Source organism: Bacillus sp. P14.5 (assembly GCF_003316765.1).
Classification (GTDB): Bacteria; Bacillota; Bacilli; order Bacillales; family Bacillaceae_B; genus Rossellomorea.
Map to the genome: position 1 here is coordinate 171196 of NZ_NIJF01000060.1, position 197077 is coordinate 368272.

Below are 197077 nucleotides of genomic sequence, written 5' to 3' on the forward strand. Positions count from 1 at the left end.
AGGATTATTGTCTTTGTTCATAGTTTAGTAACCAATAATTGTCTAATTTGTTAAATTGCTGCTTTTCTATTGACAATGAGAATATTGGTAACAGTGGCTTTTACTATAAAAATAAGGCTCTATTGCATAGTACTGTTGTTTTTAAAGAGTATGTGGACTTCCGTTCCAGTCGTTCGACTCCGCGGGGCGGGCGGTGAGCCTCCTCAGCTTCGCCTCCGGGGTCTCACCTGTCCCGCTGCTCCCGCAGGAGGTCGCACGCCTTCCACTGCAGTCAACATTTGCTTTGGAACTGAAAATCCTTTATAAACTTGACGTATCAACTATTCTAATCAATGTGATTATAGAATCCCTTTAAAATATAGGAGCAACAAGTTTGATTAACCAGCATTTTTAAGCTGGCACTTGAGTCCAATAAATCTTATATAAGCAAAATTAACTAACAGAGTACTAAAAAAAAATACAAAAAAAACCAGAAATCGACTTTAGCTCGTCAATCTTTGGTTAATTAATGTATTTTCATGAAAGAACCATTAATTTTTTAAAATCGAAGTAATTCTCTTTTGATAATTACTTTCTTATATTTTTTTTATATACAGTTGGTCGCTGCCGTCCGAACTAATTGTAATGGATCAAAACTAAGAATCTCTTATTAACAAGTATCAACTACCTATCCTTCCACTTTATTTCCTTGGCAGCTTTTGCCGTAAGAGTGAAATTTAGCCAGTCTTCTCTTACTGTCTCGTATTCTTCCACTATTATTTCAATAATTTCATTTTCCTTCAGTCTTGTATGAAGAGGCTTCTTTACTCCGTTAATAAATACACTCGACATTCTTGCAGCCAAAACAGGGTCTTGATAAAAAGCGAAATCAAAGACCGTGGAACCATCTGGTAAAGACACACTATCCATTTTAGGAGTGTGGACGGTTATATCTTTTTGCAATAATTCTGTGGCAATCAAGTCATAGAATTGTATTGGATTCGTTGATATTGTTTTAATTGTGCCGATGGAGTTCCTAAGAATTTCTGAACTGAATGCTTCAAGTTGAACAGGAGACAAACTTTGTATGGATTTTACTATATTTTGGTCTCTTGTTCCCTTACTATAAATTTTAAAAGTAACCTCATGGCCATTCACCAGGACAGTGGTTTGAAGATGTTTATTAAATTTATTTTTAGAAACGGCGATTTCATCACTGAACCTGTCTGTTGAAGGCTTAAATATAGTATGAATTACGCCTAATAACATATAACAATTTGGCGTTGTATCCGTAATGACGTTAATGCTGAAAATGTCCGAGAGAGGGCTTCCTTCTTGAAGCATAGAATAAGAAGAATAAATCGGTACGGTGTTCATGAATATCTCCATTTGAAACCATTCGGAGCAGTTATCATTAATTTCACGGGAGCAATGACCGTAAACGCGGGCAAACATGATTTCGTATTCTGCTTTTAATTCTTTTACGCGGTTGTACCTCTGAGGGTTAAGGTAATGGAATGCCAGGTCCTCCAGTTCAGCCTGGATTTTGTATAGTCCCAGCCTTGCAGCCAGCCTAGAGTAAAAAAGCAAGGTCTCATTGGCATAAGGCACCCTCTTTTCAACCTTTTTGACTCCAATTATTCCAAAAATTCCAAGTTACCGCAATGAGATTTCGAATAAAACCTAAAAAACACAACCCGAAAAGGATTGTGTTTTTATGATATTTTTTATTTGGCAGCCCGGACACCTTCCCCAATGACCTTTCCCAGTTTCCAATTCCGTGCAAACAGCCCTGTGTAAATTAAAACTATCCCAAACATGATGATGACACCAATATACACAGACATCATCGTCGGCATCAGGAACGCCCCGATGATAATCGTGGACCTGGCAATCAGATCAGCACCGCTAAAAGATAAATTTGAAAACGCAGAGTAGGAACCCCTCTTATCGTCCGGAATCATATTGGCCTGCTCGGCATTGCGGATCGGGGAGTAAATCAATTCACCCAGGGTCGCAATGAGATTGAAGGCGATAAGCATGTACCAGGTGTTTGCTGATGTAACGGTCACATATCCGATTCCATATAGAATAAGTCCTATAAGCAAGGCATTTTTCTTATTAAACTTGTCAGTGAAGCGGTTCACGATGAACGTAAAGCATACGACCAGTAGCATGTTCTCGATATTCAAGATGCTCAGCATTCTGACACCGGCTATCTCAAAGCTGCCAATATTCACAGCATTAAACGTCTCGGCAAGCCGGATGCCGATATAGCTGTTCAAGGAAAACTCCGCTGCAAAAATGAATGTGGATCCGGCGACCACTTTTACAAAGGCAGAATCCTTAAAGGCTATTCGGTAATTGTTTATCAGATCGATGAACACATTCTGATGCTGCTTTTTCAGCTGATCCACAAATTGATCCTGCAGCCATATACCGTAAGCAATAGGGATGGTGGTTGACGTGAATGTCAGCATCATAAAGAGTTCTATCTGGTGATTCAAATATAGAAGTCCGCCAAGCGCAGCGCCGATTGCCATGGAAAGGTTAATCAGCCAGTAGTCCAAAGCATAGACCGCTTTCCTGTTTTCAGGAGTGGTCGAATCTATTATAATGGCATGCATCGCCGGACGCCCGAGGCTGCTTGTAATGATAAAACCTATGTACGCTATGGCAAACAGTACGATGAATTTATCATCCGGAAACAAACTGATTGTCATGACGAGGAAAAATAGCGCATTCAGCCATGAAGTGGCAAGCAGGACTCTCTTTCTCGGAAACCGGTCAGAGATATATCCTCCCACCAAGTTTATGAGAAACCCGACCACTACCGTAATGATCAAGAATGCGCCTGCCCATACCTTTCCTAATTCCCCAGCAAAAAATAGTGCCATGAACGGCATGACCGCTGAGGAAACAGCTCTGTTGAAAAATGATGTAATCATCCGCACTTTAATATTTCTAGGTAGTTCCTTCCATTTCATGTTGTTCCCCTCCCCTTGTATACTGTATATTAAACTAGACTACTAGTTTTAAAAATAGACAGTTTAATAAACGATGTCCCCTTTTAGGAGGAAGAAAAAATGGATGATAAATTACTCACTCTCTGGAGACATTTTCCGAGTGGAGATATCAAGACCGATGAAATCTCTGAAACCCTTCAACTCAGCGCAAAACAGTCAGCCCGTTATCTGAAAAGGTGGACTGAAGAAGGCTGGCTCGCTTTTACACCTGGCCGAGGCAGGGGAAAAGTCTCTAATCTTCAATGGATAAAAAATGTAGAAGAAATTTATGAAGCTAAAGCGCTGAAACGAATTGAGCAGGATCCAGTTGAACGGAGCAGCCGGTACTTGATGTATGACTGGTCGACCGACAGTAAAATGCGTCTGATGAATAAATTCCAGACAAAGCTGGGATTCGTGCAAGAATCTCAGGACAAATTAATTGTCCCCAAACGATATCCCTTCTTCTCGTCTCATCCTCTTGAAGCAGCGGACGTAATGAGCGCCCATTTAGTAGCGAGCGTCTTTAATAGACTGGTCTCGTTAACAGAAGATGGCGAAGTACTCCCGGAGCTTGCTCATAGCTGGGATGCTTCACCTTCCATGCTGCGGCTCTATTTGAAAAAGGATATTAAATTTCATGACGGTTCCATTTTTACAGCGAAGGACGCAGCGGAATGTCTTGATAAGCTCCGTCATCACCATCGATACAAGGAAATTTGGGAGCCTGTAGAAAGAATCGATGTAAAAACTCCGCTTATTCTGGATATTCATCATCCGGGCGGCTTCAGCTATATCCTTCCCCTTCTTAGCATGATGTGTGCCAGCGTATATAGAGAAACACGAGAAGGAATCTTGGGAACAGGCTGCTTTAAATTAGAAGAAAATAGACCCGAAAAGACTACTCTTGCGGCATTTAAAGAGTACTTTCAAGAAAGGCCGCTTCTTGATAAGGTAGAGTTCATTCAAGTTCCGCACGAATTCCGGGGAATCTATCACTCACCTGTGGAGCACCAGCAATCTGCTTCCTTTGAAGTGGAAAGCGATTCAGGATTCGGTATTGTAGTGATGAACACCTGCCGCCAAAGCGATATTAGAAAGATGGAAGTTCGTCAATACCTGCATTGGATCATCTATAAAAACATAGACACCATTGTGGAATGCAGTCCAAGGCTCTCCCCGAACAACAAAAGTGTGATGGCTGGGAAAAATCATAAAATTACTCCTAGGGAGGTCGAGCGTCCTGATTTTACTGAACCGATTGTCATCCGGGGAGTCAATTACACGGCTGAAACAACTCGGTGGCTTGCCGATATTTTTCAAAAAGAAAATATTCCTGTTGAAGTTCAGTGGCACTCTTTCGCCGATACATTAAACAGAGAGCAAACCACCTTGGATGTAGACCTTTTCATCCATGGAGAGATCTTTGAATCGAACCAGGATTTCTCTTTCTATTACTTTATGAAAAATGGTTACTCGCCTCTTCACCAGATTGTCAGGGAAAATCAGGAGTTAAATCCCTTGTTGAAGAAGTACCCTCATACTCCTTTTGAAGCATGGGATACCCTTAATAGGGAGCTGGAAAAGAAGCTGATTGAACAATCCATCATGATACCCCTCTACTATGAAAAGAGGTTCATTCCCTTTTCATCGGATATCATGAATATCAAAATCAAGCACTTTGGGTATGTAGACTTTTCTAAGTTGTGGGTTCGGCCGAGGGTTTGATGGAGTGGACTTTTTGAATGGCATGATGAATTGCCGGGGCAATTTTTTTTGATATTTATTTTAGATGTCCCTCGCTTTGGCAGCGTGGGATATTATTTTGCTTTTTTCTTTTCTATTTTCCCACGCTCGGGTACACGGGGCATCATCTTGCTTAACTCTCTTTTTGATGTCCCTCGCTCGGACTGCGCGGTACATCATCTTGCCTGTTTCTCTTTTTAATGTCCCGCTCTTCGACTACGCGTTCCCTCTTTTTGAAGATTCTTTTTGATTGTTATCATCTATAAAGATAGTTAGGACAATTAACAAGATACCTAAAACTCCACCGGAGAATTCTGCTATGAAAAAGTCACCATCCCTAAGCAAGCGGATGAGAAAGCCTCCTCCAAAAATGATACTCAAAGCTGTTCCTGCCGAAAGCAATGCATATTTCATTTCGCCCCCACCTCCTTAACTCAATTATTGTTTACTCTCTATATGTGGATATTTATTATAGAAATACATCCTGCTTCAATCCTTACTGCTCTCCAACTCTTCGAATACCCCCTTGAACTCGCTGCCAAGAATAATCTCTTTAGGAACTATCCCTGTCCACTCCTCAACGGAAACTTCCGGATTGTTCTGAAGATAGCTTTGAGTGATCTGATACCCTAATCTATAATTTGTCCAATGGGTGATCCCGCTGCTTGAATTCCCGCTTAGAAATTCCATGTAGAGTTTATAGTCAAAGTCATTTCCTTCTTTCCTCAGTTTGTCAAATACCTTTTCACTGGCCTTTTCACTCAGCGGCTCAGTCCATGGCGCTGAATAATCAGGATACACAACACTTGCAAAAGCATCAGCTTTCCCTTCCATCACGAATGCCTCCATGAGAGTAGAAGCTGCCTCGGCTCTTTTTTCAGTCTGCAATGTATGGTGATACTCATGAGCAATCAAGTGTTTCAATCCTTCATCGGTAAAAGAAGGGTCGATTCTGGCCACGAAGGTATCCTGACTCAAAGCAACTCCGGCAACACCGCCCATTTTGTCGATGATAAAATATTCATCAGGGTTTACCGGAAGAATTATGATGGTTTTGTCTATACCTGGCATTTGCTCTGCTGAATCAATTACTGCTTCCTCGACCAATCGAAGAATACGGTCTTCATCATCTGCTAATTTCTGTGCATTATCCTTTAGCTTTGTGATATTCGTATTTGGAGAAAGAAAAGAATAGTAGTTATCGTAGATGTGAGCATCCGTCTCTGCTACCTGCTTCCTAAGCGGCCGGACAACCTTCTCTCTATAAACCTCCTTTTTGTCAACGGAGGCATTTTTTTCTACGGCAGCGGCATATTCCATGATATCCTCATGTAAAGAAATAACATGAAAGGTTTGGTCCCCTACAGTAATATCCGCACTTGTCCCTGATGATGATAAATTCGTGGTTGAGCTTTGTACCGATGGCTCACTTTTTTCAGTTTGAACATTCTCTTCAGTTTGTCCTTCACTATGGGAGCAGCTGGCAAGCAGCATACAAATCGCATTCGTAATAATGATCGTCCAAAATTTTTTCATCGTTTTCTCCCTTCAACTAAACTATGTAATAAATATTATTACGGTTGAATTCCCAGAAAGTTTCAAAAAAAGACATAAGTGGAAGGTTAGATGTTATATAGATGGATTGCGGCTGATTGGTATTAACTGTATGAGGAAAAGAACGGGGGTACCTGCACGTAAATTGAGCTTGCAGGCCAGTGAGATGAAGAAAACCTCTCGATATTGGCCCGTTAATCAATCTTGCAGGCCAGTGAGATGAGGAAACCCCCTCGATGTTGGCCCGTAAATTCATCTTGCGGGCCAATGAGAAGAGGAAAGCCCTCGGATGTTGGCCCGTAAATCCATCTTGCGGGCCAATGAGAAGAGGAAAGCCCTCGGATGTTGGCCCGTAAATCCATCTTGCGGAGTCAATGAGATGAAAAATTCGCTGGATGTTGGCCCATAAAGCAGTCTTGCGGGCCAATGAGATGAAGAAAACCGCTGGATGTTAGCCCGTAAATCCATCTTGCGGGCCAATGAAAAGAGGAAATCCCTTGGATGTTGGCCCGTAAATCAGTCTTGCGGGCCAATGAGATGAAGAAAATCGCTGGATGTTGGTCCTTAAATCCATCTTGCGGGCCAATGAGATGAGAAATTTTTAGGATGGCGGTCCGCACTTTAATTTTACGGGACTTTAAGATTATCCTTTACAGTGTAAGCACCAACCTAAACAATAAATTTCCGGCATCTTATTTAATCTTCCTCTGTTGAATCAAGCCAGCAACAATTGGGTAAATAGCACTCAATAGGGTCAATGGCAAAAACCATACACCCAGTCCCTCACCCCATCCTAAAGAAATAGAAACAGATTCATATAGAATTACAGCAAAAATGATCAAAGAGATATTTTTTAATCTATTCATCATTTTCCTGCTGAGCAAATAAAATTGTTTCGCATTATGCTCATTGAATCGCTGGGGATAGTTGTGAGACTCAGGGAATTTTTCAAATAACTGCATGAATATAATGAGGAACACACCCACAACCGGCAAAATGAATAGTTCCGTTTTGGATCCCCATCGGTCAATTTCCCCCAATGCATTATAATGAGCGGGTACTTTATCAGGGATGCTGCTCCAATTAAAGAGCAAAAAGATGATTGAACCTATATATATGGAATAACCCGCGATATCCCAAATCCACTCGCTTTTGGTTTTCGGAATTTTAATTTTTGGCCTCTTCGATGAAGTTAACACCAGATTTTCTCTCCTTTCTTTAACCTGTTGCCTTCCCCTCCTCACTTGGATTTACATAAGTAGTTTAAAAAGAGCTCTTTTTATAGTCTACGGATGAAATAGCGGGAGGTTTCATTATTTTCAGACAAAAAGAAGCGACCTGTATGAAATTACAGGACGCTTATCCAATCTCAATTAAAGTAAGTTCATGCTCTTCAGCATTTTTTCAAATGAAAGCACCACAAATGATTTATCCTCTAACTCCCAGTATGAACCTCCCCAACATATTCAGACTGCGGACGGAAGATGACATTATTTTCAGCCTGCTCCAAGACATGTGCTGTCCAGCCGACAATCCGGCTCGCCGTGAAGGTTGGAGTGAAAAGTTCTGCTTCCAGGTTGATGGATTTCATGATGGCCGCTGCGTAAAATTCTACGTTCGTGTAGAGAGCACGGCCCGGTTTTACTTCTTGCAGCACTTCTATGGCTGTTTCTTCAACATGCAGAGCCAGGTCGAGTGAGTTGTCAGCACCGCATGACTCCAGAAGTTTATTCCTTAGGGCGATGGCTCTGGGATCATGTGTCTTGTACACTCTGTGTCCAAACCCCATCAGCTTTTCTCCTTTTTCCAGTTTTTCTCTAATAACCATTTCGGCTCGTTCAGGTGTTCCTATCTCTTCCAACAAGTCAATGACTCCAGACGGTGCACCACCGTGAAGCGGTCCCTTCATTGTCCCAATAGCTGAAGTGATGGCAGATACCATATCAGATTCAGTGGAAGCAGTTACTCTCGCAGAAAAAGCAGAGGCGTTCATTCCATGTTCCATTGTTAGAATCATGTAAGTTTCCAGTGCAGTAACCACTGCGTTGGAAGGGGTGTCACCTGTAAGCATATATAAATAATTTGCAACATGGCCCAACTCTTTGTTCGGTTCTTTAAATGGTGTCTTGGCAATCAGGCAGTTTCTATAGGCTATGATGGTTGGGATGACAGCTGTCAGCCTGATTGCCTGGTCGGTTGATGGTTTCCAGGAGTATTGTAAAGAACCTTCAGCTGAAACAGCGGTCCTCAGAACACTCATCATATCCATGTCATGCGGAAGGCTGCTGATAACGTCCTTCATAGCAGGTGATAAATTTCTATTTTGCTTAAGCTGCCTATCCATATCTCGCAACTCATCCTTTGAAGGAAGATATCCCTTCCACAGCAGGAAAGCTCCTTCTTCAAATGAAAGTTTCTCTGCTATTTCGCGAATCTCCCTGCCGCGGTAAATCAGAATCCCTTTTTCGCCGTCTATATGGCTGATCTTCGTCTGCGCTGCGATAATTCCTTTTAATCCTTGTTGAAACATGAATACTCATCCCCTTTTTCAATGAATTACCTTTATTGTATAATGGCTGTATAATTAAGAAAATTAAATATATTTAAAGGTAATGGTTAAAAATATTAATAAGGAGGATTTCATGGAACTCAGCTGGTTAAGAACATTTATTACGGCCGCTCAATTTAATAATTTCCGGAAAGCTTCAGAACAGCTTTTTATCTCCCAGCCCTCGGTAACCGTACATATTAAGCAGTTGGAAAGAGAGCTTGGAGTATCTCTTTTCGATCGAAAAGGGAAAAGCTTAAAACTTACGGAAGCCGGAAGGTTATATTTAAACCATGCAAAGGAATTAATCAGAATTTACGAAGAAGGAATTACAGACCTGCAATCTTACAGCCAGGGGTATACCGCTAAATTGACAATTGCAATTTCTCCATTAATTGCTGATAATGTTCTGCCCTATGTTCTTAAGCAGTATCTTAAAAGACATCCAGAGGTCGAGATATCAGTCAAAATCATTGAATCACAGGAGATTGAGAAAGCTGTGCTGGAGGAAAAAGTTGATATAGGCTTATCGTGTTTGCACAGCTACCACCCGCAAATTGAAAGCACGAAGCTGTATTCAGACAAGGTCATCCTGGTGGCTCCCCATGACGGCAGGGATTTTGAATCCGCCTATCCCCTGGAGGAAGAAGAACTCCTGGAATCCAATTATTTACTCACCCATAATCATCCGGACTACTGGGACGATCTATGCACCACGGTGAAGAGGTTTTATCCTGCTGCGCGAATGATGGAAGTTTCCCAGATTCATATAACCAAACGGTTTATCGTCGAAGGACTTGGGGTTTCCTACCTCCCTTCATCTACGGTCAGAAGGGAATTGCTAGAAGGACGAATGCTGGAAATAAGGACGGATACTTTCGATTTGCCAGAGGCAAACATATACTCGATCCTCAAGTATCGTCATAAAGAACAGAAGGAGTTTCTTGAGTTTCTGTCGGGGTTCAGGTTATGAGGAAAATCTTTTAAAATATGTAAGAATAACAGAAATCTTTTCTTAGTCCATCCACTTACAGAAGAAAGATAAATGATGAAACAAGAAGGATGAGAAGGGAACCCCCGAAAACAAAAATAGCACTTCTCTTTCTTCCTCTTTGAAGTTCTTCAACACTGATGACAACAAAGAACAATCCGGATGCCATGCTGCTGTATCCAAGCAATCCAATATTTTAGGTGATTAATAAGGTCACTGACAGAATGAGGGTCAGAAGAAGAAAGAAAATTTTAAAAGAAATAATGACTAAACTGCTGCGATTTTCAGCTGAAACTTTCATAATGGTATCTCCTTTCATTCCGAAATTTTTTCTAAAAAATTTTCACAGTATATTAAAATCTACCGGTTCCTTCTCTTCGAGGGGATAGCATTTCTTTAGTTAACACTTTCCATCCATTGTTTTTCAGTTTTTCTATGTATGCTGTGCATGTTATTTCCTCCTTTTCAATGGCAAGAGGCGACAAAGAAACCCAGCACTCATCCGCATGATAATCTATCGTTACTTTCGCCACTTCATATCCATTATGAAAATCAGCATCAAACCCTGGATCGGCAATAATATCTTCTTTGCATGGTCTGATATTCGACTCGAAAGTTTTCATAAGTGTTGCCATCGGGCTTTTCTCCTTCACAGAAGAAACAAATAGTATCAGATTAATCTTCAATGACATGCTCCTCCTTCAGAGATATTTTTCTATATTTTATCATCGAACGATAAGTAATAACACCTTTCAAATAATGTAGTCTTTAGACGTCTCAATTGTTCAATCTGTGTGAATACCCTGGATAATGAAAATGAGGAACCCCCTATCACAGGAGGTTCCTTCTTTAATGGAAAGTCTATTCTATAGCTCATATCAATAAACACTGTCACACGTCCCGCCTTCTGGTTCATAATAACAATGATTTTTAAATTGACCGGCAAAAGGCTGGCCGTACCAGGTTGGCGGACAGGGTGCATAGGGATTGAAATACCATAAAGCGTATTTTGCAGGGTGCTGGCGCCAGTAATCTAAATTCTGTTTGGCCAGCCTTTTTTCTACAGACCTGGCTCTGTTATAAAAAAGATTTCCTTTTTGGACAGCCTCGAAGGAGTAATTCCCTCCCTGTACTTGGTATATTACATCATTAATGGTTCTCACATCTTTAAAGTCTAAACAATCCGCTACAGCTCGGTTAACTATGACATTTCCGACATACAGCATGCCCTGCTTTCCTTCACCTTCAGCTTCAGCCCGCATCATCCTAGCCATTAAGGCAATGTCAGAATCTCTATACTTCACTCTTGGCATATTTTTCACCTCAGAAATAGTGTATTGAAAACAGCCTGTCCTCATGTCAGAAATAACAAAATTAAGCTGGTCCTTATTGAAGAATAGAGCTTAATATAGTTACGCAGGGATCTTCTTGAGATTATTCTTCAAGAATTTGTGATCTATGTAACCTGAATATCCGTGCAGGACACAAGGGGTGTTGTATTATTCAAGACTAACTTCGTAAACTTTTTTGCTTTTGAATATGTTAATATTTTGAATAACAGGAACGTTTGTTCTATAATGAAGGTAATATGGAGGTGTGGGTTTATAATGAGACCAAATTTAACGAACTTCCGAAAGAAGTCTCCCTCTTCAAGCGTGTGAAGGGCGTAGTCCAACGGTAAGGGGGAGATGAATTTCGGTTGGGCGGTAGCCCAAAAGTTTCTGTCTTTTATCTCAATGTGGTATAATCAGTCTTATTACGTATAAGGGCTGATATAACAATGAATTTAGATAGTAATAATCATTCAGTGTTCTTGATGTATTACCATTTGGTTTTGGTTGTGAAATATAGAAGGAAAGTCATTGATGACAACATTTCAGATTATTCGAAAGAAAAGTTTGTATCCTTGGGTGAGAAATACAACATCACATTGGTCGAATGGAACCACGATATTGACCACGTTCATATTCTGTTCAAAGCCCATCCTAATACCGAACTTTCAAAGTTCATCAACGCATACAAAAGTGCCAGTTCAAGACTTATCAAAAAAGATTTTCCTTTTGTGCGAAAGAAACTATGGAAAGAAATGTTTTGGTCAAGAAGTTTTTGTTTGTTGACCACTGGTGGTTCGCCTATTGAGGTGGTTAAAAAATACATCGAAAATCAAGGGATAAAGTGAGGTGATTTGATATGGCTAAACAGAATAAAGCATACAAATTCAGAATATATCCAACAGATGAACAGTCTTTGATTATCCGTAAAACCTTTGGTTGTGTTCGCTTTGTCTACAACAAAATGTTAGCTGAACGAAAAGAAACCTATGAAAACCTAAAAGATGATAAAGAAGCATTGAAATCAACAAAACACCCCACCCCTGCCAAGTACAAAAAAGAGTATGAATGGCTAAAGGAAGTAGACTCACTAGCGTTGGCGAACGCACAATTAAATTTAGAGAAGGCATATAAAGCCTTCTTCAAAGGGAATGCCAAGTTTCCGAAATTTAAAAGCAAGCGACAGAAACAAAGCTACACAACAAATGTCGTAAACGGTAATATTAAGTTATTGGATGGTCATATCAAGTTACCTAAACTAAAAAAGGTCAAAATCAAACAACATCGTGAAATACCTTTATTTCACAAAATCAAATCTTCCACCCTTTCTATGACTGCATCAGGTAAATACTATATTTCTATTCTGACAGAGTATGAGAAGGAAATAGAAACCAAAAAAATCAAAGAAGTAGTTGGATTAGACTTTGCAATGGATGGGTTGTTTGTTGATAGTGAGGGTGAGAAAGCCAATTACCCTAAATTTTATCGACAAGTGCTTGATAAATTAGCAAAAGAACAACGAAAACTTTCTCGAAAAAAGAAAGGCTCTTCGAATTGGAACAAGCAACGCATAAGAGTTGCCAAAATCCAAGAGAAAGTCGCCAATCAACGCAAAAACTTTCTTCACCATAAATCCAATGTAATAGTGACTAATTTTGACGCTGTTGTGATTGAAGATTTGGATATGAAAGCTATGTCGCAAGCATTAAAATTCGGAAAAAGTGTTGCTGATAATGGTTGGGGAATGTTCACCTCTTTCTTACAATACAAACTAAAGGAACAAGGGAAACAACTTATCAAAATAGATAAATGGTTCCCATCCACAAAAACTTGCTCGAAATGTGGTTCGGTAAGAGAAATCAAACTATCAGAGCGTACTTTTCAATGCACTTGTGGTCTAAATCTCGATAGAGATTACAATTCAGCACTCAATATCAAAAAAGAAGGCATTCGCTTAATAGCAAGCGCCTAATAAAAAATAAACTTTTGGAACAAGAGGGTTAGCTTGGTCAATTTCGTTAGCTAATAAAAGTGGCGATTACCCAAGAAGCCCCCACTTCAAGCGACCCGTAAGGGTGGTAATTGGTGGGAGTAGTTCACGACAGTTGTCCCGAAATTTCATTTCTCCACCTACATTCAAAACTATTTTAAGAGCAATGTTGGAAAACCATATCGTGATGTTGTAAATGCTTGGGTTCAGGAAGAGAAACGAAAGAAAGATCCCTCGTACCAGAAAAACATTGCACCCCAATTTGAATACAATCAATTCATTCGTGACTTTTTCGCTGACCCGAAAAACCAAGGCAGAAGCCGTGATGAAGCGATTGCAGCGTGGAATGTAATTAAAAAACTTCCCGGGAACAACATCTATGTATCTAATAATTAGTTACTAACTTTGCAGCATCTCTATTTGCTCTGTTTTAGTTCTTCTTATATAATCCTTCTACATACTTGAACGCCTTTGAAATCTACTAGAGATTTTTTTTTTATTACCTGATACTTCTCACCCTATATCTCTTTTTCATTCACTGTTCTTACCCTTCTCAGACAAGCATGCAGCTTTTCTTTGAAACTTTCAGTAACTGAACTCGTACTTGTAAGAGGAGAATTATTAAAAAGCCTTTTGGTGCGAATGAGCTGTTTAGGTCTCTATTCAGAAAAAAGTTAGTTAGGCAGGAGGTCATAAAGCATGAATCGTAAAAAAGAAAACCCCTATGTTTATAAATGCATCGCCATTTTGACGATTGCATTAATTCCGGTTTCTGCCGGCCTAGCCCTCATTTTAGAATTGAACAGAGATGCCTTTCAATTTCTCTTAATGTTTATTGGGATGAGTGCAGTAAGCTGGAGCAGTTGGAATAAATATAAACATATTTTAAGACAGAGATAGGTTGACGCGGAAAACACGGGTAAAAGCAATATCCATAGCACAATTGTAAGATTGTACATGCACATTATAAGATAAACAAACACACACAGACATCTGTGCGTGTTTATTCAGCAACATTTCTTCATTGGTATAGTAAGTTTCTCTATTACTATTTTAAATCCTGAAGTTCATTCACTGTGACGAACTCATAGCCTTCTTCTGCCAATAGCTTAATTATTCTTTCGAGCAACTTGAGCTGTTCCCCGGATTGATCATACATAGGGTGGAGAAGAATAATCGACCCATTCTCTAGGTTTCGCTTCACATAATCTACTTTATCATCAGCAGTATCAGGTTCAATATTCCAAGTAATAGTTTCTTTTTGTTTTTATCTAAATAATAAGGTAAAGCTGCTAACTTTTTGCCATTAGGTGGGCGGAAGTCTATTTCTCCTTCGTAACCAATACTTTTGATTATATCGTCTGTTTTTTCTATTTCCTCTTTAATAAAAGAAGGCGATTTAAAAACCATTCGTTGGTGGGAATAAGTGTGATTACCAACCTGGTGACCTGCTTCTACAATCTTTATTGCTTCTTCTTGGTTCTTTTCAATTTCATTACCAATCAGGAAAAATGTTGCTTTTACATCGTACTTGTTTAACATGGCGAGAATAGAATCAACTTTTTTAGTTGGACCATCATCAAAGGTCAAGGCAACCACTTTCTGATTGGTTTCTACCATATTTGTTAGACCTCCGAATAATTGAAATGTTCTTGAATTCATCAATTTATAAGTGCCAAATAAAAAGAAAACTAACAAAATAGCTATACTGATGAATAGCATCCTCTTTTTCATACCCTTTTCATTTCCCCCTCAAGTTGCTCATAGACTGTATTCTTTTATAGTAATTTATCAGAATCCATTTGGAAACGTTTTTGTTAAGTGTTGTTATTCATTTGAGTGCTATAATTTGTGTTGAATTCATTATTAAGAGGATAAAACCAACAAGAAGGGAACAACGATTCATTGTGAATTGTGTGTTCCCGATTATTTTCATAATTTATATTTTCCCCTCCATCAACTGAACCTCTTTGTATTAGGAAGGGTTTTTCTATTCCTTGTCACTCCTTTAAACTCGGAGACATTGGCTGAAAACTTTTTACTTGCCTAAAAGTCTATCTCAAGATGGTGCTTGATTTCATCAAAAATTTCCTTTTCTGCCTTAACAGAAATTAAAGGTTTCTCTCTTAACGAATCTACTCCGTCATATGTAAACAGAATTGTACCGTCTTCTAATATGTAAAAGGAGTAGGGGATTTCCCCCGAAGTAAAGTATTCTGTTTCAAAAAAAGAGAACATATAACTATTTTGCGATTTCAACTCTGTGAAAAACTCATTGGTGCTGAGCTCTTTAATCGTTAATCCGCTGACCAGTTCTAAGGTCTCCTCTATCTTAGATTGATCAGTAATACTTTTGGTTAATGTTTCATCGGTTAGATCATTCTCCACCTTTTGTACGAAGAGCATTTCAGCAAAACTTTTATCTTCAATATCCACAACTTCTTCACCCGCAGAACAAGCCCCCATACAAAATGCAGTAAGAAGAAGAATTATTATGGAGAGAAAATTGTAGGTCTTTTTCATTTTATCCTCCCTGTTACCATCCTGTTTTTCCACAAATATTCCCTTTCTAATGAGCTGAAAAATGCCCTGACTCCAAAAAAATCTGTCCTAATAGTGAAATATTAAACTCCCATACAAATTGATTCACTGCTTTTCTTAAAAAGCGATCATTATTTACACGGTGACTGTTTTTTTATAAGTGCTTGACTCAAGTGCTGGATGGTAATTATTCTCTTGATTGAGAGCATATTTAACTGAGATTAAAAATTCTTTTTTAGAAAAGAATTTGATATACTAAACCCATACATAATTTCGAAATGAGTGATATAGAATGATAACTTCTTACGAAAAGATTAATATTTCCGGAAATAAGACAGCTGAAGTCTACCTTCACCTGACGCCTGATAAACGATTCATTGTATCCATTCCCGCAATCCATTGGTCTGCAGAATTCAATAAACATGATGATCTGAATTTTCAAGATGACCAGTTGAAAGCATCTTTAAATTTCCACTTGTTCGAAGGAAATACTGATGAATTAGTCGTGGCCATTAAAGAACTAGCTCAAAAGCATGTTTAGGATTATAAATTTTAACTGCCTGTCAGCTGCTCTCTGGAGTATGAAACGGGCATTTTTTTTTGTGAAATAGGCTTCTCCAGATTTTAAATCTGTATAAATTGATAATTTTCTTCCCTATTGTCAAACTCTTACCTGATCTCTTAAAAAACATCGTCAAAATAATCGCAGCAGCGAAGTGAGGTGCCCCCGCCAACGCAAAAGCACTCATCAACCTGGTTCTCTTCTTCCTCTCCTCTTTCGTTTCGGTGGAAGTATTCGCCCTGAATTGACTACCGCTGATGAAGGCTCCGGAAAATAGTCCTGAAATGAAAAGAGCTGCGAAACCAACACCCCCACAAATGAATGTAAGTACTTCTTCCCCAGTTAACCAACCTGCCAAGAAGAACAGGAAGGCGGATAAGAAACCTGCAAAAAAGATCCTTTTCATGTTTTTTTCTCTCCTTCAACTAAATACATACGTATCAATACTGAATAAGGATTCATAATTTTCCGCACCTTTTTGGTTCTGCAAAATATTCTTCTACTGTTTAAAGGAATCTTCAATAATTTCTAAGTTTCCGGAGAAAATAATGGGAGAGGTGATGATATGGACAAACAGGATTTAAGGCTAACTTCAGCGGAAATAGGGACCTTATGGGGAGAGTATATCAACGGAACAGCTGTAGATATTGTAAATAAGTATATGTTATCTATAATTGAAGATGACAGAATAAAATCCTTATTTGAAGAGGCTCTGCAATTGTTCAATAATCAAAAAAAGCAGATTAAATTTTTTTTGAAAAAGACGGTTTTCCTATCCCTATTGGTTTTTCTGAGTCAGATTTAAATCAGGGATCAAAACGATTATTCTCGGACATATTCTGTCTGCACTACCTGCATATTATGACGCTTCATGGGTTGATGGGACATACAACGGCTCTGAGTTCAGCTGTGCGCAGGGATTTACGTCTATTTTATGATCAATGCAATAATGATGCTAAAAAAATGTATCATCAAACAACGGAATTATTGCTCGAGTTGGGCCACTTTCAAAGGGATCCTTATTTTTACCCGGAAGACAGACCAACGTTTGTTACCGGAACAGATTTCCTTGATGGCTTCGGCGATAAACGCCCCCTGGCAGCTACAGAAATCATTGCTATATCTCTAAATCTTAAAAAGAAAATTCTAGGAAAAGCTATTTCCATTGGATTCAGCCAAGTGACTCAGTCTGCAGAGGTCAGGAATTTTATGAAATCATCACAAAAAACGTCTGATGACCAAATACAATCTCTGGGCCAAATACTACATCAAGATAATTTGCCTATTCCTATGTCATGGGAATCAGAGATCACTGAGTCTCAAGAATCTCCATTCTCAGATAAATTAATGCTTTATCACATTGGTTTCCTATTGCAAACTGCACAAGCTTATCACGGAACGGGACTTGCCTCCGCTATGAGAACAGATCTTGTCATGACCTATGAGAAAATAATCCTGAAAAATCTAACTGTAACTAAAAAATGGTTCAATTTGATGACCAAGAATAAATGGCTGGAGCAGCCACCACTTGCCCCTGATCGTAATGAGATCGCGAGGGATTAATCAGAATACTCATTGGATGATCATTAATGGTAAACGCATACTACAATAATAATATACATTGGAATTAGCTATTGAATTGTCCTTTTAAATCTAAGAATCGCTTAATCACGTAGGTTCCGCTTTTAGTAAGCCGATCATGATCACTTACATGCTTGGCGGCTAACCTGCTCCGTTACCAACTGAGAAAATAAATCGGCAGGCCCTTTGATAAAAGCGTGGAATTAACCTGGTAGGTTCGTTAATTTGGCGACTTGCACCGGATAACAGGCTGTATTCAATTTTCGGGCCGTTGAAAAGAGATCTACACAAGATAATGGTCCGTATTTTGACTTTGCGGGCCGTTGAAAAAGAGGTCTACACGAGATAATGGTCCGTATCTTGACTTTGCGGGCCGTTGAAAAAGAGATCTACACAAGATATTGGCCCGTATCTTCACTTTGCGGGCCATCGAAAAAGCAATTTGCCCGAGATAATGGCCTGCAGCTGTACTTTACAGGCCGGTGAAAAAGCAATTTGCCTTGGATAACGGCCCGTATTCACATTTTGCAGGCCGGTGTGATCACCATTCTCCTAGATAACGACAGTTGAGTCAGAATCACACAGCTCATCCCTTAGGCAGAATCTCTTTCACCCACATATCAATATCTTCTTTGGTCATTTCTCCTTGATAGATTCTTTTCACTTTTCCTTCAGGCGTAACAAAAAAAGAAGCGGGAAGATTTTTGGTGCCGTAAGCATCATATACCTCTCCTTCCTTGCCCATTACAACCGGAAGGGAAAGATGGTTGCTCTCCAAGAATTTATTTACAACATATTCCGACTCTCGAATATGATTGGTAACGAACTCAAAACCTTGATCCTTATATTGAGTAAATGCCTCCTGGATTGCAGGCATTTCCTTTTTGCAGGGGCTGCACCAGCTTCCCCAGAAGTTTATAAGCAGAGCCTTTCCTTCACTAGGAAGGTGAAATCAGGAACTTGGTCATCAACCTGAACTTTTCGGAATTCTTCTTTGTTGTATAGATTCACATACAAAGTGTAAGGTACAGCACTTAATAAAACCGAGAGTATAATAGTTCTCATCAGCATCCGCAAATTACTTTCCGGGCAGAACGCCGTTGGTTATCTTTTTCAGGGCCCTATTTAAAATAGAGATACATACAAACATCGTTGTTATGATAACAGCGAAGAAAATGATGAATCTTATAAAGCTATTTTGAACAAAACTGGCAATCCAATTACCGAAAAAATAGATACAGACAAAGGCTGCTATGGTTGCTGCTATATAAGATACAGCTACACAGAATATCTGAGTCTTAGTAAACGTCTTTAGGAGATCTCTATTTTTATTTATTTTATATATAATGGCAACAGCAAAAGCAGCTGCAACAATCCAATCAATCATGGTGAACCAACCTCCCTCGCTTTACTTTAGCATAATTTACCTTTTTTACTGTAAAAAATTAGTGTCATGGAATAATACTTACCTTACCCGTTTCTTAATAAAAAGAAGGACTCAGCCTCCAATTGGCGAATTTATTCTACTATAATACTAAAAAGGGTGATTGCATGAACATACTATGGGACTTCGATGGAACATTATTTGATACCTACCCTGCTTATACAAAAGTGCTTCATACAGTACTTGGGGATGAATATGATAAGAATGAAATTTATAAAAAGCTGAAGGTTTCCTATTCGCATGCTATGGAACACTATCAGGTATCTAATGAAAAACAGGATGAAATGACAGCATTAAGGATAGACCTCCATCCAAGCGAAATGAAGCCCTTTGATCATGTGGAGGAAATACTAAAATATGCTGACAAAAACGTCATCATGACTCACAAAGACAGAGCTGGTGTTTCAGCTATCTTGAAGCATTATGGCTGGGAGAACTATTTCGAGGATATTGTAACAATTGATGATGGATTTGCCCGAAACCGCATCCTGAATCCTATATTTACTTGCATGAGAAGCATAGAATCGACTTGGCCATTGGAGACCGCGAATTAGATTTACTGCCGGCGAAGGAACTGGGAATCCCGACCTGCCTTTTCCAAGCACACAGCGATATAGCAGACTTTCATCTAGAGGATTATTCGGAGTTTTTTACCTTGGATTTAGACTCTGTTAAAAGAATGAACCAGAAGGATTGAAGATAAGCCCATTAGAGTGCTTAATTACTTTAAGCACTCTTCCTTCTGTGCAAAATCTAAATGTATTACCGCCTTGCTTTTCTATCAGTGACCATTTCAAAGCCCCTGAACAAAAATAGCAGCACACCAAGAATCATGAAAATTAATGAAGAAAAAAATTCTGAATCAATAAATAAGTGATAAAGGGCCGCACCAAGAAACAGCAGTCCAACCAAATCCATTATCAGCCGCAGGATTTTCATCCGCTTCCCCTCCTTGTATTTAACTCTAACAGAAACGAGCTGCTATTCTATTGCGATATGTACATTAAAAATGAATTTTATCAATACTTCTATTCATTAACCTATATAGCTTTTTAGTGATTAAGCATTAAGCATTAACCATTCACTCCCATTTTCTCATAACAATATTATTTATACAGGAGGAAGAACATGACTTCAATGAACCTGGGTCCCCCAATAGCCAAGGGAAACACTGCAGATATATACCTTCACGAGAATAAGATAATTAAAATCTTTAAAGATCATCTTCCAGATACAGAATCGGCAAAGGAGGCCAGTAAGCAGAGTTTGGCCCATGCGGCTTGTCTTCCTGTCCCTGCAGTGCTTGAAGTTACTTCGGTGAACAACAAACAAGCAATCATCATGGAATTCGTTAAAGGAAGAACATTAGGCGATTTATTCTTTGAAGATAAAAGCCTGGCTGAAAAGTATCTCAGGATGTCGATTGATATCCAGCAGCAGATACATAGCATCATACCGAAATCTCTTGAATCCATGAATGATAAATTGCGCAGGCAAATAGAGTCTGCTTCTCAATTGGATGGAAGACAGAAGTCCGGTTTACTGCAAAAGTTAGAATCCATTAATTATGTAAGCAGGCTCTGCCACGGGGACTTTCACTTATTTAACTTGATTAAATCAGATGAAAAAATCCATATTATTGACTGGGTCGATTCAAGTGCCGGCGATATCCGCGCAGATGTATGCAGAACTTATCTGCTATACTCTCAATTTTACCCGGATTTGGCAGAACAGTATGTAGACCTTTACTGTCAGAAGAGTGGTTTACTAAGGTCTGAGATCTTTGAGTGGCTGCCTATTATTGCTGCTGCGAGGTTAGCTGAGAGAGTTGAAACCGAGAATCAGGAAAGGCTTTTGAAGATTGTTCTTGCGCAATAATAAAACAGAGGGGTCAACCTCTGTTTTATACTGAAATAATTTTTATTTTTACCTGGAATTGCACAGCCTTCAGGACCGCAGATCAATTCACCCTTTAATTGGGCTTCTTCAGCTTTTTCTATTTCTAATTGTTTCTTCTGCCAATCCAAATCGATAATTGGGTTGAACTTTTCGGGATGTCTTAAATACCACCGCTGCTTACGAATCAAGTAGTTGTCCTTATCAAGTGCTAAAGCGCTATCCAATTCTGTTAGCGCCTCTTCTTTCTTTCCATTGCGAGAGTATTCCATAGCAAGCTTGAACTTGGTTTGAGAAAGTTCCTTTTCAAGTTGAGTGGGACCTTCTGAAGGATTGAAATACTGGTCATCAAGCTCAACCTTCTCCACTTCTTCAAAGATCAGCTTCCTTATTCCCTCTGTATGTTCTTCATTGGACACCTGAAATCCTTGTTTGATCAAGCGGATTGTCCCTTCTTTATCTATAAAGATTCCATTGGGAACAATTTTAAATCCAAATTGGTTGGAGAAGCTATTATCCTCATCAACAACGGTCGTGAATGGCATTTCATCTGCAAATGGTCTAACTACTTCAGCACCTTTAATATCGACAGACACAGATAAAATATCAAAGCCAGCATATTTATATTTATGATAAAATTTCTGCCATCCAGGCAGTTGCTCCCTGCAGCGTCACCAGGAAGCCCACATGAAAATGAGTGTATTTTTTCCGTGGTAGTCCTTTAACGAGACCATGTTCCCATCAAGTCCGCGAAGTTGGATGTCTTTTATTTTTTGCAATAGCAATGCAAATCCTCCTTTTAAGCAAACTGTTAGTTTAAATCCATTCTTCTTCTATATTAACAAGTAGAATCCTATAATGAAATTTTTTAAATCATTAGGCTTCTCTTCATACTATTTTTCGTTTAATTTCAAAGGTAGATTTGATGAAAAGATTTCTCTTCCCGTCTTGATAATCAGGCTGTAAATCAGCTGCTTCTCAAACATAATAGTCAACTATTACAAGAGATATATACTGTAATAAGAGTTACAGTATATATCTTCTCATTACCTGTATAATATCCCTATAAGATACGGAAGGAGATACAATATGCACAAAGTAATTTTAGTTGGAGGGGGACATGCTCATCTCCATTGCTTAAAGCAAATCAGAAAAGAACCTCTCTCAAATACCCGGTTTATACTAGTATCTCCAAGTAAATATCAATACTACTCAGGGATGTTTTCTGGTTTTGCCGAAGGGATTTATCCTGAATCTGAAATTCGGGTTAATCTGGAAGAACTATGCAGGAAATCAGGAGTTGAATTCATCCAGGACTCAGCAGAGAAAATCTTAATATCCGAAAAGAAATTGATACTCGGAAACGGCTGCTCCTTGTCCTTCTCTCATGCCTCCTTTGATATCGGTTCAAGTACAAAGGTCAACCAGGTAAGTGGAGTAAATATTAATACAGTCAAGCCCAATTATCGCGTCCCCTCTATTATTAAGGAATTACAAAACGCTTCGTCTCCAATAATAGTAGGCGGAGGAGCTGCGGGTGTTGAACTTTGTCTTGCCTTATTACAAAGAAAGAAAAAGCTGAAAATGGATGGAACGGTAACTCTAATCAGCTCAAACCGACTGATTTCTAATGAATCTGCCAGCGCATCTAAGAGGCTTGAAAAGGAATGCAGAAAAAAAGGTGCACGATTATTTACTGGTGAACACGTAGAAGAAGTTTCCATAAAAGTCCTTAAAACCAATAAACAAACTCTTTCGCATTCAGGAGTTTTATTTGTTACTGGACCATCTTCTTTTCCAATTTTTAAAGAAAGCGGCATTACGGCAACGAAGGAAGGATATATGACAGTATCGGATACTCTCCAGAGTACTAGCCACCCGTTTATTTTGGGTGCAGGTGATTGTGTAACATTGCTATCTCATCCACGCTTGGCTAAAAATGGTGTTTATGCTGTCCGGCAAGGTCCTGTTTTATGGGAGAATATTAAGCGGATATTATCGAATAGGCCGCGAATTGAATTTTCTCCTCAGAAGAGATACTTGTCTATTTTATCAACAGGGGGAAAGCAAGCCATGCTATTATACGGTGATTTTTATTGGCATGGCCGGCTGCCTTGGAAAATAAAAAGCCTAATTGATAAAAAGTTTTTAAAGCAATATTTATAGAAGGGTTAAGACTTGATTGCTTCTCCAGGAAAATTCCTAGAGCCGGATTTTTCCTGGAAACGAGATTTTTCTTTTTAAACAGAGAGAGAGCTGCTCTTTTCTTTCTTGCTTACGAGGGTATCTCTTGCGAACTATGACGTGCCTTAGTGCCTTTTTTCCTATAACTTGTTTGAAAGAATGAGCTTATTATGGGTTTTCTGTATATATAGCTTATCAACCTCTTATTGATAAACTTTGTCTTCTATTAAATTTTTATATAAATATAAAATGTTACTAAACCCTTATAAACCAAGCAACCTGAAGTCATATGATAATTGCGTGCGAAATAGGATAGGTCAGCGTCACATGATCTCCTTCCTGAACATGCCATTCATACATAAGTTGAATTTTCGCTTGAATTTCCATGGTGCCTTCATCTAGTTTTAAGTGGTGAATTCCTTGGTAAAATGATGATTTGGTAACGACTCCTGATACACGAATAACTCCTTCCCCATCGATTGCTTGATGAGCTTGACCTTCCCTGTCATCCGGATAAAAGAGTTCTGGACGCAATATGAGATGACAGTGACCGTCGTTTTCACAGTTTTTAGTTGTTGTTTGAAAGGAGATCGTGCTGCTTACAGACGTAAATGCCCCATCTTTCTTGAAACCTTTCAGTATATTTTTAGCTCCTAAGAATGCAGCTGATTCAATTGTACTTGGTGCGGTATACAACTGATGAGGTGTTCCTACTTGTACCACCCGTCCGTTCACTATTATTGCGATGCGGTCTGATAATTGAAACGCCTCCTCACGATCGTGAGTGACAAAAATGAGTGTTGTATTGCTATCTTCTGCAATGGTTTTAACCAGGTCTCTCATCTCTTCCCTTAATTCGAAATCCAGTGCACTGAAAGGTTCATCCATTAACAATACATGAGGATCCATAACAAGTGCTCTCGCTAAAGAAACCCTTTGCTGCTGCCCTCCGCTCAACTCTGCAGGATTCTTGTTCTCGTATCCATTTAATCCTACTTTCTCTAATATCCTCTTCACTCGCATCATTCGTTCCTTCTTATTGATTCTTTTTATTTTCAACCCAAAAGCGACATTTTCAGCGACGTTCATATGTGGAAACAACAGTGCTTCTTGAAACACCATGCTGAAATTTCTTGTTTCTGCCTGGTTTCCTGTGACATCAACTCCATTGACGAAAAGGTTTCCTTCACTTGGTTCGATCAACCCGGCGACCAACCTGAGAAGGGTTGACTTTCCGCTTCCAGATGGACCAATAATAGTAAAAAACTCGCCATTTTCAATGAACAGGTTTACAGGACCAATTGAAAATGGAGCGCGGTCACTTTGTCCGTTTTTCACTTCAAAACTTTTCTTAATGTTATCTAGGTGAATTTCTGACATTTTCTATCTCCTTTTCAGAATCTTATAGCCTGCCTTTTATACCCATTGTTTTGTTTGTATGTTTGAAATAGGTTCTTAGCAAGAAATCCATCAATAACAGGGTCCCTATAGCGGCTAGAGTAAATACCACCGTATAAGCGGAGGCAATTGAAGGGTCTCCTCCCGTAATAAAGGGAAACATGATAATCGGTAGAGTGATCACCTGTCCGCTGCCGATCAGAAATGTAATCAAATACTGGCTTAAAGAGATAAGTATGCTTAAGCTCGCTCCTGCGATGATTCCCGGAATCAACCGCGGAAGTACGACGAACCAAAACCGCTGGAAGCGCCCAGCTCCAAGCATTCTTGCTAGTTCTTCCCACTGATGCCCGATCGTTTGATAGCTGATAGTCATGGCTCTCAACATATAAGGCAGAGTTGGTGGAATATGGGCAAGAACCACTCCTGTCATCGTGCCTGTAAGTCCCACACGAAGAAGAATAGAATGAATTCCCATCACTGCAACAAAGGAAGGGATAACAATAGGGGCATACATAACAGCCTCTATGAACCACTTTCCTCTTGTATTCATCCTGCCAAGGGCATCTCCTGCTGGAATGGCCAGCAGAAGATTGATGAAAGTGACGATAAGCGCAATAATTATACTTGTCCATAAAGCGTCAAACGTTCCCGAATGCTCCGAAAATAAATACAGCCAAGCCCTTCCTTGTATTACTTCAGGGACTATTTGCGGCCATCTCCACTGACTTGACATACTTGTTAGCACCAAGGGGATAAAGGGTATTAAAATGATGATAATCATCATAATTATTATAAAAATATGCAGAGAATGAACTATTTTTTTCATCAATTCCAACCACTTTCCTTCTTACTCCATTTTCGACTCAGCCGATAAGATATAAGTCCAAGCAAGGCAGTAATAAAGGCAAGGATAAGGTTTATTGCCATTGCTTCCGGCCGATTTTCCAACCCTCCGTTAGAAAAATGTTCATAAGAGAGTACTGATAGCATTTTAGGATAAGTTACGCCAAGTAAAAATGGAACCTCAAAAGCCGAAAAAGTAAAGGCGAAAACTATAAATGCAGCTGAAATCCATGCAGGCAGAACAAGCGGTAACATGATGTACCGAAAAGACTGGAACGGATTAGCTCCATAAACAGAAGCAACTTCTTTCCATGATTCATTAATTCGCTTCAGGACCGGGTAGACCATCAAGGAAATAAAAGGAGCTTCTTTCCACACATAAGCCAAAATCATTCCCCAACCGAATGGTTCGTTCACAAGGATGGGGAATTGAGATGGATCATCAATGAAGTCTGCCTTGTAAAGTATTCCTGAAAGCCATCCGCTCTGCATAAACAAAAGAACCATTAAATACGCTCCAACCAGGTGTGGAATTGTTAATGGAAGCTGAAAAAAACGATTCAACAGCTGTGTATTGATAGTTCCTGAAAGCCAGACCAGACAAATGGCCGCCATCATCCCAAGGACTGCTGAAAACATTGAAGATAATAATGCAACACGTAAACTCAGCGTTAGTGATTTCCAGAACTCCTCAGAAGACAGCAAAGCTTTATACGCTTGTAAAGACCACTCGTACTGCCCTGCAGCAGGGTTATATCCTGCACTTTGCAGAATTCCATTAAAAATTCCCCCATAGAATAAGATTACCATTGTTACAGTCGCTGGCAGGATAAAGTGCAGAAATTTATTCTTTCGCCACATGTTCCATCCAGCCCTTCTCTACAGCTTCAACATACTGTGCTGACAGCTCTGGAAGGCGGTTGCCGGCTAGAGTTTCTACTGGCAGAATCGAGTCGCCATCAAAAAGGCTGTTCACTGATTCCCTTTGTTTGTCTGACAGCTTTTCAGGGTGCAGTGCCATGATATCTCCCCAGTAATCAGGGTCTTGCTTCGTTATTTGAGCTTCAGGAGAGAGAAGGAAGTTAATCACTCTCATTGCTCCTGCTTTATTGGGAGCATTATATGGAATAGATAAGTAGTGAGTATTGGACAATGTCCCGCCGGTGAAAAGGGATGTTTTTGTGGTTTCTGGAAATGTTCCCTTCTGGATTTCTGTAGCTGCCTTGGCAGGATCGTATCCCATTGTCATCCAAATCTCTCCGTTAGAGTAGAGCTGGTCGGCTTTCGCCAGGCTTTCTGGATACGTTTGCCCTTTTCTCCATAAATAGGGTTCTATATCATTCAAGTACTCCCAGACAGAGGCAGAGGATTTTATGAACTGGTTTTCATCCTCCAAAGGCTGGCTGTACTGATCGTAGCCGCCGGTTAACTCGTAAAGAGCCATTCTTGTAAAGGCGCTTCCTGTAAAATCAGGAGGTGCGGGATAGGTAAATTTACCAGGATTCTCTTTTACCCATGTTTTTAGTTCTGACATGGATTGAGGTGGCTTTTTTACCTTATCTGAATCATAAACGAAAACAAATTGGGAAATTCCCCAAGGGGCTTCCAATCCATTCACTCTCTCACCAAAGTCAGTATTTATCTCTGGCGATTGATAGTTTACATATTTTTCAACATTTGGAAGCTTCTCAGCAAATGCACCGAGAAGCAGCTCGTTCTCTTTTGATAGCTTGAAGTTTTCACCATTCAGCCAAATGACATCCATACTTCCAATTTTTTTATTTACTTGTTTTTCATTAAGAAGCTGATTGATAATGTCTTTAGTATCATTCATAGGAATCCGATTCAAAGTAATATCAGCCTCTTCTTTCAAGCGAGGAGCAGCCCATTCATCTAAATACCTGTTGATCGCACTGCTGCCTCCCCACATATAGAGATTGACGGTTTGTCCTTCAGCTTCATTTTCAATTTCCTCCCATTCAGAAATTAATACATCAAGTTGGTCTTCCGTACTGTTTTCAGCAGGAGAACAGGCAGTCACTACCAATGCGAATAAAAGTAATATGAACAAGATCTTTTTCATTCAATGACACCTCTTCCTTTAATAGGTCTGCTTGTTTTTTACCGGAACCACTGAATGTATTTTTCAGCAAATTTAGGGACGATTCCCGAAAACAATTTTTCTCTCCAATATTGGTCGGCTGCTTGTGAAACTATGCTCCCATGTGTTGGGTATGGATGAATGACATTGGATATATCACCGATTTTATGCTTATTTGTTTTGGCAAAAACAATCTCCTGCATCCAGTCTCCTGCATTTTTTCCCACTGCATGTGCTCCTAGAATATAACCTTTTTTATCTGTGATGATTTTGATAAATCCTGTAGAATCACGTTCGGTTACAAATCGATCTACGTCCTCTGATAACACAGTGTACACTTTCACTTTTGAATGTGCTTCTCTTGCTTCGGTTTCTGTTAATCCTAAATGAAACACTTCTGGTTCCGTAAACGTTACCCACGGTACATGATCATAGTTAACTTTTTCTTTTACACCGAAAACCGCATTTCTGACTACTAGTTTTCCCTCAAGACCTGCTTTATGGGTAAATGGAAAGTGCCCATTGGTATCTCCAATAGCATAAATGTGAGGAACTGTTGTTTGTAAGTACTCATTAACCTGTATATTTCCTCTATTAGATTTGACACTAATCTTATCGAGGTTCAACAGATCTGTATTAGGCTTTCTTCCAGCTGAAAGAAGAATTTCATCTGCTTCTAACTCGATATTTTTTCCTTTTGTTTCAACTGTAACCACCTTTTTGCCGGCTGCAACTGCTACATGAATTACCTTGCTGTTAAATAAGAAAGATAGTTCACTTTTCAGTTCTTCATAAATCCTCTTTTGAATATCATGATCTTCCCTGCCGAAGACTTTGTCATTCGCTTCAATAACCGTTACTTCAGATCCGAATCTGGCAAAGGATTGAGCCATCTCAAGCCCAATTGGTCCTCCGCCGATTACCACTAGGCGTTTAGGGACTTCTTTCACATTGAAAATCGTTTCATTAGTAAGAAATCCACTTTCCTTCAGCCCTTCTGTTGGGGGGATATTCGGTCTGGAGCCTGTAGCAATGACAATCCGTTTCCCGTAGATCTTTTCTCCTTCGTCTATTTGAATAACATGAGAGTCAACAAAGCTTCCTTTTCCTGAATAAATCTTGACTCCGAGCTTTGTGAAACGATCTTTACTGTCATGATGTTGAATATCAGAAATTGATTCTCTGACACGATTCATTGCTTGTACAATAGAGGGACTGCCTTCAAATGTTAGTCCAAACTCTCTAGCTGCCTTCTGTGCCTGATGAACTTCCTTTGCAGCAGTAATTAGAGCCTTTGAAGGCACACAGCCATAATGAAGACAGTCGCCTCCTAATTCTGAGTTCTTTTCTATTAATGCAACAGAGGCTCCAAGGCTGGCTGCCCCCGCAGCTACAGTTAAACCTCCTGCACCTGCACCAATGACAATTAGATCATATTTATTCATGAATAATCCCTCTTTCATCTTGATATTGGATTTTATAAAATGTAAAGTGTAAAATTCAACTGATTGATTACATGAAAGTAGTATAAGTTACTTTTTACGCTATTTCAGTAAGACACCTTACACGCAAGCAGAGTCTCCAATAAATAATATTTATAGGAGTAATCGATGTTACATCCATTACTATACTTTTGACCTATAATAATCCAAAAAGTAAAGAAAAAAGCAGGTGAATGCAATTGCTTGATACTCATGCTCGTAAATATGTACAGCCTTTTATCGGAAAAACAGCAGATGTTCTCTTAACATGGGGATTAAATGCAAACCAAGTAACAACCATTTCTTTTATGATCGGAGTCACTTCAGGTTTCTTTATTTACTTTGATTTCGCAGTCGTCGCGATAATTGTTCTTTGGTTCTCAGGCTTTCTGGATGCAGTTGATGGATCGATGGCCAGAAAAACTAAGAGCTCTGCATGGGGAACTCTCCTTGATGTAAGTTTTGACAGGCTCGTTGAAATCAGTGTAATTCTGGGTCTGGCGTTCCGATATCCAGATTCGATGTGGGCTCTTCTGCTTCTAAGTGTATCTATTATATATGCAATGACTATTTTCCTTACAGTAGGAGCTCTCTCTGAGAAAAAAGGAATTAAATCGTTTTACTATCAGGCTGGATTGGCTGAACGGACTGAAGGCTTCATTTTATTCTCACTAATGATTCTGCTTGCAGACTATTTAACTTTATTCACCCTGTTATTTCTGTTTGTTGAAGTATTCACTACCTTACAGCGGCTTGCAGAGGCTCGAAGAATTATGAGGGATATTTAACAAATTGGAACATTTTACATAAGCAAGCTGAACTAAACTACGCTTTGCGCGTTGTTATTCATTGGTTCAAGTGAGCTTAAGAAAAGTAAATTTGGCCCATCATTTCTGCTGAAAATCAATTTAAAGACGAGTAAGCTTAAAGCTTACTCGTCTTTATAATTGCTTATGCTTTTTTCCAGCTAGCGATCATTTCTACGTTTGCAGCAACAAGAGTTGTATAAATTGGACAACGAGTATCCACAATGCGTTGAAGTTCTTGCACTCGTTCTTCTGACTCGCTTGTCTGAACCTTAGCGTTTACTGTAATTTTTTCAAAATATGGACGAACCCCTTCTTCTCCCATCATTCCTCGGGGGTCTATCTCCCCAGTAACTTCGAATTCAATGCCTTGAAGATCAAAATTTATTTCTTTGGCAACAAAATTTGCAATTGCATTTTCACAACCGCTTAATGATATTAGAAGAGTTGCTAAAGGATTGGCACCCTTGTCTGTCCCTCCCATTTTATGCGGTTCATCAATCACAACTGTATGTTGGTGTGAAGAACCTCTAGTATTCATACCCTTTGAAGAAGCGGTAATTTTCTCGATCATTTTAGACATTTCATCTATCTCCTTTTCCTACTATTTTTAGTAATACCCAAGAAAATTCAACCAAATAAATCTCTTGGTGCTTGATATTCTTTTAAATAGCAAAACAAACTAAAGGTCAACAGCTAAATATTTGATGTTGCAACATTTATGCATTTTGTCTTAATATTTCACTGGATGACCCACAGCGAGGAATAGTCTTTTTTAAAATTGAGCCTGCTGCAGGTGAATAATACTTATAGCAAACTAGGTTTTCTGGAATCTCTTAATACCTATTATCAATGGAAAATATTAATGCCAACCGGTTGGTACAATCAAACATTAACATGGATTTAAAAGTTCTTACAATCTATTACGGTTCCTCTGTAACGCAGCTTACATTTTCAAGTGGAATTCGCTATATACCCTAAATGTTGATTATTATATTCATCTTCATTCTTGAAAAAATGAAGCCATGCAAACTCTGTTCAAGGATTTAAGAATTTCCTTTTTAATGATTCTCTAAGTATCTTTTGATTTTATTCTTAAATAAAACCGGTACAATAGTTAAGATTATAAAAAACGCAATGGCTGCTATAATAATCATATTGTTCTGCGATGCAGCACTGGAACCCAGGAAGTTATAAGCGAAGGTTCCAGGAATGATCCCTGCTACTGTTCCCGAAAAAAAATGTGAGAAGCGTACTTTAGAAGCACCAGCTGCATATGAGATTAAGTCAAAATTAAAAAGCGGAATTAAACGAAGCAAGAGCACTACAGTAAAACCATTTCCCTCTACTTTCTTTTGAATAAATGCAGTTTTACCTCCATTCTTCCACTGCCACTTTCCCTTCCCGATTTTTCGGGCAACAAAAAATGCCAAAGCTGCCCCTAAAGATGCCCCTGTAACAGTTAAAGCGGTTCCTAAAGCCGGACCAAAAGCCAGCCCGCCTGCAAGCGATAGAACGGAGGCAGGAAATAATATTAAAGGTCTGAATGTATATACAATTACAAACAAAACAGGAGCCCAGATTCCTATAGAAAGGATCTGCGCCTTTATTGCTTCTGGTGATAGATCAAGCACAGTCCTGTTGATTATAATAAGTACAATAATCAATAGACTGACCAACCCTATCTGAACCCATCTTTTTTTCATAAGCATCACCTTTTTTATGAATTTAACTCACTTATATCTTACAGTGCTGCCAGCATTCAGTTTTGTATGAAGGCTTACAGTGATTGTAATAATTGCTTAGGCGGTATATCTATCAATTGAAAAAAGAAAGAAGGATACAAAAGTATCGTCTTTTTGATTCTTCAAAAAGGTTAGTATTACTCTGACTTCTGAATCAAGTTTCGGTGATAGATCATCCCCCTTGTTTCATAGGATCACATGAACATTCCCGACAATCGATCTTGGCCAGGCATCATGCAGTTACACTTTTAGATAGGTATTACCGCATCTTAGTCATGCGGAATGTAAGAAAGGTTACTGTATTTTTGTATTTCCAAAGCTAAAATAACAGTACTTTGCTTTACGAAAGAAGGGCTATGCTCTAACATCCATCAACATATAAGTGGAGCTCATGTACATTCTCATCTTTTAGAATCTTGTTTAATTGGCAGCCAGTAAATATTTTGTTGTCCGCTCGTAATGCTGGAATGACAACTTCGCCGTTAATGGCTTGCAGCTCTGCCGCAAGCGATTTATGCTTTAAGATATTGCGTTCAATAAAAGGCAGTGAAAGGGAATTTAGCCGGCCTCTTACTTTATGACATTGTGAACAACCTTCTATCGTGTACAATAAAAGCATTGATCCTCCCTCCTTCCTAATTAGTTTACGATGACGTACTAATATGTGCAGTAAGGGAGATTACATTCAGAATGGAAGGAATAGAAAAATGGACAAATTAACTTTATTATCACACATAAGCTTATTCGATGAACTGCCTATGGAAGAATTGAAAGTCATTGATAAAATGAGTGAGATGCGTCCCGTAAAAAAAGGGACTATTATTACCTCACCCGACCAGCCGATACCAGCTCTTTTCCTCTTGAAGGAAGGACAAGTGCGACTATACAGGATGAATCATCAAGGAAAACAGTTCACTGTTGATATTCTTACTAGTGGAAATATTTTTGGTGAGACGTCTACTTTATCTTTAACAGACGATGATATATTTACTGAAGCAATGACCGATACTTATCTTTGTGTTATTGGAATTGTCGAATTCGAAAACTTTATCGAAAACAATCCTAAAATTGCTTTGAAGTTAATCAACATTCTGTCTCATCGATTAAAAGAAGTTTACACACTCAGTGAAAAAATTGCCTTGAATGATGTAAAATACCGCATATTGTTTCTCTTTTTGAAACTCAGTGAAAAAACAGGTAAACGGAAAAATGAATGGCAAACCATTAATATGAAATTGACTCATGCAGACATTGCCGGAATGGTTGGATCCACCCGGGAAACCACCAGTGCCATGATATCCACTTTAAAAAAGGAGGGATATATCAAAAAGGGATTGAAATGGTCTGTAAATGCGGATAAGGTGCAAGAAGTGCTTAAATTAGGTTAGCTGCCACATTGGTACTTAAAGGCATTTTTATCTATGCTTTCTACCAGTTGATAAATACTTTTAACTTCACCCCTATTTCATTTCTTAAATGTTTTAATAATAGGAAAGAAGGTTATCAAATGTTCTTAGAACTTTTGAAACCAATAAAGCGGAAGGGAAGGATGACTCTTGAAGCCTGAGATTAAGGCATTTATATTCGATGTATACGGAACACTTTTCGATGTTCATTCTGTTAAAGAAAAATGCGATGACATTTTTCCTGGTAAAGGATTGAGTATCAGTCAATCCTGGAGAAATAAGCAGCTGAATTACTTTTTTTAAGACAGTTAATGGGGAGGTACGAAAACTTCGAAGTGGTTACGAGAGAAGCACTAAGGTATGCTATTGCCCAAAATCATGAAGATTGGACTGCAGAAATCGAGGATAAACTAATTACTGCCTATTCAGAGCTGGCTCTGTATCAGGAAGTTAAAAAGGTATTAGCTGAACTAAAAATAAAAAAGCTATAATATTATCAAACGGTACAAACCACATGCTTCAGTCAGTGGTCAAAAATGCAGGCATAAATCATTTTTTTCATTCGATTTTGAGTATTGATGATGTAAAGCAGTATAAACCAACTGCAGCAGCCTATAATTACGCATTGATTCAATTAGGATTTCAGAGAGAGGAAGTTCTTTTCATGTCCTCTAATGGGTGGGACATTTCGGGTGCGAAGAATTTTGGATTTCATACCGCTTGGATAAATAGAAGCAATGCTCCTTCAGAAAAGCTGGGGTTAGCGCCAGATTCTATTTATGAAGATATAACAGGCATTCTTGAATGGAAAAGTCAAGAATAATGATGTTTACTATAGATAAATGAGCAGTAAAACACTGTCGCTTCTCTTCAGAGGACGATTCATAGATTGAGGACAATAAACTAAAGCTTGCTCTTTTCTTGGCTTTTAAATTTAAAAGTCAGCTGACCTATGTCAAATGAAAGACTCTATTAGTCTGTTTTAATAGATTTGCCTGAAATTTCGATGAGGCTTAATATATGGATCACTATTTTATTCTTACACTCCAACAAGTCGAGATTAGCCATCAGCAGCAGATTACTTTTTCCGCTGAACGGATCACTGTGACTAAGCACAGTGATCTCCCTTCGGCTGTTATACACCTTCCCGTTACACCTCTAGTTTCCTCGATAAGTGAATAAACCTTTCCTAACATGTAGAAATTTCCAGTTGGATTTTTCTCCCTTTCTTCATTCGACAATTTCTGACTATTCACCTTTGCCCCTACAGAAAAATTAATTCTAATAGTGTATATAACCAATTATCAGAGCTTAAGTATTTCTCCATCAGGTATTCCTGCCATTCGATCAACCCCTACCAGCCGCTCCCCATCAAACTCCATCCGGTAAACATCCGGTTTGGTTGTGCTTTTCAAGAATTCCAAACTATAGAATTTTTGATTGAAATAACCCATCATCAATGTCATGACTGCTCCATGAGTACCAACGACAATTCTTTGTCCGGCATATGTTACCAATATCCCCCTTAACTGCTTCACTGCCCTTCGTTGACAGTCAGCGTTGGATTCTCCCCCATCCAATGCATAGTCAGGTTCTGAAAATGATTGTTCTAAGAGTGGTAGTAACTCCTTGTCCGCCAACCTTTTGTCATCGGCGGTAAAAACCCTTTCTTTAAGATCCTCAAATTCTACCACTTCTTTTTCTATTAATTTTCCAATTGGCTCAACAGTTAAAACGGAGCGTTTATAAGGACTGGAAACAACTGTTTGTATGCCTTCTCCTTTTAATACTTCCGTTATTTTATGGACATCTTCTTCCCCTTTTCCAGTCAATCCTCTTAACCTTTCATGACCCTCCTTTGGTGAATCTCCATGCCTGACCATATAGATAAAGGTCCTCATTTCCTCTCCTCCATTTATGTTAATTAATTTATAAATATAAAATAACATACCATTCTTATGGAATTTCATAGTAACATTAACACAGGAAAAAAGTTTTTTGAATTTTTTGAACCAATTAACCATTTTTTCTATCTAATGATAAACGACCAAGAAATTGCCGGAAGGTGTTTTTTTCTAGAAAAAAACTGATAAAGAAAGCGAAAAAAGGACATCATCCCATCCTTTATTCTATTAATGAAAGAGAATGAATCGACTGCAACAGAATTAATGATTGCAGATGAAGCACACGGTATTATGAAAAAGGAATTTATCGAACGTGCTGTAACACTGGGAGCTCCTCCTTTCCGTATATTCAAAAAACACCTGCTTCCTCACCTGCTGCCCAGGCTGTTCGTCATCGCACACTTGGGAATTTTTCAAATCTATTTTGGAGGAACTTCCGTCTGCTATGATATCTACTGCGACCCTCCTATGCCGATTGCCAATGAATGGTCCGGCCTGCTGGGAATGTATATCAAACAGATCAATTACCAATGGTGGCTGGCAGCAGGACCTCTAGCCTGCTTTACGATAACCATTCTGGCCATAAACAGCATGGCAGCCGGAATTGATAAGGGTTTGACACCGCCTAAACCATACAAAAAAAGGTTCTGGAGCAGAAGAAAAATAGAGTCCAATCAAGTGACTTCCCTATCTGTAGATGAGGGTTTATACGGACGGAGGCCATTGTCCAGAGAAGAGGTTAATAAAGGCAAAAGGACAGTGGAATCTTTCCTCTTGTTGATATTTAACGAGTGTTATCAAGTCTTCATAGCTTTCATAATGAGGAAATTGGGTCTTTTCATAAGCTTTTCATAGCTTTCAGGTGCTTGAATTTTAAAATTGTTCGTCGGCCTGGGTTCAATCATTTCTTTAAGTATAAAAAAAGAGGCTGTTTTCGTCACAATCTCTTGAAGCGGTCTACGGTAAAATGCGACTTCGAAATCTTTCCCCTCTTTATTCCAGATATCTATAATCAATTGTGTTGAAAAGTATTCTGTGTTCTCAAGAATGGTGCTGTCCATCATAGGGTGGTGAATGGAGAACAAGAAACCCCCCTTTGTTTTAAGTAATCTTTGTACCTCACCGAAGATATGATCCCAGTCTTTAAGATAGTGAAGAGTTAAAGAACTAATTATGTAATCAAAGGATTCATCTGGGAAGGGCAATGGCTTTTCCAAATCCAAGCACAGTACCTCGGCTTTTTCTCCCACTCTCCTTTTAGCAGAAGCCGCCATTTCAGGACTTAAGTCAACAGCAACCACATCTGCTCCGCGGTTCACCAACTGCTGGGTATACCAGCCGGCAGCACACCCCGCATCCAGCACCCTTCTATTTCTAAGATCGACTGGAATTTGCGCCAACATTGAAGGTCTCTCATATTCACTGTTGTAAATACTCTGGGTATCTATTGAATTTTCATATACGCTTGCAAGCTCATTAAAAGACTTCTTTACTTTCTCTTTCAAATTCACACCTCTTTCTCTATCTTACAATCTACATTAATAAGTTTACTCTTACTGCAGCAGAAAGGAATAAACAATTGTAAGTAGAAATTCCTCAGATTCCTCTTAACTTCCTTGCTAAAAGTGAATTCACTTATAATAATGCCGTGAATTTCGAAATTCATATTAAATAGCAACAAAGTTTAGTAATAGATCCAAGATTTAAGACATAGACTTAGCTCCTTCTTTTTTTCCTATCCCGTACCCTATCGAGATTCCCAGTACAAGTATAAAAACCATGACAGGATCAAAATCACCTGTAAACAAACCCCAAACAATCCATCCTGTTATAACTCCAAGAACAACCAAAAATATTGCCTTCAATTTAATTACCTCCTCTTTAAGCAGGCATTTTATTGTATCACCCTGCTCTTTTTTCAAGACAGCTTACGTTCTTAGACTCATATAATATAATTAATTATGGTATGATTATCCAAAAGTGATAAGGAGATGTATTGATTTGATGCTATTTGGAGATTTTATTTTTTCAGGTTTCATTCTATTATTATTAATTCTCGGAGCTGTCTCATTCTTCCTTTTTGTTCGGAGATTGCTTGTGAACAGCAGCATGAATAATAACTATAATGAAGATATAAATAACAAATTAGATAGAGTCATTGAGCTGCTTGAAAAACAATCAAAGTAAGTGCAGCAATGGGTACATTAGCGGGACAGCACTTTTATTTCTCCCCGCTTTTTAAAGCGTCAATATACTGTTTCGCTTCTACTAATGAAAGACCCAGGGTTTCTCTGACTTTTTTTACGGCTTGCACATCCTGGCCTTCGCTGATCAACTCTCTCAATTCCTTATTGATTGGTTTGTCAGGAACCCCTGTCTTATCTGCAAGCTGGTATATCACATATTTCATCCCTCTAACTCGGCCATCAAGCCTTATGACTGTGACAAGCAAATAGATTAGAATTGATACTATCAGAAAATCCATAAAATTGTACTCCACTTGAAACGACTCCTTTCATTCAATTCCAAATTATAGGATCCTTGTCTTTTTTCCGTCGCTGATTTTAAAGTGAACGTCCATCGAAGAACCTCCACCTACACGGTTCTCAATATGAGACACATCAAGCAATTCTTCCAATTGGATTATCTCTTTACTATTGGGTTGCAGCGTAATACTATATGGCCCATTTACATTCATCAAGGATACCAACCGGATATCCTTTTTCATGTAAAAGGAATCTAAGAATTCTATTTCAAAGGTCACTGGTCTGCCGCTGCGATTATGTAAGTTGAGCTTACATTCACCGTTCATTGTCTCCTCACTCTCTGATTCAAAATCACAGGTGCCATTTCCGTAGTATGAGATGGCATCAATCCCCCTTGCGAACGTTTCCTGGTAAACAATAACAAGAAGCAGCGGCATCACTGTATAAACAAATGCGGTAATTACTACTGCTCGAAAACGAAATTTTTCCAGCCCCTTTACTAGTAAAACCATAGCAACGATGAATAAAACAGATCCAACTATGGCGAGGGGATTATACCCATCTGCCTCTGTGATCGGGAAGGACATAAAAGTGGTGCGTGCCTCGAGCATTTGGTTATTAGGAAAGGGGAAAAATAAGAACATACAAAAACAAAAAATGACCGCCGAGCTTATGAGTGCCAGCTTATTTTTTACCACGATGTCCGCCTCCCTTTAAATAATTCTTTCAGTCTTATCCCAAAGCAGTATAAAATCCTTGAATGGATACATAACCAGTAAACAAAAATACCGCAGCAAAAAGGAAACTTTTAGATCTCTTTTATATTCCTCTATTCCTAATGTTATCATTAATAGACTTACGAACAGTATCCTTATAGAGTTATAGGTGTAATCTCCAGTAAAGGAGTCCGTATGCTGCAAATATCAGCACTATACTACGTATAGTTTAACGCAGTACCGTCAACAAATTTCACTCCTTTTCTGACCCCGATCAGTTCTGCCGCATTTGCATCCGGTATACAAAGTATCCAGCGAGATTTAACACAATGGTTACTAGGAGCAGCACAACTGAAATACTTACCAATGAACCGCTGGTATCCATTATGGCAGACCAATCCTGAATTTTTACGAGGTGATTTTGGTACATGATCTGGAAACACAGCGACATTGCACAGGCACTGATACTCACAACAGCATTTGTTCCCCATTTTTTAAAATCATCACTTTTATAACCCATTAAATAGACTATAGGAAGAATCCATGCTAGGCATCCGAGGATGAGGCTTCCCGCATTTAGCAGACTGATCATGTTATAAGCCCCCATTATCATTTTTTAAATTAAAAATTTCCTATTTTAATTACCGAGACCCAATCTAAGGAGCACCTCTGGTGAATTCGTCCATGAAGTCCATCACCAAAGCATAGACAACAAGACTGACTGGTAAAAGGTTGCCTGCCAGCGCAACCAGCCTCTTAATCATTTTTTCCCTGCTGAACAAGGAAAGGATGCTGAGTGGAATACCAAACATGGTCAGATAAAGCACGATGACAAATAATTTAAGCGGTGTTATTATGGAAAGCATAAATACGGCAATTGAAACCAGGGCTATACAAAATGATATGTCTGTAATTATTTTCAAGTTTTTCCTTTTCAGGTCTATCACCCTTTTCTGTTGTAAATTGACGATGTATAAATGGTAACTTCCATAAATTCAATTAAAGATCCGATTCTTTTTCCTCAACTTTAATTTTAAGCAAGAGGACGGTTTCTCCTTTTTTGATGATGCTGTTAACTGACACCTCATCTTGATAATCAATGGATCTCATTGAGTGCCCTGAAGACTCTCGATAGGCAGCCAGAACCTTTGTCTCTCCCAACTGCAACTTTACTTCCTCTTCACCAATCGCATAGTCCCAGGATGACATCATACCTTGATTAAAATCTCTATCTACTTTTTCCGGAGCTGACTTTACACCTGGACCATAAAGAAATACCATTGCATTTTCCCCATCCGGATTGATCATCCCAAACCCCAGATTCCCTTTTTCTACTTCTACAGGGCTGTTTCCGTATGATAATTGAGTTAATGGCTCAGGATTCTTCTCTCCATTACTATAGCTTTCCACCCAAAGTGTCACCCACCTTTGATCTGCTTCTGGTAAGTGAAACTCAAAATCAAATACAAATCCTATTGCCAGTTCATCAAAAGTTTTTTCGTAATCAGAATCTGTATGTTTGGAGATTGTAGGAGAATCGAGATTGGCAGAACACCCCGCACATATAAGGACTGCCAGGAAGACGTTAAATAAATGACCCTTTTTCAAAACAAACTCCCCTCTCTATATTCCCTTTTTCTGACGGGATTTCTGCACTCTGGTAAGGCATTTGGAAAGTTCCCTTAATCCGATAAGCGCCCCTTCTCTTATCGATATTAATAAAGTTTATCCGTTAGTAACCCCATTATCAGTATGTAAAGGGCGTGCAGAAAGTAAATGAACGTGTATGATACCCCGATAAATCGTGTTGCAATTCCATGCTCATCAAATGGACTTATTGAAATGGCAGTTAACAAGAGACATACTGGTGAGGTTATAAGTAAGATTACCCTGGCGATAATTCTTTTTTCTTATTTCTTTGAGTAGGCTAAAAAAACAGGACTGATATCACAAAAGTTGTTTATATAAAGTTTGACACTGGTATAAAAGAATGGATTTCCGCTCCAGGTGCACGACTCCGCGGAGCGGGAGTTGAGCCTCCTCAGCTGCGCTTCCGGGGTCTCATCTGTCCCGCTAGTCCCGCAGGAGATCCCACACCTTCCGCTCCAATCCTCTAATGAAAAGGCGTGTATCGTTCAACATAAGTTCATAGAATTTTAAGCTCCATAAAGAAAAAAGTTAAATAGAAGCAAGCAACATGCACCTGTTGTTCCCTACTCTTTCTTATTAGGATATTTTAATACTTTTTTGACACCAAACAGGTTCTTTGAAATCACTTGATTGTTCTTATTTCTTTTTTAATGAAACAGACATGAACAGTCTTTATGGTGTTTTCTATACCCTTCCCATCTATTAATTGACGAATAATCACACCAAAAAGTTTCATTTATCTGACAAAAGACTCCCTATCCGAAATAACCGAGTTAAAATCCCCTTCCCCTAAAGAAAGAATAATGTAGCTCTAAAGTATTTTTTGTAAAATAAACCAGACAATATGACAAGTTGACTTTACAAAATGACAAGCAGACTGTACAATGACACTGAAGAGATGGGAGTGATGATATTGCTGGTTAATCGTGTGAAAGAATTCAGAGCCCGGTTTGATCTTACTCAGGGTCAGCTTGCCGAAAAAGTTGGCGTGACGAGACAAACCATCGTGTCATTGGAGAAAGGGAGTTACATACCTTCTTTGCTTCTTGCCATGAATATTGCGGAGGTCTTCAATGAACCAATAGAAGTGATTTTTTCGAAAAGGGAGGAAGAAAATTGAAATTATATCTAATTGTTTTACTGAGGTCTTTGCTTTTCGTGTCATTAGCCGTAATGGTGTACGATGTGGTATGGGTCGAACAGCAATTTGAGCTGTTGGGAAGAGGTTATATCGACGGTTTTTCAACGAACGTTAATAATCTGATGGGACAAATCTTTATGATTCTAACGGCCATTTTGGTTATCTTAAATGCAATACAAATGTTCTCCATGAAGAAAAAGAAACAAGCCAAGGTCGAGGATTATATACTGCCGGAATATGATGCTTCTGATGAAAGAACTGTTGAAATCACCGGGAGAGCCGTACGGTTTGCTTTCGGATTTGTGTTACTATTTTCGTTTTTGATCCTGGGCTCCTACATGTTCATCCCGACTTACTTTCTTGATTTTGCCTGGTATCCCATGTTTACAACCGCATCTATCCCAATTGCAGGGCTGATTGTCTATCTGATTTCATTTAAAGTGCTTTATTCCCGCTAAAATGGAGACCTGGATGACAGAACCTGATAAAGGGCCACTCACCCTGCCCCCTGCATCAGGTTCTGTCATTTTCAAAGGCTCTTTTCGTAAACTTTGAAGCTTTTTGATAAAAATTCCTTAGGGTGAGGCCATTATTTGCCGGCAGCATCCCATTAAGCAAGGAAGAAAAGAGCTACTCCCTCTGTTGAAAGAGAGAAAATTTAGTATCCTGGGAAAAATCCGGCTCTTGGGATTTTTCCGAAAGCAACAAAATATGCGAAAACAGCTTTTCAAAACACTTACAAGCGTTTAGTGATGAACGCCCCCACACCAATCACTATATAGACGCCCATTAAACAAACAATCAACATGCCCGTTTCAATCATTTGAACGCCCATCGAATAGAGTAATATAAGCACTGCACCGCTTCCGATAAGGAGAGCATAAAGTACAACCATTAAGTACCGCTGCATCAGAATTAAACTTCTTTCATCAAAACTAGGAACGTTTCGTCTGTGCTTTTTCATTAACTTGGTATATAGCAAAAAGATTAGAAAGCCGCCCGCTGTTCCTCCAACGACTGAATAAGCCAGAGAGTAATCATACTCTCCTGTTTGTTTACCAATTATAAATATCCCTAAAAAGCCGCCAGCCATAATACACATCATTATAAAAATCCAGGCCAGTATTAATGCCTTTTTATTTTTCATCCTTCTTCCCCCTTGTTTCCTCAAGATAAAACATTTCCTCAATGGGTACATTAAAGTACTGTATTAATTTCAGCGCCAATTCCAGACTTGGATTATATTTATTCTTTTCAATCGCATTTACCGTTTGCCGGGTGATTTGTAAATCCTCGGCCATTTTAACCTGCGTTACCCCCTTCTTCAACCGAATTTCTTTTATATGGTTGATCACTTTCATGCTTAGCCCTCCAATAGGAAGTAAAGATATCTTTACATATAGTATAAAAGAAATAAGCAGGTGTGTAAAGATATCTTTACATACCTGCTTACTAAAATTTTTATTTTCCTAACATAGGATTGTTTGTTTCATCGGCCGGAAGTACTCAAGCATCTTATTTTACCAGAGTATTGAATTCCGTCTTTTCCCTATCCCTCCCGGCTGCTGAACATATATTCTTTCGTTTTTGCTGAAATATTATTCACCAGGCTGAGGGCGAGCAAGGTTCCGAGAACGGAGCTTCCCCCATAGCTGAGCAGTGGCAGAGGTATTCCCGTAATTGGCACCAGCCCAATGACCATTCCAACATTCTCAAAGATATGGAAGGTCAGCATGGCAACCACTCCGGAAACAATCAGGCTTTCGAACTCTCCTTTATTCCTCAGAGCTACCGAGACAATCTTAAAGATGAGCAGGAAATACAGGCTCAGAACGACGGATCCCCCAATGAATCCAAATTCTTCTCCAATTACGGTGAAGATGAAGTCAGAGTGGGCTTCCGGTACAATGACCTGCCCTTCATTAAACCCTTTTCCAAAGAAGGTGCCCGACCCTGTTGCAAGGATTGATTGTTTCAGCTGATAGCCAATTCCATGCCCGAACCCAAATGGGTCCAGCCAGGAATGGATTCTATTCATCTGATAGTCATCGAGGACCTGTAATAAGAAATCTGAATTATAGATGTAGATATAAACCAATCCGGAAAGCATCAGAACAGTGACCGCAATCAGCAGGGTAACCAGCTTCCAGTCTATCCCCGAAAGGAACAGCATCCCAGCTGCAATACACATGACGACCATGCCTGTTCCGGCATCCGGCTGTATCAGGATTAAGGCCAGCGGGACCAGTGTGATGCCAAACGTCTTTAGAATCAGGAGAAAATCCGATTTTAACGTTCTCATGTCTCGATTTTCATTATGCCTGCTGATGACGGAGGCTAGAAATAAGATCAGGAACACTTTCATAAACTCGGACGGCTGAAGTGAAAATCCGGGAATGGAGAACCAGGCTTTAGTCCCTTTGATTTCAGGAGCAATGGTTTCCGGCGAAATCATGAGGACAAACAAGGAAAGAACTCCTAAAAAGTACAAGTATGGAGAAAGCTTCCGAAGCTGTTCAAAATCAAACAGGTAGACTATGGAGGTAACTATTAGTCCAGCAAAAAACCAGATTGCTTGTTTGATTGCAAAATTGTCTCCGTAGGGAAGATATTTTTGCGAACTGTATATAGACGCACAACTGATAATCATAAAAAGCATGATTAAAAACAGCAAATCCAAATCAATATTCTTATAATTGCGGTTTTCCATGATAGCATTAATCTCCTTAATAGATGAACACTTAGAAGTCATTTATTTACTTCTACTTTATTAGACGAAGAAGAACAGCAAGAAGTTTCGACGAATTTCACAATTGTAACAGAAAGGACAGAACGTCAAATTCAAGTGAAACCCCAAAAAACCGGAACACTTCCTCTTTCCCGGTTTTCGCTTGTTTCTAATTTTTTTTCTCTCTGTTATAAATACTCTTCATTCAAATAATTAGCAGTTTAATACCCCGCAACCCACAGCATAAGAAAAATCAACATTATGGAAGACCAAACAAGAATTGAAAACTTCGACTTGCTTCGGTCATTCTTAATGAACCTGATCCCAGTTATTTCAACGATTGCACCTGCAACTAACAAGGTTATAAAGATATACCATGCTGTCATTTACTCCACTCTCCTTATGTTCATTATTGTTCTGGTGCAGCGGCATTATGAGCACACATCTTCATAAAATCAGCCTATTCTTTAGCCTTCTTCCAAACAAATCTTCTTCCCACTAAGCGAAAACCGGCGGATTCGTACAGTCTATTGGGAGCAGGGTGATTTTCCGCCATGGCTGTGTAAACAGTTGCTTTATTAGCTCCTAAATCTTTTGCCGCCTTTAAGAAAGAAACTAATAGCGCTTTACTGATGCCTTTTTTCCTGAACTCATGAAAACAGGAGACGGCCTCTATGGTAGCTAATTTGTTTTTCTCATCGTACCGTCCGCTGCAGAGAGCTGCTACTTTTTCACGGGGCCCAATGACAACTAAATCCAGCTGGGGCGATATGTGGATGTTTCATACATTCTATTAAATATCTCCTCATTGAACTCTAAGCCATAGCAAAGTTTATAAGCTTTATAGACCTGTATAGGATTGTTCAACTCCGGAACAGATCTGATAAAAAAATCCGAAGGCAGAGGAATCTCCGGAGTAACTGTACCAGAAAATTCAAAATCTCTTCTTATCCAGTACTCCTCCGATTTCACATACTCCATGTTCACTAGAAATTCCTCAAAATCACTATCATTCTCATACACTTCCCATACTCTATAACCGCAGCCATCGATAGATTGCTGTTCCCCTGCTACAACCATATCTTTAAAAATATACCTGTACCCAGGCGCAAGACAAAAGGCATCTTCCTCGAGCAAGCCTACTAACTGTTCCCCATTAAACCACAGCAGAACATCCTTCAATGCTTCGTCTATACTTTTCACCGGTTCTGCCAAGCCCCTTGAAAGGGCAGTTTGAAATTCAAATAAGGTTATATTATTATCAAATCTTGTTCCATAAGTTTCATAAGTCCCCTCCAAAAAAGTTAAGATTCTTTGAAAGTCATTGATATCTTGGTATTTTCTATATGTAATTGACATGGTCAGCCCTCTACTTTCATTTATCGCGTTCTTACTACCAATTATTCAAAAAGGGTACTATGAGCAATGGCTTACTCAATACCGCAGTTTACAATCAAAATCACCCACTGGTGGTTGACTTGCTGCTCGAAACCTCTCTTACCGGCCTCGGTATAAAAGGCTCACTGATTGATTTCATCAGCAATTAATCCACTTTGAAAAATTTCAAGAAATCAGCGGAGAAATTCCGCTGATTTTAGATTATTCATGTCCTTCAAAGGTAAAACGCCTACTTAAAACAATGGTGATCAGTCCCGCAATGTTAAGTAAAAACATCGATAAATAATAAATCGAACTGCTTCCACCTAACAGATATGAAGAGTATCTAGCCGCATTGAATAATAAAATGATGATGACTACTGAAAAAGTGGTTCTATTCATTAGCAAAAACTCCTTAATACTGTGAATTTTTCTATCCTTTCTCAGTAATGCTTCTCAAAGTATGAAACACTATACTTAGCATTAAGGTGCACTCTTATCCTATACCAGTTTTACGGATAGTTCTTTAAAAGGTTTCATTTCTCCTGAAAAATAATACATGTCCCAGTAAGCCAAAAGGCTGCTCCCTCATTCGCGGAACAGCCACTTCCTTATTTCACAATCAATACCGGACATTCTGCTCGTTTGGCAACCTTATGGCTGACACTTCCCAATACAAATTCCTGCAGTCCGTTCAACCCGCGGCTCCCAATAATCGCAATGTCAATTCCATTATTATTGATATAATCCACAATTTCCGGACCAGGTTCTCCGTGCAGGATGGTCAGTGTATAGGAGACTCCCTTCTCTTTCGCAAGCTTTTCCACATCCCTCATGCGTTCAATCCGGGTATCACCAATATTGCTTGTATTCCAATTAGAAAGAACATCTGACTTTGCCCGGTCGTGGTCCACGACATATACCACTTCTACCGTTGACCCCTCACTGCATTTGGCAATGTGTACGGCGTTTTCCGCAGCGCGTTTTGAATGCTCTGAGCCATCCGATGCGAGTAAGATTTTTTTGTACACTCTTATTCCCCCTCAATGTGATCCAAGTTTGTTCGCCAGGTTCTTAACTAATTCTGTACTTTTTTCATTAATCCTTTTACATTCACAGGAATACCTATGAATAACCTCAAAAAATCCGCATAAACAGGCTATTCTATAATTCAGATCAGCACTGCCCGGCTCTGCTGATCTATTGAATTGCTTCATAGAATTTTTCATGGAAACAATTTCACAAAACATAAAAGGTTTACCCTAGTTAAAGAGTAAACCTCATAGCAAGCATTCATATGTAGAGTAGTTCGCAAATACTCAATTAAATTTTATTAAAAACCTCCACCATGACCTTTCATCCCTCTATCCGTCTCAAACCCTAAATAACGGGTGCCTTGAAAGGTCAGCTTCCCATAATCTTCTTCAGACAGCTGGCCGTATTCTTTTCCCGATACGTTGAACTCGCTCCGGTCACCGCTTTCAAACTCAAAAGTTACAAAATATTTAGTATGAGAACTGGAGGAATGATGGTGATGAACATCCTGGTTAGAATGAACACTGGATCTTCTGGTAACATCGGTACGTTTCGATTTCACAACAGCCTGCACGTTTAGTCTGGGTGACTGTTCATTTTTATTCCACTGACCAATTCCTTTGATAGCCGTAAATAAGATACCGCCAATAGTTACAACAAAAATGATCCCAATAAATACAGGGACAATTTGGAACATGATGTCTCCCCCAGCAACTGGATCAGACATGATAACACTCCTTTCTATACCTATAATTTCTTTCTACGAGTGAAAGTTAAAATTGGTTTCAATTTAGGGCTTTTTTCTTTAGCTTAGTTGGATTCACCATGCCATAGATAAATAAAAATCTACTCGTTGCTTTCATAGGAATCGTCACTTTCCTGATCAAAACCGTTTTCCTTCTTTTCAAGAGCATCAACCCATGCTGGCTGCTGATCGTCCTGATTTTCATTGTAGATTTCCCTGGCATTCTTCTCTTTCATGTACGATTTTAAATCATGGATATCATTGTTGTTTCCGATGATATTCCCAAGGCCCTGGTTGTGTTTTTTATTGCTTCTGAAATTAGTGGGGAAATTGTAGCCGAAATTGACAGCAGAGGCATCTTCAATTGTGCCGATGTGAATGTCTCTAAAAGTAAAATCTGTTGGCGGAGGAACAGTGTTTGTTGATGGTTCTATGGATTTTTCTCCTTCAAGAAAATACGGGATCTCTTTGCCATTGATTTTGATGAGGATGTCCTCTTTTGGATGGACGCTGGCTGTATCCTTGGGGGATTTGATGCGGTTCGTCCCTATAGGTTCAGGTTTCTGTTCAAACGTATTACCAATATTTAATGATCCGCTCAACTCTTTGATATCGATTGTATCCAGCTGGTAGATCATTTTTTCCAAGTTCAGTGTTTCAATTCTTTCAATCTCCAAATGGACCGTTTTTTTATTACTCTCAATGGCTTTTTCTAAACGATCCAGCCTCTTGTGAAGGTCCTGCAATGATGATAAAATTGCATCCTCTTTAGAAGTCATACGTTTCATCCTTTATATGAATTTGCACTCGCCACCCCCTCCTGCATACTATAAGGGGAATTCACTTTATTGTTTAAGGAGGCAGATATGAACGTATTTTCAAACAGTCCAGCCATTCACTTTGACTCCCTCGATGTTCGTACGATTGAGAATAACTCAGGAATCTTCATCGGAAGAAACCGGCATCTGAATTGGCGTTCAGTTGAAATAAGCCGTTCCGGTTTTGGCGGCATTTATGGTAGAAAGAATGATCATTCTTCGAGTGCATACCTTGTCCTAAAAGAAGATGGAAATAATAAAGTAAATCTTAAGTAGAGTGGCCGGTTTGATTTTCTTCCTTGAATACGAGTGAGCTATTACTGGACAATGTGTTGCCGTTTCCCTTAACATTCCCTAACCCTTCCGCTTTCCCTGAGCTTTTAATCCATTTGTATTGAAGGTTTTCTCCATAAAAAACGCCCGATCCATTGATGACTCTGTCAATCTTCAGCCTCTCAAAACGGATTTTAGCCATTTTGCATCCCCCTCGATACTTCTGTCCTTTATGTTATAGATATTTCATTTTTAAAGAAGTATGCCCTTTCCACTCAAAGAGAAAGGAAATCTGGAAATAAAATAATCCTACTCCAAAAAAACTGGAGCAGGACAGCTGTGGTTGTCTTTGGAAAGCTTGCCTGTCGGGGCTGACCAAAGCGCTTCCGCTTTTGTTTCGTCCAGCTGCAGCGCCTAGCCCCTCGGGGTCAAATAACCCAAAGAGAATAAAAGGAAAGACCGCCTTTTTTCTCTTTGTAACATTTGCCTGTCGGGGTTGACCAAGGCGCTTCCGCTTTTGTTCTTAACTTTGACTGACGGGTTGGTTCGCAGCTTCCTGGTACTGTGTAAAATCAGAATCAATAAGATCATTATCGTTTATGACGGTGACAATATTGGAGGAAGTATTTTGATATCCGGCGATTTTGCCGAATCCAAAATTATTTTTCCTGTTCACCTGCCAATTGGTCTGAGTATTTTCACCGGTAAAAATACCGGAATTAGAAGAAACAGAAGAGATTGTAATATTACTGAATTGTATATTGATGGCTTTCATGTGGTTACACTTCTTTTCTTATATTTGAGAGGTCGGCTGCAGGTTTATTCCTTCAGGCTGAGCAATAGGTGTATCCACAAAATCTGGATCATTAATCACACTGGAACAGCCGAAGACAACTGAATTCACATAATTTCCGATCCCGGCATTCATTTTTCCTTGCGAGTTCCAATCTGGCTGGCTGTTCTGTCCTGAAGCCACGATGGAATTTGAGGACATGCTCAGCACATTAATCTGATTAAACACGACACAAACAGGCATGATTTTCTCCCCCAATCCTTGGATGGTTACTGTATGTATATGTTTGTTTCAATGTAATGTGACAGGAATGGCTGGTGACCGGACAAGTTGAACTAACCTCCCTTAATGGATGGCTAATTTCGCATACATTGTTGCATTCGGAAAAATCCCAAAAGCCGGATTTTTCCCTGGATACTAGGCCTTTTCGCTCTAAACGAAGAGAGAAGCTCTTTTCTCTCTTATTTAAAAGGATTTTCCGGGTTAATTACGGTTCTATCTTTCGCAATTAATATCAAATAGCCACAAAGTTTACGAAAAGAGCCTAATGGATAAACCGAACGCCGCCGGACATATTAAGTATATTCCTTCTGTAAGGGTGAGACTTATGAAAGTACAACGTGATCATCTGTTGGATGTCAGGCTGATTGAAGACCATTTATTTGCCTTGGATGCTAAGGGCTGGTTCCGCTATGAATTTTTAACACCCGAATGGTTCCTGCTGCTGGGTTTTTTTACAGTACCCTGGATTATCTGGTTTTTCTTGAAGAAAAGAAGACTTTTGGTGGAATCTATCCTGTTTGGGGTTATTGTGATGCTGATTACCCTTCTATTGGATACTGTGGGTTTGCAATTCAGGCTCTGGGAATACCCAATTGAATTTGTACCAGTGATTCCAAGAGCCTTCCCATTTGATATATCCATGGTACCCGTCCCTTATATGCTTATGTGTCAATATTTTAAAACGGGGAAATCGTTCGGCGCAGCACTTGTTATTATGGCGGCTTCCTACGCGTTTATTGGCGAGCCATTTTGTGAGTGGCTATCCCTCGTTCATTATGTGAATTGGCACTACTTCTATTCTTTCGTTTATTACATTCTTCTCGGAACAGGAATTCGATTTCTAATTATCAAAATTACGAAGTATGAGGCTAGGGCTCAAGGATGACAAAATTCTTGCCCTTTTTTATTTCAACAGGCTGCTGCCCTGCCTATGGAAGTTTTTTAAAATAGTTCCACAACTTTTTAATCTAATTGACAATGATTATCATTATTAGTATATTATAAAGGATGATCGTTGGTGATAATGATTATCAATATTATTTAGAAAAGAGGAATTATAAGTTGAAGAAAATAGTCATCTCAATCATTCTGCTGTCGGTGTTCTTCTTGAATGCCTGCGGAAATGCCGAAACATCCAGTGTCAATAATTCAGCAGCATCGGAAAACGAATCAGCTGTTGAGGAAGATACAGCAGAAACAATTACATATGAATCTGAAACAGGACCTGTTGAAGTTCCGGCAAATCCTAAACGGATCATTGCCCTCTCAAGCGCTCCAAATGTGCTGGCACTTGATGGCCAAATTGTCGGTGTTGACGAATGGACAAATACCAACCCGCTGTTTCAAGAGAAATTGGATGGAATTGAAGTAGTTTCAGATGAGAGTATTGAAAAAATTGTGGAACTCGAGCCTGACCTTATCATTGTTGGTTCTCATTCGAAAAACATAGATAAGATGAGCGAAATTGCCCCTACTGTTGCCTTCACATGGGGGAAACTGGATTACTTAACGCAGCAAGTCGAAATTGGCAAGCTCCTAAATAAGGAGCAGGAAGCAAAAGACTGGGTGGAAGATTTCACAGCCCGTGCTGAGGAAACCGGCACAGCTATCAAAAATAAAATCGGTGAAAATGCAACAGTTTCTGTCTTTGAATATGATGCAAAGTCAGCTTACGTATTTGGAGATAACTGGGCAAGAGGAACTGAATTATTATACCAAACGATGAAACTGGAAATGCCGGAAAAGGTTAAAGAAAATGCACTGGGGCCGGGATATTACACATTAAGCGCAGAACTTCTTCCCGAGTTTGCAGGAGATTACATCGTCCTCAGCAAAAATCAGGATGGTGACGGATCATTCCTGGAAACTCAAACATGGAAAAACATCCCCGCCGTTAAAAATAATAGAATCATAGAACTGGATACAAAAGCCATAACATATAGTGACCCCATCACTCTTGAATATCTGTTGGATATTTTCAAAACAGAATTTCTAGAAAACATGAATTGATGCTGATTTATATGAGTCAAAAAGACACTGGATTCTTGTAATCTCAGTGTCTTTTTTTCGATAAGAGGTAATAGGCTCACCGGACGAAGATTCAACTGCCTGGTATGGGATCATCCCCCTCCCCAGAAAGGATTTACAGAAGCTCCAGCCTGCATTGCGATGCAGCATTTTATCTCTTCAGTATCCACATTCACCACTAAATGCAAAAACCCTCAAACTGCCTGACACTTTGTCATCTCTATCACTATCAAGAAAGCCTATTTAATTCAGAAGCAGAGAAACACATAGTTTTCTGAGAACAAAACACTAGTATTCTGAATAAACTGTAGGAGGAAAGGAGTTGACTGCTTTGCCCATCATAAAAATCGAGAATAGGAAAGATTTGCAGCCTGAAGTAATGAAACATATAAAGCAAACGGATTATGTGATAGACATCGGCTGCGGCATCAGACCTCAACAACTCATTAAACCTAAGGTACAAGTTTGCATTGAGCCTTATGCTGAATATATCAAACATCTTGAAAATATTTTGAAGAACCCCGACCGGACATACGTCATGATTAACTCTACATGGGACATATTGAATCAGCTGCCATCCAATTCAGCAGACACAATACTATTCACAGATGTTATTGAGCACTTAGAAAAAAAGAGGGAAAAAGATTGATTCAACAGGCTAAAAGAGTCGCCAGAGTACAGGTGATCCTCTTCACGCCACTCGGATTCCTGCCTCAGCAGCATCCTGATGGAAAAGATGCATGGGGATTAAACGGCGGTAAATGGCAGGAGCATAAATCGGGTTGGGAACCGAAGGATTTTGATAGTAATTGGGACATTTTCCTTTGTGAAAAATTTCATACTGTGGGAAATAGCGCAGAGTTATTTGATGAGCCCTACGGTGCTTTCTGGGCGATATTAAATATTGCCCCTCATCCCGAAAACAACCAAGCCTTTACTATTCTATCTCCAGGTAATTAATCACTGGCATTTGTTGATTTGGACGAACCCTGAATTTTCAATCAGGTTAGGGTTATTTTTCGTAATAATACTGTAACGGGTTGGCTAAGAGGTAAGGACCGTGATTTAGCAAGATGCCCAATTCTTAACGGATAAAACCACCCAGTTCATTCATAAATAAGGGAACCTTTTTCCGTTAATTTGGAAATTACACTGTATTCTGTACAAATAACGGAAATAGGTTCCCTTATGTAAAGAAAAGTGAACTATTATATCTTTTTTAAACTAAATAACAAAACCTTTTTCCTCTATTTTAGCTGATTTCATTATTATCTCTAAAATAATTAAAAACTAGCAGGTTGCATTCAATATTTAATTAATAAATACCCTCCGGGAGTCCAGAGGGTATTTTAAGTGTGATGCTATACCTGATGATTCTTTTCACTGTAGCACCCTTATAACAACTATTTATAATACCTTCCCTGCTGGTGAGCCAGCGAAGTTCACCAGCTTCTACAATTGAATGAAATTGCTAAACTGCTAATCTGATAAACACAGAAGGTAAAAGCGAATAGAGTCTATTATTCAAAGTAATTCTTTTCTTCATATCCTACTAAATCAATTCCGAAATGAACTAAAGTTGCGAATGTCAGACTCCACAGCACTATACTGCCAATCATCCAATAGGCCGTGTTCTTTTTGGATCCGCCAAAAGTTAAGCACATTATAGCTGTCAGATGACTTCCAACCAGCAGCGGACCAATGATGGCCAGACCAGGCAGGCCATATTTTTTCCAGAGCTTTTGGGCACGCAGTCCCCGTTTACTCTCTGCCTTTTCTTTCCCTTCCTTCTTCTTCTGTCTCCACTCTTTAATTTTATTTATGAAGACAATCACCAATAAGACCGTTGCGATATTTCCTGTAAGTCCTAAAATGATTACAGGCAGCGGTGATAGACCGGCAATCATTGCTAAAGGAATCACACCATACGCTTCAAAAAATGGCGCTGCTGCTAACAAAAATACCAGGATATATCCCCAAACTAAATCCATAACTATTTCCCCTTGCTGTTAAATTTTCACTTCTACTTGTAGTATAATGTATTTTTTGTTTTTTTGTGTAAGGATGTTTTCGCATATATGTTTACTTTCAGAAAAATCCCAAGATCCGGATTTTTCCCCGGATACTAAGAGTCTCATCTCCTATCGGGGGAGAGTAGCTCTTTTCTTTTCGGTTTCTCCATATTTTACCTTCATAATAGGGTTACTTATTCGGAATAAGTATCAAATAGCAACAAAGTTTACGAAAAGAGCCTTGTGTAAAAAGTCCTTCATCAAAACGCTTTCCGCTGATAAATGACGTGGCTGAATCCCCAAGAACCAGCATAGACAGCTATTACACCAATGGCGGCTCCTGTATATAAAACCGGCTGCGCCAAGCTGGCGATCATATCTGTGACAGCTGTCAGGTACTGAGCCAGATACATAACGACGGATGGCCCGATACCTGCTAATGCTAAAAAGCTTATTAAAATGACTGGAAAAATATATCCTGATTTAAAAATATAAAACATTGGAAAAGTGAACGATGCAAACAATAGGAACAAACTGCTGCTGACCGCAATATCTCTGATGGAAAATGGTTTATTCAGCAGTATGAAAGCCAGACTGGTGATCCCTGCTGAAATAAGCATATACATGATCGCACCAAGATACCGGGAGGCGATGATTTCTGTCCTTGTATATGGCAGAGAATTCAGCAGGATATTCGTTTCGGCTTTTTCATCGTAAGCATAGGCGTTCAAAGGAATGAAAAGACTTGCTACCAGAAAAGTCACGACTGGATGAGAGTCCATAATGATGAAGAATAGAATGATAGGGATAAAGAATAGGAGCCCCCATTTTTGCAGGATGACATCTCTTCTGATCAGATTAATCATGCTGTCTCTCCCCTTTCATATAGTACATGATGTCTTCCAAAGAGGCGGGTTCAATGATAACTGATTCTCCAAAGGTTTTTTCGGCGCCAGCAATATCATCGGTCAGTGCCTCAAATCCCGTTGCAGCTCGATTTATTTGAAGCAGTGCCTTTTCTGTATCCCGGTCCAGGAGATCAAGTCCTCCTTTTACAAGGGCGTAATTGTCACCCACCTCGTGAATGGATTGATGAAAAACCAATTCACCATCCTTTATTAGAGCTATGTAATCAGCGATTCGATCTAAATCAGTGGTAATATGTGTCGAAAAGAATATGGTACGGCTTCCATCCACCATCAATTCCTGTAATAGATCCAGGAGCTCACGCCTGAAAATCGGATCCAGCCCAGCAGTCGGCTCATCCATAATAATCAATTCTGCATGATGTGACAGGGCGATTGCCAGTGACGCCTTCATCTGCATCCCCTTGGAAAAGGTCTTGATCGCCTTATTAAGAGGAAGTCCGAATTGCTCTGCGTATTGGTAAAATAAAGTATCATCCCACTTCTTGTATGAGGAGCCTACTATTCTCTTAATATCTTTTAAATTCAATCCTTCAAAAAAGACATTAGCATCATACACAAATCCGATGCGCTCCTTGATTTCCTTTTCATGTGTTCTATAATCCAACCCGAAGACCTTCACTTCACCCCTATCTGGTTTAAGAAGATTCATCATCAGTTTGATTGTCGTCGACTTACCGGCTCCATTTCCCCCAATGAACCCTGTTACAAAGCCCTGCTTCACTTGCAAATCAATATTTTTCACGGAAAACTCTTTGAATTCCTTGGTGACATTTTTAAATTCAACCACATTTTCCAATTCGCTCACTCCTCATATAAGATTTTCATCAATTCCTGAAGATCGTCCAGAGACAAGCCAATTTCTCTGCTGTTGGCGATAACGGCACTTAATTGTTCCTCGATGACCTTCTGTTTCTTCTCTTTTATCATTTCTAAATTTTGTTCAGCGACAAACGAGCCTTTTCCGACAATGGAATAAATAAAACCCTCTTTTTCCAGCTCTTCAAAAGCCCGTTTCGTTGTAATCACACTGATTTTTAAATCCTTGGCTAGTTTCCGCATAGAAGGAATCGGCGCTCCCTCCTCCAGCTCACCTGCTAATATGGACGATTTTATTTGGCTGGTGATTTGTTCATAAATCGGCTCCTTTGAACTATTGGCTATGATAATTTTCATGGAAACCCCTTTTCTATCATTTTATGGGTACTTGCTGCAGTATTAATTGCTGGCAGAACTGATTTAGGGATAGAGCGCTTTGACGTCTATTTTTAGCCTGAATGGCCCCTGAGAACTCTGAAGAAAAATCGTTCAGTGCGGCGTACTCTTTTGTATTTCGCATAGTGTATATATACGATATACACATTATATACACAGACTTTCTATTAACACAACCTTTTTGAGCAGGATGTTGAAAAATATTTCAAGGGTATGTTTTCCCGAAAAGACTTGTGACTATAAGAAATCCAAATTGTTTCCGAAATTTATTTACTAGTTTCTTAATCAATCCTTAATAAACCCTCACCATAATTGAACTGAAAAGGAGTGAGTTATAATGAATGAAATTGGTATTTTATTTGCTTTGGCAGGGGGACTTCTGTCATTTTTTTCACCTTGCGTGTTCCCTCTTCTGCCTGCATACGTTACTCATTTAACAAGCGGAAAAATTGAAGGGAGTCAGCTGCAGGTAAGCCGCAGGAAACTATATAGCAGGTCAATTGGCTTTATTTTCGGGTTTAGTGTAGTTTTTATAGCATTAGGAGCATCTGCAAGTTATATTGGCCAGGTGCTTATGAATTACAGGCTGTTGATCATGCAGATAGCAGGGATTCTCATCATTATTTTCGGCCTGCAGATGGCCGGGTTGATAAACTTTAAATTTCTGATGAAAGAAAAACGATTTCATAAAGAAGAAAAGACCAAGAACATGGGAGGGTCCATCTTGCTGGGAATGGCCTTTGCCACTGGCTGGTCTCCGTGTGTCGGACTTGCTCTTTCCTCAATATTATTGCTTGCAAGTTCTTCTGATACACTTATGCAGGGAGTTTTTCTTCTCGGAGCTTATTCATTGGGTATGGCGATTCCCTTCTTCATTATCTCGGTCATCATTTCGTATTCTTTAAACACGATGAGAAAAATAAATAGATATCTATCAAAGCTGGCATTTATTAACGGAGTGGTCATGATCCTGCTTGGGTTCCTAGTTCTGAGCGGACAAATGCAAAAAATAAGCGCTTGGTTATCAGCCTACAGTTTATTTTAATTTTAGAAAAAAGGTGATAAATTTGGTAAATCCTGCACTAATCGGAAAATCGGTTATGGTCGTGGAAGACGATGAAAAAATTCGGCAGTTAGTGAAAATCTACTTAACCAAAGAAGGATATGAAGTTCTTGAGGCAAGTGATGGATGCGAGGCTAAACAAAAGATTGAAACCTATGATCCCTGCATTGTCATTCTGGATTTAATGCTTCCGGGAACGAGCGGCGAGGAAGTCTGCCGCTGGATCAGAGAGGATTTAAAAAGCTTGATGCCCATTATCATGCTGACAGCTAAAGTCGATGAAAAAAGCCGCATCCAGGGCTTCAAACTTGGAGCGGATGACTATGTAGTAAAGCCGTTCAGTCCTGCCGAATTAATGGTAAGGATTGAGGCGGTTCTTAGGCGTACAGCCAGCAGATGCGGCAAATTGAGCTTTACCGGCTTCACAATCAAACCTGCTAAAGGAGAAGCATGGATTCATGGAGATCAGCTGGAGCTTACTCATTTTGAATTTAAACTCCTGCATATGTTCATGAGCCATCCTGATCAGGTTTTAACCAGAGAACAGATCCTCAATTCCATTTATGAGAAAAACGAGAAGGCTGTTTCCGATAGAACCATCGATGTTCATATCAAGCATCTGCGTGAAAAGATCAAAGAACGGACACCTAAGGATTACATCCAGACAGTCAGAGGAATGGGGTATAAGTTTGTTGCGCAATAAGTTCAAAACAAACCTTCTAACCAGGCTGGTAGCGCTGAACAGCCTGGTCATCCTCCTGGTGATCTTGCTGGCTGGCCTGACCTTAAAGGACTACACCTGTTACATCGTCAATACAGAAAACGTGACAGGCTCCTCCCTTGTTGAAACACTAAACTGGTTTCTTCTCAAGGTCAGTATTCTTGCGTTCGTCATTGTGGGAATCGTTCATTACATAACTGCAAAAAAATGATTGGCCCTTTGAAAGAATTGTCTGATGCAGCACGGGAAATTCAGCGGGGTAAGTCACCTGAGAAACTGAAGATATCGACTTCTGGTGAATTGAAGGAACTGGTTGAAAGCTTCAATTCAATGTCAGAGTCCCTTCGGATATCAGCAATGAAAAGGGATGAAATGATGAAGGACATTGCCCATGAACTGCGCACGCCTCTAACCAATATGAATGGTTACCTGGAAGGTTTAAAGAATGAAGTCATAGATGGAAGCCCCGCCCTCTTTGGATCTCTTCATGAAGAATCAAGCAGAATCACCAGGATTGTTGAGCATATCACAGATCTCAATAACTGGAATGAGATCGAACAGTTTCACCAGGATCGTTTTCAAGCGATATCTATCAAAAAATTATTGGACGAAATTATTACCGCCTTCGACCTTAAGCTCACAAAACAGTTTACCAATATATCTATTGAGCTTGAGGAAGCAGAAATTTCCGGTGATAAAGATGGCCTAAAGCAAGTATTCACCAATATCCTCCAAAACATCTCTGACTACAATACTGGTGACTCTCTATCTGTATCGGCTGAGAAAGGTACTGAGCTAGTGATCATAGGCTTCACTCATAAAGGAAAGTTTATAGATCCTATAAAAAAAGATATGATTTTCGAACGCTTCTACAGAGTGGATGAATCGAGGACGACTAAATCGGACGGAGCAGGGCTTGGATTAGCAATAGCCTCCAGCATCATCTCTGCCCATCAAGGGAGCCTAGACATAATTACAGACGGAACCACACATTCTTTTTTGATAAAAATCCCACTTATCCGGGATTAATCCTTCTTTCTTAACCTGTTCTTAACAATAAGAACTGATAATGAGAATGAAAGGAGAGAAATCATGAAATTTATTGTTGAAGAGAACAGGATTACAAGCACTTTTCATTATGGAGAGCTCAGTATTTCTCCTGATGATTCCCAGGGTTACCGCCCATTCGAATTGTTCGTTTCATCTTTAGCAGGATGCAGCGGAATGTTACTCAGATCAATTTTAGTTAATAAAAGGCTTCCCTTCGAAAAGATAGAAACGGTTATTTCGGCTGAGAGGAATCCGTCACTTGCTAATAAAATTGAGCAGCTTAGCATTACCGCACATGTAATGACAGCAGCTCCGTATTCGACAAATGAAGAAGAAAAGATTGCACAGCTGGTGATAAAAAACTGCGGCATGATTCAGTCGGTGATACATAGCATCGATCTAACCTTCAAGGTGATTTCTTCTAAATAAGGAGTGCTGATCAGATGGCCTATTTTCATATTGGCAGCCTGACCATCCCTTCCACTTGGCTTGCTGCTATACTTGCGCTTATCGCAGCAGCCTTGTTATACCGGCTGAAAAACGGGATGAAAACGGGAGATTGGTACTGGAACAGTTTTTTCCTGTACGTTGTAGCCTGGAAGCTGAGCTATATTTTTCTCCACCCTGCTCTCTTTCTCGACATGCCCTTGTCCGTCCTTTACTTCAATGGCGGAAAAGCAGGGCATATTGCAGGATTGGCTGCCATATCCGTTTTTCTGTTCATGAAACGAAGGGTAGTTCAGGGTGGACCCGGCTTGCTTCTCCCCCTCTTCTTCCTTAGTTATGAGGTCATAGTGAATGGGTTGGAGAGGAACTATATTGAACTTATATTTCACTTCTTCCTGCTAGCTCTGTTTCTTTCTCTCTTTAGAAAAATAGGCGGGCAGCCGGGAGGAATGTCTATTCGAATTATATTATTCCTTGTGCTTTGCGAATTGCTGATTTTAAGTGTGTTTAAAACTCTGCTCACATTAGAAACGCTTACGTTGATCTGGTTGGCACTTCTCGCTCTAGTAGATTTAATAAAGAGTAAGGATTCTCAGTATGATATTCGATAGTAATTGCGTTGTGAATTCTTCAGTCCGGCACTAAAATTAAAGGAGGCCATACCCATTGATACAAAAGACCATTTCCTTTGGAATTATAATCGTGGCGGCAGCTATTGTAATTGTAAACGTATGGAATACTTATTTTGACAAACCAGTAAGTGAATCACCCGAAACTGTTACGACTGCAGAGAAGCTTGAAGAAGATAAAAGCATACCCGGTGCGGACCTCTCGGAAGTAAAGGAAGGAGAATTGGCCCCCGATTTTACTCTCGCAACAATTGATGGCAAATCGGTTTCGTTGTCTGACTACAAAGGCCAAAAAGTCATTTTGAACTTCTGGGCTACCTGGTGTCCCCCCTGCAAAGCTGAAATGCCACATATGCAGAAATTTTATGAAGAAAATAAGGATAACGGAATTGAAATTGTAGCTGTCAATTTAACGAATATGGATGAAGGAAAACCCGCTATTGAAGAGTTCGTGCAAGATTACGAGCTTACCTTCCCCGTCCCACTTGATGAAGAAGGTGACATCGGTATGCAGTATCAAGCTTTCACCATCCCGACAAGCTATGTCATCGATACCGAAGGCAAGATCGCTAAGAAAATTATAGGACCTATGGATGAAAATATGATGAAGAGTTTGATTGACGCAGTAAATTAGAGATCATCAGGGAAGCAGCTTGTTCTATTTGATGGAGAGGCATGAAGGAAATAATCTTTTTTTTAAGAGACACTTCGGCTGGATATTTGAGCTGAAGTGTTCTTTAGAAGCTTTCTATGCGACACTTCGGCCGATTTTACATGTTGAAGTGTTCTTTAGAAGCTTCTCTATTTGACACTTCGACCGATTTTACATGTTGAAGTGTTCTTTAGAAGCTTTCTATGCGACACTTCGGCCGATTTTTCATGTTGAAGTGTTCTTTAGAAGCTTTCTATGCGACACTTCGGCCGATTTTTCATGTTGAAGTGTTCTTTAGAAGCTTTCTATTTGACACTTCGGCCGATTTTACATGTTGAAGTGTTCTTTAGAAGCTCTCTATTTGACACTTCGACCGATTTTTCATGTTGAAGTGTTCTTTAGAAGCTCTCTATTTGACACTTCGGCCGATTTTTCATGTTGAAGTGTTCTTTAAAAGCTCTCTATTTGGACACTTCGACCGATTTTACATGTTGAAGTGTTCTTTACAGGAGCTCAAAGCGACTTGGACATCATTTTTCACCAGATGTATCCCTTAAATCCCCCTCCCTCATCCTCTATTAGATATTTATTGATTATTCTGTTACCACCTGCTAAAGTAAAGATATAATTAAATACTCCAAAGGGGAGTAGCTTTTACATTTAGGTCGTCATTACGGGAGTGCATCCTCGGCCTGATTGGCAGCATCTGCTGTTAGCGAGACCTTTGCCATGATTGGTAAAGCCCCTTTTCACACAAACACTTTACCATTTTTCGGCAGAGTGTTTTTTATATAAAAAATTGTTTGAAATGGGGAATTTACGTGTTAAAGAAATTATTAAAAAGTCTTCTCAACAGTAAGTCTCACCGCAGATACTCAAGCAGCAGCCGTTATTCAAGAAAAAGATATTCCGGACACCATCCTTCAAAATACGGCCATTCGCATTACAAGCGCAAACATAAATCCAGCGGCTTTTTCAAATCCTACAGCAGCAGCTGATAACAAATGATTCTTTCTCTCAAAAACCTTTTGTCTCTTCCTTATAAGGAAGGGACAATCCTCAATGAAAAATACAAGGTGCTGCGCTTCATCGGGCAAGGAAGTTACGGACAGGTCTATTTGGCCTTGGATCAAAACAGGAGCCGGCTTGTGGTGATCAAGCGGAATAGAAAGCGTAAAGGAAAGGACTGCGAAGGCATGCTGCGTGTAGAAGCGGAGACTCTCTCCATGCTCGACCACCCCTCAATTCCGAAAAAATCGATTTGTTTCAGGAAGGAAAATCATTGTGCCTTGTGATGGAACATATTGAGGGGCAAAATTTTGAGGATCTTATTTTAAATGACGGTCTCATTTATTCTGAAAAAGAAAGCCTGTTTATTTTGCAGGAAGTCCTCTCGACCGTTGCATATTTGCATGAACACGAGTGTATACACCGTGACCTTCGCCTTCCGAATATTATTAAGAATGAACAAGGCATACATGTAATTGACTTTGGACTTGCCGTTTTTGGGGAAATGGAATCCCATTCTTTATCGCATGGTGATACATCAGAGAAGTCTTTATTCAGGGAACACTCTTTTAAAAGCGATTATTATGCACTTGGCCACTTTCTTCTCTTCTTACTCTATTCCAGCTTCCAGCCTGACTCCAAGCAAGAACGGACCTGGGAAGAGGAATTGAACATCACGGAAGCTACAAGGAAACTGATCAGAAGAATGCTTCGAACTGAAAAGGCTTATGATCATATCAGTGAAATTACCAATGATGTGGCAGCCATCCTCAAACACCTGCAACTAAAAGAACAAGCGTGAGGAGATTGTCCTCGCGCTTGTTCTTTTTTAGATTAGGATACTGGGAAATACACTTGTCACCGCTTATTATTAATCGCTTCTATGATCGAAAGAATACTATGCACCCTGCCGGAAAAAAGAAACAAATCATCATAATTGTTATGGATAAACTCATCCAGTACGATTACCTTTTCATGGACTTTCTCAATGTTCATCAAAGTTTGCTTTTCTTCCTCGTCATACTTCGTCAGTCGAAAAAGCTCATCGGTTAAAGCCTGCAGCCTGTATTCCTCCACTAGCAGCTTCAGTCGGTAAAGAATTTCCTGATCCAATACTATAAATGAATGCTGTTGATACGTTCGATTAACCAAATCTAATAATCCCTGCAAGTTCAAGGCCAGCAATTTCGCAGAAGACATATTGAAGTTCACATTATCCTCACCTCTTATATTTCTTATACTCTATATATAAGAAATAAACGGTGATATCATTCCGATTCTTCTATCCAAAAATGATGACCAAGCAATTCCCTTTAGTACGTTAAAAGCACGAAGAGGGAATGTCCCTTTTCGTGCTTTAAAGGGTTAATTACCTCAGCCATCTATGAAGGTGTCTATGATCTTGTCACAGATATCATGGTGAAGGGTTCCGTCAAAGTTGAGTAAGACAACTACTCCGAGGTCTAGTTCAGGAACCATGCTTATTAAGGATCTTACTGCCATTTGACCCCCGCCATGTTCAACTACCCTGAAACCTTTATAAATATCAGTGAACCATGCAAGTCCATAGCTTCTGGCTTCGCTTCCGAATCTCCACTCTTCACTAACGAGGCTGACTGGTTCTTGCATTTCTTTGATTAAATCAGAATCCAGAATTGTTGATTCACCATTTAGATGGAAGAGTAAGTATCGTGCCAAATCGTTGGCACTGGAATATAAGTAACCAATAGGAGCAGAAAGTGGATGCTTCGGAAATGGAGTTTCTACTTTTTCCTTGCCTAAGTAATATCTAGCGCTGTTTTCATCATTTTCGACCATATCGGGTTCCCATGTGGTTCTCTCCATCTTTAAAGGCAAAAGAACATTATCCCTCAGATGTGTCTCCCATTTCCCACCGGTTACTTTTTCAAATAAGTCAGCGAGAATCACATAGGCATCTGTGCAATAGTTCCAGCCCTTCCCCACCTCATACTCTAATTCCACTTTTTCAAACCATCTTGTGACATCTTCCCGGTTGTTAATGCTGTTCAGTTCTTCTTCTGAAAGGTTGTAATGGTCCAATGCTTCGTGGAATTCCGTCGGAGTGTCAGAAAAGATTTCTCTTACATTGGGAGCTGTCATATTGGCAATGCCTAAATCTGCGGGAAGACCAGCTGTATGTGATAAGATTTGTCGAATCGTGATCGTATCACTTTGCTGCTTATCTTTCGTTCTGAAATAAGGCAGGTAATGGACAACAGGATGATCCAAGGAAACCTTATTGTCTTCAACGAGCTGCATAATGGAAAGTGCCATGAAATTCTTTGAAACACTTTGAATACTCATCAAGGTCTCTTCATTAAGGAATTTATTTACCGGTTGTCCCTGAGAGTGGCCGAAGCCATTAGAATAAATGATGTCTGAACCTTGTACTATAGAAACAGCCACACCAACCCCCTGCTGCTCATTTAAGGTTTCATTTATATACCTACTTATCTGATCGAGTTTTTCATTTAGTGTTGTCATACGTCCTCCAATGTTGGTTTTTTACTATATGAAAAGTTTTCCAGATTGAGTGTATCATAGATATCAGCATTCATTTGATGCTTCAAAGTTCTTTTAGTAATTCAGAGTGAAATTTTTTAAAAAAGAAAACCCAAACAAGAAAAAAATGGTAAAATAACAGGAAAGGAGTGTATTGAATGAAACAGTTTGCACTTTACCTGGTGCCAGGCAAAGACAAGAGTCCGAATATTAGTGTTTTGGTGAAGAAAATAGAAGATGGGTATATTGCTGAATATCGAGAGGTACTGGTTCTGGGTAAAGATCCAATCGAAGCTGCAGAGGTATGTTATAAATTGTTATATGAGGATTACCTCGATCGAAAAAAGAAACGCGGCAGGTCTGAGTAGTTATTTCTCTTTCTGACTGCTCAGAATGTGGGAACATATCGTGCCTTTTCCCTAAAAAAGCTTCTGAAAGGAAATAATCTTTATGAATTTGTCTTTACTCAAAAAAACGGCCCTGCTCATCAGCCTGACTGCAATAGCTTTTCTTTTAGAGGTTATTAATTTTCAGTAATTATAATTCTCTTACAATATATGTTCGATGAAATCACTCAGTTCATGTAAATCTTTCCTATTCTATTCTTCATCCAGTATAGGGGTTTTTTATTAAGAGGACTCCTCGGTATAACACATAAAAAATGCTGAGCTCTCCTTTCGAAAAGTCAGCTTAAATTTCTTTTTTAGGTTCTTCTTCCTTTTACCGATTATTTTGAAAGGACAGGTTTCAGGTGGTTTGGTTCAAGGTGTCTCAGTTCTCGAAGAATAATATTTTAGGATTTGTCTTATATTATTTATCAGATGAAAAACAACCGTTTAGCTGCCCTTTCCTCTCGAAATTCACTTTAAGTTCTCTATTACTAGTTATCCTTAATACATGAGACAGTTCAATTGTCCATTCCATTTGACAATTAGTCAGACTGCTTCACACTAAGCAAAGTAATTGTAGCCAGGATGATTACCATCCCCAAAAACTGAATCATGTTCAAGTGATCTCCCAGAATCAAAAGTCCAAATAATGAAGCAGTCACAGGCTCTACCATAGCAACCATCGATGCTGTTGTCGGAGCTGTCTTTTGAATACCAAAGTCATACAATATGAAGGAGATTCCTGCACCGAGAATTCCCAGCAGAAGAAACCAGCCTATATCACTTGAAGACAGCACACTGGCGGCTTCACCCTTGTTTGAAAACAGAAAAAGGATAAGACAAAAGGTAAAAAAGGCGGTAGTAAGCGTCGTCTGCGGCTTCCCAATCTCTGACGCATTCTTAAACCCGAATATAAACAGAACATAGGAGAGACCAGCTGCCAAACCAGCCGCAATCCCTAGAAAACTTATTGAAATGGTTTCGAGATTGTACGCGCCTGTAAGGAGGATGATTCCGGCAAGAACCCCTGCAATGCATCCCCACTTAAACCAGGTTGAACGTTCTTTACCTAATAAAAACGAGATTAATAGAACAAAGACAGGCGCCGTATACATTAAAGTAGAAGCAATAGGAATGCTCGCTGCTTCAATGCTCAAGAAATAAAAAGTGAAATTTCCTGCTACACCAACTCCAGCCAAAACTGACCATAAAAAGAATTTCCTCGAGGAAATCAAATTCTGCTTAAAGCGAAAGAGAAACCATACGAAAAAACAAATAAATCCAACAGCACCACGGTAAAAGGAAATCACAATAGGGTCCCAGCCTTTCCCCATTAAAATACTGGCAATGCCCCCACTAATTCCCCAGCAAATAGCTGCTAATATCACTAAGCCTGCACCTGCAAATTTCATTGTCTTCCTCCTAAATATAAAATGGCTCGCACCTTTTATTTCATGTATTGAAACCTTTAGTAACTTTCACCAGGTATTATCTAGTATTTTAAGAAAAGGTATTAACGGTATTTCCCTTGAATTCTTCCCTAAAACCTATTCAAATGGTATTAATAGTAAAAGGACAGATGAAAATATCATCTGTCCTGGATTTCATTTATTAATTTTTCATTTTGGAAAACTTGCTTGACTATCTTTTTAAAGGAAAATAGTTTACATAATAATATTATAGACATCCTGCACTTTTTCCTTCCACTCTTCCAAATTGGCAAGAGAAACACGGATCGACCAATCCAGAGCGAGTTCATTAAAGCAATGCAAGACGCAAATAAGGGAACTTTCTTCCCTTAAATGCAATTTCAATCTAGATTCTTAATAAATAAGGGAATATTTTTCCCTTAACCCAATAAAAATCATCTTATTTACCGTTTTTTAAGTGAATAGGGGAAAAAAGTTCCCTTATTTCAGCTGTTTTTCATAATTTTGACGAAATAAGGGAACTTTCTTCCCTTATTTTCAAACTTTCTTATTTCGCAGCTCTTCTTAATTCTTCCAGGAACATAACAATGTTTGGGCTGAGAGAGGCACTTTTCAATCCCCAAAAAAAGACTTAGAGATTCTTGCCTCCCTAAACCTTTTTGAGTGTGATTGCTCCCCTGCTATACCCAGCTCCCCTTAAAATCTTCTATATACTGAGCGATATGTCGAGGCTTCTTGCCTGTAACTTTTTCAAAATCATGCTTGATTCCTTTTGCGAGTCCCAGCTTGGTTGGAAAGTGGACACCAACGACAACATTGGTCATGCTTTCATCTTCCCCTGACTTTTTCATGAACTCCTTAAATTCCTTAACAGATGGGTTTGTGTATTCTATCTTCACACCGAGTCCTTCTGTCATAATATCAGCTACTTCATAGAAATCCAATGATTGGTCACCTGTAATAACATACTTCTTGTTCTGATGCTCTGCCGGATTCGTCAGTGATAACGCTGCGACTTCCGCAATATCCCTTGTATCGACAAAGCTGGTCTTTCCTTTTCCGGCAGGTACAAAGATCCGCTTTCTCTCCCTAATTTCCTTACAGAGAAAGTCATTCAGGTTCTGCATGAAATAACCTGCGCGGATAAAGGTATAAGAGATTTCGCTCTTCTTGATCAGTTTTTCCATTCTATAATGGTGAATGAAGGGCATGAACTGAACGTCCTTAACAGACAGGTAAACAATATGCTTTACACCTGCTGCTTTTGCCTGAGAAATAAATTCCTCAAACTGCAGATTCTCTCCAGGCGGGTACATGAGGAAGATGCGGTCGATATTGTTTAAGGATTCAGGAAATGTCTCGGGGCTGCCAAAATCCAGCGTAACAAATTCATAGGTGTTCCCATTCCTTTCCTTCACTCTCTCAACATTTCTAACACCACAAATGAAATCGGGTTCACTATCTTTCAATGCCTGTGCTACTTGAAAACCGACCTTTCCTGTAAAACCTGTCACAAGTATACTCATTTGGCATCCTCCTTTAAAATAAGGGACGGGAAAACCCACCCCTTACATTAATGATTTAGCTAATTGTTGTTGATTTTCCTCTGTTGCTTCTTTATTGGAAGTCCACAGTGCAATTTCTTTTAGGATGTCCCTGCACAACGTGATATTCGTTCATCTATTAACAATCTGGCTTTTCCTTGGAATAGTGAAATCTTTTAGGCTAGACAAAAAAACTATTCTGCCTGCTTGTTGAATGACTTAAACTATTTAATCGTTTCTTGAACTCTAGAATATAATTCCCACTCCATCATCGTCTTGTTCAGGAGTTCTTTAATATCACTTAGACGAACCTCTCCACAAACACCTTTATTTTCCAGATCTAATAATGCTATGGTGTCTAATAATTTGGCTTTTTGCAGCCATTTTTGGGGTAAGACTCCTCCATTATTATGATAGCTTATTATGAAGGGTTTTATAAACGAAGATTCTTGTAAATTTTCATACCGAAGCATATTTCCTATATCAATCAACGGCGAATTACTGAACGAAAACTCCCAGTCCAGAATCCCGGTTATATTCACGCTGTTTCCTTCTGTTAGAATAAGTATATTCAGAGGATTAAAATCGCTATGTACCAAAGAAGATTGATTTCCTATATCATCCAATAGATGAGCTTTGTCGGTGGTAAACTTCAATATGTTACGAGTTAACTCTGGCCCTAAATTATCTGTCACCGGCCCTCCGTTGATCATTTCATCGATAAGATCCTTGAACGCCTCGGAGCCAGATAACTCAAACTTTTGGATGTTGAGCTGCTTATCGAAGAAACCTGGTGAGCTGAATTGGATGGAATGCATCCTGGCTAAATATTTACCTGCTTCATGTCCGGCATTTGATAGTGCTGCCTCCTCTCCAGTTAAAAACAATTGTGATAGCTGAAAACCCTCCACCCAACTCAATAGTAAAAATGGATAGTCGATATGAGAAAGCGAAAAATCATGGTAAAGGACTTGGGGTACTGGCAAAATGTTTTCAACTAGTTCCAATACCTTCATTTCAATTTGCGCTTTTGATCCGGGATCATTGTATATACGCAGAACAACCGTCACTTTATTTTCGAGGATGATCTTTAAATTAGAATTACTGAGCCCGCCGCTAAGTATCTCTATCTTTTCGATTTTTCTACCATTTAGAAAATCCTGCAGCATACTAGTTATTGTTTGATCTTCCGGAATAATTAGCGGTTTGCTTCTCTCCCAGCCTGTCTTCAATAGGATCACTCCCTACTCAATAGTTATATCATATTCATGGCCTTTATAGCTTTAAAGCTTCAACAATGGAAGCGATCAACAGTAGTGGCATTTCTCCCTCGCTGCCGTCAATCAGAGAACCGCGCTTTCAAATCCACCTTGCCGCTGCCCCGCCTATAACTGACAACGGCAAAAATAAGGACGACAATCAGAACCCCTATCAGGAACCAGCCTGATATATATTCCCTCCGTATACCGCTTCATCACCTCAACATCTTCGCTCCTATGAGAGAGTTTCATCCGAATACGATTTCATAAATAAGATAAAACCGGTACATTGCGCCCGCAAACATAAGGGTTAGCACCGTAATGAATATGTATCTGAATTTGTAGACCCAGTAGTACTTATACTCCTCTGGATTACCCCACTTCTTCATATCACTTCTCAAGTGATAGAACAGAATGAATAATGCCGGAGAAACTACAAAGATAATGATGAACAGAAATAGGGTTTGATTAAAATAATTCATCTCCTCGCTCGAAAGAATCGACCTTAATACCTCTCCTATTGATACCAGAAACAACACGAACAACATGATATTGGAAGTGAATATATCCGCCAGTTTCTTCCCGCTTTTCATATCTCTCAGGATAAAAAAAGGAATAAGAATTAATAAGAGAAATGCACCTAAAAGAAAATAAATCGTATCACCTGTCATGAAACTCCCCCCTTTCCTTTCATACGAAAACAAATACTAAAGGTTTCAGTTTCATTTCTGTACAAATCAGACTGAAGGTAAATCCATCATCAAAATCCCTTAGCAACGACAGGCTTTCGATCGGTTTGAAAAAGACAATTTATCACGCTGCTATAACGTTCATCGGAGATTTCCATCAGTCCCCATCTTAAAAAGAAATGTGCATTTTTCACTCCCATAACCCATGAAGAGAACTCGGCAATGTCCATTTTAATTTCAACTTCATATGATCCTTTTTCTTCTATCTTTACAATTTTTCCATTTTCAAAAGCTACTATAAATGGCAAGGAATTCGATGGATAGAAACTATCAAAAATGGAAAATTTAACTGCTAGTGTAACGCCGGGATTGAACTGATGACTCTTCTCTTGAAGGTCTTTAAAGAAGTTAATACAATTGACAATTCTGTACATGACCCCGATTCCTGCATTTGCAGTGTGTTTGTTGTCAGTAGCGGAAGGGAAATCCACCATGGTCGTTTGCCCGCTTTCAGGAGAGTTAACAAAATGCAAAAGTTCATCCGAATTAGAGTTCATTACCACACGATTGATTTGGTCAGATTGTCTGTGCAGAAACGTTGAAATTTCCCTTAGCACCTGTGGCGACTCAAAGAAAAGTTCGTGAATATACAAATCTTTTTCTTCTATGCTGTACACAAAATACCCTTTCACTTCTCCTTCGTCGACAAAACCGATTACCTTCCCAAACGAAAATGGCCGATTCAATTCCCTTTCAAAAGGAAACCTTTTCGTCATTCCGTGAGTTCTCGAATAGACCCTGTTGTAACATTCAAGAACCCCTTCTCTATCTTTAAGACCCAACTCTGCCAAGTGCCCCTTTTCATTATAATCAGGAAATTCTCTTGTGCTTATGTAAAATTGATAATTCTTAGTGCCGATCCCGAAACCCATTTTTTTATAAAAACTCACTTTAAAAGGATGCAACATGACAACATTGGAATTTGCCTCTTCATTCAACTGAAGGAAGTACTGAAGCAGTTGATAGGCATTTCTTTCTCTTTTATGCATCATATCAACAGCCACCATTCCTACTCCCCCAGCTTTGATCGGAGTAGAAGAATAGTTCACTTCAAAATCAAGCGTCCTCATTCCTGCAACTAATTCATCACCTTTGAACACACCATATAAATGTTCTTTGCTTGTTTCTTCAATATGGTTCATCAGCCATTTATCAGCGTTCAATCCTTGAAATGCTGAATTGGCCAATTTACAAAACTTCTCATAATCGATCCCGGATATCTTCCTGATTTGTCTTTCCATCATATCCTCCTAACAAACTGCTTCTAAGAATCTACTTTTCAATCAAAAAATCAATATCTTCATCTAACCACATTACCATATCTTTTTGAAGATTTCTTAACAATCCAAAATAGAAGAACCAGTGTCTCTCTTTCCCACAAAAAAGCGTCCCCAAAAAGGAGCCGCTCATAGTTTATTGAATTCACCTTTTAACCGTATTATTCATCTCACTCGCAAGCTTTTTAAAATATGAATAAAAAGCAAACCAGAAAATCAAATAGACAACGATAAACCCGGCTACACCCAATACAATTGGAATGAAGTTAAACGGAAGCCAGCCAATATATAAGGCGAGCGGGAACCACAAGAAAATAGATAGGAGAAAGTGAATCGACGTTTGCTTCAACGGACTCCACTGATCCACTTCAAACAGTTTTGAGGATGCGCCGAAGTAAATCCCCATCACCATGCTCCCCAGCATACTGAGCCAGATATCTGACACGGCGGCGTCCACATTCATCAGTTTTAGAATAGTGAGGGCTGTGAAGGTGAATATCGCGGTAAAGCCTAATCCAATCAAGCTTCTTCTCAAGAGATCAATCATCTTGTATCAACTCCCAGTATTAATTTTTGTTTTATTTCTTGAACATATTTCCGTGAAACGTATTCTTTACTGCCCGAGTAAAAATGGACGCAGAGACTGCCATTAAACGCTAACTCGAACCGCTTGATTCTATTTAGGTTGCCAATCGCCGATTTTGATAAGCGGCTGAAACCGCAGCTCTCCAGGAGTTCTTCTGCTTCGTATAGTTTCATATTGAGTTCAACGGATTGTTTGTGAATGGAAGCATATACTTTACGGTTTACAGCGAAGACATAATCGATTTCATCTGGTGAAAGCAGGATGGATTGTTCTCCTTCCGATCCCACAATTCGATTGGGTGTTTTTGTTTCTAACTTTTTCACAAGCTCTTCCAGTTCTTTTGACCACTCCTTCGCATGAATCGTTATGAGGGTTTCGTCGTACTTATCATGGATTTCAATATTGACCTTCATTCCTTACCTCCTCTCCTTATCCTTACTATAGCAACAATCTTCAATTCAATTGGTTATTTCTGCATAACCTGCCTTTATTTATGTATGACCTGCATGATTCTTTGCGTAAGTTGAGCAGCTCTTATCTTTCCTGTATACCTGGAAATGTTGTTGTTTTCCTATCTCAATATTTAATAGTCGCAAGTTTATGAAAAGAGCCCCGAATAATAATCCGAAGAAAAAAGTCCAGAGATTGATCTCCTCTGGACGAATAATCGTTTATCAGCGTTGTGCCGGCCAAGACCCCTGCAATTTTCTCAGTTGAATGATCTGTCCTGTGTGATAAGCATCATGCATCATGATGTCCAACAATTTCTCTTCAAAAGCATCTTGATCAGGGTCGGAATCGGAAACTGACGAAAGTGCTCTTCGAAGGTTAAGATGGGCACTTTCAGCACGCTCCACTACTTCCACCCACTCACTGGTGTTGGAATCGGTAAGTGAAAAAGTCTCATCGCCGTCCAGGTTATTTGTCCACTCACGACCTTCCACTTCAGCAGTCAGCCTCTCTTTGTAATAAATAAGATGATTGACGTTTTCCCAGATGGTTTTGGTCGCCTCGCCAACAGGCTGCCATTCTGCCTGTTCCGCAGTCAGCCCTTCTATTGCAAACTTAAAAGGAGCATACCAGTTTTCTTTATCATAAGTTGTGTCAAGCAAGTGTAAAAGGGTATCTCTTCGCATCATCTTGATCTCCTCCTGAATGATTAAATTCAAACAACTCTATCAATAACTAGATTCTCTATTTTGGCGAAACTTCCTGCGCCAATCTTAAAAATCAACCACAAGTGAGAACTGGTGATTTTCTTTGCGGCTTAAAGCCTCTCTTAGCGGCCACTGCCTAAAAGTCCCACTGATTAATCTCATCAGCCAATTGCCCTCTATGATAAATATTTTAGAAATAGGAGAAGATATTCCGCTTATTACCAAAAAAGCACCAGAAGCAGCCCAAATAAGCGGAGAAATTCCGCTTATTTGCTAAAAAGATGTGAAAAGAAAATAGTTCATTTATCTCTGCTTAAGCGGAAAATTTCCGCTTATATACCCAATATCGAAGGCAATCTCGCAGCATAGCCGGAAAAATTCCGCTTATTTTAAATTTCTCCTGTCCTTCACAGGTTAACATCCTGCTCGAATGGTAAGAAGAGTAAGGTAACCTGCTAATCCCCTCATCAATAGAGATTTTATATACCTCGCTATAAGCTTGCTGGACCTCCCTGCAATGCCAGGGGTAAGAACACAAAGTGTTCCGATTACAAAGGTATACCTCGCTGCTGCTATTCTCAAAACAATAAGGATGCCTTCTCAAAAAAACAAAGAGTCACCTCATTGATTAAACGGCAAAGAAAAATAAGATTAGCAGTGCCTCACTCTCTTATTTTGGCAATTTTAAAAAATGTATTAACATATTCAGTAATTCTAAGACCTATTACTAGTGAAAGAATCGTTACTATTATACCATTGACTTGTAAGTAGTTTATTACCCTGAAGGAGGAGTTCTTTTTGTCTAAGTTAGATAACAAAGTGGCGATTATTACTGGCGGCTCAGGCGGCATTGGGAAAGTAACAGCCAAAAAGTTTCTAAAAGAAGGTGCGAAGGTTGTTCTGGTTGACTTGTTCGAAGAATCTTTGATTGAAGCCAAAGAAGAACTAAAAGACTTAGGAGAAGTTGTAACCATCCAAGGTGATGTAACGAAAGAAGAAGAAGTTAAGAATTACGTCAAAGAGACGGTAGATAAGTTCGGTAGAATTGATATTTTCTTCAACAATGCCGGTATTGAAGGGAAAGTCGCACCCATAACAGAACAGGAAGTTGATGACCTGGATAAAGTTCTCTCTGTAAATGTTCGCGGGGTATTCTTAGGTTTAAAACATGTGTTGAGGGTCATGCAGGAACAAGGCTATGGAAGTGTCATTAATACTTCATCAGTGGCCGGTCTTAGCGGAAGCCCCGGTGTCACACCTTATATTGCATCAAAACACGCTGTCGTGGGGTTAACAAAAGCAACTGCATTAGAATCAGCAGGCTTTAATGTCCGGGTGAACTCGGTCCATCCGTCTCCGGTCAACACCAGAATGATGCGATCACTGGAAGCTGGCATGGGAGTGGATGAAGCAACACTAGCGAAATCCATTCCTTTAGCGCGTTACGGGGAGTCTGAAGATATTGCCAATCTTGTTTTATTCCTGGCTTCTGACGACAGTGCCTTCATCACAGGCAGCCAGTACCGGGTAGATGGCGGTATGGGTGCTTTATAGAAAAAGTAGAGTTAGAGGGAGATCAGTTGATGATCTCCCTCCTTTTAAGTGGTATTCCCTAGTAAATTGGACTAAAAAAACCTAATCCTCCTGTTTATCTGGAGAATTAAGTTCTTAACAGTGTTCGGGCTATGAGCCTAATACTGACTTCCTGCTTCTATTTTCCTTTAACCTGGACATTCTGGAACTACTTCCATATAGCCATATACTTCTTTTTGTACTTTGGGTCGTCCACCGTATCTATCAAGTCTAACGCTGCTCGTTTAATAGTACCGTCATTATAATGATCATATAAATTCCTCATATTTTGCTGTATATCATTCCGAATTAAGGTGAAATTTTTTTCATCTTTTCCATTTTTAAAACGTTCTGTCATATACTCCATGACCATTTCTTTTTGAGGCGTACCAGCAATTCCAACCTTCCAGATGGACTGGAGGCTGTGTCTGGCTGTTACAAACTTTTCATCATTGGTTACCTCCCACAATCTAGGAAAGTCTTTCATGATTCTCAACTCTGGATCGCTTATAGCCTGATTCGCTAAATATTGGGCCGCCCGTGATCGTTGATGGTTATCTTTATGAGTTAAGTCCTCTAATAATTGATTCCACACTTCATACGCCCAATCAACTTTTTGGTCAGTTATATTTAAGATTTTGTGAAAAGCTTCGTAACGCTCCTCTTTATCGCCTGATTTAGATTTTTCAAATTCTAATTTTATTTCACTATCCACTACTACACCTCCTAGGGACGTCAGGGCCACTCAGCTGCTTCTTTAGCTTTACTGCTGTATTAACTGAATAAGATTTCCGCACGTATCATCGAAGACAGCTATAGTGATTCCGCCCATTTCCGTTGGCTCCATAGTAAACTGGACCCCTTTTTCCACTAATCGCTCATACTCCATTTGGATATCAGCAACCCCAAACATGGTAACAGGTATCCTATCAGCAAATAACTTCTGTTGGTACTCTTTAGCGGCTGGGTGCTCATTCGGTTCCAGCAGAAGCTCGGTTCCATCTTGTTTATCTGGAGAAACAAGCGTTATCCATCGATGTTCCCCTGTAGGAACGTCATGCTTTTTAACAAAACCCAGCGTATCGGAATAAAATTTTAATGCCTTGTCCTGGTCTTCTACAAATATACTAGTAACAATGATATTTAACATTCATTGACCTCCTTGGATAATGGTAATTTTCACTGAAATCCTTAATCTATCCATCCTTTCAGCAGATTTAGAAGCGGCTCCTTGTTAAAATGCAGCACTCGAAATTTTCCTTTTCGTTTTGAATTGACAAGCCCTGCTGCCTCCAGAGCAGAAAGATGTTTCGCTATCGCTTGTCTTGAAATAGCCAGGTTGTGTTTCATAACGAGCTTTGTCGTAAGTTCATACAAAGTCAGCTCGTTTCGTTCAGATAGCTCGTCCAAAATAATCCTACGAGTCGAATCACTAAGTGCTTTGAATATAGCGTCTTTATCCCATTTCATAGGTCGATTATATGCAACTTCCAGGTTGCATTTCAACCATAAGCAACTAGAAGGTTGCATATCAAACAAGCGAGTAATAAATATTTCCATGGACTTTACAAAGAGATATATGCCACGATTCAATTAACCAGAATTTAATGCAATAATGCGAAACAATTTTGTTATAGCTTCGTCTAACTATTGAGTGGTTATCTGAACAGTGCGTTATTAAGAATCAATGAGGTATCTTTTTTTAACAAAGATCATGTGAAGAAATACTTATATCCAGGAGGGAAAAATGAAGAAAGTAATTACACTCTTATTCCTGCTTTTACTATCCATCATTTTGGGCTGCTCCATTTCAAATGAAGAAACAATTAAAGATTTACCAGATGAAGAGCTGCTTGTAAAGCATTGGAATAATTTGAGTGATAAAAGGAAAAGTTCTCTAATTCAAGTTATCCATAGAGAGGAAAGCTTCCATACAAATTATGACGAGTCGATGGATAAATGGATTATGCTTTTCGATGCAGGAATGCGGAATACTTATTATCAGGATAATGATTTAAAAAAAGCCATGCTTGAATTTAACAGGGATAGGGAGATAACAGAAGATAGCAAATAGAGCACGGCATGGCTGCCTCTTTTCAGCGGAATCTGCATAAAAAAGGCACCCAGCGCTCCCCCAGCTGCCCATAGATAAAGGACTCTTCATTACTGGATGTCTTCAAAAGAAACTCTATACCAAAAATAAGTAAATTTTATTCTAAAACCAAGGCTCTCTGCTACAGTAACGGAAGGTGTATTGATCTCCATGCAATCCCAGTACGGAATAATATTATTTTCCAGACAGTCTCTTACAAAGAAATGAGCCGCTTTTTGTGCAAGTTTTTTTCCTTGATAAAATTCAACCGTCTCAATATCTACTCCGTGAATGTTTCCTGCTGCCACGCCTGAAAAACATATGCTCGCTATTTCATTTTTATTAACAACAGCATATCCAATTCCCTCCGTTAAAAATTTCTCATATGTCGTCCAGAATTCCAGGATTTTCGTCTGCAGGAAACCTATATTCTTATATGTAGTATCGTCCCTATTTCCCAAGATATCTTTTGTGATCTTCTTTACTTCATACCCTTGCTCAATGACTGGTTCCTTGTCTTCTATGTAATCATCTTTGTGTAATTCATAAACCCTTTGCTTGTAACCGGTTATATTTTCACCGAATACTTTTTTTATCGTAGTGTCCCAAGCAGCATGGTTTCCTATCGCTTCAAAACCTGTTAATCCAGCCTTATGGGCTTCCGGCTTGATGGCTGAAGTGAAAAAATTCTTTAATTCATTGTTAAATGGCTCATTTTCCGCGTCTCCAATAAAAATAATGCCGTTATTGCTGCCAAGCCAGATGAAACCTGATGCAGGAGAAAGTCGATCGTCAACAAAAATACGATCGGAATGGTTCTCTTCAAATACAGCCTTTACTTCCAAGTGCCCTTCTGGATTTAATAATTTCTTACACCTGTGAAATTCAGACTCCTTCAGTTCTGTGATCATCTCTATCTTCCTTTCTCCAAAACTAGGTCCTTTGTGTTTGTTCTGTTCCAAACAAGCTCTCCTCAAAGCAAAACAGGCAGCAGCCCTGATGAAATCATCAGACCGTGCCTGCACATTCTGAATTACCATTATCGATGCTGATCAATTAAGATCGGGTTTCCATCTGGGTCCTCCAATGTAATAAAGGCTGGCCCTTCTTTTGTATCATCAGCCTCTTTAATGAGATCCACTCCATTTTCCTTTAACTTCTTTTGCAATTCCCGGACGTCTGTAAAGCCGTCAATATTTTCAGCATTGCTATTCCATCCAGGATTAAAGGTCAGCATGTTTTTTTCAAACATTCCTTGAAACAGTCCGATCACAGTTCCTTCATTTTTCATGATCAGCCACTTACTCTCTATGTCCCCTCCTAAGGTTTCAAATCCCAGTTTTTCATAGAATGCTTTTGATAGATGGATGTCTTTTACATTTAAACTGACAGAGAATGCTCCCAACTTCATACTATCTCCTCCTCATAATCTCGTTACACTATATCTTCTATTAATTTTATCAGATACCTGCTGAAGTCCCTTAAAATGACTCAAACCGTTTTCTGGAGATTCTGTTTCATAATTATTGAATAAAAAAGATTATGTAAAAAAGGGACCCAAAGCAGTCCCTTTTATGTGCTAAGAAACCCTTAGATAAATTCACTCAACAATAACCAATAACAAGGATTATTTAACGGTAAATTAGGGTCTACAGGAATAATGGCTGAGTGATAACCGACGATAAAACTCTCCGGCTCTGTTGCAGAAGCCCATCCATCAGTGAAGGATTCATTTACAATTGTATTATCAACATCGAAAATATCTGTGCTGCCCAAGTACGAAGCATCGATACCGGCAAGTCCCTTTCCGGCAGTATTCTGTACGGTATTTCCATAGAAAGCGATGAATTTGAAGATGTTGAGGTTGGCGTTGTTCAATAGGACAGGGACATTTCCTTCAAGAATGGTGGTATTGTCGATAATATATAAACCAAAATTCTCACCAATAAACTCCTCCATGAGTAGAAGATGCCGCAAAGTAAATGGCGAGGTCAACTGAGTATTATTTCTGATGACCAGATCTCCCCTTAGGGTTCTTCCAGGACTAGAAGCTATATTTGTGATAATAATGAAGCTGTTTCTTGTAGGACCTTCATCAGAAACAAAAGTATTAGATTCAATGATACTTTGACCTGAAGTAGAAGCAATACTGATATATCTATACCTGTTGGTATCCAAAACTGGAAGCGCATAGGTAAAGTCGCAGTTTGTGATTTGAAATTCTGTTGCAATCAGAGATATACCGAACTCAGAAACGGAAATCTCACAATTATCGACATATATTCCGGTGGCAAAATTACTTACTCCTATTGCACTAGCAATAGAACTTGCTCCTGGAATTGCTTGAATGATTGACATGTTTTTGATAACCACATTCGAAACAGTCACGTTAAACATTGTCACTGCATCAGGAGTTAAGGTAAATACTGTTGTTACTCCTTTTCCTTGCCCTTCTATCGTAACTGATTTGTTAACATCCAAGTTGGCAGTAATCGTAAAAGTTCCAGGGTCAAGTAATATTCGATCACCGTTTACTGCGGCAGTTAAAGCAGCAGCAATCGTTGTAAATGGTTGAGCTGGTCCGACAAGCAGGGTATTACCTGTTGGAGCAGGTACCGTTCTTGCTGGAGGAGGAACTGGTTGTTGTTCTTTATAAAAAGTATCCCCTGTGGAGATATCTATATAAAGATCTCCTTCCTCACCGATATCACATGTAGGTGATCCCACTCCTGTTAGTACGGGTGTACCCGATGGCCCGGTTGCTCCTTGTGGGCCCGTCGCCCCTTGTAATCCCGTGGCTCCTTGAGGTCCCGTCACTCCTTGAGGTCCCGTCACTCCTTGTGGGCCCGTCGCCCCTTGTAATCCCGTGGCTCCTTGAGGTCCCGTCACTCCTTGAGGTCCCGTCACTCCTTGTGGTCCTGTCACTCCTTGTGGTCCTGTCGCTCCTTGTGGTCCGGTCGCTCCTTGAGGTCCTGTTGCACCTTGAGGTCCGGTGGCTCCTTGTGGCCCCGTCGCCCCTTGAAGACCCGTGGCTCCCTGAGGTCCGGTCGCTCCTTGAGGTCCTGTTGCCCCTTGTGGTCCAGGCGGGCCAACATCTGCACCAAGCAGCTCGTCCGACACCAGACGATGCGCGGCAACTATTTGGCCATTAGCACCTTTGCCCCACACCGAAACTTGTATTTCTTCCTCAGCCTCTCCTTCGATAGTAAAAACGTACTCAAGTCCATCAAAGTTCGCATAATAATTTCTAGTAAATACTGCATTTGGCAAAACACTCAGCGTTTCAAGAACATACAAATTTCTAGAACCATTAAGATAATAGCCTTGTATAAGAACAGTAGCGGAACTGCTGGAACTTTTATTGTCAATCTTCACTGTTACTTGTCGTGTAAGCCTTCCTCCGCTGGCAGGTGTGTTCGCTATAGGTCCTGTTGATAGTATGGACACAGACTTCTTACCTCCCTTTAATATAGAATCCTATTAATATGGAATTTGAAAGTATGAAATGGTTCCTCCATATTAATAGTTGTTAATATACTATTCAAGTCATTTAGATAATGATTGGGTTTAAACAACGACAGAATAGAGATTAATATATATATCATTTGTATTGAAGGGAATATAGGAAAAATCAACAGGTGCCTTCTCCCAGACGAACGTCAGTAAACACTGCTTAAACTCAGAGAATCTATTGCCTGTGAAGAATCATTCAGCGATCTTTTTGGTTTTGATTCGCAGCTATACAAGCGATGATTGCCTTCTAGGTCAATCCTTGCGGAAAGCTAAACACATTGAAAGGATCATATTTTCTGTTCACCTTTACCAACCTATCTGCATTGCCGCCAAAATACTCGCGTTCATAATTCTTCAGCTTGCTGATCGGAAAGTTTACGAACGAACCCTCTGTGATGCTTTTAATGTAGTGGAACCTCTCCCGAACCCACTCACGGTTTTTTTCAGCAAATTCATCTTCAGACCAAACCGACTGAATACCCATGATATATCTGGCATTTCTATAGAAAAAAGCCGTTTCTTTTTTCCCGACTCGGCCAATCTCCCCTCCTAATGCATAAAAGGATACTGCAGCATATTGTGACCCTTCTGGAGGGTTTTGCACAAGCTCCGCGACTTTCTCAAGTTCTTCTGCTGAATAGCTTCGTTGTACAAATCGTCCGGTAGATTTGAATTTTTCAAAAGGAGGATATGTGGCTTCCACTTTTTTCACAGCTTCAAAGAATGATGATTCCTCCAACTCTGCCCGGAACCCCTCTACTTCGGCAAAAGGCTGCAAGATTTCGCGCGCAGCTTCTGGTGAGCCGTAGAAAAATCCAGTCGCGAAGATCCCCAGCCCTTCTCCTTCGGCGTTGTAAAAGCTCGAAACCAGTGTCATCCGCTTATCCAAATCAGGCAGCCATTTTTGCCAAATATCCATCACTTGTGCCTGCTTCGCTTTGGTTGTACCGACATAAAAGAACCTGACAAGCGTAACACAGCTGTTAGTTGGCTTTGGAAGCTGGAAAGTCAAACTGACAACGACACCAAAGTTTCCGCCGCCTGCACCCTGGCAAGCCCAAAAGAGATCAGAGTTTACACTGCGGTTCGCCTTAATGAGCCTGCCCTGAAAGTTTACAAGTTCCACCTCCAGCAAGCTGTCACATCCCAACCCTAGTAGCCTGCTGGAAAAGCCCCAGCCTCCACCGAGTGTAAAGCCTGTTACGCCGACAGTCGGGCAGGTTCCTCCAGGAAAAACATATCCATTTGACCCAATCAAATCATAAACTTCTGTATTTTTAGCGCCTGCTTCCATATGCAGGACATCTCGGTCCTTGTCCAATTTCAAAGTATTCAACCGGCTGATATCTATAACCAGGATGAGGTGCCCGATTGAATATCCTTCATAATGATGGCCACCCGACCTGATCCGAATCCCTACACGACGCTTCCTTGCCCATAGGATGCCATTCACCACATCCTGTTTATTTTCGCAGTACACAATCACCAGCGGAAATTTATCTATCGCTCGATTCCACTCCTGTCGGGCTTCATCATAATCCGGGTCCTTCATAGTCACCACTTCACCGGTAAGCCCTTTTAAAAACAAAGAATCCCATTCCATTTCTATCACCTCAATAAATTCTACTTACTAGTTTCCTATAGACTATGTTTTTTTAAGAAAAAAGTGTGGGTTTGAATCATGTATCCTATGCTGGAATTTTTTTAAGAAACCAGTTTTCGGATTATGAAGATCAGAGGGGCATTACAGTAGAAAATTTAATAGTTTGGTTAGGAAAAACAATCAGTTTAGACTGTTAGTAACTGCTCACCGCAGGTATCCCCCGAACTCTGTGGACTGACGAAAAGTCTCCAGGTAAAGTGCTTGTATTAAGTCCGTTCCATGGAAAGAATGGCATCTTTGCTTTGCCTCTGCCGGAGAAAGAAATTATTTCTAACAACCTAAATTGAAATCCTATTTGCGAAGAAAGCAGAAATTCATTTAAATAAGATGGTTTTCTGCAGAGGCTTTGCGGATTAGTATATTCGTTCATATACGATGAAGAACAGAGAAGCAGTATGATAGGCAAAGTAGTATTGAGGAGTTGCATAGATTGCTAAAGTGTTTAATCTACTATGTATGATGGCAATATCCTAACGGGCTGAGCAGCCTCTGCAAAATGGGTACTGCGGTTTATCATACATGGACATGATTACCTTTTAACAGAAGGCTGTTTACGCATATATTGGTGCTTTCGGAAAAATACCAAGAGCCGGATTTTTCCCCGTATATTGAGGATTTTCTCGAATCGGGGATAGCAGCTCTTTTTTCTTTTCATTATCTATAGATTATTCCGGTGTATAATGGTTTTTTTCGGAATTTATAGCTAATAGCAACAAAATTCACGAAAAGAGCACAACAGAAAAAAACTGGATAAGCGCATATGCCTATCCAGCTCTCTAATCACGATAATTAAATTTAAGTAGACATAAACCCGCCGCCATTTACATGGAGAAACTGCCCGGTCATATAAGCGGATCCCTCAGATGCCAGCAGGATATAAGGTTCCACCAAATCCGCAGGCTGGCCTGGACGGCCAAGAGGTGTAGAAACTCCGAACGATTCCTGCATGTCTTTAGGCATAGTTGCCGGAATCAGCGGTGTCCAGATTGGACCTGGCGCTACGCCATTTACCCGGATCGCTTTAGGGGCCAGCTCCTGTGCGATTGAACGAGTGAACGAGACAATCGCTCCTTTTGTAGAAGTATAGTCAATCAGGGCTTTATTACCGACATAGGCATTGATGGATGCAGAATAGATCAAGCTGTCGCCCTCTGAAAGATGAGGGATCGCGGCTTTCGTCAAGTGCACCATCGAGAAGAAGTTCACATCGAAAGTACGCTTCAACTGTTCTGCGCTGATGTCCAGCACACTTTCTTTAACTTCCTGGCGCGCCGCATTATTGACAAGGATGTTCAGTTTGCTGTGGTGTGAGATGACTTCCTCTACCAACTTAAAGCAAAATTCTTCATCAGCGATATCCCCTGCATGCAGAGTACATTTGACACCTTCCTGCTCGATGCGTTTTTTCGTATTTTCAGCGTCTTCATGTTCATCCAAATAGGCAATGGCAATATCCGCGCCTTCTTTGGCATAACCAATCGCAACAGCTTTTCCGATTCCACTGTCACCACCTGTTATCAACGCCACTTTTCCTTTCAATTTACCGGAACCAACATGGCTCTCTAATTCATATACCGGAACAGGATTCATTTCCGTCTCCACTCCTGGCTGCTTAGCTTGTGTCTGAGGAGTAAGCCCATCTTCCAGCAATGTCTGTTTATCTAATTCACTCACTTATAACCCTCCTGAAAAATTCTTTATTATATTACTATACTTTCCATTCCTTCTTTGTCTATTGGTTAAACCTTTTTTTAGGATTGAATGGCAGCTGAAAGATTTTCGAGGAGGTCTCGGGTGACTTAGAGAACAAAAAAAGTTATTAATTGATGGGAGTGAAAATTTGCTGCTCTCTTCTTAGTACCAAGCTGGGCTAATATTTTGTATTCAGTTTCACCACTCTGTCATCTAATAACTTGCTGAAGTCAGCCAGTTTTCTTTTTATAATCCTGGACCATCTTTCCTACTAGACGCCAGAAGGACCGGTCATAAATGAGAGGGGGCATGTGGCATATTTCTTGAACGGCAGCATAATCGATTACTTCCCGGGGAACCATAGCAAGCTTTCAAGGTTACCTTCCTCTTTGCTTCACAGATTCCTCATGGTTTTACTCTGTCTTTAATACTCTTGGAAAGAGGTTTTGTTTTAAAGGGATGTTGATGTAAGGAAATATCCTTCTCTATACTATTACTGGGAAGAAAAGTACTTCGTTCCAGAACACTCAGGAAATGAAGAGATAAATTAGAGCTTTTGCGACAAGGATTGCTTAACAGCCGTTACCATAAAGGCAATTACCCTTTAAATAGGGCAGAATATTATATCTCTCTTTTAATTAAAAATTTTACGACTCATCTAATTTATGTTTCATAAGTACTATTAGATCTTGAATTTCTTTACAGCTTCTCATTTCCTCTTTACTAATGAGGATGTCGTATCCTTCTGTTCCCTTAAAAAATGCAACAGGGAATTCAGCTTTCGGAAGGTCACTCCATAGCTCATCCATATGGAGAAATGTAATTTTATAAGGAAGAGTCTAAAGAAAGGCTTTCCACTTCCGATTCATGTAAGTCAGCCCATAAGTTAGCTGACACAGCTCACATGAATAGGTTTCTGGTGATGAAACTTTATGCAGGCTATCAAGAAGTCCATTCCAAATGCTGCTTTTGGCGTTATACACAAATATTATCTCTCCTGCCATTTCTACCAGCTTCTTTCCCAGTAAGTTTCTTTATATCTTTATTAAATTTCATTTTTCCACACAATCAACCATATTAGAAGACTCTACTTCACTAAAGGTGCCAATGGCCATAGCCTTTCACTCTTCGGTACATGACTTGTCTTTGCGGATAATCAACGACAAAGTTGAACGATGTTAGAGGCTGTTTTAGTGATAAATTCACTTTCCAATATACCAATAACTACCGAAACTTTAATGTGACAGCCTTTGTCCATTTATTGTCTCAGAAAAAAACTGACTCTCTGAATAAGCAGGGAGTCAGCGAATAAATGTTCTTAAATTCTTCGGATGTGCATTACTCTAAAGCCTCATCATAATCATATTGATTACGATCTACTTCTGTAAAGCCTCTTGGTGTATAGAATCGTAATAAATCGCCATTGACAACTTTATCTGAAAGATGTAACTTTTGTTCCGCTATTTTTTGCATTTCTATGGCTTTTTCTTTTTGGTCACTTGGCAGCAACTCTCCCGTAGAAGTATCGTAGAATTTTCCTTCAGCTGCGGTGATATCTCTACTCACAAAATCACCATTTCTGAATGGGATGATATCATCATGTTCAGCAGAAAAGATGTCAGTTCCAAAGTGCAGATACTCATCAGACTCGATTCCGAGCAAATGGAGGAGAGTGGGCAGCAGATCAATTTGTCCAGCAAATTCGTGATTTACTTCCCCTTCCATGCCAGGGACCCTGATGAAAAGCGGTGTCCGCTGCAGGCCGGCACTTTCATATGGTGTAACTTCTTTTCCGATAACCTCCTTCATTGCAGCATTGTGATTATTAGATATACCGTAATGATCTCCATACATCACGATGATAGATTCATCGTATAAACCCGACTCCTTCAGGTAATGGAAGAATTCCTCCAAAGCTTCATCGGCATATCGGGCAGTCTGAAAATAATTGTCTACCGTCTTATCACCCGTTGTATGCTTCCCGATTGTTGCTTCGTCTTGATCCATAGCGAAAGGAAAATGATGGGTAACACTAATGAAGTTCGCGTAGAACGGTTCAGGAAGCGACTCTAAATAAGGAATAGACTGCTCGAAGAAAGGCTTATCCATTAACCCGTAATCAGCTAGATCCTCCTGTTGGATATCAAAATACTGATCGTCGTAGAAATAATCATAGCCAAAGGATTTATAAACCTCATCCCTGTTCCAGAAGCTCCCAGTATTGCCATGGAATACAGCAGAGGTGTAGTCTTGCTGCTGTTCTAAAATGGCAGGAGCAGAATGGTAGGTGTTCAGCCCTTTTGTTGTAAAAGCTGAACCTTGAGGCAGCCCATACAGCGAGTTGGCTACCATATACTCTGCATCAGCCGTTTTGCCTTGAGCTGTCTGATGAAAGAAATTATCAAAGTAGAAGGTGCTTTCTTCATTAGTCAAAGAATTCAAGAACGGAGTAACTTCTTCACCATGCAGTTCATAGTCAATAAGGAAATTTTGAATAGATTCCATGTGAACATAGATCACATTCATCCCTTCCCCTTTTCCAAAATAGTCTGGATTAGGGTCCGCATGGTTGGACCTTGTATAGTTTAATATTTCAGTCGCATCATCACTGCTTGCAAAGGTCCGCTGCGCACTGGCTTTTGTACTTTGATAAGCGTCATAAATCGTATAATTATATACTCCCAAATACTTAACAATGTAATTCCGGTCAAAGCCTCTTTTCAATAATTGGGGACGGTCTATTTCCGAAATTGCCAGGTTTACCCCAGATATCACTAAAGCGATTACTAACATTCTTTTTACCTTTATACCTGCCACTGTATTGATATCTAATCTATTAAACTTCAATACAAGGTAACCAATAAGAAAAATCATATCAGCAAAAAACAACAGGTCGACAGGCTGCAGAAGACTTCCTGCACTGCTGCTGACATTCCCAAAGTTCTGGGTCTGCATTAAAGTTGGAATCGTTATGAAATCATTGAAAAATCGATAGTACAAGGCATTTGCAAATAATAGTATGGACATTATAAAATAAATCACCATGAGGATGATAAATTTCTTTCTGCCCTTAAAAAACAAGGCCAAACCTAGAAACAATAACGACGAACCTAATGGATTCACCAATAGTAATATGTGTTGGATGAAACTTTCGATTCCTAAATTAAATTGAGTTAATTGGACAATGTAAGTTTTTAACCAGAGTAATACAACTGCTATCATGAAGAAGATTGTAAATTCGTTTGCAAAGATAGTCGAATGCTTGTTATTTATTGGAATTTTCACGACTCCACTCCCTCTCCAATAAATACTTCTCGTAATTGTTTAACAAAATCTTAACATATTACGTCCCAAAAAGGAACCATAATGGTATTATACTTATATGAAAATCAAATAAGGAGTGTTCATAATGCAAATTGGGTATTCAAGACCCTCCACTATCGATCCAAACTGCGAACAGCAGCATACGCTTCTATATAAAATGAACTGCGGCAAAATGATAGAGGAATCTCACTCTTCCTCAAAAAATAGACATGCACTGGAACAACTGCTGAGTGACCTTAAACCAAATGACAAGCTCGTGGTTGCAAATCTTTCGAATTTAGCAGACTCTCTTCCGCATCTCCTTGAACTTTTAAATGTCTTTGAGGAAAAAGGCGCTTTTTTGGTAGCAATACAAGAAGAAATCGATACAGAGAAAGACAACCATTCTTCTTTCAAGAACCATTTAATACACATTCTAAAATTCAATCGTGATACCATCAGCTCAAAAACCAGGGAGGGACTAAAAGAAGCAAAACTAAGAGGAATTTCAGCTGGCAGACCAAAGATACCCGATGAAAATATAAAACTGGCAATAACCATGTATCAGTCAAGAGAGTATACACTGTCTGAAATAAAAAACAAGACAGGAATTAGCAAGTCTACTCTATACCGTTACCTTGAAATTGAAAAAACGAATTCTTTCGGAAGTAAAAATTAACTAAAACAGTAACTCTTTTTCCATCTAAAATGGGCCGGTGATTCCCCATCCCTATATATATTATTTTTAAGTCTTGATTTGTGGTTAGCTCGAATTAACCCACAAAAAAGCGGTCTCCTTCTACCTGGTGCAACAGACCTGCCCCTGTCAATAACCAGGTCGGCACTGTTACTTAAATCAATTTATTACAGCAAAAAGTTCATGCAGAAATATTGAAAATGATGGATGACGACAAATGATATTTGCCTCTTTATTCTGGATACTAGTGAGTAAAGGGAACGTTTAAAGAATACCCGAACAACTGATAAAGAAAACGGTTTGAATAATATCAAAAAAAATCCCCCCTCGAGTTCGAATGATTCCGGGGGATAAATATTACTAATAGGCGGAAGGACAGGTACACAGCCATCGAACCTATAGTAGAACAAATTGATTATGAATTGAAAAAATCAATCGTCGGTTCAAAGATTCGCTCTAGTCTATGAAAGTTAACTCATATCTAATCTCCCATAGCCTCACCATCACAAATTTATACTTATGACCCTATCTCCCTACACTGTCATCTTCCAGCTTGATGCTGCCAGCCAATTTTCTTTCTCTTTATAATCCGGCACAATTTTCCCTACCAGGCGCCAGAAGGATCTGTCATGGTTGAGATGGACCATGTGGCTCATTTCATGGACGACTACATAATCGATCACTTCCCGGGGAGCCATGGCGAGCTTCCAATTGAAGGTCAGCTGCCTTTTAGAATCGCAAGTGCCCCATTTTGTTTTGCTGTCAGTAATACGAATTGAATGCGGTTTTGATTTAAAGTGTTGTTGGTGTAAAGAGATACTCTTTTCTACTAACGTTTTACACTGTCCATAATAAAAACGTTTCAAAGCCTGTTTAATCCGGTCTTCCTCAAGTTGTTTTACATAGATATGCAAAACCTTTTCATCAAACTCTATAAAATCCTTCTCGATAGTTGAATCCAAGTGGACTTCTATGGGATATACTTTTCCTAAATATAGAAATTGTTCACCTTGCACATAGCCTTTTTCCTGCGGCCCATTCAAGCGGTCTTTTCTTTCTTTTGAGTTTTGCAAAATTACATCCCATTTATCCTCAATTAGTTCAATTATAGAGTCATCTGGCGTGCCTTTAGGCGCATGCACCTCAATATTTCCATAACCATCAAGGTAAATGCCGATGGATTTCCGGTTCTTATATTTGATATCAAAATGAATCGTCTCACCTGAGAAAGTATGATTCATGATTTATCCCCTGTATCTGACCGTTAATCCTTTTAAGAAATTCCTGGCATACCGATCACCGCAGATCTGGTAATTCTTGTGGCCTTCTCTCCGTAAAATGGCACTCATTTCACCTTTGGTAACCGTCACTCCTGCATCATCCAATATCTCGATCATGTCTTCACTTGTGAGAGAGAGCGCAATTTTCACTTTCTTGAGCAGAAGGTTATTTACGTGCTCATGAGTTAAGGCCGGTCGTTCAGGCTGACCTGGCTTCGGCTCCTGCTTTCCTCTTTTATATGTAATAAAACCGTTTAAGAAAGACTCGAACATTTCATCATCGCATGCTATATGGTTTTCCGTTACAGCAAGATCGTCATCTGATTTTGTCAGCACCTTCATCACTTCTTCTTTAGTTAAATCTACGCCGCCAAGCTTGAAGATTTCCACCATTTCTGTATTTTTTAAATCCAGTGCATATCGTAAGCGAATTAATATATCGTTATTATCTATATTCATTGTTCGACCTCCTATATTTTTGCATATCCCCTTATTAAGTATCTGGGACTCTGAATTACTAGCTTATCACTTTATTGACGTTGTTACATAGTATGAACTGAATGGAAAACGAAACATACCTTAAGGTTATTTTTCAACCTCCTTAAAACAGAGTTATGTATTTTTAATAGTAATAATAAGAGTTAATAAAAGGAGTTTTATGTTATATTATGGTAAAATCACTACGGAAGAATTCATTCTTCTTTTGGTCCGACATAAACACCGATCGTAGAATGGGCTCCAATTTATACCAGGCAATTAAGCAGCAAACCCAGCGTTGTCAAAGGGTGTTTCTTTTATAATCCTTTGTACTATTAGCAATCACCCTATAATAGAGAGAAGAACATATAAGGAGGTAAAACGACGTTGGATACGTTCGCGATAATTCCATTTCTTTTGTTAGTTTGTGTGTATTTCATCCCAAGTTTTGTTGCTAAACATAGAAACAAGCATAACAAAATCCTCATTTACTTTATTAATATCTTCCTAGGCTGGATTTTGATTGGATGGTTTGCCGCTCTATATTTAGCGCTTAAAAAGGAGGACCGGGATCATCCGTTATCAGGAAAAAGGTTAAAGACTTAGTTCATATTCCAACTCAAGGAAGGGATCAAAACTGACACTATCTTACTAAAAGAAACTCTTTTAAAATGAATGATAAAGTATGTATCCTTCTCTTGATTAACAAGAGGAGGATAATACAACTACAGGTAGATGGTTAAGGAGAGTTGGCATGAAAAATCAAATAAAATCGTTAAGGATTTACGCTAACACCACGTGGAAAATCACCTACAGGAAAGGTAGCAATGACGGCATTTGAATTTCCGCTTATAACGGAAATATTGCCACTGAAATAGTTGGCTATATAAATTCCATTTGTTAAAGCATTCACTCCTACTCCTTCCGGGTTAATACCCGCTGAAACAGTGGCGATGACACTATTAGTAAATCCGTCTATGACGGATACAGTGCCACTGCCAAAGTTTGCTACATAAATGCGGTTCGTGGCAGGATTTACTCCTACTCCAGCAGGGAAAATCCGAACGGGAACAGTTGCGATAACACTATTGGAAAATCCGTCTATGACCGATACATCTCCACTGTTCCGGTTTGTTACATAAATTCGGTTGGTGGCAGGATTCACACCTACTTCTTCAGGGTTATTACCAACTGAAATTTCAGCGATTACACTATTGGAAAAACCGTCTATGACCGAGACAGTGCCACTGTTTACCACATAAGTTCGGTTCATGAGAGGATTTACTGCTACTCCTTGAGGAGTACCACCTACTGGAACGGTAGCGATAACGCTATTGGAAAGTCCGTTTATTACGGATACAGTGTCATCGCCAAGGTTAGTTACATAAATAGAGTTCGTGACAGGATTCACTCCTACTCCATAAGGGTTAATACCTACTGGAATGGTAGTGGCAATACTATTAGAAAATCCGTTTATGACCGATACTGTTCCACTGTCAAAGTTTGCTACATAAATGCTGTTCGTGGGAGGATTCACACCTACTCCAATAGGGGAATCACCCACTGGAACTGTAGTAATGACATTATTAGAAAATCCATCTATAACCGATACAGTATTACTCCCCCCGTTTGCAACATAAATTCGATTAAGGGAAATTGGGATGGATGAACCTGCAGGTCCAGTTGCCCCTTGAGGCCCGGTTGCTCCCCGAGGCCCAGTCGGTCCTTGTGGCCCCGTGGACCCTCGAGGTCCAGTCACCCCCCCTGGTCCTGTGGCTCCTTGAGGTCCCGTAGCACCACGAGCTCCTGCCACTCCTTGCTCACCTTGAGGCCCGGTTGCACCCTGAGGTCCCGCTGGTCCAGTCGGCCCCAAATCAGCACCTAATAACTCAGACGACAAGAGACGATGAGCGGCAACGACTTGGCCAGCCGCATTTTTACCCCATACTGAAATTTGCACATCTTCCTCAGCAGCTCCCTGAATCTCAAACACAAACTCAAATCCATCAAAGTTCGCATAAAAATTTCTGGTGATCACGGCATTGGGCAAAACATTCTGCGTCTCCAAAACATATAATTTACGAGAACCATCAAGATAATAGCCACGAATAAGAACAGTGGCTGAATTACTGGAACTTCGGTTATCTATTTTTACAGTTACCTGTCTGGTATGCCTTTGTCCACTTGATGGGTTGTTCGCTATTGGGCCTGTTGAAAGTATAGCCATACTCTAATTTCCTCCTTATCTAAAAAATTCAATTTATATGGAAGGTATACAATGTAATAATTCAATTAAAAAGATGCTCCCATATTACTAGCTGTATCTATACTATTCGAGTCCCAAAGGAATGCTTGGGTATATGCAACGAAAAGAGGATTTATGGTATTAAGAGAATTACAGATTTAGGATAAATGTACAGATACTCTTATTCAGCTGCCATCTGCTATTTCAGTGTTGAGCATTATTTAAACAGAGTGCAGGCAACAATTGGCCAGCAGTTTGAAAACTTATGGATGTAAAAAAGAAGGCTTTAAATTAATAAACCTTCTATCTTAAATCCGGAACTTCCGAATAAGTAGTAGTCCCGGTTTTTCTTTATTAATTAAGGATTCACTCCTATTGCAACAGGATTATCCCCCACTGGGATGGTAGCAATGACAGTATTTGTGTTACCGCTAATAACGGAAATGGTGTTATTGCCAGAATTGGCTACATAGATTCCGTTTGTTAAAGGATTCACACCTACTCCAATAGGGAAACTACCCACAGGTACCGTAGCGATGACGCTATCGTCAATTCCGTCGATGATGGAAACAGTGTTACTGCCTTGGTTTGCCACATAAATCCTATTCGTGGTAGGGTTTACATCTACCCCATGAGGGTTAGTACCCGCCGCTGGTACCATATCGGAGACGCTATTGGAAAGTCCATCAATAATGGAAACTGTGTTACTAATTAAGTTTGTCGCATAAATTCGGTTTGTTATTGTGTTTATGGCTACTCCCAAAGGTACACCCATTACTGGTACTGTAGCGATAACACTATTGAGAAAGCCTTCAATGACGGATATATAGGTATTGCCAGCGCTTGTCACATAAATTCGGTTTGTTGTAGGATTTACGCCTACTCCTTGAAGGGCATCTCCCTCTGAAACGGTAGCGATGACGCTATTGGTAAAGCCATCGATGACGGATACATCGCTACCCTCGTTTGTAACATAAATAGTGTTCGTTATTGGATTTACGGCTACTGCATTAGGGGCTCTACCGACTGAAACGGTAGCGGTGACACTATTGAAAAAGCCGTCGATAACAGAAACATTGTCACTGTCAAAGTTTGCTACATAAATACGGTTTGTGGTAGGATTTACGGCTACTGCCCCAGGGCGGCTTCCCACTCCAACGGTAGCGGTAACGCTATTAGTAAAGCCGTTGATGACAGAAACATTATTACTATCTGCGTTTGCTACATATATGCGATTAACCGAAATTGGGGTGGGAGGGCCTACTGGTCCAGTCGCTCCTTGAAGCCCTGTGGCTCCTTTAGGCCCGGTCACTCCTTGAATTCCTGTTGCTCCTCTGGGGCCAGTTGCTCCTTGTTCACCTGTCACTCCTTGTGGACCGGTTGCCCCTTGGATCCCAGTCGCTCCTTGTCCACCTTGTGGTCCGGTTGCCCCCTGAGGTCCCGGTAGTCCAGTCGGTCCCAAATCAGCACCTAATAATTCAGAAGACAAGAGACGATGAGCGGCTACAATTTGACCAGTCTCATTTTTTCCCCATACCGAAATCTGCACTTCTTCTTCAGTAGCTCCCTGGATTGTAAATACAAACTCAAATCCATCAAAGTCCGCATAAAAATTCCTGGTGATCACGGCATTAGGCAAAACATTCTGCGTATCCAAAACATACAGGATACGAGAACCATCAAGATAATATCCTCTTATGAGAACAGTGGCGGGATTGCTTGGACTTCGATTATCAATCTTTACAGTTACCTGTCTGGTCAGCCTTTGCCCGTTTGAGGGGTTGTTGGCTATTGGACCTGTTGAAAGTATAGACATATTCTTCAGGCCTCCTTTCTATTTTTTCATATAAATGTAAATAGGGAATAGTTGCACTTACATATACATGGTTGTTTTTATACTATTCATCTCTTGTAAAGGATGCTTGGGTATCTGCAATGAAATGAATATATAGGTTATGTAGAATCACAGATTTAGAACTTCATTGAAGAAAGTATTACACTCATTTAAGTAAAAGACTCATCATTCAAAAAAGGGACAGAACCCTGCCCCTTTCTCCCTCTAGTAACACACAAACGATTCAATCTGCCTCAAAGTGACTCCGTAGAACACCCATCTGCTACCATCCCACCTGTAACCGGCGATGGACCTTTTACCAAGGAATACAGGATAAAACCAGAACTGATGTCCATTTTCAAGCCAGATGTAGGTGTAGCGGAACAGACATGGTTCGATGGCACCGGGATCTATGCCGGCAGGTCCCGCTTCAGGCAGGCACGGTTTTGACGAGAGGTCAACTGGAGTCAGAATCTCATCTGAAGCAATGGTGAACGACTTTAAAGCTTCCAGTTGTTCTCTGGATAAATCTCCATCTGCCAACAGTATTTCTTCAGCAGCAGAATCCTCTTTATTAATGGTCAACTTCACTCTCCCCTTTCTACTATTTCCTACTAGAGTATTCCTGCTAGATAAGAATGCGTGGATTTCGGGGCTTATCGGTCTCTATCATTCATTTTTCAATCTAGCATTTCGTCCACACGTTGTTCAGTTGCCGGCATAGTATATGGTACAACTCTCAAAATAGTAGAGTTGTCTCTTCTTCATGCCTTTAGGCTGCAGCAGAGGGAAATTCACTCACAGAAACAACAAAGGACTCTGCCCGCCAAGTTGGCAGGAAAACAAATTCATATTTTAAAAAAGTAAGGATGTGATTCTAGTTGATAAAAAGAGAAAACGTAACCATTCAAGAGAATTATAATGTGACCTGTTCTGATCCGTTCACAAGATCAACAGCTCCTAATATCAATCAACCATGTGATGGGATTTCCCGAATTTACTATGAAGATTTTTCAGAACCTGGGTTCTACAGCGTTCTCGTAACAAATGGAAACATCGCATGTCCGTTGATTGTCACGATTGAAACAGCGAACGGGACTACGATTGAGCGGACTGTTCCATTCAGGTGGGCCTTCTATATAGATGATTTGGAAAAGATTTCTGTACGCTGTGCAGAGAATCCAGAAAGCACTTGTACAGGGATTCTCAACATCAATAAAACGTTCAGATTCTGCAACGGTCCAATCTTGGACAAAGAACAAAATTATGCCAAATCAAGAAAGGATTGATGAAATGACAAGGAAGCACGTAAGAGAATTCAATCAAAACTATAACTTCAACTATAACTGCAGCGGCCCTCTTAGCCGCACGGTCACGATCCCTATTTCACAGCCTTGTAATAATGTCGCACAAGTCTATTTCGATGATTACACCTCAGCCCCTGGGTCTTTCCAAATAGCCATTTCGAACACTTCCGTTTCGTGCAACATGACACTAATAGTGGAAGCTTTTAACGGCAATACCGTAGAACGCGTTCTCCTTCCAAATACAAACATTGCTTTTCTGGAAGATGACGTTCAAAGGGTATCAATAAGATGTCAGGGAGATCCCGGAGCAACATGTACCGGTAACATGAATGTTAATAAAATCTTTCGGTTTTGCGAGTTAGGTGAGGATCCAGATGATCAGGATGACAGCTGTCATGACCATCAGTCCCCCGCTGACCATTGGTGGGAACTAGGGAATGAAGAGAATTTAGGTACCCTGCTGAAATCTTTGGAGTACCTTAAGAAACGTAAATAGGGATTACAAAGATAAATAAATCAACTTCCTTCAGTTTATTAAAAGAAAAATTATGAACAGCTCAATTTCCCTTCAAAAGGATTGAGCTGTTTTTATTTGGCTCTTTTCGAAAACTTTGTGGCTAATTAATCTTAATTCCCGAAAATACAACCTTAATTCTCCGGAATAACCTAGTTAACAAGAAAAGAAAAGAGCTGCAATCCCCGATCAGAATGAATACCCTTAGTATCCTGGGAAAAATCCGGCTCTTGGGATTTTTTCGAAAGCAACAATGTATGCGAAAACAGCCTTTTATTTTGATAGCTGGAATCAACAACGTTATAGTGCTCCCCAAAATATTAAAATGGGTAGCACCTATTACCTCTGTTTAAGATCAACAGGTTTTCTCCTTATAGCTGGTGAATGGGTATCAAAAAAATTGGTCACTTCATAAGTAACTTACCTTTGCCCCAACTCCCTGAAGCATAATAGAAACTTTCAGCATTTATAGGTACCTTTCCTGACAATGAAAATAAAAGAAATGAAAGGAAACAACTGAGCAAAATAGTAATTCACAAATCCATTACATGAGTACAAGCCTTCCTCACCTGAACGGCATAGGATATACAACAACCACTGTGTTTCAATGACCCTTTTTTACAAGGCTCTTTTCGAAAACTTTGTTGCTATTTAATATGAATCTCGAATAACAATACCAGAATTCATCTTTAATAACCTGGTAAGCAAGACAGAAAAGAGCTGCTCGCCCCGTTAAGAGAGAAAAACATTAGTATTCAGGGGGAAAATCCGGCACTTGGGGTTTTCCGAAAGCAACAATCTATACGAAAACAGTCTTTTACAAGAGGCATAAAAAAATAGAAAGAGTGATATTAATGGAAGAATTAATGGTAAACTCAGTGGGAATAATTCTGCTGAACAAAACACGGCCGATTCCCCGCTGACGGAATTATACAGGATTTATCAAAAGGGAGATTACACAGCCGCCGGGGTTAGTCTTAGAGAGGAAAACACTGGCAGCATTAATATTTCCCTTCCCCCCTCTTCTACTATAACCAATGCTTATCTTTACTGGATGGTACAGGAGAATGAAGAAACCTTTAGCGATACTGGATTCCTGAATGGTTCTCCGGTTGAAGGCGCTTTAATTGCCACTTCAAGAGATCTTTGCTGGAACCGTGAAGTCACCCATTATTTCAGGGCAGATGTTACAAACTATGATTTGAGAAGAAGCAATACAGTGCAAGTCGAGCCAGGAGGTGATGAGACGCTTCTTGAAGGAGCTTCATTAGTGATCGTTTATTCCAACCCATTCCTTCCTTTTAAAACAATTATCATCAACGATGGAGGAGTCGCCTTACCCTTTGATTGGATGGGGACAGGTCCCTGGTCCCACCAATTTTTAACAATTTTACCCCTCTTTAAGGGATAGGTCCATAACACTTATTTTTGCTAGAGATCATTTAGATGCAGTACCGGATACCCTTTTCATAAGTAAATGAGGTTAATGCCTAATGTCTCCTTCAGGATGAGAAATTCTCAACTAGTTGTAAAAATGAGGACATGTATGCAACTTAAATAATTTAGAGTGAAAAAGGCTTTGGACTACACCTGAAAATAGAGGGAAAAACTCCCCTTATTAGCTAAATAACATTGAAAATAACAAAATTAGCGGAAGAAACTCCCCTTATTTGTCTGTAAAACCTCTAAAATAGATGCTTCTGCTCTAAATAAGGGGAAAATCTACCCTTATTCACCCACAAAACAAGCACTTATCTTCATTTAACGGGAATTTCTCCCCTTATTTTTTACCGCTGGATACTCTATTCAGCAAATGACTCTTTCATTCTTTTAATTCGGGGATTTTTAGTATGAGGAAATATCACCACAAACGACCTGCCTGCTGCAGAATAACAGGAATACCTAGACCCACCCGCATGCAGTAATGGTTTATTCAAACAAGCATCAGGGTAGTGTAGTTAAAGTTCTTCATTTCAATTTATTAAGCATTAATAGATTGATATTCTGTAAGTGGCGATAGCCGCTTTCAACTCAGATGTTTTTACATATATCAAAGAAACAGGTGGGATAACGTGAAAAAGATATTTACAACGGGGGCTTGCTTTGCAGCCCTCCCGACTTTACTATTAGCAGGATGTTCGGAAAGCGTAACCTTAACAAACGAAGAATCCATGCTTCATCAAAAATCACAACTGACTCTTAGTGAGCAGCATTATGCTTTGGCGAAGGCCGCAAACTCTCCAAGATTCACAAATGGCTTGCCCTATCAAGCAATCGAGCCTTCGGAAAGTGCTCAACCGCTGAAAACCAACTACACAGATCAACAACTGGCGGAAATGCCTCGAACTCAGGCTCATGGAGGCGACACAACAAGAAGTGTTCCATTAGGTCAGACCTTGACAAAAGGAGCAGAAGATCTATCAGACGGCCCGCTTAAGGATCATAGAATCGTTTCCTATTATGGGCACCCAAGTTCGGTTAACATGGGGATACTGGGAGAGCACAGCCCTGAAGTTTTCATGGATAAATTAGTGGAGCAAACTAAGGCTTACTCTGAGCTGGACCCTGAAAGGCCGGCCATCCCTGCGATTGAACTGATCTCAACTGTCGCCCAGCGGAGTCCCGGCGAAGATGGTGACTATATCGTTCCGACATCAGATGATCAGATTGAAGAATATGCCCAATTGGCTAAAGAACATAATGCCCTATTGATCCTGGATGTGCAGCTGGCACGTGATACCGTCATGAATCAGGTTAAATCGCTGGAAAAATATTTAAAAATGCCTCACGTCCATTTAGCCATTGATACGGAATTTCAAGTCAAAGAAGGACAAGTTCCCGGAATCGACTTAGGCACGGTCGATGGAGAAGAAATTCAAGAAGCGATTGATTATGTTTCCAATTTGGCGGAAGATAATGGTCTTCCTGACAAGGTTGTCATTGTCCACCAATTTGCAGAAAAAGTTCTTATCAACAAGGACGCCATCCAACCTACAGAAAACGTGGAAGTCGTCCTGAATTTTGACGGCCATGGAATCGCTGGTATAAAAAGAGCCGGGTATAATGAACATGTGCAGAAGCAGCCTATTCAATACGGAGGATTCAAAGTGTTTTACAAAAAAGATGAACCATTAATGACACCTAAGGATGTTTTGGAATTAGACCCTGCACCTGCTTTTGTTAATTATCAATAGAATTTATTCAGTACAGAAGGATGGATCTCTCGTTATGCAACGAAAGATCCATCCTTCTATTTTTTTGTGAAAATTGTCTTTTCAAATCAGGACCTGGACAGTAAATCCTTCCCTTTGTCCAATTAAAACAAAAAACTGGCTACCCTTTACGGATAACCAGTTTTCCTACTATTCTACTTCTTATTCAACATTTCAAATACCTGCTCAACATCCTTGTCACCTCTGCCAGAAAGGTTAACTATGATGATATCTTCTTTTGATAAGGTTTTGGCAAGCTTTACAGCATGCGCGACTGCATGGGAACTTTCCAATGCAGGAATGATTCCTTCAATCTTCGATAACTCCTGGAAGGATTCTAGTGCTTCCTGTCCGGTTACAGTGACATACTCTGCCCTGCCAATCGTTTTCAGATGGCTGTGTTCCGGTCCGACACCAGGATAATCCAGTCCGGCCGCAATGGAATAAGTCGGCTGCGGATTTCCTTCTTCATCTAACAGGGTTAAACACTTAAATCCGTGTAACACCGCGGGAACACCTTTTGTGAGTGTAGGTGCTTCAGCTGGTTCGACTCCCACCAACCGAACCTCTTCCTCCTCTATATAGTGAGCAAATGCTCCGATGGCATTACTGCCGCCGCCTGCACAAGCAACCACTGCTGTTGGGAGTTTTCCTTCTTTTTCAAGAATCTGTCTCTTGGATTCTTCACTTATGACAGATTGAAAATGCTTGACCATCGTCGGGAATGGATGCGGCCCTACTGCCGAGCCCAACAGGTAAAAGGTATTCTCATAATTTTCAACAAGATCATTCAAGGCTTCATCTACTGCATCCTTTAACCTGCCCTGCCCTTTATCTACCGGAATAACCTTTGCTCCTAAAAGCTCCATTCGAAATACATTCAGAGATTGACGGACAGTATCCAGTTTCCCCATGTAGATAATGCATTCCATCCCAAACATGGCACAAGCGGTAGCGGTTGCTACACCGTGCTGGCCGGCACCCGTTTCAGCTATAATTCGTGTGGCACCCATACGTTTAGCCAGCAATATTTGACCGATCACATTATTAATTTTGTGAGCACCTGTATGATTGAGGTCCTCGCGTTTCAAATAAATCTTTGCTCCACCTGTCTTTTCAGTAAGGTTTTTCGCAAAGGTCAATGGGTTTTCCCGGCCTACAAACTCTTTCAGATAGAATTTGAACTCTTCATTGAATTCATCATCATCCTTATACTTATAAAATTGTTCTGCAAGGTTCGATAATACCTCTTGTAAGTCTGGCGGAAGATAGCTGCCTCCAAACTCACCAAATAACCCATTCTCAACTAAACTGTTTTTACTCATCTCTAAACTCAGCTCCTCTAAATAACTTGAATATTCACTCTTGAATATTCATAATCTATTTTTTCATCATTTAATTAGGAAATCAACAATTATGTTCCTTTTTTCCATTTTAAATTATACAACTTTAGGGGAGAGAGAGCCCGCTCCATGGCCACATCCCTTTTCTAATTGACTCGTTCCTGACCGAAAAGCCAACCTCTTCATACATATCTCCCACCAAATTGGCTTGCTCCTGACCGAAGTACAGCCTACTTCGTACACATCTCTTACTAAATCAACTCACTCCCGACCGAAGTGCGCCTCGGTTTATACAAATCTTCCACCAATTTACCTTGCTCCTGACCGACAATTACTTGATATTAAATCAATGGTCAGGTTACTCATGTGGAAAGGTCGCAGGTGAAATTCCCTTAAGTTACGTTATATGTTACTACATAAATAAGAACAGATGATGATCTCATCTGCCCTGCTTCCTCATTAATGACTTAGTACTTAGATTACACCACAATTTTATGTTGTAAAAATATGGAGGGACAATGCACCTGTCCCTCTGTCCTTGCCTCTGTCCACCGCTATAATGAACTAAATGGGTAAAACAAGCGCATGAATAGAGCGATGATTTGCCTTCAAGTATGACGTTCCAGCTGCTCCAATATCATATACATAAATTCGAATGGTATACGTATAAGTCCCAGTTGGCGGTGTATCCACTATACTGATGCTGACAGGTTTATGGAGTGTTATAGAGGCGGAGGGATTTATATCCCTCACCCAATCTTCGTTACTATAGGTATTATATATTGGGGTTGAATTTCGGAAGATCTGTATTTCCCATCCAATTAGGTAAGAAAATGGTCCTGTTCCCCCAACTTCAACTTCATATGTGAAATGATAATCACCTATTAGTAAAACTCGGGAAGGAGACGTAATAGTTACGGATGAGGACGTAAGCGGAAAGTAAGCTCTTTCTTCAGGTGATATAGCCTCGAAGAGCACGGTAGCGTCTTGAGCTGTACCTAATCCTGTAATGCCTGGGAAACCCCTTTCTCCTCGCTCCCCTTTTGGTCCAGTCGCCCCTTGAAGTCCAGTTGCACCTCGAGGGCCAACCGATCCTTGAACACCTGTTGCCCCTTGTAGCCCGGTCTCCCCTTGGAGTCCCGTGGCTCCTCGAGGCCCCCTGGCTCCTTGAATACCTGTTGCTCCTTGAGGCCCGGTCTCCCCTTGAGGTCCCGCAGCTCCTTGTAGGCCTGTGGCACCTCGAGTTCCCGTCATTCCTTGAAGTCCTGTTGCCCCTTGTGTTCCTGTCGCCCCTTTCGCTCCTTGAGGTCCGGTCGCCCCCTGAGGTCCCTGTGGTCCAGTTGCTCCTTTGTCAGTTCCCAATAATTCATCAGATACCAGACGATGTGCAGCCACTATTTGATCACTGGCACCTTTTCCCCATATCGAAATTTGCACTTCTTCCTCAGAGGCTCCCTGGATTGTAAATACATACTCAAATCCATCAAAGTCTGCATAAAAATTCCTGGTAATTACTGCGTTTGGCAAAAGATTATGCGTTTCCGAAACATACAATTTGCGAGAGCCATGAAGATAATAGCCTTGAATGAGAATGGTGGCAGGAATGCTGGAACTCCGGTTGTCAATCTTTACAGTTACCTTTTTGGTGAGCCGTTCCCCATTCGATGGTGTGTTCAGTATAGGACCTGTTGAAAGTATGGCCATGAAATTCTTTCCTCCTTACAATAGAAGTCCTTCCATTGTTTTCATTGCTTCTATCGTATTCATGCCTTTCTTATTATGATTGGGTATTGTCCAATTTTTTTTACTTATCCTTCAGTTACTTTAAAACGAACAATGAAAGTGATGATTCTTCTCTAAGTGAAACGAAAAGACAATTACCGCGTTTCCCAAAGTCTAAATAAAAAAGGATAATAAGATTAACTCCCACTATCCCCAGGTATTTATTGAATCTAATACAAATACTTATTTTTCATACCTTCGTAAAGAATACTAACCTATTAATAGATCATCTTCTCATGATCCACCTTTTACAGCCCAAGCAACCCTGGCAGCAGGAGACTGATTTGTGGAATATAGGTCACGGCCAGCAACACGACAAAAATCGCTGCATAAAACGGCAATAGTGGTTTTGTGACCTGTTCTATCTTGACTCCTCCGACACTTGCACCGACAAACAGTGCGCTCCCGACAGGAGGGGTTATGCTTCCAATACACAAGTTGAGGCACATTATGATTCCGAAATGGACCGGGTCCATCCCAAACTCAGCAGTGATCGGCAGGAAGATCGGAGTGAAGATCAGAACCGCAGGAGTTATATCCATGAAGGTTCCTATTATTAATAGAATGATATTCATCAATAAAAGAATGATGATCGGGTTATCTGACAGTGAAAGCATTCCATTACTGATCGCATCAGGAATCCCTGTGAAAGACATAACTAATGACAGAATTGAAGACGTTGCAATCAGCAGCATGATGATCGCAGTCATCTCGACGGTTTCCAGCAGCATTTTCGGTAAGTCTTTCATTTTAAAACTACGGTAGACAATCGAAAGAATGACAGAATATGCAACGGCAATTGCAGCCCCCTCTGTTGCAGTAAAGATTCCCGCAACGATTCCACCTATTACAATAACGATCAACATCAAACTTGGCAGGCTTTCCAGAAATACCTTAAATCCCTGCTTCAAAGTAATCTTCGGTGAAACCGGATAATTCTTTTTCTTGGCAATAACGTAAGCAACTACTATCGCGGCGAGGCCCCAAAGGATTCCCGGGATGTATCCGGCGATAAAGAGGGCTGCCACTGAAGTCCCTCCGCTGACTAAGGAGTAGATGATCAGCAGTCCGCTCGGCGGGATAAGTAAGCCGGCTGGGGCAGATGCTATATTAACTGCCGTAGAATAGGTTTTTTCATATCCCTCTTTTTCCTGCAAGGGTGACATAACTCCGCCGATGGCCGCCGCAGCTGCAACAGACGAACCGGAAATGGAGCCGAATAACATATTTCCAACAACATTAGTGTGAGCCAGTGATCCCGGCATCCTGCCTGACAGTACCTTTGCCAAGTTAATCAAGCGGATGGCAATGCCGCCCCGATTCATAATGACTCCGGACAGAATAAAAAAGGAATTGCCAGGAGTGAAAAACTGTCCAATCCCGTTACCAATTTTTGTGCTGATGTGAAGACTGCGATATCAAACGGAAACAAAATTAGCATGGTGGTGATGGAAGCCCCTGCAATACTGACCGCTATCGGCACTCCCAGGAACAGGAGAAAGAAGAAGGCAAAAAACAAAATCAGGCCTGCAGTTATGGTCATTACAAGTTCCTCCCTTCTGCATCCAAAGGAGTGGCAGGCAATTCTGTTTCCATATCTTCTGAATAGAAATCCGCCCTCCTCTTTACTGCTGACTCATAAATAGAAATCAATGAATAACAAATGATCAATATTCCGGAAACAGGCAGAGATAAGTAAATGGCAGCCATCGGAATGCCCAATGCCGGCGAAGACTGTCCTGTCGAAATGCCGATCGTTTGCAAACCGCCGACGATCATGACAAGGCTGGCAAACAATAAAATAATTATTTCTATTAGAATACTTACCTTTAGGGCGTTGTTCTTAGATACTTTATGAATGAACAGTTCAATAGCTAAGTGTTTCTTATTTCCGAAAGCGTAAGCAGCTCCCAGCATCGAAACCCATATGAGTGCAAAACGGAGAAATTCCTCCGATATGGTACTCGGCGCATTTAAAACATATCTTGAAAAAACCTGCCAGATTGCCATCAGAACCATAATGGCAAGCACCGTGCAGGTTATAACGGCGATTCCTTGATCCATCCACTTTTTAATCTTCTCCATCTTTACTCCCCCTCTTTATTCCCATCGACTGACAATTCTCGGATTTCCTTATAATAGTCTGTGGTAGATTCTTTAGTGGCAAACTCTTCATGAAGAGGCTGGACTGCCTGGATAAATGGCTCCAAATCAACCTCATGGAAGGTGACTCCATTTTCCTTGCTTTTTTCGATGGCTGATTCAACCGCTTCTTTCCATACCTCTTTATGAAAAACAGTAGATTCATCTGCTGCTTCCTGAATCAATTCTCTCTGCTCTTCTGTCAGCTGATTCCATTTCTTTTCATTAATAATGAGGATATCAGGCACTATGGCATGCCCGCTAAAGCTGTATTCCTTCGCAACCTCTCCGTGATTGGCATCCGTTAACGCCGTTTCATTATTTTCAGTCCCATCGATGACTCCCTGCTGAAGTGATGTATAAACCTCCCCGAAAGGCATCGGAGTCGGGGCACCGCCCATCAGTTCGATCATCTCGATCGTAGTCGGAGTGGGCTGCACTCTTACTTTCATACCTTGCAAATCATCGGGGTGCAAGATAGGTGTATCTTTCGTATAAAAATTTCGTGTGCCTGAGTCGTAAAATGTCAGGCCTTTAAACCCGATATCCCTTGTAGCATCATATAGTTCCTCAGCAATGCCGCTGTTCATCACCTTATAAAAATGGTCCTTATCATCAAATAGATAAGGCAGACTCAAAACGGAATATTCTTCAGAGAAATTTTCCAACGTACTCGCACTAACCTTTGCAAAATCAATAGCACCGGTCTGCGTTAACTCTATCGCTTCCCGTTCTGAACCAAGCTGGCCGCCCGGATACAACTTCATATCAATACTTCCTTCTGTCTTTTCCTCTACCAATCGTGCAAACTCAGACAATGACGTATGTATTGGATGATTCTCCCCTTGATTATGAGCAAGCCGCATAATGACGGGGCCATCCCCTTGTCCCCCTTCAACAGCCCTTGCAGAGCATCCCCACAGTGAAGTAATCACCAAAAGAAGCACTATTCTTATTCCATAATAATTTTTCATGGCTTCCTCCCCATACATAAGAATTTCATTTAGACATAAGGGCCTAAGACCTTCAAAGCATTAAAGAATTTCATAAGCCCTGATTTCTAAAATAAATTCTTTTGAAGTTTTTGGAATATAGTTCCCTTTTTTGAAAATTTCGAAACTATTCTCATATATATATTTTTGGGCAGAGGTCTTTTATTTTACTCCTGACCGAAGTACCCCCAACTTCGTAAATAGCTCTCACTAATTCAACTCACTTCCGACCGAAGTATGCATCGCTTTATACATATCTTCCACCAATTTAGCATGCTCCCGACCGAAACCCACTTTATGAGAAATCCCTATGTTCAGAAGTCTGTAACTACAAAAATGGACAGATGATGATCTCATCTGCCCTGCTTTAATTTATTCAATTGTTCTTTCATTTTGTTATTTAAAATTAGTAATTGATTGCCTTTAAGGCTGCGTTTAGGTACTGCTCCTGAAGGGTTGTCCAAAACAAACGGGTTCTTTCTTTGTTTTTCTTTCAACATGTTATCCCCCATTCAACTATGGATTAGTGCTTGACTTCAAAGGGATCTGTACCACTCTTCTTAACGTCTTTTTGATTATAGAAAAAATCAGCTTCTTTGCCCTACAGAATATTTGCAATTTAAATTGTTCTTTTTGACGATTTTAGGTGTTAAAAATCCCTAAGTGTATTCAAGCAGGAAAAAATCTAAATTCCAAAAAAAGAAACAGAAATGGTGAAAAGCAATAGAAGATTATATACTGAAGTATCAATTTACGATGATGATAACAGAAGGAAGTGTTTAATGACCATATATTAATTAGAACATCAGACTGTAATCTGTGTCATGATAAGGATTTTTGATGAGGGTGACGAATTAAATATATCTCTATTTGATTTGTAGTGATTCTATAAAAAACCTTGTAGGGATCTGATTTACCAATAGAAATCAATACTATTCGCAGGTCTACGGGTAAACGGTTAAATGGCGGCTTTTAAGTACGGTGCAATTCCGGGCTAATTCAATATTGTCTCTTCAATCATCTAATTCTAACAATGAAAGGATCGCTGATTTTCTCCATGCAATTTTCATTCTTCAGCTTTTTAAAATCCTTTTGATTTCCTTATCTGAAAGCACAGGGTTGTCTTCACTATTCAAAGCAGCGCTTAATCGCTTTTGTTCTTCAGGATCTGTCACTTCATAGCAATCTCCATTGTCTACATTTTCTACTTCCATAAGTAAAAATTTTCGTTTCCCTACTTGAATGTATGAGTGACCTGACTGAATCGCTTTTTTTATGTCATCTTGCTCAATTCTGATTGGTTCCATTAACATCACCTACTTTAATTTATTTAGCCCTATTATACACCAGCTACTGAATGTAATAAATATAAAGGGACGTTAATCTCGTGCCACTATAGAAACAAACTGTTAAAAAAATATTAAGTGCTTATCCATATCAATTCTATTATTCGAACTACGGCTTTTTTTGTGCTTTCCAAGATAAAGTGCAGGAGTGAGGATGGAGAGGAGCAATCATGCCTGCTAATGGGAGATATTATCCCTCCACTACACCCCCCTCTGTCCCCTTGTCACATAAACCCCTCCCTACCCTTAAGGAAGCAAAACAACCTTCCCTAATTTCCCGGCTTTTTTAAAATACTCTTGAGCTTCCCGTGCCTGCTGCAATGGAAAGGTACGATCGATCACTGGTTTGATTTTCCCATCAGAAATAGCCCCCAGCATCCGTTGAAACTCTTCTCTTGTCCCTAACACTGAGCCATAAAGAGTAATATGCTTTAAGTATAGAGTTCGGAAATCAAGCTCAGTCTTCTGACCGCCGGCAGACCCGGAAGTACAGAATTTCCCGCCTTTTTTCAAAACCTCCAGGGAAGTGGAGAACAAAGCATCGCCCACAACATCTACTACCGAATCAATGGGACCGCCATTCACCTCCAGGATTTCTTGGGCAAGGTCTGCTGACTTATAGGACACAACATGAGACGCTCCAAGGTCTTTCATCTTTTCCGCCAGCGCTAAATCTCCCACAATCGCAATGACCTTTGCACCAAAGACCTTCGAAGCGATTTGAACATTCAATGAGCCGACACCGCCATTTGCCCCAGTAACCATGACAGTCTCCCCAGGCCGTACGTTCACTTGTTCTACCATATGCCAAGCGGTTAAACCACTGACTGAAAAGACTGCACTTTCAATAAAATCTGAGAGAGGCATGTCAAAACAAAGCTTAGCAGGCCACACAACATATTCTGCATATCCGCCATCATATTCCGACCCTATGAAAGACATATCTTCTGAAATATGTTCAGTCCCAGGGTCTCCGCTTGAGGTGAACGGGAAAAGAACCACGTCTTTTCCTATCATCCCTTCAGCTACATCTTTCCCTGTCCCTATGATCGTTCCGGTAATATCAGAGCCGGGAGTACGTGGAAATTGAACTCCTTCAGGCCGCCAGCCAGACTTGGAACCCTTTCCGTAAGCACCTTCCCTCATCCAGATTTCAGTGTTATTTATCGCACATGCTTTTACTTTAATCAGCACTTCATTTTCTTTAGGCTGTGGTATAGGTACATTAACAATTTCTAACTTATCAAGACCGCCATATCCAGTAACTTGCACAGCTAACATCAGTTGTCCTCCAACCTTCTTTGTAGTTATCAATGTCCACTTTCTATTATTTTTTGCTGAGATGATTTTTATGCATGAAGCGCAGCAAACAAGCTCAGGGGATATGGATGAGTTCACCTGCATCTTTCTATAAGACAACAAGAATGAAATATTTTTTTTCAACATAACCTGTTTCACATTAAAAAGATTTAAATATGCCCCTTATCCAGCTGAATAGAGGGTTTTTCTTTAATCTTAAGGAAATAATGGGGTCAGACCCCTTTGTCCCTCAAATCAACTTGACTCCTGCAAAACTAGTACGCATGTTGGGAAATATTACTCCTGGAACGGTACTGAGCGCAATAATATCTACTTCGTCCCCTTCCTCCAAGGAGACAATTTCACAAAGGTCGGTAATACCCGCAATTCTTGCATTGGCTCCAGTAAAATCCACTTCAAAATCCACTGCGACTCCGTTCACTCTTAATTGCATGACAAATTCATATTCACTCTCAGATTCATCAGGTAAAAAGAGAAGAGTTGAAGTAAATAAATACACACCTTTCTTCTTTGCCACGAAGGTGGATGCAGCCTCATCATATTCGTTGTTTAAATCAAACAGTTTATCATTAAAGGAAACTTCGTAATTCATAAGACTGTTCGGTATGAGGGTTTCTGTATTTTTGAGAGCTCTAAAAGCGGACTTATTGTCCTGGTTTCTATCATGAGATCCATTTATATTAATATTAATCACAGGATTTCCAATGACAGTCAGATACTCGATATCGTTGAAAGTTGGAGAATTCTGATGTTCTTGTTTTTGTATCGATTGATTTTTATTTTCGAGCAATCCATTTAATATTGAATTGATTTTTTTATCCTTCATTCGTCTCACTCCTTAAGGGATTGTATTCAAATGGAATGAAAATACCAACTAGTAATCTTCTCTTTTATTTTATTCATAGAATAGTAAAAGCGTTTGTACGCTTACCTTTTATAGTAAGTGTTCCTAGCTCAACCCCTGGAAGGTAAACACATGAAAAGGATCATATTTCCTGATCACCAATTGTGCCTGGTCATACTTCCCTTTTAAGTAATTAACCGATTGGGTATAAATTTTGAAAATTGGTGGGACGTTGAACCTTTGTCCCCCTTTTTCAAGTGTGATATTTATCACATCTTTTTACTTCATATTCTTTTAATATAGGGGTGGGGGTATTGCAAAAACTTAAAAGGAGCGGATAATATGAATAAAAAAATCGTTATTATTGGCGGAGTTGCCGGCGGAGCTTCAGCGGCTGCCCGTTTACGCAGATTAGATGAAACATCCACTATCGTTATGTTTGAAAGAGGAGAACACATTTCCTTTGCTAATTGCGGATTGCCATATTATATCGGAGAAACTATTCTAGAACGTGAAAAGCTGCTTGTCCAAACGGTTGAGGGCATGAGCAAGAAGTTCAACCTGGACATTCGTAACTTAAGCGAAGTGACCAGCATCAACCGGAATGAAAAAAAAGTAACCGTAAAAGATTTAAAAACAAACAATGTCTATAAGGAAGATTATGATGTGCTTGTGCTTTCACCGGGTGCTAAACCAATCATCCCCCCAATTCCCGGCCTGAAAGAAGCGGATAATATTTTTACACTTAGAAACATTCCGGATACCGACAGAATCAAAAGCTATGTAGATGACCAGAACCCAGACAAAGCAGTAGTAGTTGGCGGCGGTTTTATCGGACTTGAAATGGCGGAAAATCTTGCTCATCGTGGAGTAAATGTGACGCTTGTTGAAATGGCCAATCAGGTCATGGCCCCTGCTGATTATGAGATGGCAGCTATTGTCCACAAGCATCTTCGCGATAAAGGTGTTACTTTGATCCTTGAAGATGGAGTGAATTCTTTTGAAAACAATGGTAAGAAGGTCATTTTGAACAGCGGAAAAGACATCTCAACAGACATGGTCATACTTTCTATTGGTGTGAAACCGGAAAGCAGTCTTGCTGTAAATGCTGGTCTTTCAGTCGGTGAGCGCGGAGGAATTCTTGTTAATGAATATATGCAAACGAATGATGAAAGTATCTTCGCACTTGGAGATGCTGTTGAGGTAAAAGATTATATTAGCGGCAGTGCTGCAATGATTCCTCTTGCAGGGCCGGCCAACCGCCAAGGACGAATAGTCGCAAATAATATTTATGGCAAAAAAGAACCTTATAAAGGAACATTAGGAACAGGAATTGCGAAGGTATTTGATTTAACTGTTGCCACAACAGGAAACAATGAAAAAACATTGAAACGGTTAGGGAAAGAATATAAAGCAGTTCATATCCATCCTGCTTCCCATGCTGGGTATTACCCAGGGTCACATCCCATAGCACTAAAGGTGCTCTTTGATCCTGAAAACGGAACAATCCTTGGAGCACAGGCAATTGGGGAAGATGGAGTCGACAAGCGAATTGATGTTATTGCTACGGCAATCAAAGGTAACTTGACGATTTATGATCTCACTGAAATCGAACTGGCTTATGCCCCTCCTTTCTCATCTGCTAAGGATCCTGTTAATATGGCGGGATATGTGGCTGCTAATATGTTGGATGAAGGTATTCAGACAATTCAATGGCACGAAATTAATTCAATAGTAGAAGCGGGCGGTCTCTTGATTGATGTTCGGGAACCAAATGAAAGAAAAAATGGCTTCATATCTGGATCCATTAACATCCCCCTTAGTGAGCTTCGCGACCGTCTTACAGAGTTTCCGAAAGATAAGCCGGTGTATGTATCCTGCCAGGTTGGATTGCGCGGATATCTTGCAACCCGGATTCTTGCAGGTAATGATTTTGATGTTTTTAACCTTGATGGAGGCTGGAAAACGTATTCAGCTGTATATGGTGGAGAATAATATGGCAGGCCTTCTTTTAAGGAGGGCCTGCCATATGTATGTTTTTTTACAAAACACCAGCTTAGGCAATCACTACATAATTACTATAACAGGAGACCGATGAAGAGATAAATGAAAGCTCTAACGCCAAATAATCCCCCCCTAAATTGATGTAACCTTGTGTGAAATGTTTAAAAAACGTATTGTTAAGAAAAATAATTGAACACTAATAGTTTATTGAAGCAGGAATTAGGATGAAGAACACAAGAAACTACCAGCTATAACTCTTGCGTCAGGTTTTATGTCAGGCTCAACTAGAACAGCCAGTGAGGAGTAAATTGTGATTAAAGAGGGAGACACCCTTTGGGGCATTGCCCACGATGATGCCCAAGATGCTGCTTCAAATGAAAATAATGAGGAAGACAACAATGCCGCTAATAATACAGAAATCAATGATACAGAATCGAATAATGAGCAGAACAATTCATCACTAACACAAGTTGATGAAGAAGAAAGAGAAAATGACGGTGAAATGATGAATGACTATCAAGGTAAGTAAGATCGATATTCTGTTTCCACTACAATAATTATGATTGGTACAATTCACCGAGCATTTTACATTACAAATATAAAAAGAACAGGAGTGATTTCACTGCTGTTCTTTTTAATGCACAGGTCATAGAGTTCCGGGAAGGATAGGTCTTTTCCCAACGGATCATTCCCCTAAATGAAATAAACCTTCTACTCTAATCTCCTGCACCGTCATCTTCCAACTTGAAGCTGCCAGTCATTTTTCTTGCTCTTTATAGTCCGGCACAATTTTTCCGAGAAGACGCCAGAAGGACCGGTCATAATTAAGGTGAAACATGTGGCACATTTCATGAACGACTACCTAATCGAGCACTTCCTGGGGAGCCATGTCAAGCTTCCAATTGAATGTCTTTATTGGGCATAATTCTAAATTAAAATTGTAAAAATTTGGTGGGACAATGAACCTGTCCCTGTGTCCCTATATAGCCGTTTAAATCTGAAAAATAATAAAATAGCGGAAAGGCTTTCCGGGACAAACTTCGTTTGGATTTCATAAAATATAGAAGCGTTCGAAAGGAGGTTTTTTAAATGAAGAACTATAATCAAGGTTTTTATTGTGAACTGGAACTGCCACCGGAAAGTTGTACCGGCGTTTACCCCCCTCCAACTCCAACTCCGCCCCCGGCCACTATGGTCTCTGATGAAATTTGCGGAAATATCAATCAACTTTGCGATGGTGTACCTGTTGAGTACTGGAAAGCCATGTTAGTGGACGAAATGGTCTCAGGTTCGATCAGTGTTTTTAATAGAAGTGGATGCATCATTACTGTCAGGGCCCGAACAGGAGGAGGGAATTTAACGACCCTTTTTACTATTGAACGGAGCGGACAAACGAAGTCGGCCAGCCTTGGTGCATTTTCTTCTTTAGAGATAAGCTGCAGCGGTGGAGAGTCACAGATATGCACTGGAAGTTACTGTATTAACGTTCACTATCCCAAAGGTTGTTGAAGTAATAAGAGAACAAGGCAGAACTGGTCCTGCCTTGTTCTCTTCTATGAAAAATTCTTTATCTCAGAAACCTTACATAAGGAGAGTGCTATAAAACGATTATTATCTCTAACTTTGATAATTCCTTCTCCTGTCTCCAAAATAATCGTATTTTGCAAATTATTAAAGGCCGGTCCCAAAACATCAACATCCGCTTCCGTAATCTCGTCAAAAAACTCCCGGACCGGCCTTTCGCAGCAGTCACATTCTCCTCCGCGTCCACCGACCGGAGCTGGCATCAAAGTTGCAGTTTGCACTTCAGGTGCTTGTACACCAACGACGAGACAGATAGGAAGCGCAATTACAGCGCTTCCTTGTCTGAACGTAACAATGAAATCATTTACACTATTAATGACAGCATTATTGTATTGTCCGTTAGTATTATCGATTGTACCTATACTGACTGTTCTTCCCACCAGCTGCCGCAGCACATTTTCCATGGGGCCAACACAGCAGTCACAGATATACGCTTTACGATCCTGATCTGGACAACAGCACCCTGTATTAGAATGCTCCATTACATGACCTCCTTATTAAATAAAGAAGAGGCGGGTATATCAAATCAACCGAAGTCTTGAGGTTCAAGAACATCATAATGAAGATCGATACAATATTTACCACGGCATACATTTTGAACTCCACCATCGGCTCTACATTGAATCGTAACATCAACAGGATTAAGAACGGTAAGTGAACGAGTATTTGATGGATATACAGTAAAAGACTCCACCGTGTTATTTCTTTTCCTTACATTTATTGTTACTGCTCTATCACAACCTGAATCATAATAAACACTTACTGTGGCAGCCGTTTGAGCTCCAGCATCGAAAAACCCATCCCCTAATCTCCAAAGAGTATTAACATCAACATTATCACTATTACACGGAATAGCAAAGTTACCACAAAAACTATCGTTGACTATATCACCAATAACAGTTTGATCAGGACAACAAGCACTGCAATTACCCACAAGTATCACCTCTTAAGAATTTATATTACATTTTCATACTATGTTAAAAAATGGTAGGTGATTGGACAAACTCCTTAATTTAAAAGTTTTTTCAAGGGACAGGTCCCTTTGCAGTCATTTCAGACGAGACCATATTACTACCGGAATCAGTATAAGAGATAAAAGTCCTCCAGCCAAAGACAACATAGAAAAGCTTGAGTTTGCTACTACCATTCCGGACAAAGCACCACCAGAGGCTCCAGCTAAAGCAATAAATACATCTATTGTTCCTTGAGTTTTCGCCCTGGTTGATGGATCTGTTGAATCAACAATTTTAGCTGTACCGCTAATCAATCCAAAGTTCCAGCCAATCCCTAATAAAGACAAAGCAATAAGCATGAAAACCATTGAATCCCCAGGTGCAACGGCAGCCAGCACACCCGACAATAGAAGGGTTGCACCGGACGCAATTGCCATAGGAGTCCTACCTGCTTTATCAACCAGAATCCCAGTAATGAGTGAAGGAAGATACATGGAACCAATATGAACACCAATGACAAAACCTATTGCACCCAGACCATGGCCATGATGTTCCATATGAACAGGTGTCATCGTCATAATAGCTATCATGACCATTTGTGTAAGAATCATAACAACAGCACCAACGGTAATGCCTCTTTTATTCCGTTTCTCTTCTCGGTGGGTTATTAAAGATTCATCATCAGCTGCCAGATAACTTCTGGCTTCAAGCGGAGTCATTGATTTCAGTAATAAAAAGGGATCGGGACGGAGAAAGATAAATATGACCATACCAGCGATAATGAATGCCGCCGCTGACAAAATAAAAGGTCCAGCCAAGGCGGGAATTCCTAAAGAATCAGCAAAGTCTCCCATTACACCCACTAAATTCGGGCCGGCAAATGCACCGAAAGTCGTTGAAACCATTGCAATACTTACAGCCGTAGCTCGCTGGTTTTTCTTGGCTAAATCTGTTCCTGCATAACGTGTCTGCAAATTTGTTGCTGTTCCTGCTCCATAAATGAGCAAGGATAATAATAAAAGCAACACACTGTTAACTATAGCCGCAATCACTACGCCAATTGCTCCTATGCCCCCTGTAATGAAACCAGTGGTTAAACCGGTGCGCCGGCCATATCGCTGAGAAAGCCTGCCTACGATATATGCTGCAGCAGCTGATCCAAGAGTAAATAGAGCTGCAGGCAATCCTGCATAGGCTTCTGTCCCCAACATTTGCTTTGCAAGAAGTGCTCCGACAGTAATCCCCGCGGCCAGTCCTGCCCCTCCAAATAGTTGAGATATACTTACGATAATTAACGTCCGCTTATATAATCTTCTCTTTGCATCAGGTGATTCAGTATAACTTTTCTTCAACGCTTCATTGGACATGTTATCTCCCCTCCTCTCCACTGCGGTAAGTTAAGTAGATTAGCGTTTTAGTAATAAAAATAAGATATTGTTTAACTCATTGCTTGTGTTCTTTCAGTTAGTGATTCTGATAGTAATAAAGGAAGTACTCGCCTAATTTCATTTTAAAGGGCTTCGATTAATTAGTGAAATGCATTATTATTATATTTATAATGCAGTTAGCGTATTATATAAAAATAAAGCAACAAAAATGTCGGTTGCTTAAAAGCTTTATAACACAGAAGTTTTGGCTATGATACTTACTTCACCTTTTTTCAATGATCTCTGACAGGTCGATCGCCCCTTTTTCAAAAAGTTTTATATTTTCGAAGCACATTATATTATGCAATAAGAAGTTCGCAGGAAGTCATCTAGAAAATCACCTTATACTGTTGAAAGCAAATCATGGACCAGAAAAGAATGAAAAGAGAAAACGTTTGAGGACCTTATAAAGATTACAACAAAAGATTGACTGTAATCTGCTTCAACTTTAATTGATTCTATAATAAAATTTTTTATCACAAGCAACAATTTTATAGAATAGAGTCCCATACAATATAAAATTTAAAAGCCTGATTCCTCAGTGTGAAAATTGAGAAATCAGGCTTTAGTTTTTTCACTGAAAAGCGAACTTGTTTCTAAATGTAATCGAATTATTTCTCTCTACTTACATTCTCTTTCTAAGATATTATGACAATAATTTGATATTTGGTAAAAAAGGAAGGAAGATGCAACTGTCCCTCTACCTCTTAGAAAATATTCAACTAGTACTTCCTTTACATTGTTTAGAAAGTATAGGTAACCTCTCCTGACCCTTCTAAGGGGGGATGTCTGTCCAATCCTCTGTGAAGATCTGCGCATATGATAGGAATATGTAGACATATTACCATACAGTAAAAGGAGGAATCATATCTAAATGGGAAAATTATCAACCGGACCGATTGAAAATCGCCTTTCCAGTGGAGTGAGACCCACCCAACAAGTGACCGCCAAATTCATTAATGAGAATCCAGTAAATTCTTCTACCGTTCTGGTTCAGGGATATTACTTGAATGGCTCGAGGACACAGTATGTGTTAGAGACCATTACTCTCTCTCCTAATCAGGTTTTTACCAAGGATTATTATGCAAACTTCAATGGATATCTGTTTACCTTTACTATAGAAGGTGCAGCAGCAGAAAATACCCGAATTTCTTTTTGGGGAAAGAATGCAGGTGGACAAATCATCGCCTCTTACCGTCTAGTATCAGATGAACTTGAAAGTATCCAAACCAGCATAACGGATGCCCTTGCGTATGGATCCCTATATGGCTCCCCGGAATATTCATTATCTGTCTCAGCAGGAGAAAAGTTGATTTTCAGCAAAATTGGACCATACTCTGGAATGACACCTAATACAATCAATAATGAAATAGAAATCGGCCATTCTGGCGTTTACACAATCGCAGTGAGCTTCGGTGCCAGATCGTTATTTCCAAATCCTGAAGATTCAGTGTTCAGTATCTATATTAATGAAGAGGAAGAAATCAACAGCCGGATGTTCTTCAGAACAGATGAGCCCTTGGAGATTGACAATATTTCAAAAAACATTCAGATATTGCTGAATGAGGGAGACACGGTATCGATCAAAGCTGTTTCAGCTCCCCCTACCGTTCAGTACATCAATCCATCACTTGTGGTCACACGGATTGTTTAGGTAGCTGTTCTAAAAAAAAGAGCCACGTAAGCGGAAAATATCACTGCTTATCTGGCTCTTTTGGGTGAAGGTCTAAAAAAGAAAAGGACTTTTTTCATTCACCTTGAATATTAAAAACTTAAACAAAAAACAAAATAGTCTTCAGTTAAAGAAATAAGTGGCAGCTCTTATCCTTCTGAGATATTCAATTGACATTGCCCGTTTGATAAGCACCAATTTATATCCACTTTATCCATTTATTCGAAGCACAAAATCCCCCTATCCAACAGAATAAGGGGATTCTCCATTCCTTAAGCCTTCACCTCAGCACAATCCTCAAAAACCTCAACCGCTTCCTTCACCGAGTAATTCTCATGCACAATCGAATGAATGGCCTTCATCATGGCTAATGGGTGGTCCGACTGCCAGATATTGCGTCCCATATCAACGCCTGCCGCTCCCTGAGCCATCGCGTTATAGGTAATGTCTAGAGCTTCCTGGATCGTATCGAATTTTGGCCCGCCCGCGATGACGATCGGAACCGGGCACTTGCTTGTCACCTGCTCGAAGTCTTCACAGTAATAAGTTTTTACGATATCCGTTCCCATTTCTGCCAGTACTCTGGATGCAAGCGCTAAGTATCTGGCATCTCTCTTTTCGAGTTCCTTTCCTACAGCCGTAATCCCGAGGACGGGCAGGCCGTAATCATGTGCATCCGTTACGGTCTGCGCTAGATTGTTTACCGTTTTCGTTTCATTTTCCGAACCGATGAATACGGACACCCCGACTCCAATGACATTGTGGCGCAGTGCTTCTTTTACAGAAGTCACAATTGTTTCGTTGGAAAGGTCTTTTAAAACAGTCGGCCCACCTGATACCCGCAGGACCATCGGTGTTTCCGTATCTTCCGGGATACAGGCAGCAAGCGTGCCTCTTGTTAAGTATAGGGAGTCTGTGTATGGAAGCAGGTCCTTGACGGTTTCTCCCGGTTTCTCAAGTCCATGGACAGGTCCAAGGAAATAGCCATGATCGATGGCGAGCATGACAGCCCTTTTGTTCGGTAAAATTTTATTCAAACGGTTTTGAAAACCCCAGCTCATAAGCAAACACTCCTTTAATTGATTGTTGGTTTATCTATGACGATCGAATCGTTCTCCCCGATATGGGGTGACTTGACGAAGACGGCCTTGAAGTTATGATTGGATGTATTGATAAGATAGTGGGAATCATGAGGCCTGCATTGAATCATATCACCGGGCTTTGCCGGGACACGGCTGTTATTTATATAAAAATCGATTTCACCTTCCAGGATGTAAAAGATTTCTTCGCAGGTTGTGTGATAATGATTGGGAAAGTCCTGACCTGGCTTCAGTACAACAACACCGATATCAACATTGGGGCCTTTTGTTAAGTACTTCGGGCCATTGTCTCCGAATCGGTATTCAAAATCTGACTCGTTCACTTTCTTCATCTTTTCACCTCCTTTCAATCTGGTTGAAATCCTGGCGCTTTCCACATGTGAGTGGTCGCCCCTTCATCTGCGAGCCTAAGCTGCCGTTCGTATACAATTCTCCACTTTTCATAGATTTCCAGATAGGTAAAGTGGTTGGATTTCACAGGTTCGTGAATCCGGTCCAATTTCACGACCTTCTCGGCACCTTCTTCAATGGTCGAGTAAATGCCAGCCCCCACCCCTGCATACAGTGCTGTTCCAAGGGCGGCTGATTCTTTGACGACAGGTACTTTCACCCTGACGCCCAGTACATCTGCAAGCGTCTGGCTCCACAGCTTCCCTTTTGAAGCTCCGCCTACGAATATCACCTCTTCTGGATAAAAGTTAGTCACTTCTTCTATCAATTTTAAGTTTCCAAGAGTAATAAGGGCGGCATTTTCCTGCAGCGATCGGAACATTTCCTTCTTCCCTGTCACATTGGGGTCCAGAGTCAAATTAATGAAGGAAGGCGCCGCATGCCTCCAAGAGGAGTAATTCATAGTATCTGAGAAAATCGGGATGATGCCATTCGAACCGACAGGAACATCCTTCGCGGCCTCTTCCAGTAATTCATAAGGATCGCGGCCGCAGATCTTTCCGTTCGCTACCTCTTCCTGACAAAAAGCATCCCGGAACCACCTCATAACGAGACCTGGAAAAAAGGCGATGGTTTCAATCTGCCATAAGTCCTGAACGGCATGGCAGTTCACCCGGATTCTCCCTTCTTTATCAATGAAAGGCCTTTTCGTGTTCACTTCCTGCTGCCAGAAAGAACCTCCTGACACCACCGTTTGACCGTCACCGATGGCTCCTGCCCCGACCGAAGCCATTTGGGCATCTCCGCCGCCGGCCACGACCTTCGTTCCTTGCGCAAGCCCGGTGAGACCGGCAATTTCAGCTCCCACTTCGCCAATCACGGTTCCTGCCTCGTTCACAGGAGTAAAAATCGAATCCTTCAAACCGCATTCCTTTAAATAGCCTGATGCCCAATCTCTTTTATTCAAGTCAAAGATTCCTGTTGTACATCCATTGGAAGGATCGACCTGGAGCGTGCCGGATAATTTATAGAGAATCCAGTCATTCAGCATGGTAATGGCGGATACCCTCTCGTACACCTCAGGAAGGTGATTTTTCAGCCAAAGAATTCTTGGAATGGCACCGAGGGCAAACGTCTGTCCAGATAATTCATACAGCTTTGCTTCCAGCTCCTCATGGTTCTCTTTTAAATAAGAAACTTCTTCTGAAGCCCTGGAATCGACGTTCGCACACGCCCACACTTCCTTGCCATTACTATCATAGAGGACGATTCCCTCTCTCATGCTTGTGGCACTGATCCCTTTAATCCTCTTCGGATCTACGCCAGTCTCCTTCAGCAAGTTCCGGACACAGCCTACAAGTAAGGACCAGTTCGCTTCATAGTCAAATCCCATTGAGCCTGGATATCTTTCATCAGAAAGGTGTATCCACTCCTCCTGCGAGCAGCCAATCTGATTTCCTTCAGAATCGAACAAAACAGCACGAAGACTTCCGGTTCCTGCATCAAATGCGAGAATGTAATCCACTTTTTATCCTAACCTCCATTTCCAATAAAGATCTGGCCGTCTCCTCATCTGTAATCAAGACGTGCACATACTCTCCTTTTAACGCACCGTAAATAGCTTCTACCTTCTTCCGTCCCCCTGCGACAGCAATGACATTTTGCGATTCTTTTAACCTGGATAGAGGAGTTCCGATCAGCCTTTTATGATGAGGCAGATCTAGCACCGCCCCGTTTTTGTCGTAAAATTGTCCCAGGATATCACCGACTGCCTGCTGCTGCTTAATGTAGGTCAGCTCATTCACGGTCATCTTTTCTTCCTGAATGATGGTGGCATCCGGGTAGACGCCGCCGATACCGACTACATTGAATTTTGAGAGATTGGCAAGATCAAGAATGTCTTTAATGGAAGGTTCCAGGAGAAAGCTGTCGGCCATTTCCTCTGATGAAGCCAGGAACGGAGCCGGGATGACATGGATTTCTTGAAAGTTCTCCATCCCTCCATCCTGTGACCGCCGGCTTTGCAAGTAGTAGTTGACTCCTCCTGTCAGGGTCACGACGGAGATATTCCGGCTCGGTTCCATGGAAAGAAAATCAACAGTCTTGCTGATGGCCCTTCCCCATCCCAGGCCGATGATGTCATTTTCCTGCAGCTTGTTCTGTAAATATTGTGATGCCGCCCTCGATAAAGAGCTGCTGATTTCTTTCTCTTTATGGGGAGTGGGAATAATGAAGGCATCCTTTACGGCAAAAACACTCTTGAACTCCTCTTCGATCTCAAGACAATTCCTGTCATGTCCTTTTATATGAAACTGTACGATACCTTCGCCTCTTGCTTTTTCCAGAAGACGGACCACCCTTGCTCTTGATATATCCAATAGATTGGCAATTTCATTCTGCGTCAGGTTGTCTTTGTAGTAATACCAGGCAACCCGGATCATCATATTTTCGGCATACACATCTTCTGTCATTGATCTCTCACCCTCTGTACAAATGTTCGTTCGAAAATTTTTTGTTCAGTCTTACGCAGAGTATATGGAGCCCTTGGAAATTTCAGAACCCCAAAAAGAAAAAGTGTCTTCCTGATGAAAGTACTTGTAATAAATTCGAAACCAACTGTGTAAATAAGTAAAAAGCGCCTAAAAAGGATTGAACATAATTTCAGAACGGTTCTTTTTGTTCAAATGTAAGCGTTTACTATTAACTACAGGTGGTGAGATTACAGTGAAAGAAACGGCCGCTCCTCTTTTCCGTGCCGTCAACATTCATAAATCTTTTTCCGGAAACTCGGTATTAAAGGGAATATCACTGAATTTACATGAGGGAGAAGTTCACGCGCTCGTAGGAGGCAATGGAGCAGGGAAATCCACTTTAATGAAGATCATAACAGGGTTATATAAGCTCGATGAAGGCACACTCGAGGTTTCAGGAAAAGAAGTTTCCTTCTCCTCTCCGGCAGATGCCCATACACACGGAATATATCTTGTCCCGCAAGAACCGCTCATTTTCCCGAACATGACCGTCCAGGAAAACATCCTGATTGGAGTGCCAGGGAAAAAAAAGGCTTTGATAAAAAAATTGAGGAAACCATCAGTCAGCTTCACTGGAGAATCGATCTTCAAAGAAGTGCCGCATCCCTTTCCATTGCGGAGCAGCAGCTTGTTGAAATTCTGCGAGGATTAACACGTGAAGCGAAAATATTGATTCTCGATGAACCCACTTCCACATTGACCTTTGGAGAAATCGATTCTCTATTCAAAGCAATCAAAACACTTACCAGTGAAGGACTTGGCGTTTTCTATATCACCCACCGCTTTCCGGAGATCTTCATGCTTTCCAATACGGTCTCTATCCTGCGTGATGGACTGGTGTCAGTTCAAGGACCGACCGCAGCCTTTACGTACGACTCACTGCTTCAGGGATTGATTCCTGCCAATACGAAAAACCAGAACCTGGAGAATCCAGCGATGGAGTTTTCTGCAGAGAATGTGGACGCCCAAACGGTCCTCTCGGTTGAAAATTTATCCGGCAGCCGATTTCATGATATTTCATTCCAGTTGAAAAAAGGTGAAATACTTGGAATCGCCGGAGTGGTCGGAGCCGGCCGGACCGAATTGGCAGAAGCCATCTTCGGACTCACCAAAGTCACGTCAGGCACCATTTCCTTCTGCAATGAAAATATGAATCCTTTATCGGTGAAGCAGCGAATCCATAAAGGGTTGGTGTATGTTCCCGAAGACCGAAAGCTTCACGGAGTCTTTTCCATTACCTCCATTCAAAGCAATATATCTTCCACACTCCTTCACCGCTGGAAAGGCTTCTTGCTTCCATTCGGCAGGGAAAGGAGCACGGCCCATACTTATTTGAAAAATCTGAGAATTAGAGCCACAAGCGAAAAACAGCTTCTCAGTGATTTATCAGGTGGGAATCAGCAGAAAGTCGTGCTGTCCAAATATCTTGCTGCCGATCCAAAAGTGATGATTCTTGATGAACCGACGAGAGGAATTGATGCGAGTGCCCGCAATGATATCTACAGAATCATCAAAGACCTTAGAGCCACAGGTCTCGCCGTCCTCCTGATATCCTCCGACATGGAAGAAATCGAGAAACTCAGTGACCGGGTTCTGGTCATGCATCAAGGAAGTACGGTGAAGGTCCTGTCCCATGAGGAGATCACCAAAGACGCCATTGCGACCCATGCCTTCGGTGCCAAAAATGAGGTGGTGTGATAAATGATCCGATTCCTTAAAACCCGTGAATTATCCATTGTTCTATTAATGGTTGCGTATATTCTCCTGGTCGGTGCGGTCAATCCGGATTTTCTTGCCGGTGACTCACTTTCCTTGCTCGTCAAAGCCAGTGTCATTCTGATAGTCATGGCCATTGGTCAATCCTTCGTCCTTCTTACTTCCAATATTGATGTTTCAGTGGGATCGATCATGGGGTTTTCCGCTGCCATCTGCGGCACCCTCTTGACTTCCGGTTTATCTCCCTGGCTCATGGTTCCGATCGTCCTCTTCGTTGGTGGAGTTATCGGCTTTCTGAACGGCATCGGGGTCTCCTTTTTCCGCATTCCTTCTATAATAATGACCCTTGGGATGCTCGGTGTTGTAAGAGGAAGCATGCTTCTCTATACAGAAGGAATGTGGATCGAGGACATCCCGAATTATTTTAAAAAGCTGTCCTCTCTCAAAATGGTTGGAATCACGCTCCCTGTATGGATCGCAATCGTTCTTTTGGTGGCAACCCATCTTCTTTTGAAGAAAACGAAGATCGGCCAATACTTCTATGCCGTCGGCGACAATGTCGAAGGAGCCAGGCTGGTTGGGATCCCGGTCAGGAAAATGACCCTTGCTGCCTTTGTCATATCCGGTATGTCCGCGTCCATCGCGGGAATGTTTTTCGTCATGAATATCGGCTTTGTTCCCAATCAGACGGGAAGCGGGATGGAGCTGCAAGTCATCGCAGCCGCCGTACTTGGGGGTGTCAGCCTTTCCGGTGGTTTGGGAAGTGTGTTCGGAGCCGGGATCGGCGCTGTTTTCTTCACCATCATCAACAACTCACTGATCTTCTTAAAAATTCCGTCCTACTATAACTCTGCCATCTCGGGACTGCTCCTACTTCTGATCGTCGTCGGAGATTCGAAGCTTCAAAAATACTTGAAAGAGAAAACGTACAAACAGCGGGAACATCAACTGATGAAGCTTCAGTCCCGCCAAGGAGGTGTTGAAGATGTTACAAAAACTTAAGCTCTTTCTAATCTGGGAGACCTTTCTCACCTTCTTCTTCGTCTTCATCCTGCTCTCCTTTGGACTGATGATTCCCGGATTTCTCGATATGAGCAATCTTCTCTACAGCATCAATGACTTCGCTTATATCGCACTGGCTGCGATTCCGATGACCTTTGTGATCATTACAGGCGGAATTGATGTGTCAGTGGGATCGATCATGGGTCTCTCTTCCATCACACTCGGTGTTCTATGGATGAATGGCATGGATATCTGGCTCGCTTTGATAGTGACCCTGCTTATATCCGCGGCTGCCGGCTTTGTCAATGGCATCATTGTCGCCACGACTGACGTTCAGCCCCTTGTCGTAACCCTTGGCGGAATGTTTTTATTCGCAGGAATCGCCCTTGTCCTTTCCGGCGGCTCAAGCGCTTCCGGCTATGAAGGGATCAGCGGCTTTCCGAACGGTTTCGTGGAATTGGCAAACGGCCAGCTGCTCGGTATCCCGAACTCAATCTGGCTTCTGATTTCGACCATTCTTCTATTCGGTGCCCTTCTCCATCTAACGCGTTACGGACGTAACGTCTACTTAGTTGGAATTAATATAAAGGCGGCAAGATACAGCGGCATATCGACAAAATGGACCCTCATGAGCACCTATATGCTCTCGGGGCTTGGAGGTGGTATCAGCGGCATCATCCTCACATCCTACTTCAGCTCGGCACGGTCAGACCTTGGTGGGGACGCCGTCCTGCCCGTCATCACCGCAGTGGTGCTCGGCGGCACAAGCATCTTCGGAGGAAAAGGCAGCATCTATGGAACGGCTATTGCCAGCTTGATCATCGGCATCATGCAGTACGGCCTTCAAATGGCCAGCATGACCAGCCAGCAAACCAGCGTCGTTATCGGTCTCATGTTGATTTTCTCGGTTTTGTTCCGGAACACAGATTGGCAGAGTGTCAAAAAACTTTTTCACTATGCATCTAATGTGAGTCATAAAAAAGGAGGAATATAAAGTGAAACACATCAAACCGCTTGCTTTACTTCTTAGTATGGTACTGATTATCGGGTCCTTGATGGCATGTGGAAAATCAAATGGTGACAGCGGCAAGAAAGATGCGAAGCTTGCCTTCATCCCCAAACTGACAGGTGTCGGCTTCTTCACATCCGGCGGTGAGGGTGCAAAAGAAATGGCCGATTCACTCGGAGTCGATTTAAAGTACGACGGACCGTCAGAAGCATCTGTATCCGGCCAGGTGAAATACATCAATAACTTTGTCAATCAAGGATATGACGCATTGATGATCTCCTCCGTATCCGTAGACGGGTTGAGTCAATCCTTGCAGCGTGCCAAGGAAAAAGGCGTCAAGATCCTGACTTGGGACTCTGATGTTAAACCTGAAGACCGTTCCTTCTATATCAATCAAGGAACTCCCGATCAATTGGCACAGCTGCTGATCCAGATGACATCAGACCAAATCGGCGATTCCGGAAAAGTAGCCTTCTTCTACTCCAGCCCTACCGTGACAGACCAGAACCAATGGGTTACAAAAGCCAAAGAAATCATCGCCGAAAAATACCCGAACTGGGAAATCGTCACCACCCAATACGGTGAAAATGACGCACAGAAATCCCTTACCGTCGGAGAAAGCATTCTGAAGACATACCCTGATATCGACGCCGTCATCTGCCCGGACGCCACCGCCCTCCCTGCCATGGCTCAGGCAGCAGAAAACTTGGAAAAAGCAGGTGAAGTCGTCGTTACCGGCTTCTCGACACCAAACGTCATGCGCGACTATGTTAAACGCGACACCGTTAAACAATTCGGCCTATGGGATGTTAAGAAACAAGGAGCACTTGCCGCTTATGTAGCGTACCTCATGACTGTTGAAGGAAAAGACCTTAAAGTCGGCGATGAATTTGATGTTCCTGAGGTTGGAAAAGTGAAAATCGAACCGAATAGTATTCAAGGGTATGACTATGAAGCAGAGGACAGTGGGATTATCCTGCTGCCGGAGCGTGTGGTGTTTACGAAGGATAATATTGATGATTATGATTTTTGATGTGGTTGATCATCCAGTAAGAGATGGTCTTTTCTAAAGCTCTATTTGATCGTGGCGGTATAAGAGTAAAGGATTTCCGCTCCAGGCGCACGACTCCGCGGGGCGGGCGTTGAGCCTCCTCGAGAGGAAGGTTCCGTTCCAGTGGGTACGGAACCCGGGTCTCACCTGTCCCGCTATTCCCGCAGGAGGTCGTTCGCCTTCCGCTCCAATCCTCCTTTGCAAAAAAGGTGAAGGTTAAAATACCATTGAAAAATGTTCAGGATTAAAAATACCGTTCAACTTAACAAAGCACATTATCCCATCTAACGAAAAAGGACTTCTGGCCACTAAGGCAGAAGTTCTTTTTCTTTATTCCTCTTTCCTTATCAACTTATCAAGAGCCTTCCCAGCTGTAATCAACCCACGCTAAAAATAAACAACTACAGGATACAGGGGCAGATTTCTGTCAACAGCAAAAATTTATATTTAAATTTTAGTTTTAAGCTTTTTCATCTTAACTAAGTGCTCTATTCTAAACTCCATTATTTAAACAAATCACCAACTTCAAGCCTCCATATCATATGGTGATTCCCTTCTCCCCAATAATCCTGAAAAAAATAATGTGGATCTCCAAACTTCTTTTTCCAAATACTTTGAGAACTAACATAGCCGCTATCTAAACAAAATTCCTCTATACCTTTTAAATGCAGGGTTGAATACATCTTATTTAATAATAAATTTGCTACTCCCTTCCTACGATAGTCAGGATGCACAAAAACTGTACCCACTTCGATAAGATCCTTTAATGACCCATCTGTCAAATTTCTTATTAGTTCGCTTGCTTCACCATATTCAATTGTACCGATGATTCTATCTCCATCTACAGCAATGAGGAAAAATCGCTGTTCACCATTGCTTTCTAAATCACTTTGTAAATAAGCTTTCTTACTTTCAATTTCGTCTTCCATATCCTTAACCTTATCCGCTATACCCTCTTTATTAAATACATCCGTTATGACAGTTTTGAAAAAATGATGCAACTCTTTTATATCCCTGCCACTTGGCCTTCTAATCTCTGAATTAAGCACTCTGAAACCTCCTTTTATGACATATACCTTAATCTTTTCAAAAATATTTCTTTTTGAATTAATACCAAAGATGAAAACAAATAAGTTTCCGCTTCAGGCTTATGTCTCTGTTTCAATTGCATTAATCTTTTATACTTGGACGGTTAAGAGGTCTCATAAAAAATATTCACATGCTATAGGGTCTTCGCAGTTTTATTAACCTGAATGTAAGCTTTTCTTACCTGATTATGAAAACTTGGTGGAAATAGGGTACCCCTCCCTATGTCACATTCATCTATCCTGCTTTTCATGCTTTTTCCACTTCAAGTAGTTATAGAGGAGTTCCACGATTAAGAGAACAAAGAAAAAAACGGATATTAGCAGAGTTTCATTGAAATTAAATTCACCCCAAACTGATATACCAATGAGTAATAAAACCACTATAGGAATATTCCATAAAGCACGAATCATTCTTCTTCTATAACTCAGTCTGTAATAGGCATATACAAATCCTTTATCCTTCTTTTCTTTATTTCTATAAATCAACGCGAAAAGTAGAGAGACAATAAGACTGATGAGTATTATTATAAAGAGTAGTTCAATTGGCATTGTAATTCATCTCCTTCTATTCAGATGCCAAGATAAAATAATCTTGAAGGATAAAGGGAAGGATACTTGTTCCTCCCGTTTATATATTTATTCCTATATATGCAACCAAAACTATAAAAAATGCAATCGTCTCCAAATTAATGAAATAAGGGTTCGCTTTAATCTCAGCGAGGTATGTAATCGGATTGACCATGCTGGTTTTGACAAGCAGCAGTAAATAATAAATTGAAAGTAAACTAAACAGGCTCATCAGACTGGCCATAAGAAATTCACCAGATTGCCAGAATGCTATGGCTAAAAACAGAGCCCAGATGCCCTTTAATACATTCGCAAATACCTCATAAGGACCTCCAAATGCTGCGAACATCCACGTATCCCGCTCTTCCCAGGAGCCTGATTTCCGTCCTTCTTTCACGGAATGGACCAAGTGTCCTGTCTGAATCATCATCGTGATCACCAGCATGGATAAATAAACGATTCCAAAAACCGACCCGATGATCAGTAACTCATTTTCTGTTATTTTATAGATTGCTATTGGAATAGGAAGCCATATGGCATACATCAAAGCCATCAATAGATGGAGAAACCCATACTCCTCGTTTTGGTTAAGCTTTTGGAAAAATACGGCTACTAGTATAAATAGAGTTATCCCTATATAGCCGCATATTAGTGTGGATAAAATCACTTAACTCCCGCCTTAAGTCTTAAGTTTAATACAGCCTTGATTGTAAAAGAAAAGTTTCCCCCTTCACTCAGTAATGATCATTTGTGCTATCTTTATAGTCTGCAGTTCCCTTTGAACAGTGCTAATTGATGAAATGCTGCTCTTAGATCGCGCAGCCAATTCATCAGGTAACTCTTGAATTTTTTTCATAGAAGCAACTAAATCTCTTTCTAAACTTTTGTTTGTATCTGTTTGAATTTCATTTTCTTTCCAAAACTGAATTGCCTCTAGTGTATTTTTCCCCATCTCCTGTATTGAATTAAAAAGTGATCCAGTTTTATCTACTGTAATTAAAACACTTGAAGATAGATCAAAGGCTTTACGAGCTTCTATAGTAGAATTTCTTAATTCATCAATTTGAAAAATTAAGTTAGCGTTAAGATCTTGTTCAATTTGAAGTAACTGATCAATGCTTTTTCTTTTTGATATTTTTCAAATAAAGTATCTAACTTTTTATGAGAGTCACTCATTTCTTTTTTATAACTGTTAGGTTCTCCAAATCAAGTAATATACTATTAATTTCATCAAGTTGAATCTTTGTTAAAGCTAAATTAGTACTTATTTTAGTACTTAAGTTATCACCTATGTTTCCTACAATAGGAATATCAACAATTGTTTTGACTCCTTTAACGAGAGTAAATGCTGATTCGATTTTGCCAATGGAATCCCTTATAAGATCTAAATTATCGTTTAGCCACTCAACATTTTTAACTAATATATTTATATCCTCATTGTATTTTTCTAAGTCACTTATTATTTTTGGCAGTTCTTGATCTATCACTTTTAGCGAATTATTTTTAGCCTCATTGACTTGGTTTTTCAATGCCATATATTCTGTTGTGGTATTAGCCTCTTCATTAGAATAAATTTCTTCTGGGTCACCAGCACTATTGTTACCAACTATTTGACTTGCAGTATATCCGATTAAACCAGATATTAGCATTGATGAAAAAATGGTAATAGGAAACCAAGACTTTTGAAATGCGTTCTTCTGGTTATTTACAGTCCTTTTCTTCTCATCTTCCATTTGCTGCATATACCTCCTAAGTTCCGGACATTCTTCTTTATAAAACCCAACATTCAACATTTGAAAAAACAATAAATGTAAAATTCTCGATTAATAATATTATACTACGTTTTTCTGAAACTTTTCTTAAAGATAAGGGTCAACATTTTACATGCTAATTATATTTTGTTTAGACTTATCAATTAACCTAGCAGTTGCGTAGTATCCGTTTACTCCGTAATACATAAGCAGACTGATATTCTCTGGTACCATTCTTTTTACAAATGGTAAATCTCACGTTAAAGGTGTTACATATTCAGGGGCTGTTATCAAATAATTTTTAATTATTTTGTGTAGGACACATAATCAACCCAAAAACACATTACTATCATTTAATAGGTCAGAACCAATATCACTTAGGAAAGTTGCAGACATGTTATTATAGAAAAAAGCCTATCTGACCCAAAAAAAAATTGAGCTCATCAAAGGCTCAATTTAGTGATTGAAACGGAAAGGATTTATTGCGTATTTCTAATTTTTAATCCTATGATAAGGTTGAAATTGAGGTGATTTAGCTTTGTGGGCTATTCTAATATTAGGAATGTATCTAATTATTGCTATCAGTGTGGTAATTCTCCTGACTGTACCTACTATTTTGGTATATAAGTTAGTATTGAAAAAAATTCATTATTTTTACTCCTTATTACTTTTAGTGTATCCATTTTTAATATTCGTTTTTGGCAATATGCTTGTAAATCGAGGGAAAAAATTAAACCTAGAAGATTTAACCTCTCGAATGGCACAGGGAGAAGATACACATATCTTTTCTATAGACGCAGGTACCTCGTCAATTTTTTTCGGTTATAGTTTTCTAATTGGGGTTGTACCGATTGTATTTGTGGTTTTAGTCATTATAATTTTAAGGTTTATTAAAAAATAGGATTGTCTACATAAACGTATCATCCCCATAATTGCATACGCTTCTTTGCCAAGTAATCGTCTTTTGAATCCACCATTTAAGTTCACACCTGCTTACTGGGATTGAGGCACCGTTATTCAGTTCCTAAGCTATACCTAATCTTTAATTTATTCCCCTTGCCTTTTCAACTGATCCAGCGTATTTCCAGCAACATCTCTCCACTCCGTCCACCCATTTGCTCGTCTTGCCAAAACAGTACCGGCGGCCGCACTTGGTGAACTAAAGATGTGGTCCTCAACAAACTTTAGAACATTCCCCTCTTCGACCAATACGCCGTTTTCCTTTAGCTCTCTTCGCATGTTTTCTATCCAATTACCCGCGGTGGCGGATTCGACCAGATTGCATACCGAGTCTTTTAATACCACAAAACCTTCGTTCGTATATTCACCTTTGGCATGTGCATCTTTTCCTTTACAGTAATAGATCTCCTTCGCTTCATCACTAATCAGCTTTTCAAAGATAGGATACCCTAAAGCAGATAACAAGGTTTTCATAGTTTCAAAGTTATCCATTAAGTCAGCCACCATTGGCTCAGGCAAGGAAGATTGTGTAGGAATATTCCCATTTACTAATTTATACCGACCGATCTTCATGGCTTCTTTATAGAAAAAGGATTCCAGGTATTTAACATGAGACTTTGTAAAACTGCTGGTTTTGGAAACGGCCACGACAGCAACATTCCAAAAGTCTTTATTTACGTCTCTATTGTGCTGCCTTAAGCGATCGAAACAGTTTTCCGCTTCTCCAATATACACACTCGGCTTTCCATCAGTGTCTGACTTTCCAAACAGAAAATAAACCCCTACACTCTTTACTTCCTCTCTAAGGTTCATCTCTGTCAATTTATTACGCGGAATTAATATAAGTTGAACGATACGAGTCGTTACTTCAGCTATTTTAATGCTGGTTGGTGAACCATCAGGCATGTAAATTTGAATGGTTTTTCCCAGGTTCATGTATTAGTACCTCCCTAACTCTCTTTAATAGAAATTCAATCTTTTCTTAGACTAGCATATTTTTGAAGTTCAAAGACATCCTCTCTCTTTTTTCTACTTCAAAAATTTTTTCAGTAGGTATTCCATATATACCCAATTTATTGCCTATAGACAGTTTAACCCTCTTTCATCTCTTTGAATAATAGAGTTAAAAGGATGATAAAGAGATGGACGAAATAGAAAAAGAGTATGTAAAACAGATAGGAAAGCACATACGCGGCCACCGGCAACGGCTGAATATGACTATTGCCCAGTTGTCTGAAGCATCAGGAATAGACCCCACTCACATAGGTAAAATCGAAAGAGGCAAAGCTCACCCCGGAATCGTAACAGTTGCCAAAATTGCGACTGGACTTAACCTGCCAGACCCCCACCTTTTATCGATGGAATCCAAGGAGAAATTTTACCCTCTGCCGATAAAGCCCTTATATTAATCTTACATATCGGAGGAGAAACCCTCCTCCTTAAATTATTTCCCATAAGGAGAGGCTCTATGAAAAAAGAACTTTGGTACATACAGGACAAAAAAGTCTTCATCTATACCTTGATTGGCTTTCAAGAACCGGGTGGATATGGGGAAGTGCATATCAGGAGTAAAACAAAAACGATCCATATATTCAGGGGATACGATAGAAGTATAGTTTTGAAGGAAGCCAGGAGAGAAATGAACACCCTGCTTATGCATCAGACAACGGAAAGAAATTAATTTATACCACTGTGACAGTCCAAGCGTCTGATGGCAATGTAGATTTGAATAGAATCAAAAAAAGGCAGAAAACTTCTGCCTTTTTGTTATGTAGTAACCAGGATGGTTTATTGCTCACTATTCAATAAAATTCACTTCAATAGATGAACGCTCAACCTTGAAGTATAAGTGATAACCCTTTGCATCTTTTGAAAACATCGGTACATGATAATCATAAACATAGTCAAGAAATGCTTTTAAATCAGAATCATACCTTGAAAAAACCCATTCCTCATTGCTGTGTATAAAATCTTCTGCTTCTTCTAGGGTGGAAAAATTGAGATCTGCATCTAATTGCTCACTGGTGTCTACGTTGAAACATTTAACGAAAAACATAATAACACCTCCCCTATTTATCTACTTAATTCGACATATGAGGGGGAATTCCTTTTTAAAATATCTTCATTTAATAATTATTAACTCAACCATGTTGGAAAAGTTCCACTCCTATACCACTCTCTAGTTTATGCATATTTATGGTCATCATCTACTGCCACAAAGTAGCCTCCCCAAATTCTGCTTGAACCAATGACTTCCTCCAGGGTTATGCCAGAGGAGTAAAATCAAAATCCTAGCGATACTATATCTATACCACTAGGATGAAGGACTAAGGATTATAAGCTTTCAATTTTTTTCATATCTTCATCGGATAACACGAAATCGAAAAGATCTAGATTAGCTGCTTGATTTTCACGGTTGTGAGATTTAGGAATAACGACCACACCACGTTGGATTTGGTATTTTAGTAGTACTTGGGCGCCAGACTTTTTGTAGGCTTCACCGATTTCATTCAATACTTCTTTCTGATGTGCCTCGGCTTTCATAGGTCCCCATGCTACAGGTGTTATATCCTCTTCCTTTACTACAGCAAGGAGATCTTTGTTCGGTTCTTTCAGGTTAATTTGTATTTGATTAACGGCTGGCTTCACTTTAGCGAATTCTTTCAATTCTTCCAAATGTTCTTTTCGAAAGTTTGAAACGCCGATTGCTTTCAGTTTGCCCGCTTCGTAATATTCTTCAAAGACTTCCCATGTGTTTTGAAGTTGTCCTTTGTCTTCGATAGGAAAGTGAATAAGAAGCAGATCAAGATAGTCTGTTTGAAAGTTTTTAAGACTGTTATCGATCGCTGCCCGAGTTGCCTCCTTTGAAGCAATATATTCTTCTTCGGCAGGAACTTTTGTCGTAATAAATAACTCTTCACGAGGCACTGTACTTTCTGATAAAACCCTTCCGACAAGTTCTTCGTTTCGATACATGATGGCTGCATCTATTGAACGGTAACCCAGCTCAAGTGCTGATAGAAGTTCAGGAATGTCATTTGTTATCGCCCCATTATAATCCCTATTTTCTTTTCCATACGTATTTGTACCTGTACCAATAATCGGCATTTTCAACCCATTATTAAGTGTTATGTATTCCATATTTTTAAGCACTCCCTCTGTATACTTTTATTTTTCTGCTTACAAATTACATCATATCAAATTAACGAATTTTCAAAAAACAATCCGTACGACCAGTCCTGTTGATTATGAATAGTTGTCTTATTATTGTAGCAGCATATCGACGTGAGGGATATTATCCTCTAAATTGGTTTCAGATATAGGCTGAAAACCAAAAGAACCATAGAATTTTCTCAAATAATCCTGTGCTTGAATTTTTACAGTGGTTTCATTTAACTCTTTCTCGATAAACTCCAGCCCTTTACTTAAAAGTTCATCTGCAAGCCCTTGACCCCTGTATTCTTTCTTAACAAAAACTCTTCCTATAGAAACTTCTTGATAAGAAACACCTGCTGGCAAAATCCTTAAATACGCAATGATTTCTCCATCGTCTTCTTTAAAAAGATGATATGAAGAAGGATCTTTACCATCAACTTCGAGGTAGGGACAATTTTGTTCCACCACAAAAACTATAGTTCTTTCTCTTAAAAGATTATATAATTCAGTATTTGTTAGCTCATCGAATTTTTTTATATTCCAGCTCATTGAATTCCACCTCTATTTCTTTTAAAAAGTACATGATAATGTTTTGAAATCAACCTTTATCATATCAGCAAACTTTTCTAAAATGAACTAACAGGTGTTGCTTTAAGTGAAATTCATCAAATAATTCCCATCATGGTAAACAGTCTGTAATTCTTTGGCTAATCGTTCTTTGACTGACTTCTTTTTAATCATAATAAAGCCTCCTGTTATAATAATGTCATGCTGCTAGCATGCATGGTTATTATACGGGAGGCTTTCCTTTATTCTAATTATAGTGGGCCTGCATTACGCAAAGGGTGGCTCTTTTCTCCGCATTGACTGGTGAATACAGCCAAGAGATCTTACCACCCTTGGCATCTTTTTTTACCACTCAACATATTAACCATTAGAAGTATGCCTGATCTTGCTTTTCCAAATACAAGTGTAAGAATTCCATTAGTCCTGTAATTGAGTACTAACCGGTGGGGCACAGTGACAGAAATTTTACGAAAAGCAGGAAGCTATTTGCTCCCTGCCTTAATTGTATGAGATAGTTTTCTTGGTTTACCGGTTTACCTCATCCTAAATTCGTATGGAATATTGGTCAATTTTTCTTAATGGTTTCCGTAGCCCATTTATGCCATTTTAATAAGGATAGTCCAGTCCGAGTCTTGGAAGCATCTTTCCATTCTTTATTTAGGATTCCAGATACTATTGTACCTACTTCTTTTGCATTTGGGACTATATCATTTTCTTTGATGTACCTTTCGATTAATTGTATTGTTTCAGTCTCAAGAACCTTTCTAGCAACGACTATTTCATAATCATCATAAACGTTTACTAAAGATAAAATGTCAGCATGCTTTATTGCTAATCCCAGAGACTTTAACACTGATATAGCATTCCTTAAGCCTAACTTTTTTAATTCTTTTTCATTATTTACTCCATTTCTAATTTGCTTTATTAATTCTAATACTCTTTCTGCTGGAGCAGCCCCTAAAAATGGATTAATTCTCACATTCGCCGAAATCCTACCATTAGGAATTAAGAGTTGTTTTGGAAGAGGAGATTTTTCCGATAAATAGGTAACTTTCCCATGACTAAATCTAATGATATTTAACCCCATAAACCAATTTATTACCCTATTGATATAAACACCGAATGTTTTTTCTGTAAATTGAGATTCTTTGTATAAAGAAATGAATGTATTTTCGAATTCTTTAAATGTTATTCCAAAGCCTTCTCCATATTGGTCAGATAATGTCTTTAATAAGATATGACTACTGAAAAATGAATGTACTTTATTGATTGCCTCTATTTCTGTCTCCTGTAAGAGGGTTATTTTTTCATCTTGTCTAGTAACATTTCCAAACATAACCATGTCCCGAACAAGATTCTCAGTTGCTTTAATACTAATCTTTAAGTTTCTTGCTATGTCAGATAAAGACATTTCACTTTCATTTAGCAACAGCTGTAAAAGATCATTGAATTTACTTAAATTACCTTGAGGTATATAAGTTATAGTTATATGAGGAACTGAACCTGTTAATACATAATCTTTAAAGATATCCCAGTATAAAATTAACTTATGTGCTTTTCGTATTATCAACCTTCTATTCAATAAGGCATGTACCGTCTCACTACCGAAATCTTGGTCAATTTTAAAGAAATCTGCAGGTGATTCAGTAGCAATTCTCTTCAAACATGCTAACTCTGAAGAAGACAACTCACTTAAGTCTCTTTCAAATAAAGATTCAATATCAAGTCCCTTCCCCATGATTTCATTTTGTTCAATCCCATTTTTAATAAGAGAATGAACATGGATACACAGTTTCTTTAGTAACCATGGATACCCTTGACAATGATCGATAAGGTACTTTTTTAAATTAGGATTTAGAGGCTGTCCCAACTCTTTTGAGAAAATACTTAAAGCCCTATTCATTTCCTTAGGTGTAAAAGTAGAAAGTTGAAATTCTCTTCTCCTATCAGATAAGCTTTGCCACATATAATACGCCGGATGGTCTGTCGGTGTAGTCCCATCTGTTTTCCAGGCAAACCCGAGGACAATATTTTCTTTTGCTGAATCAATTGCTAAAGATAACTTTCTTATGCTTTCAAATAGATCTGCCAATTCATTCTTGGAAAATATTTCTTCAAATTGATCAAAACATAAAACAAGCACCTTATTCTCTTCTCTTAAGGTTTGCAAAAGTTCTACCACACCTTCACTCGACAAAGGATTGGTTACACTATTTATAACTACTTCTTTTAATGGCTTTCTAATAAATCCTTCGTTAATTGCCGAATGAAAGCAAGATAGCAACGACAATTCTCCATATCTTCGTGAAGTTGCAGCGCGAACATCTACAGCATGAACAAAGTATTTAGTTTTATTTCTTCTACTCTTTGACTTTGATACTAGTTTAAGTAATGCAGAACTCTTGCCCCAACCAGAAGGGGCTTTGATAGCTAAAAGTCGAGTACTAGTCTCATTTTCTACAACAGCACTACAAAACTTAAACATATCACGGAGTAGATCTTCTCTTCCTACAAAATCTTTAGGTCTCGATGGTCTATAATCTGCCCATTGATCTCCGCCTGTCACTGTTGCAATATTGCTAAGTTCTTCTGTAATCTCTTCTGTAATTATTTTACTTTCCTCATTTAATTCGCTAGTTATAAATTCCAAATCGCTTAATGAAGAGTGTAACTTTGAAACCGAATTAATAACTTCCTTATCGGTAATCAATTTTGAATTTTCCGCATCATACAATATGACACCAAAAGGTACACCTGCAGAAACATGTAGAACCTTAACCGCCCAGAACCTTCCAAATTCAGTTATTAATAAAGTATTTTCTTCCGCATATGTATTTTTTAAATCTTTAGCCAATCCAAGAGGATTACAAATTTTCCCTGAATCAATTAGCATTTCTACTAATTTATCAGACGTATAAATGTTTAACTTTCTTCTTTCTTCTGGAACTTTATGTGACCATTCTTCTTGAAATCCTTTTGCATCTTTACCTAATGGGCCAGTTGTAAATAACCATCCTGAAGAAACACCTTTAAACAATACGTTCCCTAATAATTTGGTAAACACGTCTGCGGATAAAGTATTTTGATGGGCTTTACATTCTACAAATATTGTTTCACCGTTAACACGATTTTTTGCTAGCAAATCTACTTCCATTGCAGTTATTCTTACTTCATCTACTACTTCATACTGTAGAATGGATAACAGTTCTTTTCCCAATTGCTCTAAAAGTTTACCCTTTTGAGTATTAGTAGCTTTATCCGTTACTACTATTTCAATAAGATTCCCCATCATATTACCACCTTATCATTGACTAATGATTGTTTATACTAAATAGATAAAAATTTTATTATATAAAAATTATACCATTTAAAAAAGACAAATACACTAAGAGGCAAAAGGGAAATGGTGAGACCACTAGATTAGCATTTTATGGAGGAGGGCCAGAATTATAATGTAAAAAATCGCTAAATTTGGTGAAATAAAGAGACGGAGATACAGATTCCTTGTCGCTGCCCGTCCTCTATATAAGTAAGCACCACAGCCTAATTCCATTTAGTCGCATGCTCCCCACACCCAAGAGCAGTAAGACAGAAGGACAGGTTTCTTGTACCAATAAGTCGTTACCTGTCCCTCTCTCCGCATAAAAATAATCTATTAGTAACAGAGGTTTAAAGTGTAACTAAGTTACTCTTTTGATATTCTTTCTGTAACTCCTTAATTTGTTTAAATAATTTTTCAACAGGTCCAATACCAACCCTCTCATATTTGGCTAAAATTAATAGCTCCTGAGGCAATTGACCAACTGTTTTAATTCCATCATGCTGTAATTGTCTTAAGAAGTTTGGAAACCCCTTAAAATATTCTTCACTTAATATTGAACGAGATAAGTCTTCTGTCATAATAACAAACTCTGATCTAAAGAATAAAAATAATTCACCGGGTCTTTCTTGCATAATCTTTATGCGTTTACGTTCTACATCTATAAAAATCTTTAGATCTTTAAAGAGCAGTGCTTCATTCTCTTCCTTATAACGTTTTACTAAAGATGAGATGCCTTCTAAATTTTGCGGCAGTTCACTGATAATTCTTGCCTGTTGTTCTCCTCCAAGAGCAATCATAAATCGTTCTGAGTTTTCAAAACGCTGAGGTAACAAGAATGCGTCGCGTAAGAAATAAGGAATACTGACTCTCTCCCCCTTATATTCTATTATTCTTATCTCTGTATTTCCTGGAGTAATCACCTTTTCTTCCGTAAATTGTTGATCGAGTACTGAAACATTATTATCTAATCGTTCAGCTATTTTGGAAACTTTTTTCAGAACCGATTCTTGCCATTGGCTCAACCTCATGTCTAATTCCTGGACATCATATTTATTAGCATTATCTATAGAAGGCTCTTGATAGGCAGGCATTTCAAATGTAACTTGACCATATACCTCCATATACCACTTCACTAATTCATACAAGCTTTCCCAACTGGAAAGAGCTTCTGAAAAACGAAAGGCTTTTGTATTATGTGCTGCATCATTACCTAATTTTCGTATATTATGCACAGCATCCATTACATCCTTAGTTAATAAACCTTGTGTTTTAAGGAGGTAGATACGTTCATTTAGACCTGAACGTTCCATGTCTGTAATTCCTTCTGTTCTGATTATGCGATTGATGATTTCTTCTACAAATGCTCGAGCGTGAGTCAGCATCATTCGGGGGCTTGTGAAAACGCTATATTCCAAGTCACGAGCAAGTACAGCTAAATCTGTTGAAATCTGTGCAAGAAATTGATAATAATAATCTTGTTTTTTCATAATTAGCACCTTTCCATCTTTATAACCTTTTTCTTTTCTTATACCCCATCTACCTTTACCTTTTCCATCAATAGAAAAAAAGAGATCGGTATCGTCACCATCTTCTCCTTTAAAAATCTCACAATCACTTGAATGAAGGTAAATATTCTTCCTTACTTGTGATTTCAATCTATATAAGAGCTTAAATTAATATCAGTTATTTTAGAGAACTCCTCATAAATACATTCCAGCTCCGCTTCTCCACCTAGATTTTTCATAGCTGGTATAATATCTTTTAACCATTTATTCATCTAGATTATCTCTCCCAATTCTAGTTGTTTAAAGAAAAGAGAAGGTCGCTATGCGATGTCTTCTCTTTTCTAGATTATTTGCAGTTAATCCCTTAAAAACTTCTTAGCAATCCTGCCCCAATCTTTTCGAGCATCCTGAATATCATCCTTACGATCTCCATCTGGGATTTCATCTTCAAACCTAGCCCATGCAGCGAGAAGCAATCTTAATCCTTGAGAAGCTTTGTCAATTCGCTCTTTTAGATTTTTTTCATTATCAGTTTCACCGTCTAATGCCTCAATTAAATTTTCATAAGCGGGATGACTTCTGTTAATGAGGATATTTAATGCACCGCCAGTAGGTTGTACAGTAAAGAATGCATCACTTTCAAACGAAGCTTCAGTAAAAGAATACTTGAGATTATTAGTAACTGTGTATGCTGCTACTTCGTTTGCCTCCTCTATTTCTACTCCTGATGTCACTAGGCCTGTAGTAATTCGTTCTCTTCTTTCTTCAGGAGAAAGAGATTCGTCTTTGTCACTTCCACCAACATATCCTTGTTGCTTTCTTTCTTCAGTGTAAGTAGTTGCCTTCTTCTCTATGTCACTTTCTTGATAACGTTTGGCTTTGCTGCGCATTCCTTTTGTTTGCTCTTTTATTAACTTTCTCATGATTGAGATCTGTTTATAAATATAATCAGCAACGATAATAAGTGGTGCTCTTGGGTCTCCCTCTTCTTCTAGTTCTTCTTGAATAATATCAATATCCTTACCTTTTTTTGTGCTTCAGTAATTTCTTGGATCATGCTTAATATGTCAGAAAAGTTTCTTGCCGTTTGCTTGTTGTTAGTGACACCCATTAACTCGTCTAAGCTAGGTGGAAAGTCAATCTCGATTCCCCACCATCTCTCAGTTGGATCACTAGAAGATACTAAGGTTTGATCAAGTTCAAGTTCCCTACCTGCACGGACGATTGAAATACCTGTATTTTCTTTGGCATGTTTGCCATGAGGTGTACTTCCGGCATTATCACCTGTTCTTGCTTCTATTGAAGCCACAGAACTTCTAACGGTAATTTTGTGCTCTTCCTCTTTGTAATTGACGAAAAATTCCCTTTCATAATTATCACCGCCATGGCGTTCGAACATGGGCTGATTATTAAAAGGCTCAGGACAACTAGTTTTATCCATTAAATATAAAGGATCATTAGGCTTGGCTAATCGATTAATTGAAACATTAAATGGATTATCAATATCAAAGACAGTTTTTTGAATCTTTACTTCTTTGTTGTGAATGTATTTTCTATAGATTCTTCCTATTAATGCTTCTGAGTGTCTTACTAAAGTTTCACCTTTACTCCACATCAATCGATCAAGTTTGGACCAAATAACTAGTGTCCCAGAAGTACCAAATTCTTTTACCACATTAGTGTATCCGTATGGAATTGAGGAATGTATTGGTTCAGGCATTGCACTGCTTTTATCACGCTTTATCGTATCTACATCAAGAGAAACATGGTATGTATTTTCAATGCCATTTTGCCAACTATATACATCGACCCTTTTGCATTGAGATATCGAAGAAGCAGGTAGGCCCATACCAAATCGTCCAATTCCCGTCCTTTGGTCTTTATGCAGTCTCGTTCCATTACCAAATTGTAGTGACATTGCGAGAACTTCAGGCGACATTCCTTGCCCATTATCCAAAACAGCTATTTGGTCTAAACGTGTAGTTCTACGGTTTGTTAAATGCCTTTCTGCCTCTCCACAAAGTAATTGCACATGTGTGGCGTTAGCTTGAATTGAGTTATCGATCAATTCGCAAACAGCATAAGCTGTATTTTTATATCCATTATCTCTCATCGCTTCGATAGCTAAATGAGCGGGTACATATGTATTTTCTACTTTATACATTCCAAACATCCTCCCAATTATAAAATGCATCTGCCACGCTTCTAAAACCAGGTAGTTCAGTGTCAACTACCGTAACGATCTCAGCTGTTAAATTCCCGCCAGCTTTTCTGCCTCTTATCGCCCTTCCAACCATCTGACTGTATAACACCAATGATAAAGTTGGTCGAGCAATCAACGCAGCACTAGTACTAGGGGCATCAAACCCTGTCGTTAAAACCCCATAATTACATATGACCTTAACTTCATTATCATTTTCCCTAAAATCGTTAATTACTTGTTTACGAAATTCTGATTCCGTTCCACTTGTAATGGAGTTAATCTTGAATCCCTCTATTTGAAGAATTCGTGATATTATTTCTGAACTTTCAACTGAGGGAGCAAAAACAAGAATCCTTTTGTGAACCTTACTAAGTCGGGTGATTTCTCTAATGATTTTTAGGTTTCTATTTGAATCCTGTCCTAGTAAAGAAAGGACTTCTTTAGAAAAATCTTTTGTATTTTCCAGACTTTTTTCATTAAAGTACTCAGTTAGATCAGCGCTGTTTTCATATTCAAGATTTCGATATTCTACAGTTGCTATGTATTCATTATCAATGAGATACTCCACAGGGTTTTCATACCCATCAACTTGTAAAGTTACTTTCTGACCATTAAAGTAATCAGCTAATTTTTGGTCTTCATCTACATCGTTCCAAGTTCTTCCTGGGGTTGCACTCAAACCTAGTAATCTAGTTTTTACATTGGAGTTGAAAAGAATTTCAATTACGCTTTGGTACCTTTCTGCTATTGACTGATGTGCTTCATCAACTACAACAAAAGAGACGTTTTTAGCAATATTGGATAACCTTCTGAGCCCTTCAGAAGTATTAAGCAGATAGGTAAGTTTTTGAAAGCCAGCGACTATTAATCCGTCTTTAACTTCATATAGATTCGCAATATTACTATCACCCCAAAGTTTTCCAATACCAATTTCCCGATTACCTAAATTACTCCATGCTTTTTGAAATTCATTGTAAGCTTGTGAACAAAGTTCCTCAGTTGATGCCAGCCATACTATTAAAAAAGGATCATTCTCCCTCAAATAGTCACATATTAGAGACATGGAAGTTCTAGTTTTTCCGGAACCTGTAGGCATATGTAATAAAACGCGGTGTGGGTAACGTGATAATTTTTCTTTTATATCTTCCACAGCTTTTCTTTGGTGTATAAATAACTGATAATTACTGAGAAGAGGTGAAAGTGAAGAATTTAGTACACCTGCTTTCGAATTTTTTTCCATCATAGGGGGGCTAAGATTAAAAAAGTTATAGAATATTAATTCATCGTCTGAATGCCTTTTCATTTTTTTCTTCTTTAAGAACTCATAATGATTAGTGATGTTAGAGTTTAAAAAGCCTAGTGTTTCTGCTATCATCCTCACTTCATCTTCTCTTAATAAATCAATGAGCACACTTCTTAAAGTTTTATCATCTAGGAATTCTCTTTCCTCGATAGTTGTGAAAATCAGCTTTTTCATTTCACTTGTTTTACTAAAATTAGAATCCATCAATTGGGTAATCTTAATCACTTGTGGATCTAAAATTTTTTGGATGGTGAATTCATCTGCTCTGCTAATAATACGCTTTACGTCTAACATTAACATCTCTCCATAGATGGAAAATTATTGCTTACTTACTAATATCCTACTACATTTCTACTAATTTTTGAACTACTTCGACAATAGTCGACATTAGCCAAAAAATAGAAAAAGTCCGACGGTGAATATCCGTCGGACTTAATTAATTTATTATGAGAAAGAACAAACACAAGGTACAGTTTCATCTTTAATATTTACGAAACTGTCTACTCCTTCTCTTTCCATTTGTTCACGATATTCTTTTAGAGTAAATGGACCTCCATTTTTCTTAAGAATGGAAACATTCTTTTCAAAGTGTTTACGGAAATTTTCTTCCATTTCTTCTTGCTCTTTATAGCGGTCTGGCCAACTTTTATATAGTAATGCGTAATGTCCAAAACCACCTCTTACACAACGTCCACCGCAGTTTGCATGAGAAAAGCCCATTTCATACATACGGGGAAGTTTTATGCCCCATTCATTTTGAATAATAGATTTAGCATCTGTATCCTCCCTGAATGTTTCAATCATTGGGAATCTTGTTTCAATAGGTTCTATTGGATTATGCTCATAGAACTCTCTTAAATTATCTGCACGATGAGATTCATGAGGTCCTATTCCAAAATAAAGGATAGGCTCAAGGTTATGGTTATCTCGTAATTCTTCAAGGAAAACAACAGTTTGATATACTTTTAGCTCTTCCGAACATTTTGCCAGTCGCGAGTTACCTAAAAACCGATAATCATAGAAAACTTCCTCAGGTGTTCTACCGTCTATTTTTTCAGTTATCTCTATACCTATATAGTCTGCGACTTCATCCATAAATCTATAGTTATCTTCATCTTCCCATAAGGTATTCGTGAAGAACAAAATGCTATTTTCTTTACCATGTGCTTGTACCATTTTGTAAGCAACGTAGGAGCTTGCTGCACCTCCGCTGAACATAGCTACATGGACTGGTTTTCTTTCCATTCGATCATCCCCTATTCGACAAACTCTTTTACCAAGTGATAGACCATATACTCGATTTCATCTTTAGGAACATTCCTGCCCGCATTTTTTATCATCCGATGAACATTCTTATAGATCGTTTGTGTCTTAGTAGACATCTCTAACTTGGTAATAGATTTTTCTGATCCATTTAAACTTATAGTCAGATATTCTCCTTGTGGTATATCACTTTCAATAGAATTATAGTCCTTTAGAAGTAATTGTTCAAACATATGATCTGTGGTATCCGACCATTCTTCCAGCCTTACCCCTACTATTGTTAAAATAATGGAATCAATCCAATTATCCCTATCAGCGTTTATAATTCCATTTACCAAAGAGTTATTTTTCTTGATTACTGGATTTTTCTTGTTTGCCCACTGGAATAACTCTATAAATTCATTACAACCTATCAAGTTCAAGACCCTGTTTTTCAGAACTTTTTTATAATCAAGCAAATGACTTTCTAGACTCTCCTTATTCCTATTTATTGCTGATAGATTAGAAGCATAATTTAAATAAAATAATTCAATGGTTGAGCGCGGGTCTATTTCACTTCTTTTAATAAGATCCCTGAATTCAACAAGCTCTTTATTCATATTATTTGTCACTTGAGTGAACCTTGGCAGAGATCTTAACCAGTTTAACAATCCGCTGCTGAGGACAATAGGTGTAGCGCTTCTTAATGCTGTCTCTGAAACATACTCACCAAACGTTTCTTTAAGAAAATTGAATAAAGGCTTATATTTTTCATCAAAATTGTAAAAGGCAAATTCATACTCTGTATCCTCTTCTACCATTTGATATAATTTTTCACCTGTTATAGCTGGAACGTACATCTCATTTCTGTAAAACATTAATTGATCCCATTTGTCTCTTAAAAGGCTAATTAAAATGATTGGAATGAGAGGAGCCCTGATCCCGTATGGTTCTAATTTAAGAATTTGAGTTAGATCGCTTAATTTGCCTTGATCTTTTCTAAGTAACTCAGATACCAAATCGTTTCTTAAACTGTTAAACTCAATGGATTCAATTTCATTCAGGTTTGATAAGTCAAGATTATTATTTTTAAATATGGTGGCATAAATAAGGTAGTCAGGGCCGTTACCTTCAATAGCTAACCCACCCTCATTGTAATCCTCAATAATATGATCGACTACTTTAAAACCAGCTTTTCGTTGAACAGAATTAATTTTCCTTCTTACAAAGGAATCATTTCTTACCTCTGGTGTTAAAGGAAATATCTCAAACATGCGATTAGAAAGGATTTTTTCAAATATAATTTCATTTTTGATTTGAAGTTTTTTCCCATTTAAATACCATTGAAGTTCACCAGAAAATTCAGTATAAGTTTTCATAAAATTAGTTAATGTATAGAACACATCTTCTAACTTTATGGTAACCTCATTTAATAGGTCTTTATCATTTTTCATAAAATCGGCATCTTGCTTCAAAGTTGTCAAAATATGATACTGAAATAGTTCTTCTTTGACTTCTTGTATGGACTTAAACGGAATACAAAAATATGAATATTTATCATTTATACTCGCTAACTTTTCTATGACAATTTCGTATTCTTGAGTATCTTCTATAAGAACGTAATTCACTATAGCATCGGAGTTCATTTCAAATCTGATTTTAGAACTGTCAAAATTAGCATCTAATATTTCTGAGCTCAAAATTATATTCACAGATGCAAAACGTGTCATGCTCTTTTGATCATTGTAATCATTTGAAAGGAAATACTTTCTATTTAGTGTTTTCTCAAGTATTCCTTTTTTCTGATTAGAAGTGATGGTAGAGGTTTCTTTTCTTAATAGAATTTCATGATCAAGATCTATTGAACTACCCTCAAAAAGCTCCCAGCTACCTTGAATTCTATTAAATCTTATAACCTTCAACTTGGATAACTGTAAAAGCTGGTTCTCTACCAACTCCTTTTCCAGACTCATAGCAAAACTAATGAAATCAGAAGTCAACTTTTGTTTTGAGGATAAGTTTGTAATTGACCATAAAGAAAGGAATTTAAAGAGATTTTTTAATTCATTTTTATCAATCGGAATCCTCGGTACAAGTTTCTTATAAATTTCTAAGCCTTTGTTTTCAACGTATTCCTCCTGATCAATTTCAGGGAAGAAAAAGTCAAATAATTTATATGTGAGATAATAACCAGTATTATGTTTAATATGGTTTACCAGCCCACCTTTTTCCTTGCTCTGTAAGAATGTAAATAGAGTACGTTCATTTTGGGCAAAGTAACTAGATAAATGAGGAAGCATAAAAATTGCAACAGGATGTATAGGGTATGCTCCCTTAATTACCAGCTTTTCTATTTCTACCTGATTCAAGTGTGAAAAGAGAGGATACTTTCTTAACTCATTTTTAACATCTGTTTCGGTTAAATTAGGAATCTCCCTTTTCTGTTCCATTTTAGAAAGTAATGACTCGGTTATCCTGATAAACGTGGACCTATCACTATCAATATGATATAACTGAAACCTTTTTTCGATTCGTTGAAACTCATTTTGATACTCTTCACTTAATTTTAAGAAATAGTGTCGAAGATTTTTGTGTGTAATGAATAATAGATGTAAATGTTTAGCATGATGATCACTTAGCTCAGCCAAGTCTTGCAAGTCCTGCATCGTTTCATGAATCATATTAGGTTGTAAGCTTTGAAGGAAACGACCAAATTCATCATAGACAATAAATAAACCTAGGTTTTGCTTATCAAGCTGATCAATTACAAACTTAATTTGTTCTGTAAAATCTTCTTTAAAGTCAACAATGAACTCTGCTCCAGAAGATAAAGAAGGAAAAATATTTTTAAACCATGCAATTTCTTCTTTTTCATAGTTAAGTATATTTACTCTCCATACATCAATGCTTCTTTCAGAATCTCTCAATTGTTTTTTGAACTCTTTATATGTTTTTGGGAACTCTTCTTCCCATTTTTCAACTGTCTTTAAAATCTTATTTATGATACCTGGAATAATAATTTCTAGATTGTTCTCTTCTATCGTCTTCATAATCGCAGAGATTATTGATTGTCTGAAGCTGCCCTCATTACCATTAAGGATTACCGGTAAATATTTTTTATCCTTAAGTTGAAATTCACTAAGTTGACCATATATTTCATCGTCTACGTTTGTAAACTTCTTCTTTAGAAATTCAAAGGAAGAATCACTAACTGTTCTTGAAGCCATACCAGCTATAAGAGTACCTAGTAACGACTTCCCCGTACCATAAGGTCCGATAACTATATGAGAGTGTTTACCTTCGGAATCATTAAAACCGGCAATAATCTTTTGTAAAGACTCAGCATGTGATGGGGTCGGTAAGTAGTTTCTAAAAAACTCTTGTTTCCCTAAATCAAATTTTATATTTACACTAGATTTAAATTCTCTTCTTTTAGTTTTCATACTAGTGTCTCAACCTTTCGCTTGTATTCAAACTCCAAATACTTCAATGGAGAAATATCTGGCAGTCTGACTGTATCTAAGTTGTTCGTTCTGGTAAACTTTATTGGATATTTAGGATGAGCAGTTAACAATTCAAGGGCATTAACAATAACAGCCCTATTCATGTTGAAGATATTCCCCCAGAGTCCGTGTCTAGTTACAATTTCATCTACACTGACATTATCAATTCCCTGTTCTTCCGCATACTTAAGTAGAGTAAAGAACAAGGCAGTTAAGCCCACATCGGAAATGGATGGAACCTTTTTAATTATAGTTCCTTTAGATTCTCTTAAAATATTGATTTTATTAATTGGACTCTGTATAACCTCTTCTGGGTCTAAGATACTTTGACCAGCCGTATACAATTTCACCAAACAGTCAATATCTCTTTTAAGAGATCTATGGGAAATCTTTTTATCTTCATGGATTGATACCCAGTCATTAAGAGCTGCGTTAAGATCATCTTTAGCGATAGCTGTTTCACTAAACTCATTAAAGAACCAAAACCAAGTAGTCGCAGGCTCTATGTCTTTTGACAAGTTATAATGTATAATTGCAGCTGTATCTCTAAACTGTATAAACTTATCATATTTATATATCAACTCACCTAGTGGTGTTAAAAGGTGAACTTTCTTTCGATTTTCATTGAACTTTTCTTCCACAACACCTGTAGCGACAACCCAGAACCTTAAGGATTGCACCATGTTTTTTCCTAAACCAATTTTTTCAAACGCCTCTTTATCATAAAAGAATCTGTTATCTTCTTTTAAGTGTTTAATAGCCTTATTTAACCATCGATCTCTTAAATAAAAGCTTTGATGTTGACCATATGCCATAATTATCAGCCTTCCGAATACATATATTTCTTCTGGAGACATTCTTCCAGAAGTCAATTTAAGCGATAATAATGCATCTAGATAAAATATCTAGATGCATTATTTTTATTTACTCTCTGACATAAAATATTTCAGTAATGCTCTCTTCACCTCAGGAGTCAAAAATGGACTCTTTCCTCTTATCACTTTTTGACTAGCTGTTTTAGCTAAAAAGTCTCCTTTTCCCCCTAGGTTCTCTGCCCCGCTTTCACCTAGGATGACAGAGGAAGCTGTAGAATCGGTAGCTCTTAAAGCTAATCTTGCTCCTAAATTATTTCTAATGTTCGTATTAATAATATCAGATTTCGGGTTCTGTGTGCAGATGATTAAATGAATTCCTGCAGCTCTAGCTTTTTGGCCCAATCTTAAAATTGCATTTTCTACCTGGCTTGCGACTTCCTTCTCTTGACTCATGAAATCAGCAAATTCATCGAAAACAATAACTATTCTTGGAAGTACTTCTTGTGACATTTCTGTATATTCATCAAGATTACTAGCGAACTCTTTTTTGAACATACTGTATCTTCTTTCCATTTCTTCAACCATTAGATTAAGCTTATTAACCGCTTCTCCTATTTCAGTCACAACTGACTCTGTATGTGGAAGATCTTCATATATCGAAAATTCCACTTGTTTAGGATCTATGAAAACAAACTGCAACTGTGATGGTTCATAGAAACACATAGTACCTAGGATTATTGAATTTAATGTTACACTTTTACCACTTCCTGTAGTCCCTCCTGTAAGTAGATGAGGAGTGGACGGATCGGAAAGATCAATACTAATAACATCATTTAGAGGGTCAAATCCCATAGGAGCAACTAAATTGGTTTTCTTTATCTTGTTTCCTAGCTGCTGTCTTGCGATCGCCATGAACTCTTCAAAATAAATTGTATCTGGTTCTTCTCTAACAATATCTATATTTAATCCATTCTTGTCTATAAACAGATGTGGTTCCTGGTCAAGACCCAACCAAATCTGTATATCTTTCCTTTTTTTCAATACTTTGTCAATGCCTAGAGAGGAAGGTAATGTTAAGGTCAATCGAATGACACTTGACCCTACTATTACTTCATTTACTTTAACATTAAGCCCATTCCGATTAAAATGAGTCTCTAACGTTGAGACATACTTCCTCTGAAGTTCTGAATGATCTGCAGCTATATCAGCTCGTTTAGTTTCAATATCTTTTAAAGCTTCTACTTCAGGATAGTAGAATTGAGGTGGGTCGATTGCTGGTGGAGTAACTACAATATCATCGTCACCTTTATCATCATCCTTTTTAATTGGGTCTTCCTTGTCATTACCATCGTTGATTGTATCTTCGTTATCTGTGTCATCTGGCTGAACAGGTTCTTCATATTCTTCTTCTAATTCGTCTTTTCTATAAGCAATATCTGAATTGTCTACGTTAGGGTCTTCTTCATCATTATCTAACCCTTTTTTTCTTCTTCCAATACAAGACTTTCCGAGAAAGTCTCTGTAGTATTTTCAAGTTCAGCATACTCTGGCTCATCAATATTTCGAGCTCCCAGTGACTTCAAGATATAAGCACGATTGAAAATATAGTTCTTGAATTCACCTTCGATTATATCTTCATATACATCCTCTTCTATTCGTACAAAGTTATTTTGATATAGATTGGAAGTGTAGCAATAAGCATCAATAGAAGAATGGATATTTACTTGTATTTCGCCAATTTGAGCATGCTGGAGTCTTTTGAGTAGATAAGCCTCTTCAGGTGAGTATGTTCCTTTTTCAATGAAATAATGGACTAACTCATTCCTCCAATATTTAGAGTCTGCGTTATCTTGGGTGAAATCAAATAAGTTTTCGTATAAATTTTGTCCTGACTGAATTTGTTTGATAGCATCATATCTTTCTCTTTCAAAAATAGCATGATTAACAAATTTCAATTCAAGAAGCTCAAAATCTAAAGTGATCTTACCATCACTTTCTTTCACAGTGGTAATGACTAAATCTGGACGCCTATTGTTCTTTCTAAACCAAGGTAACTCATCACAGACTGACCATACCTGTAGATTGTTCTCTAATTTTGAACGGCGTTCCACACTTAGGTATGTGGCTACAAGTTCATGAGAAAACTTCCCTGGTCCAATCGCTTTCAAGACTAGGGCACCAGAAATAGATTTCACTTGATTAACTGCCTTTTTAACACTGTCCCTTTGGATATTATCATTTTTAAGGATAAGAGACAGCTTTTTGGTCAACCGATCATAATATTCATAATCCTGCTTATTTGAATTCAGCTTTTTGATATATTCTGAAGAGGAAACAATCAATTTAAAGTTTTTGTTCGCCCCAGCCTTTGACTTGTATTGAATAATTTGAGCCTTTGATGAGGCCTTCTCCAATAAAGACTTATCAAGGTAACGATCCATAAACATAATCCAGTTAAAATTCTCATGCATATAATCAATTAGAGCATTATCGGAGAAGTTTGACAAAGAAATCTTATTCTTTAGAACATATAACTCGTTCTCCTCAAGCATCTCTTTTTTCTGAAAAATGTATTGTAACTGATAAAAGGATTTAAGTGTATCAGGTAAGTGTTCACTGACATACGATATCCTTTTCAAACTTTCAGTATCTAGCAGAGGCTCTTTGTAAACAAGGTTAAACCAATCATTCGAATGTTTGACTTCTACCTTATCAAATTCATATTTCACTTGATTACTCTGACCAAAGTAATCCGCTAATACAACAAGATCTGCATCAATCATGTGTGCATTAATTTGATTTGATATCTCATTGATAGTGTTCCCGGAAATAACATTGACTTCTACAGTGGGAAACTTGCTATATTTGTCAGGATTAGTATATTCTTCTTTTTGCTTGATCCATTGATTAATCTTCTGATGTATACTAGCAGCTTGTGTAGAGTGAACAGTGATTTTTAATTTATTTAAGGATTTATGCTTATTAAATAGAGCATCAATTGATTTAGTGATAATATCTGCACTTTGACAATACAGGAATAAGATATCCAAACCATCTTTAGCATAAGGATAAACCTCAAAATAACTTTTCACACTTTTTACTAATTCATCTGATAGTTCAGATGAAAGATAATCCATATTTTCTGAACGTCTTGAGTTTAAGATAAATTGGCCTTCCCCTAAAACTTCATTTACTTCTATTAGGAAGGAATCGTCGCCATCACTAGAAAAATATCTAGGAGCTAAATTTAAAGTCTTCTCTGTAACATACTCCAGATAATCCTCAAGATTATTGACCTCTAAGTCATTATTGACGGTTCTATGAATCCACTCTGAGATTTGATCTTCAAGTTTTTGATATCTAGATACATAACTAACCAAACGTATCGGATTAAATATTGTCACAATTCGTTCGTGACAAAAACCAGTCTGACCTAATTTAACATCAAGTGTATCTATAGTCCCGATATAGTTGATAAACTTATAAATGTGACTCGCAATATCGACTGAAGTAGAAACACCAGAGAATAGCTCTTCAAGGTGATTTTTGAATTTGTTAATATTAATACTAAATAAACCAGATTTTAAAACTTCTCTCAAGGTCAGTGAGTATTCTTCTAAGAAACCTGAGAAACGATTAAAATGTTCTTCAAAGCCGGTTTGATTAATTGAAAGATATCCATCAACTCTCTCATATACCATTTCTTTTACATCTAAAAGTTGAACCTCTTCTTCCTGGTAACTCTTAAGATGAGGGACCTTCCCTTCTTCAATAGCATCTTTAAAAGTAAGGAGCTGTAATTGTTCAAAACCTTTAACTTTAAAGGTTTCAGTCCCCAGTACCTCACTATCATTTAATAAATGCAGTTTTAATGTCAACACATCATTGGCACTCTCGTCGATAGTAATCCCATTTAATGGGCCTTGCTTATAGGTAATATGAGGGACAACATTTGAAATGCCTTCTAAATACATCTTCAATATTTCGGAATTTTGTTGAGTGATCTTAGATGCATGTACTGATAATTCAAAGGAGGAGTTTTGAGAGACTTTCTCAGCATTTTCCTCAAGCAATGAAAAGGATTCATATTGAAGTGCATTAATTAAATCGTGATAGTCCTTCGGGTGACGGAGCTTTTCGATTCTTCTAGAGATAACCTTATCCAGCTTATTTGCTTGAGATAACTGTTCCTCGTATTCCTCTAAAAACTCTTGCATTGCATCAGGATTTTGATTTTTTTCAATCTCAGAGATGCCGTCTTCTATTTGTTCAATTTCTTCCTTTGTAGGATTTCCATTGTAAATAAGTGCATCCTTAATCTTATCAGACAAGCCAACTTTGGTTTTGAAGTTTAATACTGTTTCAACAACATTGAACTCATATGAAAGTAAATCCAAGTTCTTTTGATTTAAGAATTCTATAACTTTTTCTTCAAACTCTGAAGGGTTAATACCATTCCAGAGTTCGTCAGAAAAATTATTTTTTCCTCGGATTCAATAAAAGTGTAAAGGTTATTTTGTAACTTTTCAGTATCTAAATCACCATTTGGTTTTTGGAGATTTGCCAACAAAAAGTTAGCTCTCAGCCTTTTTCTTCCTTTAGGACCAATTACCAAGCTTTGGTCCCTGAATAAGTTCAATTCAGGTAAATTGGTCTGAATTTTTTCTACAATAGACGGTGATTCCTGGTTCAAGATTTTCTCGACAAATTTTAGAATAAATCTAAGTTGTGGTTCGGTTAAGCTACTATACATACTAAAGAATTCTTTAATCGTTTCAATTTCTTCAGCTGCGAGTTGAAATTCTTCAGATAATAAAGCAAACAGGTTTTCTAGCCCAAATTCAGAAAGTAAGTAGGCTTCATCGATCGCAAACAAGTTTTCTAAACTTTGAGCTTCTGGAGTCAGTTCGTTAATAATAATGACCAGAGCATTACCTGAGAAAGTATAGTTTCTCAACCACGTACTCGTTTCAATTTCTTTCAACTTATACTGGTCAAATTCATTTACTGATTTAATCGTACGAATCATAGGAGTATAATATTTCTCTAGTTTAGACCCCTTCTCGTCTAATTCATTTAGCAAGGAATGAACATTTTCGTCAGTTAAACCATTCACCTTAATAAATAGCTTATTTGTCCCATCTTGACTGTGTTCCTTAAAGTGCTCCAATAAGATATTAAAAACCCACTTACCTAAAAGATCATTGTACGTAATCATGCTTTCACCTGCCCTGCTTGCTCATAAGGATTTCTAATCATTGCTGTTGCATCTGAAAATTCAATGAGAAGTCCATTGTGTCTCAATTTTTCTCTTAACGCATACTCGTTCCGTTGGAAGTAACTAACATTTAATTTTGATTTTTCATAGATTCCATTTTCTTTAGCTTGCACTTCTCCTATGATAAAGCCGTATTTCCGATAGACTTTCTCTAGGAAACTGTGGAATTCCATTTGTTTCCCTGGTTGAAGGTTTGCATATACTAGAGCCTGAATGAATGTATCAGACATGAAATAGCGATACTTGCTGCCTCTTCTGTAGCCTCCATAACCACCATCTCTAGTAAGGCCACGTACAATATTCAATTGATGTTTCTTCAATTGGTCTGAAACGATTTCCTTAACCACATTGAATAAGTGGTTCATCACTTTGTCATAAGAATCACATTTCTGAATGACTTTATAGACCTTATTTTTTCTTACCTTTGAAAGGCGATTCAGTCCTAGTAATTCAATTAGCATTTCGGGGTCAGCATGCCAGCTTTCTAAGTTTTCCATAACAAAATCTTCTGAAGGTATTTTTTCATTAAAAGTTTGAATAAAGTAATTTTCAAATTTGTTTTTTATAAGCAATTCATTGTCACTGAACGATTTTGCTGACAATTTTTGTACAGGTCCTACTTGTGCATCTAAACAATCAAAGAAGAATGTTACCAGATCTTCATTATTTAATTTAGCTCTTTTTAACATATACCTACCTAATTGGAAGGTAATGAGACTCGTCAATAATTCAAACATCTCATAAATATCAATATTTAAACTGATGAGTCTAAAGAATTCCTGGGCAAACTCTTCAAAAATCGGATCATCCGTGGTAGGTAATGTTGGGTATTCTTTATTGCTATTATCTTGTTTTAAAGGTGCCAGTGATTCATCTTTCTCTAGTTCATTAAGGCACGAAGATATCTTATATACTACGTTTTCTATCGTTTTGTTTTTATTTAAAAGCGTTTTAAGCCTATTTTCAATATTACTTCTTAATTCAAGATTGTTATCAGTACCATAAGAAAGCATCAAAAAATAGAGCTCTCCACCTCGAGCGAAGAAATTTCTTTCATAACTATAAGATTTTGTACCAGCATTTTTATTATGGTGTGTTCTCAGTTCAAAGAATAATAGAGACTCGTGCAAAGGATATAACGTTTTAGCAAACCACGAACGATTTGCAGGCTTTCCTGTACCATCGGTCAAGGGTATTTCTAAATTGCGGAAAAAGTCTCTAATAACATGGATTTCATCTTTATTTTCTACAATTCCGTAGAGAGAATCTTTTTGTTCTGTAGTTAAACTAACGACACCCATTTTAGCTCCCTCTTTATCTCCTTCAAAGATAAATTGTCTAAGTCCTGTAGAACGGACACGGGAGTATGCATTTGCACTAAAGTCATAATTTGTACCCTTTAAAACATTTAAGAATTCAAGTACATATTCCGGACCTTTTTGTCCATCTTTAAAACGATGCCCCCAAATTTGCGCAGATAATTGCGTGGAGAACTCTTCAACACTTTGTTTTTTTGACACCATAAAAAATATCTCCTTTATAACAAACTTATTTCGTCATCTATAAAGAGTCCTGTTTTGTTATCATACCTCAAGATGTTTAATTCATAGTCTTCGGGTTCACTTATTCTAATCAATTCGTTTTTAAATGTATCAATCAGTATTTCTGCTTCTTGCTGTAGAACATTATGAGTGCCACCTCCACTTGCCCTCATCAGATATTCGAATACGGCTAAATTCATATTTAAACAAACTTCATCCCTTACCAATATTTTAAAATTTGATGGAATTCTATCTAAATCCTCTCGTTCCTTTTCTTGTTCAATATCAACATCTTTTGATCTAAATTGCTCATAAATCATTAGATTCTTATTGGTTGCGAATAAATGCTTATTGTTAGTTTCTGTTAACCTTCCGGAAAAGATCCTATTAAGACCATTGATAATTTCTTTCTTTATTAAAGTTTTAGCCTTTGGATTTGCGAATAACTTAATATATTCATCAACATATTCAAAAGGAAGAAGCTGGTTTGAATCACCACTTTCTGATTCATAGAAATACTTCCTTCTCAGTTTAGGTATCCACTCATTTACAATCGAGTGGTCCTTATCTACATCGTAATCACGGTATAGAGTTAATTTCTTTTTAAAATAACCTAACTGAAGATCCAATGAATTACCGATTAACAAACTATGCGCGCTTTCGGATTCTATATCTCCATTTATGTCTCCGTTAATAATAAAGTCATCTATAGAAGAATGGGAATACACACCTGGATCTAAAGCTTTAAATACCTTAAGAGCCTTCATTTCAGAGAAGGCATTTTCATCCAATCCATGTCCATAAATATTCTGATAATAAGGTTTTTTGGTTTGGTTTTCTATCTCTTTATAGTTGGCATTTCTAATGTCATTACAAGTAAATCCGCCAGTAAGCATATAACTTATATGAATTAACATTTCTCTCATTGTTATATGGGTATCTAAATAATCAAGAAGCTTATATTGTTCAACAATCTTATCCTGAATGTGTGATTGAGAAGTTCTCTCATGATTCATATGAATAATGCAACGATTTTTAAAAGGGCAGTCCTGACACTCTTCCCAATTTTCGGGTTTATTCCATTCTGTTAAAACCTTCTCTACATAGACAGATGAAGTAACATCTAACAGGTTAAAGATACTGAAATCATTTGAGTTATTCTTATGTGTTTTAAACCTTGAAGTTACCTCATCCTGTAATTGGTCTAGTTGAGGATGTTGCGAAAGGAATTTAGTCAATTTCCCCTCATTAGCTGCAATGAGGTAATAAACGTTATCTGAATTTCCAGAAGAAACAAGTTGTTGAAGATGTGATAACTCTTTTTCAATAATATCCTCTTTCAGTTCAGATAGGTCTTTAACAATTCTTATTTTTCCCTTACTAAAAGAAAATTCTACAATTCCATCTTCTGGCCAGTTTTCTAAATTATCATCATTAAAGTAATCATAAACTATCCTACATAGTCTCGTTTTCCCATCACCTGCATTACCCGTAAGAATAATACTTTGTGGATCATTTTCAAAAAGATTTACTAGTGTACTTTCAATTTTCGTATCAATTTTAAATGTATAAGAATTTTTAGTATCTGGATCTATTGTATACTCATCGTAAATCTTTGCATGATTAGGCGACAGAACGTTAAATTGGTCTAAATAATAGACAAATGAATTCCCCTTCAAGGTTTACCCTCCTATATGTTTACTACGAAATCTACCATTAATATATTTGTCTCCTTATTGTAATATAGAATTTCCTTTTTTTCACTTATTCTTAGAAATTCATTATGTAAAATGTTTTCCAATTAAATATTGGTTCAATATTATTAATACATTCAGGAGTAATTATTTCTGCCCTATTTATTATTCTTCTACTTCAATTAAGTATATTTTTTCATCAAAAGCCCCGCGTTTTTCCGCTTTTTTATGCCGGATCTCTTCCAATTCTTCAAGGGTAGCACCATGAAACTTGGCAAATGAATGCACGATCTCCATTAAATCTGCCAGCTCTTCCAGTGCATCTTCCCTAGTTGCTGCATCACGATACTCTTCTAATTCTTCAAAGCTCTTATTCTTCAATTCTGTTATGTATTCTTCTTCAGAAAGGATTCTTGTTGAAAATCTCTTTCCATTCGACTCAATGATTTCCGGGATTCTATCACGGACCAGTTTGTTGTATACAGGCATCGGTATTCCTCCAAACGAACTATGAAATGTAAATCTTCTTCCATTTCATCTTACCAAAACATAGAAAAAAGAGCTATCCGTCAGACAGCTCTTCATTTATATCCATCTCATTGTAAATGTGTTCAAGTAGGTGCAGTTCTCTTCGTGTATAACCAGCCCCTGATTAATAAGGTTCGTCTAATTTTTTGTTACTGTGCCAGGAGTTCTAAGTTATCCTTTGTCGTCACTTCTCGCTTACCCCCGCGACACAGCTCCCTTGGCTGAAACAGCCGCAAAGGTAATCGTAATGGAGCAGACGATCACAATCGCGATCACACCCTGCATTAAGTCCCAGAATACCCAGCCATCAATTAATGCAGTCCTCATGCTTTCAAAGATATAGGTGGTTGGATTGATGATTGTTGCGATCTTCAGCCATTGAGCTTCAATCATCTCATAGGGCACGAATGTCGTACTGAGAAAGATCAGCGGAAAGAAGATGAATGTGCCTGCCTGGGCAGCCTGGGCATTTCTAGTCCTGAGTGCAATCCCGACTGAATAGCCGGCAAAGGCAAGTCCCCATCCGACAGCGATCAAGATGACAAACAGAATGCCGCCGATTCCGGTTTTGACATTCAACCCCAGCAAAAATGCCATTCCTATGATAAGGAGTGTCTGTACCAAAAGCTGCAGCATGCCGGCAATAATCGGGCCGAGTACAATGGCAAGCCTGGAGGCAGGAGTCAGCAATAGCCTGGAGAAAAATCCGGTTTCGATATCCTTGACGATGCTTTGTCCAGCTCCTCCCGCACCCCCTATTGCTGCAGAAACAATGGAAACGGGCAGGATGAAGGCAAGGTAATCCGCCCCTTCAAACGTAGGTAATTCGGAAATTCCGCTCAAACCGCCTTCATAAACCAACAGGAAAAATGCCGAAATGATCAGATTGGGTATGAAGGAAAATGGATTTCTTAGTGTGGTCTTGATATTCCTTACTGTCATTAGCCAGGTATCTTTCAGCACATTATTACCCATTGCTCTTCACCCCTTCCTTCGATTCACGCGTCAGCTTCAGGAAGATCTCATCAAGGGTAGGAGACGAAAGCTGGATATCCGAGATGGCGATATCCTCCACATCGAAAAGCCTGACAACCTCCAGCAGCTGTTTTGTTCCTTCACCGACATATATCAAGATCTTCTCTTCTTGACGGATGACATCCACACCTGCCAGCCGATCTTTTGTCAAAGATATCGCTCCATCAATTTGACTGTCATCCTTCAATGTAATGGTGATAAGATCATCGCCGATTTCCGCTTTAAGCTCCTTAGGCGACCCCATCGCTACAATCTCTCCTTTGTTGATGATACCAATCCGGTCCGCCAGGGAATCCGCTTCTTCCAAGTATTGAGTCGTCAGAAATATCGTTGTTCCATTTTCCTTATTCAATCTGCGGAGCTCCTGCCAGATGGCTGCCCTGCTTGAAGGGTCAAGCCCTGTCGTCGGTTCATCCAGGAAGAGAATTTTCGGCTCATTCACGAGGGTCAGCGCGAGATCAAGCCTTCGTCTCATCCCTCCTGAATAACCGCCGATACGCCTTCCAGACGCCTCTGTCAGATCTACAATTTCAAGCAGCTCCTGCGCCCGCTTTTTTCCCTCCTCCTTATTGAATCCGAATATGTATGCCTGCAGTTCCAGCATTTCTCGGCCAGTGAGATCAGAATCAACACCAGTCTCCTGAAGAGCAACGCCAATATGACGGCGGACATGTTCAGGCTGGTCCATCACGTCATACCCGGCAACCTCCACTTTCCCTGCAGAAGCACTGATCAACGTCGTCAAAATCTGTACTGTGGTGGATTTCCCCGCTCCATTCGGTCCTAAGAAGGCGAAGAACTCTCCTTCCTCGACTTGAAAGGATACGCCTTTAACAGCCTCGACATTGCCTTTTTTAAACGTCTTCGTCAACTTCTCAACCACGATTTTTCCATTCACAAGCTTCCCTCCATTCTCTCTTAATACTATTCGTGAGGGAGGTGTTTTTATCCTTCACTTGCATCCTGTGGGTGTGTCCCTGTCTATTTGATTTAAAAAAGCGGATCTACTTTAAGCACTTATAAACAAGTAGTCGGACTGCTCCCTTACACCACAAGCTTATTCAACACCATACTGCCCGTCGTTAAGCAGCTTTTTGACTTTGCACCCTAATCTTATTTTTACAAGCGGAACAATTCATCTCACCCTGTAATTCTTCCACTTAGAATATCAGGATTCTCCCTAATCAAACTGAACCCAAGCCTGCAGCCTAATTGGCGGTCCTCAAACAATAAAACCTGCTGACACAACCAACTGCATCTGCTTCTTTTACAAATGACATTAGCCATTTGGTAAAACCTATCAGTAAGCAAGCTGCCGGGAAAGGGTAATGTCTTAGTGACGCATATCAACCTGTCGCGGTTCTGAGAAAAATGTTCAGGTTTCTGCAGGACGTCGCTAATGCCCGCAGGCTCGGGCTTACCAGCATGTTGCTCCCGAGCCGCCAGTTCAACGAGCCCATACAGGCACAAACGCTGGTTTAATTCGCTTAGATCCATTTGCAATACGGGCCTCCCCCTCTCTTTTCCACCTCTCCAGCTTGGCAAGAAAGTCATTTGATTCTTTTAGAGGGTTGGCAGAAGAGCTAGGGGGCTTAGACGTACTCCTTGATTTCCTGATTTTCCGCATCAAAGCCTTCTCGTAGTAGGCAAACGAATTGATGGTGTGGTCCGCATTCCGCTTTCGATAGGCAGACTGGAGCTCCTCCATCCAGCACAGCAGCGTCTCCTCTTCGATATCACTCTCAGCTATTTTTTCAATAGCACACTTCTCCTTAGGCGAAATACAGAATCCTGAATTCCGCAGCTTCAGGAATTTTTCCGTGACTTTCTCCACTCTCCTCTGCACATCTTGTTTGGAAGGCAGGTCCTCTCTCGCGCGCACGCTCTCTTTTTCTTTCTCTTCTCTACCTTTCTTACATTCTTCTTTTAGTGCAGCCTTTATATTCGCTTTGTCTTGCTGTGCTTCATCATCCGTTCTCCCGTTTTCGAGCGCAGAAAAATCACCGTCACTATCGATTAATGTGAATAAGGTGCCGATTTTCGTTTCCTCCGTAGAGATGAGACCATATTTCCTCAACCGATCCACACTCAATTTGATCGTGTTCTTTGACGGGATTCTTAAATTGCCATTCTCCACATACTGCAGATCCTCAGCTAGGCGAGAATACGACCGTAAATACTGTCCTCTATGTACCTTTACTTCTTCCACATACATGAACTCCTTCTGCAGTGCCCTGCAGCTCAGCAATAATAGAAGCCTCAAAGTAAACGGGCTCCCCCAAATCGGGCTTTCGATCGTGCTTCGGTTGAATTTGATCCATCCTGTCATTATTAGTTCCTCCCTATATATCGTTTTCACCTTTTATATAGAGAATTGTTTGGGAAAGAGACACCGTTTTATCAAACTATTTGTTTACCAGAACAAAGTATATCTAATTCTTACATGGTTCTTATTCCCGTATATTAATATGTTAGTGTACTGGGAATCAGGCCTTGATTCTTGATTTAGCGTGTAGTCCTTTTCGCTGCGGACTTCTTCATAAAAACCTTCCATGCCGTTTTATATTATATTAAATGTTTAAGTTTATTTTATTTGATAGCATGACTTGCTGCTTCATATCTTTTGAAATATTGAATAACAAAGAATCATTTTTTAAATATAAAAACCTTGAAAGGCACTTAGCCAATCAAGGTCTATATTACATATTATTTTCTTTTAGTTCTTCAACCCATCTTTTAAAAATATCGTCTGGTAATAATTCATCATCATTTGAATAAACCAGTTCGTAGTTATAGTTTGCTTTTAGACTGTTTGTCGCAACGTTATAATGTAATTTCATTTCCGTAGGCATTTCTTTATTATATTCTTTACATTTTTCGTGAATTTTTTCTAAATCTTCAAGCCCAATTTCTAATACCGCTTCCTGTCTTTGCTCAGAGGTATCATAAGAAAACGCTCTTTCACCTATTCGATCACTGGCTATTATTGCATCATTTAAATTATGTTTAAAAACAAATTTTCCATTTATTTTGTAAAACACGTCAAAAACATACATGTCTGGTTCATAAGAACAATAGATATAAACATCCTCAGCTCTACTTTCAACATATTCCAGACAAATAGCTACCATATCTGTTTGCAATTCAGAAAAATAATCTTCAAATACTTTAGCCATTAATTAAAAACCCCTCTAATGTTAGCAGCGTATAAAATATATTTATTGTAAAGGGCAAGAATAATTATCTCGAAAAAACATCCTAAAAATCTTCTTCCCATGCTTCTTTTGCATCCAATAACCTTTGTGATAAAAACTCATAAAAATTCTTTGCTGTATTGTAGTCATCAAGTCCCCCTGGATTATTCCACGCGATTACCGGACACTCATTTTTCTCCATTTCACTGATATTAAGACAATAAGCATATTCTCCAAAATCTTCGATAACTACTAAGTCCTTGTCCATTCCTAAATCTCTATGTCTTATTGTAGTAACTACAACTGGAGCTCTATTAGATTTTGCGACGCCTAAGATATCAACTCCAAATAATCCCCCTGAACCATAGGTAGACAAAAACCATTTATAACTTTCTGGTAGATCAACCCGAAGATCATTTTGAATAGATTCAATTTGACTTTCATCTATTCCACCTGTAAAGTCATCTGATTCCTTATGTTCATTAATATAGTTTATTAATTCCTCTTTATCCATTCAAGGTTCCTCCTTTTACTAGTCACTTATATCTATTTGCTTATCTCTCCCTCTCCAATTTTCACTCCTAAAGTTGTCATACTGATTTCTTAAAACATGATCATTTCTAATACTTCCACCATTCTCCACCAATTCCTGCAATATTTTACGATGTTCCACGTCAGGAAGAAAGCGATCTAAGGACTATGATATGTGTTGCTTTCGTACTTACTTATGCATCTTTTACAACGTACTGTAAATTCCTTTCTTAGCTTCGACCGCCCCCCTAACCTATGCAATTATATTTAGTATTGAAGCCAATTAATTGACTTACCTTTTAAGTGATTTTTACAACTTAGTGATCGGATAACCCGCAAGAATAGTATGTTAAAACTATAAATTATCAAACAACAAAGTCATCAAAAAAGCACCTATTGCATAATGCAAAACAGGTGTTTATCAACTACATATCTTCGTATTTTTTCATTCTCTCTATTAAGGCTAAATCAAATTGTTCTTTATTTTGACTAATATATTTATATTCAAAATAATCAATTCTAGCTGCAGGACCAAATTCACTATCATGCCAATTTGTATAATCAAAATGCAAATTAAGTGTTCCTGATTCATTTAGAAGTAATGTTACTAAAAACCAAGGTTCTTGGTCATTGTCAATAAAAACCTGTTGCATTTTAACTGTTAGTTCAAACAATTCATGAAGCTCTTTATCATAAACACTCTCATCTATTGAATAAATATCTGGGAAGTCATGAGAATAAACTAGTTCACTACTATCAATAGGGGTAAAAAAGAAGAACACACCCCCTTCTTTATTCATCACTTCTCCATTGAAATATATGTCGCTCCATTCAACTGGGATCAAATCGTTCACTTGTTGAGCTATCTGTTTATATAATTCATTTAGTTCAATTTCAAAGCTCATATTATCAACCTCCTGATTTTTTATCCATTGTTTATCGCCACGAGAATATCAAACTTGTTAGTTTTGAAAGCCATTCTATACATAGAAACTATCTCTACCTTGTAAAATATCATCTCTCCTAAAAGTGTCTAAACAATACTTCATGATAGTGCACCCTTAATGAGTTATGAATTTCCCTTAAGCATCATCAATGTCATCCATACATAGATTATTATCCAACAACAAAAGCACCTGTTGTCTTTTTTCGACAATCAAGTGCCCTACTCTACACTGTATTAATTTAGTCTATATACTCTGCTGTACCGATAAAATCTATTTTGTATCCATTTTCACTTACTGAAGATACTGGTCTTCCATCTTTATCATAGTTATAATTATAAATTAAAATAATGGTATTATATTTAGCGTTTAACTTAACATTGTTAAACTGCTTTATTAACTGATCATCATAGGAAAAATCCACTAGAAGCTCTTTTATATCATCTTCAGTATCTGATATCCAATCCTTTTCAATTAAGTCCCTGTCATAATAACCTATTTTAAATTCTCTCTCAAATACAGAAGGAATACTATCTCCATCTTCATCATAAATAATTTCAGTGTATTTTTCGACTTCATCAAAATTGCTGAAGTCTCCTAACCACAAAGAAACATCATTTTTCAATGTTTTTACCTCCTTAGACCTTCTGGTAAATCCAGAACTCCATTTTTCATTCTTTTACTAGCTCATTCATTTAGCTCTCTAACAAAACTTTCATAATCAGGAGCAGAATCAATAATTTTCAGAATTTCATTATGTGCTTTAGTAGAGCCACGTCTCCCATGTCGCCCGGGAGGATTTACAAATTCAACATCTTTAGTTAGGGTCCTCATTTCTTTTATATCATCCATGCTTACACCCCACTGCTTAAATTTGGGTGTTCTTGCTACAAGGTGCCATTCATGGTATCCTCCTGGACGTCTTATCCTATCTTCAATCTTACTTCTTAAGTGTGGATCAATCCACATTTCCTCAAATTTATTAACTGATAAATTATCAAACCACTTATTAAATTCTTTATTTCTAACTGAAGGAATCTGTATATCCTTTTCCGTACCCTTACTCCCAACATCAACCCTCTCACCCTGCGAAACCTTCCCCTTCCCAGAAAAAACCACATGCCCATTCTCATTAATCAAAACCCTGCCCATCCTGGAAAAGACATCAGCCTGAGCAACCTTGGAAATCGGTCCAGCTGCCACTTTCTGATAGGTCTTATCGAAGGCGGCTTTGATTTTGTCCGGGTTCAGGACGTTTTTGGTTTTCCTGAATAGGTCTCCGAGGTGCGAGGAAAGTCTGTTCAGCTCCATAGCTCGTTTTCCACTTCGGGAAGAAAGCAGGTTATGAACGGTGTCTTCCACTTTTCCGAAGGTGCTTTTGACACCGTTCTGGATGAAACTCTTTATTTTAGCTGTAGTTATGACATTGTAGGGAACGTCCGGTTTGGAATTGCCGGCTTTGCCCAGTTTGCCCACTTTGTCTATGCCCTTGGTTCCGAAAATGGATGCGGCGATGTAGGTTCCTGTATAAGAAAAATACCTGGCTCTGCTTCTGACATCTCCGTTGACGACATCTTCTTCAAAGGATTGCTTGAGGTCTTTCCAAATGTTTGGGTTTTGATTTCGCTAAATACATTTTTTTCTGATGATATCTTAATCAAAATAAAACACTTGATGCCTAAAAGAAGACTATCAAGTGTTTAAAATTTAATTAAGAACTGCCTACTGAATTGGTCCCCTTAATACAGTAATTAAGAGAATATGCACCTTTAGTATACAATTTTAAGGCTTTTCTAGTAACTTAAAAAATAGCTAATACGTTAGTTCCTCGAGCACTGCACAATTTCTTTATCATTTTATATTGTTTTTCAAGTAAGCACTTTCTTGCTTAAGGAATCTATCAAAATAACCGATTTAATCTTCATTTAACATTTGCTCATCCACTTCTTCTAAATATCTTTCTGTATCTAAATATGATTCTATGAGATTATCTAAAAATTCAATACTAACCTCTCTGTTATCTTAATATATCTGAACATTAGCACCAGCCTCTAATAATAAACCTATTATTTTTCTCATTTCTAACAATTCATCAGTTTCTAATAGATTATACGATAAAATGAAATCATTATTATTAATTAATTCTTTGACTTCAGATATACTCTTATTAGTAGTTTTTCTTAAAATAGAGATGTACTTAACCTCATTAGTATCTTTTTCTATTCGAACATTCATTCTGGCCATTTAAATACCTCCTCACTAAGACTATTCGGTCGACCCGACAGGCTATTTTTCCAGTAACCACCATTGCAACCTTTAAAATGCTCATTTGGTGTTACTGTATATATAGTAGTGCAAAAAAGCACTTGTAGTCTTTTGACAATCAAGTACTTTTTAAAATCATTTTACCTCTTCAAACCACTCATAGGTAACACGATCGACCGTTTTAATGTTAGTAGGGGTTGAATTCAATCATATTTTTACTCAGCATTTACACTTTCTATTTTTGCACGCACTTAATAACTTGTTAAATCATTAGGGCTTTCAAGGCTAATCTCCACCTTGGACTTAATAAGTGGTATATTCGACACTAGGTAGCCCTCACAAAAAGAATCCGTTAAATGCACTTTGCCAATCAAGGGTTTAAAATAAACTACATCATAACTTAATTTTGTAAGATTGCCGTTGGTATATCAAAACCCACTATTCCAATAATAATTTGCAGCAAAGCAATGGAGTAATAAAGAGTTGTCTAAATTCTTTAACTGGCTTACTACATAATCTTTATTAGTATTATAAAGCAACCCTACCAGATTAGTAGTCTTTGAGTTAACCATCTAAAACAATACTCCATACCTTAAAGATTTCTTACTCATAATTCGTAGCAGCAATAAAATCAAAAGCACCTGTTGAACTAATTTCATTTTTATATTCGAAATTATATAATAAAATTACTGCATTATATGATTTTTTTAGGTTTATTCTTTTCTGGATTTTTGGGATGACAATTTCTTCATAAGAACACCCATCTAATAATACTGAAATATCACTACTAATATTCTTATAGACCGCTTTTTCTATAGTATCCTCATCTGTTTCATCCATATCAATATTAAAATCGATAAAGAATTGGGATGGGACAGATTCGCCATCCTCATCATACGTTAAATCAACATACTCTCCTATTGAGTCCTCATCGTTAATATTCCCTAACCAAATTGAAACCCATCCTTGTTTTTCCATTATAGTACCCTCCTACTTTAATCTTAGACCTTGTGGTAAAGACGAAACTCCACCCTCTAATCCTTTCAGGGCTACCCTGATTGACCAATTAGAAGCTTTTTACAAATTGATACAAAAAAAGGGTGAGCCCACATTACCTGTAAGCCACCCTTTTCTAATCCCTCAAATAAATACTTATACTTCTAACGCTTATAACCACAACCAATATTTTTCTTTGTAAATATCAAATGCCATAATACACCTTGTTTTTCATAAATTTGATTTTAGTATATAATCCTGCATGCACTTAGATAGTTTCTAATAACTTAAATTAGTGAACTAGGTAATATCTATTTTTATTGTAAGAATCTATCTAAGCAAAGGAGACTAGTTACTTCGTAATATTTAGAGAAATAAAAATTTTTCCTTACATGCAGTCTCATAATGCACAATTCTGTTATATTGCCACATCCTGATAACCAACTTCTGTTACTTTTTCATTAAGCAAACGAATCCCCAGCCCATTTTCTGTGTCCCAGGTACAGTTGAACGTAATTCCTATATGTCGGTCTTCAAAAATATCTGCATAAGGAACAACTACTGCATCTAAACTTACCATATTGAGTATTTGTTTAGATGAGTCAACTACAGGATATTCTTTCTTTAATTCTGTGTCGAACCCTAAATCCTTTCTCTTCTGTAGGTAATAAGATTTGATAGAATTTAATATTTCGTGTTGTAAGCTATGCCAATTTTTTATAAATGATTGATAGGCTAAATATTGATCTTCCTCAAACTGACCATCCTCTTCACCATCTATAATTAAATCTATTTCAGTTGGCTTTCCAAAGAAATCCAGAATAATAACTCTTGTCCATCCAAAATCGTATTCAATTTCTCCAAATACTGTATCATTTATTGTCATATAAATTCTCCTCTCTCTGCTTTTTTGCAAAGCCTCCAGGCTCAAACGCTCCTGAATTTATCTCTCCAACACCACCCAGGTGCCCAAATTCGCTATTAATTTTGGTTGGAACTAATTGCATTGTTTTAACGTCATTTAATTCATGCCAAGTATAATTGTTTACTTCGCGGTATTTCTTTATATCTTTGGACTGTATTTTGCCTGGTTCCATTTCAAACTTCTTAGCAAATTCAGGAGAATTATTAAGCTGTTCAGCTAATTTTCGATCTGATTGTGTGAAATTGCTCTTCTTGCTTTTCCTCCATAAATACTCTTTCCACCCAGCATATAACTAATTTCTACTTGAGCTTTGGCTATTGATGAGAAATCTGGAACTCCATTCTTATAATGGATACCTTCAACACCAGCTTCATCCAATTAATTTTTTAAATCTGGATCTGGTGGAGGTTTTAGTGTACAGAATGACTCACCTCTAATTCCGTTAAATCTAACCTTCGTGTTGAGATGTGATGGTGTCTGATTAAGTCTACTTTCATACGAACTAGCAAATTCAGTTTGTTTAAATGCAGGTGAAGAGTTACTTTTCGTTACCTCAGTCTTTACTACCGGAGTCTTATCACCCTTCCCGGAAAATACCACATGCCCATTCTCATTCAACAAAACCTTGCCCATCCTGGAAAAGAGATCCGATTGAGCAACCTTGGAAATCGGTCCAGCTGCCACTTTCTGATAGGTCTTGTCAATGGCGGCTTTGACTTTGTCCGGGTTAAGCACGTTCTTGGTTTTCCTGAATAGGTCTCCGAGATGCGAGGAAAGTCTGTTTAGTTCCATTGCTCGTTTCCCGCTTCGGGAAGAAAGCAGGTTATGAACGGTGTCTTCCCCTTTTCCGAAAGTGCTTTTGACTCCGTTCTGGATAAAAGTCTTAATTTTAGCAGTGGTCATGACATTGTAGGGAACATCCGGTTTGGAGTTGCCGGCTTTGCTTAGTTTGCCCACTTTGTCTATGCCCTTGGTTCCGAAAATGGATGCGGCGATGTAGGTGCCCGCATAGGAAAAATACCGAGCTCTGCTTCGGACATCTCCGTTGACGACATCTTCTTCAAAGGATTGCTTGAGGTCTTTCCAAATATATTTGGCCGTGTCTATGGGATGCAGGACGGTATGGATGATGCCTTTGAAGAATCCGATGGGATCTGTAAACAGGGCGATGAGTGAGTCGGCGAGGCCGGTCACAATATCGACGATCGCAAAGATACTTCCTTCCAGTGTACCGAGAATCTGGGAGAATTTCTGCGAGAGCCTTAGATACTCCATGATGGTAAAACCTTCATGAGTTCTTTATTTTCAATAAATTTTATTTTTATCATTTAACTATAGTTGCTTCAAATAAAGTGAAAAACCTTGAAAGGCAGTTCATAGCCAATCAAGGTCAATTAATATTTACTTCTTCTAATATGCCTAATCCTCAATTAAATCAATAAAATATTCATTATTGTTGAGAAACTTTTTAAAAAAATCATCTAACGATTCAGCTATTTGAATATCGAAGTAATATATTGGATTATTAACTAATTGTAAATCTATAGAAATATAAATACCTTCGTTTACTTCAAAAAAAATAAGTTTATCTTCTTCATCAAAAAGTTCATCTAAATCTGGGTCAAATTCAAAGACACCTTCTCTTAATCTAATATCTGCTACAGCCCCTGGCCCCAATATTCTATTTATTGCACTAGAACTTTGACCTTTAATAAAACCATAACCAACCTCTAAATATAACTGTTTTAAATCCTTTGGAAAATTGATATCCATTCTTTGTTCAGCTTTTAAAATATCATCTTCAGATACCTTATAAATTTTGTTTTCCAGCTTATTAATAAACTCAAAATCAGCCATGGGCTATTTACCTCCTTGGAAATAGTTTACCTGATGGAGCTCCCTTTCCATGTATTCCTGCTTGGTGTTCGTCAGGATATTTTGCTGGATGAACATTCCACCACTCATGAGGGCCACCAAAGTTGTTCTCTATGATATGATGGGCATCGAATGGTTGGCCAATACTCCGAGCAACCTCTCCATTCTTATCAAGTACTTCTTCTGTATATCTTGGCCACTTTTGTTTAGTTTTTTCTTCCCACTCTGCAATTAATTTATCTTTCAAGCTCGATGTAAATTTGCTTCTATGCTTAGCTGTCTCTATTGGTGTTAATTTTTCATATTTTTTGTTTCTCAAAGCTTCTTTTATAAGATGAATTTGTTCCTTATTAATATTTCGTCCAGTTTTAGCCTCTATATCCCTCAGATAAGTTTTTGCTAAATCCTTATTAAGGACACTCTTACCCTCAGTTCCACCATCAACCCTCTCACCCTGAGAAACCTTCCCTTTCCCAGAAACCACCACATGCCCATTCTCATTGAACAAAACCCTGCCCATCCTGGAAAAGACATCAGCCTGAGCAACCTTGGAAATCGGTCCAGCTGCCACTTTCTGATAGGTCTTATCGAAGGCGGCTTTGATTTTGTCCGGGTTCAGGACGTTTTTGGTTTTCCTGAATAGGTCTCCGAGGTGCGAGGAAAGTCTGTTCAGCTCCATAGCTCGTTTTCCACTTCGGGAAGAAAGCAGGTTATGAACGGTGTCTTCCACTTTTCCGAAGGTGCTTTTGACACCGTTCTGGATGAAACTCTTTATTTTAGCTGTAGTTATGACATTGTAGGGAAGGTCCGGTTTGGAATTGCCGGCTTTGCCCAGTTTGCCCACTTTGTCTATGCCCTTGGTTCCGAAAATGGATGCGGCGATGTAGGTTCCTGTATAAGAAAAATACCTGGCTCTGCTTCGGACATCACCATTGACGACGTCCTCTTCAAAGGATTGCTTGAGGTCTTTCCAAATGTATTTGGCCGTGTCGATGGGATGCAGGACGGTATTGATGATGCCTTTGAAGAATCCTATGGGATCCGTGAACAGGGCGATGAGTGAGTCGGCGAGTCCGGTCACGATATCGACAACCGCAAAAATACTGCCTTCGAGTGTACCGAGAAGCTGGGAGAATTTCTGAGAGAGCTTTACAGAGGCATACTCTGATAATTTTGATAGAAACGATGATTCATCGAGACTTATTTTTTTATTCTTCTCTATTATACCAAGCTTTCCTTCTTGAAAAACAGTATGAAGCTGTGCAATTTCCTGCGTCATGGAGTGGACTTGTTTTTCTAAAGATGAGAGGGAAGCTGTCTGCACATGGTCGAATTCGAAGAGCTTTTCGATGCTTCGTTCTTTTTCGCGCTGGGCGATGCTCGCCTGCTGTAAGAACGAAGCATCCTGTAGCCTTGGCAGCGAGATGATGTCCGATACGCTTCTTACTGTGGCATTTGCCTCACTTGTCAGGTCAATTGTTGATTGACTGGCACGATGCACCCCTTGCTCGACATCGCTTTCCAGGAAGCTCTGTCTGATGAACCCTGCTGGTGAAGGCTCAAGGGAATATAGTGCTTCTTTCATCTGCCTTAGGACTGATTGGTAGTCTGATAGAAACAGCTGGTACTTTTCCAGCATGGGAAGATGATTGCCCCGGTAAAAATCGCGGATCGCATCTCCTCCTTCCCCCTTTAATGAATCATCCAGATTGACCACGTCGGTGACAGCTTTTTCAATCTGATCAACCTGATCTTTCTGCGAGGACAAGGTTGCCTCTATCTCTCTCAATCCACTATGAAAGTCTTCCACATCCAGTATTTTCATAGAGTGCCTCCTTACCGGCCCGAGGTGATCATGGAAGAAAGGGATCGGTCGGTCTCTTCCATGGTTTCTACGGATTGCTGTGCTGCAGCTTGATTTTCTAAGAGAAGCTGCTTGTAGCTCTCCAGCATGCTCTGGCATTGCTCATTCAAATCATTCAGCTTGTTGATGACCTCCAAAGCATTCTCCCCGCCTACCTGCCTGGGATAGGAGGTATTCCAGGCATCCACCGTCTGACGAAGTGTAGTCAGGGCACTGTCAGTCTCTTTAGAATGTATCTTGATTTCAAGGACCATTTTCCACTTTCCTTTCCTTAAGAATCAATTTCATGATTTCAATAATTTTTACCTCAATGTATTGGTGGCTATTTGAAATGTAAAATCCTTTTTCGCAATCCAAACATTCTCAACATTTTTTCTTTTATCCTATAATCATCTGAGGTGCACTTTCAAATACCGCCTATAAAATCCCAATTTACATATATAGTACCACCGTTTAACTCCACCGTTCTATTTTGAACTCTATTGTTTACAAAAATAGTCATTTATTCACCTTTCTTTAGATGTAATAATCGACAGTTCTGTCTGCCTTCTCTTGATGGGTGCCCCTTGTAGAGAGTCAGAAGTATAAAAAAGCTGAAAATCCGGTCATGGATTTTCAGCTAATTGAAACAAAAATACATCTATTTAATTGGTCTATAAAGGTGCATAAATTAGCGGACTAGGCGTCAGGCCCTAATATCCACACTATGCCCTATTCACGACTACCCTTTTTGTTGCAATAGTCTTCTGGAAAGTATGGTCATGTTCTACAAAAATCATTGTGGGTGCAAACGTTTGGATCAGCTCTTCGATTTGCACACGAGAGTAAACATCAATAAAATTTAATGGTTCATCCCAAATATACAGGTGAGCCTTATCACACAAACTCTTAGCAATAAGCAGCTTTTTCTTCTGTCCACCTGAATAAAAGGAAATATCTTTTTCAAACTGGATTCGATCAAAATCCATTTTCCTCAAAATCGACTTAAATAAAGTCTCATCAATCTGATTTTCCTCGATAAAATCAGCCAGGGATCCTTTTAAATGGGAGGTATCCTGCTGAACATAAGAAACTATGAGATTAGATCCCTTATTCATCACACCTGTATGCTGAATTGGATATCCTATGATTGATTTTAAAATGCTGCTTTTTCCACTGCCATTCTTTCCGTCCAATACAATTCTGTCTCCTTGCTCAATAGTGAAGCTGACAGGATTGTTAACAATTTGACCATCATACGTTACAGACATATCTGTAATTTGAATGGTTTCCTTGGATTTATATTTTAAGGGTTGGATCTGCAGGGATTCCATTTTTTCAACATTTTTTAATAGGTTCGATTTTTCTTCTATTGCTTTTTGCTGTCTGGCCTCCAGGTTCTTTGAGCGTTTCATCATTTTTGATGCTTTATGACCTACAAAACCTTTGTCCAATTTAGAACCAGAATTCGTGGTTCCATTTTTAGTAGCTTCGACTTGGTTAGACCAGCCTGCTGAACGTCTTGAAGATTGTTTCAGCCTTCCAATATCTTTCTCTAAGCGTTCATTTGCTGCTTCTTCATGTTCCTGCTGGCGGTCAAAGTTCAATTTCCAAGAAGAATAATTTCCACTTTGAACTTCTATATTTTCTCTGTTTATAGACAAAATATGATCTACGCAGCCATCTAAAAAGTTTCGATCATGAGAAATTAGAATGAATCCCTTCTTCTTTCTCAGGTAATTCGAAACCACCTTCCGTGCTTCAGTGTCTAAATGGTTCGTTGGTTCATCGATTAACAGGAATTGCCCTTCGTTTAAAAATAGAGCAGCAAGCAGTACTTTTGTTTGTTCACCGTTTGAAAGTGTTTCAAAGGGGCGGTACATTGCCTCGGCATCGACATCCAAATAAGCAATTTCCCGAAGGAACTCCCAATCTTCTGCCTGCGGACATATTTCTTCCAGAATTTCATGAGTATACTTACTTTTATCATTTATCGGAAAAGGGAAATAGTTATAATCGACGGTAGATAAAATTTTTCCACTGTAATCAAATTTTCCTAGCAGTAAATTAAAAAAGGTTGTTTTCCCTCGTCCATTTCTGCCTATGAATCCCAACTTCCAATCTGTATCGATCTGAAAGTTTACATTTTCAAAAATAGGATCAAAACTGCTCGGATAAGAGAAAGTTAAATTCTGAACTTGTATCATTGACATAAAAATTCCTCCTTTGTATTTTAGGCATTTCTTTTAATACAAAGTCGGTATATCCATCTCGCCTACTTCACTCCGTACAAGTCTGATGGAGTATAACGACTTATACGGAGTAATACATGTGTAACATCCAACTCTAAAGACATAGTATCTCCCCTTTTCATTAGAATATAGATTTATGAAATCATTAGAAAAAATAAAAATCCTTTCCATTCTCGGAAGGATTAAAAATAAATTTCATATACAAAAGCCTCTGCTATACCATATGATTTGGCACATAAAGAGAAACTGACTTATAAAAATAATCAGGCTAATCCTCTACCTTAAAAACTGAAAATATTTAATTTCAATAAGGTAACTGAATAAAGAATCATTTTTTTAAGTTCAGTCCTTTCCATTTACTGAAATATGTTTTATAGACTTCTTTATAAACAAAAATAATAACTCAAGGATAACACAATTGTCCACCCTTCGCTATCCAGGTTTTTAAGACTTTAATCAAGTGCGGATGATGAATATTTCCTTTGTTGGCCTGAATTGAAGCATAAAATCGATGAACCCGATTTCTTTAGGAGTCATAGTTATATGAAAAAGAGCCATCTGAAAGACAGCTCTTCATTCCTATATTTTTATCAATTCATCTCGCTATTTGACTAATTGGTGAGTTCCTAATCCACTCTGCACCTAAACATAGAACCATTGTCCTTATTCAAACTTAACGAGAATACTAGCAACCTCAGCCCGCGTACCCAGCCGAATAGGCGGTCCCCAAAAACCAAAACCTGATGTTACGATCGAGTGCATCTGTTCCTTTTGCAGATGTCCCCAATCATTTTCATAGATTCGATCAGTCAGCAGGCTGCCGGGGAAAATCTGACCGCGGTGAGTATGACCGGACACCATGAGGTCAACGCCTTCCTGCTGGGCGATGTCCAGATCATATGGCTGGTGATCCAGTAAGATTTTTGGTTTAGTTTGGTCGACGTCATTCATTAGTGAGTCTAATGGCAGTCTTTCATCGTCGATCCGGTCTTTTCGGCCAATCAGTGTAAATTGTTCATCTACCTCTACTGTCTTGTCATAAAGGACTGTTATCCCGCCTCGCTCCAATGATTCTATCAGTTCCTTCATAGTGCCATCGTGTCTGTCATGATTGCCAAGTGAGGCATAGACTCCAAGTGGTGCCTGAAGTTTCGAAAGAATTTTATCAATCTCCTGGTCAAGGAAAGGCTGCACGTCATCGTCGAAGAGATCGCCGGGTATCAGGATCATATCAGGGTTGAGTGCATTTGTTTCTTTTACAAAGCGCTCTGCATGATCCTTCCCAGACAGCAGGCCAAAGTGCATGTCGGCCGCCATCACGATATGAAGTTCGTCGAGTGTGGACGTTCCTTTATCGACCTGTATTTCATAGTCGCGGACAACGGGGCTGAATGCGTTATAGCTGCCGTATGCCATAAAGAAGATCAGCAGCCCCAGGGTAATGAATCCTGCCCACTTCTGTGTCCCATGCCTCGGCAGCCGGGTGAGCCGCAGGAGGATGACTGTGACGTGAGCAAGAGGAACAAGCAGCAGAAGCAGATAAAAACATGCCATCCAGTATGCTCCGATAATATTGATAAACGTTAGTCCTGTCATGCGGCCAACGATAAACGAGCTTGCTGCAAGTACAATAACCAGGCTGTAAAGGATCTTGAAACGTTTGCTGGATGATTGCGGCCGCAGCCAGCGCAGCCCCCTCCAGCCGATATAGTAAACGAGGCCGCCGTAAAGCAGCAGTGTGATGATAAAAACAAGAATGAACATATGTAGTCTTCATGCTCCTTTTTAGTAGTTTCAATTATGTAGTTTAATATGAAACCGCATTCGGCCATACTTTCTGAAGGGTTTCCTTTTTGATTAAGCCACCCAGTATGATAGAGATTCCACTTTATATAGTATCGCATTCCTCAGGAAAGCACTACTTGGAAGAGTCGGGATTAACAGAAACATGAATTAGGCGTGATGCAAGGAATGAGAAAGCTTATCCGGACAGCATTTCTGCAAAATTTATATCATCCCTGTATTATGTTGAGACGGTTTTGAATTCTTATAAACCAAGCTGGCCCAAACAAATAAAAAGCTGAAGACCTCAAGCCCGGCCTTCAGCACTCTGTATGGCATTTCAATCTATTCTTACTGTTGGGAAGAGGCCCTTTTAAAGAAAGCAACTGTCATGTCTTCATCGTTGGATGATTCAATATTTCAAGGCACTGTCAGGCACACTTTAATCTTTACACTGAATATTTTTCCGTTGTTACAGGCAGAAGCCCCATGATCTTTTCTACGGCTTCTTCAATGGTATTCACTTTGAGCGTTATTTTTTGATCTTCTGGATACTGCATGGCGGCATGCTTATACTTGGGGTCGTAATAATACTCCAGCAGCAATGACAGGAACGGCTTATACTCACCCTGATCCAAATGGGATTGAATTTCCGCAGCGATTGGGGTGTGAATACGGCTTTTAATTTTTTGAAAAGCAGCGTGAAGTTCCTCAGGATGTTCAACGATTTTATACTCTTCCAGAATATGAAGCACTCTTTGTTCCATAGGCATTTCTATAAAAATATGAGTTCCCTGCTCTTTTTCTTAAGCAGGGTATCAGGCACCGTTACCTTGCCAATCCGCTTGCTTTCCGCTTCAAATAAAATGAACGGCGAAGATTTCAAACGGGAGAATTCTTGTAAAAGCAAAGAATCGAACTTTTTCTGGTTGTTCGGATTCGTACCAATGTGTCCAAAAACAGAGCCTCTGTGACCAGCCAGGCCTTCCAGGTCAAGGACGGGTTTCCCTTTCTCCTGCAGCCGTTTCAGTATGGTCGTTTTCCCTATTCCGGTACCACCGTTCAAAACGTAGGCATCCGCATCAATGTGCAGCTCCGCCATTTTTTCCAAAACCCACTGGCGGTAGGTGCGTACTCCCCCTTGAAGACGCAGCACTTTTATCCCCATTAAATCAAGCATGGTTGCGGCCGTTTTACTACGCATCCCTCCACGCCAGCAAAAGACGACTATCTCTCCATCTATTTGTTTAAACCTTTTTATAAATCCTGGCAGCTTGGCGGAGAAAATCTCCAGCCCTCTATCCTTCGCAATTTCAGGGTTAACCTGCTTATAAAGCGTACCCACTTCGGCTCTTTCTTCATCATCAAATACCGGAATATTGATACTCCCCGGCATTGTCATGTCTTCGAATTCAGATGGAGAACGAACATCCACTAACGTCCAGTCTTTTTTATCGTTTTGTAACAGCTCATCAATCTTCATATCTTTAAACAAAGTAATCTACCTTTCTATTCTAAGGGAATGATCCCCAAACTGTATCAAGAATGTATTACCGGCATTATCGGGAGGATTATTTTTCAAGCTTAAGACTATTATCCTCTATCTTTGCTCCCTTTTTGCCTTCTTTAAAATCGACTTTTATCGAGGCAGCCATTTTAAAACGCTCTTTTCGCAAAGGTGGTTGCTGCATCAAAAGTAAGGGATTTCCGCTCCAGGCGAACGACTCCGCGGGGCGTGCGGTGAGCCTCCCTCGGCTTTGCCTGCGGGGTCTCACCTGCCCGCTGGTCCCGTAGGAGATCGGTCGCCTTCCACTCCAATCCTCCTATGTAAAAGTGTTAAGAGGGAAAAAAACATTCATAAAGTCATCCCGCTACATCTCGCATTTTTTAAAGTATACCTATTATACCACCAAAAGAAAAAGCCTGTGATTATACGGCTTGCGGTCATTGAACTTGAATACTCTCCTATTTCCCTACTACCTGCACGAATGGTATTGAAGACCCCAATGCACAAAAAAGCTGAGGTTCCAGTATGAACCTTCAGCTGCTTGTATGAATTATTAATGAGGAAAACCAAAGGAAATCATGTGTTCATACAGACATACCATTCATAAGATAGAATGATGATTTTTTTCTGAATCGTATAGCTCCCCCTTAGAAAGGAGTGCAACCATGGAACTGATCCCTATGACAATCAGAAGCAAGTATTTCATTAACATGCTCAACCTGTATACGCTCCTCTATGGCGCCGACCCGTTAGAGATGCAACAGCAATTCCAGCGTCATTTTCAATACCCCAATTTTGAAGGATACTTTGCTGTCATAGACAAGAGACTCGCGGGATTCATATATGGATATTCTTCATGCAAAGGACAATATTATCATGAGTTACTTTCGAAGCATTTGAACGGAGATCGTAACTGGACGGAAAACTGTATGGAACTGGCGGAGTTAGGTGTCCACCCCCAATACCGGAGACGAGGAATTGCCAAGGAGTTAGTGGAAGCCTTGCTGAAAAACAGAACAGAATCAAAAGCATTGCTGACAACGAGAAAAGATAATTCAGCCGGGGTTCATTTTTACAGAAAAATGAGATGGACGGAAGTCAGTGATGGGTTCTTCCCTAATGTTCCCTATGAATATATTATATTTGGGAAGGATTTATCTCCTTCTGTTTAGGTAAGGGGATTTCTGACCTTGTCTCAGGCAGTGCGAGTTATTCTGATGAAAAACATTCGGGACGCAGTGCCCCGCGTCCCAGCCATGAGATTGTAATTTTACGCTTGCAGGCTTGTGATAAGTAAAGGATTTTATTTTTAGAAGATTTCAACCATTAGAGATAGTTTTCAGTGAATGAGGGGTGGTTTTCTTTGAAATGATGCTGATGCATGCGAGGTCATTGATACTGAATGTTTTTAAGAGAATGGATATGGACTTAACTTTGCTGTCTGCTTAATCGCTCAATATCTGATTCCACATGATAAACTCTTTTATTCAACACTTCCGTTCTATCATCAACGTGATCAGTTATTTTCTCAGTATACTCACCAAGACTTTCTATTAAATTTTTTTGTAGTTTCTTCAGTCCATTCTCTAGCCTGGCTTGTCCGGTTTTCAATTCCAACACATCTGTTTTTAATGAGCCTACATCTGTCTTTAAGTCTCCAACATCTGTTTTTAATGAACCTACATCCGTCTTCAATTCTCCAACATCCATTTTTAATGAACCTACATCTGTCTTTAAGTCTCCAACATCCGTTTTTAATGAACCTACATCTGTCTTTAAGTCTCCAACATCTGTTTTTATTCCTTGCAGTTCACCCAGAATTTGTTTTAAAATATTTTCCACAGCTCTTCCCTCCTCTCCTTTTGAATCTAGTCCTATTATAACAGCTTCATGTAAAGATACTTTAAAAATGAGTGAATTTTAATCATTTTTTCTATGGTTTGTCTTTTACAAGTTATCAAACCTTAGGATGGACAGACTTGTTACTTAACCCTGCTAGCCAAGCCTAAGTGGCCCACTGATTGAGAAATTAATTCAATAAAAAATTATAAAAAATAAGGGGAGAATTTCCGCTTATTTTAAAAATAGCACCAGAAACAGCTGAATTAAGCGGAGAATTTCCGCTTATATGCTAAAAAAACTTGAAAATGGTCCATTTAGCTGTGTTTAAGCGGAAAAATTCCGCTTAAATACCCCATTTCGAATGCATTTTGGCAGCATAGCCGGAAAAACTCCGCTTATTTTTAATTATTCATGTCCTTCACAGGTAAACCTCCTGCTTGAATGAGAAGAAGTGATAGGGAAAAGGGTATTCAGTACCATAAAGAAAAGTCTAATCCCTTAAGTAACGAGGAATTAGACTAATCATCGGTTCCTGGAAAAATGTTAGATTTCTATATACTTACCTCTTTATTTTTCATCACTCTGAATGTAACCATGGCGATAACCGCTGAGAGCACGATCATCCATAGAACAGCCGCAATCGGGTATAAGACCGGATAACCGAAGAAGTTGATGGTTTTGAAATATTCGAATAGGAATTCAACTCTCATAATATATAGATAGGAGAATTTGATGGCATCCACTGCCCACGGTTTTAGGGCCATCATTTCTACTATCATGAACGGAAGGGAAAATATCGCTCCTGATATAAAAAATGAGAGAAGTGAATTCCTGCTGACCGACGAAATAAAGAGAATCAGGATGGCAAAACCAAATGCCGCAGCTAAATGGATTCCTATTTGAATGAGATGGTATTCCAGCATCGTCAGTCCATATGGCGACGAATAATACTTAAACACGAATTGAAGTGGTGTGTTCCAACCAAGGTTCCCAAGAATATAGAGCTTGCTGATGACGTTTACAGCTTCCCATGCCGCAACAACTGCTATCACATAAATTGACGCGGCACCAAGCTTGGCCCAGGTCAAAACAGTTCTTCCCTTTTTAGAACTCAATATATAATTGTCGACACCCGAGCTGTACTCTTTTGTATAAATCGTAGAAAGCCCGATTAGCAGCATTGCCCCGGTGATGACAAACGCTAACGTACTGGTGTAGTCGATGATTTCAGCGGGACCTCTATAAAAGGAAAAATAGGAGAGATCCACATCTTGTATCAGTTCCCTTTCAAGCTCTGCATTATATTGGCTTGAACTCTTCAGTCCCTCCAGTCTTTCATCTAAGTTTTTCTGAACTTCCTGTATAAAGGCAATATTCTCATAGATGTCTGCTTTAATACTGTCAGTTTCAGAGAATACATTCCCCTCCGTACCGTTATCGGTCATTTCCTTGAGCCGTTCTTCTGTTTTGACCATTAATTGGTCATGCGAGGTTTGGGCCTTTTTTATTTTTTCTGAAGTTAAAGTCCCTTCCCATTCTTTATAAAATTCTTTTACCTGATCATCTGTTTTATCAATGTTTAATATGTAGCTTGAGGACAAACAAAAGAGGACAATAAAGGTGACATAAATCATTTTCTGACTAAAAATCTTATACAGCTCAAATCTAAGCAGCCTCATTCCATGCCCTCCTCTTCATCGAAGTAAAACAAATACAAATCTTCCAAGTTGGGTTCCTCCCTGATGGCTTTAGGATGGGGTTTCCCCTCGCTGATGATCCTCAACCGAAATCCATCTTGAATACGTGATATGTTTCCTACCCTGTATTGTATTTGATACTTTTCGAGTTCTTCTTCACTTGCCGTCAGGGACCAGACTCTCTCGCCGATTCCTGCGAGCAGTGTGTCCGGTGATTCTTTTTTGATGAGCTTTCCTTCTTTTAAAATCAGGACTTCTTTTGCGATGAATTCAATATCCGATACGATATGGGTCGATAAGAGGACAATCCGGTCCCCGGATATTTTTGATAGAAGGTTTCGGAACCGGATTCGTTCTTTCGGGTCAAGTCCTGCTGTTGGTTCATCAACTATCAGGATTTTCGGATCATTCAATAGAGCCTGGGCAATCCCGATTCTCCTTTTCATCCCTCCAGAAAATTTCCCAACTTTCTTTTTCCGCTCGCCATAAAGACCGACTAATACAAGTGTTTCTTCCACCTTATCTTTCGCCTCGGTTTTAGAAAGGCCCTTCAAGGCAGCGATATAATGCAATAACTTTTCTGCTGAAAAATTTTTATAAAGCCCCACTTGCTGAGGAAGGTAGCCGATTAAGTCACGGTATTCGTGTTCCATGCTGAGGACATCTCTGCCATCCAGGTAAATCGTCCCCTCTGTTGGCTTCATCACGCTGGCAAGGATTCGCATGAGCGTCGTTTTTCCGGACCCGTTGGCACCGAGGATTCCATAGACTCCCTTTGTGAATTCCAGGCTGAGGTGATCCAGCGCCTTTTTTTCTGAACCTTTTTCTTTAAAAATTTTTGAAACACCATCAATGGTTAAATTCATAATTCATGCCCCTTTTATACAAACGGCCAGCCTGGAAGATGATGAGTATGGAGGCTGCTATAATGAACATCACATACACTCCCGCTGGAACTGATTCAATTTTTTCAATGACTTCTGAGTTGCTTAATACCACACCTGCCCCCAGCCATACTACAAGTGAGGCAGTGACGGTATGCATGTGCCGCAGCCGATTGGCTATCAGCAGGGAAATTGCCGTAATGACGGTAAATGGAATCATCCAATAGAGCAGCAGCTTTCCGGCCCATACATCTTGGGCTAAAATAGACAGCGCCACTGTGGCAATTAAATTGATTATGACATTGAACCCGCCGATAATGATCATTCTGGACAGGATGATTTCCTGCAGACTGTATTTGAAGGATAGTTCAAGTTCCGCCATTCCCGTCAATTTGCTTTTCATAATTTCGAATAAGCCGGTAATGGTCGGCAGAGGCGCGAGAAGCAGCATTGTCACATACGGATCTTGTTCGGCCGCAAACACAGCAAGTGTACCAAGAACCAGAAACAAAACATTCAATATCCAGAATAAACGGCTGAAATAAAAGATTTCCTGATAAGAGTTCTTCAATAGAGTACTGCTATTCTCAGCAAAGCTTCTCCATCTGTTTTCTTTCACAGGCACATAGGGTCTGATGGCTTCGATTGTTCTCATCATTTCTTCCTCGCTGGGATACTCGACATCATAGTCTTCCAGCTTCAAGCCGTACTCCTTTTCCAGCTCTTCCAACTCTAAGTCAAACGGGGAGTCACTTCTTCTGCTGTTGTCCATAATCCTCACCTCTCCCTAAAATTGCGGCTAATTTACTTAAGCCCTGTTTCAGCCTGGACTTCACTGTCGATTCATTCGCCTCTGTCACCCTGGCAATTTCACTAATCTTCATTTGATGAAAATACTTCAGGATGATGGCATCACGCTGATACTCCGGCAGTTCGCCGACAGCGGCCTTCACTCTCTCCCTGGTTTCTTTTTGAGCAAATATGTAGGACACATTGGTTTTTTCATTCGTCAGGTATTCCGGCAGTTCGGACTGCTCCAGGCTTCGATTATGTTCGGCACTTCTCCAGTAATCACGACAATGATTAACCGCAATGGTGAATACCCAGCTCTTGAAGCTGCCGCTGTTTGAATATGACCTGATTTTCTTCATCACCTTGATAAATATCTCCTGAGTCAGATCGTATGCCAAGTCTCTATTTCCGGTTTTTCGATAAACAAAAGCAAAAATATCTTTGTAGTATTTACGCGTCAGTACTTCCATCGCCGCTTGACTTCCGCGAAGGATTTCCTGAATCAGCTGCCGATCTTCCGACACGTTGCATCACCTCAATATGTAAGACGAGATAAGTTTTCAAAAAGATTTATGGTTGTGGGAAAAAAAATTAGTTAGACAAAGTGATGAGACGGAGGGACAGGTTACGTGTCCCGGCGGTTATCATTTTTTATCCATCACCCTTTTAGTATAACTGAACATGAAAAGGCAATAGCTGAAAATCTGCGCCATTGCCTCAAAAGTGTATTTTCCGAAGTGAATATGGAGCATATTAACAGTAGGAGGTGTTATGGTGGCTGACAATAAGAATACTCCCAAAGACTTGGAAGAATTAGGGGCATTAAACAAGGGGAATAAAAATGACCGGCACAATGAGAATGCACGGGCAGCGGCAAATCTTCAGCAGGAGTATCCCAGGATTATTACGGATAATCTTTAATAGAAGTGGGTGGCATGAAATTGCAGCACTGCTGACAGTTTCCCTCTGAAGAACGGTCAGCCGCTAAGGTTCAAAGAGATAAAACACAGACCAAGTCAACTAACAAAACAAATAAACTTTCTTTTCAGTGAAAAATGATTCAATAGAATAGCCGTAAGTATAAGAGAAATAAGGGGAAAAATTCCCCTTATTATGAGAAAATCACAAAAAACTACTAAAATAGCGGTAAAAATTCCCTCTATTTCCTAAAAAAACAGGAAAATTGTTCATTTATCCATGAATAAGGGGAAAAATTCCCCTTATTCTACCCTAATAAAGCACTTTTCCGCAGCTTAACGGGAAATTTTCCCCTTATTTTTAAAAGTTCATCAATCCATTAAGGTTCAGGGGGATTTATTCCAAGTACTAAGTAATTAAACCGCAAAAAATGCTGATAAATAAAAACGCATGTGAATTCTTTAGAGAATTACCATGCGTTTTTATATGTACCTTGGGTGGCGGCACCCCGTAAGAATATTCAAGGAGATCCTATAGGAAGTCCAATCTTCATTTCGCCCTCTTCTCCAAATCCTTGACGGTCTCGCTCGTTTCCACATCTGTCTGCTCCTTCAGGGTGCCAAAGAGAGCGTCAACGAACGGTGTTGAAACGCCATACCAAAAATTTTCATTTTTGAAGTGGTGAAGTGTGTGTGTCTTTTTTACCCATTTGCCAAACCTTGTCTTCGGCTTGATTGGACGGTGAGCGATAAAATGTCTCCACTCATAGACCAGCAGCATCAGAATCAATCCAATGCCAAATGAGACAGTACCTTCTACAGATCTGAAAATTAAGTAAAAAATCGCTGAAAGAGCCGCAAAGTTAGGGATGCTGTACCATACCGGCAAAAATAACAGCTTTAAATCATTAGGATATTTGTGGTGGTCATAATGTATGCGCTTTAAAAACTTCAAAAACAATGGATTCTCGGGAGCTTTCAGGTGAAAGAGAAAGCGATGTGTGAGATATTCACTAAACATAAAAACTACCAGCCCCAACCCCAAAAACAATAATTCAGGTAGACCAGGAACCATGAACATTGTGGCAGCAGCCATTATAATCAAGATGGTCATCATAAGTAAAATATCCATATGAAAAAAGAAATCCCGAAATTGACCTTTATTTTTCAAGAGTTTCACCCTCCCCATTTTTCTCTTTCCATAACTCAAGACTCTTTTTCATAACATCCTTTACCAAAAGTTCAGTTTCCTGAAGGTCCCTTTTCAGCAGAGATTCTAAAAAGTCATCATAAAATTTTCTTGATACCTGCCGATGGTTCTCATCACTGAAGTATTTCTCCCCCGCCTTCAAATACACGTCTTTAAAACTATTGAGAATCAATAAGTAAATTGGATTCTCCGACATACCCGCCAAGCTTTTTTGGAGATTCCAGTCAAAGTTGGCGAAAGACCTCGCATCGTCATGTAAGTCATCGATGTTAGAAAATAGCGAGATTACTTTAACAGGCTGCCGGGACATAGCATCTGCTATGTATGAAGGGGCTAGAGAGATTCTTAATTCCAGCAAATTTTTGATAAAGACATCAGGGATATCATCATACGATTCTAGTATCTTAACGATCGTCATTAAGTTCCCGTTCTTCCAGTAGTCATTGATCGTAGGGGGCATTCCTGGCCGCATGGTGATCCAGCCATCCCTCTCTAATCGCTGCAGCACTTCCCGTATCGTTGGCCTTCCCGCATTATATGCCTCAGCCAGTTCTCTTTCTGGCAGCAAGGAGGTATTCGCGGGATATTCTCCGCGCAAAATTTTTGTAATGATCCTTTTCTCGATTAGATCGGAAGAACGCGCTCTCAAGTTTCCATCACTCTCCATTTTTTGTGGTAATACCAATTTTATGACTGGTAATACCAATATATGACGCTTCAATATCTTTTGTCAAACTTTTCTGATAATTAATGACTGTTTAAGTTTTGACTGGTTGTCTTATAAATTTTTTTTGGCACGAAATAGTGATGCTATTTTCAATAAAAATTTCAAATAGGTATCAAAAAAACGCTTGGATTTAACACATCCAAGCGTTTTTTAATTTCAGTCAACCTATGGCTAACCGTTAATAACAACAATATCACCAATCATTTGAATTTTAGCATCTTCTACAATAATTCCGTCTCCATCATTCGCTGCATAAACTGTTGTTCCGGTCGTTTTAGCGTAAGTATGAACATCATTTTTATATTCATCATTCCAACGATTGTAGTGAGGTAAAAATTCAAATTCAACAAGTTGCAACCCTTCTAGCTCTTCTTCAGAATTTCCTATAAACATCTGAAATAATTTTATGGACTTACCGAGCTGTACTGCTCCACCACTTACCCCTGCAAGAGTTCCTCCCTGATTAAAATAATCATATAGAACTTTATCCATATTACGATGTTTGATAGCATTCCTGAATTCAATTGGATTTCCCGCAGAAAGGTGAATAATATCACAATTTAGTAATTCATCAATCTTTGATGAATCAAAATCACTATACAGGTCAAAAAACATAATGTCTTGAATTCCGTAATCACGATAGTATTGGACTTTTTTATTAAAATAAGTTCTTTCTCTATCTTCCGTAGAAGGGATATAACCTATTTTGGCATTTGTAACATCCAAACCATCCAAAAGGATATTATCCAACCTTTGATTGCCAGAAGACTCAATTATTTGGTCACTAAAAAAGAATAATTTCCCCATTTAAAACACCTCTTTGTGTTAATTGGCTCACCTTAAGAATTCCTCTATTTCTATTTTGAAAATTCTCCTTAATCTAATTCAATTTTCAACTTATCAATCTGCTAATTAGTCCGTTATTTTATATGTTTCTGCACAAAAAGTTGAACGAAATTTCCTGTCCCTCTGTCTTATATCATGAATCACACACCCCTAAACCCCTTCAAACTCTCTCCAAGAATATAATGCGAAAACCACATCAGATTCTGCTTCATAATCGCTGCATGGATTCCCGGCTGGTTGGAGCTATAGGCCATTCCTTTAAATACAACTAGTTCTGTTTCCACTTCCATATCCCGCAGCCCTCGATATACATCATAGGCATTGGTAATCGGCACTCTTGCATCCTTTTCACCATGCTGGATCAACGTCGGGGTGCTTGCTGATTTTATATAAGTCATAGGCGAGGTTTTGCTGTATATCTCTGGATCATCCCAAGGAGTACTTCCTAAATACATCCTAAAAAAGTAAGGGATATCTGTATTAACATAATGATTTCTCAAATTCGTGATAGCGCCTCCGACCGAAGCAGCCTTGAATCGACTGCTGTAGATAGAACAGAATGCGGAGATAAATCCACCCTGGCTCCAGCCCATCACTCCTACTCGATCTCTATCGGCAATCCCCTTGCCTACCAGCGAATCCACTCCGGAAATAACATCGTCATAGTCACCGATAGCTAAATTACGATAGTTGGCTTTTAAAAAGTCATTTCCATATCCCGTACTTCCTCTGTAATTGGGTTCCAGAACGATAAAGCCCTTTTCAACAAACTGCTCAACCGGGTACTTATCATTGAAACTGCCGGAATGGATGGGAAAGGATGCCCATCCGGGACCTCCGTGGATGAGTACCAGCAAAGGATAGTTTTTAGAGGCATCGAAGTCGGCCGGAGTTGTTAAAACTCCTTCAATTTCAACATCATCAATGTTTTTCCACGAGACGATCTCCCTGTTACTTCTAAGCTTTCCTTTGAAAATGCTGTTTTCGTTGGTTATCTTCTTATCGTTAAAGTAGATTTCAAATGTTTCATTTCTTTCGGCCTTACAGCAGGCTATATGATTCCCATCCTTGGTTATAGAAGCATCCATTATAAAGCCATCTGTATTAAGCTTTTTCACACTGCCTTTTTCTGATAAAAGCCCGATATGGTAATTCGTTTTATGCTGCCATCTGATTAGGATTCCTTTAGCTGTCCATCGGATGGGAGTAACCGTACTATCAAAATCAATTAAGGGCTGAAACTGCTCTCCGCTAGTTAAATCATATATTTCCAGTGTACTGTCCTGTATATTGGTCTGATAGTGCTCCTTCTCTTTTAAACTAGCTGTATAGCATATCTTGCTCGCATCTGGAGAAAAGCAAACGCTACCTCCCAACAGCTTAGTACTGCTTAATTTCTGTATTTCACCAGATCCAAGTTCTAATATGTAAAGTTCCCTGTGCTGATCATCCTGTGCAGCCGGGGTTGGTGAGGCTATGAATACTATCTTTTTCCCATCATTAGATATGTCAAATTCCTGGACATGAAAATCATTGGCGTCCGTCAATTGATGGGCTGTGCTGTTTATGCTGAAATCTTTTCTTTTAATGAAGGATAAACAATGATTCTGGTATTCCTTGCCTATATGATGGAAATCTCCATAAATTTCTCGTCGTTTCTTAATTTCCTGAGATTCCTTTGATTGTGAGGTATAATAAAACCCCTTCCCATCCGGCTTCCATTTAAATTTACTTACACCTTCTTCTTCCTCCGTGATTTGCATCCTGCTATTATCATCTATGGACTGGACGAAGATTTGATTTTTCTCACCAACCGAACTTAGGTAAGCTATGTGTCTGGAATCCGGAGACCATATCGGGGATGTACCTTCTATACTGCTGGATGTTAATGCATAGTAATCACCCTTACTTTTTTCATAAAGCCATATGTGATTTCTATACTGATTGTCTTTCCAGTCAGCTGTCGTTTTGACGAAGGCCGCGTTGTTGCCGTCTTCACTAATGTTTACGCCTGAAAGGTAAGGTATTGATAAAAGTTCTTTTATATTGAGATAGTTCTTTTCATTGCTGTTCAATATAATCTCCCTAGTAATTTCATATTTTTGCTGGAACCGAGATAGGAAACACTCAGTTACTTTTAAGAATATTTAAACAATTACACTCATTATGTTACCAAAATATTCATTGAGGTGCTATTAGAGTTTCCTCTCTCACAATTGCTTTCATGTCTCTAGTTTTCCACACCCAATTCACTTCCCTCATCCCACCAAAATTTAGTATACTCTAATAGGAGGTGAGAAAATGGAAGAGAAAATAATGAATCTTCTAACTGAAATGAACCAGGAGATGAAAGGGTTCAAGAAAGAGTTTATAAGCTTTAAGGGTGAGATGATTAGCTTTAAAAAAGAAGTGGATCAGCGTTTTGATGGTGTAGACCGCCGTCTCGATAGTGTAGACCGCCATCTAGAAAAAATGGATGCTAAGCTGGATGGAATAGGTTACCAGTTTGAACAAACGAATGCATTAAGATCAGAAGACGTTGACTTTGTTACAGCTAAAGTGAATAAGCTGGAGAAGGAAGTTTTTATTCTAAAAAGCAAAAATAAAGCCTAATTCTTCTTAAAATGTAACTAGTATGCCCCTTCAAGTTCTTCTTGCTTCATGAAGCAATCAAAGTTCCAGCTCACCAAGAAGCACCCTATTTAAAATACATTTACTCCATTGTCTTTCCTTACCGCTTATCTTTATAAGCCTTCTCCTATTTACTAACACTTTTTCCATTAGAAAAAGCCATCTGCAATGGATGGCTTTTATTAGATGACCTATGCTTTGTGTGTGCCATGGAAAACGGTATTCAAATAGTTCCCGTAATCCTCTCCAAGGGGAAGCCCTTCTTCCATCAAGTCTGTCCAAATTCTCTTATCAAGGTCGAACAGTCCTTTGATGTGCAGAACTTCGAGGTCTTGAAGCGGGAGATCTGCGTGATGGTATTCCTCCCCATTTTTAACAACGATTTCATAATCCGACCATTTCATCACGAACACTTCATAGTTTACATCCCACTCATGCAGCTGGTTCTCCATTATGCCAGCGACGTATTTCAAGAAATCTTCACTGCTCATCACCTGCTGCATGTAGCTTCTGACTATCCCGTTAATTTGCATAAGCTGTCCTCCTGATTATTGAGCTTTACGAGTAAATTTCTTATTATCTGTTTCCCCTATATCAGTAATGTAAAACAAATTACAGCCTATTTACATAGTGGGTTTTTAACCTTAGTTTTAAACTGGGCCATATTTAAAATAAAGCCTCAAGAATCTATTCCAGTTATTCACTAGTTATTACCAGAAATTGTATTGATAAGTTAATTTAACTATCAAAGACCGATTTGCCTATCAACTAATTTTATTTTTATAAATAGAAAAGAGGCTGGGACAAAAGTAGAAAACTAATTGATGCAAGTAGAAATCATCGAAAATAAAACCGCATGAGATCAAGGTTATAACCTTGATCTCATGCGGTCCATTTTTGTTATTAGGCTCTTACCTTAAAGATGTTATTTTTTAGATTGGTTATCCGCCAGTTCCTGATCGTAGGCGGATTGGAGCGGAAGGTGTGCGACCTCCTGCGGGACTAGCGGGACAGGTGAGACCCCGCAGGCAAAGCCGAGGAGGCTCAGCGCCCGCCCCGCGGAGTCGTGCACCTGGAGCGGAAATCCTTTCTTTATACTCAGACACATTCTTTTGAAAAGAGCTTTTTATAAGGTTTTGTCCCAGCCTCTTTTGGGTTTTCAGCCTCTTGAAGCTACTGGAAATAAGTGTACTCTCCTACTTTTTCTACCCTTCAAAAAAGTATTGATCTTTACGGTATGCCACTGCATCCATTACTGCAAGCTGATTGTCTTCATGAAAAACCTCGATCCGGTAAAAGCCTGTTCGAAAGTTTCGTTTTGTTTCGATTGCCCTTGCACTGATTCTATCTCCCGGCATCGCTGCCGCTATGAATTGAATGTTTGTTGAGAGTCCCACTGATGTCTTTCCATAGGCATTGCAGGCGACAGAAAACACATGATCGGCCAATGCATACAAGACAGCCCCATGTACGGAGCCATGAGCATTGACCATATGCGGCTGTACTTCCAGCTCGGCTTCCGCGATCCCGGGACCAAACTTGGTTAATTCAATCCCTAATGATTGAGCATACGGATCATTTTTCACTTTTTCATATATCTGTTCATAATATTCTTCATGCGTTTTCAGTTCATCAATTTTTGTCAAATTATTTACTCCTTTCTTCCCCCTCTTCTCCTTAAGCATTCTTCAGTCATTTTGATAATCCTGCCTTCAAGTTCAAGAACAAATCAAAGACTACTGCCTAAAATATAGACTTTAGAATGGTAAGCGGGACCTTAGTATAGTATTCTTGTAAGGAAATTGACTTGAATAGGAGGACCCAGCATGTCATCGGAGGATCCAAAGTTAAACAATGAGGCACTGCATCTTAACGGAACCATTACGAAAAAAGATTTTGTTAATCATAATAGCTATCACTTCAAAAACTATAACCGCAGATTCATGGGCATCATGTTTTTAGTCTTTACAGCCATATTCTCTTTTTACACTTGGACAATCGACGAAAGTATAGGTTTCCGGATATTTATGTTGATTATCTTCATGTTTATAGCGATTGTTTTGTCCTTACTTCTATTGGTATGGGCGAAGTGGATAATCAGGTTAAGGGCGGCAAGAGAGTACAAGAGTGACCAGCTCATACAGAATGAAATGCAATTGACCATCACTTCAGAGGAAATTCAGCAAAAAGTAAGAAGGTCTGTCAATCACCTGCAATGGAGCGATATCCTCTCTGCCCATGAACATCAGGATATGTTCCGACTGTACATATCAAAAATAAAGCCATATTGATTCCAAAGACGTTTTTCAATTCGCCAAACGAGATGGAAAGATTAAAAGTGCTGATCAGGGAAAAAGTGAGCAAAGATAAAATACATTTCTATAATGTTTGATCGAATGGAGCTTTATGTCACCGGCATTAATTCAATAACGATAGACACAAAACAGTCCGGAAGATCAAACCATCAATCACGATCAATAGGTGCAGAAATAGAAGTGTAAGTATCACGATATTTTATAATTTTAAACCAGATTAATTTAGATCTGGTTTATTTAGAGTATATTGTCTTCTTATTTCATTAAACTCCCTGATACTCGAATACTCAGTATTGTTTGATGAGTGAGCTTAACTTAACATATTATTACAAAAACGAGCTGAAGACCAATGTACGGCCTTCAGCTCGTTTTTATTATGCGTAAGATCTGGGACAGTAACTCTACTTTTTCGATAACTTGCCGCATTCCTTCAACAAGCCCTCATACACCACTCGTTCACGAGGGTTGAAATCAATATCTTTATAAACGATTTCACCGTTCTTATCAATCAAGAAACATGAGCGGACCGCCACTTCATCCTTTTCATGAAAGACACCATATTTCTTGACGGTTTCTTTATGCCAGTCCGATAATAACGGGTACGGCAGGGTCCCAAGGCTTGCTTCGAACACATTATGGGAAAAAATGTGGTCGACGCCTATTGCGAGAATCTCTGTATCTGTATTCTTAATTTCCTCGTAATCCTCTTTCCAAGAAGATAGTTCCGTAATTCAGCCAGGAGTAAAATTAAGCGGATAAAAGGCAAGAAGAACATTTTTCTTTCCCTCATAGTCCGATAAGGATATCTTCTCTTTTCTGGTAGAAGAAAGTTTAAAATCGGGAGCTTTATCACCAACTTTAAGTTCCATTTGGTTACCCTCCAATCTTTGCATGCTTAAAAACAACTTCCTACCATCATTCTTCCCTGACTTAGGAATATAAAACTATTTAATGTTCCTGAATATCGATTATCTGACTTTTAAATTCATCAAGGCTTCACGCAGATTCCTTTTACGGAAAACTCCTCTGCCTCGTTTATCATTTAAGAGTATCAAAAGGAAGTGTCCCTCTTCTCTTTCAATATTTTAATGAGTCTGCTTTCAAAAGGTGCCATTAACTGATTTTTGAAGAAGCCTCTTTCTTTGGGTGTTGCAATCGTTTATTGATCACGATCAACCCATAGAAACACAAACCTGTCATCCCCCAGCTGATTATATTTTCTGCGAGAAGACCTTTATCAAAGGCATTCACGCCATATTCCTTTATCAACCATACTTTCAATCCGGCAAGTATAAAGCTCCTCAGCCCAAATCCGATGGTAATTAACCGGAAAATATTAATGACATCTTTTTGATAAAATCTTGTCTTCATGGATGTTCGGTCGTAGCCTTGTAACTCAGCAAAGTCCAAGGAAAAATATAGAACAATCGGTTTATTCAACAGTAATGTTATGAAGAAAAACCCTCCTAAACCCACGTGAAAATAGACATTGTTCCACAAAAGATTGATGCCCGATCCTGACAACAAATCCACTGTTGTACTTACAATTAAAGTTGAAATAATGAAAATACCGAACACGTTAATTCTTTTAAACTTGATAAATCGGTAAAGGGTGTAAAGGATCCCAGGAACCGCTGATAACAGCATGGCATAATAATCGCCAAGAGGCTCCTTGGTATAATTCCAGACCATCACAGGAAATACAAAATAAAAGAGAATATCCAGGACAGCTGCATTCCTCATCCTTTCCTCTCCTTTAAAACTGTTTTTATACTGTTCAGGTATTCGATATCCAACTTAATATGCTGTATTCCATTTTGCAGTGTTAACTTATAAAGAGATGCTTTTAAGTCTGGACTATCAGCAAACATGCTGGAATTCTTCCCCTGCTCCCAATCCATTATTTTTTCCTCTAAAGATTGAATATGCTCATTGATTAGGTCGATACAGGCTGTTGGTGGAAGATCCTCTAGAAAAGACAGGCCTGCATACAAATTAGATGGAAAATTAAGTGTAGGCTTCCCGATGGCTTCCTTCAGTAGGTCAGCAAATTCTTTCCTGCCATTCTCTGTTATTTTGTATACTACCCTCACTCTATTCCCGGCTGTTTCAGTGCCCAGCTTCTCAATCAATTCTTCTTTTGCCATCTGACGAAATGCATGATAGATGGAATTGGTCTGTATATTCGTCCATAAATCAATATGGCTTGAATGAAGAATCTGCTGTATTTCATACCCGTGCCTCGGTTTCTCATTCATCAAGCCCAATATGATCAAACGATACAATTCAATCACTCCTCAATAGTTAAATTTAAGTATATAATATTAAATATCACTTAGAATTTCAAGTTTCAACAAAAAAAGAGCAAATTCCTTAACGGAAAATGCTCTTCCTTCTTTAACTAAGTGCGCCATCTGGCAAGTACATTATTTCTTAAGTATTTTATACTTGTACCCAGTATCATCACGATTCTTCTTTTCATCAGCTAAGGCCTGCAAATACCTCAATTGGTACAAAATATCCTATTTATATAAACCTATTCAAATATTCATCAAATATTTTATTCATAACTTTAGGTGTGTTTTCTATATAAATATTAATCTGCTCAAGGTTTGACTCAAATTTCTGAGAGTTACTTTCTTCTGATGGAAAGTCAGATATCCCTTTTACAATAATGCACTCAACATCATTTTTCTTACAAATATACGCAATCGCACCCGCTTCTGTATCGGCTATAAATATTTTGTTTTCTTTAAGTTCTAAGTAGTCCTTCCACATAACGACTGCTTTATCTGCGGTACCAATTATTCCGGTATTAAAATCATTTCCATATTTCGAGAGATCAATATCGACTGCGAAGGATTGCTTAATAAAAGGCTCAATTTCTTTTACTGTGCAGTCATATTGAACGGCTTTATCGGGTACAAAAATATCCAGATTACTGAACCTATCATCTATTCCTGCACAGGTTCCCGCAACGATTACTTTAGTTAAATTAAATTCTGAAATCATATACTGATTAGCGCCAACACCATTTACTTTTCGTACACCGGTACTATAAAAAACAAGTTTGGTACCATTAATTGTTCTCATAAAATACTCGCCATAAGGATAACCGAACCGTTCATTATCTTCTATGCAGAAATATTTCAATGTCGCTTCAAATTCCCATTTCGTTGCTATACTTATTCCTATCATGGACTTATCACCTGCAAATAAAATTTGCCACTATTGAATGCCTATATACCATTTTATCATTACCTATAGCAGCTGAGTAAAATAAGCTTCCTTTATATGAAAACACTACTATAGTGAAAGATTCATCGTGGGCGGGAGGGGCAAACCTGTATCAGAAGTTTGGGGGAGACCGCTTTAAAAATCACCTTCATACTACGACCTCATTTAATGAGCTTCCTAATTCTTTATCTCTTTTTTCAGCCGTTTTTTTACACTGACCTGCCTTCACATACCGGAGCTTGCCATAAATAAAGCCTGGAGAGAATCACCTCCCCAGGCCTGGACTACCTACCAAATCATCTCTGCCAATTCAGGATGATCAATGAATGGATTTCTATTTCCTTGATACTGTTCAAAAATGATGTCATTTCTATTAATTTCAAATGCATCAACCGGATCTTGTTTATGCCAGTCTAATAGTACCTCGATCTTTCCATGCAAAGGAGAGCTGCCGTTGTTGACGTAGTTATTCAGTTCAAGGTCTAATTCTCCGCTGTCTCCTTCATAGCGCACGGCCATGTAGAAGAGCATTCGTGCTACATCACCTTTTACCTCATCGCGTGGCTCCCATGAATCTCCGTCATAATAGTTTCCCGGTGCTTCACTGTGCTGGCTGCCGCCATTGTCAAAATCCAAATTCCCTCTTGATGAATTCACAGTCACATCTGTTGGACGCAGATGGTGCAGGTCTGTTCCCGGTCCTTGTGCAGTACCAAAGTCACCATGGGATTTAGCCCATACATGTTCACGGTTCCAGTCATTGACTCCCCCGCCATTTGTGTACTTAGATTGTGAACGTCCTGAATACAGAAGAACAACATTATTTGAATTAGCAGGATCTTCATCAGTATAGCGAAGAGCTTCCCAAACCCCGCTGTAGGAAAGCGTGGTATGGTCGTCGATTATGTTATGTAATGCCGTCTTTAATGCAGCACCTGTTTTCCCCTCGGCAGATTCATAGTATTCTTCGTACACAGGCGGTTCAGAAGGTTCAGTCGAATCATCCTGCATCACTTGAAACGCTGAAGAGGATTTCACACCAAAATGAGAAAAGTACCCATCCAGAGAGCCTGTGACTTTCAACTTTTCACCCATCAGCCCTGGGTTACTTTGCAGCCCGTAAGCTGAACGAAAGGATGATGGAATCTGTACATAAATCATGTTTGATGTGTCCGTTTCTGTTGGAGAATCAGCCAGCGCAAGAGCATAGTTGTTTGGAAAGCCGCTGGTTACCACAGAGGAGTGTGAGGTCGGCTGCCCTACTACATATCCATCAACCGAATACGTCGAGCCATTTTGCATTGAGTTAGCCTGACTTACTGTAAAAGGGGAGTCCCATGTGCCGTTTCCTGCTGCACTGAAGTGCTCCAGGTGCATAGAGCTGAAGCTGATTAAAAATATTACTGCCACAGCTACAGCACTTGTTAACTTTCCAGAAAATGATTTCATTCTAATTCCTCCTTTATTGTTGTAGTACGTATCAAGCCTACAATAATAAAAAAGAGAGTAGTGTTATAATATTGTAAATCTTCTAAAATGAACCAATAGGTAGATGACCACTTTTTAAATAAGTAGTATTTTGGTCCCCTTCAGTGGCTATTACTGGAATTTTTACAGGCGTTTCAGCTGATTCATCCTGTTAAGGAATTAAAGAAACCCGCCAATCGTACACATACATTTGGGCAGCTTCTATCTAAGTTCCTCTTTCACCTCAAGAATGTATGGATCCAATATTTTTCGCAAAGGTTTGATAAAGCTCTTTCCTGCCCACCAGCCTATGTCAAAAACTCCGTCTCCATTTCCGGTAGAGATGCATTTGACTGTGGTATCCCCTTCAAAATCGCTGACGGTAACGGTCAAAGTAGCCGTACTGTTATTTCTAAAAAAATATTTTTCAAAAACTATAATCGCAATCGTGTTGGGTTCTTCATCTTTCCCATTGGCTACCTTATAATCTTGAAAAGCCAGTTCTTGTTTGTAGTCAGGGTCACTTAAGATAAGTGAAACGGTGTCAAAGGGTTTCAGATTCACTGTGAATTCTAAATAACTGCGCATAGTCATTCGTCCTTTGGTTAAAAATTTATTTTCTTTAATTTAGGCGGTGGAATTTTTTGATTCTTACTAAGATTACTGATCAAACCCCTGCCTGGTTTCATTTTAAATTAGGTTAATACAATTTACATATTCTTACTTTTTGGGATAATAGAATTAAACACAAGGGGAAGGGAGATGAAAAAAGTGTCAAAAAAGCTTACGTGGGGAATTGCTTTCTTAATAAGCCTCGGTGTCCTACTTGCTCTATACGGTATACAGGATTTTGAATTGCTTAGTTACGAATGGAACGAAAAAGATCAACTCGTGATCAATGAGGGATTTGGAAACACCATGACGGTGACGAATCAAGATGTGACCATTGATCATGACAGTCTCAAAGTGTTGGAACAGCTTATGTGGGAGTTCAACAAGTTGATCTATGTCGGCATACTGTTTGCTGCCCTCTTCAATGCAACCTATTGGCTTCTGTTCAATGAAAAATGGAGAGATAATGAAGGGAAGAGAAAAAAATTTCTTTACTGGACGCTTTTCTTGAATGGAGTAACGATTGCAGCTGCAATTATCATATTTGTGCAGTACTACTATCTTTTGAACGATGCATATCATAATGTATTATTTTAATGGCTCTTTTTGTAAGCTTCATATTTCACAAGAAATCCTGCATCTTTTTCCGGAGTTCCATCTCCCAAAAGACATACCACATCCCTTCACACCTTAATGCAAGGATGGACTGCAGTCATTTTCTTATCAGTTTCAGCTATATGTTTTATTAAAAAGGAACAATGCCTGAATCCATACGTCAGGCATTTATAATTTCCCAAGAAACTGTTACCTTCAACTATGAAACCGTTGACTTCCTTCTCAAAAACGACTCGAACGGCCCTCTCATGGATTTACCGGCCAATAAGGCTGCAAGTAGAACGGAAAGAATCCAGACAAACAGCGCAATCAAATCACTTCCCAATTGGCCCAGGTGCCCGCCAAGACCTCCCGCAAATGGAGCCAGGATAAGGACAAACATAACAGACTGAAAAAGGTAGAAGCTCAAGGAGCGCTGTCCCAGAGCTGCAATGGCTCGAACGATGCTTCCTTGATTACCTCCAATTCTAACCACTGTCAGCCCTATAAGCGCAGTCCAGCCTGCTCCTCCCGCATACCCTGTTGTAATATGAAAGATTTTTGAGGCTGCTTCCGCTACTTCTCCATTACCACTCCAAAACAGAGCGGATCTCAGGGCAATTGGAAGGGCTCCGGCTATCGATAGAGGCAGACAAATCAAGGCAACTTTGGTCAGTGTCTTTTTATGATTTTCAGGATTGTCCAGGAACCCAAACCGTCCGAGCAGAATTCCAATAAGCATACCGGGAATGTATTGATAACTTAAGGAAGGGGTATAAAAAATCCACTCATACATTCGAATCAGCGAGGCCTCCAAAGGGTTTACCATAACAGCCGTCCCGGCAGCAGCCATATCCAGCGTCTCGTAGCCTCTTGGCATGAAGGGGGCAATGATACCTACCACTATCAGCAGGAATGTAGTCAACACTATCATCCTTCTAGTGGACAAATGAAGCAGCCATGGAGCAAAAACAAGCAGAATAAAACCATAGACACCAATGATATCCTCGAAAAATAGTGCCGCATGAATAAAGCCGATGATCAGCATCCAGCCCCCTCTGCGCTTCAATATTTTTTCGTTTCCCTCCAAGGTGCCCCTTTCATCTCCTGCCTGGTATATAGCTTATGAAGTCCATAACCAAAGAGAATTGCAAATAATGGGAAAGCGCGGCTGTCTATGAACAGCTGCCTCAAAAATACAGTAATCTGGTCGGTCATCGTGATTTCTCGATCTGAGGAGAACAAAAATTGATTAGCATGGGCGAGAGCAATGAACAGCAACATGAACCCGCGTGCGAGATCAGGGGTTAATTTTCTCTGAACGGCAGGCGTTGTGTTTTTCATCCTTTATCAACCTTTTCTTTCAAAAAATAGAGACCGGCTCCAGTGTGATTCGCAATGAGCATTGGCCCAGGATCACCCAAAAGAGTGACTACGGCCAAATAGACTTCTTCCCAAATTGATTTGAAACTTTTTGAAACCAAATGGTAATGCTTCTGTATGAGTTCCTCCTGCATATCTTCATCACTCCTTAGAAGTTTAATCCTGCTGGTATGTTAACTACATCTCATTTGTAAAAATTGTTGTGATTCCGGAATTTAAAGTGGAACATGGAACCTGTCCCCGTGTCTCTATTTACCCTTAATTGTATATCTGCTATCCCCTTTTTCGACAAAGGATCTGCCTAATCGTATGCTTTACCTAAAAGAAGAAACATGTTAAACTAACCTTACGACCGTTCGGAAGGATGATGATGAATGACTTCAGATCAGATAAAGAAATCTGCTTTGAAATATTTTGCTCAAAATGGGTATGAGGGTGCCTCTTTATCTCATATCGCTACTGATGTAGGGATAAAAAACAATCCATTTATACTCATTTCAAAGGAAAAGATGAACTTTTCCTGCAATTATGCAGTGATGTTTTTGATCATGAGATCATCAGCATAAAAGAATTTTTAATTAAAAACAGTGAACAACCTGTAAAGGAAGTGCTATATAGCTTCCTGATTCACTGTATCGAAAGGTATGAGAAACTGGATTCTGCCAAATTCATGATCAGGATATCTTTTTTCCCGCCAGCCCATCTCAGTTCTGAAGTGCTTGAAGAAGTTTATCACTACTTGGACGAGTTAGAAGCTCTGTTTCTTCCTATTCTAGAAACTGCGGCTGACAGAGGAGAAATCAGATCCAGCATAGATGTTTCAAAAGCAACTGCTGCGTTCTTAGGTGTTATGGACGCGGTTATTGTTGAAATGCTCTACGGCGGGCCTGTTCGTTTACAAAAAAGATTGGATGCCTCCTGGTATCTCTACTGGAATGGGCTTATGAATGAATAATTGAATGGAGTGTGGTTAGTGTGAATCGAAGTTGGTTTCTCGTTATTATTGCGGGTATCATAGAGGTTTTATGGGCGATAGGGTTGAAGCATTCGAATGATTTCTTGTCATGGAGTGCCACCATTCTGCTGATATATTTTTCTTTTGTGGTTTTGATTAAAGCTACTCAGAAATTACCGGTTGCCACTGCTTATGCCGTTTTTACGGGGATCGGAACAGCAGGGACAGTAGTGGTTGAGATCCTGATATTTGGAGAACCTTTCAGCGGGACCAAATTATTCTTTATTTTCCTCCTGCTATCAGGTGTAATAGGCTTGAAATTAGTAACGCCTCCATCCGATGAGAAAGAAGGTGCAGTTTAATGGCGTGGACTTATCTTATTTTAGCTGGAGCTTTTGAAGTCGTCGGGGTTACTGGAATTAATCTGATCGTTAAAGAGAAAAGATGGCAGTCGTATCTCGTTTTATTCCTGGGATTCCTATTTAGTTTTGGTTTTCTGAGTCTGGCAATGAGAACTCTTCCAATGGGGATGTCGTATGCCATATGGACAGGAATAGGCACTGTCGGAGGCGTGCTGGTTGGGATGTTTTTTATGGAGAGCCAAAAGATTGGAAGCGGATCTTATTCATAGGTGTCATTATAAGTGCTGTGATGGGGTTGAAATTGGCTTCTTAAGCTTTTCAAATGGGAGCGTCCTTCGAGGGCGTTCCCTTTTTCTTGATTTTTTTATACAGGTTTACTGATCCCTGGATGCGCTGGGAAGGACATGAACAATCTCATCTAAAATAAGCGGAATTTTTCCGGTTAAGCCTAGGAAGAGGTGCTGATTTATGGTAAATAACCGGAATTTTTCCGCTTAAGCGCAGAAAAAAGAACTATTTTTACCTCTTTTAAGCAAATAAGGGAAGTTTCTCCGCTTATTTGGCTGTTGATAGTAGCTCTTTTTTTAAATGGCTTTTAAATAAAAAATGGAACTCCCATATTTATGGAAGTTCTGTTTTTTAATGTCTTATTCAACTAAAGCCCCCTTTAACAGAAGACTCTTTTTCGAGGTATCTTTCAGGAAAACTTTAACGAATGCTACCATTTGTAAAACTCTCGAAGTCAAAAAACTTTTGAACTTTTAAATTTACGGACAATTATTTATTCTTTTTCTCTCATCTCTTTTAGCAACGCCAGAATTTGTTCGTTAGTTTTATTCATTTTCCTCAATTGAAGCTCGATTGAGAAAACCGTTATTATTACTGCTATTCCAATAATTATCTCCATAAGTTGGTCTCCTCCAAATTTATGATTTTGTACGCAACTTAAACTTTATCTCTTCAGTCAATTGAAAATACCACAATCGAATTTTATTTATTACCAAAAATAATAAAAATCTTAATTATAAAGACAAATGTCTCGAATCTGAGTCTTCAACTAACCTGCCCTTTAGTTGA

208 protein-coding genes and 12 pseudogenes are annotated in these 197077 nt (G+C 39.2%); 63 read left to right on the top strand and 157 right to left on the bottom strand.

The features are described from left to right. Nucleotides 1–663: 663 nt before the first annotated feature. Nucleotides 664–1569: a TGS domain-containing protein gene (locus B9Z54_RS08285; RefSeq protein ID WP_162785136.1), complete on the bottom strand. Its 906-nt coding sequence runs from the start codon at nt 1567–1569 to the stop codon at nt 664–666. A 137-nt stretch (nt 1570–1706) separates the two neighbouring features. After that, on the bottom strand, nt 1707–2966 hold the full coding sequence (locus B9Z54_RS08290; RefSeq protein ID WP_113927949.1) for an MDR family MFS transporter: 1260 nt from the start codon (nt 2964–2966) through the stop codon (nt 1707–1709). A gap of 99 nt (nt 2967–3065) precedes the next feature. On the opposite strand from B9Z54_RS08290, the gene B9Z54_RS08295 reads away from it, so the two are divergent. Then, complete coding sequence (locus tag B9Z54_RS08295) at nt 3066–4712, top strand: ABC transporter substrate-binding protein (RefSeq protein ID WP_113927950.1); 1647 nt, start codon at nt 3066–3068, stop codon at nt 4710–4712. 234 nt (nt 4713–4946) lie between these two features. Here the strand turns inward: B9Z54_RS08295 and B9Z54_RS08300 are convergent, their stop codons facing one another. The 4 genes from B9Z54_RS08300 to B9Z54_RS08315 form a co-directional block, all read right to left on the bottom strand. Continuing rightward, nucleotides 4947–5144, bottom strand: a complete 198-nt coding sequence (locus B9Z54_RS08300) for a hypothetical protein (protein WP_113927951.1) — start codon at nt 5142–5144, stop codon at nt 4947–4949. A 75-nt stretch (nt 5145–5219) separates the two neighbouring features. Continuing rightward, nucleotides 5220–6266: a DUF2268 domain-containing putative Zn-dependent protease gene (locus B9Z54_RS08305; protein WP_113927952.1), complete on the bottom strand. Its 1047-nt coding sequence runs from the start codon at nt 6264–6266 to the stop codon at nt 5220–5222. Nucleotides 6267–6976: 710 nt separating this feature from the next. Next, complete coding sequence (locus B9Z54_RS08310; protein WP_113927953.1) at nt 6977–7483, bottom strand: DUF1648 domain-containing protein; 507 nt, start codon at nt 7481–7483, stop codon at nt 6977–6979. 236 nt (nt 7484–7719) lie between these two features. After that, entirely contained in the window at nt 7720–8814 is a 1095-nt protein-coding gene (locus B9Z54_RS08315; RefSeq protein WP_113927954.1) for a citrate synthase/methylcitrate synthase, read from the bottom strand. A 112-nt stretch (nt 8815–8926) separates the two neighbouring features. On the opposite strand from B9Z54_RS08315, the gene B9Z54_RS08320 reads away from it, so the two are divergent. Next, on the top strand, nt 8927–9805 hold the full coding sequence (locus B9Z54_RS08320) for a LysR family transcriptional regulator (RefSeq protein ID WP_113927955.1): 879 nt from the start codon (nt 8927–8929) through the stop codon (nt 9803–9805). Nucleotides 9806–10176: 371 nt separating this feature from the next. Here B9Z54_RS08320 and B9Z54_RS08330 read toward each other — a convergent pair whose 3' ends face one another. Together B9Z54_RS08330 and B9Z54_RS08335 are read right to left on the bottom strand one after the other, a co-directional pair. Continuing rightward, entirely contained in the window at nt 10177–10509 is a 333-nt protein-coding gene (locus B9Z54_RS08330) for a hypothetical protein (RefSeq protein ID WP_113927957.1), read from the bottom strand. Between the two features lie 192 nt (nt 10510–10701). Further along, a complete protein-coding gene (locus tag B9Z54_RS08335; RefSeq protein ID WP_113927958.1) occupies nt 10702–11136 on the bottom strand; it encodes a cell wall hydrolase in 435 nt (144 codons plus the stop codon). Nucleotides 11137–11603: 467 nt separating this feature from the next. On the opposite strand from B9Z54_RS08335, the gene tnpA reads away from it, so the two are divergent. The 4 genes and pseudogenes from tnpA (at nt 11604) to B9Z54_RS08355 (ending at nt 14044) form a co-directional block, all read left to right on the top strand. Next, complete coding sequence (tnpA, locus tag B9Z54_RS08340; RefSeq protein WP_113927959.1) at nt 11604–12002, top strand: IS200/IS605 family transposase; 399 nt, start codon at nt 11604–11606, stop codon at nt 12000–12002. An 11-nt stretch (nt 12003–12013) separates the two neighbouring features. Further along, nucleotides 12014–13126, top strand: coding sequence for an RNA-guided endonuclease TnpB family protein (locus B9Z54_RS08345; protein ID WP_113927960.1), 1113 nt, complete (start codon nt 12014–12016; stop codon nt 13124–13126). Nucleotides 13127–13249: 123 nt separating this feature from the next. After that, nucleotides 13250–13540: pseudogene (locus tag B9Z54_RS25585) on the top strand (DUF6434 domain-containing protein); the annotation flags it as partial. A gap of 303 nt (nt 13541–13843) precedes the next feature. Further along, the gene (locus B9Z54_RS08355; RefSeq protein WP_113927961.1) at nt 13844–14044 is read left to right on the top strand and encodes a hypothetical protein; all 201 of its coding nucleotides are present in this window, start codon (nt 13844–13846) and stop codon (nt 14042–14044) included. Between the two features lie 148 nt (nt 14045–14192). Here the strand turns inward: B9Z54_RS08355 and B9Z54_RS08360 are convergent. Further along, nucleotides 14193–14878, bottom strand: a pseudogene (locus tag B9Z54_RS08360) (polysaccharide deacetylase family protein). Nucleotides 14879–15190: 312 nt separating this feature from the next. After that, nucleotides 15191–15700, bottom strand: a complete 510-nt coding sequence (locus B9Z54_RS08365; protein WP_113927962.1) for a hypothetical protein — start codon at nt 15698–15700, stop codon at nt 15191–15193. 277 nt (nt 15701–15977) lie between these two features. On the opposite strand from B9Z54_RS08365, the gene B9Z54_RS08370 reads away from it, so the two are divergent. Further along, nucleotides 15978–16226, top strand: coding sequence for a YueH family protein (locus B9Z54_RS08370; RefSeq protein WP_113927963.1), 249 nt, complete (start codon nt 15978–15980; stop codon nt 16224–16226). Nucleotides 16227–16248: 22 nt separating this feature from the next. Here the strand turns inward: B9Z54_RS08370 and B9Z54_RS08375 are convergent, their stop codons facing one another. Then, nucleotides 16249–16653 carry a DUF5316 domain-containing protein gene (locus tag B9Z54_RS08375; protein ID WP_113927964.1) on the bottom strand — a complete coding sequence of 135 codons (405 nt, stop codon included), beginning with the start codon at nt 16651–16653 and terminating at the stop codon, nt 16249–16251. A 159-nt stretch (nt 16654–16812) separates the two neighbouring features. On the opposite strand from B9Z54_RS08375, the pseudogene B9Z54_RS08380 reads away from it, so the two are divergent. Then, a pseudogene (locus B9Z54_RS08380) lies at nt 16813–17810 on the top strand (DUF3231 family protein). Nucleotides 17811–18414: 604 nt separating this feature from the next. Here B9Z54_RS08380 and B9Z54_RS08385 read toward each other — a convergent pair. Together B9Z54_RS08385 and B9Z54_RS08390 are read right to left on the bottom strand one after the other, a co-directional pair. Next, nucleotides 18415–18756, bottom strand: a pseudogene (locus tag B9Z54_RS08385) (redoxin domain-containing protein); the annotation flags it as partial. Nucleotides 18757–18906: 150 nt separating this feature from the next. Beyond that, nucleotides 18907–19215 (bottom strand): hypothetical protein, encoded by a 309-nt coding sequence (locus tag B9Z54_RS08390; RefSeq protein ID WP_113927966.1) that lies wholly within the window; start codon nt 19213–19215, stop codon nt 18907–18909. Nucleotides 19216–19379: 164 nt separating this feature from the next. Between B9Z54_RS08390 and B9Z54_RS08395 the strand changes: the two are divergent. Further along, nucleotides 19380–19969: pseudogene (locus tag B9Z54_RS08395) on the top strand (HAD-IA family hydrolase). 65 nt (nt 19970–20034) lie between these two features. Here B9Z54_RS08395 and B9Z54_RS24755 read toward each other — a convergent pair. Further along, complete coding sequence (locus tag B9Z54_RS24755) at nt 20035–20211, bottom strand: hypothetical protein (RefSeq protein ID WP_162785137.1); 177 nt, start codon at nt 20209–20211, stop codon at nt 20035–20037. A 198-nt stretch (nt 20212–20409) separates the two neighbouring features. Here B9Z54_RS24755 and B9Z54_RS08400 point away from each other — a divergent pair, with 198 nt between their 5' ends. Next, a complete protein-coding gene (locus B9Z54_RS08400) occupies nt 20410–21150 on the top strand; it encodes a phosphotransferase family protein (protein WP_113928127.1) in 741 nt (246 codons plus the stop codon). Here B9Z54_RS08400 and B9Z54_RS08405 read toward each other — a convergent pair. Further along, nucleotides 21114–21824 carry a TlpA disulfide reductase family protein gene (locus tag B9Z54_RS08405; RefSeq protein ID WP_113927967.1) on the bottom strand — a complete coding sequence of 237 codons (711 nt, stop codon included), beginning with the start codon at nt 21822–21824 and terminating at the stop codon, nt 21114–21116. The genes B9Z54_RS08400 and B9Z54_RS08405 overlap by 37 nt on opposite strands. 15 nt (nt 21825–21839) lie before the next feature. Then, nucleotides 21840–21953 carry a redoxin domain-containing protein gene (locus B9Z54_RS08410; protein WP_113927968.1) on the bottom strand — a complete coding sequence of 38 codons (114 nt, stop codon included), beginning with the start codon at nt 21951–21953 and terminating at the stop codon, nt 21840–21842. Between the two features lie 304 nt (nt 21954–22257). Here B9Z54_RS08410 and B9Z54_RS08415 point away from each other — a divergent pair, with 304 nt between their 5' ends. Continuing rightward, nucleotides 22258–23334 carry an FAD-dependent oxidoreductase gene (locus B9Z54_RS08415; RefSeq protein ID WP_113927969.1) on the top strand — a complete coding sequence of 359 codons (1077 nt, stop codon included), beginning with the start codon at nt 22258–22260 and terminating at the stop codon, nt 23332–23334. Between the two features lie 303 nt (nt 23335–23637). Here B9Z54_RS08415 and B9Z54_RS08420 read toward each other — a convergent pair whose 3' ends face one another. The 5 genes from B9Z54_RS08420 to B9Z54_RS08440 form a co-directional block, all read right to left on the bottom strand. Further along, on the bottom strand, nt 23638–24732 hold the full coding sequence (locus tag B9Z54_RS08420; RefSeq protein ID WP_113927970.1) for an ABC transporter ATP-binding protein: 1095 nt from the start codon (nt 24730–24732) through the stop codon (nt 23638–23640). Nucleotides 24733–24754: 22 nt separating this feature from the next. Next, on the bottom strand, nt 24755–25486 hold the full coding sequence (locus B9Z54_RS08425; protein WP_240189846.1) for an ABC transporter permease: 732 nt from the start codon (nt 25484–25486) through the stop codon (nt 24755–24757). Nucleotides 25487–25578: 92 nt separating this feature from the next. Continuing rightward, nucleotides 25579–26457: an ABC transporter permease gene (locus B9Z54_RS08430; RefSeq protein ID WP_113927971.1), complete on the bottom strand. Its 879-nt coding sequence runs from the start codon at nt 26455–26457 to the stop codon at nt 25579–25581. Beyond that, a complete protein-coding gene (locus B9Z54_RS08435; RefSeq protein ID WP_113927972.1) occupies nt 26441–27679 on the bottom strand; it encodes an ABC transporter substrate-binding protein in 1239 nt (412 codons plus the stop codon). The genes B9Z54_RS08430 and B9Z54_RS08435 overlap by 17 nt, the downstream gene beginning before the upstream one ends. A gap of 38 nt (nt 27680–27717) precedes the next feature. Further along, nucleotides 27718–29142 carry a dihydrolipoyl dehydrogenase family protein gene (locus tag B9Z54_RS08440; RefSeq protein WP_113927973.1) on the bottom strand — a complete coding sequence of 475 codons (1425 nt, stop codon included), beginning with the start codon at nt 29140–29142 and terminating at the stop codon, nt 27718–27720. 236 nt (nt 29143–29378) lie between these two features. On the opposite strand from B9Z54_RS08440, the gene B9Z54_RS08445 reads away from it, so the two are divergent. Next, complete coding sequence (locus tag B9Z54_RS08445; RefSeq protein ID WP_113927974.1) at nt 29379–29966, top strand: CDP-alcohol phosphatidyltransferase family protein; 588 nt, start codon at nt 29379–29381, stop codon at nt 29964–29966. 163 nt (nt 29967–30129) lie between these two features. Here B9Z54_RS08445 and B9Z54_RS08450 read toward each other — a convergent pair whose 3' ends face one another. The 3 genes from B9Z54_RS08450 to B9Z54_RS08460 all read right to left on the bottom strand — a co-directional run bounded on the left by B9Z54_RS08450 (nt 30130) and on the right by B9Z54_RS08460 (nt 32348). After that, on the bottom strand, nt 30130–30567 hold the full coding sequence (locus B9Z54_RS08450) for an OsmC family protein (protein WP_113927975.1): 438 nt from the start codon (nt 30565–30567) through the stop codon (nt 30130–30132). 478 nt (nt 30568–31045) lie between these two features. After that, nucleotides 31046–31690, bottom strand: coding sequence for a TVP38/TMEM64 family protein (locus B9Z54_RS08455; RefSeq protein ID WP_240189847.1), 645 nt, complete (start codon nt 31688–31690; stop codon nt 31046–31048). A 400-nt stretch (nt 31691–32090) separates the two neighbouring features. Beyond that, nucleotides 32091–32348: a glutaredoxin family protein gene (locus B9Z54_RS08460; RefSeq protein ID WP_113927977.1), complete on the bottom strand. Its 258-nt coding sequence runs from the start codon at nt 32346–32348 to the stop codon at nt 32091–32093. Between the two features lie 88 nt (nt 32349–32436). Between B9Z54_RS08460 and B9Z54_RS08465 the strand changes: the two genes are divergently transcribed. The 4 genes from B9Z54_RS08465 (at nt 32437) to B9Z54_RS26450 (ending at nt 33958) form a co-directional block, all read left to right on the top strand. Then, nucleotides 32437–33117: a Crp/Fnr family transcriptional regulator gene (locus B9Z54_RS08465; RefSeq protein ID WP_113927978.1), complete on the top strand. Its 681-nt coding sequence runs from the start codon at nt 32437–32439 to the stop codon at nt 33115–33117. A gap of 168 nt (nt 33118–33285) precedes the next feature. Beyond that, a complete protein-coding gene (locus B9Z54_RS26440; protein ID WP_345840705.1) occupies nt 33286–33438 on the top strand; it encodes an HAD family hydrolase in 153 nt (50 codons plus the stop codon). Nucleotides 33439–33446: 8 nt separating this feature from the next. Beyond that, on the top strand, nt 33447–33626 hold the full coding sequence (locus B9Z54_RS26445) for an HAD family hydrolase (RefSeq protein WP_345840706.1): 180 nt from the start codon (nt 33447–33449) through the stop codon (nt 33624–33626). Between the two features lie 35 nt (nt 33627–33661). Continuing rightward, nucleotides 33662–33958, top strand: coding sequence for an HAD hydrolase-like protein (locus B9Z54_RS26450; protein ID WP_345840707.1), 297 nt, complete (start codon nt 33662–33664; stop codon nt 33956–33958). 481 nt (nt 33959–34439) lie between these two features. Here the strand turns inward: B9Z54_RS26450 and B9Z54_RS08475 are convergent, their stop codons facing one another. Then, nucleotides 34440–35036: a histidine phosphatase family protein gene (locus B9Z54_RS08475; protein WP_113927979.1), complete on the bottom strand. Its 597-nt coding sequence runs from the start codon at nt 35034–35036 to the stop codon at nt 34440–34442. Between the two features lie 234 nt (nt 35037–35270). On the opposite strand from B9Z54_RS08475, the gene B9Z54_RS08480 reads away from it, so the two are divergent. Next, nucleotides 35271–35894 (top strand): ABC transporter permease subunit, encoded by a 624-nt coding sequence (locus B9Z54_RS08480; protein WP_113927980.1) that lies wholly within the window; start codon nt 35271–35273, stop codon nt 35892–35894. On the opposite strand, the gene B9Z54_RS08485 is transcribed toward B9Z54_RS08480, so the two are convergent. Both B9Z54_RS08485 and B9Z54_RS08490 read right to left on the bottom strand, forming a co-directional pair. Then, a complete protein-coding gene (locus tag B9Z54_RS08485) occupies nt 35837–36550 on the bottom strand; it encodes a class I SAM-dependent methyltransferase (protein WP_345840708.1) in 714 nt (237 codons plus the stop codon). The genes B9Z54_RS08480 and B9Z54_RS08485 overlap by 58 nt on opposite strands. Nucleotides 36551–36742: 192 nt before the next feature. After that, nucleotides 36743–36961 (bottom strand): hypothetical protein, encoded by a 219-nt coding sequence (locus B9Z54_RS08490; RefSeq protein WP_162785138.1) that lies wholly within the window; start codon nt 36959–36961, stop codon nt 36743–36745. A gap of 82 nt (nt 36962–37043) precedes the next feature. Here B9Z54_RS08490 and B9Z54_RS08495 point away from each other — a divergent pair, with 82 nt between their 5' ends. Then, complete coding sequence (locus tag B9Z54_RS08495) at nt 37044–37226, top strand: DUF4083 family protein (protein WP_113928129.1); 183 nt, start codon at nt 37044–37046, stop codon at nt 37224–37226. Between the two features lie 34 nt (nt 37227–37260). On the opposite strand, the gene B9Z54_RS08500 is transcribed toward B9Z54_RS08495, so the two are convergent. From B9Z54_RS08500 to B9Z54_RS08520, 5 genes are all read right to left on the bottom strand, one after another. Beyond that, nucleotides 37261–37524 carry a hypothetical protein gene (locus B9Z54_RS08500; protein ID WP_113928130.1) on the bottom strand — a complete coding sequence of 88 codons (264 nt, stop codon included), beginning with the start codon at nt 37522–37524 and terminating at the stop codon, nt 37261–37263. A gap of 45 nt (nt 37525–37569) precedes the next feature. Continuing rightward, complete coding sequence (locus B9Z54_RS08505; protein ID WP_113927983.1) at nt 37570–38223, bottom strand: hypothetical protein; 654 nt, start codon at nt 38221–38223, stop codon at nt 37570–37572. 292 nt (nt 38224–38515) lie between these two features. Continuing rightward, nucleotides 38516–38833 carry a hypothetical protein gene (locus tag B9Z54_RS08510; RefSeq protein ID WP_113927984.1) on the bottom strand — a complete coding sequence of 106 codons (318 nt, stop codon included), beginning with the start codon at nt 38831–38833 and terminating at the stop codon, nt 38516–38518. A 64-nt stretch (nt 38834–38897) separates the two neighbouring features. Further along, on the bottom strand, nt 38898–39164 hold the full coding sequence (locus B9Z54_RS08515) for a hypothetical protein (RefSeq protein WP_113927985.1): 267 nt from the start codon (nt 39162–39164) through the stop codon (nt 38898–38900). A gap of 76 nt (nt 39165–39240) precedes the next feature. Next, nucleotides 39241–39849 carry a hypothetical protein gene (locus B9Z54_RS08520; protein ID WP_113927986.1) on the bottom strand — a complete coding sequence of 203 codons (609 nt, stop codon included), beginning with the start codon at nt 39847–39849 and terminating at the stop codon, nt 39241–39243. Between the two features lie 952 nt (nt 39850–40801). On the opposite strand from B9Z54_RS08520, the gene B9Z54_RS08525 reads away from it, so the two are divergent. After that, nucleotides 40802–41011 carry a helix-turn-helix transcriptional regulator gene (locus B9Z54_RS08525; protein WP_113928131.1) on the top strand — a complete coding sequence of 70 codons (210 nt, stop codon included), beginning with the start codon at nt 40802–40804 and terminating at the stop codon, nt 41009–41011. Continuing rightward, entirely contained in the window at nt 41008–41490 is a 483-nt protein-coding gene (locus B9Z54_RS08530; protein WP_113927987.1) for a hypothetical protein, read from the top strand. The genes B9Z54_RS08525 and B9Z54_RS08530 overlap by 4 nt, the downstream gene beginning before the upstream one ends. A gap of 278 nt (nt 41491–41768) precedes the next feature. Here B9Z54_RS08530 and B9Z54_RS08535 read toward each other — a convergent pair whose 3' ends face one another. The 10 genes from B9Z54_RS08535 to B9Z54_RS08575 all read right to left on the bottom strand — a co-directional run bounded on the left by B9Z54_RS08535 (nt 41769) and on the right by B9Z54_RS08575 (nt 47705). Further along, nucleotides 41769–42179: a hypothetical protein gene (locus B9Z54_RS08535; protein ID WP_113927988.1), complete on the bottom strand. Its 411-nt coding sequence runs from the start codon at nt 42177–42179 to the stop codon at nt 41769–41771. Then, on the bottom strand, nt 42169–42393 hold the full coding sequence (locus B9Z54_RS08540) for a helix-turn-helix transcriptional regulator (RefSeq protein WP_113927989.1): 225 nt from the start codon (nt 42391–42393) through the stop codon (nt 42169–42171). Before B9Z54_RS08540 ends, B9Z54_RS08535 begins: the two co-directional genes overlap by 11 nt. 188 nt (nt 42394–42581) lie before the next feature. Next, a complete protein-coding gene (locus B9Z54_RS08545) occupies nt 42582–43742 on the bottom strand; it encodes an FtsW/RodA/SpoVE family cell cycle protein (protein WP_162785139.1) in 1161 nt (386 codons plus the stop codon). Nucleotides 43743–43981: 239 nt separating this feature from the next. Further along, complete coding sequence (locus B9Z54_RS24760) at nt 43982–44146, bottom strand: hypothetical protein (protein WP_162785140.1); 165 nt, start codon at nt 44144–44146, stop codon at nt 43982–43984. 74 nt (nt 44147–44220) lie between these two features. Then, nucleotides 44221–44538 (bottom strand): GNAT family N-acetyltransferase, encoded by a 318-nt coding sequence (locus tag B9Z54_RS26660; protein WP_113927991.1) that lies wholly within the window; start codon nt 44536–44538, stop codon nt 44221–44223. Beyond that, nucleotides 44511–45119 (bottom strand): hypothetical protein, encoded by a 609-nt coding sequence (locus tag B9Z54_RS08555; protein ID WP_113927992.1) that lies wholly within the window; start codon nt 45117–45119, stop codon nt 44511–44513. Before B9Z54_RS08555 ends, B9Z54_RS26660 begins: the two co-directional genes overlap by 28 nt. 240 nt (nt 45120–45359) lie before the next feature. Further along, nucleotides 45360–45539: a hypothetical protein gene (locus B9Z54_RS08560; RefSeq protein WP_113927993.1), complete on the bottom strand. Its 180-nt coding sequence runs from the start codon at nt 45537–45539 to the stop codon at nt 45360–45362. Between the two features lie 209 nt (nt 45540–45748). Further along, nucleotides 45749–46168 carry a universal stress protein gene (locus B9Z54_RS08565; protein ID WP_113927994.1) on the bottom strand — a complete coding sequence of 140 codons (420 nt, stop codon included), beginning with the start codon at nt 46166–46168 and terminating at the stop codon, nt 45749–45751. Between the two features lie 302 nt (nt 46169–46470). Then, a complete protein-coding gene (locus B9Z54_RS08570; protein ID WP_113927995.1) occupies nt 46471–46899 on the bottom strand; it encodes a DUF2500 domain-containing protein in 429 nt (142 codons plus the stop codon). A gap of 119 nt (nt 46900–47018) precedes the next feature. After that, entirely contained in the window at nt 47019–47705 is a 687-nt protein-coding gene (locus tag B9Z54_RS08575) for a hypothetical protein (protein WP_240189848.1), read from the bottom strand. A gap of 78 nt (nt 47706–47783) precedes the next feature. Between B9Z54_RS08575 and B9Z54_RS08580 the strand changes: the two genes are divergently transcribed. Next, nucleotides 47784–48011 (top strand): hypothetical protein, encoded by a 228-nt coding sequence (locus B9Z54_RS08580; RefSeq protein ID WP_113927996.1) that lies wholly within the window; start codon nt 47784–47786, stop codon nt 48009–48011. Here B9Z54_RS08580 and B9Z54_RS08585 read toward each other — a convergent pair. The 3 genes from B9Z54_RS08585 to B9Z54_RS08600 all read right to left on the bottom strand — a co-directional run bounded on the left by B9Z54_RS08585 (nt 48004) and on the right by B9Z54_RS08600 (nt 49044). Further along, nucleotides 48004–48210 carry a hypothetical protein gene (locus B9Z54_RS08585; RefSeq protein ID WP_113927997.1) on the bottom strand — a complete coding sequence of 69 codons (207 nt, stop codon included), beginning with the start codon at nt 48208–48210 and terminating at the stop codon, nt 48004–48006. The two genes, B9Z54_RS08580 and B9Z54_RS08585, sit on opposite strands and share 8 nt — an antisense overlap. Nucleotides 48211–48531: 321 nt before the next feature. Next, nucleotides 48532–48783: a hypothetical protein gene (locus B9Z54_RS08595; RefSeq protein WP_113927998.1), complete on the bottom strand. Its 252-nt coding sequence runs from the start codon at nt 48781–48783 to the stop codon at nt 48532–48534. An 18-nt stretch (nt 48784–48801) separates the two neighbouring features. Then, nucleotides 48802–49044, bottom strand: a complete 243-nt coding sequence (locus tag B9Z54_RS08600; RefSeq protein ID WP_113927999.1) for a hypothetical protein — start codon at nt 49042–49044, stop codon at nt 48802–48804. Between the two features lie 364 nt (nt 49045–49408). Here B9Z54_RS08600 and B9Z54_RS08605 point away from each other — a divergent pair, with 364 nt between their 5' ends. The 4 genes from B9Z54_RS08605 (at nt 49409) to B9Z54_RS08620 (ending at nt 52071) form a co-directional block, all read left to right on the top strand. After that, the gene (locus tag B9Z54_RS08605; protein WP_113928000.1) at nt 49409–49969 is read left to right on the top strand and encodes a CBO0543 family protein; all 561 of its coding nucleotides are present in this window, start codon (nt 49409–49411) and stop codon (nt 49967–49969) included. A 176-nt stretch (nt 49970–50145) separates the two neighbouring features. Continuing rightward, nucleotides 50146–51093, top strand: coding sequence for an iron-hydroxamate ABC transporter substrate-binding protein (locus B9Z54_RS08610; protein WP_113928001.1), 948 nt, complete (start codon nt 50146–50148; stop codon nt 51091–51093). Nucleotides 51094–51433: 340 nt separating this feature from the next. Beyond that, on the top strand, nt 51434–51760 hold the full coding sequence (locus B9Z54_RS08615) for a class I SAM-dependent methyltransferase (protein ID WP_113928002.1): 327 nt from the start codon (nt 51434–51436) through the stop codon (nt 51758–51760). Next, a complete protein-coding gene (locus tag B9Z54_RS08620) occupies nt 51757–52071 on the top strand; it encodes a hypothetical protein (protein WP_113928003.1) in 315 nt (104 codons plus the stop codon). The genes B9Z54_RS08615 and B9Z54_RS08620 overlap by 4 nt, the downstream gene beginning before the upstream one ends. Nucleotides 52072–52631: 560 nt before the next feature. On the opposite strand, the gene B9Z54_RS08625 is transcribed toward B9Z54_RS08620, so the two are convergent. The 4 genes from B9Z54_RS08625 to B9Z54_RS08640 form a co-directional block, all read right to left on the bottom strand. Next, nucleotides 52632–53102 (bottom strand): small multi-drug export protein, encoded by a 471-nt coding sequence (locus B9Z54_RS08625; protein WP_113928004.1) that lies wholly within the window; start codon nt 53100–53102, stop codon nt 52632–52634. A 281-nt stretch (nt 53103–53383) separates the two neighbouring features. Further along, nucleotides 53384–53989 carry an ABC-2 transporter permease gene (locus B9Z54_RS08630; protein WP_113928005.1) on the bottom strand — a complete coding sequence of 202 codons (606 nt, stop codon included), beginning with the start codon at nt 53987–53989 and terminating at the stop codon, nt 53384–53386. Beyond that, the gene (locus B9Z54_RS08635) at nt 53982–54848 is read right to left on the bottom strand and encodes an ABC transporter ATP-binding protein (RefSeq protein ID WP_113928006.1); all 867 of its coding nucleotides are present in this window, start codon (nt 54846–54848) and stop codon (nt 53982–53984) included. The genes B9Z54_RS08630 and B9Z54_RS08635 overlap by 8 nt, the downstream gene beginning before the upstream one ends. A gap of 5 nt (nt 54849–54853) precedes the next feature. Next, the gene (locus B9Z54_RS08640; RefSeq protein ID WP_113928007.1) at nt 54854–55225 is read right to left on the bottom strand and encodes a GntR family transcriptional regulator; all 372 of its coding nucleotides are present in this window, start codon (nt 55223–55225) and stop codon (nt 54854–54856) included. A 376-nt stretch (nt 55226–55601) separates the two neighbouring features. Here B9Z54_RS08640 and B9Z54_RS08645 point away from each other — a divergent pair, with 376 nt between their 5' ends. The 8 genes and pseudogenes from B9Z54_RS08645 to B9Z54_RS25595 all read left to right on the top strand — a co-directional run bounded on the left by B9Z54_RS08645 (nt 55602) and on the right by B9Z54_RS25595 (nt 61636). Continuing rightward, the gene (locus B9Z54_RS08645) at nt 55602–56309 is read left to right on the top strand and encodes a cytochrome c biogenesis CcdA family protein (protein WP_113928008.1); all 708 of its coding nucleotides are present in this window, start codon (nt 55602–55604) and stop codon (nt 56307–56309) included. A 55-nt stretch (nt 56310–56364) separates the two neighbouring features. Then, nucleotides 56365–57030, top strand: a complete 666-nt coding sequence (locus B9Z54_RS08650; RefSeq protein WP_113928133.1) for a response regulator transcription factor — start codon at nt 56365–56367, stop codon at nt 57028–57030. After that, nucleotides 57017–57259, top strand: a complete 243-nt coding sequence (locus B9Z54_RS25590; RefSeq protein ID WP_240189849.1) for a hypothetical protein — start codon at nt 57017–57019, stop codon at nt 57257–57259. The genes B9Z54_RS08650 and B9Z54_RS25590 overlap by 14 nt, the downstream gene beginning before the upstream one ends. Nucleotides 57260–57276: 17 nt before the next feature. Next, the gene (locus B9Z54_RS08655) at nt 57277–58077 is read left to right on the top strand and encodes a sensor histidine kinase (RefSeq protein WP_240189850.1); all 801 of its coding nucleotides are present in this window, start codon (nt 57277–57279) and stop codon (nt 58075–58077) included. 63 nt (nt 58078–58140) lie between these two features. Then, entirely contained in the window at nt 58141–58527 is a 387-nt protein-coding gene (locus B9Z54_RS08660; protein ID WP_113928009.1) for an OsmC family protein, read from the top strand. Between the two features lie 14 nt (nt 58528–58541). Continuing rightward, the gene (locus B9Z54_RS08665; RefSeq protein ID WP_113928010.1) at nt 58542–59156 is read left to right on the top strand and encodes a hypothetical protein; all 615 of its coding nucleotides are present in this window, start codon (nt 58542–58544) and stop codon (nt 59154–59156) included. A 55-nt stretch (nt 59157–59211) separates the two neighbouring features. After that, entirely contained in the window at nt 59212–59808 is a 597-nt protein-coding gene (locus B9Z54_RS08670; protein WP_113928011.1) for a peroxiredoxin family protein, read from the top strand. Between the two features lie 1022 nt (nt 59809–60830). Continuing rightward, nucleotides 60831–61636: pseudogene (locus tag B9Z54_RS25595) on the top strand (serine/threonine protein kinase). 56 nt (nt 61637–61692) lie between these two features. Here the strand turns inward: B9Z54_RS25595 and B9Z54_RS08685 are convergent. Further along, nucleotides 61693–62046, bottom strand: coding sequence for a hypothetical protein (locus B9Z54_RS08685; RefSeq protein WP_113928014.1), 354 nt, complete (start codon nt 62044–62046; stop codon nt 61693–61695). A 162-nt stretch (nt 62047–62208) separates the two neighbouring features. Continuing rightward, nucleotides 62209–63339, bottom strand: a complete 1131-nt coding sequence (locus B9Z54_RS08690; protein ID WP_113928015.1) for a serine hydrolase domain-containing protein — start codon at nt 63337–63339, stop codon at nt 62209–62211. 176 nt (nt 63340–63515) lie between these two features. Between B9Z54_RS08690 and B9Z54_RS08695 the strand changes: the two genes are divergently transcribed. Then, on the top strand, nt 63516–63725 hold the full coding sequence (locus B9Z54_RS08695) for a hypothetical protein (RefSeq protein WP_113928016.1): 210 nt from the start codon (nt 63516–63518) through the stop codon (nt 63723–63725). A gap of 563 nt (nt 63726–64288) precedes the next feature. On the opposite strand, the gene B9Z54_RS08700 is transcribed toward B9Z54_RS08695, so the two are convergent. From B9Z54_RS08700 to B9Z54_RS08735, 9 genes are all read right to left on the bottom strand, one after another. After that, nucleotides 64289–65158: a DMT family transporter gene (locus B9Z54_RS08700; protein ID WP_113928017.1), complete on the bottom strand. Its 870-nt coding sequence runs from the start codon at nt 65156–65158 to the stop codon at nt 64289–64291. Between the two features lie 252 nt (nt 65159–65410). Continuing rightward, nucleotides 65411–65560 (bottom strand): hypothetical protein, encoded by a 150-nt coding sequence (locus B9Z54_RS24765; protein ID WP_162785142.1) that lies wholly within the window; start codon nt 65558–65560, stop codon nt 65411–65413. A gap of 296 nt (nt 65561–65856) precedes the next feature. Then, nucleotides 65857–66702, bottom strand: a complete 846-nt coding sequence (locus B9Z54_RS08705) for an SDR family oxidoreductase (RefSeq protein ID WP_113928018.1) — start codon at nt 66700–66702, stop codon at nt 65857–65859. Between the two features lie 242 nt (nt 66703–66944). Next, on the bottom strand, nt 66945–67952 hold the full coding sequence (locus tag B9Z54_RS08710; RefSeq protein ID WP_113928019.1) for a phosphotransferase family protein: 1008 nt from the start codon (nt 67950–67952) through the stop codon (nt 66945–66947). Nucleotides 67953–68227: 275 nt separating this feature from the next. After that, the gene (locus B9Z54_RS08715; protein WP_113928020.1) at nt 68228–68650 is read right to left on the bottom strand and encodes a hypothetical protein; all 423 of its coding nucleotides are present in this window, start codon (nt 68648–68650) and stop codon (nt 68228–68230) included. Between the two features lie 89 nt (nt 68651–68739). Further along, entirely contained in the window at nt 68740–69969 is a 1230-nt protein-coding gene (locus B9Z54_RS08720; RefSeq protein ID WP_162785143.1) for a GNAT family N-acetyltransferase, read from the bottom strand. Between the two features lie 181 nt (nt 69970–70150). Continuing rightward, nucleotides 70151–70552 (bottom strand): DUF3021 domain-containing protein, encoded by a 402-nt coding sequence (locus B9Z54_RS08725; RefSeq protein WP_113928022.1) that lies wholly within the window; start codon nt 70550–70552, stop codon nt 70151–70153. Continuing rightward, nucleotides 70549–71004 carry a LytTR family DNA-binding domain-containing protein gene (locus tag B9Z54_RS08730; RefSeq protein ID WP_113928023.1) on the bottom strand — a complete coding sequence of 152 codons (456 nt, stop codon included), beginning with the start codon at nt 71002–71004 and terminating at the stop codon, nt 70549–70551. Before B9Z54_RS08730 ends, B9Z54_RS08725 begins: the two co-directional genes overlap by 4 nt. Nucleotides 71005–71265: 261 nt before the next feature. Next, nucleotides 71266–71730, bottom strand: a complete 465-nt coding sequence (locus B9Z54_RS08735; protein ID WP_113928024.1) for a DinB family protein — start codon at nt 71728–71730, stop codon at nt 71266–71268. A gap of 816 nt (nt 71731–72546) precedes the next feature. Between B9Z54_RS08735 and B9Z54_RS08740 the strand changes: the two genes are divergently transcribed. Next, complete coding sequence (locus tag B9Z54_RS08740) at nt 72547–73302, top strand: SDR family NAD(P)-dependent oxidoreductase (RefSeq protein WP_113928025.1); 756 nt, start codon at nt 72547–72549, stop codon at nt 73300–73302. A 187-nt stretch (nt 73303–73489) separates the two neighbouring features. On the opposite strand, the gene B9Z54_RS08745 is transcribed toward B9Z54_RS08740, so the two are convergent. Genes B9Z54_RS08745 through B9Z54_RS08755 form a run of 3 tightly spaced genes read right to left on the bottom strand, consistent with a single transcriptional unit; the run spans nt 73490 to nt 74790 of the window. Then, on the bottom strand, nt 73490–74035 hold the full coding sequence (locus B9Z54_RS08745; RefSeq protein WP_113928026.1) for a hypothetical protein: 546 nt from the start codon (nt 74033–74035) through the stop codon (nt 73490–73492). Nucleotides 74036–74083: 48 nt separating this feature from the next. Continuing rightward, entirely contained in the window at nt 74084–74470 is a 387-nt protein-coding gene (locus B9Z54_RS08750) for a VOC family protein (RefSeq protein ID WP_113928027.1), read from the bottom strand. Between the two features lie 41 nt (nt 74471–74511). Continuing rightward, nucleotides 74512–74790 (bottom strand): ArsR/SmtB family transcription factor, encoded by a 279-nt coding sequence (locus tag B9Z54_RS08755; RefSeq protein WP_113928028.1) that lies wholly within the window; start codon nt 74788–74790, stop codon nt 74512–74514. Between the two features lie 277 nt (nt 74791–75067). Between B9Z54_RS08755 and B9Z54_RS08760 the strand changes: the two genes are divergently transcribed. Then, nucleotides 75068–75394, top strand: a complete 327-nt coding sequence (locus B9Z54_RS08760) for a hypothetical protein (RefSeq protein WP_113928029.1) — start codon at nt 75068–75070, stop codon at nt 75392–75394. 89 nt (nt 75395–75483) lie between these two features. Here the strand turns inward: B9Z54_RS08760 and B9Z54_RS08765 are convergent, their stop codons facing one another. The 7 genes from B9Z54_RS08765 to ltaS all read right to left on the bottom strand — a co-directional run bounded on the left by B9Z54_RS08765 (nt 75484) and on the right by ltaS (nt 85502). After that, complete coding sequence (locus B9Z54_RS08765; RefSeq protein ID WP_113928134.1) at nt 75484–76323, bottom strand: GNAT family N-acetyltransferase; 840 nt, start codon at nt 76321–76323, stop codon at nt 75484–75486. Between the two features lie 128 nt (nt 76324–76451). Then, the gene (locus tag B9Z54_RS08770) at nt 76452–76823 is read right to left on the bottom strand and encodes a VOC family protein (protein WP_113928030.1); all 372 of its coding nucleotides are present in this window, start codon (nt 76821–76823) and stop codon (nt 76452–76454) included. A gap of 179 nt (nt 76824–77002) precedes the next feature. Next, nucleotides 77003–78859 carry a collagen-like domain-containing protein gene (locus B9Z54_RS26145; RefSeq protein ID WP_275887797.1) on the bottom strand — a complete coding sequence of 619 codons (1857 nt, stop codon included), beginning with the start codon at nt 78857–78859 and terminating at the stop codon, nt 77003–77005. A gap of 313 nt (nt 78860–79172) precedes the next feature. Continuing rightward, nucleotides 79173–80528, bottom strand: a complete 1356-nt coding sequence (locus B9Z54_RS08785) for an FAD-binding oxidoreductase (protein ID WP_113928031.1) — start codon at nt 80526–80528, stop codon at nt 79173–79175. Nucleotides 80529–81383: 855 nt separating this feature from the next. Further along, nucleotides 81384–82262 carry an SDR family oxidoreductase gene (locus B9Z54_RS08790; RefSeq protein ID WP_240189851.1) on the bottom strand — a complete coding sequence of 293 codons (879 nt, stop codon included), beginning with the start codon at nt 82260–82262 and terminating at the stop codon, nt 81384–81386. A gap of 248 nt (nt 82263–82510) precedes the next feature. Then, nucleotides 82511–82642, bottom strand: coding sequence for a M48 family metalloprotease (locus tag B9Z54_RS26665; RefSeq protein ID WP_113928032.1), 132 nt, complete (start codon nt 82640–82642; stop codon nt 82511–82513). 976 nt (nt 82643–83618) lie between these two features. Continuing rightward, entirely contained in the window at nt 83619–85502 is a 1884-nt protein-coding gene (gene ltaS, locus B9Z54_RS08800) for a lipoteichoic acid synthase (protein WP_113928137.1), read from the bottom strand. A 187-nt stretch (nt 85503–85689) separates the two neighbouring features. Here ltaS and B9Z54_RS08805 point away from each other — a divergent pair, with 187 nt between their 5' ends. Beyond that, the gene (locus B9Z54_RS08805; RefSeq protein ID WP_113928033.1) at nt 85690–86262 is read left to right on the top strand and encodes a recombinase family protein; all 573 of its coding nucleotides are present in this window, start codon (nt 85690–85692) and stop codon (nt 86260–86262) included. A 551-nt stretch (nt 86263–86813) separates the two neighbouring features. Here B9Z54_RS08805 and B9Z54_RS08810 read toward each other — a convergent pair. Further along, complete coding sequence (locus B9Z54_RS08810; protein WP_113928034.1) at nt 86814–87521, bottom strand: M48 family metallopeptidase; 708 nt, start codon at nt 87519–87521, stop codon at nt 86814–86816. A 3-nt stretch (nt 87522–87524) separates the two neighbouring features. Beyond that, nucleotides 87525–88019 carry a YehS family protein gene (locus tag B9Z54_RS08815; RefSeq protein WP_205207693.1) on the bottom strand — a complete coding sequence of 165 codons (495 nt, stop codon included), beginning with the start codon at nt 88017–88019 and terminating at the stop codon, nt 87525–87527. A gap of 447 nt (nt 88020–88466) precedes the next feature. Between B9Z54_RS08815 and B9Z54_RS08820 the strand changes: the two genes are divergently transcribed. Further along, nucleotides 88467–88643 (top strand): superinfection immunity protein, encoded by a 177-nt coding sequence (locus B9Z54_RS08820; protein ID WP_240189863.1) that lies wholly within the window; start codon nt 88467–88469, stop codon nt 88641–88643. Between the two features lie 169 nt (nt 88644–88812). On the opposite strand, the gene B9Z54_RS26150 is transcribed toward B9Z54_RS08820, so the two are convergent. From B9Z54_RS26150 to B9Z54_RS08835, 3 genes are all read right to left on the bottom strand, one after another. After that, entirely contained in the window at nt 88813–90264 is a 1452-nt protein-coding gene (locus B9Z54_RS26150; RefSeq protein ID WP_113928036.1) for a beta-propeller fold lactonase family protein, read from the bottom strand. A gap of 376 nt (nt 90265–90640) precedes the next feature. Further along, nucleotides 90641–92098 (bottom strand): beta-propeller fold lactonase family protein, encoded by a 1458-nt coding sequence (locus tag B9Z54_RS26155; RefSeq protein WP_113928037.1) that lies wholly within the window; start codon nt 92096–92098, stop codon nt 90641–90643. A gap of 243 nt (nt 92099–92341) precedes the next feature. After that, the gene (locus B9Z54_RS08835; protein ID WP_113928038.1) at nt 92342–92701 is read right to left on the bottom strand and encodes a hypothetical protein; all 360 of its coding nucleotides are present in this window, start codon (nt 92699–92701) and stop codon (nt 92342–92344) included. A 296-nt stretch (nt 92702–92997) separates the two neighbouring features. Between B9Z54_RS08835 and B9Z54_RS08840 the strand changes: the two genes are divergently transcribed. From B9Z54_RS08840 to B9Z54_RS08855, 4 genes are all read left to right on the top strand, one after another. After that, nucleotides 92998–93405, top strand: a complete 408-nt coding sequence (locus B9Z54_RS08840) for a hypothetical protein (protein ID WP_113928039.1) — start codon at nt 92998–93000, stop codon at nt 93403–93405. Next, nucleotides 93383–93919, top strand: a complete 537-nt coding sequence (locus B9Z54_RS08845) for a hypothetical protein (protein WP_162785144.1) — start codon at nt 93383–93385, stop codon at nt 93917–93919. The genes B9Z54_RS08840 and B9Z54_RS08845 overlap by 23 nt, the downstream gene beginning before the upstream one ends. A 937-nt stretch (nt 93920–94856) precedes the next feature. Next, the gene (locus tag B9Z54_RS08850) at nt 94857–95348 is read left to right on the top strand and encodes a DUF3344 domain-containing protein (protein ID WP_345840714.1); all 492 of its coding nucleotides are present in this window, start codon (nt 94857–94859) and stop codon (nt 95346–95348) included. 661 nt (nt 95349–96009) lie between these two features. Beyond that, the gene (locus B9Z54_RS08855; RefSeq protein WP_113928042.1) at nt 96010–97131 is read left to right on the top strand and encodes a hypothetical protein; all 1122 of its coding nucleotides are present in this window, start codon (nt 96010–96012) and stop codon (nt 97129–97131) included. Between the two features lie 173 nt (nt 97132–97304). On the opposite strand, the gene trpB is transcribed toward B9Z54_RS08855, so the two are convergent. The 9 genes and pseudogenes from trpB to B9Z54_RS08895 form a co-directional block, all read right to left on the bottom strand. Next, the gene (trpB, locus tag B9Z54_RS08860) at nt 97305–98474 is read right to left on the bottom strand and encodes a tryptophan synthase subunit beta (protein ID WP_113928043.1); all 1170 of its coding nucleotides are present in this window, start codon (nt 98472–98474) and stop codon (nt 97305–97307) included. A gap of 582 nt (nt 98475–99056) precedes the next feature. Next, nucleotides 99057–100196: a collagen-like domain-containing protein gene (locus B9Z54_RS26160; protein WP_113928044.1), complete on the bottom strand. Its 1140-nt coding sequence runs from the start codon at nt 100194–100196 to the stop codon at nt 99057–99059. Between the two features lie 326 nt (nt 100197–100522). Continuing rightward, nucleotides 100523–101817 (bottom strand): annotated as a pseudogene (locus B9Z54_RS08870) (TRAP transporter large permease). Next, nucleotides 101817–102359, bottom strand: coding sequence for a TRAP transporter small permease (locus B9Z54_RS08875; protein WP_113928045.1), 543 nt, complete (start codon nt 102357–102359; stop codon nt 101817–101819). The pseudogene B9Z54_RS08870 and the gene B9Z54_RS08875 overlap by 1 nt, the downstream one beginning before the upstream one ends. A 2-nt stretch (nt 102360–102361) precedes the next feature. Further along, a complete protein-coding gene (locus tag B9Z54_RS08880; protein WP_113928046.1) occupies nt 102362–103390 on the bottom strand; it encodes a TRAP transporter substrate-binding protein in 1029 nt (342 codons plus the stop codon). A gap of 371 nt (nt 103391–103761) precedes the next feature. Beyond that, complete coding sequence (locus B9Z54_RS24770; RefSeq protein ID WP_162785145.1) at nt 103762–103905, bottom strand: hypothetical protein; 144 nt, start codon at nt 103903–103905, stop codon at nt 103762–103764. A gap of 576 nt (nt 103906–104481) precedes the next feature. Continuing rightward, nucleotides 104482–104721, bottom strand: a complete 240-nt coding sequence (locus B9Z54_RS08885) for a hypothetical protein (protein ID WP_162785146.1) — start codon at nt 104719–104721, stop codon at nt 104482–104484. 279 nt (nt 104722–105000) lie between these two features. After that, the gene (locus B9Z54_RS08890) at nt 105001–106035 is read right to left on the bottom strand and encodes a zinc-binding dehydrogenase (protein ID WP_113928048.1); all 1035 of its coding nucleotides are present in this window, start codon (nt 106033–106035) and stop codon (nt 105001–105003) included. A 268-nt stretch (nt 106036–106303) separates the two neighbouring features. Further along, the gene (locus B9Z54_RS08895) at nt 106304–106900 is read right to left on the bottom strand and encodes a C1q-like domain-containing protein (protein ID WP_113928049.1); all 597 of its coding nucleotides are present in this window, start codon (nt 106898–106900) and stop codon (nt 106304–106306) included. A gap of 360 nt (nt 106901–107260) precedes the next feature. Between B9Z54_RS08895 and B9Z54_RS08900 the strand changes: the two genes are divergently transcribed. Both B9Z54_RS08900 and B9Z54_RS08905 read left to right on the top strand, forming a co-directional pair. Beyond that, the gene (locus B9Z54_RS08900) at nt 107261–108913 is read left to right on the top strand and encodes a CoA-disulfide reductase (protein WP_113928050.1); all 1653 of its coding nucleotides are present in this window, start codon (nt 107261–107263) and stop codon (nt 108911–108913) included. Nucleotides 108914–109232: 319 nt separating this feature from the next. Next, nucleotides 109233–109451, top strand: coding sequence for a hypothetical protein (locus B9Z54_RS08905; RefSeq protein ID WP_113928051.1), 219 nt, complete (start codon nt 109233–109235; stop codon nt 109449–109451). A 228-nt stretch (nt 109452–109679) separates the two neighbouring features. Here B9Z54_RS08905 and B9Z54_RS08910 read toward each other — a convergent pair. Then, nucleotides 109680–109832, bottom strand: a pseudogene (locus tag B9Z54_RS08910) (M48 metallopeptidase family protein); the annotation flags it as partial. Between the two features lie 179 nt (nt 109833–110011). Between B9Z54_RS08910 and B9Z54_RS08915 the strand changes: the two are divergent. Then, nucleotides 110012–110431 carry an S-Ena type endospore appendage gene (locus B9Z54_RS08915; protein ID WP_113928052.1) on the top strand — a complete coding sequence of 140 codons (420 nt, stop codon included), beginning with the start codon at nt 110012–110014 and terminating at the stop codon, nt 110429–110431. Nucleotides 110432–110475: 44 nt separating this feature from the next. Here B9Z54_RS08915 and B9Z54_RS08920 read toward each other — a convergent pair whose 3' ends face one another. From B9Z54_RS08920 to B9Z54_RS08930, 3 genes are all read right to left on the bottom strand, one after another. Beyond that, on the bottom strand, nt 110476–110988 hold the full coding sequence (locus B9Z54_RS08920; protein ID WP_113928053.1) for a hypothetical protein: 513 nt from the start codon (nt 110986–110988) through the stop codon (nt 110476–110478). A gap of 44 nt (nt 110989–111032) precedes the next feature. Continuing rightward, nucleotides 111033–111440 carry a DUF3992 domain-containing protein gene (locus tag B9Z54_RS08925; RefSeq protein ID WP_113928054.1) on the bottom strand — a complete coding sequence of 136 codons (408 nt, stop codon included), beginning with the start codon at nt 111438–111440 and terminating at the stop codon, nt 111033–111035. Between the two features lie 114 nt (nt 111441–111554). Next, nucleotides 111555–112826, bottom strand: coding sequence for an MFS transporter (locus B9Z54_RS08930; RefSeq protein ID WP_113928055.1), 1272 nt, complete (start codon nt 112824–112826; stop codon nt 111555–111557). Between the two features lie 934 nt (nt 112827–113760). Here B9Z54_RS08930 and B9Z54_RS25245 point away from each other — a divergent pair. Then, a complete protein-coding gene (locus B9Z54_RS25245; protein ID WP_205207694.1) occupies nt 113761–114540 on the top strand; it encodes a hypothetical protein in 780 nt (259 codons plus the stop codon). 290 nt (nt 114541–114830) lie between these two features. On the opposite strand, the gene lsrF is transcribed toward B9Z54_RS25245, so the two are convergent. From lsrF to B9Z54_RS08955, 4 genes are read right to left on the bottom strand one after another with little or no spacing between them, the layout of a single operon-like run. Continuing rightward, nucleotides 114831–115619, bottom strand: coding sequence for a 3-hydroxy-5-phosphonooxypentane-2,4-dione thiolase (gene lsrF / locus B9Z54_RS08940; RefSeq protein ID WP_113928056.1), 789 nt, complete (start codon nt 115617–115619; stop codon nt 114831–114833). Nucleotides 115620–115633: 14 nt separating this feature from the next. Then, complete coding sequence (locus tag B9Z54_RS08945; RefSeq protein ID WP_113928057.1) at nt 115634–115990, bottom strand: cupin domain-containing protein; 357 nt, start codon at nt 115988–115990, stop codon at nt 115634–115636. Nucleotides 115991–116004: 14 nt separating this feature from the next. Then, the gene (gene lsrK / locus B9Z54_RS08950) at nt 116005–117573 is read right to left on the bottom strand and encodes an autoinducer-2 kinase (RefSeq protein ID WP_113928058.1); all 1569 of its coding nucleotides are present in this window, start codon (nt 117571–117573) and stop codon (nt 116005–116007) included. Next, on the bottom strand, nt 117551–118519 hold the full coding sequence (locus B9Z54_RS08955; RefSeq protein ID WP_113928059.1) for a sugar-binding transcriptional regulator: 969 nt from the start codon (nt 118517–118519) through the stop codon (nt 117551–117553). Before B9Z54_RS08955 ends, lsrK begins: the two co-directional genes overlap by 23 nt. A 253-nt stretch (nt 118520–118772) precedes the next feature. Here B9Z54_RS08955 and lsrA point away from each other — a divergent pair. The 4 genes and pseudogenes from lsrA (at nt 118773) to lsrB (ending at nt 123339) form a co-directional block, all read left to right on the top strand. Further along, nucleotides 118773–120277: pseudogene (lsrA, locus tag B9Z54_RS08965) on the top strand (autoinducer 2 ABC transporter ATP-binding protein LsrA). Between the two features lie 3 nt (nt 120278–120280). Beyond that, nucleotides 120281–121297 carry an ABC transporter permease gene (locus B9Z54_RS08970; protein ID WP_113928062.1) on the top strand — a complete coding sequence of 339 codons (1017 nt, stop codon included), beginning with the start codon at nt 120281–120283 and terminating at the stop codon, nt 121295–121297. Further along, a complete protein-coding gene (locus B9Z54_RS08975; protein WP_240189852.1) occupies nt 121281–122291 on the top strand; it encodes an ABC transporter permease in 1011 nt (336 codons plus the stop codon). The genes B9Z54_RS08970 and B9Z54_RS08975 overlap by 17 nt, the downstream gene beginning before the upstream one ends. A 37-nt stretch (nt 122292–122328) precedes the next feature. Beyond that, nucleotides 122329–123339, top strand: coding sequence for an autoinducer 2 ABC transporter substrate-binding protein LsrB (gene lsrB, locus B9Z54_RS08980; protein ID WP_113928140.1), 1011 nt, complete (start codon nt 122329–122331; stop codon nt 123337–123339). A gap of 521 nt (nt 123340–123860) precedes the next feature. On the opposite strand, the gene B9Z54_RS08985 is transcribed toward lsrB, so the two are convergent. The 6 genes from B9Z54_RS08985 to B9Z54_RS09015 all read right to left on the bottom strand — a co-directional run bounded on the left by B9Z54_RS08985 (nt 123861) and on the right by B9Z54_RS09015 (nt 128659). Continuing rightward, nucleotides 123861–124406, bottom strand: coding sequence for a GNAT family N-acetyltransferase (locus B9Z54_RS08985; RefSeq protein WP_113928063.1), 546 nt, complete (start codon nt 124404–124406; stop codon nt 123861–123863). A gap of 270 nt (nt 124407–124676) precedes the next feature. Beyond that, nucleotides 124677–124994, bottom strand: a complete 318-nt coding sequence (locus tag B9Z54_RS08990) for a hypothetical protein (protein ID WP_113928064.1) — start codon at nt 124992–124994, stop codon at nt 124677–124679. Between the two features lie 79 nt (nt 124995–125073). Next, nucleotides 125074–125679, bottom strand: coding sequence for a hypothetical protein (locus tag B9Z54_RS08995; protein WP_162785148.1), 606 nt, complete (start codon nt 125677–125679; stop codon nt 125074–125076). Between the two features lie 63 nt (nt 125680–125742). Next, nucleotides 125743–125964 carry a hypothetical protein gene (locus B9Z54_RS09000; protein ID WP_113928066.1) on the bottom strand — a complete coding sequence of 74 codons (222 nt, stop codon included), beginning with the start codon at nt 125962–125964 and terminating at the stop codon, nt 125743–125745. 220 nt (nt 125965–126184) lie between these two features. Beyond that, the gene (locus B9Z54_RS09005; protein WP_162785149.1) at nt 126185–126745 is read right to left on the bottom strand and encodes a hypothetical protein; all 561 of its coding nucleotides are present in this window, start codon (nt 126743–126745) and stop codon (nt 126185–126187) included. A 1065-nt stretch (nt 126746–127810) separates the two neighbouring features. Then, nucleotides 127811–128659, bottom strand: a complete 849-nt coding sequence (locus B9Z54_RS09015; protein ID WP_113928069.1) for a GIY-YIG nuclease family protein — start codon at nt 128657–128659, stop codon at nt 127811–127813. A 206-nt stretch (nt 128660–128865) separates the two neighbouring features. On the opposite strand from B9Z54_RS09015, the gene B9Z54_RS09020 reads away from it, so the two are divergent. Next, nucleotides 128866–129132: a helix-turn-helix domain-containing protein gene (locus B9Z54_RS09020; RefSeq protein WP_113928070.1), complete on the top strand. Its 267-nt coding sequence runs from the start codon at nt 128866–128868 to the stop codon at nt 129130–129132. Between the two features lie 59 nt (nt 129133–129191). Beyond that, nucleotides 129192–129404 (top strand): hypothetical protein, encoded by a 213-nt coding sequence (locus B9Z54_RS09025; protein ID WP_113928071.1) that lies wholly within the window; start codon nt 129192–129194, stop codon nt 129402–129404. A gap of 117 nt (nt 129405–129521) precedes the next feature. Here B9Z54_RS09025 and B9Z54_RS09030 read toward each other — a convergent pair whose 3' ends face one another. From B9Z54_RS09030 to B9Z54_RS09080, 13 genes are all read right to left on the bottom strand, one after another. After that, nucleotides 129522–129779, bottom strand: coding sequence for a hypothetical protein (locus B9Z54_RS09030; protein WP_113928072.1), 258 nt, complete (start codon nt 129777–129779; stop codon nt 129522–129524). A gap of 278 nt (nt 129780–130057) precedes the next feature. Then, nucleotides 130058–130864 (bottom strand): aldo/keto reductase, encoded by an 807-nt coding sequence (locus tag B9Z54_RS09035; RefSeq protein ID WP_113928073.1) that lies wholly within the window; start codon nt 130862–130864, stop codon nt 130058–130060. Nucleotides 130865–130987: 123 nt separating this feature from the next. Next, nucleotides 130988–131428 (bottom strand): GNAT family N-acetyltransferase, encoded by a 441-nt coding sequence (locus B9Z54_RS09040; RefSeq protein ID WP_113928074.1) that lies wholly within the window; start codon nt 131426–131428, stop codon nt 130988–130990. A gap of 583 nt (nt 131429–132011) precedes the next feature. Then, nucleotides 132012–134735, bottom strand: a complete 2724-nt coding sequence (locus B9Z54_RS09045; RefSeq protein WP_162785150.1) for a restriction endonuclease — start codon at nt 134733–134735, stop codon at nt 132012–132014. 380 nt (nt 134736–135115) lie between these two features. After that, complete coding sequence (locus B9Z54_RS09050) at nt 135116–136423, bottom strand: DUF4145 domain-containing protein (protein ID WP_240189853.1); 1308 nt, start codon at nt 136421–136423, stop codon at nt 135116–135118. Next, on the bottom strand, nt 136420–136545 hold the full coding sequence (locus B9Z54_RS26165) for a hypothetical protein (protein ID WP_275887798.1): 126 nt from the start codon (nt 136543–136545) through the stop codon (nt 136420–136422). Before B9Z54_RS26165 ends, B9Z54_RS09050 begins: the two co-directional genes overlap by 4 nt. A gap of 84 nt (nt 136546–136629) precedes the next feature. Continuing rightward, nucleotides 136630–137196 carry a hypothetical protein gene (locus B9Z54_RS25250; protein WP_205207695.1) on the bottom strand — a complete coding sequence of 189 codons (567 nt, stop codon included), beginning with the start codon at nt 137194–137196 and terminating at the stop codon, nt 136630–136632. A gap of 68 nt (nt 137197–137264) precedes the next feature. Continuing rightward, nucleotides 137265–138437 (bottom strand): ATP-binding protein, encoded by a 1173-nt coding sequence (locus B9Z54_RS25255; protein ID WP_205207696.1) that lies wholly within the window; start codon nt 138435–138437, stop codon nt 137265–137267. After that, the gene (locus B9Z54_RS09060) at nt 138430–140073 is read right to left on the bottom strand and encodes a DEAD/DEAH box helicase (protein WP_162785151.1); all 1644 of its coding nucleotides are present in this window, start codon (nt 140071–140073) and stop codon (nt 138430–138432) included. Before B9Z54_RS09060 ends, B9Z54_RS25255 begins: the two co-directional genes overlap by 8 nt. A gap of 150 nt (nt 140074–140223) precedes the next feature. Beyond that, a complete protein-coding gene (locus tag B9Z54_RS09065; RefSeq protein WP_113928077.1) occupies nt 140224–141024 on the bottom strand; it encodes a hypothetical protein in 801 nt (266 codons plus the stop codon). 11 nt (nt 141025–141035) lie between these two features. Then, nucleotides 141036–144464 carry a hypothetical protein gene (locus tag B9Z54_RS09070; protein WP_113928078.1) on the bottom strand — a complete coding sequence of 1143 codons (3429 nt, stop codon included), beginning with the start codon at nt 144462–144464 and terminating at the stop codon, nt 141036–141038. After that, entirely contained in the window at nt 144461–145339 is an 879-nt protein-coding gene (locus B9Z54_RS09075) for a DUF4007 family protein (RefSeq protein ID WP_113928079.1), read from the bottom strand. Before B9Z54_RS09075 ends, B9Z54_RS09070 begins: the two co-directional genes overlap by 4 nt. Nucleotides 145340–145444: 105 nt before the next feature. Next, complete coding sequence (locus tag B9Z54_RS09080) at nt 145445–146422, bottom strand: FtsK/SpoIIIE domain-containing protein (protein WP_240189854.1); 978 nt, start codon at nt 146420–146422, stop codon at nt 145445–145447. 174 nt (nt 146423–146596) lie between these two features. Here B9Z54_RS09080 and B9Z54_RS25630 point away from each other — a divergent pair, with 174 nt between their 5' ends. Continuing rightward, on the top strand, nt 146597–146752 hold the full coding sequence (locus B9Z54_RS25630) for a hypothetical protein (protein WP_240189855.1): 156 nt from the start codon (nt 146597–146599) through the stop codon (nt 146750–146752). A 59-nt stretch (nt 146753–146811) separates the two neighbouring features. Here the strand turns inward: B9Z54_RS25630 and B9Z54_RS09085 are convergent, their stop codons facing one another. The 13 genes from B9Z54_RS09085 to B9Z54_RS09145 all read right to left on the bottom strand — a co-directional run bounded on the left by B9Z54_RS09085 (nt 146812) and on the right by B9Z54_RS09145 (nt 161395). Continuing rightward, nucleotides 146812–149736 carry a hypothetical protein gene (locus B9Z54_RS09085; protein ID WP_113928081.1) on the bottom strand — a complete coding sequence of 975 codons (2925 nt, stop codon included), beginning with the start codon at nt 149734–149736 and terminating at the stop codon, nt 146812–146814. 20 nt (nt 149737–149756) lie between these two features. Continuing rightward, a complete protein-coding gene (locus B9Z54_RS09090; protein ID WP_113928082.1) occupies nt 149757–150557 on the bottom strand; it encodes a hypothetical protein in 801 nt (266 codons plus the stop codon). Then, complete coding sequence (locus tag B9Z54_RS09095) at nt 150554–152137, bottom strand: hypothetical protein (RefSeq protein WP_240189856.1); 1584 nt, start codon at nt 152135–152137, stop codon at nt 150554–150556. The genes B9Z54_RS09090 and B9Z54_RS09095 overlap by 4 nt, the downstream gene beginning before the upstream one ends. A 17-nt stretch (nt 152138–152154) precedes the next feature. Further along, a complete protein-coding gene (locus tag B9Z54_RS09100; RefSeq protein WP_113928084.1) occupies nt 152155–153837 on the bottom strand; it encodes a hypothetical protein in 1683 nt (560 codons plus the stop codon). Nucleotides 153838–154017: 180 nt separating this feature from the next. Then, nucleotides 154018–154341 carry a nucleoside triphosphate pyrophosphohydrolase gene (locus B9Z54_RS09105; RefSeq protein WP_113928085.1) on the bottom strand — a complete coding sequence of 108 codons (324 nt, stop codon included), beginning with the start codon at nt 154339–154341 and terminating at the stop codon, nt 154018–154020. A 234-nt stretch (nt 154342–154575) separates the two neighbouring features. Next, nucleotides 154576–155355: an ABC transporter permease gene (locus tag B9Z54_RS09110; RefSeq protein WP_205207697.1), complete on the bottom strand. Its 780-nt coding sequence runs from the start codon at nt 155353–155355 to the stop codon at nt 154576–154578. Next, nucleotides 155348–156313 carry an ATP-binding cassette domain-containing protein gene (locus tag B9Z54_RS09115; RefSeq protein ID WP_113928086.1) on the bottom strand — a complete coding sequence of 322 codons (966 nt, stop codon included), beginning with the start codon at nt 156311–156313 and terminating at the stop codon, nt 155348–155350. Before B9Z54_RS09115 ends, B9Z54_RS09110 begins: the two co-directional genes overlap by 8 nt. 549 nt (nt 156314–156862) lie before the next feature. Beyond that, entirely contained in the window at nt 156863–157744 is an 882-nt protein-coding gene (locus B9Z54_RS09120) for a DNA helicase (protein ID WP_113928087.1), read from the bottom strand. 370 nt (nt 157745–158114) lie between these two features. After that, complete coding sequence (locus tag B9Z54_RS09125; RefSeq protein WP_113928088.1) at nt 158115–158591, bottom strand: DUF600 domain-containing protein; 477 nt, start codon at nt 158589–158591, stop codon at nt 158115–158117. A gap of 82 nt (nt 158592–158673) precedes the next feature. Further along, a complete protein-coding gene (locus B9Z54_RS09130) occupies nt 158674–159123 on the bottom strand; it encodes an SMI1/KNR4 family protein (protein ID WP_113928089.1) in 450 nt (149 codons plus the stop codon). Between the two features lie 442 nt (nt 159124–159565). Then, nucleotides 159566–160045, bottom strand: coding sequence for an immunity protein YezG family protein (locus tag B9Z54_RS09135; RefSeq protein ID WP_113928090.1), 480 nt, complete (start codon nt 160043–160045; stop codon nt 159566–159568). A 280-nt stretch (nt 160046–160325) separates the two neighbouring features. Continuing rightward, on the bottom strand, nt 160326–160709 hold the full coding sequence (locus B9Z54_RS09140; RefSeq protein WP_113928091.1) for an immunity 22 family protein: 384 nt from the start codon (nt 160707–160709) through the stop codon (nt 160326–160328). 62 nt (nt 160710–160771) lie between these two features. After that, nucleotides 160772–161395: a hypothetical protein gene (locus B9Z54_RS09145; protein ID WP_113928092.1), complete on the bottom strand. Its 624-nt coding sequence runs from the start codon at nt 161393–161395 to the stop codon at nt 160772–160774. Between the two features lie 33 nt (nt 161396–161428). Between B9Z54_RS09145 and B9Z54_RS09150 the strand changes: the two genes are divergently transcribed. Then, nucleotides 161429–161788 (top strand): hypothetical protein, encoded by a 360-nt coding sequence (locus B9Z54_RS09150; RefSeq protein ID WP_113928093.1) that lies wholly within the window; start codon nt 161429–161431, stop codon nt 161786–161788. Nucleotides 161789–162106: 318 nt separating this feature from the next. Here the strand turns inward: B9Z54_RS09150 and B9Z54_RS09155 are convergent, their stop codons facing one another. From B9Z54_RS09155 to mnmH, 12 genes and pseudogenes are all read right to left on the bottom strand, one after another. Beyond that, nucleotides 162107–162328 carry a hypothetical protein gene (locus tag B9Z54_RS09155; RefSeq protein WP_240189857.1) on the bottom strand — a complete coding sequence of 74 codons (222 nt, stop codon included), beginning with the start codon at nt 162326–162328 and terminating at the stop codon, nt 162107–162109. 424 nt (nt 162329–162752) lie between these two features. Next, a pseudogene (locus B9Z54_RS25635) lies at nt 162753–162921 on the bottom strand (DUF4274 domain-containing protein); the annotation flags it as partial. A gap of 31 nt (nt 162922–162952) precedes the next feature. Then, entirely contained in the window at nt 162953–163327 is a 375-nt protein-coding gene (locus B9Z54_RS09165) for an immunity 22 family protein (RefSeq protein ID WP_113928094.1), read from the bottom strand. 436 nt (nt 163328–163763) lie between these two features. After that, nucleotides 163764–164231, bottom strand: coding sequence for a DUF6985 domain-containing protein (locus B9Z54_RS09170; RefSeq protein WP_113928095.1), 468 nt, complete (start codon nt 164229–164231; stop codon nt 163764–163766). Then, nucleotides 164218–164903 (bottom strand): annotated as a pseudogene (locus B9Z54_RS09175) (HNH endonuclease). Before B9Z54_RS09175 ends, B9Z54_RS09170 begins: the two are co-directional and overlap by 14 nt. Before the next feature lie 786 nt (nt 164904–165689). Next, nucleotides 165690–166127 (bottom strand): SMI1/KNR4 family protein, encoded by a 438-nt coding sequence (locus B9Z54_RS09180; protein ID WP_113928096.1) that lies wholly within the window; start codon nt 166125–166127, stop codon nt 165690–165692. A gap of 7 nt (nt 166128–166134) precedes the next feature. Continuing rightward, nucleotides 166135–167970, bottom strand: coding sequence for a ribonuclease YeeF family protein (locus B9Z54_RS09185; protein WP_162785152.1), 1836 nt, complete (start codon nt 167968–167970; stop codon nt 166135–166137). A gap of 11 nt (nt 167971–167981) precedes the next feature. Continuing rightward, nucleotides 167982–168263 (bottom strand): YwqI/YxiC family protein, encoded by a 282-nt coding sequence (locus tag B9Z54_RS24775; protein WP_162785153.1) that lies wholly within the window; start codon nt 168261–168263, stop codon nt 167982–167984. A gap of 450 nt (nt 168264–168713) precedes the next feature. Next, the gene (locus B9Z54_RS09190) at nt 168714–170201 is read right to left on the bottom strand and encodes an Lsa family ABC-F type ribosomal protection protein (RefSeq protein ID WP_113928098.1); all 1488 of its coding nucleotides are present in this window, start codon (nt 170199–170201) and stop codon (nt 168714–168716) included. A gap of 702 nt (nt 170202–170903) precedes the next feature. After that, the gene (locus B9Z54_RS09195; RefSeq protein WP_113928099.1) at nt 170904–172004 is read right to left on the bottom strand and encodes a metallophosphoesterase; all 1101 of its coding nucleotides are present in this window, start codon (nt 172002–172004) and stop codon (nt 170904–170906) included. Nucleotides 172005–172471: 467 nt separating this feature from the next. Continuing rightward, complete coding sequence (locus tag B9Z54_RS26455) at nt 172472–172789, bottom strand: hypothetical protein (RefSeq protein ID WP_345840709.1); 318 nt, start codon at nt 172787–172789, stop codon at nt 172472–172474. 8 nt (nt 172790–172797) lie between these two features. Further along, nucleotides 172798–173505, bottom strand: coding sequence for a tRNA 2-selenouridine(34) synthase MnmH (gene mnmH, locus B9Z54_RS09200; RefSeq protein ID WP_345840710.1), 708 nt, complete (start codon nt 173503–173505; stop codon nt 172798–172800). Nucleotides 173506–174194: 689 nt separating this feature from the next. Between mnmH and B9Z54_RS09205 the strand changes: the two genes are divergently transcribed. Beyond that, nucleotides 174195–174701, top strand: coding sequence for a GNAT family N-acetyltransferase (locus B9Z54_RS09205; protein ID WP_113928100.1), 507 nt, complete (start codon nt 174195–174197; stop codon nt 174699–174701). 256 nt (nt 174702–174957) lie between these two features. On the opposite strand, the gene B9Z54_RS09210 is transcribed toward B9Z54_RS09205, so the two are convergent. From B9Z54_RS09210 to B9Z54_RS09230, 5 genes are all read right to left on the bottom strand, one after another. Continuing rightward, a complete protein-coding gene (locus B9Z54_RS09210; RefSeq protein ID WP_240189858.1) occupies nt 174958–175371 on the bottom strand; it encodes a hypothetical protein in 414 nt (137 codons plus the stop codon). Nucleotides 175372–175922: 551 nt separating this feature from the next. Next, the gene (locus B9Z54_RS09215; protein WP_113928101.1) at nt 175923–177050 is read right to left on the bottom strand and encodes a hypothetical protein; all 1128 of its coding nucleotides are present in this window, start codon (nt 177048–177050) and stop codon (nt 175923–175925) included. Next, the gene (locus tag B9Z54_RS09220) at nt 177047–177934 is read right to left on the bottom strand and encodes an ABC transporter ATP-binding protein (RefSeq protein ID WP_113928102.1); all 888 of its coding nucleotides are present in this window, start codon (nt 177932–177934) and stop codon (nt 177047–177049) included. Before B9Z54_RS09220 ends, B9Z54_RS09215 begins: the two co-directional genes overlap by 4 nt. Beyond that, on the bottom strand, nt 177918–178724 hold the full coding sequence (locus B9Z54_RS09225; RefSeq protein WP_113928103.1) for a hypothetical protein: 807 nt from the start codon (nt 178722–178724) through the stop codon (nt 177918–177920). The genes B9Z54_RS09220 and B9Z54_RS09225 overlap by 17 nt, the downstream gene beginning before the upstream one ends. Then, complete coding sequence (locus B9Z54_RS09230) at nt 178702–179268, bottom strand: RNA polymerase sigma factor (RefSeq protein WP_113928104.1); 567 nt, start codon at nt 179266–179268, stop codon at nt 178702–178704. Before B9Z54_RS09230 ends, B9Z54_RS09225 begins: the two co-directional genes overlap by 23 nt. Before the next feature lie 250 nt (nt 179269–179518). Between B9Z54_RS09230 and B9Z54_RS24780 the strand changes: the two genes are divergently transcribed. After that, complete coding sequence (locus B9Z54_RS24780; RefSeq protein WP_162785154.1) at nt 179519–179665, top strand: hypothetical protein; 147 nt, start codon at nt 179519–179521, stop codon at nt 179663–179665. Between the two features lie 546 nt (nt 179666–180211). Here B9Z54_RS24780 and B9Z54_RS09235 read toward each other — a convergent pair. The 4 genes from B9Z54_RS09235 to B9Z54_RS09250 form a co-directional block, all read right to left on the bottom strand. Next, nucleotides 180212–180832: a sterol desaturase family protein gene (locus B9Z54_RS09235; protein ID WP_481747785.1), complete on the bottom strand. Its 621-nt coding sequence runs from the start codon at nt 180830–180832 to the stop codon at nt 180212–180214. Continuing rightward, nucleotides 180822–181538, bottom strand: coding sequence for a GntR family transcriptional regulator (locus B9Z54_RS09240; protein ID WP_113928144.1), 717 nt, complete (start codon nt 181536–181538; stop codon nt 180822–180824). Before B9Z54_RS09240 ends, B9Z54_RS09235 begins: the two co-directional genes overlap by 11 nt. Before the next feature lie 231 nt (nt 181539–181769). Then, complete coding sequence (locus tag B9Z54_RS09245; protein ID WP_113928106.1) at nt 181770–182405, bottom strand: Type 1 glutamine amidotransferase-like domain-containing protein; 636 nt, start codon at nt 182403–182405, stop codon at nt 181770–181772. A gap of 179 nt (nt 182406–182584) precedes the next feature. Beyond that, nucleotides 182585–184519 carry a S9 family peptidase gene (locus tag B9Z54_RS09250; RefSeq protein ID WP_113928107.1) on the bottom strand — a complete coding sequence of 645 codons (1935 nt, stop codon included), beginning with the start codon at nt 184517–184519 and terminating at the stop codon, nt 182585–182587. Nucleotides 184520–184745: 226 nt separating this feature from the next. On the opposite strand from B9Z54_RS09250, the gene B9Z54_RS09255 reads away from it, so the two are divergent. Then, nucleotides 184746–185057 carry a hypothetical protein gene (locus B9Z54_RS09255; RefSeq protein ID WP_113928108.1) on the top strand — a complete coding sequence of 104 codons (312 nt, stop codon included), beginning with the start codon at nt 184746–184748 and terminating at the stop codon, nt 185055–185057. A gap of 209 nt (nt 185058–185266) precedes the next feature. Here the strand turns inward: B9Z54_RS09255 and B9Z54_RS09260 are convergent, their stop codons facing one another. Beyond that, the gene (locus B9Z54_RS09260) at nt 185267–185608 is read right to left on the bottom strand and encodes a hypothetical protein (RefSeq protein ID WP_113928109.1); all 342 of its coding nucleotides are present in this window, start codon (nt 185606–185608) and stop codon (nt 185267–185269) included. Nucleotides 185609–186280: 672 nt separating this feature from the next. Further along, on the bottom strand, nt 186281–186721 hold the full coding sequence (locus tag B9Z54_RS09265) for a PaaI family thioesterase (protein WP_345840711.1): 441 nt from the start codon (nt 186719–186721) through the stop codon (nt 186281–186283). 180 nt (nt 186722–186901) lie between these two features. On the opposite strand from B9Z54_RS09265, the gene B9Z54_RS09270 reads away from it, so the two are divergent. Then, nucleotides 186902–187366, top strand: a complete 465-nt coding sequence (locus tag B9Z54_RS09270) for a hypothetical protein (protein WP_113928111.1) — start codon at nt 186902–186904, stop codon at nt 187364–187366. A gap of 425 nt (nt 187367–187791) precedes the next feature. On the opposite strand, the gene B9Z54_RS09275 is transcribed toward B9Z54_RS09270, so the two are convergent. The 6 genes from B9Z54_RS09275 to B9Z54_RS09305 form a co-directional block, all read right to left on the bottom strand. Continuing rightward, nucleotides 187792–188283, bottom strand: a complete 492-nt coding sequence (locus B9Z54_RS09275; RefSeq protein ID WP_316247189.1) for a redoxin domain-containing protein — start codon at nt 188281–188283, stop codon at nt 187792–187794. 220 nt (nt 188284–188503) lie between these two features. Then, entirely contained in the window at nt 188504–189133 is a 630-nt protein-coding gene (locus B9Z54_RS09285; RefSeq protein WP_113928114.1) for a VC0807 family protein, read from the bottom strand. Further along, nucleotides 189130–189675, bottom strand: coding sequence for a PadR family transcriptional regulator (locus B9Z54_RS09290; protein ID WP_113928115.1), 546 nt, complete (start codon nt 189673–189675; stop codon nt 189130–189132). The genes B9Z54_RS09285 and B9Z54_RS09290 overlap by 4 nt, the downstream gene beginning before the upstream one ends. 241 nt (nt 189676–189916) lie before the next feature. Then, nucleotides 189917–190588: a 5'-methylthioadenosine/S-adenosylhomocysteine nucleosidase family protein gene (locus B9Z54_RS09295; protein ID WP_113928116.1), complete on the bottom strand. Its 672-nt coding sequence runs from the start codon at nt 190586–190588 to the stop codon at nt 189917–189919. A gap of 327 nt (nt 190589–190915) precedes the next feature. Next, nucleotides 190916–192004 carry an endonuclease gene (locus tag B9Z54_RS09300; protein ID WP_240189868.1) on the bottom strand — a complete coding sequence of 363 codons (1089 nt, stop codon included), beginning with the start codon at nt 192002–192004 and terminating at the stop codon, nt 190916–190918. A gap of 312 nt (nt 192005–192316) precedes the next feature. Next, nucleotides 192317–192682 (bottom strand): DUF6054 family protein, encoded by a 366-nt coding sequence (locus tag B9Z54_RS09305; RefSeq protein ID WP_113928118.1) that lies wholly within the window; start codon nt 192680–192682, stop codon nt 192317–192319. Between the two features lie 174 nt (nt 192683–192856). On the opposite strand from B9Z54_RS09305, the gene B9Z54_RS09310 reads away from it, so the two are divergent. After that, nucleotides 192857–193303 (top strand): hypothetical protein, encoded by a 447-nt coding sequence (locus tag B9Z54_RS09310; RefSeq protein WP_113928119.1) that lies wholly within the window; start codon nt 192857–192859, stop codon nt 193301–193303. A gap of 217 nt (nt 193304–193520) precedes the next feature. On the opposite strand, the gene B9Z54_RS09315 is transcribed toward B9Z54_RS09310, so the two are convergent. Genes B9Z54_RS09315 through B9Z54_RS24785 form a run of 3 tightly spaced genes read right to left on the bottom strand, consistent with a single transcriptional unit; the run spans nt 193521 to nt 194817 of the window. Further along, the gene (locus B9Z54_RS09315; RefSeq protein WP_162785155.1) at nt 193521–194369 is read right to left on the bottom strand and encodes a DUF418 domain-containing protein; all 849 of its coding nucleotides are present in this window, start codon (nt 194367–194369) and stop codon (nt 193521–193523) included. Beyond that, a complete protein-coding gene (locus B9Z54_RS09320) occupies nt 194366–194644 on the bottom strand; it encodes a DUF418 domain-containing protein (RefSeq protein ID WP_113928121.1) in 279 nt (92 codons plus the stop codon). Before B9Z54_RS09320 ends, B9Z54_RS09315 begins: the two co-directional genes overlap by 4 nt. Further along, a complete protein-coding gene (locus tag B9Z54_RS24785) occupies nt 194641–194817 on the bottom strand; it encodes a hypothetical protein (RefSeq protein WP_162785156.1) in 177 nt (58 codons plus the stop codon). The genes B9Z54_RS09320 and B9Z54_RS24785 overlap by 4 nt, the downstream gene beginning before the upstream one ends. A 240-nt stretch (nt 194818–195057) precedes the next feature. Between B9Z54_RS24785 and B9Z54_RS25640 the strand changes: the two genes are divergently transcribed. The 4 genes and pseudogenes from B9Z54_RS25640 (at nt 195058) to B9Z54_RS09335 (ending at nt 196313) form a co-directional block, all read left to right on the top strand. Next, entirely contained in the window at nt 195058–195249 is a 192-nt protein-coding gene (locus B9Z54_RS25640; RefSeq protein WP_240189860.1) for a hypothetical protein, read from the top strand. Between the two features lie 104 nt (nt 195250–195353). Then, complete coding sequence (locus B9Z54_RS25645) at nt 195354–195638, top strand: hypothetical protein (protein WP_240189861.1); 285 nt, start codon at nt 195354–195356, stop codon at nt 195636–195638. A gap of 20 nt (nt 195639–195658) precedes the next feature. Beyond that, a complete protein-coding gene (locus tag B9Z54_RS09330) occupies nt 195659–196000 on the top strand; it encodes a DMT family transporter (RefSeq protein WP_113928122.1) in 342 nt (113 codons plus the stop codon). Then, nucleotides 196000–196313: pseudogene (locus B9Z54_RS09335) on the top strand (DMT family transporter). Before B9Z54_RS09330 ends, B9Z54_RS09335 begins: the two are co-directional and overlap by 1 nt. Nucleotides 196314–196781: 468 nt before the next feature. On the opposite strand, the gene B9Z54_RS26170 reads toward B9Z54_RS09335, so the two are convergent. Next, on the bottom strand, nt 196782–196907 hold the full coding sequence (locus tag B9Z54_RS26170; protein WP_275887799.1) for a hypothetical protein: 126 nt from the start codon (nt 196905–196907) through the stop codon (nt 196782–196784). Nucleotides 196908–197077 lie beyond the last annotated feature (170 nt).

Bases quoted from the DNA above. Each gene is read 5' to 3' on its own strand.
- B9Z54_RS26165 (WP_275887798.1), bottom strand. From the start codon at position 136,545: ATGAATAAATGGTTAAAAGATATTATACCAGCTATGAAAAATCTAGGT.
- B9Z54_RS25255 (WP_205207696.1), bottom strand. From the start codon at position 138,437: ATGTATAAAGTAGAAAATACATATGTACCCGCTCATTTAGCTATCGAA.
- B9Z54_RS08455 (WP_240189847.1), bottom strand. From the start codon at position 31,690: ATGAAAAAAAGATGGGTTCAGATAGGGTTGGTCAGTCTATTGATTATT.
- B9Z54_RS09035 (WP_113928073.1), bottom strand. From the start codon at position 130,864: ATGGAATACATAACACTTAATAATGGGTTGAAAATGCCGATTATTGGT.
- B9Z54_RS08295 (WP_113927950.1), top strand. From the start codon at position 3,066: ATGGATGATAAATTACTCACTCTCTGGAGACATTTTCCGAGTGGAGAT.
- B9Z54_RS08625 (WP_113928004.1), bottom strand. From the start codon at position 53,102: ATGGATTTAGTTTGGGGATATATCCTGGTATTTTTGTTAGCAGCAGCG.
- B9Z54_RS08750 (WP_113928027.1), bottom strand. From the start codon at position 74,470: ATGTTAAATATCATTGTTACTAGTATATTTGTAGAAGACCAGGACAAG.
- B9Z54_RS26665 (WP_113928032.1), bottom strand. From the start codon at position 82,642: ATGGTTCCCCGGGAAGTAATCGATTATGCTGCCGTTCAAGAAATATGC.
- B9Z54_RS08765 (WP_113928134.1), bottom strand. From the start codon at position 76,323: ATGATCACAGAACTGAAGGAGTCTGAATTTCACAGGTGTAAGAAATTA.
- B9Z54_RS26160 (WP_113928044.1), bottom strand. From the start codon at position 100,196: ATGGCCATACTTTCAACAGGTCCTATACTGAACACACCATCGAATGGG.
- B9Z54_RS08955 (WP_113928059.1), bottom strand. From the start codon at position 118,519: ATGACAGAAGATGTGTATGCCGAAAATATGATGATCCGGGTTGCCTGG.
- B9Z54_RS25645 (WP_240189861.1), top strand. From the start codon at position 195,354: ATGATCAGGATATCTTTTTTCCCGCCAGCCCATCTCAGTTCTGAAGTG.
- B9Z54_RS09070 (WP_113928078.1), bottom strand. From the start codon at position 144,464: ATGAAAACTAAAAGAAGAGAATTTAAATCTAGTGTAAATATAAAATTT.
- B9Z54_RS09255 (WP_113928108.1), top strand. From the start codon at position 184,746: ATGGAAGAGAAAATAATGAATCTTCTAACTGAAATGAACCAGGAGATG.
- B9Z54_RS08555 (WP_113927992.1), bottom strand. From the start codon at position 45,119: ATGTCAATTACATATAGAAAATACCAAGATATCAATGACTTTCAAAGA.
- B9Z54_RS08290 (WP_113927949.1), bottom strand. From the start codon at position 2,966: ATGAAATGGAAGGAACTACCTAGAAATATTAAAGTGCGGATGATTACA.
- trpB (WP_113928043.1), bottom strand. From the start codon at position 98,474: ATGAGTAAAAACAGTTTAGTTGAGAATGGGTTATTTGGTGAGTTTGGA.
- B9Z54_RS08650 (WP_113928133.1), top strand. From the start codon at position 56,365: ATGGTCGTGGAAGACGATGAAAAAATTCGGCAGTTAGTGAAAATCTAC.
- B9Z54_RS08390 (WP_113927966.1), bottom strand. From the start codon at position 19,215: ATGATTGATTGGATTGTTGCAGCTGCTTTTGCTGTTGCCATTATATAT.
- B9Z54_RS08975 (WP_240189852.1), top strand. From the start codon at position 121,281: ATGTTACAAAAACTTAAGCTCTTTCTAATCTGGGAGACCTTTCTCACC.
- B9Z54_RS09060 (WP_162785151.1), bottom strand. From the start codon at position 140,073: ATGTTAGACGTAAAGCGTATTATTAGCAGAGCAGATGAATTCACCATC.
- B9Z54_RS24760 (WP_162785140.1), bottom strand. From the start codon at position 44,146: ATGACAGCATGGTATATCTTTATAACCTTGTTAGTTGCAGGTGCAATC.
- B9Z54_RS08400 (WP_113928127.1), top strand. From the start codon at position 20,410: ATGAACCTGGGTCCCCCAATAGCCAAGGGAAACACTGCAGATATATAC.
- B9Z54_RS08970 (WP_113928062.1), top strand. From the start codon at position 120,281: ATGATCCGATTCCTTAAAACCCGTGAATTATCCATTGTTCTATTAATG.
- B9Z54_RS08880 (WP_113928046.1), bottom strand. From the start codon at position 103,390: ATGAAAAATTATTATGGAATAAGAATAGTGCTTCTTTTGGTGATTACT.
- B9Z54_RS08805 (WP_113928033.1), top strand. From the start codon at position 85,690: ATGCAAATTGGGTATTCAAGACCCTCCACTATCGATCCAAACTGCGAA.
- B9Z54_RS08735 (WP_113928024.1), bottom strand. From the start codon at position 71,730: ATGATGCGAAGAGATACCCTTTTACACTTGCTTGACACAACTTATGAT.
- B9Z54_RS08695 (WP_113928016.1), top strand. From the start codon at position 63,516: ATGAAACAGTTTGCACTTTACCTGGTGCCAGGCAAAGACAAGAGTCCG.
- B9Z54_RS08475 (WP_113927979.1), bottom strand. From the start codon at position 35,036: ATGAGGACCTTTATCTATATGGTCAGGCATGGAGATTCACCAAAGGAG.
- B9Z54_RS09130 (WP_113928089.1), bottom strand. From the start codon at position 159,123: ATGGATAAAGAGGAATTAATAAACTATATTAATGAACATAAGGAATCA.
- B9Z54_RS09300 (WP_240189868.1), bottom strand. From the start codon at position 192,004: ATGCACCTGGAGCACTTCAGTGCAGCAGGAAACGGCACATGGGACTCC.
- B9Z54_RS08370 (WP_113927963.1), top strand. From the start codon at position 15,978: ATGATAACTTCTTACGAAAAGATTAATATTTCCGGAAATAAGACAGCT.
- B9Z54_RS09020 (WP_113928070.1), top strand. From the start codon at position 128,866: ATGGACGAAATAGAAAAAGAGTATGTAAAACAGATAGGAAAGCACATA.
- B9Z54_RS08535 (WP_113927988.1), bottom strand. From the start codon at position 42,179: ATGAAAAATAAAAAGGCATTAATACTGGCCTGGATTTTTATAATGATG.
- mnmH (WP_345840710.1), bottom strand. From the start codon at position 173,505: ATGAAGATTGATGAGCTGTTACAAAACGATAAAAAAGACTGGACGTTA.
- B9Z54_RS08690 (WP_113928015.1), bottom strand. From the start codon at position 63,339: ATGACAACACTAAATGAAAAACTCGATCAGATAAGTAGGTATATAAAT.
- B9Z54_RS09045 (WP_162785150.1), bottom strand. From the start codon at position 134,735: ATGGGGAATCTTATTGAAATAGTAGTAACGGATAAAGCTACTAATACT.
- B9Z54_RS09285 (WP_113928114.1), bottom strand. From the start codon at position 189,133: ATGAGGAATGCAGCTGTCCTGGATATTCTCTTTTATTTTGTATTTCCT.
- B9Z54_RS09135 (WP_113928090.1), bottom strand. From the start codon at position 160,045: ATGAGCTTTGAAATTGAACTAAATGAATTATATAAACAGATAGCTCAA.
- B9Z54_RS08315 (WP_113927954.1), bottom strand. From the start codon at position 8,814: ATGTTTCAACAAGGATTAAAAGGAATTATCGCAGCGCAGACGAAGATC.
- B9Z54_RS09180 (WP_113928096.1), bottom strand. From the start codon at position 166,127: ATGGCTGATTTTGAGTTTATTAATAAGCTGGAAAACAAAATTTATAAG.
- B9Z54_RS08435 (WP_113927972.1), bottom strand. From the start codon at position 27,679: ATGAAAAAGATCTTGTTCATATTACTTTTATTCGCATTGGTAGTGACT.
- B9Z54_RS09215 (WP_113928101.1), bottom strand. From the start codon at position 177,050: ATGAGGCTGCTTAGATTTGAGCTGTATAAGATTTTTAGTCAGAAAATG.
- B9Z54_RS08570 (WP_113927995.1), bottom strand. From the start codon at position 46,899: ATGTCTGATCCAGTTGCTGGGGGAGACATCATGTTCCAAATTGTCCCT.
- B9Z54_RS09260 (WP_113928109.1), bottom strand. From the start codon at position 185,608: ATGCAAATTAACGGGATAGTCAGAAGCTACATGCAGCAGGTGATGAGC.
- B9Z54_RS09190 (WP_113928098.1), bottom strand. From the start codon at position 170,201: ATGTCAATGATACAAGTTCAGAATTTAACTTTCTCTTATCCGAGCAGT.
- B9Z54_RS08760 (WP_113928029.1), top strand. From the start codon at position 75,068: ATGAAGAAAGTAATTACACTCTTATTCCTGCTTTTACTATCCATCATT.
- B9Z54_RS08510 (WP_113927984.1), bottom strand. From the start codon at position 38,833: ATGATCAGTCTGCTAAATGCGGGAAGCCTCATCCTCGGATGCCTAGCA.
- B9Z54_RS09075 (WP_113928079.1), bottom strand. From the start codon at position 145,339: ATGGCATATGGTCAACATCAAAGCTTTTATTTAAGAGATCGATGGTTA.
- B9Z54_RS09090 (WP_113928082.1), bottom strand. From the start codon at position 150,557: ATGATTACGTACAATGATCTTTTAGGTAAGTGGGTTTTTAATATCTTA.
- B9Z54_RS08770 (WP_113928030.1), bottom strand. From the start codon at position 76,823: ATGAAGTTGGGAGCATTCTCTGTCAGTTTAAATGTAAAAGACATCCAT.
- B9Z54_RS08665 (WP_113928010.1), top strand. From the start codon at position 58,542: ATGGCCTATTTTCATATTGGCAGCCTGACCATCCCTTCCACTTGGCTT.
- B9Z54_RS08755 (WP_113928028.1), bottom strand. From the start codon at position 74,790: ATGAAATGGGATAAAGACGCTATATTCAAAGCACTTAGTGATTCGACT.
- B9Z54_RS08560 (WP_113927993.1), bottom strand. From the start codon at position 45,539: ATGAATAGAACCACTTTTTCAGTAGTCATCATCATTTTATTATTCAAT.
- B9Z54_RS08700 (WP_113928017.1), bottom strand. From the start codon at position 65,158: ATGAAATTTGCAGGTGCAGGCTTAGTGATATTAGCAGCTATTTGCTGG.
- B9Z54_RS08300 (WP_113927951.1), bottom strand. From the start codon at position 5,144: ATGAAATATGCATTGCTTTCGGCAGGAACAGCTTTGAGTATCATTTTT.
- B9Z54_RS09110 (WP_205207697.1), bottom strand. From the start codon at position 155,355: ATGGGTAATAATGTGCTGAAAGATACCTGGCTAATGACAGTAAGGAAT.
- B9Z54_RS08420 (WP_113927970.1), bottom strand. From the start codon at position 24,732: ATGTCAGAAATTCACCTAGATAACATTAAGAAAAGTTTTGAAGTGAAA.
- B9Z54_RS08705 (WP_113928018.1), bottom strand. From the start codon at position 66,702: ATGAGTATACTTGTGACAGGTTTTACAGGAAAGGTCGGTTTTCAAGTA.
- B9Z54_RS09295 (WP_113928116.1), bottom strand. From the start codon at position 190,588: ATGATAGGAATAAGTATAGCAACGAAATGGGAATTTGAAGCGACATTG.
- B9Z54_RS09220 (WP_113928102.1), bottom strand. From the start codon at position 177,934: ATGAATTTAACCATTGATGGTGTTTCAAAAATTTTTAAAGAAAAAGGT.
- B9Z54_RS09000 (WP_113928066.1), bottom strand. From the start codon at position 125,964: ATGGGGAAAAATACACTAGAGGCAATTCAGTTTTGGAAAGAAAATGAA.
- lsrF (WP_113928056.1), bottom strand. From the start codon at position 115,619: ATGAGCTGGGGTTTTCAAAACCGTTTGAATAAAATTTTACCGAACAAA.
- B9Z54_RS08585 (WP_113927997.1), bottom strand. From the start codon at position 48,210: ATGGCTAAAATCCGTTTTGAGAGGCTGAAGATTGACAGAGTCATCAAT.
- B9Z54_RS09145 (WP_113928092.1), bottom strand. From the start codon at position 161,395: ATGGAGCTGAACAGACTTTCCTCGCACCTCGGAGACCTATTCAGGAAA.
- B9Z54_RS09270 (WP_113928111.1), top strand. From the start codon at position 186,902: ATGTCATCGGAGGATCCAAAGTTAAACAATGAGGCACTGCATCTTAAC.
- lsrB (WP_113928140.1), top strand. From the start codon at position 122,329: ATGGTACTGATTATCGGGTCCTTGATGGCATGTGGAAAATCAAATGGT.
- B9Z54_RS08500 (WP_113928130.1), bottom strand. From the start codon at position 37,524: ATGGATTTTCTGATAGTATCAATTCTAATCTATTTGCTTGTCACAGTC.
- B9Z54_RS26155 (WP_113928037.1), bottom strand. From the start codon at position 92,098: ATGTCTATACTTTCAACAGGTCCAATAGCCAACAACCCCTCAAACGGG.
- B9Z54_RS08660 (WP_113928009.1), top strand. From the start codon at position 58,141: ATGAAATTTATTGTTGAAGAGAACAGGATTACAAGCACTTTTCATTAT.
- B9Z54_RS08595 (WP_113927998.1), bottom strand. From the start codon at position 48,783: ATGAAAGCCATCAATATACAATTCAGTAATATTACAATCTCTTCTGTT.
- B9Z54_RS08540 (WP_113927989.1), bottom strand. From the start codon at position 42,393: ATGAAAGTGATCAACCATATAAAAGAAATTCGGTTGAAGAAGGGGGTA.
- B9Z54_RS09205 (WP_113928100.1), top strand. From the start codon at position 174,195: ATGGAACTGATCCCTATGACAATCAGAAGCAAGTATTTCATTAACATG.
- B9Z54_RS09165 (WP_113928094.1), bottom strand. From the start codon at position 163,327: ATGGAAAAACAAGGATGGGTTTCAATTTGGTTAGGGAATATTAACGAT.
- B9Z54_RS08355 (WP_113927961.1), top strand. From the start codon at position 13,844: ATGAATCGTAAAAAAGAAAACCCCTATGTTTATAAATGCATCGCCATT.
- B9Z54_RS09025 (WP_113928071.1), top strand. From the start codon at position 129,192: ATGAAAAAAGAACTTTGGTACATACAGGACAAAAAAGTCTTCATCTAT.
- B9Z54_RS25640 (WP_240189860.1), top strand. From the start codon at position 195,058: ATGACTTCAGATCAGATAAAGAAATCTGCTTTGAAATATTTTGCTCAA.
- B9Z54_RS08600 (WP_113927999.1), bottom strand. From the start codon at position 49,044: ATGCCTGTTTGTGTCGTGTTTAATCAGATTAATGTGCTGAGCATGTCC.
- B9Z54_RS08645 (WP_113928008.1), top strand. From the start codon at position 55,602: ATGAATGAAATTGGTATTTTATTTGCTTTGGCAGGGGGACTTCTGTCA.
- B9Z54_RS08640 (WP_113928007.1), bottom strand. From the start codon at position 55,225: ATGAAAATTATCATAGCCAATAGTTCAAAGGAGCCGATTTATGAACAA.
- B9Z54_RS08720 (WP_162785143.1), bottom strand. From the start codon at position 69,969: ATGGAAAGACAAATCAGGAAGATATCCGGGATCGATTATGAGAAGTTT.
- B9Z54_RS09105 (WP_113928085.1), bottom strand. From the start codon at position 154,341: ATGCCTGTATACAACAAACTGGTCCGTGATAGAATCCCGGAAATCATT.
- ltaS (WP_113928137.1), bottom strand. From the start codon at position 85,502: ATGATAGCAGTTGTATTACTCTGGTTAAAAACTTACATTGTCCAATTA.
- B9Z54_RS24775 (WP_162785153.1), bottom strand. From the start codon at position 168,263: ATGGTCCTTGAAATCAAGATACATTCTAAAGAGACTGACAGTGCCCTG.
- B9Z54_RS08415 (WP_113927969.1), top strand. From the start codon at position 22,258: ATGCACAAAGTAATTTTAGTTGGAGGGGGACATGCTCATCTCCATTGC.
- B9Z54_RS09150 (WP_113928093.1), top strand. From the start codon at position 161,429: ATGAACGGTGTCTTCCACTTTTCCGAAGGTGCTTTTGACACCGTTCTG.
- B9Z54_RS08900 (WP_113928050.1), top strand. From the start codon at position 107,261: ATGAATAAAAAAATCGTTATTATTGGCGGAGTTGCCGGCGGAGCTTCA.
- B9Z54_RS24785 (WP_162785156.1), bottom strand. From the start codon at position 194,817: ATGCAGGAGGAACTCATACAGAAGCATTACCATTTGGTTTCAAAAAGT.
- B9Z54_RS08425 (WP_240189846.1), bottom strand. From the start codon at position 25,486: ATGTCAAGTCAGTGGAGATGGCCGCAAATAGTCCCTGAAGTAATACAA.
- B9Z54_RS08335 (WP_113927958.1), bottom strand. From the start codon at position 11,136: ATGCCAAGAGTGAAGTATAGAGATTCTGACATTGCCTTAATGGCTAGG.
- B9Z54_RS08725 (WP_113928022.1), bottom strand. From the start codon at position 70,552: ATGATTGATCTCTTGAGAAGAAGCTTGATTGGATTAGGCTTTACCGCG.
- B9Z54_RS08305 (WP_113927952.1), bottom strand. From the start codon at position 6,266: ATGAAAAAATTTTGGACGATCATTATTACGAATGCGATTTGTATGCTG.
- B9Z54_RS08495 (WP_113928129.1), top strand. From the start codon at position 37,044: ATGCTATTTGGAGATTTTATTTTTTCAGGTTTCATTCTATTATTATTA.
- B9Z54_RS08815 (WP_205207693.1), bottom strand. From the start codon at position 88,019: ATGAATATAGATAATAACGATATATTAATTCGCTTACGATATGCACTG.
- B9Z54_RS08430 (WP_113927971.1), bottom strand. From the start codon at position 26,457: ATGTGGCGAAAGAATAAATTTCTGCACTTTATCCTGCCAGCGACTGTA.
- B9Z54_RS25245 (WP_205207694.1), top strand. From the start codon at position 113,761: ATGGGAAAATTATCAACCGGACCGATTGAAAATCGCCTTTCCAGTGGA.
- B9Z54_RS08545 (WP_162785139.1), bottom strand. From the start codon at position 43,742: ATGGAAAACCGCAATTATAAGAATATTGATTTGGATTTGCTGTTTTTA.
- B9Z54_RS08450 (WP_113927975.1), bottom strand. From the start codon at position 30,567: ATGTCTAAAATGATCGAGAAAATTACCGCTTCTTCAAAGGGTATGAAT.
- B9Z54_RS08605 (WP_113928000.1), top strand. From the start codon at position 49,409: ATGAAAGTACAACGTGATCATCTGTTGGATGTCAGGCTGATTGAAGAC.
- B9Z54_RS09030 (WP_113928072.1), bottom strand. From the start codon at position 129,779: ATGTTTTTCGTTAAATGTTTCAACGTAGACACCAGTGAGCAATTAGAT.
- B9Z54_RS08460 (WP_113927977.1), bottom strand. From the start codon at position 32,348: ATGCTTTTATTGTACACGATAGAAGGTTGTTCACAATGTCATAAAGTA.
- B9Z54_RS08465 (WP_113927978.1), top strand. From the start codon at position 32,437: ATGGACAAATTAACTTTATTATCACACATAAGCTTATTCGATGAACTG.
- B9Z54_RS09155 (WP_240189857.1), bottom strand. From the start codon at position 162,328: ATGGCCAGAATGAATGTTCGAATAGAAAAAGATACTAATGAGGTTAAG.
- B9Z54_RS08890 (WP_113928048.1), bottom strand. From the start codon at position 106,035: ATGTTAGCTGTGCAAGTTACTGGATATGGCGGTCTTGATAAGTTAGAA.
- B9Z54_RS26150 (WP_113928036.1), bottom strand. From the start codon at position 90,264: ATGGCTATACTTTCAACAGGCCCAATAGCGAACAACCCATCAAGTGGA.
- B9Z54_RS09240 (WP_113928144.1), bottom strand. From the start codon at position 181,538: ATGGAGAGTGATGGAAACTTGAGAGCGCGTTCTTCCGATCTAATCGAG.
- B9Z54_RS09305 (WP_113928118.1), bottom strand. From the start codon at position 192,682: ATGCGCAGTTATTTAGAATTCACAGTGAATCTGAAACCCTTTGACACC.
- B9Z54_RS25250 (WP_205207695.1), bottom strand. From the start codon at position 137,196: ATGAGAAAGTTAATAAAAGAGCAAACAAAAGGAATGCGCAGCAAAGCC.
- B9Z54_RS08845 (WP_162785144.1), top strand. From the start codon at position 93,383: ATGCCAAATCAAGAAAGGATTGATGAAATGACAAGGAAGCACGTAAGA.
- B9Z54_RS08320 (WP_113927955.1), top strand. From the start codon at position 8,927: ATGGAACTCAGCTGGTTAAGAACATTTATTACGGCCGCTCAATTTAAT.
- B9Z54_RS24755 (WP_162785137.1), bottom strand. From the start codon at position 20,211: ATGAAAATCCTGCGGCTGATAATGGATTTGGTTGGACTGCTGTTTCTT.
- B9Z54_RS09120 (WP_113928087.1), bottom strand. From the start codon at position 157,744: ATGACAGGATGGATCAAATTCAACCGAAGCACGATCGAAAGCCCGATT.
- B9Z54_RS09040 (WP_113928074.1), bottom strand. From the start codon at position 131,428: ATGAGCTGGAATATAAAAAAATTCGATGAGCTAACAAATACTGAATTA.
- B9Z54_RS08630 (WP_113928005.1), bottom strand. From the start codon at position 53,989: ATGATTAATCTGATCAGAAGAGATGTCATCCTGCAAAAATGGGGGCTC.
- B9Z54_RS08715 (WP_113928020.1), bottom strand. From the start codon at position 68,650: ATGACAGGTGATACGATTTATTTTCTTTTAGGTGCATTTCTCTTATTA.
- B9Z54_RS09015 (WP_113928069.1), bottom strand. From the start codon at position 128,659: ATGAACCTGGGAAAAACCATTCAAATTTACATGCCTGATGGTTCACCA.
- B9Z54_RS26445 (WP_345840706.1), top strand. From the start codon at position 33,447: ATGGGGAGGTACGAAAACTTCGAAGTGGTTACGAGAGAAGCACTAAGG.
- B9Z54_RS09195 (WP_113928099.1), bottom strand. From the start codon at position 172,004: ATGTTCATTCTTGTTTTTATCATCACACTGCTGCTTTACGGCGGCCTC.
- B9Z54_RS09320 (WP_113928121.1), bottom strand. From the start codon at position 194,644: ATGAAAAACACAACGCCTGCCGTTCAGAGAAAATTAACCCCTGATCTC.
- B9Z54_RS08375 (WP_113927964.1), bottom strand. From the start codon at position 16,653: ATGAAAAGGATCTTTTTTGCAGGTTTCTTATCCGCCTTCCTGTTCTTC.
- B9Z54_RS08345 (WP_113927960.1), top strand. From the start codon at position 12,014: ATGGCTAAACAGAATAAAGCATACAAATTCAGAATATATCCAACAGAT.
- B9Z54_RS09310 (WP_113928119.1), top strand. From the start codon at position 192,857: ATGAAAAAAGTGTCAAAAAAGCTTACGTGGGGAATTGCTTTCTTAATA.
- B9Z54_RS26170 (WP_275887799.1), bottom strand. From the start codon at position 196,907: ATGGAGATAATTATTGGAATAGCAGTAATAATAACGGTTTTCTCAATC.
- B9Z54_RS08785 (WP_113928031.1), bottom strand. From the start codon at position 80,528: ATGGAATGGGATTCTTTGTTTTTAAAAGGGCTTACCGGTGAAGTGGTG.
- B9Z54_RS08945 (WP_113928057.1), bottom strand. From the start codon at position 115,990: ATGAAGAAAGTGAACGAGTCAGATTTTGAATACCGATTCGGAGACAAT.
- B9Z54_RS09170 (WP_113928095.1), bottom strand. From the start codon at position 164,231: ATGACAATAAATGATACAGTATTTGGAGAAATTGAATACGATTTTGGA.
- B9Z54_RS08730 (WP_113928023.1), bottom strand. From the start codon at position 71,004: ATGAAGGTCAATATTGAAATCCATGATAAGTACGACGAAACCCTCATA.
- B9Z54_RS09005 (WP_162785149.1), bottom strand. From the start codon at position 126,745: ATGGAAGATGAGAAGAAAAGGACTGTAAATAACCAGAAGAACGCATTT.
- B9Z54_RS08440 (WP_113927973.1), bottom strand. From the start codon at position 29,142: ATGAATAAATATGATCTAATTGTCATTGGTGCAGGTGCAGGAGGTTTA.
- B9Z54_RS08580 (WP_113927996.1), top strand. From the start codon at position 47,784: ATGAACGTATTTTCAAACAGTCCAGCCATTCACTTTGACTCCCTCGAT.
- B9Z54_RS08920 (WP_113928053.1), bottom strand. From the start codon at position 110,988: ATGGAGCATTCTAATACAGGGTGCTGTTGTCCAGATCAGGATCGTAAA.
- B9Z54_RS08915 (WP_113928052.1), top strand. From the start codon at position 110,012: ATGAAGAACTATAATCAAGGTTTTTATTGTGAACTGGAACTGCCACCG.
- B9Z54_RS09065 (WP_113928077.1), bottom strand. From the start codon at position 141,024: ATGGAAAGAAAACCAGTCCATGTAGCTATGTTCAGCGGAGGTGCAGCA.
- B9Z54_RS08810 (WP_113928034.1), bottom strand. From the start codon at position 87,521: ATGAATCATACTTTCTCAGGTGAGACGATTCATTTTGATATCAAATAT.
- B9Z54_RS09225 (WP_113928103.1), bottom strand. From the start codon at position 178,724: ATGGACAACAGCAGAAGAAGTGACTCCCCGTTTGACTTAGAGTTGGAA.
- B9Z54_RS08875 (WP_113928045.1), bottom strand. From the start codon at position 102,359: ATGGAGAAGATTAAAAAGTGGATGGATCAAGGAATCGCCGTTATAACC.
- B9Z54_RS08895 (WP_113928049.1), bottom strand. From the start codon at position 106,900: ATGAAGGATAAAAAAATCAATTCAATATTAAATGGATTGCTCGAAAAT.
- tnpA (WP_113927959.1), top strand. From the start codon at position 11,604: ATGAATTTAGATAGTAATAATCATTCAGTGTTCTTGATGTATTACCAT.
- B9Z54_RS09185 (WP_162785152.1), bottom strand. From the start codon at position 167,970: ATGAAAATACTGGATGTGGAAGACTTTCATAGTGGATTGAGAGAGATA.
- B9Z54_RS09245 (WP_113928106.1), bottom strand. From the start codon at position 182,405: ATGGGGAAATTATTCTTTTTTAGTGACCAAATAATTGAGTCTTCTGGC.
- B9Z54_RS08885 (WP_162785146.1), bottom strand. From the start codon at position 104,721: ATGTTAATGGAACCAATCAGAATTGAGCAAGATGACATAAAAAAAGCG.
- B9Z54_RS26455 (WP_345840709.1), bottom strand. From the start codon at position 172,789: ATGGAACAAAGAGTGCTTCATATTCTGGAAGAGTATAAAATCGTTGAA.
- B9Z54_RS08990 (WP_113928064.1), bottom strand. From the start codon at position 124,994: ATGCCAATTGAACTACTCTTTATAATAATACTCATCAGTCTTATTGTC.
- B9Z54_RS08575 (WP_240189848.1), bottom strand. From the start codon at position 47,705: ATGAAACGTATGACTTCTAAAGAGGATGCAATTTTATCATCATTGCAG.
- B9Z54_RS09125 (WP_113928088.1), bottom strand. From the start codon at position 158,591: ATGGCTAAAGTATTTGAAGATTATTTTTCTGAATTGCAAACAGATATG.
- B9Z54_RS08480 (WP_113927980.1), top strand. From the start codon at position 35,271: ATGAAAGAGAATGAATCGACTGCAACAGAATTAATGATTGCAGATGAA.
- B9Z54_RS08930 (WP_113928055.1), bottom strand. From the start codon at position 112,826: ATGTCCAATGAAGCGTTGAAGAAAAGTTATACTGAATCACCTGATGCA.